210 protein-coding genes, 2 tRNA genes and 1 pseudogene (2 of these 213 cut by a window edge) are annotated in these 223,500 nt (G+C 70.4%); 88 read left to right on the forward strand and 125 right to left on the reverse strand.

Annotated features, from left to right (window positions below):
• Both VIL76_RS03505 and VIL76_RS03510 read left to right on the forward strand, forming a co-directional pair.
• A protein-coding gene (locus VIL76_RS03505; protein ID WP_332043604.1) for a phosphotransferase crosses the window boundary here: on the forward strand, positions 1–59 show its final stretch. 1,552 nt of this gene lie to the left of the window's left edge; only the last 59 of its 1,611 coding nucleotides appear in the window; its start codon lies off the left edge, out of view; the stop codon is at positions 57–59.
• Positions 56–778 (forward strand): capsular biosynthesis protein, encoded by a 723-nt coding sequence (locus VIL76_RS03510; RefSeq protein WP_332043605.1) that lies wholly within the window; start codon positions 56–58, stop codon positions 776–778. Before VIL76_RS03505 ends, VIL76_RS03510 begins: the two co-directional genes overlap by 4 nt.
• Here VIL76_RS03510 and VIL76_RS03515 read toward each other — a convergent pair.
• The 3 genes from VIL76_RS03515 to VIL76_RS03525 all read right to left on the reverse strand — a co-directional run bounded on the left by VIL76_RS03515 (position 768) and on the right by VIL76_RS03525 (position 2,786).
• Positions 768–1,496, reverse strand: coding sequence for a ParA family protein (locus VIL76_RS03515; RefSeq protein ID WP_332043606.1), 729 nt, complete (start codon positions 1,494–1,496; stop codon positions 768–770). The genes VIL76_RS03510 and VIL76_RS03515 overlap by 11 nt on opposite strands.
• A 139-nt stretch (positions 1,497–1,635) precedes the next feature.
• Positions 1,636–1,923 (reverse strand): hypothetical protein, encoded by a 288-nt coding sequence (locus VIL76_RS03520; RefSeq protein WP_332043607.1) that lies wholly within the window; start codon positions 1,921–1,923, stop codon positions 1,636–1,638.
• 77 nt (positions 1,924–2,000) lie between these two features.
• On the reverse strand, positions 2,001–2,786 hold the full coding sequence (locus VIL76_RS03525; protein WP_332043608.1) for a competence/damage-inducible protein A: 786 nt from the start codon (positions 2,784–2,786) through the stop codon (positions 2,001–2,003).
• Positions 2,787–2,840: 54 nt separating this feature from the next.
• Here VIL76_RS03525 and sfsA point away from each other — a divergent pair, with 54 nt between their 5' ends.
• A complete protein-coding gene (gene sfsA, locus VIL76_RS03530; RefSeq protein ID WP_332043609.1) occupies positions 2,841–3,548 on the forward strand; it encodes a DNA/RNA nuclease SfsA in 708 nt (235 codons plus the stop codon).
• Between the two features lie 394 nt (positions 3,549–3,942).
• Here the strand turns inward: sfsA and VIL76_RS03535 are convergent, their stop codons facing one another.
• Positions 3,943–6,057, reverse strand: a complete 2,115-nt coding sequence (locus VIL76_RS03535) for a S9 family peptidase (RefSeq protein ID WP_332043610.1) — start codon at positions 6,055–6,057, stop codon at positions 3,943–3,945.
• 119 nt (positions 6,058–6,176) lie between these two features.
• On the opposite strand from VIL76_RS03535, the gene VIL76_RS03540 reads away from it, so the two are divergent.
• Together VIL76_RS03540 and map are read left to right on the forward strand one after the other, a co-directional pair.
• Complete coding sequence (locus VIL76_RS03540) at positions 6,177–6,656, forward strand: hypothetical protein (protein WP_332043611.1); 480 nt, start codon at positions 6,177–6,179, stop codon at positions 6,654–6,656.
• Positions 6,657–6,752: 96 nt separating this feature from the next.
• Positions 6,753–7,577 carry a type I methionyl aminopeptidase gene (gene map / locus VIL76_RS03545; protein ID WP_332043612.1) on the forward strand — a complete coding sequence of 275 codons (825 nt, stop codon included), beginning with the start codon at positions 6,753–6,755 and terminating at the stop codon, positions 7,575–7,577.
• On the opposite strand, the gene VIL76_RS03550 is transcribed toward map, so the two are convergent.
• Positions 7,574–7,939 carry a hypothetical protein gene (locus VIL76_RS03550; RefSeq protein WP_332043613.1) on the reverse strand — a complete coding sequence of 122 codons (366 nt, stop codon included), beginning with the start codon at positions 7,937–7,939 and terminating at the stop codon, positions 7,574–7,576. The two genes, map and VIL76_RS03550, sit on opposite strands and share 4 nt — an antisense overlap.
• Before the next feature lie 180 nt (positions 7,940–8,119).
• Between VIL76_RS03550 and VIL76_RS03555 the strand changes: the two genes are divergently transcribed.
• The 4 genes from VIL76_RS03555 to VIL76_RS03570 all read left to right on the forward strand — a co-directional run bounded on the left by VIL76_RS03555 (position 8,120) and on the right by VIL76_RS03570 (position 15,312).
• A complete protein-coding gene (locus VIL76_RS03555; RefSeq protein ID WP_332043614.1) occupies positions 8,120–9,001 on the forward strand; it encodes an ABC transporter ATP-binding protein in 882 nt (293 codons plus the stop codon).
• Between the two features lie 17 nt (positions 9,002–9,018).
• Positions 9,019–12,603 carry an ABC transporter permease/M1 family aminopeptidase gene (locus tag VIL76_RS03560; protein ID WP_332043615.1) on the forward strand — a complete coding sequence of 1,195 codons (3,585 nt, stop codon included), beginning with the start codon at positions 9,019–9,021 and terminating at the stop codon, positions 12,601–12,603.
• A 46-nt stretch (positions 12,604–12,649) separates the two neighbouring features.
• Positions 12,650–13,369 carry a RadC family protein gene (radC, locus tag VIL76_RS03565; protein WP_332043616.1) on the forward strand — a complete coding sequence of 240 codons (720 nt, stop codon included), beginning with the start codon at positions 12,650–12,652 and terminating at the stop codon, positions 13,367–13,369.
• A gap of 62 nt (positions 13,370–13,431) precedes the next feature.
• On the forward strand, positions 13,432–15,312 hold the full coding sequence (locus VIL76_RS03570) for a DUF885 domain-containing protein (protein WP_332043617.1): 1,881 nt from the start codon (positions 13,432–13,434) through the stop codon (positions 15,310–15,312).
• Positions 15,313–15,499: 187 nt separating this feature from the next.
• Here the strand turns inward: VIL76_RS03570 and VIL76_RS03575 are convergent, their stop codons facing one another.
• Positions 15,500–16,441 carry a sugar kinase gene (locus VIL76_RS03575; protein ID WP_332043618.1) on the reverse strand — a complete coding sequence of 314 codons (942 nt, stop codon included), beginning with the start codon at positions 16,439–16,441 and terminating at the stop codon, positions 15,500–15,502.
• 46 nt (positions 16,442–16,487) lie between these two features.
• Between VIL76_RS03575 and VIL76_RS03580 the strand changes: the two genes are divergently transcribed.
• Positions 16,488–17,555, forward strand: a complete 1,068-nt coding sequence (locus VIL76_RS03580; RefSeq protein WP_332043619.1) for a beta-N-acetylglucosaminidase domain-containing protein — start codon at positions 16,488–16,490, stop codon at positions 17,553–17,555.
• Here the strand turns inward: VIL76_RS03580 and VIL76_RS03585 are convergent, their stop codons facing one another.
• The 3 genes from VIL76_RS03585 to cphA all read right to left on the reverse strand — a co-directional run bounded on the left by VIL76_RS03585 (position 17,556) and on the right by cphA (position 21,496).
• Entirely contained in the window at positions 17,556–17,735 is a 180-nt protein-coding gene (locus tag VIL76_RS03585) for a hypothetical protein (RefSeq protein WP_332043620.1), read from the reverse strand.
• Positions 17,736–17,868: 133 nt separating this feature from the next.
• Positions 17,869–18,708 (reverse strand): cyanophycinase, encoded by an 840-nt coding sequence (locus VIL76_RS03590; RefSeq protein ID WP_332043621.1) that lies wholly within the window; start codon positions 18,706–18,708, stop codon positions 17,869–17,871.
• On the reverse strand, positions 18,701–21,496 hold the full coding sequence (gene cphA, locus VIL76_RS03595; RefSeq protein WP_332043622.1) for a cyanophycin synthetase: 2,796 nt from the start codon (positions 21,494–21,496) through the stop codon (positions 18,701–18,703). Before cphA ends, VIL76_RS03590 begins: the two co-directional genes overlap by 8 nt.
• Before the next feature lie 331 nt (positions 21,497–21,827).
• Here cphA and VIL76_RS03600 point away from each other — a divergent pair, with 331 nt between their 5' ends.
• Entirely contained in the window at positions 21,828–22,442 is a 615-nt protein-coding gene (locus VIL76_RS03600; protein WP_332043623.1) for a DUF4142 domain-containing protein, read from the forward strand.
• Positions 22,443–22,519: 77 nt separating this feature from the next.
• Here the strand turns inward: VIL76_RS03600 and VIL76_RS03605 are convergent, their stop codons facing one another.
• From VIL76_RS03605 to VIL76_RS03615, 3 genes are read right to left on the reverse strand one after another with little or no spacing between them, the layout of a single operon-like run.
• Positions 22,520–23,017, reverse strand: a complete 498-nt coding sequence (locus VIL76_RS03605) for a hypothetical protein (RefSeq protein WP_332043624.1) — start codon at positions 23,015–23,017, stop codon at positions 22,520–22,522.
• 57 nt (positions 23,018–23,074) lie between these two features.
• Positions 23,075–25,504, reverse strand: a complete 2,430-nt coding sequence (locus tag VIL76_RS03610) for a putative bifunctional diguanylate cyclase/phosphodiesterase (RefSeq protein WP_332043625.1) — start codon at positions 25,502–25,504, stop codon at positions 23,075–23,077.
• Complete coding sequence (locus VIL76_RS03615) at positions 25,501–27,153, reverse strand: FecR family protein (RefSeq protein WP_332043626.1); 1,653 nt, start codon at positions 27,151–27,153, stop codon at positions 25,501–25,503. The genes VIL76_RS03610 and VIL76_RS03615 overlap by 4 nt, the downstream gene beginning before the upstream one ends.
• 185 nt (positions 27,154–27,338) lie before the next feature.
• Here VIL76_RS03615 and VIL76_RS03620 point away from each other — a divergent pair, with 185 nt between their 5' ends.
• Positions 27,339–28,937, forward strand: coding sequence for a ShlB/FhaC/HecB family hemolysin secretion/activation protein (locus tag VIL76_RS03620; protein WP_332043627.1), 1,599 nt, complete (start codon positions 27,339–27,341; stop codon positions 28,935–28,937).
• Here VIL76_RS03620 and VIL76_RS03625 read toward each other — a convergent pair.
• The 4 genes from VIL76_RS03625 to VIL76_RS03640 are packed head-to-tail and all read right to left on the reverse strand — an operon-like array spanning position 28,934 to position 31,575.
• Positions 28,934–29,410 carry an SRPBCC family protein gene (locus tag VIL76_RS03625; RefSeq protein WP_332043628.1) on the reverse strand — a complete coding sequence of 159 codons (477 nt, stop codon included), beginning with the start codon at positions 29,408–29,410 and terminating at the stop codon, positions 28,934–28,936. The two genes, VIL76_RS03620 and VIL76_RS03625, sit on opposite strands and share 4 nt — an antisense overlap.
• Positions 29,411–29,427: 17 nt before the next feature.
• On the reverse strand, positions 29,428–29,898 hold the full coding sequence (locus VIL76_RS03630; RefSeq protein ID WP_332043629.1) for an SRPBCC family protein: 471 nt from the start codon (positions 29,896–29,898) through the stop codon (positions 29,428–29,430).
• On the reverse strand, positions 29,895–30,236 hold the full coding sequence (locus tag VIL76_RS03635; protein ID WP_332043630.1) for a metalloregulator ArsR/SmtB family transcription factor: 342 nt from the start codon (positions 30,234–30,236) through the stop codon (positions 29,895–29,897). Before VIL76_RS03635 ends, VIL76_RS03630 begins: the two co-directional genes overlap by 4 nt.
• A 43-nt stretch (positions 30,237–30,279) precedes the next feature.
• Positions 30,280–31,575, reverse strand: coding sequence for a hypothetical protein (locus VIL76_RS03640; protein WP_332043631.1), 1,296 nt, complete (start codon positions 31,573–31,575; stop codon positions 30,280–30,282).
• Positions 31,576–31,647: 72 nt separating this feature from the next.
• Here VIL76_RS03640 and VIL76_RS03645 point away from each other — a divergent pair, with 72 nt between their 5' ends.
• The 4 genes from VIL76_RS03645 to VIL76_RS03660 are packed head-to-tail and all read left to right on the forward strand — an operon-like array spanning position 31,648 to position 34,454.
• Positions 31,648–32,046, forward strand: a complete 399-nt coding sequence (locus VIL76_RS03645) for a YciI family protein (protein ID WP_332043632.1) — start codon at positions 31,648–31,650, stop codon at positions 32,044–32,046.
• Positions 32,043–33,284: an RNA polymerase sigma factor gene (locus VIL76_RS03650; protein WP_332043633.1), complete on the forward strand. Its 1,242-nt coding sequence runs from the start codon at positions 32,043–32,045 to the stop codon at positions 33,282–33,284. Before VIL76_RS03645 ends, VIL76_RS03650 begins: the two co-directional genes overlap by 4 nt.
• On the forward strand, positions 33,281–34,018 hold the full coding sequence (locus VIL76_RS03655; RefSeq protein ID WP_332043634.1) for a YceI family protein: 738 nt from the start codon (positions 33,281–33,283) through the stop codon (positions 34,016–34,018). The genes VIL76_RS03650 and VIL76_RS03655 overlap by 4 nt, the downstream gene beginning before the upstream one ends.
• Before the next feature lie 16 nt (positions 34,019–34,034).
• Positions 34,035–34,454 carry a glyoxalase/bleomycin resistance/extradiol dioxygenase family protein gene (locus VIL76_RS03660; RefSeq protein WP_332043635.1) on the forward strand — a complete coding sequence of 140 codons (420 nt, stop codon included), beginning with the start codon at positions 34,035–34,037 and terminating at the stop codon, positions 34,452–34,454.
• Here the strand turns inward: VIL76_RS03660 and VIL76_RS03665 are convergent.
• On the reverse strand, positions 34,451–35,605 hold the full coding sequence (locus VIL76_RS03665; protein ID WP_332043636.1) for a family 43 glycosylhydrolase: 1,155 nt from the start codon (positions 35,603–35,605) through the stop codon (positions 34,451–34,453). The two genes, VIL76_RS03660 and VIL76_RS03665, sit on opposite strands and share 4 nt — an antisense overlap.
• Before the next feature lie 100 nt (positions 35,606–35,705).
• On the opposite strand from VIL76_RS03665, the gene VIL76_RS03670 reads away from it, so the two are divergent.
• Positions 35,706–37,052, forward strand: a complete 1,347-nt coding sequence (locus VIL76_RS03670) for a sensor histidine kinase (protein WP_332043637.1) — start codon at positions 35,706–35,708, stop codon at positions 37,050–37,052.
• Positions 37,053–37,056: 4 nt separating this feature from the next.
• On the opposite strand, the gene VIL76_RS03675 is transcribed toward VIL76_RS03670, so the two are convergent.
• The 3 genes from VIL76_RS03675 to VIL76_RS03685 form a co-directional block, all read right to left on the reverse strand.
• The gene (locus VIL76_RS03675; protein ID WP_332043638.1) at positions 37,057–37,347 is read right to left on the reverse strand and encodes a hypothetical protein; all 291 of its coding nucleotides are present in this window, start codon (positions 37,345–37,347) and stop codon (positions 37,057–37,059) included.
• 67 nt (positions 37,348–37,414) lie between these two features.
• Positions 37,415–37,942, reverse strand: a complete 528-nt coding sequence (locus tag VIL76_RS03680; protein WP_332043639.1) for a TadE/TadG family type IV pilus assembly protein — start codon at positions 37,940–37,942, stop codon at positions 37,415–37,417.
• A gap of 8 nt (positions 37,943–37,950) precedes the next feature.
• Positions 37,951–38,484, reverse strand: coding sequence for a TadE/TadG family type IV pilus assembly protein (locus VIL76_RS03685; protein ID WP_332043640.1), 534 nt, complete (start codon positions 38,482–38,484; stop codon positions 37,951–37,953).
• A 116-nt stretch (positions 38,485–38,600) separates the two neighbouring features.
• On the opposite strand from VIL76_RS03685, the gene VIL76_RS03690 reads away from it, so the two are divergent.
• Entirely contained in the window at positions 38,601–39,938 is a 1,338-nt protein-coding gene (locus VIL76_RS03690; protein WP_332043641.1) for a TadE/TadG family type IV pilus assembly protein, read from the forward strand.
• Here VIL76_RS03690 and VIL76_RS03695 read toward each other — a convergent pair.
• The 11 genes from VIL76_RS03695 to VIL76_RS03745 all read right to left on the reverse strand — a co-directional run bounded on the left by VIL76_RS03695 (position 39,935) and on the right by VIL76_RS03745 (position 49,208).
• Positions 39,935–40,390, reverse strand: a complete 456-nt coding sequence (locus VIL76_RS03695; protein ID WP_332043642.1) for an A24 family peptidase — start codon at positions 40,388–40,390, stop codon at positions 39,935–39,937. The genes VIL76_RS03690 and VIL76_RS03695 overlap by 4 nt on opposite strands.
• Positions 40,391–40,400: 10 nt before the next feature.
• On the reverse strand, positions 40,401–41,336 hold the full coding sequence (locus VIL76_RS03700) for a type II secretion system F family protein (RefSeq protein WP_332043643.1): 936 nt from the start codon (positions 41,334–41,336) through the stop codon (positions 40,401–40,403).
• Positions 41,337–41,343: 7 nt separating this feature from the next.
• Positions 41,344–42,315 carry a type II secretion system F family protein gene (locus VIL76_RS03705; RefSeq protein WP_332043644.1) on the reverse strand — a complete coding sequence of 324 codons (972 nt, stop codon included), beginning with the start codon at positions 42,313–42,315 and terminating at the stop codon, positions 41,344–41,346.
• 10 nt (positions 42,316–42,325) lie between these two features.
• Complete coding sequence (locus tag VIL76_RS03710; protein ID WP_332043645.1) at positions 42,326–43,684, reverse strand: CpaF family protein; 1,359 nt, start codon at positions 43,682–43,684, stop codon at positions 42,326–42,328.
• Positions 43,681–44,862 carry a hypothetical protein gene (locus tag VIL76_RS03715; protein ID WP_332043646.1) on the reverse strand — a complete coding sequence of 394 codons (1,182 nt, stop codon included), beginning with the start codon at positions 44,860–44,862 and terminating at the stop codon, positions 43,681–43,683. Before VIL76_RS03715 ends, VIL76_RS03710 begins: the two co-directional genes overlap by 4 nt.
• On the reverse strand, positions 44,859–45,245 hold the full coding sequence (locus VIL76_RS03720; protein WP_332043647.1) for a hypothetical protein: 387 nt from the start codon (positions 45,243–45,245) through the stop codon (positions 44,859–44,861). The genes VIL76_RS03715 and VIL76_RS03720 overlap by 4 nt, the downstream gene beginning before the upstream one ends.
• Positions 45,242–46,501, reverse strand: a complete 1,260-nt coding sequence (locus VIL76_RS03725; RefSeq protein WP_332043648.1) for a type II and III secretion system protein family protein — start codon at positions 46,499–46,501, stop codon at positions 45,242–45,244. The genes VIL76_RS03720 and VIL76_RS03725 overlap by 4 nt, the downstream gene beginning before the upstream one ends.
• A 238-nt stretch (positions 46,502–46,739) precedes the next feature.
• Complete coding sequence (gene cpaB, locus VIL76_RS03730) at positions 46,740–47,603, reverse strand: Flp pilus assembly protein CpaB (protein WP_332043649.1); 864 nt, start codon at positions 47,601–47,603, stop codon at positions 46,740–46,742.
• A gap of 27 nt (positions 47,604–47,630) precedes the next feature.
• Positions 47,631–47,846 (reverse strand): Flp family type IVb pilin, encoded by a 216-nt coding sequence (locus VIL76_RS03735; protein WP_332043650.1) that lies wholly within the window; start codon positions 47,844–47,846, stop codon positions 47,631–47,633.
• A 223-nt stretch (positions 47,847–48,069) separates the two neighbouring features.
• Positions 48,070–48,594, reverse strand: coding sequence for a DUF1697 domain-containing protein (locus VIL76_RS03740; protein ID WP_332043651.1), 525 nt, complete (start codon positions 48,592–48,594; stop codon positions 48,070–48,072).
• A complete protein-coding gene (locus VIL76_RS03745) occupies positions 48,591–49,208 on the reverse strand; it encodes a glutathione S-transferase family protein (RefSeq protein ID WP_332043652.1) in 618 nt (205 codons plus the stop codon). The genes VIL76_RS03740 and VIL76_RS03745 overlap by 4 nt, the downstream gene beginning before the upstream one ends.
• Before the next feature lie 116 nt (positions 49,209–49,324).
• Between VIL76_RS03745 and VIL76_RS03750 the strand changes: the two genes are divergently transcribed.
• Positions 49,325–50,770, forward strand: a complete 1,446-nt coding sequence (locus VIL76_RS03750) for an MFS transporter (RefSeq protein WP_332043653.1) — start codon at positions 49,325–49,327, stop codon at positions 50,768–50,770.
• A 10-nt stretch (positions 50,771–50,780) separates the two neighbouring features.
• On the opposite strand, the gene VIL76_RS03755 is transcribed toward VIL76_RS03750, so the two are convergent.
• Positions 50,781–51,797, reverse strand: a complete 1,017-nt coding sequence (locus VIL76_RS03755) for a hypothetical protein (RefSeq protein ID WP_332043654.1) — start codon at positions 51,795–51,797, stop codon at positions 50,781–50,783.
• A gap of 477 nt (positions 51,798–52,274) precedes the next feature.
• The gene (locus VIL76_RS03760) at positions 52,275–53,942 is read right to left on the reverse strand and encodes a DUF4231 domain-containing protein (protein ID WP_332043655.1); all 1,668 of its coding nucleotides are present in this window, start codon (positions 53,940–53,942) and stop codon (positions 52,275–52,277) included.
• 309 nt (positions 53,943–54,251) lie between these two features.
• Between VIL76_RS03760 and VIL76_RS03765 the strand changes: the two genes are divergently transcribed.
• Complete coding sequence (locus VIL76_RS03765) at positions 54,252–55,895, forward strand: TIR domain-containing protein (protein WP_332043656.1); 1,644 nt, start codon at positions 54,252–54,254, stop codon at positions 55,893–55,895.
• 241 nt (positions 55,896–56,136) lie between these two features.
• On the opposite strand, the gene VIL76_RS03770 is transcribed toward VIL76_RS03765, so the two are convergent.
• On the reverse strand, positions 56,137–56,661 hold the full coding sequence (locus VIL76_RS03770) for a DUF1993 domain-containing protein (protein ID WP_332043657.1): 525 nt from the start codon (positions 56,659–56,661) through the stop codon (positions 56,137–56,139).
• A gap of 315 nt (positions 56,662–56,976) precedes the next feature.
• On the opposite strand from VIL76_RS03770, the gene VIL76_RS03775 reads away from it, so the two are divergent.
• The 3 genes from VIL76_RS03775 to VIL76_RS03785 all read left to right on the forward strand — a co-directional run bounded on the left by VIL76_RS03775 (position 56,977) and on the right by VIL76_RS03785 (position 60,873).
• Complete coding sequence (locus tag VIL76_RS03775) at positions 56,977–58,512, forward strand: MFS transporter (protein ID WP_332043658.1); 1,536 nt, start codon at positions 56,977–56,979, stop codon at positions 58,510–58,512.
• 73 nt (positions 58,513–58,585) lie between these two features.
• Positions 58,586–60,532: a PAS domain-containing sensor histidine kinase gene (locus tag VIL76_RS03780; protein WP_332043659.1), complete on the forward strand. Its 1,947-nt coding sequence runs from the start codon at positions 58,586–58,588 to the stop codon at positions 60,530–60,532.
• 8 nt (positions 60,533–60,540) lie between these two features.
• A complete protein-coding gene (locus VIL76_RS03785; RefSeq protein ID WP_332043660.1) occupies positions 60,541–60,873 on the forward strand; it encodes an MmcQ/YjbR family DNA-binding protein in 333 nt (110 codons plus the stop codon).
• Here the strand turns inward: VIL76_RS03785 and VIL76_RS03790 are convergent.
• Positions 60,857–61,180 (reverse strand): DUF1476 domain-containing protein, encoded by a 324-nt coding sequence (locus tag VIL76_RS03790; RefSeq protein WP_332043661.1) that lies wholly within the window; start codon positions 61,178–61,180, stop codon positions 60,857–60,859. The genes VIL76_RS03785 and VIL76_RS03790 overlap by 17 nt on opposite strands.
• Before the next feature lie 220 nt (positions 61,181–61,400).
• Here VIL76_RS03790 and purC point away from each other — a divergent pair, with 220 nt between their 5' ends.
• Genes purC through VIL76_RS03820 form a run of 6 tightly spaced genes read left to right on the forward strand, consistent with a single transcriptional unit; the run spans position 61,401 to position 66,899 of the window.
• On the forward strand, positions 61,401–62,156 hold the full coding sequence (gene purC, locus VIL76_RS03795; RefSeq protein ID WP_332043662.1) for a phosphoribosylaminoimidazolesuccinocarboxamide synthase: 756 nt from the start codon (positions 61,401–61,403) through the stop codon (positions 62,154–62,156).
• Positions 62,156–62,395, forward strand: coding sequence for a phosphoribosylformylglycinamidine synthase subunit PurS (gene purS, locus VIL76_RS03800; protein ID WP_332043663.1), 240 nt, complete (start codon positions 62,156–62,158; stop codon positions 62,393–62,395). Before purC ends, purS begins: the two co-directional genes overlap by 1 nt.
• Positions 62,392–62,760: a hypothetical protein gene (locus tag VIL76_RS03805; RefSeq protein WP_332043664.1), complete on the forward strand. Its 369-nt coding sequence runs from the start codon at positions 62,392–62,394 to the stop codon at positions 62,758–62,760. The genes purS and VIL76_RS03805 overlap by 4 nt, the downstream gene beginning before the upstream one ends.
• A gap of 49 nt (positions 62,761–62,809) precedes the next feature.
• On the forward strand, positions 62,810–63,472 hold the full coding sequence (gene purQ, locus VIL76_RS03810; RefSeq protein ID WP_332043665.1) for a phosphoribosylformylglycinamidine synthase subunit PurQ: 663 nt from the start codon (positions 62,810–62,812) through the stop codon (positions 63,470–63,472).
• Between the two features lie 40 nt (positions 63,473–63,512).
• The gene (locus tag VIL76_RS03815; RefSeq protein WP_332043666.1) at positions 63,513–65,432 is read left to right on the forward strand and encodes a CocE/NonD family hydrolase; all 1,920 of its coding nucleotides are present in this window, start codon (positions 63,513–63,515) and stop codon (positions 65,430–65,432) included.
• A 27-nt stretch (positions 65,433–65,459) separates the two neighbouring features.
• Positions 65,460–66,899 (forward strand): MFS transporter, encoded by a 1,440-nt coding sequence (locus tag VIL76_RS03820; protein WP_332043667.1) that lies wholly within the window; start codon positions 65,460–65,462, stop codon positions 66,897–66,899.
• On the opposite strand, the gene VIL76_RS03825 is transcribed toward VIL76_RS03820, so the two are convergent.
• The 3 genes from VIL76_RS03825 to VIL76_RS03835 form a co-directional block, all read right to left on the reverse strand.
• On the reverse strand, positions 66,896–68,965 hold the full coding sequence (locus VIL76_RS03825; RefSeq protein ID WP_332043668.1) for a PBP1A family penicillin-binding protein: 2,070 nt from the start codon (positions 68,963–68,965) through the stop codon (positions 66,896–66,898). The genes VIL76_RS03820 and VIL76_RS03825 overlap by 4 nt on opposite strands.
• 117 nt (positions 68,966–69,082) lie before the next feature.
• A complete protein-coding gene (locus tag VIL76_RS03830) occupies positions 69,083–69,253 on the reverse strand; it encodes a hypothetical protein (protein ID WP_332043669.1) in 171 nt (56 codons plus the stop codon).
• A 79-nt stretch (positions 69,254–69,332) separates the two neighbouring features.
• Positions 69,333–70,370, reverse strand: a complete 1,038-nt coding sequence (locus VIL76_RS03835) for an NADP-dependent oxidoreductase (protein ID WP_332043670.1) — start codon at positions 70,368–70,370, stop codon at positions 69,333–69,335.
• 49 nt (positions 70,371–70,419) lie between these two features.
• Between VIL76_RS03835 and purL the strand changes: the two genes are divergently transcribed.
• Complete coding sequence (gene purL, locus VIL76_RS03840) at positions 70,420–72,621, forward strand: phosphoribosylformylglycinamidine synthase subunit PurL (RefSeq protein WP_414695408.1); 2,202 nt, start codon at positions 70,420–70,422, stop codon at positions 72,619–72,621.
• Positions 72,618–73,748 carry an alanine racemase gene (locus VIL76_RS03845; RefSeq protein ID WP_332043672.1) on the forward strand — a complete coding sequence of 377 codons (1,131 nt, stop codon included), beginning with the start codon at positions 72,618–72,620 and terminating at the stop codon, positions 73,746–73,748. The genes purL and VIL76_RS03845 overlap by 4 nt, the downstream gene beginning before the upstream one ends.
• Here VIL76_RS03845 and VIL76_RS03850 read toward each other — a convergent pair whose 3' ends face one another.
• On the reverse strand, positions 73,749–75,551 hold the full coding sequence (locus tag VIL76_RS03850; RefSeq protein WP_332043673.1) for a PBP1A family penicillin-binding protein: 1,803 nt from the start codon (positions 75,549–75,551) through the stop codon (positions 73,749–73,751).
• A 153-nt stretch (positions 75,552–75,704) separates the two neighbouring features.
• Positions 75,705–76,454: a class I SAM-dependent methyltransferase gene (locus tag VIL76_RS03855; protein WP_332043674.1), complete on the reverse strand. Its 750-nt coding sequence runs from the start codon at positions 76,452–76,454 to the stop codon at positions 75,705–75,707.
• A 107-nt stretch (positions 76,455–76,561) separates the two neighbouring features.
• Here VIL76_RS03855 and VIL76_RS03860 point away from each other — a divergent pair, with 107 nt between their 5' ends.
• From VIL76_RS03860 to VIL76_RS03870, 3 genes are read left to right on the forward strand one after another with little or no spacing between them, the layout of a single operon-like run.
• On the forward strand, positions 76,562–77,473 hold the full coding sequence (locus tag VIL76_RS03860) for an aminotransferase class IV (RefSeq protein WP_332043675.1): 912 nt from the start codon (positions 76,562–76,564) through the stop codon (positions 77,471–77,473).
• Positions 77,470–78,207, forward strand: a complete 738-nt coding sequence (locus VIL76_RS03865; RefSeq protein WP_332043676.1) for a hypothetical protein — start codon at positions 77,470–77,472, stop codon at positions 78,205–78,207. The genes VIL76_RS03860 and VIL76_RS03865 overlap by 4 nt, the downstream gene beginning before the upstream one ends.
• Before the next feature lie 53 nt (positions 78,208–78,260).
• Positions 78,261–79,085 carry a hypothetical protein gene (locus VIL76_RS03870; protein WP_332043677.1) on the forward strand — a complete coding sequence of 275 codons (825 nt, stop codon included), beginning with the start codon at positions 78,261–78,263 and terminating at the stop codon, positions 79,083–79,085.
• A 6-nt stretch (positions 79,086–79,091) separates the two neighbouring features.
• On the opposite strand, the gene VIL76_RS03875 is transcribed toward VIL76_RS03870, so the two are convergent.
• Positions 79,092–79,577, reverse strand: a complete 486-nt coding sequence (locus VIL76_RS03875) for a hypothetical protein (protein WP_332043678.1) — start codon at positions 79,575–79,577, stop codon at positions 79,092–79,094.
• A 130-nt stretch (positions 79,578–79,707) separates the two neighbouring features.
• Between VIL76_RS03875 and VIL76_RS03880 the strand changes: the two genes are divergently transcribed.
• From VIL76_RS03880 to VIL76_RS03910, 7 genes are all read left to right on the forward strand, one after another.
• Positions 79,708–79,965 (forward strand): hypothetical protein, encoded by a 258-nt coding sequence (locus VIL76_RS03880; protein WP_332043679.1) that lies wholly within the window; start codon positions 79,708–79,710, stop codon positions 79,963–79,965.
• 156 nt (positions 79,966–80,121) lie between these two features.
• A complete protein-coding gene (locus VIL76_RS03885; RefSeq protein WP_332043680.1) occupies positions 80,122–81,747 on the forward strand; it encodes a matrixin family metalloprotease in 1,626 nt (541 codons plus the stop codon).
• Positions 81,748–82,092: 345 nt separating this feature from the next.
• The gene (locus tag VIL76_RS03890; RefSeq protein WP_332043681.1) at positions 82,093–83,457 is read left to right on the forward strand and encodes a hypothetical protein; all 1,365 of its coding nucleotides are present in this window, start codon (positions 82,093–82,095) and stop codon (positions 83,455–83,457) included.
• On the forward strand, positions 83,454–83,948 hold the full coding sequence (locus VIL76_RS03895) for a M15 family metallopeptidase (protein WP_332043682.1): 495 nt from the start codon (positions 83,454–83,456) through the stop codon (positions 83,946–83,948). The genes VIL76_RS03890 and VIL76_RS03895 overlap by 4 nt, the downstream gene beginning before the upstream one ends.
• Before the next feature lie 29 nt (positions 83,949–83,977).
• Positions 83,978–85,405 carry a hypothetical protein gene (locus tag VIL76_RS03900; protein WP_332043683.1) on the forward strand — a complete coding sequence of 476 codons (1,428 nt, stop codon included), beginning with the start codon at positions 83,978–83,980 and terminating at the stop codon, positions 85,403–85,405.
• A gap of 98 nt (positions 85,406–85,503) precedes the next feature.
• Positions 85,504–86,112 carry a hypothetical protein gene (locus tag VIL76_RS03905; protein ID WP_332043684.1) on the forward strand — a complete coding sequence of 203 codons (609 nt, stop codon included), beginning with the start codon at positions 85,504–85,506 and terminating at the stop codon, positions 86,110–86,112.
• Between the two features lie 158 nt (positions 86,113–86,270).
• Positions 86,271–86,837: a lytic transglycosylase domain-containing protein gene (locus VIL76_RS03910; RefSeq protein ID WP_332043685.1), complete on the forward strand. Its 567-nt coding sequence runs from the start codon at positions 86,271–86,273 to the stop codon at positions 86,835–86,837.
• Positions 86,838–86,966: 129 nt separating this feature from the next.
• Here the strand turns inward: VIL76_RS03910 and VIL76_RS03915 are convergent, their stop codons facing one another.
• Positions 86,967–87,662, reverse strand: coding sequence for a hypothetical protein (locus VIL76_RS03915; RefSeq protein WP_332043686.1), 696 nt, complete (start codon positions 87,660–87,662; stop codon positions 86,967–86,969).
• Between the two features lie 208 nt (positions 87,663–87,870).
• On the opposite strand from VIL76_RS03915, the gene VIL76_RS03920 reads away from it, so the two are divergent.
• Positions 87,871–88,422 (forward strand): OmpA family protein, encoded by a 552-nt coding sequence (locus VIL76_RS03920; protein ID WP_414695409.1) that lies wholly within the window; start codon positions 87,871–87,873, stop codon positions 88,420–88,422.
• A gap of 60 nt (positions 88,423–88,482) precedes the next feature.
• On the opposite strand, the gene VIL76_RS03925 is transcribed toward VIL76_RS03920, so the two are convergent.
• On the reverse strand, positions 88,483–88,863 hold the full coding sequence (locus VIL76_RS03925; RefSeq protein ID WP_332043687.1) for a hypothetical protein: 381 nt from the start codon (positions 88,861–88,863) through the stop codon (positions 88,483–88,485).
• 154 nt (positions 88,864–89,017) lie between these two features.
• Between VIL76_RS03925 and VIL76_RS03930 the strand changes: the two genes are divergently transcribed.
• The 3 genes from VIL76_RS03930 to VIL76_RS03940 all read left to right on the forward strand — a co-directional run bounded on the left by VIL76_RS03930 (position 89,018) and on the right by VIL76_RS03940 (position 90,166).
• Complete coding sequence (locus VIL76_RS03930; RefSeq protein ID WP_332043688.1) at positions 89,018–89,401, forward strand: VOC family protein; 384 nt, start codon at positions 89,018–89,020, stop codon at positions 89,399–89,401.
• A gap of 78 nt (positions 89,402–89,479) precedes the next feature.
• Entirely contained in the window at positions 89,480–89,620 is a 141-nt protein-coding gene (locus tag VIL76_RS03935) for a hypothetical protein (protein ID WP_332043689.1), read from the forward strand.
• Between the two features lie 27 nt (positions 89,621–89,647).
• Positions 89,648–90,166 carry an FKBP-type peptidyl-prolyl cis-trans isomerase gene (locus tag VIL76_RS03940; RefSeq protein ID WP_332043690.1) on the forward strand — a complete coding sequence of 173 codons (519 nt, stop codon included), beginning with the start codon at positions 89,648–89,650 and terminating at the stop codon, positions 90,164–90,166.
• Here VIL76_RS03940 and VIL76_RS03945 read toward each other — a convergent pair whose 3' ends face one another.
• The 4 genes from VIL76_RS03945 to VIL76_RS03960 form a co-directional block, all read right to left on the reverse strand.
• Positions 90,167–90,553 carry a VOC family protein gene (locus VIL76_RS03945; protein WP_332043691.1) on the reverse strand — a complete coding sequence of 129 codons (387 nt, stop codon included), beginning with the start codon at positions 90,551–90,553 and terminating at the stop codon, positions 90,167–90,169.
• Between the two features lie 22 nt (positions 90,554–90,575).
• Positions 90,576–91,148 carry a TetR/AcrR family transcriptional regulator gene (locus tag VIL76_RS03950; protein ID WP_332043692.1) on the reverse strand — a complete coding sequence of 191 codons (573 nt, stop codon included), beginning with the start codon at positions 91,146–91,148 and terminating at the stop codon, positions 90,576–90,578.
• Positions 91,149–91,211: 63 nt separating this feature from the next.
• Positions 91,212–91,553, reverse strand: coding sequence for a hypothetical protein (locus VIL76_RS03955; protein ID WP_332043693.1), 342 nt, complete (start codon positions 91,551–91,553; stop codon positions 91,212–91,214).
• 36 nt (positions 91,554–91,589) lie between these two features.
• Complete coding sequence (locus VIL76_RS03960) at positions 91,590–92,375, reverse strand: CPBP family intramembrane glutamic endopeptidase (RefSeq protein ID WP_332043694.1); 786 nt, start codon at positions 92,373–92,375, stop codon at positions 91,590–91,592.
• A gap of 228 nt (positions 92,376–92,603) precedes the next feature.
• Between VIL76_RS03960 and VIL76_RS03965 the strand changes: the two genes are divergently transcribed.
• Positions 92,604–92,963: a DUF2200 domain-containing protein gene (locus VIL76_RS03965; protein WP_332043695.1), complete on the forward strand. Its 360-nt coding sequence runs from the start codon at positions 92,604–92,606 to the stop codon at positions 92,961–92,963.
• 16 nt (positions 92,964–92,979) lie between these two features.
• Here the strand turns inward: VIL76_RS03965 and VIL76_RS03970 are convergent, their stop codons facing one another.
• The 4 genes from VIL76_RS03970 to VIL76_RS03985 all read right to left on the reverse strand — a co-directional run bounded on the left by VIL76_RS03970 (position 92,980) and on the right by VIL76_RS03985 (position 95,199).
• The gene (locus tag VIL76_RS03970) at positions 92,980–93,939 is read right to left on the reverse strand and encodes a hypothetical protein (RefSeq protein ID WP_332043696.1); all 960 of its coding nucleotides are present in this window, start codon (positions 93,937–93,939) and stop codon (positions 92,980–92,982) included.
• 136 nt (positions 93,940–94,075) lie between these two features.
• Positions 94,076–94,549 carry a hypothetical protein gene (locus VIL76_RS03975; protein ID WP_332043697.1) on the reverse strand — a complete coding sequence of 158 codons (474 nt, stop codon included), beginning with the start codon at positions 94,547–94,549 and terminating at the stop codon, positions 94,076–94,078.
• 10 nt (positions 94,550–94,559) lie between these two features.
• Positions 94,560–94,850, reverse strand: a complete 291-nt coding sequence (locus VIL76_RS03980) for a DUF1330 domain-containing protein (protein ID WP_332043698.1) — start codon at positions 94,848–94,850, stop codon at positions 94,560–94,562.
• Between the two features lie 22 nt (positions 94,851–94,872).
• The gene (locus VIL76_RS03985; RefSeq protein WP_332043699.1) at positions 94,873–95,199 is read right to left on the reverse strand and encodes a hypothetical protein; all 327 of its coding nucleotides are present in this window, start codon (positions 95,197–95,199) and stop codon (positions 94,873–94,875) included.
• Positions 95,200–95,412: 213 nt separating this feature from the next.
• On the opposite strand from VIL76_RS03985, the gene VIL76_RS03990 reads away from it, so the two are divergent.
• Positions 95,413–95,832: a PPC domain-containing DNA-binding protein gene (locus VIL76_RS03990; protein WP_332043700.1), complete on the forward strand. Its 420-nt coding sequence runs from the start codon at positions 95,413–95,415 to the stop codon at positions 95,830–95,832.
• Between the two features lie 36 nt (positions 95,833–95,868).
• Here the strand turns inward: VIL76_RS03990 and VIL76_RS03995 are convergent, their stop codons facing one another.
• The 3 genes from VIL76_RS03995 to VIL76_RS04005 all read right to left on the reverse strand — a co-directional run bounded on the left by VIL76_RS03995 (position 95,869) and on the right by VIL76_RS04005 (position 98,952).
• Positions 95,869–96,447 (reverse strand): demethoxyubiquinone hydroxylase family protein, encoded by a 579-nt coding sequence (locus VIL76_RS03995; protein WP_332043701.1) that lies wholly within the window; start codon positions 96,445–96,447, stop codon positions 95,869–95,871.
• Between the two features lie 203 nt (positions 96,448–96,650).
• Positions 96,651–98,390 (reverse strand): PQQ-dependent dehydrogenase, methanol/ethanol family, encoded by a 1,740-nt coding sequence (locus VIL76_RS04000; protein ID WP_332043702.1) that lies wholly within the window; start codon positions 98,388–98,390, stop codon positions 96,651–96,653.
• Positions 98,380–98,952, reverse strand: a complete 573-nt coding sequence (locus tag VIL76_RS04005; RefSeq protein ID WP_332043703.1) for an MSMEG_3727 family PQQ-associated protein — start codon at positions 98,950–98,952, stop codon at positions 98,380–98,382. Before VIL76_RS04005 ends, VIL76_RS04000 begins: the two co-directional genes overlap by 11 nt.
• A gap of 232 nt (positions 98,953–99,184) precedes the next feature.
• Here VIL76_RS04005 and VIL76_RS04010 point away from each other — a divergent pair, with 232 nt between their 5' ends.
• On the forward strand, positions 99,185–99,655 hold the full coding sequence (locus VIL76_RS04010; protein ID WP_332043704.1) for a MarR family winged helix-turn-helix transcriptional regulator: 471 nt from the start codon (positions 99,185–99,187) through the stop codon (positions 99,653–99,655).
• A gap of 51 nt (positions 99,656–99,706) precedes the next feature.
• On the opposite strand, the gene metH is transcribed toward VIL76_RS04010, so the two are convergent.
• From metH to VIL76_RS04065, 11 genes are all read right to left on the reverse strand, one after another.
• Positions 99,707–102,355 carry a methionine synthase gene (gene metH, locus VIL76_RS04015; RefSeq protein WP_332043705.1) on the reverse strand — a complete coding sequence of 883 codons (2,649 nt, stop codon included), beginning with the start codon at positions 102,353–102,355 and terminating at the stop codon, positions 99,707–99,709.
• Positions 102,356–102,373: 18 nt separating this feature from the next.
• Positions 102,374–103,036, reverse strand: a complete 663-nt coding sequence (locus VIL76_RS04020; RefSeq protein WP_332043706.1) for a gamma-glutamyl-gamma-aminobutyrate hydrolase family protein — start codon at positions 103,034–103,036, stop codon at positions 102,374–102,376.
• Complete coding sequence (locus VIL76_RS04025; protein WP_332043707.1) at positions 103,033–104,097, reverse strand: homocysteine S-methyltransferase family protein; 1,065 nt, start codon at positions 104,095–104,097, stop codon at positions 103,033–103,035. Before VIL76_RS04025 ends, VIL76_RS04020 begins: the two co-directional genes overlap by 4 nt.
• Complete coding sequence (gene metF / locus VIL76_RS04030) at positions 104,094–105,014, reverse strand: methylenetetrahydrofolate reductase [NAD(P)H] (protein ID WP_332043708.1); 921 nt, start codon at positions 105,012–105,014, stop codon at positions 104,094–104,096. The genes VIL76_RS04025 and metF overlap by 4 nt, the downstream gene beginning before the upstream one ends.
• Complete coding sequence (locus VIL76_RS04035; protein WP_332043709.1) at positions 105,011–105,982, reverse strand: metalloregulator ArsR/SmtB family transcription factor; 972 nt, start codon at positions 105,980–105,982, stop codon at positions 105,011–105,013. Before VIL76_RS04035 ends, metF begins: the two co-directional genes overlap by 4 nt.
• Positions 105,983–106,032: 50 nt before the next feature.
• A complete protein-coding gene (locus VIL76_RS04040) occupies positions 106,033–107,826 on the reverse strand; it encodes a hypothetical protein (RefSeq protein ID WP_332043710.1) in 1,794 nt (597 codons plus the stop codon).
• Between the two features lie 3 nt (positions 107,827–107,829).
• Positions 107,830–109,695 carry a calcium-binding protein gene (locus VIL76_RS04045; RefSeq protein WP_332043711.1) on the reverse strand — a complete coding sequence of 622 codons (1,866 nt, stop codon included), beginning with the start codon at positions 109,693–109,695 and terminating at the stop codon, positions 107,830–107,832.
• 128 nt (positions 109,696–109,823) lie between these two features.
• Positions 109,824–111,530 (reverse strand): calcium-binding protein, encoded by a 1,707-nt coding sequence (locus VIL76_RS04050; RefSeq protein ID WP_332043712.1) that lies wholly within the window; start codon positions 111,528–111,530, stop codon positions 109,824–109,826.
• A gap of 164 nt (positions 111,531–111,694) precedes the next feature.
• Positions 111,695–112,657: a calcium-binding protein gene (locus VIL76_RS04055; protein WP_332043713.1), complete on the reverse strand. Its 963-nt coding sequence runs from the start codon at positions 112,655–112,657 to the stop codon at positions 111,695–111,697.
• An 81-nt stretch (positions 112,658–112,738) separates the two neighbouring features.
• Positions 112,739–114,403 carry an energy-dependent translational throttle protein EttA gene (gene ettA / locus VIL76_RS04060; protein WP_332043714.1) on the reverse strand — a complete coding sequence of 555 codons (1,665 nt, stop codon included), beginning with the start codon at positions 114,401–114,403 and terminating at the stop codon, positions 112,739–112,741.
• Positions 114,404–114,498: 95 nt separating this feature from the next.
• Complete coding sequence (locus VIL76_RS04065; protein ID WP_332043715.1) at positions 114,499–114,849, reverse strand: CC_3452 family protein; 351 nt, start codon at positions 114,847–114,849, stop codon at positions 114,499–114,501.
• A 104-nt stretch (positions 114,850–114,953) separates the two neighbouring features.
• On the opposite strand from VIL76_RS04065, the gene VIL76_RS04070 reads away from it, so the two are divergent.
• A complete protein-coding gene (locus VIL76_RS04070; RefSeq protein ID WP_332043716.1) occupies positions 114,954–115,547 on the forward strand; it encodes a TetR/AcrR family transcriptional regulator in 594 nt (197 codons plus the stop codon).
• A gap of 86 nt (positions 115,548–115,633) precedes the next feature.
• Entirely contained in the window at positions 115,634–115,816 is a 183-nt protein-coding gene (locus VIL76_RS04075; RefSeq protein ID WP_332043717.1) for a CsbD family protein, read from the forward strand.
• A 119-nt stretch (positions 115,817–115,935) separates the two neighbouring features.
• Here the strand turns inward: VIL76_RS04075 and VIL76_RS04080 are convergent, their stop codons facing one another.
• Positions 115,936–118,311 (reverse strand): membrane-bound PQQ-dependent dehydrogenase, glucose/quinate/shikimate family, encoded by a 2,376-nt coding sequence (locus VIL76_RS04080; RefSeq protein WP_332043718.1) that lies wholly within the window; start codon positions 118,309–118,311, stop codon positions 115,936–115,938.
• 99 nt (positions 118,312–118,410) lie between these two features.
• Between VIL76_RS04080 and VIL76_RS04085 the strand changes: the two genes are divergently transcribed.
• Positions 118,411–119,871 (forward strand): L,D-transpeptidase family protein, encoded by a 1,461-nt coding sequence (locus tag VIL76_RS04085; protein ID WP_332043719.1) that lies wholly within the window; start codon positions 118,411–118,413, stop codon positions 119,869–119,871.
• 134 nt (positions 119,872–120,005) lie between these two features.
• Here the strand turns inward: VIL76_RS04085 and VIL76_RS04090 are convergent, their stop codons facing one another.
• Positions 120,006–121,019, reverse strand: a complete 1,014-nt coding sequence (locus VIL76_RS04090; protein WP_332043720.1) for a sensor histidine kinase — start codon at positions 121,017–121,019, stop codon at positions 120,006–120,008.
• A gap of 286 nt (positions 121,020–121,305) precedes the next feature.
• Between VIL76_RS04090 and VIL76_RS04095 the strand changes: the two genes are divergently transcribed.
• From VIL76_RS04095 to VIL76_RS04110, 4 genes are all read left to right on the forward strand, one after another.
• On the forward strand, positions 121,306–122,337 hold the full coding sequence (locus VIL76_RS04095; protein ID WP_332043721.1) for a glycine zipper 2TM domain-containing protein: 1,032 nt from the start codon (positions 121,306–121,308) through the stop codon (positions 122,335–122,337).
• 259 nt (positions 122,338–122,596) lie between these two features.
• Complete coding sequence (locus VIL76_RS04100; protein ID WP_332043722.1) at positions 122,597–124,189, forward strand: amidase; 1,593 nt, start codon at positions 122,597–122,599, stop codon at positions 124,187–124,189.
• A 184-nt stretch (positions 124,190–124,373) separates the two neighbouring features.
• Complete coding sequence (locus tag VIL76_RS04105; protein ID WP_332043723.1) at positions 124,374–124,796, forward strand: CBS domain-containing protein; 423 nt, start codon at positions 124,374–124,376, stop codon at positions 124,794–124,796.
• Positions 124,797–124,890: 94 nt separating this feature from the next.
• Positions 124,891–126,108 carry a glycosyltransferase gene (locus VIL76_RS04110; protein WP_332043724.1) on the forward strand — a complete coding sequence of 406 codons (1,218 nt, stop codon included), beginning with the start codon at positions 124,891–124,893 and terminating at the stop codon, positions 126,106–126,108.
• A 146-nt stretch (positions 126,109–126,254) separates the two neighbouring features.
• Here the strand turns inward: VIL76_RS04110 and VIL76_RS04115 are convergent, their stop codons facing one another.
• The 3 genes from VIL76_RS04115 to VIL76_RS04125 all read right to left on the reverse strand — a co-directional run bounded on the left by VIL76_RS04115 (position 126,255) and on the right by VIL76_RS04125 (position 128,872).
• A complete protein-coding gene (locus VIL76_RS04115; RefSeq protein ID WP_332043725.1) occupies positions 126,255–127,472 on the reverse strand; it encodes an acyl-CoA dehydrogenase family protein in 1,218 nt (405 codons plus the stop codon).
• Positions 127,472–128,587 carry an acyl-CoA dehydrogenase family protein gene (locus VIL76_RS04120; RefSeq protein WP_332043726.1) on the reverse strand — a complete coding sequence of 372 codons (1,116 nt, stop codon included), beginning with the start codon at positions 128,585–128,587 and terminating at the stop codon, positions 127,472–127,474. The genes VIL76_RS04115 and VIL76_RS04120 overlap by 1 nt, the downstream gene beginning before the upstream one ends.
• Before the next feature lie 87 nt (positions 128,588–128,674).
• A complete protein-coding gene (locus tag VIL76_RS04125) occupies positions 128,675–128,872 on the reverse strand; it encodes a hypothetical protein (RefSeq protein WP_332043727.1) in 198 nt (65 codons plus the stop codon).
• 127 nt (positions 128,873–128,999) lie between these two features.
• On the opposite strand from VIL76_RS04125, the gene VIL76_RS04130 reads away from it, so the two are divergent.
• The 3 genes and pseudogenes from VIL76_RS04130 to VIL76_RS04140 all read left to right on the forward strand — a co-directional run.
• Positions 129,000–129,248: a hypothetical protein gene (locus tag VIL76_RS04130; protein WP_332043728.1), complete on the forward strand. Its 249-nt coding sequence runs from the start codon at positions 129,000–129,002 to the stop codon at positions 129,246–129,248.
• Positions 129,249–129,297: 49 nt separating this feature from the next.
• Positions 129,298–131,928 carry an aminopeptidase N gene (gene pepN / locus VIL76_RS04135; protein WP_332043729.1) on the forward strand — a complete coding sequence of 877 codons (2,631 nt, stop codon included), beginning with the start codon at positions 129,298–129,300 and terminating at the stop codon, positions 131,926–131,928.
• A 293-nt stretch (positions 131,929–132,221) separates the two neighbouring features.
• Positions 132,222–133,874: pseudogene (locus tag VIL76_RS04140) on the forward strand (PAS domain-containing sensor histidine kinase); the annotation flags it as partial.
• A gap of 14 nt (positions 133,875–133,888) precedes the next feature.
• On the opposite strand, the gene VIL76_RS04145 reads toward VIL76_RS04140, so the two are convergent.
• Positions 133,889–136,774 (reverse strand): bifunctional [glutamine synthetase] adenylyltransferase/[glutamine synthetase]-adenylyl-L-tyrosine phosphorylase, encoded by a 2,886-nt coding sequence (locus VIL76_RS04145; protein ID WP_332043731.1) that lies wholly within the window; start codon positions 136,772–136,774, stop codon positions 133,889–133,891.
• A 59-nt stretch (positions 136,775–136,833) separates the two neighbouring features.
• Between VIL76_RS04145 and VIL76_RS04150 the strand changes: the two genes are divergently transcribed.
• Complete coding sequence (locus VIL76_RS04150) at positions 136,834–137,283, forward strand: DoxX family protein (RefSeq protein WP_332043732.1); 450 nt, start codon at positions 136,834–136,836, stop codon at positions 137,281–137,283.
• Here VIL76_RS04150 and VIL76_RS04155 read toward each other — a convergent pair.
• The 14 genes from VIL76_RS04155 to VIL76_RS04220 form a co-directional block, all read right to left on the reverse strand.
• Entirely contained in the window at positions 137,280–138,671 is a 1,392-nt protein-coding gene (locus VIL76_RS04155; protein WP_332043733.1) for a HAMP domain-containing sensor histidine kinase, read from the reverse strand. The two genes, VIL76_RS04150 and VIL76_RS04155, sit on opposite strands and share 4 nt — an antisense overlap.
• Positions 138,672–138,680: 9 nt before the next feature.
• Positions 138,681–139,352 carry a response regulator transcription factor gene (locus tag VIL76_RS04160; protein WP_332043734.1) on the reverse strand — a complete coding sequence of 224 codons (672 nt, stop codon included), beginning with the start codon at positions 139,350–139,352 and terminating at the stop codon, positions 138,681–138,683.
• 25 nt (positions 139,353–139,377) lie between these two features.
• Positions 139,378–140,943, reverse strand: a complete 1,566-nt coding sequence (locus VIL76_RS04165; protein WP_332043735.1) for a Do family serine endopeptidase — start codon at positions 140,941–140,943, stop codon at positions 139,378–139,380.
• A gap of 143 nt (positions 140,944–141,086) precedes the next feature.
• Positions 141,087–141,545, reverse strand: coding sequence for a cytochrome c-type biogenesis protein (locus tag VIL76_RS04170; protein WP_332043736.1), 459 nt, complete (start codon positions 141,543–141,545; stop codon positions 141,087–141,089).
• Positions 141,542–143,518: a heme lyase CcmF/NrfE family subunit gene (locus VIL76_RS04175; protein WP_332043737.1), complete on the reverse strand. Its 1,977-nt coding sequence runs from the start codon at positions 143,516–143,518 to the stop codon at positions 141,542–141,544. The genes VIL76_RS04170 and VIL76_RS04175 overlap by 4 nt, the downstream gene beginning before the upstream one ends.
• On the reverse strand, positions 143,515–144,000 hold the full coding sequence (gene ccmE / locus VIL76_RS04180) for a cytochrome c maturation protein CcmE (protein WP_332043738.1): 486 nt from the start codon (positions 143,998–144,000) through the stop codon (positions 143,515–143,517). The genes VIL76_RS04175 and ccmE overlap by 4 nt, the downstream gene beginning before the upstream one ends.
• Complete coding sequence (gene ccmI, locus VIL76_RS04185) at positions 143,997–145,082, reverse strand: c-type cytochrome biogenesis protein CcmI (RefSeq protein WP_332043739.1); 1,086 nt, start codon at positions 145,080–145,082, stop codon at positions 143,997–143,999. The genes ccmE and ccmI overlap by 4 nt, the downstream gene beginning before the upstream one ends.
• A gap of 41 nt (positions 145,083–145,123) precedes the next feature.
• On the reverse strand, positions 145,124–146,497 hold the full coding sequence (locus VIL76_RS04190; protein ID WP_332043740.1) for a hypothetical protein: 1,374 nt from the start codon (positions 146,495–146,497) through the stop codon (positions 145,124–145,126).
• 83 nt (positions 146,498–146,580) lie between these two features.
• Positions 146,581–147,966: a sensor histidine kinase gene (locus VIL76_RS04195; protein ID WP_332043741.1), complete on the reverse strand. Its 1,386-nt coding sequence runs from the start codon at positions 147,964–147,966 to the stop codon at positions 146,581–146,583.
• A 4-nt stretch (positions 147,967–147,970) separates the two neighbouring features.
• Complete coding sequence (locus VIL76_RS04200) at positions 147,971–148,663, reverse strand: response regulator transcription factor (RefSeq protein ID WP_332043742.1); 693 nt, start codon at positions 148,661–148,663, stop codon at positions 147,971–147,973.
• Between the two features lie 36 nt (positions 148,664–148,699).
• Positions 148,700–148,978, reverse strand: coding sequence for a hypothetical protein (locus VIL76_RS04205; RefSeq protein ID WP_332043743.1), 279 nt, complete (start codon positions 148,976–148,978; stop codon positions 148,700–148,702).
• A 72-nt stretch (positions 148,979–149,050) separates the two neighbouring features.
• Positions 149,051–150,004, reverse strand: coding sequence for a J domain-containing protein (locus VIL76_RS04210; protein ID WP_332043744.1), 954 nt, complete (start codon positions 150,002–150,004; stop codon positions 149,051–149,053).
• 95 nt (positions 150,005–150,099) lie between these two features.
• On the reverse strand, positions 150,100–151,326 hold the full coding sequence (locus VIL76_RS04215) for an alpha/beta hydrolase (protein ID WP_332043745.1): 1,227 nt from the start codon (positions 151,324–151,326) through the stop codon (positions 150,100–150,102).
• 175 nt (positions 151,327–151,501) lie between these two features.
• The gene (locus tag VIL76_RS04220) at positions 151,502–151,966 is read right to left on the reverse strand and encodes a YcgN family cysteine cluster protein (RefSeq protein ID WP_332043746.1); all 465 of its coding nucleotides are present in this window, start codon (positions 151,964–151,966) and stop codon (positions 151,502–151,504) included.
• Between the two features lie 86 nt (positions 151,967–152,052).
• Here VIL76_RS04220 and VIL76_RS04225 point away from each other — a divergent pair, with 86 nt between their 5' ends.
• The 4 genes from VIL76_RS04225 (at position 152,053) to VIL76_RS04240 (ending at position 156,989) form a co-directional block, all read left to right on the forward strand.
• Positions 152,053–153,846, forward strand: a complete 1,794-nt coding sequence (locus tag VIL76_RS04225; RefSeq protein WP_332043747.1) for an ABC-F family ATP-binding cassette domain-containing protein — start codon at positions 152,053–152,055, stop codon at positions 153,844–153,846.
• 637 nt (positions 153,847–154,483) lie between these two features.
• Positions 154,484–155,488: an ABC transporter substrate-binding protein gene (locus VIL76_RS04230; RefSeq protein ID WP_332043748.1), complete on the forward strand. Its 1,005-nt coding sequence runs from the start codon at positions 154,484–154,486 to the stop codon at positions 155,486–155,488.
• Complete coding sequence (locus VIL76_RS04235; protein WP_332043749.1) at positions 155,485–156,225, forward strand: ABC transporter ATP-binding protein; 741 nt, start codon at positions 155,485–155,487, stop codon at positions 156,223–156,225. The genes VIL76_RS04230 and VIL76_RS04235 overlap by 4 nt, the downstream gene beginning before the upstream one ends.
• Entirely contained in the window at positions 156,222–156,989 is a 768-nt protein-coding gene (locus VIL76_RS04240) for an ABC transporter permease (protein WP_332043750.1), read from the forward strand. The genes VIL76_RS04235 and VIL76_RS04240 overlap by 4 nt, the downstream gene beginning before the upstream one ends.
• Here the strand turns inward: VIL76_RS04240 and VIL76_RS04245 are convergent.
• From VIL76_RS04245 to VIL76_RS04265, 5 genes are all read right to left on the reverse strand, one after another.
• Positions 156,986–158,023, reverse strand: a complete 1,038-nt coding sequence (locus VIL76_RS04245; protein WP_332043751.1) for a TonB family protein — start codon at positions 158,021–158,023, stop codon at positions 156,986–156,988. The two genes, VIL76_RS04240 and VIL76_RS04245, sit on opposite strands and share 4 nt — an antisense overlap.
• Before the next feature lie 58 nt (positions 158,024–158,081).
• On the reverse strand, positions 158,082–159,449 hold the full coding sequence (locus tag VIL76_RS04250) for a hypothetical protein (RefSeq protein WP_332043752.1): 1,368 nt from the start codon (positions 159,447–159,449) through the stop codon (positions 158,082–158,084).
• A 334-nt stretch (positions 159,450–159,783) separates the two neighbouring features.
• A complete protein-coding gene (locus VIL76_RS04255) occupies positions 159,784–161,415 on the reverse strand; it encodes a peptide chain release factor 3 (RefSeq protein WP_332043753.1) in 1,632 nt (543 codons plus the stop codon).
• 55 nt (positions 161,416–161,470) lie between these two features.
• The gene (locus tag VIL76_RS04260; RefSeq protein ID WP_332043754.1) at positions 161,471–162,520 is read right to left on the reverse strand and encodes an ATP-dependent DNA ligase; all 1,050 of its coding nucleotides are present in this window, start codon (positions 162,518–162,520) and stop codon (positions 161,471–161,473) included.
• 22 nt (positions 162,521–162,542) lie between these two features.
• Complete coding sequence (locus VIL76_RS04265; RefSeq protein WP_332043755.1) at positions 162,543–162,875, reverse strand: DUF1491 family protein; 333 nt, start codon at positions 162,873–162,875, stop codon at positions 162,543–162,545.
• 125 nt (positions 162,876–163,000) lie between these two features.
• Here VIL76_RS04265 and VIL76_RS04270 point away from each other — a divergent pair, with 125 nt between their 5' ends.
• Positions 163,001–163,945: a hypothetical protein gene (locus tag VIL76_RS04270; protein WP_332043756.1), complete on the forward strand. Its 945-nt coding sequence runs from the start codon at positions 163,001–163,003 to the stop codon at positions 163,943–163,945.
• Here the strand turns inward: VIL76_RS04270 and VIL76_RS04275 are convergent.
• Positions 163,942–165,540 carry a sensor histidine kinase gene (locus VIL76_RS04275; RefSeq protein WP_332043757.1) on the reverse strand — a complete coding sequence of 533 codons (1,599 nt, stop codon included), beginning with the start codon at positions 165,538–165,540 and terminating at the stop codon, positions 163,942–163,944. The two genes, VIL76_RS04270 and VIL76_RS04275, sit on opposite strands and share 4 nt — an antisense overlap.
• A gap of 229 nt (positions 165,541–165,769) precedes the next feature.
• On the opposite strand from VIL76_RS04275, the gene VIL76_RS04280 reads away from it, so the two are divergent.
• A complete protein-coding gene (locus tag VIL76_RS04280; RefSeq protein WP_332043758.1) occupies positions 165,770–166,537 on the forward strand; it encodes a HAMP domain-containing sensor histidine kinase in 768 nt (255 codons plus the stop codon).
• Between the two features lie 40 nt (positions 166,538–166,577).
• Positions 166,578–167,003 carry a SufE family protein gene (locus VIL76_RS04285; RefSeq protein ID WP_332043759.1) on the forward strand — a complete coding sequence of 142 codons (426 nt, stop codon included), beginning with the start codon at positions 166,578–166,580 and terminating at the stop codon, positions 167,001–167,003.
• Here VIL76_RS04285 and VIL76_RS04290 read toward each other — a convergent pair.
• The 3 genes from VIL76_RS04290 to VIL76_RS04300 all read right to left on the reverse strand — a co-directional run bounded on the left by VIL76_RS04290 (position 167,000) and on the right by VIL76_RS04300 (position 169,273).
• Positions 167,000–167,485, reverse strand: coding sequence for a PAS domain-containing protein (locus tag VIL76_RS04290; protein WP_332043760.1), 486 nt, complete (start codon positions 167,483–167,485; stop codon positions 167,000–167,002). The genes VIL76_RS04285 and VIL76_RS04290 overlap by 4 nt on opposite strands.
• Before the next feature lie 197 nt (positions 167,486–167,682).
• Positions 167,683–168,102: a MucR family transcriptional regulator gene (locus VIL76_RS04295; RefSeq protein WP_332043761.1), complete on the reverse strand. Its 420-nt coding sequence runs from the start codon at positions 168,100–168,102 to the stop codon at positions 167,683–167,685.
• Positions 168,103–168,388: 286 nt separating this feature from the next.
• On the reverse strand, positions 168,389–169,273 hold the full coding sequence (locus tag VIL76_RS04300) for a crotonase/enoyl-CoA hydratase family protein (protein ID WP_332043762.1): 885 nt from the start codon (positions 169,271–169,273) through the stop codon (positions 168,389–168,391).
• Positions 169,274–169,405: 132 nt separating this feature from the next.
• Between VIL76_RS04300 and VIL76_RS04305 the strand changes: the two genes are divergently transcribed.
• Both VIL76_RS04305 and VIL76_RS04310 read left to right on the forward strand, forming a co-directional pair.
• Positions 169,406–170,947 carry an acyl-CoA synthetase gene (locus tag VIL76_RS04305; protein WP_332043763.1) on the forward strand — a complete coding sequence of 514 codons (1,542 nt, stop codon included), beginning with the start codon at positions 169,406–169,408 and terminating at the stop codon, positions 170,945–170,947.
• 399 nt (positions 170,948–171,346) lie between these two features.
• Complete coding sequence (locus tag VIL76_RS04310; protein ID WP_332043836.1) at positions 171,347–171,796, forward strand: MaoC family dehydratase; 450 nt, start codon at positions 171,347–171,349, stop codon at positions 171,794–171,796.
• On the opposite strand, the gene VIL76_RS04315 is transcribed toward VIL76_RS04310, so the two are convergent.
• Positions 171,793–172,212, reverse strand: a complete 420-nt coding sequence (locus tag VIL76_RS04315; RefSeq protein ID WP_332043764.1) for a hypothetical protein — start codon at positions 172,210–172,212, stop codon at positions 171,793–171,795. The two genes, VIL76_RS04310 and VIL76_RS04315, sit on opposite strands and share 4 nt — an antisense overlap.
• Before the next feature lie 65 nt (positions 172,213–172,277).
• Between VIL76_RS04315 and VIL76_RS04320 the strand changes: the two genes are divergently transcribed.
• Positions 172,278–172,637 carry a DUF6481 family protein gene (locus VIL76_RS04320; protein ID WP_332043765.1) on the forward strand — a complete coding sequence of 120 codons (360 nt, stop codon included), beginning with the start codon at positions 172,278–172,280 and terminating at the stop codon, positions 172,635–172,637.
• Between the two features lie 46 nt (positions 172,638–172,683).
• On the opposite strand, the gene VIL76_RS04325 is transcribed toward VIL76_RS04320, so the two are convergent.
• A complete protein-coding gene (locus tag VIL76_RS04325) occupies positions 172,684–173,493 on the reverse strand; it encodes a serine protease (RefSeq protein ID WP_332043766.1) in 810 nt (269 codons plus the stop codon).
• Between the two features lie 189 nt (positions 173,494–173,682).
• On the opposite strand from VIL76_RS04325, the gene VIL76_RS04330 reads away from it, so the two are divergent.
• Both VIL76_RS04330 and VIL76_RS04335 read left to right on the forward strand, forming a co-directional pair.
• Positions 173,683–175,770 carry a S9 family peptidase gene (locus tag VIL76_RS04330; protein ID WP_332043767.1) on the forward strand — a complete coding sequence of 696 codons (2,088 nt, stop codon included), beginning with the start codon at positions 173,683–173,685 and terminating at the stop codon, positions 175,768–175,770.
• The gene (locus VIL76_RS04335; RefSeq protein ID WP_332043768.1) at positions 175,767–176,312 is read left to right on the forward strand and encodes an N-acetyltransferase family protein; all 546 of its coding nucleotides are present in this window, start codon (positions 175,767–175,769) and stop codon (positions 176,310–176,312) included. The genes VIL76_RS04330 and VIL76_RS04335 overlap by 4 nt, the downstream gene beginning before the upstream one ends.
• Here the strand turns inward: VIL76_RS04335 and VIL76_RS04340 are convergent.
• Entirely contained in the window at positions 176,309–177,001 is a 693-nt protein-coding gene (locus tag VIL76_RS04340) for a TlpA disulfide reductase family protein (protein ID WP_332043769.1), read from the reverse strand. The two genes, VIL76_RS04335 and VIL76_RS04340, sit on opposite strands and share 4 nt — an antisense overlap.
• A gap of 81 nt (positions 177,002–177,082) precedes the next feature.
• On the opposite strand from VIL76_RS04340, the gene VIL76_RS04345 reads away from it, so the two are divergent.
• A complete protein-coding gene (locus VIL76_RS04345) occupies positions 177,083–177,532 on the forward strand; it encodes a DUF411 domain-containing protein (protein ID WP_332043770.1) in 450 nt (149 codons plus the stop codon).
• A gap of 2 nt (positions 177,533–177,534) precedes the next feature.
• Here the strand turns inward: VIL76_RS04345 and VIL76_RS04350 are convergent, their stop codons facing one another.
• Together VIL76_RS04350 and VIL76_RS04355 are read right to left on the reverse strand one after the other, a co-directional pair.
• Complete coding sequence (locus VIL76_RS04350; RefSeq protein ID WP_332043771.1) at positions 177,535–178,854, reverse strand: hypothetical protein; 1,320 nt, start codon at positions 178,852–178,854, stop codon at positions 177,535–177,537.
• Positions 178,851–179,123, reverse strand: coding sequence for a metal-sensitive transcriptional regulator (locus tag VIL76_RS04355; protein ID WP_332043772.1), 273 nt, complete (start codon positions 179,121–179,123; stop codon positions 178,851–178,853). The genes VIL76_RS04350 and VIL76_RS04355 overlap by 4 nt, the downstream gene beginning before the upstream one ends.
• Before the next feature lie 94 nt (positions 179,124–179,217).
• Here VIL76_RS04355 and VIL76_RS04360 point away from each other — a divergent pair, with 94 nt between their 5' ends.
• Entirely contained in the window at positions 179,218–181,584 is a 2,367-nt protein-coding gene (locus VIL76_RS04360; protein WP_332043773.1) for a heavy metal translocating P-type ATPase, read from the forward strand.
• Here VIL76_RS04360 and VIL76_RS04365 read toward each other — a convergent pair.
• From VIL76_RS04365 to VIL76_RS04420, 12 genes are all read right to left on the reverse strand, one after another.
• On the reverse strand, positions 181,581–182,213 hold the full coding sequence (locus tag VIL76_RS04365) for a chemotaxis protein CheX (RefSeq protein ID WP_332043774.1): 633 nt from the start codon (positions 182,211–182,213) through the stop codon (positions 181,581–181,583). The two genes, VIL76_RS04360 and VIL76_RS04365, sit on opposite strands and share 4 nt — an antisense overlap.
• Positions 182,214–182,327: 114 nt before the next feature.
• Complete coding sequence (locus tag VIL76_RS04370; RefSeq protein ID WP_332043775.1) at positions 182,328–184,265, reverse strand: PAS domain S-box protein; 1,938 nt, start codon at positions 184,263–184,265, stop codon at positions 182,328–182,330.
• Positions 184,252–184,911, reverse strand: coding sequence for a chemotaxis protein CheX (locus VIL76_RS04375; protein ID WP_332043776.1), 660 nt, complete (start codon positions 184,909–184,911; stop codon positions 184,252–184,254). The genes VIL76_RS04370 and VIL76_RS04375 overlap by 14 nt, the downstream gene beginning before the upstream one ends.
• Entirely contained in the window at positions 184,908–185,285 is a 378-nt protein-coding gene (locus VIL76_RS04380; RefSeq protein WP_332043777.1) for a response regulator transcription factor, read from the reverse strand. Before VIL76_RS04380 ends, VIL76_RS04375 begins: the two co-directional genes overlap by 4 nt.
• A gap of 88 nt (positions 185,286–185,373) precedes the next feature.
• On the reverse strand, positions 185,374–187,245 hold the full coding sequence (locus tag VIL76_RS04385) for a chemotaxis protein CheA (protein ID WP_332043778.1): 1,872 nt from the start codon (positions 187,243–187,245) through the stop codon (positions 185,374–185,376).
• Positions 187,242–187,628 carry a response regulator gene (locus VIL76_RS04390; protein WP_332043779.1) on the reverse strand — a complete coding sequence of 129 codons (387 nt, stop codon included), beginning with the start codon at positions 187,626–187,628 and terminating at the stop codon, positions 187,242–187,244. Before VIL76_RS04390 ends, VIL76_RS04385 begins: the two co-directional genes overlap by 4 nt.
• Positions 187,621–188,472: a protein-glutamate O-methyltransferase CheR gene (locus VIL76_RS04395; RefSeq protein ID WP_332043780.1), complete on the reverse strand. Its 852-nt coding sequence runs from the start codon at positions 188,470–188,472 to the stop codon at positions 187,621–187,623. Before VIL76_RS04395 ends, VIL76_RS04390 begins: the two co-directional genes overlap by 8 nt.
• Positions 188,465–189,076, reverse strand: a complete 612-nt coding sequence (locus tag VIL76_RS04400; RefSeq protein ID WP_332043781.1) for a HEAT repeat domain-containing protein — start codon at positions 189,074–189,076, stop codon at positions 188,465–188,467. Before VIL76_RS04400 ends, VIL76_RS04395 begins: the two co-directional genes overlap by 8 nt.
• A 1-nt stretch (position 189,077) precedes the next feature.
• Complete coding sequence (locus VIL76_RS04405) at positions 189,078–190,139, reverse strand: chemotaxis response regulator protein-glutamate methylesterase (protein WP_332043782.1); 1,062 nt, start codon at positions 190,137–190,139, stop codon at positions 189,078–189,080.
• The gene (locus VIL76_RS04410; protein WP_332043783.1) at positions 190,136–191,638 is read right to left on the reverse strand and encodes a chemotaxis protein CheW; all 1,503 of its coding nucleotides are present in this window, start codon (positions 191,636–191,638) and stop codon (positions 190,136–190,138) included. The genes VIL76_RS04405 and VIL76_RS04410 overlap by 4 nt, the downstream gene beginning before the upstream one ends.
• On the reverse strand, positions 191,631–193,544 hold the full coding sequence (locus VIL76_RS04415; protein ID WP_332043784.1) for a methyl-accepting chemotaxis protein: 1,914 nt from the start codon (positions 193,542–193,544) through the stop codon (positions 191,631–191,633). The genes VIL76_RS04410 and VIL76_RS04415 overlap by 8 nt, the downstream gene beginning before the upstream one ends.
• Positions 193,545–193,723: 179 nt before the next feature.
• A tRNA-Gln gene (locus VIL76_RS04420) sits at positions 193,724–193,797 on the reverse strand.
• 128 nt (positions 193,798–193,925) lie between these two features.
• Between VIL76_RS04420 and VIL76_RS04425 the strand changes: the two genes are divergently transcribed.
• Positions 193,926–194,002, forward strand: a tRNA-Pro gene (locus VIL76_RS04425).
• 30 nt (positions 194,003–194,032) lie between these two features.
• Here the strand turns inward: VIL76_RS04425 and VIL76_RS04430 are convergent.
• Positions 194,033–195,268: a DUF763 domain-containing protein gene (locus VIL76_RS04430; RefSeq protein WP_332043785.1), complete on the reverse strand. Its 1,236-nt coding sequence runs from the start codon at positions 195,266–195,268 to the stop codon at positions 194,033–194,035.
• Between the two features lie 84 nt (positions 195,269–195,352).
• Between VIL76_RS04430 and sppA the strand changes: the two genes are divergently transcribed.
• Positions 195,353–197,122 carry a signal peptide peptidase SppA gene (gene sppA, locus VIL76_RS04435; protein ID WP_332043786.1) on the forward strand — a complete coding sequence of 590 codons (1,770 nt, stop codon included), beginning with the start codon at positions 195,353–195,355 and terminating at the stop codon, positions 197,120–197,122.
• On the opposite strand, the gene VIL76_RS04440 is transcribed toward sppA, so the two are convergent.
• Together VIL76_RS04440 and VIL76_RS04445 are read right to left on the reverse strand one after the other, a co-directional pair.
• Entirely contained in the window at positions 197,119–198,285 is a 1,167-nt protein-coding gene (locus VIL76_RS04440; protein WP_332043787.1) for an aspartyl/asparaginyl beta-hydroxylase domain-containing protein, read from the reverse strand. The genes sppA and VIL76_RS04440 overlap by 4 nt on opposite strands.
• A 109-nt stretch (positions 198,286–198,394) precedes the next feature.
• Positions 198,395–201,361, reverse strand: a complete 2,967-nt coding sequence (locus VIL76_RS04445) for a TonB-dependent receptor domain-containing protein (protein WP_332043788.1) — start codon at positions 201,359–201,361, stop codon at positions 198,395–198,397.
• Between the two features lie 304 nt (positions 201,362–201,665).
• Between VIL76_RS04445 and VIL76_RS04450 the strand changes: the two genes are divergently transcribed.
• Positions 201,666–202,205, forward strand: coding sequence for a hypothetical protein (locus VIL76_RS04450; protein WP_332043789.1), 540 nt, complete (start codon positions 201,666–201,668; stop codon positions 202,203–202,205).
• Positions 202,206–202,373: 168 nt separating this feature from the next.
• Here VIL76_RS04450 and VIL76_RS04455 read toward each other — a convergent pair whose 3' ends face one another.
• Positions 202,374–203,543, reverse strand: coding sequence for an aspartyl/asparaginyl beta-hydroxylase domain-containing protein (locus VIL76_RS04455; protein ID WP_332043790.1), 1,170 nt, complete (start codon positions 203,541–203,543; stop codon positions 202,374–202,376).
• A gap of 208 nt (positions 203,544–203,751) precedes the next feature.
• Here VIL76_RS04455 and VIL76_RS04460 point away from each other — a divergent pair, with 208 nt between their 5' ends.
• Positions 203,752–204,009 (forward strand): hypothetical protein, encoded by a 258-nt coding sequence (locus tag VIL76_RS04460; protein WP_332043791.1) that lies wholly within the window; start codon positions 203,752–203,754, stop codon positions 204,007–204,009.
• Positions 204,003–204,257, forward strand: coding sequence for a hypothetical protein (locus tag VIL76_RS04465; protein WP_332043792.1), 255 nt, complete (start codon positions 204,003–204,005; stop codon positions 204,255–204,257). Before VIL76_RS04460 ends, VIL76_RS04465 begins: the two co-directional genes overlap by 7 nt.
• Here VIL76_RS04465 and VIL76_RS04470 read toward each other — a convergent pair.
• From VIL76_RS04470 to oppB, 3 genes are read right to left on the reverse strand one after another with little or no spacing between them, the layout of a single operon-like run.
• Entirely contained in the window at positions 204,254–205,882 is a 1,629-nt protein-coding gene (locus VIL76_RS04470; protein WP_332043793.1) for a peptide ABC transporter substrate-binding protein, read from the reverse strand. The two genes, VIL76_RS04465 and VIL76_RS04470, sit on opposite strands and share 4 nt — an antisense overlap.
• Positions 205,883–205,888: 6 nt before the next feature.
• Positions 205,889–206,800, reverse strand: a complete 912-nt coding sequence (locus tag VIL76_RS04475) for an ABC transporter permease (protein WP_332043794.1) — start codon at positions 206,798–206,800, stop codon at positions 205,889–205,891.
• Positions 206,797–207,720 carry an oligopeptide ABC transporter permease OppB gene (gene oppB, locus VIL76_RS04480; RefSeq protein WP_332043795.1) on the reverse strand — a complete coding sequence of 308 codons (924 nt, stop codon included), beginning with the start codon at positions 207,718–207,720 and terminating at the stop codon, positions 206,797–206,799. The genes VIL76_RS04475 and oppB overlap by 4 nt, the downstream gene beginning before the upstream one ends.
• A gap of 111 nt (positions 207,721–207,831) precedes the next feature.
• On the opposite strand from oppB, the gene VIL76_RS04485 reads away from it, so the two are divergent.
• Positions 207,832–208,242 (forward strand): TIGR01244 family sulfur transferase, encoded by a 411-nt coding sequence (locus VIL76_RS04485; RefSeq protein ID WP_332043796.1) that lies wholly within the window; start codon positions 207,832–207,834, stop codon positions 208,240–208,242.
• Entirely contained in the window at positions 208,239–209,135 is an 897-nt protein-coding gene (locus VIL76_RS04490; RefSeq protein WP_332043797.1) for an MBL fold metallo-hydrolase, read from the forward strand. Before VIL76_RS04485 ends, VIL76_RS04490 begins: the two co-directional genes overlap by 4 nt.
• On the opposite strand, the gene VIL76_RS04495 is transcribed toward VIL76_RS04490, so the two are convergent.
• From VIL76_RS04495 to pdxH, 3 genes are all read right to left on the reverse strand, one after another.
• Entirely contained in the window at positions 209,132–210,778 is a 1,647-nt protein-coding gene (locus tag VIL76_RS04495) for a long-chain-fatty-acid--CoA ligase (protein ID WP_332043798.1), read from the reverse strand. The two genes, VIL76_RS04490 and VIL76_RS04495, sit on opposite strands and share 4 nt — an antisense overlap.
• 98 nt (positions 210,779–210,876) lie before the next feature.
• The gene (locus VIL76_RS04500; RefSeq protein ID WP_332043799.1) at positions 210,877–212,355 is read right to left on the reverse strand and encodes an AAA family ATPase; all 1,479 of its coding nucleotides are present in this window, start codon (positions 212,353–212,355) and stop codon (positions 210,877–210,879) included.
• Positions 212,352–213,017 (reverse strand): pyridoxamine 5'-phosphate oxidase, encoded by a 666-nt coding sequence (gene pdxH, locus VIL76_RS04505; protein ID WP_332043837.1) that lies wholly within the window; start codon positions 213,015–213,017, stop codon positions 212,352–212,354. The genes VIL76_RS04500 and pdxH overlap by 4 nt, the downstream gene beginning before the upstream one ends.
• A gap of 82 nt (positions 213,018–213,099) precedes the next feature.
• Here pdxH and VIL76_RS04510 point away from each other — a divergent pair, with 82 nt between their 5' ends.
• The 4 genes from VIL76_RS04510 to VIL76_RS04525 all read left to right on the forward strand — a co-directional run bounded on the left by VIL76_RS04510 (position 213,100) and on the right by VIL76_RS04525 (position 216,775).
• The gene (locus tag VIL76_RS04510; RefSeq protein ID WP_332043800.1) at positions 213,100–213,804 is read left to right on the forward strand and encodes a DnaJ domain-containing protein; all 705 of its coding nucleotides are present in this window, start codon (positions 213,100–213,102) and stop codon (positions 213,802–213,804) included.
• 88 nt (positions 213,805–213,892) lie between these two features.
• Positions 213,893–215,218, forward strand: a complete 1,326-nt coding sequence (locus tag VIL76_RS04515) for an MFS transporter (RefSeq protein ID WP_332043801.1) — start codon at positions 213,893–213,895, stop codon at positions 215,216–215,218.
• A gap of 163 nt (positions 215,219–215,381) precedes the next feature.
• Positions 215,382–216,500, forward strand: a complete 1,119-nt coding sequence (gene aroC / locus VIL76_RS04520; RefSeq protein WP_332043802.1) for a chorismate synthase — start codon at positions 215,382–215,384, stop codon at positions 216,498–216,500.
• Positions 216,501–216,562: 62 nt separating this feature from the next.
• On the forward strand, positions 216,563–216,775 hold the full coding sequence (locus VIL76_RS04525) for a hypothetical protein (protein WP_332043803.1): 213 nt from the start codon (positions 216,563–216,565) through the stop codon (positions 216,773–216,775).
• On the opposite strand, the gene VIL76_RS04530 is transcribed toward VIL76_RS04525, so the two are convergent.
• The 4 genes from VIL76_RS04530 to VIL76_RS04545 form a co-directional block, all read right to left on the reverse strand.
• The gene (locus VIL76_RS04530) at positions 216,776–217,147 is read right to left on the reverse strand and encodes a 6-carboxytetrahydropterin synthase (RefSeq protein WP_332043804.1); all 372 of its coding nucleotides are present in this window, start codon (positions 217,145–217,147) and stop codon (positions 216,776–216,778) included.
• A 28-nt stretch (positions 217,148–217,175) separates the two neighbouring features.
• Positions 217,176–217,808, reverse strand: coding sequence for a 7-carboxy-7-deazaguanine synthase (gene queE, locus VIL76_RS04535; RefSeq protein WP_332043805.1), 633 nt, complete (start codon positions 217,806–217,808; stop codon positions 217,176–217,178).
• Positions 217,805–218,551 carry a 7-cyano-7-deazaguanine synthase QueC gene (gene queC / locus VIL76_RS04540; RefSeq protein WP_414695410.1) on the reverse strand — a complete coding sequence of 249 codons (747 nt, stop codon included), beginning with the start codon at positions 218,549–218,551 and terminating at the stop codon, positions 217,805–217,807. The genes queE and queC overlap by 4 nt, the downstream gene beginning before the upstream one ends.
• 422 nt (positions 218,552–218,973) lie before the next feature.
• Positions 218,974–219,426: a GNAT family N-acetyltransferase gene (locus VIL76_RS04545; protein ID WP_332043807.1), complete on the reverse strand. Its 453-nt coding sequence runs from the start codon at positions 219,424–219,426 to the stop codon at positions 218,974–218,976.
• Positions 219,427–219,521: 95 nt separating this feature from the next.
• Here VIL76_RS04545 and VIL76_RS04550 point away from each other — a divergent pair, with 95 nt between their 5' ends.
• From VIL76_RS04550 to VIL76_RS04565, 4 genes are all read left to right on the forward strand, one after another.
• Complete coding sequence (locus VIL76_RS04550) at positions 219,522–220,628, forward strand: response regulator (RefSeq protein WP_332043808.1); 1,107 nt, start codon at positions 219,522–219,524, stop codon at positions 220,626–220,628.
• A gap of 101 nt (positions 220,629–220,729) precedes the next feature.
• Positions 220,730–221,539: a chorismate mutase gene (locus tag VIL76_RS04555; RefSeq protein WP_332043809.1), complete on the forward strand. Its 810-nt coding sequence runs from the start codon at positions 220,730–220,732 to the stop codon at positions 221,537–221,539.
• Between the two features lie 39 nt (positions 221,540–221,578).
• On the forward strand, positions 221,579–222,709 hold the full coding sequence (gene hisC, locus VIL76_RS04560; protein WP_332043810.1) for a histidinol-phosphate transaminase: 1,131 nt from the start codon (positions 221,579–221,581) through the stop codon (positions 222,707–222,709).
• 4 nt (positions 222,710–222,713) lie between these two features.
• Positions 222,714–223,500, forward strand: partial view of a prephenate/arogenate dehydrogenase family protein gene (locus tag VIL76_RS04565; RefSeq protein ID WP_332043811.1) — the 5' portion only. Its footprint extends 146 nt past the window's final position; 787 of the gene's 933 nt are visible here — the first part of the coding sequence; it begins with the start codon at positions 222,714–222,716; the stop codon falls past the right edge of the window.

Consider the following 223,500-nt stretch of genomic DNA (forward strand, 5'->3'; position numbering starts at 1 on the left):
TCGGCAACGCCCTGCGGCTCTGGCAGGGCCTCGACGCCGGCCTCAAGGCGGCGGCGTGATCGTCATCCCCATGGCCGGGCGCTCGCAGCGCTTCCTCTCCGCCGGCTACCTGTCGCCGAAGTTCATGCTGGATCTGCACGGGGAGAGCGTCTTCGCCCACGCGGTGCGCAGCTTCCAGGAGTACTTCTGGAGCGAGACCTTCCTGTTCATCCACGCCGACGATCTGGAGGTGGCGGCGTTCGTGCGGCAGGAATGCGGACGGCTTGGCGTGCGCAACCTGCTCACCTGCGGTGTGGGCGCCACGGCCGGCCAGGCGGACACCGTGGCGCTGGGTCTCGACCGCTGGCAGGTGGCCCCGGACGAGCCGCTGACCATCTTCAACATCGATACCTTCCGGCCGGGCTTCACCTTCCCCGGCGGCCGGTTCAAGGACGCCGACGGCTGGCTGGAGGTATTCCGCGGCTCGGGCCCGAACTGGTCCTATGTGGAGCCGGCGCGCGGGCCGGAGCCTCGTGTCCTGCGGACCGCCGAGAAGCAGGAGATCTCCGAGCTCTGCTGCACGGGCCTCTACCACTTCGCCCGCAACCGCGACTTCCGCGCCGCCCTGGCCGCCGAGCGCCTCGCCCCGCAGGCCAAGGAGCTCTACGTCGCCCCGCTCTACAACCACCTGATCGGCCAGGGCGCGCACATCGCCTGGCGGCAGGTGGAGCGGCGCCAGGTCGTCTTCTGCGGAACGCCGGCGGAGTACGAGGCTCTGGAGCGGGCGCCTAGGCGGTAGGCTGGGTCAGCGTCAGCCCGGGACCTGCGGCCATCCAGGGCTTCTTCAGGTCGTCGTTGGCGCTCTTCACCCGGGCGGTGGCCTCGCCGTTGACGGTCCGCCACAGGAGGGCGAACAGCTCGCGGACCTCGGCGCTCGCCGAGCCGCCCTCGTCCATCTCCAGCACGGAGCGGCGGTGGGCGAAGGCCGACTGGTAGATCACCCGCGAGCGCAGGGCGACGGGGGCGACCGGCAGGCCGGCGAAGCGCAGCGCCTCGAACGCCTTCATGACCGCCGGCGGCTCCACGCCGTTGCGCGCGGGCGCGGCCTGGTTGAGCACGATCAGGCCGCGCCGTCCCAGCTGCTGGATGATCGCCACGGACCGCACGGCGGCGGCCAGGTCGAGGTAAGTGGGCCGGGCCACCGCCACGCAGAGGTCGGCCACCCGCACCGCCTCGGCCACGTCGGCCTCGGGGCAGGCGGGTGTGTCGATGATCAGCAGCTCGGCGCCGGCGCGGCGCGAGGCCTCGGCGAGCGCGAACAGCTTCGAGGCGCTGGTCTCCACCAGCAGCGAGGCGCCCTCCTCCCGCTCGCGCAGCACCTCGCAGGCGCTGCGCAGGGGATCGGCGTCGGCGAGGACGGCCTTGACGCCCATGGCGCGGGCGGCGAGCGTCAGGTTGATCGCGAGCGTCGTCTTTCCGGCCCCGCCCTTGCGGGACACCACGGCAAGCGTCTTCACGGATACGCCCCCTTCCCTGCCCCATCGCCACCGGGGCGCCTTCGCGGGCGCCCTCTCGCCCTGGATTAGTGCACAGACTTATCCACAGCGCAAAAGGACATTAGGGCGCGGCTCGGCGGCCGGCGGTGACGCGCGTCACTCAGGGTTCGATGGGGCGGTAGAACGGATCGCGGTTGCGCCGCAGGTACTCCATGTTCTCCCGGCTGTCGTGCCGGGCCTGCTCCAGCTCGCTCTTCTTGCTGCAGGTGCGCTTGGGGACCTTGGAGCCGAGCGGCTGCCGGGTCTTGCAGACCAGGGGGTCCTTCTCGGGCGCCTTGACCGTGACCCCTTCCACTTCCTTCGACGCAGGCGCGGCCGCGGGCGGCTGGGCCTGGGCGGCCGGCGCCTGGGCGAGCACGGTCGCGGCGGCGAGCAGGACAAGCAACATGATCAGTCCTCGGAGAACGCGTTGCGCCCGAGGCTAGCAGCGCCTCGGCGGGCCGCCTCATGAATTTCCTTCATGCGTCAGGCGGCGGGCTCGACCTCGCGGACGTTCTCCACCCCGGCCTGCCGGAGCGCCGCGGTCAGCTCGCCCACCACCGCCTCCACCTCGGCCGGATCGCGGCCGCGCAGCACCAGGTTCGAGCCGTAGCCGTCCGGCCCGAAGAACGGATAGCTGCCCAGCGACATCTGCGGGTGGGCCCTGGCCACCGCCTCCAGCGGCGCGGCGATCTGGCCCTCGCCCGAGCCCTCGACCCGCACCGTCCGCGAGACCGTCACCCGCCCGCCGCGCAGCCTGGGCCCCACGTCCTCCAGCATGCCGCGCATGATCTGCGGCACGCCGGCCAGCACGAAAACGTTGCCGATCGTGAACCCAGGCGGGCCCTGCACCGGGTTCTTCACCAGGTCGCCGCCCACCGGCACGCGGGCCATCCGCCGGCGCGCTGCGTTGAGCTCGCCGCCCCAGCGCCTCTCCATCATCGCCAGGATCTCCGGATGCTCCTCGAGCTCCACCCCGAAGGCCGCCGCCACCGCATCGGCCGTGATGTCGTCGTGGGTGGGCCCGATCCCGCCGGTGGTGATCACGTAGTCGTAGCGGCTGCGCAGCGCGTTCAGGGCTGCCACGATCTCCTCCAGTACGTCGGGCACCGTGCGCGCCTCCGCCAGGTCGATGCCCAGCACGCCCAGGTACCTGGCGATGTCGCGAAGGTTGGTGTCCTGCGTCCGCCCCGACAGGATCTCGTCGCCGATGATCAGGACGGCCGCGGTGACCCGCCCGTCCCCCTCACCTGCCTCTGGGCCACTCGCCATGCCGACGCGCCTCGCCTACATCCACCCGCCTACCAGAACGGACTAACCGCCTAGATGGACTTCCCGCAACCGCTCATCCCGGGCCGCCTGGTGCAGCGCTACAAGCGCTTCTTCGCCGACGTGGTGCTGGAGGACGGCACGCCGGTGACGGCGCACTGTCCCAACCCGGGCGCCATGCTTGGCCTGAACACGCCGGGCCTGCCCTGCTTCCTCTCGAGGTCCGACGACCCGAAGCGCAAGCTCGCCCACACGCTCGAGCTGGTGGAGGCCGACGGGGGCCTAGTCGGGATCAACACCATGCATCCCAACCGCCTGGTGGCGGAGGCGCTGGCGGCCGACGCCATCCCGGAACTCGCCGGCTACGCCACCCACCGGCGCGAGGTCCGCTACGGGACCAACTCCCGCGTCGACTTCCTGCTGGAGGCGCCGGATCGGCCGCCGTGCTGGCTGGAGGTGAAGAACTGCCACCTGCGCCGTGACGGGGCGCTGGCCGAGTTCCCCGACTGCGTCGCCGCCCGCTCGCTGAAGCACCTGAGGGAGCTCACCGCCATGGTCGAGGCCGGCCACCGCGCCGTCATGCTGTTCGTCGTCCAGCGCACCGACTGCGACGCCTTCGAGGCTTGCCACGACCTGGACCCCGCCTATGCGAAGGGCCTGCGCGAGGCGGCGGAGGCGGGCGTCGAGGTGCTGGCCTACCGCTGCGAGATCACGCCGGAACGGGTGGCGATCGCCGGCCGGATTCGGTGGCGCGGGGCGGCCTAGGAACCGGTCCTGGTCTCGTAGAAAACCGAAACAGGCCCCACCCTTGCCGCCCGCGTGAACACACGCGCTCTGGGATCGTGGGTGATAACGACCTGATTTGGGCCGCTCCATCTGAGAGCGGCCCACGGGCCGCCCCACGCCGCCGCCGGGGCCGCTCCATTGTCCGTGTCAGCGACAAAGGCGTTTCCGCCCGCGTCTGGCAACGGCTGTCCCGCATCCAGAATGGAAACCTGCGAGGAGAAGCCCGATGTCGCGCCGCAGCTACGCTCGAACAAGATGGCCTGCCGACCGCCTGGACCGCCGACGGACTCGATGATCGTGTTTTCGCACGCGGGACCAAGGCCACACCCTGACGCGCTCAGCGCTAGGCCAATGAGCGCGCAGAGTGTCGGCCTCACTTCACGCCGAGTTGGTCGAGCACGAAGGCGTAGTACTCCGCCTGCTCGCGGTAGCGCCGGAACCGCCCCGACTTGCCGCCGTGGCCGGCCTCCATGTTGACGCGGAAGACAAGCGCGTTCTGGTCGGTCTTGCGGTCGCGCAGGCGGGCCACCCACTTGGCGGGCTCGAAGTACTGCACCTGGCTGTCCCACAGCCCGGTGCCCACGAAGATCGCCGGATAGGCCTTCCGCGCCACCTGGTCGTACGGCGAATAGGCCAGCATGTACTTGTAGTACGTCGGGTCCTTCGGATTGCCCCACTCGTCGAACTCGTTGGTGGTGAGCGGGATGGTCTCGTCCAGCATGGTGGTCACCACGTCGACAAACGGCACCTGGGCCACGATCACGCGGTAGTCGCGCGGCGCCATGTTGGCGATGGCGCCCATCAGCAGGCCGCCGGCCGAGCCGCCCTGCGCCGCCACCCGGTCCTTGGCCGCGTACTTCTCCCGCACCAGGTGGCGCGTCACGTCGATGAAGTCGGTGAAGGTGTTGGTCTTCTTCAGCAGCTTGCCGTTGTCGTACCAGGCCCGCCCCATCTCCTGGCCGCCGCGGATATGGGCGATGGCGTAGACGAAGCCGCGGTCGAGCAGGCTGACCACCGACAGGTTGAAGTAGGGGTCCGTTGAGGAGCCGTAGCTGCCGTAGGCGTACTGGAAGAGCGGCGCCTTCCCGTCCTTCTTGAAGCCTTTCCGGTAGACCAGCGACACCGGGATTTTCGTCCCGTCGCGGGCCGTCGCCCAGACGCGCTCGGTGACGTACCGGGTCTTGTCGTAGCCGATGACCGGCGTCTCCTTCAGGAGCGTGCGGGCCTTGGTCTTCACGTCCAGCTCGTAGGTCGTGGTGGGCGTGGTCATCGAGCCGTAGGTGTAGCGGAGCTTGTCGGTGTCCGGCTCGGCGTTGGTGGCGAAGCCCATTGCGTAGGCGGCCTCCTCGGCGGCCACGAACTCCGACTTCCCGTCACCCCCCAGCACGCGCAGGCGCAGCAGGCCGCCCGAGCGCTCGCGGATCGCCGTGAAGCCGTTGAACAGGGTGAAGTCGTCGATGAAGACGTCCGCCTTGTGCGGCACGACGTCCGTCCAGCGGGCGCGGTCTCCGTTCGCCTGGGCGTCGGCCACGCTCATCAGCCGGTAGTTGGGCGCGTTCCAGTTGGTGCGGATCACCCAGCGGCCGTTGATGTGGTCGGCCTGGTAGAGGTGGTCGCGCAGCCGGGGCGCCACGACCTTGAACTCGCCGGGCTGAGCCGCGCTGGTGCAGCGCTGCTCGGTGGCCACCGTGCTCTGCAGGTAGATGCAGACGTACCGGTCGTCCCGGGTCCGCATCAGGCCGATGTAGAAGCTGTCGTCCTTCTCCTCGTAGACCAGCCGGTCGGCGCTGGCCGGCGTGCCCAGCACGTGGGCCTTCACCCGCTTCGACAGCAGGGTCACCGGATCCTTGTCGATGTAGAAGATCGTGCGGTTGTCGTCGGCCCAGGCGATGTCCGGCTCAGCCTTGGGAACGGCGTCCTCCAGCACCTTGCCGGAAGCGATGTCCTTCACCCGCAGCACGTACTGGCGCCGGCCCACGGTGTCGTCGGCCCAGGCGAGCAGCCGGTTGTCCTGGCTCACCACCGCGTTGCCGAGGCTGAAGAACCCCTTGCCTTCGGCCATGGCGTTCTGGTCGAGCAGCACCTCTTCCGGCGCGCCCATGTCGCCCTTGCGCCGGGCGTTGATGGCGTAGTCCTTACCGGTCTCGAAGCGCATGTAGTACCAGTAGCCCCGCTCCCGGTAGGGCACCGAGGCGTCGTCCTGCTTCACCCGGGCGACGATCTCCTCGTAAAGCCGGTCCTGCAGCGGCTTGGTGTGCGCCAGCAGGGCGTCGGCGTAGGCGTTCTCCGCGTTGAGGTAGGCGAGCATCTTCGGGTCTTTGCGGCTGTCGTCGCGCAGCCAGTAGTACTCGTCCTGGCGGGAGCCGGCCGGCGCCCTGACCTCGTAGGGCCGCTTCTCGGCCTTCGGCGGCGTGGGCTTCTCGGCGGCCGCGGACGGCGCGGCCGTGGCCAGCCCCGCGGCAAGCGCCAGCATTGCGAAACGGATCATCGATCCCCCTTTGATCTCGGCTTGGGCCGAAGCTGGCACGGCCGCGCGCGCAGCGACAACCCCTCGACGGCGAAGCCGGGGCTGAACCCCGCAGCGGACCGGAGCGTTCAGACGCCGTGATGCGACATCGACGAGCCCGCCATGCGCCCTTCAGCGCCTGCCCCGCGGCATGGGCGGCCCTGCCGCTGACCGCGACGCTCCTCCTGGGCGCCTGCGCCTCCGCTCCGGCCGCTTCGGCGCGCGATCCAGGCGGCACGCCGGAAGAGCTGGCTCGGCGCTGCATTGAGGAGGGCTGCTGGCATCCCCAGGTGCTCGGAGTGACCTCCGTCTACGACTGCGGCGGCGGACAGACGCTCCGCACGCGCTTCAATCCGGCGGCCAATCGACTGGAGCTGGACCGCGACGGCGCGCCGTCCGCCAGCCTCGCCCAACAGCAGCCGCCTTCCGACGTGCGCTACTCCAACGGCGATCTCACCTGGACCGTCACGCCCGGGCAGGCGGTCCTGACCTCGGCGTCGGAGGCGGGGCTGCGCCTGACCTGCCGGCTTGTTCGCCTCGAGCAGGTCGCCGGCGAAGGGATTCGGGTGGTCGGCCCCTAGAACCCTTCGGCCCGCGGCGGCGGCCGTTGAAATCCCGTGCTAGCATTGCGACATAGGCCCGAAGCGGCGCACCCTCCTCGCGCTGCGGAGCATCCCATGTCCCAGACCGACGTCCTCGAATCCGAATACCGCACCGGCCAGATCAAGATCCACACGGCCGAGGACTTCGAAGGCATGCGCCGAGCGGGCCGGCTGGCGGCCGAGTGCCTGGACATGCTGACCGAGCACGTCGTGCCGGGCGTGGTCACCGACCACCTCGACACCCTGGCCCGCGAGTTCATCCTCGACCACGGGGCGATCCCGGCCTGCCTGGGCTACCGCGGCTACACAAAAACCACCTGCATCAGCCCCAACCACATCGTCTGCCACGGCATCCCCGGCGAGCGGACGCTGCGCGAGGGGGACACCGCCAACATCGACGTCACCGTTATCGTCGACGGCTGGCACGGCGACACCAGCCGGATGTACGGCGTCGGCGTCATCGCGCCGCGGGCCAAGCGCCTGATCGACGTCACCTACGAGGCGCTGGAGCGGGGCCTGGCGGCCGTGAAACCCGGCGCGCGGACCGGCGACATCGGCCACGCCATCCAGTCCTACGTCGAGAGCATGCGCTGCTCGGTCGTGCGCGACTTCTGCGGCCACGGCGTGGGCAAGGTGTTCCACGACGCGCCCAACATCCTGCACTTCGGCCACAAGGGCACGGGCGAGCTGCTGCGGCCCGGCATGTTCTTCACCGTCGAGCCGATGGTGAACCTGGGCAAGCACCCGGTGAAGCTGCTCTCCGATGGCTGGACGGCGGTGACCCGCGACAAGTCGCTGTCCGCCCAGTGCGAGCACTCGGTCGGCGTCACCGAGGACGGCGTCGAGATCTTCACCGCCTCCCCGGCCGGCCTGTTCAAGCCGCCGGTGACGACCAGCTAGTTCCCCGGCTTCTCCTCGGCGGCCTTGCGCTCCAGGACCAGCGGAACCACCAGGGAGCCGCGCGTGTAGGTGCCCTCGAGCTTGCCGTTCTTCAGCACGCCCTCGAAATCGCCGGCCGAGGTGAGGCTGACCTTGTACTTGCCGTCGGCCTGCTGGACCTGGCCCTTGATGCCGTAGCGGGCCTCCGCCGGGCTGTCGCCAGTGACCTCGGAGCCCAGGTGGAACACCAGCGGCAGGCTCTGGTCGCGGACCTTCACATAGCCCTGCCAGTCGCCCGCCACCTCCGCGGGGGCCGCCGTCTGCGCCGCCGCCGAGCCGGCCATCGCCAGGGCCAGCACCCCGGCCGCCATCATCGACCTCATGTCGAACCTCCCCGATCCATTGCACGCCTTGGGCGCGTCTAGGGCCGAGCTTACGCCCACGGCGGGGCGGCCGCCATAACATTGATATCCCAGGGTTACACCCGCGACCAAAGGTTACGGGAAGCTCACTTGCCATGCCGGGCGACGCCTTGCAGCTTCGCCTCCGAGACGGGGGACGACATGCTTTCCATCAAGAACCTGACGCACGTCTATGCGAACGGGACGCGCGCGCTCGATGGCGTCGACCTGGAGATCGGCACCGGGATGTTCGGCCTGCTCGGGCCGAACGGGGCCGGCAAGTCGACCCTGATGCGTTCCATCGCCACGCTCCAGACGCCTTCGTCGGGCGAGATCCGCTTCGGCGACATCGACGTGGTCGCCCAGCCGGAGCAGCTGCGGCGCACCCTGGGGTACCTGCCGCAGGACTTCGGGGTCTATCCGCGGGTCAGCGCCTACGACATGCTCGACCACATGGCGGTGCTGAAGGGCATCGCCTCGGCCAAGGAGCGCAAGGAGACCGTCGAGGCCCTGCTGCAGCAGGTGAACCTCTGGGACGTTCGCAAGAAGGCCGTGGCCGGCTACTCCGGCGGCATGCGCCAGCGGTTCGGCATCGCCCAGGCGCTGATCGGCCAGCCCAAGCTGATCATCGTCGACGAGCCCACCGCCGGCCTGGACCCCGAAGAGCGCAACCGCTTCCTCAACCTGCTCGCCGAGATCGGCGAGAACGTGGTGGTGATCCTCTCCACCCACATCGTCGAGGACGTCTCGGACCTCTGCCCGCGCATGGCGGTCCTGGCCGGCGGCAAGATCCTGAAGGAAGGCGCCCCATCCAAGCTCCTGGACGAGCTGAAGGGCCGCGTCTGGACCAAGACCATCGAGCGCACCGAGCTCGACGCCACGCGCGCCAAGCACGAGGTGATCTCCACCCGACTGGCCGCCGGACGCACGGTCGTCCACGTGCTCGCCGACAAGAAGCCCGGCGCCGGGTTCGAGCCGGTCGAGGGCGGCCTGGAGGACGTCTACTTCTCCACCCTGGCCGCCTCGCGGCGCGTCGCCGCCTAAGCCAAGGACGCGCCCCCATGTTCGGCAAGATCGCGGCCTTCGAGCTGCGCTACCAGGTTCGCCAACCCGTCTTCTGGGTCGCCGCCCTGATCTTCTTCCTGCTGGTGTTCGGCTCGGTGACCATCGACCAGATCCAGATCGGCTCCGGCGGCAACATCCACAAGAACTCGCCCAGCGCGATCGCCCAGACCTCGCTGATCATGACGCTGTTCTTCATGTTCGTCTCGACGGCCTTCGTGGCCAACATCGTCGTGCGCGACGACGAGACGGGCTACGGGCCGATCATCCGCTCCACGCGGATCAGCAAGTTCGACTACCTGTTCGGCCGCTTCACCGGCGCCTTCGCAGCCGTCGCCCTGGCGTTCGTAGCTGTGCCGCTGGGCATCTTCCTGGGGTCCCTCGCGCCCTGGGTGGATTCCGAGACCTTGGGGCCGAACAACCTCGCGCACTACGCCTTCGCCTATTTCTGGATGGCGCTTCCCGGCCTGTTCCTGACGTCGGCGATCTTCTTCTCGCTCGCCACCGCCACCCGCTCAATGATGGCCACCTACCTGGGCGTGGCGGGCTTCCTGGTCCTCTACATCCTGATGAACGTGGCGCTGCGCGATCCGGAGAAGCGCGAGATCGCAGCGCTCGTGGAGCCCTTCGGCCTGGCCGCTTACGGCCTCGCCACCCGCTACTTCACCGCCGCCGAGGCCAACACCATCCTGCCGCCGCTGCAGGGCGCGCTGGTCTGGAACCGGCTGATCTGGCTGGGCGGCGCCTTCGTCTTCCTGGGCCTCGCCTACGTCCTGTTCCGGTTCGAGACCAAGGGCGTGAAGGCCAAGCGCCTGGAGAAGCTGCGCGCCGCCGCCGACGCGCCCGCCGCGCCGGTCGCGGCCCCGGGGCCGCTGCCCGCGCCGCGGTTCGGCGCCGCCACCGCCTGGGCGCAGCTCGTCAAGCGCACGCGTTTCGAGATGGGCCAGGTGTTCAAGAGTCCCGCCTTCGTCGTCCTCCTGCTGATCGGCCTGTTCAACGCCGGCGGCGCCCTGATCCTGGGCGCCGAGCAGGGCGGCACTGACATCTATCCGGTGACCCGCTGGGTGATCACCACGCTCAACGGCGCCTTCACCTTCGTGGTGATCATCATCTCGGTCTACTACGCCGGCGAGCTCGTCTGGCGCGAGCGCGACCGCAAGACCCACGAGATCGTCGACGCCACGGCCGTGCCCGACTGGGCCTTCGTGATCCCGAAGACGCTGGCGATCGTCCTAGTGCTGCTCGCCACACTGCTGGTCAGCGTCATCGCGGGCGTGCTGATCCAGCTCTCGAAGGGCCACACCGATATCCAGCTCGGCAAGTACCTCCTCTGGTACGTCCTGCCGAACGCGCTCGACTGGACCTTGCTGGCGGTGCTGGCGGTCTTCCTGCAGGCGATCTCGCCGCACAAGTTCGTCGGCTGGGGCCTGATGGTGCTCTACCTGATCGCGTCGCTGACGCTGAACAGGCTGGGGCTGGAGCACAACCTCTACAACTACGGCGGCGCTCCGCTCGTGCCCCTCTCCGACCTCAACGGACAGGGCGACTACGCCACCTTCGCCGCCTGGTTCCGGGCCTACTGGACGGCCTTCGCCGTCCTGCTGCTGGTGCTCGCCTACGGCCTGTGGCGGCGCGGGACCGAGACCCGGCTGATGCCGCGCCTGAAGCGCCTGCCGCGCCGGCTCGCTGGCCCAGCGGGCGTCAGCGGCGGCGTCGCCCTGGTGGCCTTCGCAGGCCTCGGGACCTTCATCTTCATCAACACCAACGTCTGGAACGAGTACCGCACCAGCCTCGAAGGCGAGAAGTGGTCGGCGGACTACGAGAAGCAGTTCCTGAAGTACGAGAAGCTGGCCCAGCCGTCGGTCACCGACGTGGTCCTGGACCTCGACCTCGACCCGCACGCGCCGAGGCTGGTGACCCGCGGCAACTACCGGCTGGTCAACGACAGCGGCCAGCCGATCCGCCAGCTGCACCTGCGGCTCGCGCGCGACACCAAGGCCGAGCAGCTCGCGCTCTCCGTCCCCTCGAAGCTGCAGACCTACGACAGGTTCAACTACCGCATCTTCACCTTCGACCGGCCCCTGCAGCCGGGCGAGGCCGCGACGCTGACATTCCGGACCGTGATGCAGCAGAAGGGGTTCAAGAACTCCGGCAACACCACCCGGCTGGTCGACAACGGGACCTTCGTCGACAATTTCGAGTTCGCCCCCGTCGTCGGCATGAACCGCTTCGGCGTGCTCCAGGACCGCGCCAAGCGGCGCAAGTACGGCCTGCCCGCCGAGCTGCGCCCCGCCAAGCTGGAGGACCGCCCCGCGCAGGCGCGCAACTACCTGGCCAACGCCGACTGGGTGAACGCCGACATCACCGTCACCACCGTCGGCGACCAGACCCCGATCGCGCCCGGCTACCGCGTCTCCGACGTCACCCGGGCCGGTCGGCGCACCGTCCGCTACCGGACCGACGCGCCGATCCTGCACTTCTTCTCGGTGCAGTCGGCCCGCTACGCCATCAAGCGCGAGACCTACAAGGGCGTGGAGCTGGCGATCTACTACGACGCCCAGCACCCCTGGAACGTGGACCGGATGATCAAGGCGCTGGAGACCGGGCTCGACTACTACCAGGCCAACTTCAGCCCCTACCAGTTCCGCCAGGCCCGCATCCTGGAGTTCCCCGGCTACGCCACCTTCGCCCAGGCCTTCGCCAACACCATGCCGTACTCCGAGGCGATCGGCTTCATCGCCCGGCACGATGATCCGGAGAAGATCGACTTCGTCACCTACGTGACCGCCCACGAGCTCGGCCACCAGTGGTGGGCGCACCAGATCATCGGCGCGGACATGCAGGGGGCGACCACGCTCTCCGAGACCCTGGCCTCCTACTCGGCCTACATGGTCATGGAGAAGACCCACGGCCCCGACGGCATCCGCAAGTTCACCAAGCGGGAGCTGGACGGCTACCTGCGGGCGCGCGGCGGCGAGGTGATCGAGGAGCTGCCGCTGATCCGCGTGGAGAACCAGGGCTACATCCACTACCAGAAGGGCGGCCTGGTCATGTACCTGCTGCGCGACCGGATGGGCGAGGCCCGCGTCAACGCCGCGCTGCGGCGGCTGCTCGCCCAGTACGCCTTCAAGGGCGCGCCTTACCCCCGCTCGCAGGACCTGGTGGATGCGCTCCGCGCCGAGGCCGGGCCGGAGCACCAGCAGCTGATCACCGACCTCTTCGAGAAGATCACGCTCTACGACCTGAAGACCAAGACGGCGGCGGCGAAGAAGCGCGCGGACGGCCGCTATGACGTCACGCTCACGGTGGAAGCCAAGAAGATGTACGCCGACGGGCAGGGCAAGGAGACGCCCGCAGCCATGACCGGCGAGGTCTTCGATGTGGGCGTCTTCACCGCCGAGCCCGGCAAGAAGGGCTTCTCGTCGAAGAACGTGCTCCACTTCCGCACCGCGCCCTTCAAGACGGGGACGCAGACGCTGACCGTGACGGTCGACAAGCCCCCGAAATTCGCGGGTGTCGACCCCTACAACAAGCAGATCGACCGCAACTCCGACGACAATGCGATCAAGGTGACGGGGGGCTGAGGCTCCCCCTTGCCAAACGTGAACGCATGGGGAACATTGCGGCCCCATGGACCTCTTGGCTGTGGAAGACGCCTCTGCGCTCTGGGTGAAGCCGGCCCCGCACTTCGTCGGCCACCGCGAGCGGCTGCGGGACCGGGCGCTGGCTGGCGGGCTGGCGGCCCTGCCGGACTACGAGCTGCTGGAGCTGTTCCTCTTCCGCTCGATCCCCAAGCGGGACGTCAAGCCGCTGGCCAAGCAGCTGCTCGCCCGCTTCGGCTCGCTGTCGGGCGTGCTGGGCGCCACGCCCGAGGAGCTGAAGACGCTCAAGGGCGTCGGCGAGACGGTCGCCTTGGACCTCAAGCTCCTGCACGAGGCCGCCCTGCGCATGGGCCGTGAGCAGGTCGCCCGGCGCACCGTGATCTCCTCCTGGTCGGCGCTGCTGGCCTATGTGAAGACCGCGATCGGCCACGAGGCGCGGGAGCAGTTCCGCGTCCTCTTCCTCGACAAGAAGAACCAGCTGATCGGCGACGAGGTCATGGGCCGCGGCACGGTGGACCACGCCCCGGTCTACCCCCGCGAGGTCATGCGCCGCGCCCTCGAGCTCTCCGCCAGCGCCGTGATCCTGGTGCACAACCACCCGTCCGGCGACCCCACCCCGTCCTCCGCGGATGTGGACATGACCCGCCAGGTGGTCGAGGCCGGCCGCTCCCTGCGCATCTCCGTCCACGACCACCTCGTCGTCGCCCGCGACGGCGTCGCCAGCTTCAAGGCTCTCGGCCTGATGTGAGGGCTCCTCCCTTGCCCGCCGCGCCCGACCGGCCCTACGGTCGCGCCGCCTGGGAGAGCCGCATGAGCCTGAACCGCCGCGAACTGATGGTGTCCGCCGCCGCGGCGGGGCTCGCAGGCTGTGCGAGCACGCCGCCGCCGGCCCCCTTGGCCGCACCGCCGCCCGCCGCGGCCCAGCCCACTCCCTACGACGCCGCCCTCAGCCGCTACCTGGACGACCTCGCCCAGCGGCTGCTGATCCGCAACCCGGAGCAGGCCACCAGCCTGGGCCTCGACAAGGGCCCGCGCGAAGGCCTGAAGTCGCAGCTCGCCACGGCCTCCGGCGAGATCATCGCGCTCGACGCCGACTTCTGCGCCGGCGAGCTGAAGGTCCTGGAAGGCGTTCCTGACGAGGCCCTGTCCCCGCCGATGCGCCTGCACAAGGCGGTCACCGCCTACGCCCTGGCGCTCGGGCGCGACGCCGGCGCGTTCCCCTACGGGATCAACAACCTCAACGCCGCCATGAGCGAGTCGGCGAGCCCCTACGTCGTCACCCAGCAGAGCGGCGCCTACGCCAGCGTCCCGGAGTTCCTCGACAGCCAGCACTCGGTCGAGACGGCGGAGGACGCCGACGCCTACCTGGCCCGCCTCAACGCCTTCGCCACCAACCTGCGCTACGAGACCCTGCGCATCCGCCGTGACGCCGCCATGGGCGTCGTCCCGCCCGACTTCATCCTCTCCAACGCCATCGGCCAGCAGGAGGGCCTGCTGAGGATCCGGGCGGCCGAGAGCCGTCTGGTCACCTCTCTGGCCGGCCGCACGCAGCGCATTCCGGGCGGCTACCGCGAGCGCGCCCGCGACATGGTGGAGACGCAGGTCTATCCGGCGCTGGCCGACCAGCTCGCCGCGCTGAAGGCCCTGCAGCCCGCCGCGGCGCACGACGCCGGGGTCTGGAAGCTTCCGGACGGCGAGGCCTACTACCGCTGGCACCTGAAGGGCTCGACCTCCACATCGCTGACCGCCGACGAGATCCACCGGATGGGCCTGGAGCAGAACCGCGCCATCGAGGCCCGCATGGACGGCCTGCTGCGCGCGCAGGGGCTGACGCAGGGCACGGTCGGCGAGCGGATGACTGCCCTGGGCAACGATCCTCGTTACCTGTTCCCCGACAACGACAGCGGCCGCGCGCAGCTGATCGCCTACATCAACGGCCGCATCGCCGCCGTCCGGCCGAAACTCGCCCAGGCCTTCACCCTGCAGCTGAAGGCGCCCGTCGAGGTCAAGCGCGTGCCGCCCGAGATCCAGGACGGCGCCGGCCAGGGCTACATGAACTTCGGCTCGCTCGATGGCTCGCGCCCGGCGATCTACTACATCAACCTGAAGTCGACGAAGAACTGGCCGCGCTTCAGCCTGCCGACACTGACCTTCCACGAGGGCGTGCCGGGCCACGCGCTCACCGGCGCCTACCTCACCGAGACCGGCAAGCTGCCGCTGATCCGCATCATCCTCTCCGGCTTCAACGCCCACGTGGAAGGCTACGCCCTCTACGCCGAGCAGCTCGCCGACGAGATCGGCATGTACGACGACGATTGGGCCGGCCGCCTGGGCTACCTGCAGGCCCAGAAGTTCCGCGCCGTGCGCCTCGTCGTCGACACCGGCCTGCACGCCAAGCGCTGGAGCCGCGAGCAGGCGATCCAGTGGGCGGTGGAGAACTCCGGCCGCACCCGCCAGTCCATGACCAGCGAGATCGACCGCTATTGCGCCACGCCTGGCCAGGCCTGCGGCTACAAGATCGGCCACACCGAGATCAACCGCATGCGCGACAAGGCGCGTGCGGCCCTGGGGCCGAGGTTCGACGTCCGCCGCTTCAACGACCTGCTGCTGCAGACGGGCTCCGTGCCGCTGACCGTCCTCGACGCCGAGGTCGACCGCTTCGTCGCGACCGGCGGACGATACAGCGCTTAAGCTTGATCTTTGACTGAATTTCCTCGCGTTTTTAGTAGCTTGCGGAGCGTCACCTTTCCCTTAAAGTATCGCTCGGGCAGGGAGTGGGAATTCGAGGGGACGGAAATGCAGCTTCACTGGGAAAGGGTGCTGGTCGTGTCGGCCTGCGCCACCTTCTGGACCTTGGCCATAATGGCAATGACCAAGCTCAAGGGCTTCTAATACTCAAGCTTTCAAGGTCAAGCTTCGGCATACCGGCGCGGTCAATGATCGCGCCGGTATGACGGATCACGGCCTCGGCCAACCTTCGGCCCGCCGCAACGGCCTGCTCCGGCGGGCGCCCGGCCAGGCGGGCCGCCAGGTACGCCGCGTTGAAGCTGTCGCCCGCCCCGGTGGTGTCCACCACGTCGCCGAGCGGCGGCCGCGGCGGGACCCGGGCGATCTCCCCGCCGGTCTGCACGCTGACTGAGCGGTCGTCGTTTCGCAGCACCACCTCGGCCCCGGATCGCGCCCACGCGTGCATCGCGTCGCTGGCAGGCTTGTCGGCCATGGCCTCGGCGTCCGGCTCGCTTACCGACACGAACCGGCACAGCGGGACCACCGCCTCGGCCGCCTCCAGCGCGGCGCGCGCGCTGTCCCACAGCCGGGGGCGATAGTTGGTATCGAAGGCGATCGCGGCGCCCGCAGCCTTCGCCGCCGTCAGCAACTCCAGAAGCCGCGCCCGGCCCCCCTCCCCCAGCACCGCCAGCGTGACGCCGGAGACGAACACCATCTCGGCCTCGACCATCGCCTTCGCCAGGCCGTCCAGGTCGGCGAGATCGAACAGCTGGCGGACCGGCGCCTCGCCCCGCCAGTAGAAGAACCGACGCTCCCCCGCCTCGTCGCGGTCGATGGCGTAGAGTCCCGGCACGCGTCCCTCCGCCCGCGCAACCAGCCGGTCCGAGATTCCTTCGGCGGCCATCAGCTCCAGGATGGCGCCGGAGAACGGGTCGTCCCCACCCAGCGCCGTCGCATAGGCCACCTCATGCCCGAGCCGGGCGAGATAGACCGCCGTGTTGAAGGTGTCGCCGGCGTAGCCCACCCGCGCGGTCCCGCCCGCGCCGACCGTGAGCTCCACCATCACTTCGCCGATTGAAACGATCCCGCCCATGCGCCCCGGCTTCCCACAAAACCCCGAACGCCGCTAGCGTCTGCCCATGACCTGCGAGCTCGGCATCATCGAGGGCTTCTTCGGCCGTCCCTGGTCCTGGACGGAGCGGACCGACGCCGTCCGCTTCCTGGGCCCGCGAGGCTACGGCTTCTACCTCTACGCCCCGAAGGCCGACCCTTACCTGCGCCGCCGCTGGCGCGATCCCTATCCCGAGGCCGAGCTGAAGGCGCTGCGCGACTTCGGCGCCGCCTGCCGGGAGGTCGACGTCCGCTTCGGTGTTGGGCTGACGCCCTTCGAGCTGCACTTCGGCTTCGACCGGGACGCCAAGGTGGCGCTGACCGGCAAGCTCGCCCAGCTGGACGACGCCGGCATCGAGGACCTCGCCGTACTGTTCGACGACATGCGGGGCGACGTGCCGGACCTGGCCGCCCGCCAGGCCGAGATCGTCCACTGGATCGGACCACGCACCAAGGCGTCGCGCCTGATCATGTGCCCCAGCTACTACTCCGACGACCCGGTCCTCGACCGCGTCTTCGGCGCCCGGCCGCGCGACTACCTGGCCGAGCTCGGCATCGCCCTGGAGCCCGTCGTCCACGTCATGTGGACCGGCGAGGAGGTCTGCAGCCGCGAGTACTCGCCCGGCCATCTGGAGCGGGTGGGCCAGCAGCTCCGTCGCCGCCCGTTCCTGTGGGACAACTACCCGGTCAACGACGGGCCGCGGATGAGCCAGCACCTGCACCTGCGCGCCTTCACCGGCCGCCCGGCGTCGATCGGCGAGCACCTGTCGGCGCATGCGGTGAACCCCGCCTCGCAGCCGGTGCTCAGCCGCATCCCCCTGCTGACCCTGGCGGAGAGCTACGCCCGCGGCGACGGATACCAGTACTTCGCGGCCTTCCAGCGGGCGGCCAAGGAGGTGCTGGGCGAGGCGCTGGCCGGGCGGATCGTCCGCGACCTGCTCGCCTTCCAGGACGGCGGCCGCGACCGCCTGACGGACGAACGCCGTGACGAGCTGGCGAATATCTATGCGGAGTTCGACCACCCGGCCGCGCGCGAAGTGGCCGGCTGGCTGTCAGGCGCCTACGCCATCACCGGCGAAGAGCTGCAGACGCAGTAGTCAGGTCCAGCGCAGGGCGCGGCGTACGTCCTCGGCGTCTTCGCGGCGGCGGCGGTCGTCGGCGCGGAGCGCCTCGTCCAGCTTGGCCTCCGCGTTGCGGCCATAGCGTCGGCGCAGCTGGCGCGCCTCCTCTTCGGCGGCCTCGGCGGCCTCCAGCGCCTTGAGCCAGAATTCGCTCATCGCGACTTCTCCCAAAGGAGTCCCTGGCCGGGGTGCGGCCGAGCTGGACTGGTTGGCGGGAGGTTAACGCGAAGCTTGCGGGGGCGCAGCCCCCTCATTGGCCGCGACACTCTTCAAAGGCGCGTGAGGCGCCTTAGCGTTTGCTGCGCTCGTCCGAGGGCGACCAGGCCTCGTCCTCGTCGGGCATCCCGCCCTTCGGTCGGCGCGTGCGCAGGTCGAAGCAGTCGCCTTCCGTCAGCACATGGAGCCGGACGTCGTGCATGGAGAGCGCGTAGTCGGACTCCGCCTCCGCCACGTTGGAGTGGCTCACCTCCGCCCCGTCGACGACGTAGACCGCGGCGCGGCCGATCACCTTGATCCGGCGCTCCTCGATGACCACGGCGGTGTCCTCGTCGATGCCGACACCGAGCACCCGCGGGTTATGCGCTACGGCGCCCAGCAGCCGGCCGATCCGGCCGCGTTCCGCGAAGTGCTGGTCGATGATCATGTCCCGTACGAGCCCCAGGCCGGGGGCCATGTGCAGGTCGCCGATCCGGTAGCTCTCCTGGCTCGTGCCGCGCACCAGCATGGTCTCGCTCATCATCGACGCGCCGGCCGACGTCCCGGCCACCACCCCGCCGTCTTCGTAGATGCGGCGCACGCGCGCCTCGACGGGCGTGTCGCCGATCTGGCTGGAGATGCGCAGCTGGTCGCCGCCGGTGAAGAACACCCCGGCCGCGTCGTCGAACAGCGCGAGCTTCTCCGGCTCCTGGGTTTCCGCGCGCTCGTTGACGTAGAGCTCGCGCAGCTCCTTGACGCCCAGGTCGCGGAACGCCTTCTCGTACATCTCGAAGTAGCCTTCGGGCTGGTGGCTGGCGACGGTGGCGAGCACCAGCACGTCGCCTTTCAACCGCTTGGCCACCTGTTTCAGGATGGTGCGGCTGCCTTCCCTGTCTTCGTGACCGCCGATCGCGATCAGCACGCCCTCAGGCATGCGGCTGGCTCCCGCTGCGTCCGTTTTGTCGGCGGGGGAGCGTCCGTGTCTCGGCTTCGATAGTTGACCGCGCCGGGGGCTGCAGAAGCTCGTCTGGCCGTGCGGTCGGCCTGAACTGCAGGACGCAGCGCCACATGTCCTCGACCTCGGTCGGGGTCAACACCACCAGGTCGCCCGCGCGCGCCATGGCCATGCAGGCCTCTGCCGCCCGCATCTCGTCGGCGACCCGGTGGATCCGGCGCTCGTCCGCGCCGCCGCGCCGCGCGCCCTGCGCCATCAGCTCGATGATCTCGCCCTCGGCGCGGCCGCGGCGACTGGGGTCCTCCCGCAGGACGAGCTCGTCGTAGGTCATGGCCGCGATCTCGCCCATCTCGCGGATGTCCTCGTCGCGCCGGTCGCCCGGCACGGTGACCATCCCGATCAGCCGCCCGTGGTTCGGCCGCAGCTTGGTCAGCAGGTCGCGCAGCGCGATCAGGCCGGCGGGATTGTGGGCGTAGTCCATAATCACGCGGAAGCCGTGGCCGTCGAAGATGTTGAGGCGGCCGGGGTTCTGCTCGAACGCGGTGCCGAACGTCGCCAGCGCCAGGCGGACCGCTTGCAGCGACGTCCCGTGGCCGATCGCCATGGCCGCGGCGGTCAGCGCGTTGGCCACGTTGAACTGCGCAAGGCCGCCCAGCGTGGCCGGGATCTCCGCGGCGCGCATCAGCAACCGCCGGCGACCCTGGTCGTGGACCACGATCTCGCCACCGCCGAGGTCGCCTTCGAGCACGACGGCGAGGCCGCCGTCTTCCACGTGCTCCCGCAGGAATCCGGACATCTCGCGCCCGCCGCGCATGGAGAAGAAGGCGATCCGGCCGCCGGCGCGCCGGCGCATGCGCGCGGTGAGCACGTCGTCGGCGTTCAGCACGCTCACGCCGCGCCGGCGGACGTTCTCGACCACCACCCCCTTCACCCAGGCAAGGTCCTGCACCGTCTCGATGCCCTTCAGGCCCAGGTGGTCGGCCTGCACATTGGTCACCGCCCCCACGTCGCACTCGTCGAAGGCGAGGCCCTCGCGCAGCAGGCCGCCGCGGGCGACTTCGAACACCGCCGCCTCGACCATCGGGTCGTGCAGCACCATGCGCGCCGACCTCGGGCCCGAGGCGTCGGCCTTCAGCACCCGCTCGGAGTTCACATAGACGCCAGAGGTGTTGGTCAGCCCCACCGTCAGCCCGGTCTGGCGCAGGATGTGCGCCAGCATCCGCGCCGTGGTCGACTTCCCGTTCGTACCGGTCACCGCGAAGATCGGGATCCGCCCGGTCTCGCCCTTGGGGAACAGCATGCGCACCACCGCCGGCGCGACCGGCCTCGGGCGGCCCACCGTCGGCTGCAGGTGCATGCGGAAGCCGGGGGCGGCGTTGACCTCCACCACCCCGCCGCCGCACTCCCGCGCCGACTTGGAGATGTCCGGGCAGATGAAATCGATCCCGGCGACGTCCAGGCCGAGCGACAGGGCCGCACGGATGGCGATGCAGGCGTTGTCCGGATGGATCTCGTCCGTGCGGTCGACCGCTGTGCCGCCCGTCGAGAGGTTCGCGGTGCCGCGCAGATAGACCTGCTCGCCGGCCTTCGGCACGCTGTCGAGCGTGAGGCCGCGGGCCGCCAGATAGCTGTCCACCGCCGCATCCAGCTTGATCTTGGTGAGAACCTGTTCGTGGCCCTCGCCGCGGCGCGGATCCAGGTTCACAACCTCCACCAGCTGCCGGATGGTGCTCTGGCCGTCCCCGACCACATGGGCGGGCACCCGTTCGGCCACGGCCACCAGCTCGCCGCCCACCACGAGCAGGCGGTGGTCGTTGCCCTCGAAGAACTGCTCCACGATCACCCGGCCGCGCTTGCTCTCGGTCACGGCCACGTCGAAGGCGCGGCGGATGTCGTCGGGTTGCGTCAGGTTGATGGTCACGCCTCGGCCATGGTTGCCGTCGAGCGGCTTGACCACGACCGGGCCGCCCATGCGCATGGCCTCCCGCACCGCGTCTTCCGCGCGGCGCACCACGACGCCCTCCGGGGCGGGAACGCCGGCGCGCGTCAGGATCGCCTTGGTGAGGTCCTTGTCCGAGGCCGTCTCGACGCCGATGAACGAGGTCCGGCCGGTGATGCTCGCGCGGATCCGCTGTTGCTTCGCGCCCCAGCCCAGCTGCACGAGGCTCGCGTCGTCCAGACGCATGACCGGAATGCCGCGCCGCTCGGCCTCAGCGACGATCGAGCCGGTCGTGGGCCCGAGCCCGGTGCGCCGCTCCAGCCGCTTCAGCATCTCGAGCGCGGGACCGAGCGCGAACGGGGTTTCCGTGCGCTCCTTGGAGAGGATGTCCAGCCCTCGTACGCCGCGGAACTCGTCCGGCAGCAGGCTGTCCACCAGCTCCAGCGCCAGGCGGCCCGCCAGGAGGCCTACCTCCGGCTCCTTGTAGGCGTAGAGCACATTGTAGACGCCGTTGCGGCCCTTGACCGAGCGCGTCTTGCCGAGTGTCACGGGGACGCCCGCGAGCGACTGCAGCTCGATGGCCACGTGCTCGGTCACGTGGCCGAGCCAGGTGCCCTCCCGCAGGCGCTCCACGAAGCCGCCCGCATGGCCGAGGCTGCAGGCGTGGTTGTGCAGCGAGGGCAGCAGCTCCAGCAGCCGCTCCGTCAAGCCGGGAAGCTTGTCGGTCGGCCTGTCCTCGAGCGGTCCGAGGTCCAGCTGGACCCGGATCATCGGCGTCGGTCCGAAAAGGTGCGGACCGCGGTACACCGCGCGTTCGAGCACACGCATGGGCTCCGTGCGAGAGGCCCCGCCGGCGCCGGTTTCGCTGTCGCTGCTCAAGTCTTCCCCCTCCGAAGGCATCGCTTGCACAACGAAGGGACGCCTGCGCCGTTCCTGTTGTAATCAAAGGATAATCACTGGGGTGTGATGGGGCCTGGGGGAACGGCCCGGCGCGGACGCTGTTCTCCGAGCAGCGGATGAGAGCGATCCGCGAGCATGAGAAACCCGGCCCCCGCGCCTCCTCCCCCCCACAACGCGGGGGCCGGTCCCACCTGAGCCGCGCAGGAACCAAGCCGCCTGCGCGGGGTTTTTGCATTCAGGGTCAAGGGAGACGCCAACCATGCAACGTTCCATCATGTTCGCCGCGGCTGCTATCGCCGCGCTTTCGCTCGCCGCCTGCAGCCGCGAAGAGGCCGCCAACAACCCGAACAATCCCGGCCAGTCCGAGCCGGTGAACGCCGCCCAGGACGCCGTCGGCGCTGCGGTCGGCCAGACCTCCGCCGCCACGCTCGGCGCCAACACCAAGCAGGGCTACGTCATGAACGCCGCCGTCGGCGACATGTACGAGATCGCGGCCGGCAACATGGCCCAGCAGCGGTCCAAGAACGCCGACGTGAAGGCCTTCGCCAAGATGATCGTCACCGATCACACGGCGGCCTCCAACCAGATGAAGCCGCTGGCCCAGGCCGCTGGCGAAACCCCGCCGGCCGAGATGGACCAGCGCCGCAAGGGCATGATCGACAACCTCAAGGCCGCCAGCGACGCCGATTTCGACAAGGTGTTCCTCACCCAGCAGGTCGCCGCGCACGAAGAGGCCCTCACCCTCCACCAGGGCTATGCGGGCAACGGCGACGAAGCGGGCCTGAAGGGCCATGCCGCCAAGGTGGCGCCGAAGATCCAGGCCCACCTCGACAAGGCCAAGCAGCTCGCCCAGGGCGCGGGCGCCGCGCACTAGGCATTCAGCCACCCCTGAACGACTGCGGCGGCCGCCCCTTGGGACGGCCGCCGCTTTCGTTTCCGCCTGTACCCAGCCTATTGCGGCTGGCCGGTCTGTTTCGCGCCGTTCGGGGGGACTTCGGTCTGCTGGTCCCCGCCGGCGGAGCCGCCCATGCCGCCGGTCCCGAGATGCGCATCGCCGCCGCCGCCGGAGCCGGCCGAGGACGCCCCCGTCGAGCCGGACGCGCCGCCGCTCTGCATCTGCTCGCTGTTGTTGCCGTAGCCGGCGAAGGAGCCCTGGCCGCCCCCCTGGGCGTCCTGGCCGCCGGAGGCCGCGCCGCGGTCCGTGCCGCCGCCCGTCGCCACGCCCTCGCCCGTGGTGCCGCGCATGCCGCCGGCCGCAGCCCCGCCCATCGAGCCGGTGCCGCTCAATGCGCCGCTGTCTTCACCCTGCGACTGGCCGGCGCCGAAGCTGCGCGCCTCGTCGCGCTCGCCGGGCATCGAGCCGCCGTCGGTGAGGCTGCCCTCGATGCGTTCGCCCTGCTGTCCGCCGCCGGTTCCTTGGCCGCCCTGTGGAGTGTTGTCCTGGTTCATCGCGCTCTCCTTGCCGTTGGGATGTGAAATCCCAACCGGACGGGAGGGCGGCGGTTCCTACCGCGCAGCCTGCGCCCGCGTGCGCCGCCGGTTGAGGAAGGCCAGCAGGTCGGCGGTGGGCAGCGGCTTGGAGACGAGGTAGCCCTGCACCACGTCGCAGCCGAGCTTCGCCAGCGCCCGCTGCGCCATCGCGTCCTCGACCCCTTCGGCGACCACCTTCATGCCCAGGCTGTGCGCCAGCTCGACGGTGGACTTCAGGATCAGCCGGTCCCGCGTGCTGGTGGCGACCGCCGAGACCAGCGACTTGTCCAGCTTCAGCTCGTCGGCCTCCAGCATCTTCAGATAGGCCAACGACGACAGGCCCGCGCCGTAGTCGTCGATGGAGATCCCCAGCCCCGCCTGGCGGAAGGCGGCGATGGCGGCCATGGCCGCCTGCGGGTTCTCCACCACCGCGCTCTCGGTGATCTCGAAGGTCAGCTGGCCGCGCCGCGAGGCAGCGATCCGCAGCGCCTTGCGGCGGAAGTCGCGGTCGCCCAGCAGGCGGGCCGATACGTTCAGCGCGATCTCCAGCTCCTGGCCAGCCGCGGCGAGGCGATCCTGGTCGGCGATCGCCTGGGCCAGCGCCCACTCGGTCAGCGCCCGGATGTTGCCGGTCTCCTCGGCGGCGGGGATGAAGGCGTCCGGCGCGATCATGCCGCGCTCCGGGTGACGCCAGCGCACGAGCGCCTCGGCGGCCTTCACCCGGCCGTCGGCCAGGGTCAGCTTCGGCTGGTAGTGGAGCGACAGCTCGCCGGCCCGCAGGCCGTGCCGCATCTCGCTCATCAGGGCGAGGTTCAGCGACGGGTCGACGAAGGCGTGCTCGTCGAACACCACAAGCCGGCGGTCCAGCTGGCGGGCCTGGTCCAGCGCGATGGAGGCGTGCTCGAGCAGGTTCTCCGCCGTCTGGCCGTGCGGCCCGAGGTAGGCGACGCCCAGGCGCACGAAGGCGTCCACGGCGTGCTCCCCCACCTGCAGCGACGGGTCCATCAGTTCCAGGTCCCGGATGCGGGCCTTCAGCCCCTCCGCGGAGTTGGCGCTCATCACCAGTCCGAGCACCGAGGTCGACAGGTGGGCGATCTTCGGCTCGCCGCTGGTCTTCGAAACCCGGCGCGCCAGCTGCTGCACCACCTGGGTGGCGAGGCCGTAGCCGATGGCCCCGCGCATGATCGGGTAGCGGTCGATGCCGACCGCGACGACGGCGAGCGCCATCCCGTCCCGCCGCTCGAGCCGCTTGGCGATGTCGGCCGAAAGCGCTCGCCGGTTCGGCAGCTCCGTCTCGGGCTCGTGCAGGGCGGCGTGCAGCAGCGAACTCTCCCGCGCCTTCACGATGGCGGCCGCGCGGCGGTCGAGCTCGGCGCGCGCGGCCCAGATCAGGGTGAGCGCCTGGGCCAGCAGGATGATGCCGGTGTCCAGGCTCACCGGCGCCACCGCCTGGATGCCCAGCGGCAGCAGCACGGCGGCTGCGGCCACCGCGGCGTGGACGGCCATCAGCTTTCGCAGGTCGATCGCGCCGCGCCTCGGCCGCATCAGGAACGCCGCCAGCAGCGCCAGCGCCAGCATCACGCCGGGCGCGAGCGTCGTGAGCGCGCGGCCGTACCACAGGCTCTCGTAGGCCAGCGCGTGGACATAGACGCCCGACAGCGTGCCGTGCCGCGGCGTGGCGAACTCGTCCCCCAGTTCGAGCGCGGTGGCGCCCACGATGATGTTCTTGCCCGCCACCAGCTTGGGGTCGAACCGGCCCTGGTAGACGTCCTCGAATGACAGCCGCGGGATCGCCTCGGCGCGCACGCCGTAGTCGATCAGGAAGGTGCCGGACCTGTGCGGGTCCGCGCCGGCCAGCACCCCGCCGATCGTCTGGCGGTGGGCGGCGCCCTCGCCGAAGCCGAAGCCGTAGCGGCGCACCCGCCCGTCGTCGTCCGCCGGCACGTTGACGCTGGCCAGCAGCGCCTCGTCCGAGAGCGCGCCCAGCGGCGAGCTCTCGATCAGTTCGCCCGCGTCGCCGGCCTTGCGGCTCGGCTGCACGAAAGTCGGCAGCACCACCGAGGCGGGCCGGCGCCGGATGGCCGCGGCCAGCTGGGCGTCGGCCTGCGGCTGCGACGGCGCGCTGAAGTCCACGTCGAAGCCGACGGAGCGGGCGCCGGCCTGCTGCAGGTTCTCGATCGCCTGTCCGAACCGGTCGCGGCCCCAGGGCCAGCGGCCGGCGGCGCGGATGCTGGGCGTGTCGATCTCGACGACGGCGATCGTGCCGCTGGGCTCGCGCTGGAGCAGCCGGAAGCGGGTCTCGGCCAGGCCGTCGTCCACCGGGCGCAGCAGCGCCGAGCCGTTGGCCAGCGCCAGCAGGGCGACGAGCACGGCGAAGCCGGCCCCGCGCTTGGCGAGGCCGGCCCACTTGGCGTCGCCGACCGGGGCGCTGGTCCCCGGTCGGAGCTTGTTCAGCCAGGCGATCAACCGTTGCCGCCCTTGCCGTTCCCGTTGCCGCCACCCGAGCCGCCGTTGCCGCCCGAGCCGCCGCCGTTGCCCCCGCCGTTGCCGTTGCCGCTGCCGGCGTCCGGAGCAGGCGGCGCCGGGGGCGCCGGAGGAGCCACGGCCTCAGGCGGAGGAGGCGGAGGCGGCGGAGGCTCAGCGCCACCGTTGCCGTTGCCGGCGCCGTTGCCGCCGGCGTTGCCGTTGCCGTTGCCGTTGCCGTTGCCCGGGCCGACGGGCGCGAGCGGAGGCGGGGTCACTGGCGCGGGCGGCGACGGGGGCGCAGGCTCGTGGCCATTGCCATTACCGTTGCCGTTGCCGTTGCCGTTGCCGCCGGCGTTGCCATTGCCGTTGCCCGGGTCGGCGGGCGGCGGCGGAGGCGCGATCACCGGCGCAGGCGCAGGCGGCGGCGCCGGCTCGTTGCCATTGCCATTGCCATTGCCGTTGCCGTTGCCGGCGCCGTTGCCGTTGCCGTTGCCGGCGGTGTTGGTCGGCGCCTCACCGGCCGAGTTGCCGTTGCCGTTGCCGTTGCCGTTGCCCGGCGGGTCAGCCGGCGCATTGCCGTTGTTACCGATGTTGCCGATGTTGGCGTTGCCGTTGGCCTGGCCCGGAGGCGTGGGCGGCGGGCCGCCGTTGCCGTTGCCACCGGCGTTGTTCGACGTCGGCTGCGGCGCGGGATCCGGGGCGGCAGGCGCGGGGGCCGGGCTCACGGGCGCAGTCGGAGCCGGGATCGGAGCCACCGGAGCCGGAGCCGTGGCCACCGGAGCGGGCGCAGGCGCGGCCGGAGGAGGCGTCGGCGCATCCGGGGCCGGAGCGGCCGGCGGCGGGGTGATGTCGGTCGGCGCGGGCGAGGCCGAAGCGCTCACCGGGTCCGGCGTCGCCGGCTGGGCCTGCAGCGCCGCCACCTGCACGGCGGGCGTGGTCTGGATCGGCGAAGGCTGGGCGGCAGCGGGTTGCACCGGGGCGCGCGCGGGCGACGCCGGCGCCGCGGCGGGCGCGGCCTCTACCAGGCCGCCGGAGACTTCGGCGTAATTGAGGGGCTCGACGCGGGCCGGCTCGGCCTTGGCGTCGGCGGTGGGTTGGGTCTTCACGACCGAGCCGGGCTGGTCGCGGTTGACGGTCCCGGTCGCGCCGGCCGGCACGTCGATGCCGGGGCCGCCGCTGGCGGGGCGCACCTCCACGAGGCCCTCGGCCACGTGCACGGTGCTGATGCTCGGATCGACGTTCACGGTGAAGGTGGTGCCCTTCACGATAGCGGCGAGCAGCGGGGTCTCGACGCGGAAGTGCTTCGACGGCTTCTTGTCCACCTGGAACAGGATCGAGCCCAGGTCCTGCACGATGCGGACCATGCCCTCTTCCTTCTCCGGCGCGACGGTCATGCGGCTGTTGGCGCCCAGCACCACCTTCTGCGCGCCGTTGAACAGCGCGGCCCGGCCGCCCGCGGCCGTGGTGATGCTCGAGCCCACAGGCACGACCTGGTTGGCCTGCGCGACCGCGGGCGCCATGCCCGGCGCGGCGACGCGGACCGTGCCGCTCACCTCCACGAGCTTCCAGTCCGCGGCGAAGGCCGCGTTGGCGCTGAAGACCAGCGCCGAGGTGAAGGCGGCCGAGACGGCCAGTCGAAGAGTACGCATCTTGTTTGTATTCCTAGTAGCGACCAGGAACGCGGTCCGGGTACAACTACCTGAGCTATTCGCACGCTTACGACTAACCCATCGCTAATACAGAGAGTTTTTATTCTTCCTTAGCGGGCCGTTTATCTTCTCACGTCATAATCGGATGGTAAAAACAACATTTACCATCTGTGGTGGGGTTGAGTTTGTCTGCAGGAAGGCGCCAGGGGAGCGGAGCCGCGGGGCTTGCGTGCGCTTTCGCGTGCGTCGGCGCCCTGTCCGCCTACGCCCAGCCGGCGCGCGCCGCCGAAGACGCCCCCGTCGCCACCGCCCCCGCCGAGCAGCGCTTCGTGCTCATGGGCCTGACCATCGACGGCGTCACCGCCTATCCGATGAAGGAGCTGGCGCCGCTCTACGCCGACCAGCTGACCCGCGAGGTCGCCCTGGCCGACCTGGTCGCCATCGCCCAGAAGATCACCGACAAGTACCGCGCCGACGGCTACTTCCTGGCCCGGGCGGTCGTGCCGCCGCAGGGCCCGACCCCGGGCTTGGCCCGCATCGTCGTCGACGAGGGCTATGTCGGCGACATCCGCGTGGACGGCGCCGCCGCCCCGGCCGTGAAGCGCCTGCTGGGTGGCGTCACCGAGCATAAGCCGCTGAAGCTCTCCGAGCTGGACCGCCGGCTGACGCTCGCCACCGACCTGCCTGGCCTGAAGCTGAAGAGCCAGCTGGAGCCGGTGATCGACGATCCCGCCCGTCATGTGCTGGTGGTCCACGCCGACGTGCGCCGCCTCACCGGCAGCATCTACCTGGACAACCGCGGCACCGAGACCGCTGGCCCCTGGCAGGCCTACGGCCGGCTGGCGGTGAACTCCGCCATGCAGGCCGGCGACCAGCTCGGCGTCTCTCTGTTCACCGTCCCCGAGGACCCCAAGGAGTTCAGCCAGCTCGAGCTCTCCTACGGCATGCCGCTGCCGACCGGCGGCAGCCTGCGGACGTCGGCCTCGGCCGGCCGCGCCCGCGATCCCTCCGCCAACCTCAGCGGCGTGCTCGGCAACGAGAACCGCGCCGCAAGCCTGCGCGTCTCCCACCCGCTCTCGCGCGGCCGTAAGCATGCGGTCTGGGCGCAGCTCGCCTTCGACGCCAACCACGTCGAACAGGATTTGAAGACTGGCGCGGGCTACGCCGACGACCTGCGGGTGGTGCGCGCCGCCGTGGTGGCGCAGCGCCAGGGGCCCGGCCGCTCCAGCGAGGGCTTCCTGCAGTTCTCACAGGGCCTCGACGTCCTGGGCGCCACCGACCGGCCCACGGTCCGCCTGTCCCGCTGGGACGCCGACGGGCAGTTCTGGAAGGTGAACGCCCACGCCTCGCACTACCGCGACCTCGGCCACATCGCCGGCCTCTTCGTCGCCGCCGACGGCCAGTTCACCGACGACACCCTGCTGGCGTCGGAGGAGTTCGCTGTGGGGGCCAACCCCTACGGGCGCGCCTACAACTATGCAGAGATCGCCGGCGAGAGCGGCGTCGCCGGTCTCGTGGAGCTGCGCGTCGGCTGGGACCCGAAGCTTGCGCCGCTTACCTTCTTCCAGGCCTACGCCTTCGCCGACGCCGGTCAGGTGTGGCGGCGAAACGCCTGGCCGGGCTGGAAGGACTCAGCGCTGGCCTCTGCCGGCGCCGGGGTCCGCCTCACGGTGAGCCGCCGCGCCACCTTCCGCCTGGAGGCCGCCCGCCCCCTCACCCGCACCCCCTGGGCCGCGGGCGACAAGGACTGGCGTCTCTTCGCGTCCCTGAACGCCGGGTTCTAGGCCTCCGCGGGCGCCCTCTCAAGCGCCACGCCTAACTGGTCCAGCAGCCCCGCCGTGCCGCGCTCGCGCGCGCCCGCATCGTCATAGCCGTCGAGGTAGGCGCCCTGCTCGGTGAGCTTCACCCGCGTGCCCTCGCCGGCCGGCTCCAGTTCCACGGTCTGCAGTGAGACCGAGATCCGCACGTCGTCGATGAACATGTCGTAGGCGAACACGATCCGCTGGCCCTCCACGATCTCGTGGTAGTGCGCCCGGAAATCGGACACCGGACCGTTGTGGAACTTGCCGCGCGCACGCTCGCGGCCGCCCTCCCGGAAGTCGAACGCCCGCTCCAGCGGCGTCCAGTTGTCTTCAGGGCCCGAGAACCAGCTCGCCTTGCCGCTGTCCGTGGCGAAGGCGGCCCACACTCGCGCCGGCGGCGCGTCATAGGTGCGCTCCAGGCTGAAGACGGCGTGGGTGACGGAACGCTTGGTCATGACTTCGATCCCTTCTCTCAGGCTTCTGCCGGTTCGCGCGCCAGGTAGGCGGCCAGGTTGTCGAGGCCTTCGCCAGTGCCTTCCTCGACCATCTTCCAGTCCACATGGCCGTCCAGCCACGCGCCCTGCTCTGTGAAGGTGAGCCGCGTTCCGCGCCCGGCGGGCTTCATCTCCACGGTCACCAGAGAGACCGAGGTCCGCACACCGTCCATCTGCATGACGTAGGCGAAGACGATCCGCTCGGCCGGCACGATGTCGTGGTAGCGGAACTCGATCCGCATCGGCGGCTGTCCGGGCCCTGCGGCGATCTCCGTCACCTCGCGCCCGCCGGGGCGGAAATCGAACTCGGTGATCGTCTGGCCCGTGTGGCAGGCCGACCAGGCGAGCTTCGCCTCCACGTCGGAGAAGGCGGCGAACACCCGCTCCGGAGCCGCGTCGTAGGTCCGCTCGATCGCAAAGCTCGCGTGCGTCACCGATCGCTTCGTCATGCCTCGTCCTCCGGCTTGGTGGCGGCCAGGTAGTCCCCGAGCCGGTCGAGCTTGCGCTCCCACTCGGTCCGCCGCTGGTTGATCCACTGCTCGGCCTGGCTGAGCGCCGCCGGCTCGATCCGGCACGTCCTCACCCGCCCCACCTTCTGCGTCTTCACGATCCCCGCCTGCTCCAGCACCGCCAGGTGCTGCACGACGGCCGGCAGCGACATCGGCAGCGGTCCGGCCAGCTCGCTCACCGAGGCCGGGCTTCGCGACAGCCGCTCCAGCATCGCCCGGCGCGTCGGGTCGGCCAGCGCCTGGAACATCGCATCGAGGTTGGGTTGATTGTTAAGCACTCACTTAAGTATCACGGTGGGCGCCGCCCTCGCAAGCCCCTTGTCAGTCGAGCAGGCCCAGCCGCTCCACGCGGGCGAAGTCGCCACCGATCAGGCGGTCGCCGATGTCGAGCCGGTAGCGCAGGTTCGGCGTGTGCACCCGGTCGGCCGCCGCATAGGCCTCCGCCTTGGCCTCGGCGATCCCGGCTCCCACGCCCGTCGCGACCATCGTCCAGCCGTACAGGCCGCTGGTCACCAGCTCTCCGGCCCCATCGAGCCCCGCCTCGCCGAGGTGGTGGCGGCGCGGATCCAGCCCGCCTTCGATGGTGATGGGCAGGCCTACCGGCTCGTCCACCTGCTTGCGACTGTACGGGAACGGCGGGATGGTCAGCACGACCCCGACGCAGAAGCCCGGGACCGTGGGCATCGTGACCGGCGCGCGCTGCACCATCGCCGCGAACAGCTCGCCCCAGCCCCAGCCCTGCAGCGGCGCGAGCACGGCGAACCCCGGGTACCCGAACCGGCAGGTGAACTCGAGCGGCCAGATCCCCTCCTCGTTCACGATGGTGTTGAGGTTCACGTAGCCCACGTGGCCGTGCCCGCGCAGGCGGCCCTCCATCCTGGCCAGGGTGCGCTCGAAGAACCCATCGGTCCGGGCATAGGTGACGACGGTGCCCATCTCGCCCGTCAGCTCGCCCAGCTCGCCGGCGAAGAACCGCTTGTGCTCCCAGTCCAGGCAGGCGGGCCCGATGAACCGCTCGCCGTTGAAATAGGCGCCGACCCCCATCTCCACGCCGTCGAAGAACCGCATCAGCACCAGCTCGTCCGCCTTGCCCAGATCGGTGGCGCGCACCCGCAGCATGGCGGCGACGTCGGTCCCGTCGGCCAGCTGGCCGATGTAGTTGTGGCCGGACGCGTGGTCCGCGCCCGACAGCTTCAGGACGTAGCGGGCGGGATTCTGCTCGACGAAGCGCAGCGCCTCGTCCGCGGCCTTGAACGTCCAGCTCTGGCCCTTGGGGAAACCGAGCTCCTCCAGCACCGCATGGGCGTACCCGCGGTCGTTCTCCAGCCGGTCGCCGTAGGCGCTGCCGCCGATGACGTTGAACCCTTGCGCCCGAAGCTCGTCCTGCAAGGCGCCCAGGCCCTCCGACACCGCCTCGAACAGGATGACGCCGTCGTCCCCGGCCGCCCGCACCCAGTCGAGCTCTGCGCGCCAGTCCTCCACCTTAGGGCAAAGGCCGGCCAGGGTGCCGCGCGCCAGCGGCTCGCTCACCGCCACCCGCACCTCGTGCCCCTCGGCGATCAGGCTCAGGTACAGGGCGCCCAGATCGCAGGTCTCGCCCACTCCGAGGAAGCGCATCGTTTTTTCTTGGCCCCCATGTCGGCTAGGCTCCGCCCGGGCCGTCCTAGGCCCGAGAAGGATCGAAAGCCGATGCTCTACACCCTGCTCTGCTACAACAAGGAAGACGTGGTGTTCTCCTGGTCGAAGGAGGAGGACGACGCCGTCATGGCCCGTCTGTCCGTCGTCCACGACCGCCTGCACAAGGAAGGCAAGCTCGGGCCCTCGCTCCGCCTGGTGCCGACCACGGCGGCCACCACCCTTCGCAAGTCCGATCCGCCGCTGATCATCGACGGCCCCTTCGCGGAGACCAAGGAGCAGCTCCTGGGCCTTTACGTCGTCGACGTGGAGAACCTCGAGGAAGCCCTCGAGATCGCCCGCGACCTCGGCCGGGCCAATCCCGGCGGCTCCTATGAGATCCGTCCCGTCCGCCTGTTCGTGCCCGGCGCCCCGGTGACCGGCGATGTGGTCAAGGAGGCCGCGCCCGCGTGACCGACGTCGGCTGGATAGACGCGGCGATCACCGCCGCCAGGCCCCAGGCCGTGGGGGCGCTCCTGCGCTACTTCCGCGACCTCGACCGGGCGGAGGAAGCCTTCCAGGACGCCTGCCTGCGCGCCCTGAAGAACTGGCCCGAGAAGGGCCCGCCGCGCGATCCGGCCGCCTGGCTGATCATGGTGGGGCGCAACGCCGCCCTCGACGGGGTGCGCAAGACCAGCCGCAACCAGGCCCTCCCGGCCGAGGACGTCCTGTCCGACCTCGACGACGTCGAGACGCCGATGGCCGAGCGGCTGGACGACAGCCACTACCGCGACGACATCCTGCGCCTGCTGTTCATCTGCTGCCATCCGGACCTGCCGGGGACGCAGCAGATCGCGCTGGCGCTGCGGATCGTCTCCGGCCTGACCGTCAGGCAGATCGCCCGCGCCTTCCTGGTCTCGGAAGCGGCGATGGAGCAGCGGATCACCCGGGCCAAGCGGGTGGTGGCCGGCGGCGATGTCCCCTTCGAGGCGCCGGGCCCCGTCGAGCGCGCCGAGCGGCTCGCGGCGGTCATGGCCATGGTCTACCTGGTGTTCAACGAGGGCTATTCGGCCCCGGAAGGCTCCGGCCGCGCCCCGCTCTGCGACGAGGCCATCCGCCTCGCCCGCCTGCTGCTGCGTCTCTTCCCCACCGAGCCCGAGATCATGGGCCTGACCGCGCTCATGGTCCTGCAGCACGCCCGGGTGAAGGCCCGCTTCGACGCCGACGGCCAGGTCGTTCTGCTCGACGACCAGGACCGCAGCCTCTGGGACTCCCGGCTGATCGCCGAGGGCCTCGCGCTGATCGACAAGGCCATGCGCCACCGCAAGCCCGGCCCCTACCAGGTCCAGGCGGCGATCGCCGCTCTGCACGCTCGCGCCACGCGGCCCGACGACACCGACTGGGTGCAGATCGACCGCCTCTACGCCACGCTCGAGCGCCTGCAGCCCTCCCCCGTCGTCACCCTCAACCGCGCTGTCGCCGTGTCCAAGGTGGCCGGGCCGCAGGAGGCGCTGGAGATGGTCGAGCCCCTGGCTGACCGGCTCTCCGGCTACTTCCACTTCCACGGCCTGAGGGGCGGCCTGCTCCTTCAGCTCGGCCGCGGCGCTGAAGCCCGCGAGGCCTTCGACCGCGCCATCTCGCTGGCCAACACCGCCGCCGAGGCCGCCCACATCCGCCAGCACCTCGACCGACTGATGAAGGACAGCGCATGAGACAGCCCCTCCTCGCCGCGGCCGCGCTTATCGCGCTGAGCGCGTGCCAAAAGCCCGCTGAGCCCGCGGCGTCAGCCGACAGGGGGACGCAGCCGACCCAGACGGCCACCAGCGCCCCTGCGGCGGGCGAGCCGGTCGCCTCCACGACCCCGGACCCGAATCAGCCGGCGGGCCTCTACCGCCTCGATCCCACCCACTCGACCGTGGTCTTCAAGCTCTCGCACCTGGGCTTTTCCGGGTACACGGCGAGCTTCTCCAAGATCGCCGGCGACCTGCAGCTCGATCCCGCGCGGCCGGAGGCCTCGGCCCTCACCGTCACCATCGAGACGAAGTCACTGACCCTGCCCGCGCCGCCGCCCGGCTTCCACGCCACGCTCACCGGCAAGGACTGGCTCGACGCCGCCAGGTGCCCGCAGATCACCTTCAAATCCACGAAGGTCACCCGCACCGGCCCCGCTACGGCCGACGTGGCCGGCGACCTCACCCTGCACTGCGTGACGAAGCCGATCGTCATCCAGGCGAAATTCAACGGTGGCTATCCGCCCAACGCCTACGACGGCGCGCGGTTGGGCTTCTCCGGCAAGACCAGCTTCAAGCGTTCGGACTTCGGCCTCGGCTCCGGCCTGCCCGCGCCGGGGACCAACATGGGCGTGGGGGACAGGCTCGACGTCACCATCGAGACCGAGTTCGGGATGGGCGCGCCGCAGGCGGCGCCCGCGCAGCCCGCGCAATAAACAAGGGAGAATGACCATGTCCGAGACCCTCGAGCAGACTGCCGCCAAGGCGCCCGCCGTCACCGGCGCCGTCCCCTATATCCACTCCTCCGACGCGTCCGCCGCGGCGGAGTTCTACAAAAAGGCCTTCGCCGCCGAGGAGGCGATGCGCATGCCTGCCGACGACGGCAAGCGCCTCATGCACTGCCACCTGATCATCAATGGCGGAGCGGTGCTGATGAGCGACTGCTTCCCCGAGCACGGTTTCCCGTACATCCCGCAGGCCGGATTCCAGATCCACTTGCAGGTGGCCGACGGCCAGGCCTGGTGGGACCGCGCGGTCGCCGCGGGCTGCGAGGTCGGCATGCCCTTCGCAAAGCAGTTCTGGGGCGACACCTACGGCGAGCTGAAGGACCCCTTCGGCGTGAAGTGGTCGATCGGCGCGAGCGAAGCCTAGGCCGGCCGTACGCCGTCGTCCAAGAACGCCAGCGGCAGGCCCAGCAGCGCCCGGAAGACCTTGTAGCCCATCTCCCCAGGGCGGAAGGCGTGCAGGAACAGCCACGGCCGCCCGTCGGGCCCCTCGGCGACCGAGGGATGCCCGGGCCCGCGCCACTCCGCTGTGGAGGTGAGGAACGGCGCCGCCGCCTTCGTCCAAGGCCCCAGCGGATCGTCGGCCTGCGCCACGCCGATCCCGTAGCGCGCGGTGGCGAAGTCGTTGCCCGAATAGAACATCCACCAGCGGCCGGCGGCGTTCGTCACCCACATCCCCTCGATCAGGTGCGCTTCCCAGGGCTGGTCATTCTGCAGCACCAGGGTGCGCTCACCGGCCAGCCGGCCGCCCTCCAGCGCCTGGGCGAATATCCGTGTCCGCATGGCCTCGCGGATCGCCGCGGCCCGCGGGCCTTCCAGCCGCTCCAGCCGCGCGTGGCAGGCGGCGAACTCGTCCGTCGCCGCGTCGATCAGCCCCCGCAGCGCCTCGAACCGCGCCATCGGCCCCAGCCGTTCCGTCTGCGGCCACGCCTCGGCGGCGGCCCGCGCCACCTGCGCCTGCGCAGGGTCGGGGAACACCTCCCCGACCAGCTGGGGGGCCTCGTGCAGCAGCGCCGCCAGCAGCCCCGGCCACAGGTCGTTGGCGTCCTCCTTCCAGAACAGCAGAGTCCGCCCGCCGGGCTCCACCACCAGGTGAGGATCGATCACGCCCCCGGCCAGCAGCGGCTCGGGCTCCGCCGTCCACGGCCCCGCCGGCGTCTGCGCCCTCGCCAGCCCCACGGCCAACTGGCCGGTCTTCGTCCGCGCCGCGAAGCAGCCGATCCAGCCCTCGTCGGCGCGGTGGATCTCCGGCGCCCAGAAGTCGCTGCCCGGCCCGTCCATCGCCCAGGCCGGCTTGGCGCCTTGCGGGAACATGAAGCCAGCCAGCCGCCAGGACCTCAGGTCCTCCGAGCGCAGGATCGGGAAGCTCTGCGGCGCGTCGTTGGACGTCACCGCCAGCCACCAGCCGCCCGCGTCGCGCGCCACGCAGGGGTCGCCGTAGCCGTAGAGGATCTCCGCCGAGAGATTGTCGGTCAGCAGCGGCTGGAACCCCGCCGCGGTGTTCGGTCGCAAACTCATCGGGGGGCCGGCATACCGCCAGACGCCGCCCGCGCCTACTGCTATGACGACCCGCACCCGGCTCCGCGCCGGGGCGGTTTTTCTTGGGGTGAAGGCGCTCTTGCTCGATACCGAACAGCCATGGCGGGAGCCGGAGGCGTCCAGCGCCGGCCGCCAGCTCGAGGCCATCCTCGACGGCTTCGGTGACGGCTTCATCGCCTTCGACGCCGACTGGCGCATCACCCACTGCAACCACACCGCAGCGGAGCACTTCGCGAGCCAGGCCCCGCACCTCATCGGTAAGGTGCTGTGGGACGTCTTCCCCCAGACCGTCGGCAGCCCCATCGAGGCGGCCGTGCGCCAGGTCATGGCCTCGCGCAAGCCCCTTGAGACCCAGACGCAGAGCCGCGTCCGGCCGGGCGTGATCGTCGACCTGCGGGTGTTCCCGCTCGACGCCGGCGTCGGCGTCAGCCTGCGCGACGTCACCGAGTTGCGCGCCGCCGAGGCCCGCCTGCGCGAGAGCGAGGAGCGCTTCCGGGCGATGGCCGACACGGCGCCCGCGCCGGTCTGGGTGACCACCGCCGCCGGCCCCATCGAGTTCGTCAACCGCGCCTTCGCCGAGTACGTCGGCCGCCCGCGCGAGGAGCTCATGGGCGACGTCTGGCTCGACCTGCTGCACCCCGACGACCTGGCCGAGATCGTCCGCACCCGGGCCCAGGCCCGCGGCGGCCACGTCCCCTACACCTACGAGGCCCGCTTCAAGCGCCACGACGGGGTCTGGCGGACCATGCTGATCAGCTCCAGCCCGCGCTTCCACGACCTGACCGGCGAGTTCCTGGGCTACGTCGGCATCGCGACGGACATCACCGACCAGCGCGCCGCCGAGGTCCGCCAGCAGCTGCTGATCAACGAGCTGAACCACCGGGTGAAGAACACCCTGGCCACCGTCCAGTCCCTGGCCCGCCAGACGCTGAAGGACGGGGACATCACCCGCGAGGCGCGCGACCGGCTCACCGAGCGCCTGCTGGCGCTCTCCGCCGCCCACAACGTGCTGACCCGCCAGAACTGGGAGAGCGCCGAGCTGGCCGAGATCGCCGCCGAGGCGGTGCGTCCCTACGTCGACGGGGCGGCGCCGCGCATCGTGCTCGCCGGCCCGCTGGTGCGCGTCGCGCCCAACGTCGCGCTCGCCATCTCCATGGCCCTGCACGAGCTGGCCACCAACGCCACCAAGTACGGCGCCCTGTCCCTGCCCGAGGGACGGGTGGAGCTGCGCTGGCGCGCCGAGGCGGGCGCGGTCGATCTGGAATGGCGCGAAAGCGGCGGGCCGGCGGTGTCCCCGCCGCCCGGCCGCGGCTTCGGCTCGCGCCTCCTGAGCCAGGGCCTGGCCGCCGAGCTCGGCGCGCCGGCCACGCTGGACTGGCGCCCCGAGGGGCTGGTCTGCGCGATCCGGGCGCCGGCCGCGGGCTGAGCCGCTACTTCTTGGCCGGGACCTGGTCGGTCGTGGGGGCCACCACGCCCGGCGAGGCGCCGGCGGTGCCCACCGCGGGCGTCGGGGCCACGGCCGGCGGCGTCTCGTTGTCGGCCGGGACGGCGCCGGTCGCTCCGGCGTCGGGAGCGGTCATCCGGCGGTCGTCGCCGCGCGGGGCGGCGGTGTCGGGCATGGCGGCGGCCACGTCGCTGCCCTGCGGCGTGTTCTCCTCGCGCCCGCAGGCGGCCAGCGCAAGCGCGGCCAGGGCGCAGGCGGCGGCGATCGACGTCTTCATGAGGTCCTCTCTCTCCCGGTGGATTCGAACGCTCAACGCCTGCCGCGCCGTTTCGGGTCCCGCCGGGCTACGGGGTGCGCGTCACCGCGTCGGCGATCCGCGGCCGCAGCAGCATGCGCTTCTGCAGGTTGATGTTGCTGGGCACGATCCAGCGGGCCATTGGCACGTAGACGTAGCTGGCGTCGGCCACCACTATGCCCTGGTTCGCCTTCAGGGTCCCGGACGGCACGCTGTCCGGCGCCGTCCCCGCATAGGGCGTCGTCCCGTCCTTCGCCCAGTCCTTGCGCACCGTCCCGTTGGCGTCGGCGCTGAAGCTCATCAGCCGCAGGCCCAGCGTCGAGGTCGGCATCGGCTCCACCACCAACTGCCCGGCCACCAGGATGTCGGCGATCTGGCTGTCGCTGAGCGTGCGGTACTGCGCCGCCAGGTCGCCGATGGTCGAGGCCGCCCGCGACACCCGCCGGTGCGCCTCCAGCATCTGGATTCCCTCGGCGAAACCGATCAGCAGCAGGAGCATGAACGGCAGCACGATGGCGAACTCCACCATCGCCCCGCCCCGGCGGTCGCGCCAGAGGCTGCGGCCGCGCCGCGTCATTCGGCCCCTCATTCGAACGGCTCGTTGCGGAAGGCGATGCGCGAGACGATCTGCACCCGTCCGCTGGTGTCGCGCGGGAAGGCATCGCCCAGGAACGGCAGGGCCATCGGCCACCTGTAGGTCGCCGTCACCAGGATGATCTGCTCGGGGTCGCCGGGGTCGTAGGCCTGCTGGCCGGTGAGGTTGTTGGGGTCCTGCGCCTGCAGCATGGAGCGCGCGCTCGAGAATCCGGCGTCCACCGGCTGCACGGTCACCAGCACCCGCGACTGGCAGTTCGCCACGGTGTCGACCATCTTGGCGCAGATCAGGTTGCGGAATTCCGCGGCGCTGTTCGGCCGGTCCGCCTGGCCGGTGCGGATGCGGCGCGACACCGAGTCCACCGCGCCGTTGAAGTTGGCCGACATCATGCCCAGGATGCCCAGCTCGAAGGTGGCCAGCAGCAGCCCCAGGAAGATCGGGGCCACCAGGGCGAACTCCACCATCGCCGCGCCCTTGCGGTCCCGCGCCAGGCGCCCGGCCGCCGATCTCCAAAACGCTCGCATCCTGAACCCCTGCCGGTGACCAGCCTCCGACAAGGAAGGAAAGTTCAACGGCTTAGCTTGGTTCCATTCGGCCGTTCGGGAGCTTAGGCATAGTGAGGGACTGTTCGGGAACGGGCATGAAGGCTGGCATCCTACGGGCGTTGCGGCGGTGGCTGCGCGACACGGGCGGCAACGTCGCCGTCATGCTCGCGCTCGCCCTCGTGCCCCTGAGCCTGGCCGCCCTCGGCGCCGTCGACGTCCAGCGCGTGGTCTCCACCAAGTCGGAGCTGCAGGACGCCCTCGACGCCGCCGCGCTGACCGCCGCCCGCGACTCCGTCGCCGACCCCACCAAGCTGCAGGAATTCGGCGCCGCCGCCTTCGCCGCCAACATCCGCGACACCCGGCTGACCATCGTCAGCGGCCCGACCTTCACCCTCACCAACGAGCGGGTGGTCGTCGCCGACGCCAGCGCGCGAGTGGGCGACACCATCCTGGCCAAGTTCGCGCTCGGCTCCGACTTCACCGTCAACGCCCACGCCGAGGTCAACAGCTCCGGGGCCAATGTCGAGGTCTCGATGGTGCTCGACCTCACCGACTCCATGGACGCCGCAGTCCCCGGCTGCACGTCCAAGATCGCCTGCCTGAAAACCGCCGCCACCAACCTGATCGACCTGGTGGTGCAGGACAATCAGACGCCGTTCTATTCAAAGATGGCGATCGTGCCCTATTCCTACGCCGTTGACGTCGATGCCTACGCCTCGGTCGTGCGCGGCTCCCCGGCGTCTTCCTTCAGCTTTACCGGCGCGGACAACCAGCCGAAGACCTTCCACCTTAGCGACTGCGTGACCGAGCGCACCGGTGCGCACGCCTACACCGACGCGCCGGTCACCACCGCCTACGTGGGCCGCCACTACACTGTGTCCGGCACGTGCCTGAACGCACCCGTCTCACCCCTGTCTTCCGACAAGGCCGCCCTGAAGGCCCGCGTCGCGTCCTTTGACACAGCCGGCTCCACCGCCGGCCAGATTGGCTTGGCCTGGGGCTGGTACCTGGTCTCGCCCACCTTCATGGGCGGTTGGCAGAACGTGAACTCCCGCCCCGCGCCCTACGGCACCGACAAGCTGATGAAGTTCGTGGTGTTGATGACCGACGGCATGTTCAACACCGTCTACTGCAAGGGCGTGAAGGCGCAGAACTCGCTGGGCGGGTCGGGCGGCTCTAACGAGAAGATCAATTGCAATTCCGAGAACGGTCTCCCGTTCGACCAGGCCACGTCGCTCTGCAACGCCATCAAGGCCAGGGGCATCATCATCTACACGGTGCTGCTCGACGTGTCGGACCCCGCGGCGGTCGCCTTCATGCGGTCCTGCGCGACGGACAGCGCCCGCGTCTACCTGCCCACCACTGGAGGCCAGCTTAAGGACGCCTTCGCCTCCATCGGCGCCGACATCACCAAGCTCCGGCTCTCCCGCTAGGCGTCCCTCCACATCAGCAGCGCCCAGACGAAGCCGCCGACGGCGATCGAGACCGCGTAGGGCATGCGCCGGCGCCCCGGATGCCCTTCAGGCGGCGGCCGCACGCGGCGCAGGATCAGGGTCACGATCGCCTGCACCCCGCCGGCCACCGCCACCGCCATGGCGAACGCCGGCAGGGTCGCCAGCGGCATCCACAGCGAGGCGGCCATCAGGAGCTTGGTGTCCCCGCCGCCCAAGCCGCGCACCAGCCACAGCCCGATGGTCACCACCGCGGTGATCAGGAAGGCGAGCCCCCGCGAGACCCATTCGTCGCCGCCCATGGGGAAGGCCAGCACCAGGGCGCCGGCGGCCAGCGCCGCGGGCATCCAGTTGGGGATCAGGTAGCGGCGCAGGTCGCTCGCCGCGGCGATCGCCAGCAGCGCGCAGAAGTAGCCCAGCCCGAGGAGCTGCAAGCCGCCGACGCTATCGGTCGAACAGGCTGTGCATCATGCGGATCACCACCGGGATGAACAGCACGCCGCACAGGCACGGGAAGATGCAGAACACCAGCGGGAAGGCGATCTTCACCGGCAGCTCGGCGGCCTTGCGCTCGGCGTCCATGAAGCGCGTCTTGCGCATGTCGTCGGCGAAGATCCGCAGCGTGTCGCCCAGGCTCGCGCCGACGGCTTCCGACTGCACGATGCTGGTGGTGAGCGCCCTCACCTCGTCGCTGGGCGTGCGCTGGGCGAACCGCACCAGGGCCTCGGCCCGGCTCGCGCCGGCCTGCATCTCGTCCAGCATGATGCCGATCTGTTCGGTGAGCACCGGGTGCAGGTCGCGGAACTCCTGCTCCACCCGCTGCAGCGCCGCCGACAGCGTCGCGCCGGCCTCCAGGCTCACCACCATCAGGTCGATGGCGTCGGGCAGGCCGCGATAGACGGCGTCGGAGCGCTCCTTGATCCGCGAGGACAGGACGAAGTTCGGCAGGAACAGGCCGATGTTGGCGCCCAGCATGATCAGGCCGGCGATCCAGAGCAGGCTGGCGACGTTCATCACCAGCACGGCGACGAGCGCCAGCGCGGCGAGCGCCAGGGCGGCCATGGCCCGGATCCCGAAGAAGGCCTCCACCGCGCGCTCGGAATAGAACCCCGCCTGCACCAGCCGCATGCGCAGGTCGGCGCGCTTCTCGGTGTCGAGGCTGCCCTTGCCGGCCTTCTCGCCCCACTTGATGAGCGTCTTCAGGAAGGCCGGAGACAGGGCGAACTTCGGCTTCGGCCCGCTCTCGTCGGCGGGCGCCTCGCCCGACAGGGTGGCCAGCCTGGCGTTGAACGCCCGGTCGCCCAGGGTCAGGGCTCCGACGGCCGCGGCCAGCGAGAGGATCGCAAGCACGCTGGTGAGATAGAAGAACGCCTGGGCCATCTGCGCCTCAGATCCTGAAGTTGATCATGCGCCACATCATCAGCGCGCCTGCGAGCCACAGCACCGGCGGGATCATCATCATCTGCCAGAACAGCGGATCGGACTTCACCTCGCCGTAGTAGTTGGGCGAGATCAGCGAAAGGATGCCGGCCACCACCAGCGGCAGGGCCGAGACCACCCAGAAGGACAGCCGCCCTTCCGCGGAGATCGCCGCCACCTTCTTGCGCAGCTGCGCCTTCGCGCGCATCGAGTCGCTCAGGCTCAGCAGCACCTCGGCCACGTTGCCGCCGGTCTCGCGGGTGACCTCCAGCGAGGCGGTGAACATCCGAAGCTCCGCGATCGGGAAGCGCAGCAGCAGGTTCTGCAGGGCGGCGTCGCGGTCCAGGCCCGCGTTCATCTCGGAGATGACGATCGAGAACTCCGGCCCGATCGGGTCGCCCATCTGGTTCGCCGCCACGCCCATGGCCGTGGTCACCGGGTGGCCCGCCTGCAGGCTGCGGGCGATCAGGTCCACCGCCTGGGGCAGTTGCTGCACGAACATCTTGCGCCGCCGGTTCGCCAGGAAGGAGATCAGCAGGATCGGGCTGGCGATGCCGCCCCAGACCGCCAGGGCGAAGGCCAGCATCAGCGGCACGGCCACCATGGTCAGCGTCAGGAACATGGTGCCGAACAGGCCCAGCGAGCCCAGCACCACCTGCGACGGGGTCAACGGCGCGCGCGCCGCCTCCAGCCGTTGCCTAAGCTTCGGCAGCCAGCGGTCCACCAGCTGTTCCAGCTTCCCGCCCTTGCCGGGCGCGAGCGTGTTGGCCCGCGCCGCCTTGCGCCGGCGCACCATCATCTCGGGTCCCGTCGGCTTCGGCCCGGCGAGCCTGCGCTCGATCAGCCGCACCTCGGGGCTGAGGCTCCGCGCCGTCAGATAGAGGCCGGCGAGCCCGCTCATCAGGGCTGCGACCATGCCGAGGAAGGACATCAGGATCATCGCGGCGGCCTCACGCGAACATGCCGTCGGGCAGGGACACGCCCACCGCCCGGAAGGTCTCGAGGAATCCGGGCCTCAGGCCCGTCCAGACGAAGCGGCCCTGCACCCGGCCGGCCTCGTCCACTCCGGTCTGCTCGTAGCGGAAGATCTCCTGCATGATGATCACCTCGCCTTCCATGCCGTCGATCTCCTGCACGGAGACGACGCGGCGGGTGCCGTCGGAGAACCTCTTCAGCTGGATGACCACGTCGATGGCGCTGGCGATCTGGGTGCGGATCGCTCGCGGCGGCAGGTCGAGCCCCGCCATGGCCACCATCTGCTCGAGCCTGGCGAGCGCGTCTCGCGGCGTGTTCGCGTGCACCGTGGTCATCGAGCCGTCGTGGCCGGTGTTCATCGCCTGCAGCATGTCGAACGCCTCGCCGGCGCGGACCTCGCCGACGATGATCCGGTCGGGCCGCATGCGGAGCGCGTTGCGAACCAGGTCGCGCTGGGTGATCTCGCCCCGGCCCTCGATGTTCGCCGGCCGCGTCTCCATGCGCGCCACGTGCCGCTGCTGCAGCTGCAGCTCGGCGGCGTCCTCGATGGTGACGATCCGCTCCCTGGGGCCGATGCCGTGCGACATGGCGTTCATCAGCGTCGTCTTGCCGGTGCCGGTGCCGCCGGAGATCAGGATGTTGAAGCGGCTGGCCACCAGGCCCCTGAGCACCTCGGCGCAGGTCTGGTCCACGGTGCCGTTCGCCACCAGCCGCTCGAAGTCGTAGGGGATCCGCGCGAACCGGCGGATCGACAGCAGCGGCCCGTCCACCGCCACCGGCGGCGCCACGGCGTTGATCCGGCTGCCGTCCGGCAGGCGGGCGTCCACCATCGGCTGGCTCTCGTCGATGCGCCGGCCGACCTTGTCGACCATCCGCTCGATCACCCGCATCAGGTGGTGCTCGTCGGCGAAACGCACCTTGGTGAGCTCCACCTGGCCGTACCGCTCGACGTAGACCTCGCGGTGGGTGTTCACCAGGATGTCCGAGATGTCGGGGTCGCGCAGCAGCTGCTCCAGCGGACCGAAGCCCAGGAGCTCGTCCATGAGGTCGTCGATCAGCCGCTGGCTCTCGTCGTAGTTCAGCGGACGGGCGTCCTCCTTCAGGATCGTGGTGACCAGCTCGGCCACCTCCTGGCGGACGGTCTCCGGCGGCCGCTGCGACAGGCCGCTGAGGTTCATCCGCTCGATCAGCCGCCGGTGCATCGAGGTCTTCAGCTCGAAGTAGCCGTCGTCCTGATCGTCCTCGTCCGGCGCGCCGAAGTAGCGCGGCTCGGCCGGCTCCAGTTTGGTGCGGACCGCAGGCGTGACCGGCGCGGCGGCGAAGGACAGCCTCATGCGGCGATCTCGGTGAACGCCAGGCCGGCGCTCAGGGCTTCAAGCCGCCCGTCGAGCTTGGCGGCCGCGGGCCACAGGTCGCGCGCGATCTTCGACTTCGGGAAGGCGTCCACCACGAGCTCGCCGCGGTCGGACGCCCTCACCACCGCCGGGTCGAGCGGCAGGCCGGCGTCGACGCCCATCTCCAGCGTCTTGCCGATCCGGGTGGGCTTCTCGAGCGCGTCGATGACGCCGTTGACCTTGTTCAGCACCAGCATGATCGGCCGCTGGACGGCGGCCTCGCCCAGCGCATCCAGCACCCGGCGTGCGCCCATCGCGCCGGCCACCGTCGAGGTGGTGACCAGCAGGATCATGTCCGAGCGGGCGAGCACCGGCAGGGTCCAGTCGGTCCACGAGCTCGGCAGGTCGATGATGGTGCGCTCGAAGATGGTCGTGGAATGCTCGATCAGGTCGATGGCGAAGTCGCCGCTGATGGCGTCCAGGGGCACCACAGATGGCGGGGCCGCCAGGAGCTTCAGCCCGCTCGCGTGGTCGGTCATCACCGAATCCAGGAAGCGCGCGTCCACCCGCTGCTGAGCGCGGAGCAGGTCGATGACCGTGCTGCGCGGCGCCACGTCCAGCGCCAGCGAGGCGTCGCCGAACTGCAGGTCGAGATCCAGCACCGCGGTGCTGCGCGGCGGCCGTCCGCGCTTGCCGTCGCCGCGGGTCAGCAGCGCCGCGAGGTTCAGCGCCAGGGTCGTGGCCCCGGCCCCGCCGCAGCCCTTCACCACCGAGATCACGCCGCCGTTCATGGCGCCCATCGCGGGCTGGCCCTGCATGGCCTCCGTCAGGCTGGCCCGCACGGCCTCGCCGCTGAACGGGCCGGTCAGCACGTCGGCCGCGCCCGCCCGGAACAGCGCCCGCACCTGTTCGCCGGATGCGCCCTTGGCGGCGGCGATCACCGCCCGCTCGCGCGCGGTCCAGGCGAGCCGCTGGAAGTTGTCCAGCCCGTCGGACGCCTGCGGATCCACCTCGATCACCACCGCGGCCGCGCCGGCCGCCTTGCCCGACAGGGTCCGGACGCTGTCGCTTCGCCCGATCTCCAGGCTGATGTTGCGCAGGCCGCGGACCGCCGCGCCCACCGCCGAGATCAGGTCGGGGTCGGCCCCGATCACCAGCACGTGCCGTTCGTTCTTCATGGCCTGGGTCCTCCGCTCGCTGCGCCGCCGCCGCCGCCCCCGCTGGGGCCGCCACCGCCGCCGCTGCCACTGCCACTGTCCTCATCCCCGCCGCCGTCCGTGCCCATGAAGGCGGACGTGCCCTGCTGCGGCTGGCGCACGCGGCCGCGCTCGTAGCGGCGGATCGCGGCCGCCGCCTTGGCGCCGGAGGTCTCCGGCGGGCCGAGGGCGGGCGTGGGGTCGATGATCTGGTTGTCCATGCTCGCCACGGCGAGGCCGAAGTTCGCGCCCAGCGGCGCGTCGGTGCGCTCGAGGCTGCCCCAGTCCTGGTCGAAGGAGCTCATGCAGGCTCCGGCCAGGGTGGCGAGCGCCGCTGCGGCGGCGAGGCGGATCAGGGTTCTCATTGCGCGCGCCCTCCGGCCGGCTGCATCGAGGTGGGCCGCGTCTTCGGCGCGGGCCCGTTCACCGGCTTGTCGACGCGGCCGGTGAGGAGCTGGTCGAGCTCGCTCGTGGCGCGGGTCGTCGAGGTCGGCAGCAACAGCGTCGAGCGGTCGGTCGGCGCCGCCAGGTGGGCGGTGACGATGATCACCACCTCGGTCTCGTTGTTCTGGAAGCCGGTCGAGCGGAACAGCGCCCCCAGGATCGGGACGTCGGCGAGCCCGGGCAGGCCGCGGAAGTTGTTGGCGAAGTCGCGCCGGATCAGGCCGGCGATGGCGAAGCTCTGGCCGTTCTTCAGCTCGACCGTCGTCTTCGCCCGCCGCGTGGTCAGCCCCGGGATCCGGAAGCTCTGGAGGACGACCGAATTGGCCGGGTCGAGGGCGCTCACCTCCGGCGCCACCAGCAGGTTGATGGTGTCGCCGTGCACCGTCGGCGTGAAGCCGACGCTGACGCCGTACTGCTTGTACTCGATGGTGAAGGTGCTGTTGTCGGCGTTGATCTGCTGCGGCACCGGGACCGGGAACTCGCCGCCGGCGAAGAACACGGCGGTCTCGCCCGACAGCGCCGTCAGCTTCGGCTCGGCCAGGGTCGTGGCCATGCCCTTGCGCTCCAGCGCCTCGAACAGCGCCTCGACGCCGATGTTCGAGCCGATCGGCGTGATGCCGAGGATGTTGGCCAGGGCATCGGGGTTGCTGGTGAGCTGCGGCAGGGCGGACAGCGCGTCCGCGCCCGGCACGTTCTCGAAGATGGCGGTGATGTTGGTGAAGCCGAGCTGCTTCAGCGCCGTGCGCTGCACCTCGGCCACGTGCACCGAGAGCATGACCTGCTCGGCGGCCTTCACGCTCATCAGGTTGACCACCCGCTCCGGCGCGTAGCTCTCGGCCAGCGCCTGGGCGCGGGCCGCCACGGTCGAGGAGCTCACCGTCCCGGTCAGCACCACCGCGTCGCCGCGCGCCGAGACGCGGATCGGCTCGCCCGGCATCAGGTCGGAGAAGGCGCGGTTCATGTCGTCCAGGTCGTAGCCGACCCGGATGTCCATGGTGGCGATGGGCGTGGAGCCTTCCGCCGTCAGGACCGTGAGGTTGGTCGCGCCGGCCGCCTTGCCGAGCACATAGAGCGTGCGGTCGGACAGCGGCACCACGTCGGCCACCTTCGGCTCGCCCAGCAGCACCCGGCCGATCGCGCGATCGAAGCGCAGGATGCGGGAACCGCCGATCGGCAACGCCAGTTGTCCGCCATATCCGGAGGCATCCGCCCGGACGACCCTCACCGCGCCGTTCGACGGCGCGGGCTGGCTGGCCCTGGCCCTTCCTTGCGTCACTGCGGGAGAGGGGACGGCCAGCGTGAGCGCGCACGCAAAAGCGACCCCTCCTCGCAGAAGGGCCGCTAGCCCGGCGTTCCGTTTCGTCCCCATCGAAAGTTCCCCCTGAGAAGTTTCTGAAGCTCGGCTGTGCGGGCTCCTACTCAGCCCTAACGCGCACAGCCGTCGGTTCGCCCGCCCGGAACACCTTGATTTCTGGACCCGAGGCGGCCGGACGGCTCGCGACGCGGGTGACGCGGGGGCGATCGGAGGCCGCGGCCGACTGGCCGGCGCCGGCGACCCGCAGGTCGCTGGTGCGGATGGTGCGGACGTCCTGGTTCGGGCTGAGCGGGTCCTGGGTGCTGCGCAGGGCGAGCGACAGCGTGCCCACCTGGCCGGCGAGCGCCAGCTTCTGCGCCTGGCCCGGGCTCACCTCGATGGTGGCGGCCTTGGCGACCAGGGGATCGTTCTTGTTGTCGCTGGCGGTCTGGTCGACGGCCAGCACGCGCACGCCTTCCAGCAGGATGTCGGTGCGCATGGTTGCGGAGGAGTCCTGGCCCTCGCGGCGGGTGACCAGCACGTCCACGAAATCGCCGGGCAGGACGAAGCCCGCCACGCCCATCACGTCGTCGATGCGGATGGTGGCGGCGCGCATCCCGGTGCGGATCACGCCCGACAGGGTCGCGCGACCGCCCGGCCCGCTGATGCGGGTGGGCAGGATGGGCTCGTTGGCGGCGATCGGCGCCAGCGCCAGCCTGGGCTGCGCCGACGTCAGCTCCTGCACGGAGCGGTAGGATCCCGGCGGAACGGCGTTGGCCGGCCAGGGCTGCGCCTTGAGCACGCCCGGTCCGATGGCCTCGCCGAACGAGATGGGCCGCGAGGCGACCACGACGGTGGTCATGGCGGCCATGGGCGTAGCGGGGGCCGGCACGGCCTGGGCGCTGCTGAAGTTGCGCAGCCCCCAGACGGCGACCGCACCGAGCACCAGTGAGAGCGCCAGAAGCGCCAGACCCACGCTACGCATGGAGAATTCCCCCTAGGAAAAAAGGCCTTAGCTGATGCGGGTGATCTTGTTGGCGATGTCCGTCGTGCGGTTCATCAGGTTGGTGCCGAGCGTGGTGAACGCGGCGATGGCGACGATGGCCACCAGGCCGACCATCAGGGCGTATTCGATCATGGCCGCGCCGCTCTCATCTTCCTGCAGGGCGCGGAAGTGGTCCTTGACGTCGGCGATCTTGGATTGGGCGAAGACGTAGGCTTTGAGCATGGGGAGATCCTCGGTTCCTAGCTGTGACCGCCCCGGGTTCGACTGCCCCCGTGCGGATCGGCAAGGAAACTCGGGCTTAACCGTGGAGTTCCCGATGGCGACGCTACAAACCGCCTTAAATCAGTGGCTTACCGGCTAAGCTGTTGGTTTTATTGCCTAAACTTAGCCATAAATAAGTCGTAAAAAAATCCGCACGGCCAAGCTTAGTTATTGAGAAGCTTGGCTAATCGCCCAGAAGCTCTGTCAGCTTGCCGACGGTGTTCCAATTTCGGGCCGTCCCGCGCAGGCCCAGCGCACGCTCCACGACGGCCATCGTCAGCTTCGATCGGCCGACGCCGTCGGGATAGCCGGCGTAGAGGCAGCCCGGCCCCGCCGCCACCGTCTCGCGCCCGACGATCCTGCCCTGCAGCGCCGCCACGCCGGCCGCCGACGGCTGGCCCTTCAGGAACACCACCAGCAGGTGCGCGGGATCCGCCTTGGCCATCTCCGCGAACGGGTTGGCGGCCAGCACCGCCTTGAGCTGCGCCCCGCTCCGGACGAACACCTCGAGCGGCCCCAGCGCCTTCGACAGCCCCTGCTCCAGCTCCGCCTCCGACGGCGCGGCCTGCGCCTCCACCACCGCACTGCCGGCCGCCCCCAGCGTCGCCGCGCCCGGGTAGCCCAGCTCCGCCAGCGCCGCCTTGAAGTCGGCCATGGCGAGCTGGCGCCCGCCCACGTTCACCGCCCGCAGCAGGACGGCCGCCTTCACCGCGCGTCGGCCTCCCACGCCAGGAACTCGGGCTGTTCCAGCAGCCGCTCGCAGTATTCCCCCGCAGCGCCGGCGTCCCCGTAGTCCGACAGCCGCACCCCATAGGTCCGGAACCGCGTCGCCACCGGCGTGTAGAAGGCGTCGGCGATCGACCAGTCGCCCACCAGGAACGGCCCGCCGAACCGCGCCAGGAGCTCGTTCCACAGCTTCACGATCCGCCGGATGTCCTTGGCCGTCGCCTCCGACAGGCTCGCCGTCGTGGGCTCCGCCGTCAGGTCCACCGGGCACTCCCCGCGCAGGCTGGAGAACCCCGAGTGCATCTCCGCCGCCGCCGCCCGCGCCAGCGCCCGCGCCGCCGGATCGGCCGGCCACAGCCCCGGCTTCTTCTCCGCCAGGTACTCGCAGATCGCCAGCGAGTCCCACACGGTCAGCCCGCCGTCCTTCAGCGCCGGCACCAGGCCGCTCGGCGAATGCGGCAGGATCGCCGCCTCCGTGGCCTCCGCCTCCCGCAGCTGGATCAGCGTCTCGGTGAACTCGAACCCGCCGCGCCGGGCCACCAGCCACGGCCGCATCGACCAGCTCGACCACTTCTTGGTCCCGATCACCAGTTCCATGGCCGCCGCCTCCTCACGCCGTCGTGTCCGGACTGTTCTCTTGCCGAAGCCTTGCCCCTCCGGTCTAGACTGCCGGCCAACAAAAAGAAGATCACCGTTCGGGAGGAGGAAGTCCGATGGCCGAGGTCACCGCGCCCGGCGAGCCTATGGCTGCGCCCGCCACACCCGTCCACGTCGCCCCCTTCTCGAAGGCCTACACCAGCTACGCCATGTGGCTGCTCCTGGGCATCTACATCATCAACTTCCTCGACCGGCAGGTGCTCAACATCCTCACCGAGGACATCAAGCACGAGCTCCACCTGTCCGACACCCAGCTGGGGCTGCTCGGCGGCCTCACCTTCGCGGTCTTCTACACGGTGCTGGGCCTGCCCATCGCGCAGCTGGCCGAGCGCAAGTCGCGCCCCGTCATCATCGGCACCGCGGTCGCCGTCTGGAGCGGCTTCACCGCCCTTTGCGCCACCGCCGGCAGCTTCTGGCAGCTCGCCCTGTTCCGCGTCGGCGTCGGCGCGGGCGAGGCCGGCTGCACGCCCCCCGCGCACTCGCTCATCGTCGACTACGTGTCCAAGGAGAAGCGCGCCTCGGCGCTCGCCTTCTATTCCATGGGCACGCCCATCGGCACGCTCGTGGGCCTGATCTTCGGGGGCCTGGTGGCCGACGCCTACGGCTGGCGCGCCGCCTTCCTGGTGGCCGGCGCGCCCGGCCTGCTCTTCGCCGTGCTGGCCATCTTCACCCTCAAGGAGCCGCGCCGGATCATGGCCCGGCACGCCGGGCAGGTCGCCGCCGCCAGCGCCACCTTCAGCCAGACCGTCCGCTACCTCGCTGGCAAGCGCACCTTCTGGCTGATGGCCGTGGCCGCCGCCATCAAGGCCTTCATCGGCTACGGCCACTCGCCCTTCCACGCCCCCTACTTCTTCCGCAACCACACCGAACAGGTGGCCGGGCTCGCCCAGACCGTCGGCGACGTCCTGGGCTTCCAGATGCAGTCGCGCGGCCTGGTGGGCCTGGGCCTGGGCATCGTCATCGGCACCGCCGGCGCCATCGGCGCCATCTCCGGCGGCTGGATCGCCGACAAGTTCGGCAAGGCCGACCTGCGCGCCTACATGGTGACCCCAGCGGTCGCCAGCCTCGTCACCATGCCCATCTACATCTACGGCCTGTGGCAGGGCGACGCCGTGGTCACCTTCGTCTGCCTGGCCTTCAACGCCTTCCTGGGCACGCTCTGGTACGGACCCGTCTACGGCACCGCCCAGTCGGTGGTCCCGCCGCACATGCGCGCCACCGCCGCGGCCATCCTGCTCCTGGTCATCAACCTGATCGGCCTGGGGCTGGGCCCGCTGTTCGTGGGCGCGCTCTCCGACGCCGGCGCCAACTACGCCCTGCAGGGCACGGGCCTCGACGTCCAGGCCTGCAAGGCCGCCGCCGGCGTCGCCAAGGCCACCTGCGCGCCGGCGCTGGCCTCAGGCGTCAAGTGGGCGCTGATCCTCTCCACCCTGTTCGGCTTCGCCGCCTTCGCCTGCTTCTGGCTGGCGCGGCGCACCATCCGCGAGGACTGCGTCTCTTGAAGCCCCCCGCTCACCACTGCGGATCCACGCCCTTGGCGGCCCAGAAGGCGGCGCTCTCCGCCTCGCGCCTGGCCCGCGCCTGCGCGTCGGCCGCCTCCTTCATCTCCTTCTGCCGCATCTCGTCGGGATAGAGCTCGGCGTACCAGGCCGGATAGAACCGCGCCTGCGGGACGCCGTTCACCGCCACGCCTGCCTCCAGCGACGCGACGCCGGCCTCCCCGTACGCCTTGCGCGCATCGGCGCTCCGCCGCTCCTGCTCCAGGGCGTACTCGGTCTTGCGCATGTCGCCTGCCACCCCGTACTGCAGCAGCTTCGGCTCCTCCCCCGTCGGCCGCGTCTCCCCGGTCGCCAGGTCGTAGATGTACCGGACCTCGTAGAGCTTCACCCCGTCCGGCCCGTCGCCGTGGCCGGGCTCGGCCGCAGGCCCCGCCGGCCTCTCCGGCTCGGCCTCCACCGCCTTCACCGTCCCCCACCGCCGCGGCTCCAGCTTGCCGGCGTACCAGCGCAGGTGGGTCAGCTGCACGTGGGTCAGGAACGCCGTCTCCGGCGTGCCGGCCCGCGCCAGCGTCCAGCCCTCCTCCGCCAGCGCGTCGCCCTGCACCGTGCGCGCCAGCCGGTAGGCCTCGCGGAAGTCCTCCCGCTCGCGCAGCCAGCGGTAGACCGCGTGCAGGCTGGGCATCGCAGGATCGCGGCAGATCGACTTCAGCCCCTCCCCGTCCAGCAGCCGGTCGAAGATCATCGCCGCCGTGGCCTCGCAGAAGATGGTCTGCCCGCCCTCCTTGAACAGCCGCCCCGACGCCTGCTTGGCCAGGTCCATCCGCCGCGCGAACTCCGGCATCTGCTTGCGCCAGCGCCGAAGCGTCATCTCCGACGGCATCTCCGCATCGCGGCAGATCGAGATCACCGCCTCCCCCGAGATGATCCGCCTCAGGAAGGCCCGCGCCACCTCGTCCGAATAGCAGATGTACTTCGTCCGCCGCCGGCGCAGCCCCTCCGGCTCCAGATACGCCTGAAGCTCCTCGTCCATCGCAATGTCTCCAGAAGTGAGCGGCGGCGACCTTCCTCCCCCGTTCACGGGGGAGGGGGACCACCCGCCGAGCGGCGCAGCCGCGAAGAGCGGGTGGTGGAGGGGGCGAGCCGCCGCACCCGCGCCCCTCACCTCCCCCACCGCGGCAGCGGTGGCGGGAGGGGGACCGCCCGCCGAGCGGCGCAGCCGCGAAGAGCGGGCGGTGGAGGGGGCAAGCCGCCCCCCGCCCCCAAAAGAAAACGCCGCCCGCAAAGCGGGCGGCGCCAAGTCCTCAAGCCGTCGCCAAAATGTCAGAACCTCAAGCGCAGACCCGGCCTAAGGGCGCAGCATCCCACGCTGCCGGAAAAGTGCCGAAAACGCGCGCCGCAGTCAAGAACAAAATGGGAACGTGCCTGGCGGGAGGGCCAAGGTCGGCTTGTGGCTCTTAAGGGACCTTCGGAAGGTCCCCTCGGCCGGCGGTGCGGAGCTCCCGAGCGGCTACGGGAGCATGAGCTCGTGCTTGGCATGCTCCTGTCGCCATTGGTCGAGGTCAGAGACCATAGCCGCCGACGCAGTCTCGAAGAGGCTCGCTTGCCGACCGGGCGGGCCGCCTCTGCGGACCTCGACCGCGATAGCTTCGAGCTTGGCCGCCGTGACGAGGCTGCGGCGCGCGGTGCCGCTGAAATCGCCTTGCATCCGGATCCCGAAGATCGCCGTCCCCACGGCGGGGAGACCTGCCGACAGAGCGACGAACAACTTGGCGTTCTCCTTCGTCCAATGCGGAAAAAGGGCGAGGCTCGCCAGCAGGACTATGCACCCGGCCAGAGTGAGACCGAAGAGCCAGGTTCCGGCGATGTGCAGGCGGTGGTCGAGCTGCTCGCCGCGGTGCGCGCTCGCGCGGTGGTAGGCGACCTGCGGGGCGAGCTCCTCTTCGGCGAGCGCGTGCGCGAGCGCGGCGGCGCCGGCGCCGTCCAGCTTACCGGCGGGCGGGCCGACAGCGCGCCACGCCGCGGCTGAGTACCAGTCCGTCCAGCGTAAATGGGCGTTGTCGGCGACTTGCGGCCGCGCGATGCCCAAGAGGGAGAGACTGCGCAGGGGGCGCAGGCGCTCGGCGAGCTGGCGGTAGTCGAGCCAGCGGCGCTGCCAAGCGCTCGCGGTGCCTGCGCGCGTGTTCGCGATGATCGCGAGGATCAGCAGCGTCTCCGTCACGGCCAGGGGCGCCTTGCCAGCCGGCCAGAGCAAGGTCGCCAGCGCGATGAGCACAGAGGCTGCACCCACGACGAAGTTGAAGACATGGCCGGAGCGGTGAAACTGGGCGAAGTGCTGGGCCAGCCCGTCCGCCCAACTGTATGCCGCCTCGAGCTCGTCGAGCTGAGCAATGACTCCCTCTCCTGTGGCGCACCGCGCGCGAAAGGACGACCACTCCTCCGCCGTGATCTGCGCGTAGGGCGGCACCTTGATGTCGCGGCGGCGAAGCGCGCGCACCCCGGTGACCCACTGCAGGAGGTGAAACTCCAGGCGATGACGGACGCGGCGCTGGCGCTCGGCGAAATAATCTGCGAGGGCGCGCCGCTCCGCGGGGTCTGCTGGCGGGGCGAGCACGGTGGTGAGCACCTGCGGCAGGGCGCCGAGCGGGCGCGACGGCGCCGCGTCAAGCTCGTGCGACCCCAGCGGGTCGAAGCCGCGCCAGAGAACGCGAAGCGGATGGTGAGCCTGCAGCGGCACGTGCACCACGGGGGTCCCCGCGGCCAGCGCGCCCGCGACCACCTCTGCCGTTCCACCAGGGCCGCGGGCGGCGAGCCCATCCCAAACGGCGATCAGCACGGTCGAGTGGGCCACGATAGCGCGGCCCGCCATCGCGTATGCCGCTTCCTTGTCGGCAAGGGTCCCCGGCAGCTCCAAGGTCCGGGTGGCTCGGGCCAACAGGCGTCCGAATCCGTCCGAGCCCGCCTCTACAAGGTCGCGACGGGTGAGGTCCCGATCGAACGGCAGGACGGCATGCAGCTCGAACCCTGCAGCAAGGCCGGCTTCAGCTACCAGCTGGTCGGCGCCGTCGGCGAGTGCGCAGACGACGGCGAGACGCAGGGGCGCAGGCGCGTACCAGTTCGCTTCCTGCTGGTGAACCGCCGTCACGCCGGCCTGCAGCGCGGTGAGCACCGCTTCCACGCGTTGCCGAACGGCCGCGGCGGAGGCCGGCTCGAGCTTCCGGTGACCCGTTACTCCCGCCGTGAACGCGATCCGCGGCCTCGGCGGTGTAGTGCCGCCGGACGTATCCCTTGTCGCCAAGATTCGTTCTCCGCCCCTAAGGGCAGCTTACCGGCGGCGGGGAGTGCGTCCACACTCACCTGCGGGGGCCGCGCGACAGCCGGTTCAGGAGCCCGCGAAGCGCCAGGACGGAGGCCGTGCTGCGGGGGTGGTGTTGACACTGGACCGCCGGGAACCTCGTAGTTCGCGCAAGTGTCTCGGGGTCGCTGCGTGGCCGACGTCTTCATATCCTACAGCCACGACGACAAGGCTATGGCCCGCCTGTTCGCCGACGCTCTGGAGGCGGAGGGGTGCAGTGTATGGTGGGATGCAGCCCTGCGGATGGGTGATCCATTCGATGACGTGATCGAACAGGCCCTGGAGCGCGCAAAGGCGGTAGTGGTGCTCTGGTCGCCTCGGTCGGTGAGTTCCCGGTGGGTGCGGTCTGAAGCCACCGTCGCCGAGCGCAAGGGAGCCTTGCTGCCGGCGGTGATCGAGCCGTGCAAGCGTCCAATCATGTTTGAACTCGCGCACACGGCCGATCTCTGCGGCTGGTCTGGCGACGCGACGGACCCCCGCTGGCGGTCCTTTGTCGCGGATCTGCGTCGCAGGATTGAGCAGGCGCCGGGCTCCTCCTCATCGTCGGGCAAGCCCACGATGACGCCCTCTACTCGCCGCAAGGGCGGCAAGCCATCGTTGGCTGTGCTCCCGTTCGTCAACCTCAGCGGCGATCGGGAGCAGGAATATCTCGCCGACGGCATCGCAGAGGATCTGACGACCGCCTTGTCTCGCTTTCAGCACCTGATGATTGTGGGCCGCAACTCGAGCTTTGCCTACAAAGGCCAAAAGGTGGAACCGGCCCGCGTCGCACGCGAGCTCGGCGTGCGCTACCTCCTCGAAGGCTCCGTGAGGAAAGGCGGCGACCGGGTCCGCATCAGCGCGCAGCTGATCGCCGCCGATACCCAGGCCAATGTGTGGGCCGAGCGTATCGACGGGGCGGCGAGCGATCTATTCGAGCTTCAGGACGAGGTCACGCGCAAGGTCGTGGCGGCCATAACGCCGAGCATTGATCGCGCTGAACTCACGCGGGCCGCCGAGCGGCCCACCGAAGACCTCGACGCCTACGATCTCTACCTGCAGGCGCGGGTCACCTCGAAGCTGGTTGAGACGCCCCACGCACGCCGGACGGTCGACCTCAGCAAGCGAGCACTTGAGCTGGACCCCTCCTTCGGAGCGGCAGCGGCGATGATCGTGCGCGCGCTCGTAGGCCGCCTCGCCTATGGGCGTGCGCAAGGCAGCGCCGCCGAACGGCAGGAGCTGCGCGAATACATTGAACGGGCGCTCACCGACGCGCGAGATGATCCGGAGGCGCTTTGCGGCTGCGCGCACGCCTTGGCCTATGTGTTCGCCGATACGTCGCGCGCGGTGGGCCTCATCGACCGAGCGCTGGCGCTGAACGAGAACCTTGCCGAGACTTGGTTCTATGGCGGATTCGTTTCACTCATCCACGCGGACTTCGCTGTGTCGCGCGAGCGGTTCCAGCACTTCATCCGGCTGAGCCCACTAGACCCGCTGCTGGGCCCTGCCCAAGGCGGCGTTTCTTGGTCCTATTTTTTCGAAGAGAATTATCAGGAAGGGCTGCAGTGGGCCCGCCGGGCCATGCAGAACACGAAAGACCTGCAGTCTCGAGGAGGGTTTGTAGTGAATGCCGCGCTCGCCGGCGCCACCGACGAGGCGCAACGGATGCTGCAGCACATGGAAGCGGTAGCCGGTCCACTGTCAGCGGAGCGGATCCGTCAGATCTTCCCGGTGCATAGCGCAGAAGGCGCGGCCCGGCTGATGAATGGCTTCCGAATGGCGGGGGTCCGAGACTGACGCGGAACGTCCCGTTTCGGGGGCTGACGCTCGGCAGGGCTCGCAAGCAACATTTCCCTCGTCATCGCCGGCTTCACCATCGCGCCTCCGCAGGCGCGGCTGGGCCGGCGACCTGCGAAGGTCTACTTGCAGGCCGGGAGCTAAGGTCCGCTGCTGGCGCAAAGGAGACCTTCAACGAACTCAGATAGGGGTTCCCAACAATGGGGTGCCGGTGGGCCGCCTGAGCGCGCCGCTGCCGGCGTTAGGCGGATGTCGCGGGCAGATCGCCGAGGAAGTCGCGCTTGCCCAGGCGCACGCCGCGCGCCCGCAGCAGGTCGTAGGCGGTCACGGCGTGGAAGTAGAAGTTCGGCAGGGCATAGCCGATGAGGAAGTTCTCAGCGGTAAAGTCGCGTTTCACGTCCTTAAATTCGAAACGGACCGGCTTACCGACGAAGCCGTCGATCTCGGCGGGGTCAACAGTCTCCAGGCCCATCCGGGCGGCGGCGACCTTCTCCCGGAGCTCGGCGAAGGTCGCCGGCGGCATCGCCAGACTCGGCGTGGCGAAGCCATCGCGGACGCTCTGGATCGCCCCGATGGAATGCTCCGCGGTGGACTTCACCTGATAGGTAAAGGGCAGCATGTCGGCGATCAGGCGCGCGGTGATGATCTCCTCGGCAGGCGTGTTCGTCTCTGCGCACCAGGCTTCGGCGCGGTCGACGAGCCGAGCAACGGAACCCAGGATCTGCAGGTACGGCGGGATGGTCGCGGCATGCAACGAGAAGGTCATCTAGTCTTCCTGTCCTGTGGCGAACCCAAGCTAGAGCGCGCCTGCACGCCGGCGCAATTGGCTCGGACTGTCCGTGCCTTTTTCAATTTATCTCCGGGACGACGCCTAGCGCTACGGTGGGGCGGGAAGCGATGGCGCCTTGTACTGCGGTAAGCCGGACCGACGGTCCGCAATTCGCCCCGATGCCAATGTCTCCTAGTGGCGCAAAGCCGCCTTCCAGTAAGCCCTCTTCCCCCTCCCGCATTCCCCGCCTAACCTCCCGCTCAAAACAGCCCTCCCGCCAAGGGAGGGCGCACACAGGGACGGGAACACGCCATGGCTCGTGCAGCGAAGGGCTCGGGGGGGACGCGTGCGCCGGCCTACACCCCAGGCTACAAGACCACCGTCCTGTCGCTCCTCGTGGTGGCCTACACCTTCAACTTCATCGACCGGACGATCATCTCGACGATCGGCCAGGCCATCAAGGTCGACCTGAAGCTGACCGACGCCCAGCTGGGCTGGCTGGGCGGGCTCTCCTTCGCCCTGCTCTACACCGCGCTGGGCATCCCGATCGCTAGGCTGGCCGAGCGCCGCAGCCGGGTGAACATCATCTCCGTCGCCATCGTGGTCTGGAGCGCCTTCACCGCGCTCTGCGGCACGGCCACCTCCTACGTCCAGCTGCTGCTCTTCCGGGTCGGCGTGGGCGTCGGCGAGGCGGGCCTGTCGCCGCCGGCCCACTCCCTGATCAGCGACTATTTCGAGCCCAAGAAGCGGGCCACGGCGCTGTCGATCTACTCGCTGGGCATCCCGCTGGGCACCATGTTCGGCGCGGTGGCCGGCGGCTGGATCGCCCAGAACGTCTCCTGGCAGGCGGCCTTCATGATCGTGGGCCTCCCCGGCGTGCTGGTGGCCATCGCCATCAAGCTGTTCGTCAAGGAGCCGCCGCGCGGCTGGAGCGACCGCCACGTGGCCGAGGGCGAGGCCGAGACCGCCGCGGCCCTGGGCCGCGAGGCCTCCGAGGCCGGGGCGCCGACCATGCCGGAGCCGGCCGCCAAGGTGAAGCCGCCGTCCATCATGTCGGTGGCCAAGCGCCTGTTCGGCTCCTGGGGCATGGCCAACATGGTGGCCGGCATCACCATCGCCAGCTTCGCGGGCTACGGCGTCGGCGCCTATGTGCCGCCCTACTTCCTGCGCCAGTTCCCGGCCGACCTGAACCTGGCCACCGTCGGCCTCTACGTGGGCCTGGTGGCCGGCATCTCCAACGGCGCCGGCACGCTGCTGGGCGGCTTCCTCACCGACCAGGCGGCCAAGCGCGGCACCCGCTGGTACGCGCTGGTGCCGGCCATCGGCCTGATCCTGGCGACGCCCATCTACATCTTCGCCTACACCCGCGATTCCTGGCAGCTGGCCTTCATGCTGCTGCTGATCCCGGGCGTGCTGCATTACACCTACCTGGGCCCCACCTTCGGGGTGGTGCAGAACGCCATGGACGTTCGCATGCGCGCCACGGCCGTGGCCGTGCTGTTCTTCGTGCTCAACCTGATCGCGCTCGGCTTCGGCCCTCCGTTCGCCGGCATGGTGATCGACGCCCTGGCGGGCAACGCCTACACCGCCGCCGGCGGCGTGGGCGCCTTCACCGCCGCCTGTCCGGGCGGGGTGGGACCGGCCGACGGGACCGCGGCCCAGGACGCGCTGTGCAAGTTCGCCATGGCCAAGGGCACCCGCGAGGGCATCGTCTGGAACCTGCTGATCTACGCCTGGGCCGGCGTCCACTACCTGCTGGCCGCCATCACCTTGCCAAAGGACATCATCCGCGCCCGCGCGGCGGCCGACGCCGGCGATGCGGCGGCCGCGGCGGAGGCCAGGGCCTAGAAAGCCGGACCGCTTTCCGCTTCAGTGCGTTCGGGTGGGGGTCGAACGCGTTCGACGGCGGGGATGAGTGGCCTTGAACAAGCCGGTGGCGCCTGCGCGCCATGACTTCCTGGAAGGCGGCGGCGAGATGGGCGAGCGGGTGCGCGCCCACGACTGGGCCGCCTCCCCGCTCGGGCCCGTGGAGGCCTGGCCCCAGTCGCTGAAGACCACCGTCTCCCTGCTGCTGAACTCCGGCCACCCGATGTTCGTGGCCTGGGGGCCGCAGCTCGGCTTCATCTACAACGACGCCTACGCCGTGATCCTCGGCGACAAGCACCCGGCCGCGCTGGGCCGCCGCTTCGAGGACATCTGGTCGGAGATCTGGGCCGACATCCTGCCGCTCGTGGAGGCCGCGCTCTCGGGCACGGCGACCTGGAGCGAGGACCTGCACCTGCGGATGAACCGCCACGGCTACTGGGAGGACACCTGGTGGACGTTCTCCTACTCCCCCGTGCGCGACGAGAGCGGGGCGGTGGGCGGCATGTTCTGCGCCTGCGCCGAGACCACGGCCAAGGTGGTGGGCGAGCGGCGGATCAACTTCCAGCTCGAGCTTTCCGAGCGCCTGAGGTCGCTGGGCGACGCGCGCGAGATCAAGCGCCAGGCCGCGGGCCTGCTCGTCCAGCACCTGGGCCTCAGCCGCGCCGGGTTCGCCGAGGTGGACGCGTCGGGCGAGTGGGTCACCGTCGAGGACGACCTTGGCCTGGGCGACCTGCCGGCCTTTTCCGGGCGGTTCCGCTTCGACGACTTCGGGCCGGGCCTGGTGGCGGCCCTGCGGCGGGGCGAGGTCACCCGCATCGCCGACGTCGGCGCCGACCCGCTCACCGCCGGCTCCGCCGCCGCGTTTCACGCGCTGGGCATCGTCGCCATCCTCAACGTGCCGCTGCTGCGCAACGGGCGGCTGGTGGCCATGCTTGGCGCTCACATGTCCCGCCCGCGGGCCTGGTCCGAGGAGGACCTCGCCGTGATGGAGGCCGTGGTCGAGCGCACCTGGAGCTCCGTCCAGCGCGCCCGCGCCGAGACCGCGCTCCGCGAAAACGAAGCCCGCCTGCGCCTGGTCCAGCAGGCCGGTCACATCGCCAGCTTCGACTACGACATGGTCACCGGCGTCATCCACCGCTCGCCGGAATACCTGCAGCTCCAAGGCCTCCCGCCCGAGCTGGGCGAGGTGGGGACCTACACCGACGCCTGGCTCGAGCGTATCCATCCCGATGACCGGGCCCGTGTCGCTGCGGGGTTCCAGGAGGACGCCGCCCGCGGCGGGTCCTACGACCGCGAGTACCGGATCGTGCGGCCCGACACCGGCGAGACCCGCTGGATCCACAACCGCGGCCGCATCGACGCCGACGAGACCGGCCGGCCCGTGCGCCTGCTCTCGGTGCAGACGGACGTCACCGAGCGCAAGCGCGACGAGGTGCGCCAGCGGCTGCTGATCCACGAGCTAAACCATCGGGTGAAGAACACGCTGGCCTCCATCCAGTCGATCGCCTCCCAGACCCTGCGCAACGCCGGCTCGCTGGAGCAGGCGCGCGAGGACTTCGAAAGCCGGCTGCTGGCCCTGTCGCGCACCCACGACATCCTCACCCGTCAGACCTGGGAGGGCGCGGACCTCGGGGAGATCGTGGCCGGCGCGGCCGAGCCCTATGGCGCCGAGCGGGTGCGGATCTCCGGCCCGCCCGCGCACCTGCCGCCGCAGACCGCCGTCTCCATCGCCATGGCGCTGCACGAGCTGGCCACCAACGCGGCCAAGTACGGCGCCCTGTCGACGCCCGGCGGCCACGTGGACATCGCCTGGACCTTCGAGGCCGGCGACCTGCGGCTGGTCTGGCGCGAGGTGGGCGGCCCGCCCGTGGCCCCGCCCACCCGCCGCGGCTTCGGCGCCCGGCTCATCGAGCGCGGCCTCGCCCGCGAACTGAACGGCGGGGCGGCGATCGAGTACGCGCCCACGGGCGTCGTCTGTACGATCGAGGCCCGGGTGGATTAGGCTCGGCCATGGCCAGCTTCGAGGACCTGCGCCGCTACGCGCTGACCCTGCCCGAGGTACGGGAGGTCCCCTGGTATGCCGAGACGACCCTGACGGCCCGCGGCAAGGGCTTCGCGTACAGCTGGCGCGGCCGTGCGCTCCTGCGGCTGGGCCGCGAACGCCTGGAGTTCCTGCTGGAAGTGAGGCCGGACACCTTCGGGAAGTTCGCCCTGCCCGGCGGCAACTGGGCCAGCGTGGACCTGGCGCACCTGGAGGAAGACGAATTGCAGGGCCTCGTCCGGGAGGCCTGGGCCGGCGTCGTGCCTAAGAAGCTCGCCCGGGGGCTTACTTCCCTTTCTTGACCTCGTCGCGGGCCTGGGCCAGCAGCTCGGCCATCTTCATCCGGACCTCGCCCTCGGTCACCGAGACGCCCGAGCCCTTCAGGTCCTCGAACACCTTGCGCAGCACGTCCTCGTCGCCCGGCAGCTCGAAATCCGACTTCACCACCGCCTGGGCGTATTCGTCGACGTGCTTGCCTTCCAGGCCCATCCGCTCGGCCGCCCAGCGTCCCAGCGCCCGGTTCCGACGCACGCCCGCCTTGAACTCCTGCTCGTTGTCCAGAGCGAACTTGCGTTCGAACCCACGTTCGCGGTCGTCAAAGGTGGACATCGGGTCTCCGGAAGCGTCGCTGACCGCGTGCACATATCCTCACGCGACGGCCGCCGCAATCGAAAGGCGGTGATGTTTGCGCGGAGGTCCCGCATCCGCTAATTTTGCCACGCCTCAAGGGAGCGAGAGGCCGAGTCGGACCCGCGCGCGAGGGATCAGCCGCGCGCGTTTTTCGTTTCGCCGACCGGTAAGCCCTCGCTCAAGGAAGGCTTTTACGCAGATGACCCGCCGGAAGAAGATCTACGAAGGCAAGGCCAAGATCCTCTACGAAGGGCCTGAGCCTGGCACCCTCATCCAGTACTTCAAGGACGACACCACCGCCTTCGACGCCACCAAGAAGGCCGTCCTGGAGGGCAAGGGTGTCATCAACAACCGCATCAGTGAGCACATCATGACGCGGTTGAACGGCATCGGCGTGCAGAACCATTTCATCAAACGATTGAACCTGCGTGAGCAGCTGATCCGCGAGGTGGAGATCATCCCCTTGGAGGTGGTCTGCCGTAACGTGGCGGCCGGCTCGCTGTCTAAGCGGTTCGGTCTGCCGGAGGGCCAGGCCCTGCCCCGCTCGATCATCGAGTTCTACCTGAAGGACGACAAGCTCCACGACCCGATGGTCGCCGAGGAGCACATCACCGCCTTCAACTGGGCCTCGACCCAGGAGATCGACGACATGATGGCCCTCACCCTGCGGGTGAACGACTTCCTGTCCGGCATGTTCGGGGCGGTCGGGATCACCCTCGTGGACTTCAAGATCGAGTTCGGCCGAATCTGGGAGAACGACTTCTCCCGGATCATCCTGGCCGACGAGATCAGCCCGGACAGCTGCCGCCTTTGGGACAGCCAGACCAACGAGAAGCTGGACAAGGACCGCTTCCGCCGCGACCTCGGCAACGTCATCGAGAGCTACACCGAGGTTGCGCGCCGTCTCGGGATCATGAAGGAGATGCCCACCGTGATTCAGGGGGGCCTCCACTAGTGCGCGCGAAGGTTCATGTGTTCCTGAAGCCAGGCGTCCTGGATGTGCAGGGCAAGGCGGTCGAGCAGGCCCTGCACGGGCTGGGCTGGGGCGGCGTGGAGCACGTCCGGGTCGGCAAGACGATCGAATTCGACCTGGCCGCCGGCGACCCAGCCTCCGCCGAGGCGGAGGTTAAGGCCATGTGCGAGAAGCTCTTGGCCAACACAGTCATCGAGAGCTACCGGGTCGAGGTGGCGTGAGGAGCCTCGCGCTCCTTCCCCTCCTCCTGCTCAGCGCCTGCGCGCCCCGGGAACAGGCGCCGGCCGCCCTGCCCCTGCTGAACTGCGAGCGCGGCTTCGAGACCCTCTCTGCCGAGATCGGCGCCAGTCCGTCCCTGAAGCAGGCGCCGAAGGAGCCCGGCGAACCCTACCGCTTCTACTCCGCCATCGAGGGCGGCACGTCCTATGTGGTGACCGAGCCCGGCGCGCCCGGGCACCCGGCGCTCCTAAAGCAGGAGAGCGTCGACGGGCGGATGACCAACTCCGGCTGTCCCTACGGCGACAAGGCTGGCTACGAGCAGGTGGTCGCCTACCTGCAGTCGCTGAGCGCGAGCCGCCGCAAGTGAGCCCGGCCAAGCTGGCGAAAGCGCCCGGCGCAGACTATGTGAGCGGCCCATGAAAGCCGCCGTCATCGTCTTCCCGGGCTCCAACTGCGACCGCGACTGCAAGGTGGCCATTGAGCGCTCCACGGGCGCCGAGGTCTCCATGGTCTGGCACAAGGAAACCGAGCTGCCCCAGGGGGTCGACCTGGTCGTCCTGCCCGGCGGCTTCTCCTACGGCGACTACCTGCGCTGCGGCGCCATGGCGGCGCTCTCGCCGATCATGCCCGAGGTGGTGGCCGCGGCCGAGCGCGGTGTGGCGACGGTGGGCATCTGCAACGGATTCCAGATCCTGTGCGAGGCCGGCCTGTTGCCCGGCGCCCTGCTGCGCAACGACCACCTGAAGTACAACTGCAAGCCCATAGAGCTCGAGGTCACCAACGCCCAAACCCGTTTCACCGCGGGCTACAAGGGCCGCCGGCAGGTGGCCATGACCGTCGGCAACGGCGAGGGCAACTTCTTCGCCGACGAAGCGACCCTCGACCGACTGGAGGGCGAGGGCCAGGTGGTGTTCCGCTACCTCGACAACCCGAACGGCTCGGCGCGCGACATCGCCGGCATCGTCAACGGCCGCGGCAATGTGCTCGGCATGATGCCCCACCCGGACCGCGCCTTCGAAGCCGAGCTTGGCTCCGCCGACGGGGCCATCCTCTTCCAGAGCGCGCTCGCCAGCGCCTGACCGGCTTGCGCACCACGGCGGCGCCATTAGGGTCGCGGCCATGAAGCTTCCTCTGCTCGCGGCGCTCGCCGGCGTCATCCTGACCGTCGCCCCGGCCCAGGCGCAGACCCCCACCTTCATCCCCGACATCGCCGCCAAGTTCGAGTGGCCGACATCGGCTTATGACTACGACAAGCGCGTGGTCATGGTCCCAATGCGCGACGGGGTGAAGCTCTACACCGTCATCGTCGTGCCCAAGGGTGCGAAGGACGCGCCGATCCTGCTGACGCGCACGCCCTACAACGCCAAGCGGGCGACGGAGCGGACCAATAGCCCCTACGCCTCGGCCACCGCGGGGCAGATGGACGAGCCGTTCCTCGCCGACGGCTACATCCGCGTCTACCAGGACGTCCGCGGCAAGTACCGGTCGGAGGGCGACTACGTCCTCAACCGGCCGCTGCGGGGTCCTCTCAACGCCACCAACGTCGACCACGCCACCGACGCCTACGACACCATCGACTGGCTGGTGAAGAACGTGAGGGAATCAAACGGTCGGGTGGGTGTGATCGGCTCGTCCTATCCGGGCTACACGGCCGCCATGGCGCTCATCGACCCGCACCCGGCGCTGAAGGCCGCCGTGCCGCAGAGCCCTATGATCGACGGCTGGATGGGCGACGACTGGTTCCAGAACGGCGCCTTCCGGCAGGTGAACTTCGACTGGTTCACCAGCCAGATGACCGTGAAGATGGAAGGCGACGACATCCCGCGCCGCAACTTCGACGACTACACGAACTTCCTTGAGGCGGGCTCGGCCGGGGAATACGCGCGGCGCAACGGGCTCGAGCAGATCCCCGCCTGGCGCAAGATCGCCGAGCACCCGGCCTACGACGCCTTCTGGCAGGGCCAGGCCCTGGACAAGATCCTGGCCGGCAAGCCGCTGAAGGTCCCCACCCTCTGGATGGGGGCGCTGTGGGATCAGGAGGACATCTACGGCGCGATCAACGCCTACAAGGCCACCGAGCCCAAGGACACCAACAACGACATGAACTTCCTGGCCCTGGGGCCGTGGCGCCACTCCGGGGCCAACTACGAGCAGCGCCAGCTCGGCCCGGTTCTCAAATTGCCCGGCGACACCGCCACCGAGTTCCGCCTGAAGGTGCTGAAGCCCTTCCTCGACCAGCACCTGAAGACCAATGGCCGCAAGGCCGAGATCGCACCGGTCACGATCTTCGAGACGGGGACCATGGAATGGAGGCGCTACGACCGCTACCCGCTCGCCTGCGCGGCTGGCTGCCAGGCGAAGATGACGCCGATCTATCTGCAGCCCGGCTTCGGCCTCGGCTTCCAGGCGCCGGCGGGCTCCGGCCTGGCGTTCGACGAATATGTCTCCGACCCGGCGAAGCCCGTGCCTTACGTGCCCCGGCCCGTGCGGTGGGACGATCCCGACCAGTGGCGCTACTGGCTGGTGTCCGACCAGCGGCACGCGGACGGCCGGCCGGATGTGCTGACCTATGTGTCCGAGCCGCTGACGGCGCCGGTCAAGATCGCCGGCGAGCCCGTCGCCAATATCTTCGCGTCCACCTCCGGCACGGACTCCGACTGGGTGGTGAAGCTGATCGATGTCCAGCCGGGGGTGGTCCCCTCCGACGTGCAGATGGGCGGCTACGAGCTTCCTGTCGCGCTGGAAATATTCCGCGGACGCTACCGCGATAGCTTCGAACGACCGTCACCGATCCCGGCCGGAAAGGTCCAGCGCTACCGCTTCGAGATGCCCCCCACCAACCACGTCTTCCTACCGGGTCACAGGATCATGGTGCAGGTCCAGTCGACGCTGTTCCCGCTCTACGACCGCAATCCCCAGACCTACGTTTCGAACATTTTCTTCGCCAAGCCCGGGGACTACCGTAAGGCCACGCAGCGCATCTACCGCGGCGGCGGCCAGGCGAGCTCGATCGAGCTGCCCGTCGTCCCGGTGAATTAGAACAACAAAAGCAACCCAGGGAGTTCGATGACCGCCACGACCGCCGACGCGCCCCCAGGCCACCTGACCGGCTTCGGGACCAAGGGCTACCGGAGCTACGTGCTCACGGCGCTGCTCATCATCTACATCCTGAACTTCATCGACCGCGGCCTGCTCTCGGTGGTGGCCCCGCAGATGAAGCCGGAGCTGGGGATTTCGGACACCGCGTTCGGCCTGCTCACGGGCTTCGGCTTCGCCCTGCTATACACCGTCGTCGGCATCCCGCTCGCCCAGTTCGCCGAGACCCGCCACCGGGTCTGGATCATGACTGTCTGTGTGGCCCTGTGGTCGCTGATGACCGCGCTCTGCGGCCTCGCAGCGCCCGTCACCATCGGCTCGATCACCCTCGGCGCCTTCTGGATCCTCCTGGCCTGCCGCGTGGGTGTGGGCATCGGCGAGGCTGGCTGCACGCCCCCCGCCAACTCCCTGATCGCCGACTACTACCCGCCGAAGAGCCGCTCGACGGCGCTGGGCTACTACGCCATGGGGGTGACACTCGGCGGGCTGTTGGCCAACCTGATCGGGGGGCCGGTCACCGACGCCTTCGGCTGGCGCACGGCGTTCTTCGTGCTCGGCGTGCCGGGCATCATCGTGGCCCTGCTCTTCAAGTTGACGGTCAAGGAGCCGCCGCGCGGCTACACCGATCCGCCGGGCGCCGTGCGCAAGGCCAACCCGAAGTTCTCCGAGGGCCTGAAGGAGCTGGCGTCGAAGCCATCCTTCTGGACCATGACGGTGGCGGCCACGATCGCCGCCTTCTGCGGCTACGGCATCGCGTCGTTCCAGTCGCTGTTCCTGAACCGCAGCTTCGGCCTCACCGCGGGCGAGGCCGCGGTGATGATCAACGCTCCGGTCGCGCTTGCGTCCGCCTTCGGCACCCTGGCCACCGGCTGGCTGGCCGAGAAGATGTCGAAGAAGAACCCCAACGCCATCGCCTGGCTGCCGGGGATTGGCCTGACGCTCTCGGTGCCGTTCTATTTCTGGGGCTTCACGACCGACAACCTGGTGTTCTGCGCCATCGGGCTCTGCATCGGCGGCGCCATCAAGTACGGCTACCTGGCGGCCCAGTACACCATCGGCCAGGGCGTGGTGTCGGCCCAGGTCCGCGCCGTTTCGACGGCCGTGATGCTCTTCGTGATCAACCTGCTGGGCTACGGCCTCGGACCCCTGTTCATCGGCGCGCTCAGCGACCTGCTCTTCAAGATGAAGGTGGCCGACCTCGGCGCCGCGGAGCTGACGCGCAAGATGTGCGAGGGCGCCGCCCGCAAGGCGCTCTCGGTGGACCTGCAGCAGGTCTGCTCCGTCGCCCACCCGGAGAGCCTGCAGCAGTCGATGCTGATCACCGCCTCGTTCTACGCGATCGGCGGGCTGTTCTTCTTCATCACCTGCCGCTGGCTGCAACGGGACATGGTGGCCAAGCCGAACGGCTAGGCGCCGGCCGGCTCCTCCGCAGGCTCCGGCTCGTCGGCGTCCGGCGCGGGCACGTCGAGCGCCTCGGGTCGGACCGGCGGCGGGGCGGCGACGGGGGGCGGCGTGTCGATCGGCGGCGGGGGCGGCGCGCCGGGCTCCAGCGGAGCCTCCGCGCCGAACTCGCCCGTCAGCGCCCCGCCCTCGGCGGGCGGGACGTCCAGCGGCTCGGTCGACAGGCCGCCAAAGTCGAACAGCTCTTCGGTCACCGGCGCCTCGGCCGGGGCCTTGAAGTCCTGGCGGCGCATGGCGAAGCCCATGAAGTCGCGCCAGATCTGCACCGGCAGGCTGCCGCCGGTCACCTTGCGCATCGGGGTGTTGTCGTCGTTGCCGACCCACACCCCCACCACAAGGTCGCCGGCGAAGCCCACGAAGTAGGCGTCGCGATAGTCCTGGCTGGTGCCGGTCTTGCCGTAGACGCCGGGGCCCAGGTTGGCTCCGACGCCGGTCCCGCGGGTCACCACCTCGCGCATCAGCACCAGCAGGCCGTCGCGCTCGCGCCGGCTCAGGGAGCGGCTGGGGGCTGCAACCTTCTGGGTCAGCACACCGTGGGGCTCGATCGGCGCGCGGCCGGCGGCGATTCCGGCGTAGGCCGCGGTCAGCTCCATGAGCGACATGGTCCCGGTGCCCAGCGCGATGGTGGCGTCGTTGGGCAGCGGCCGGTCGACGCCGAGGTCGCGGGCGGCCTGCACCACCTGGCCCACCCCCACCTGCTGCACCAGGCGCGCGGCCGCCACGTTGCTCGAGCGCGCGAACGCGTCGCGAAGGGTCACCGGACCGCCGGCATAGCGGCCCTCGTGGTTCTGCGGGCTCCAGCCGCCGATGGTCACCGGCGCGTCGACCACCAGGCTGTCAGGCGTCATGCCGCGCCGGAAGGCGGCCAGGTAGACGAAGGGCTTGAACGCCGAGCCCGGCTGGCGCTCGGCCTGGGTGGCGCGGTTGTACTGGCTCTTGCGATAGTCGACGCCGCCCACCAGCGCCACGACCCGGCCGTCGGTGCGCATGGCGACGAGGGCGGCCTCGCTGGCGCCCATCCCGCCGCCGGGGCCGGCCATCACGCGGGCCACCGCCTGCTGGGCGCGCAGCTGCAGCTGGCTGTCCAGCGTGGTCCAGACCTGCACCTCTCCGTAGGCGCGGCCGAACATCTCCTTCACCTGCGGCGAGATCCAGTCGGCGAAGTACGACCCCACCGGAAGCGACTTGCGTCCCTCCCGCAGCTTCACGGCGCGCAGGGCGCGGCGGGCGTCCGCCGGCTTGATCATCTCGGCGTCGACCATGGCGGCCAGCACCAGCTGCGCCCGCTTCCGGGCCGCGGCGAAATCCTCAGTGGGCGCGAGCTTGGTGGGCGCCTTGACGATGCCGGCCAGCATGGCCGCCTCGCCGAGCGAAAGCTGCTCCGGCGTCTTGTTGAAGTAGTGCCGGGCCGCCGCCCGCAGGCCATAGACCCCGTCGCCGAAATAGACGCTGGAGAGGTAGCGCGAGAGGATGTCGCGCTTCGACAGCCGCGCCTCCAGGTAGAGGGCGATGATCGCCTCCTGCGCCTTGCGCCTGAGGCTGCGCTCGTTGGAGAGGAAGGCGTTCTTCGCCAGCTGCTGGGTGATCGTAGAGCCGCCCTCCCGCACGCCGCCGCTCTTGGCGTTCTTCACGAACGCCCGGCCGATGGCCCGCGGGTCGAGGCCCATGTGCTTGTAGAACCGTCGGTCCTCGATGGCGATGAAGGCGCCGGGGACATAGGCCGGCAGCTTCTCCACCACGACCGGCGCCTCCTTGTAGGAGCCGCGCCTCGCGAAGGGCTTGCCGTCGGCCGTGATCAGCACCAGCGTCGGCGTCTCCAGCGGCGCGAGCGACCGGCCGAGCGGCAGGGCCCAGGTCAGCCACAGGAACATCAGCAGCACGAGACCTGCGGCGCCCAGGATCATCTGGACGCGGCGGATCATCCACCAGGGGCGCGGCTCGTCCGGCCCCGCCTGGGGCGGCGGCGCCCCGCCGGGGGGCGAGAAGGTCGGTCTGAAGGGTTCGGTCTGGTTCAAGCCCTCCCCTAACGGGGCTGGGGCTGCGCGGTTCTCATCACGGCTGCGTCAAATGCGAAAGAGGCCGGAGCGCGCCTTGAACGCTCCGGCCCCTCCCCTTGCGCTTGCGGCGACAGCCTAGTGCTTGCCGTCCCGCATCTGGCGGTTCTGCCCGTTCTGGTCCTTGCCGGACTGGCCGCCCTGGCCCTGGCCCTTCTGGCCCTTGTCCATCGGATGCTGCTGGCCGGCCTGCTGCTGCCCCTGCTGGGCCTGCATCTGGCGGCCGTCGTTGTTCTGCTGCTGAGCCATGGCTGATCCTCATCGTGGCGACGCTTCGTCAGCGCCAGGGGATGTGGGAGCAACCGGGCAGGCGGAGGGGATGTTCCCCTTAGTTTACAGCAACCTGGAGCGTAGGATCGGGGCTGACGCGGACCAGCATCTTGCCGAAGTTGCCGCCCTTGAGCATCTCGGCGAAGGCTTCGGGAAGCGCCTCCAGGCCCTCGCGGACGTCCTGCCGGTAGCGGACCTTGCCGGCCGCCACGGCCGGGCCGAGCTCGGCCAGCATGGCTTCGTGGTGGCTCTCCACGTAGTCGCCGACGAAGAGGTTCTGCACGGCGACCCCACGGGCCTCCGCGCGGGCGCGTTCCTTCGCGCCGGCGTCGCCGCCGTCGTCACCGTAGTGGGCGATCAGGCCGCAGATCGTCATCCGCGCGCCCGGGTTGAACAGCGGCAGCACGGCCTCGAACACGGGGCCGCCGACATTCTCGAAATAGACGTCCACGCCGCCCGGGCACGCGGCCTTCAGGTCTTGCGCGAAGGTGGGCGACAGGTGGGAGACGCAGGCGTCGAAGCCGAGTTCGTCGGTGACGTAGCGGACCTTCTCCTCCCGACCGGCGATCCCCACCACCTGCGCCCCGCGGAGCCTGGCGAGCTGGCCGGCGATCTGGCCGACGCCGCCCGAGGCCGCCGAGACCACCACCGTCTCGCCGGGCCTGGGGTCGCCCTGCAGGACCATGCCGGCGTAGGCGGTCAGGCCCAGCATCCCCAGCACGCCCACGGCGTAGGAGATCGGCCCCACTGCCGGATCGAGCCTGCGCGGGACCATGTAGCCGGGCCGCGGCACGCCCTCCCCCATCAGCCCGTACTCGGCCCAGCCGTTGGTGTTGAACACGAAATCTCCGGGCTCCAACCCCTCGATCCGGCTCTCCACCACCTGGCTCACGGTCCGCGCATGGCAGACGTCACCCGGCTTCTCCACGCCCCGGCGGCGGTAGCCCCACTGATACGGGTCCAGAGAGACGTAGATCGTCCGCGTCAGCGCCTGCCCGGGCCCCGGCTGCGGGATAGGCCCATCCCTGAGCTCGAAGGTCCTCGCGTCCGGCCAGGCGCCCACGGGACGGTCGGCCAGGGTCCAGTATCGGTTCATGGCGCACATCCTATCGCGCCTTCCGGAGAGTCCCGCTAGAAGGCGCGCCATGAGCGCCGCGCCTGAGAAGTCCCTCGCCGAGACCGCCGCCGAGTTCGGGCTGAAGCCCGAGGAATACGAGCGCATCAGGCTGCGGCTGAACCGGGACCCCAACCTCGTGGAGCTGGGCGTGTTCTCGGTGATGTGGTCCGAGCACTGCTCCTACAAATCCTCGAAGATCCACCTGGGCAAGTTCCCCACCAAGGGCCCGCGCGTCATCCAGGGCCCGGGCGAGAACGCCGGCGTCGTCGACATCGGCGACGGCCAGGCCTGCGTCTTCAAGATGGAGAGCCACAACCACCCGTCCTTCATCGAGCCCTACCAGGGGGCCGCGACAGGCGTGGGCGGGATCATGCGCGACGTCTTCACCATGGGCGCACGGCCGATCGCGCTGCTCAACGCGCTCAGGTTCGGCGATCCGAGCCATCCGAAGACCAGGCGCCTGGTGGCGGGTGTGGTCTCCGGCATCGGCGGCTACGGCAACTGCGTGGGCGTGCCGACCGTCGCCGGCGAGACCAACTTCCACCGCGGCTACGACGGCAATATCCTGGTCAACGCCATGTGCGTGGGCCTCGCCGACGCCGACAAGATTTTCTACTCAGCCGCGCCCGCCCCCGGCCTCCCGGTGGTCTATTTCGGCTCCAAGACGGGCCGCGACGGGATCCATGGAGCGACCATGGCCTCTGCGGAATTCGACGCGGACTCCGACGAGAAGCGCCCCACCGTGCAGGTCGGCGACCCCTTCGCCGAGAAGCTGCTGATCGAGGCGACGCTCGAGCTGATGGCGTCCGGCGCCGTGGCCGCGATCCAGGACATGGGCGCGGCGGGGCTGACCTCCTCCTCCGTCGAGATGGCCGGCAAGGGCGACGTCGGCATCGAACTCGACCTCGACGCCGTGCCCCAGCGCGAAGAGAACATGAGCGCCTATGAGATGATGCTGTCGGAGAGCCAGGAGCGGATGCTGGCGATCCTGAAGCCCGGCCGCGAGCCCGACGGCTACCGCATCTTCGAGAAGTGGGGCCTGGACGCCGCGGTGATCGGCTGGACCACGGACACCGGCCACATGGTGCTGAAGCACAAGGGCGAGGTGGTGTGCGACGTGCCGCTCGCGCCGCTGTTCGACGATGCGCCGCTCTATGACCGGCCCTGGGTCGCGCCGACGCTGCATCCGCGTCTGGCGCCACACGACGTGCCGCCGCCCGCGGACTACGGAGCGGCCATCCTGCAGCTGATGGGGGCGCCGGACATGGCCTCGAAGCGCTGGCTCTGGGAGCAGTACGACCGACACGTCATGGCCGACACTTTGGAAGACTCGGCCACGGGCGCCGACGCCGGTATCGTGCGCGTGCACGGCACGAACAAGGCCCTGGCGGTGTGCTCCGACGTCACGCCGCGCTACGTCCAGAACGACCCCTTCGAGGGCGGCAAGCAGGCTGTGGCCGAGGCCTGGCGCAACCTCACCGCGGTGGGCGCCCTGCCCATCGCCATCACCGACAACCTGAACTTCGGCAATCCCGAGCGGCCCGAGATCATGGGCCAGATCGTGCGCGCCACCGACGGCATGGCGGAGGCCTGCGCCTCGCTGGACTTCCCGGTCGTGAGCGGCAACGTCAGCCTTTACAACGAGACCAATGGCGCGGCCATTCCGCCGACCCCCACGGTGGGGGGCGTCGGCCTGCTGGAAGACAGCGCCCGCCACGCCGACTTCTCCTCGATGGAGCCCGGCGACACCCTGATCCTGATCGGCGAGACCAAGGGCGAGCTGGGCGCGTCCATGTACCTGCGCGAGTGCCTGGGCCGCGAGGACGGCGCGCCGCCCCCGGTGGACCTCGACCTGGAGCGCCAGACCGGCGACTTCGTCCGCACCCTCATCGCCTCCGGTCAGGTCACGGTGTGCCACGACCTCTCCGATGGCGGGCTCGCCGCGGCGGCGGCGGAGATGGCGCTGGCTTCGGCCGTCGGCGTCAGCCTGCGGGTGAAGTCGGAGGCGCACGCCCACGTCCTGCTCTTCGCCGAGGACCAGGCCCGCTACCTCGTCGCGACGTCGACCCCAGATCCGATCTTCACGGCCGCGACCAAGGCCGGCGTCCACGCCTCGGTGATCGGCGAGGCCGGCGGCGACAGCTTCTCCGCGCCCGGCTTGTTCGACATCCCGCTGCGCCAGCTGCGCGACGCCCACGAGGGCTGGATGCCGGCCTACATGGGCGGATGAGCGAGCCGCCGCATCTGGCGGACCTGCGCGCCTTGGTCGGCCAGCCCGGCTCGCGCGGCCGCATCCCGACGCCGGCCGCGGTGCTCGACCTCGACGCCTTCGAGCGCAACGTGGCGAAGATGCAGGCCCGCGCCGACGCCGCCCGGCTCGCGCTGCGGCCGCATGCCAAGTCGCACAAGTGCGCCGCCCTGGCCCGCATCCAACTGGACGCCGGCGCCGTCGGCGTCTGCTGCGCGAAGCTGGCGGAGGCCGAAGCCCTGGCGGCGGCCGGCATCCGGCGGATCCTGGTGACCTCGCCGATCGTCGGCGAGGCGCCGGCCCGGCGCGCAGCCCGCCTGGCCGCCGAGTTGGAGGACTTCCGCATTGTCCTCGATCATGTCGATGGCCCCGCGGAACTGGGCTCGGCGGCCGCGGCGCCGATCGGGGTGCTGATCGATGTTGACGTGGGCCTCGGCCGCACCGGCGTCTCCAACGTCGAGCAGGCGATAGAGGTGGCCCGCGCCATCGCCGCCCAGCCGAACCTCAAGCTGATCGGCGTGCAGGGCTACGGTGGACACTGGCAGCACATGGAAGGCGCGAACGCGCGGGCCTCGGCGGTCGCCGGCGGCATGGCGCGCCTGTCGGCCGTGGTCTCCGCGCTGCGCGACGCCGGCCACACGATCGGGGTGGTCACCGGCGGCGGCACTGGCAGCTTCGAGGCCGACGCCGCCCAGGGCGTGCTCAACGAGGTCCAGCCCGGCTCCTACGCCTTCATGGATCGGCAGTACCGCGACGCCCTGAAGGCCGATCCGGACGGCGCCTTCGAGCAGGCCCTGGCGATCGCCGCCACGGTGATCAGCACCAACCACCCGCGCTGGGTGACGGTCGACGCCGGGCTAAAGGCCTTCGCCACGGACGCCGGTCCGCCCATCCCGCTCGGGCTCGACGGGGCGGAGTACGGCTTCTTCGGCGACGAGCACGGCCGGCTAACCCGGCCCGGCGGACGGGACCTGGCCCGCGGCGACCGCATCGACTTCGTCCCGCCGCACGTGGATCCGACGCTCGACCGCTACGAGGTCATCCATCTGGTCCGCGGCGACGTGCTGGTCGATGTCGCGCGCATCGAGGCGCGCGGCGCGTCGCAATAACTAGCGGGCGGGGGCGGACGCCGTCTGGTTCGAGGCCGGGACGACGCTTGGCTCCTGCGGCGGCGGCGGGGGCGGCGCGGCTGGTCCGGCGGGGATCGGCACGACCGGCACGCGCTTCAGCGCGGTGGTCATGAAGGTGCGCCACATCTCGGCCGGCGCGGCTCCGCCGGTCATGCGCCCGACCGGCTTGGCGTCGTCGCGGCCGATCCAGGTGCAGCTGGCGAACCCGCCCGTGTAGCCGCAGAACCAGGCGTCCTTGTAGTCGCTGGTGGTGCCGGTCTTGCCGGCCAGGTCGTAGCCCGGGATCGCCGCCCGCGTGCCGGTGCCGGTCTTGATGACGCTGCGCAGCATGCGGTTGAGGTCGGACAGCGCCGGGTTGGCGATCACCGGCTGCCAGACGTGCGGCTTCTTCTGGAAGAGCACCTTGCCGCCCGAGCGGATCCGCTCGATCCCGTAGGCTTGCACCCGGTTGCCGCCGTTGGAAAAGGTGGCGTAGGCCTGGGTCATCTCCAGCGGCGAGACCAGAGTGGTGCCGAGCGCCATCGCCGGGTCGGTGTTCACAGTGGAGACGATCCCCAGCCGACGCGCGACAGCGGCCACGTTCTGCCGCCCCACCTCGTCGGCCACCCGCGCGGCGACGGTGTTCACCGAGCGGGCCACCGCCTGCTCCAGGGTGATGGGGCCGAGGAAGCCCTCGTCATAGTTCTTGGGCGACCAGTTGGCGATGGTGATCGGCTCGTCGACCACCGGCATGTCCGGCGTGCGGCCCTGCTCGAGCGCGGTGAGGTAGACGAACGGCTTCCAGGCTGAGCCGGCCTGGCGCCGGGCGTCCACCGCACGGTTGTAGGGCGCGCTGACGTGGCTCGTGCCGCCGACCAGCGCCCGCACCCGGCCGGCCCCGTCGATCGCCACCACTGCGGCCTGCGCCTGCGGGGCGTGCTTGCCGACCGTCGTCTTCGCCGCGTCCTGCGCCGCCCGCTCCAGCGCCAGGTCCAGCGTCGTCTCGACGATGACGTCCTGGCGCGGTTTGCCGGTGACCCTCAGGACCTCGCCGTCGATCCAGTCGATGAAGTACTGCGCGGCGTCCGTGGGCGACGTCTTGGCCACCTTTGGCGTCTGCTTCAGGGCCGTCTGCCGCTGCGCCTCGGTGATCACCCCCGCCTCGGCCATCGCGGCCAGCACCAGCCTCGTGCGCTCGGCGTTCTCCTGCGGGTTGTCAACTGGCGAGTAGTTGGTCGGCGACTTCATGATCGCCGCCAGCATCGCCGCCTCGCGGATGGAGAGCTTCGCCGGCGCCTTGTTGAAGTACCGCCGCGCCGCCGCCTCCAGGCCATAGGCGCCCTCCCCGAAGTTCACGCGGGAGAGGTAGAGCCCGAGGATCTGGTACTTGGTGTAGGTCCGCTCCAGCTGGACCGCGTAGGCCAGCTCCTTGGCCTTTCGCTCGGCGGTCTGGTCGAAGCCGATCGGGAAGAGGTTGCGCGCCAGCTGCTGGGTGATGGTCGAGCCGCCTTCGGCCAGCCGGCCCTTCTGCAGGTCCTTCACCAGCGCCCGGGCGATCCCGCGCGGGTCGACGCCGGTGTGCTCGTAGAACCGGCGATCCTCGATGGCGACGAAGGCCATCGGCACGTGCCGCGGGAGCTTGGTGACGTCCACCGGCGGGGCGTGCTTGCCCCCGCGGACGCCGATCACCGCCCCATTGCGGTCGAGGTAGGTCACCTGCGGCTCGCGCGTGATCGGCGGCAGTTTCGGCAGCTCGGGCGCGCTGAGGCTCAGCTGGCCGGCAAGGACGAGTTCCAGGACCACTTGGGCAGGCTCCACCACGACAGCGGCACGAAGACGCTATGCGCCTGGGACCTTTCTGTGGCGTGAGCCTGCCCGGGAAAACTTAAATCGCGGAAATGCGACGAGACGTGGCAGCTTGGCCACAGCTCCTGCACACGCCCTGCACGGGGTCTCCTAGGGCTTCCGGAACTTCAGCGCGAACTGGTCGGTCTTCCCGCGGATCGAGGGGTCGAAGACGTTGGCGGTCAGCGGGTCTCCCGACGATTTCAGCAACGGCAGCTCGCCCTCGTAGCGGAAGCCGGCGGCCTCCACCTCCTTGCGCACAATGGCGGGATCGATGCGGTGCAGGGTGTCGGCCGGCTCCAGCCCCGACCCCGCCTTCGCCGTATGGTCCACGATGACATAGGCGCCGCCGCGCTTCAGCGACTTGAAGATCTCGGCGTTGGCCTTGGCCGCGGTGTCCTTCGCGAACGGCTTCAGGTGCAGGTCGTGGTAGTTCTGGACGGTCAGGACCAGGTCCAACCCGTCCGGCAGGTCCATGGCCGCGAACGGCGCCGTCAGCGGCGTGACGTTCTTGTAGGCCGCCGCGACCGTCTTCTGGCTCTCGCCGTAGCTCGCCTGGTACTGGATGAACTCCGCCGGCTGATAGGCGTAGACGTGGCCGGTCGGCCCAACCGCGGCCGACAGGATGCGCGTGAAGTAGCCGCCGCCCATCACGAAATCGGCCACCTTCTGTCCCGGCCGCACGCCCGCCCAGGCCAGCAGCTCGCCGGGCTTGCGGACGGCGTCGCGCGAGGCCTCCGCCGCCGGCCGCGCCGGATCCTTCAGCGCCGCGGCAATCGGCGCCGGAACCGATTGCGCCCAGGCCGCGCCCGCGCTCAGCGCCAGCACCGCGAACGTCGTCACCACCATCTTGCGGGTCATTGCCGCCTCCCCTGGATCAATGTGCGCCGACCCTAGCACCGAGGCTCGGCCTTGGCAGGCGCCGCTTGGCCCCTCATCTTCAGCCGTTCGCCGCAAAAGGACCTCCGATGGCCGGCAGCCAGGATTTCGCCGCCGACCCGCGCAACGCGGCCGTGCTGGTCTACCTGAACGGCGACCTTGTCCCGCGAGAGGCGGCGAAGGTGTCGATCTTCGACGCCGGCTTCGGGCTCGGCGACGGGATCTGGGAGGGGCTCAGGCTGCACAAGCGGGCCCTGCTCTTCCTCGAGGCCCACCTCGACCGCCTCTTCGCTGGGGCCAAGGCCATCGCCCTTCCCCTGCCCTTCGACCGGGGGCGCCTCGTCGGCGAGCTGAAGCGCCTGCTCGACGCCAACGCCATGACCGACGGCGCCCACCTGCGGCTGATGGTGACGCGGGGCCTCAAGGCCTCGATCAACCAGGACCCTCGCCATGCGCTGGGCGAGCCCACCGTGGCGATCACCGCCGAGTACAAGGCGCCGCCGGCCGGCCAGGCGCGGGGCCTGCGGCTCGCCACCTCTTCGATCCGCACCTCCGGGCCGGAGATCTTCGACATGCGGATCAACTCGCACAGCCGCCTCAACCTCATCCGAGCCTTGCTGGAGGCCATGGGCGTCGGTTGCGACGAGGCGCTGATGCTCGACCCGCACGGGAACATCGCCAGCTGCAACGCCACGAACTTCTTCTGGGTGAAGGGCGGAACGGTGTTCACGTCCGGCGACCTCTACTGCTTCAACGGCATCACCCGCGGCAATGTCATCGAGGCCTGCCGCGCGGGCGCAGCGCCGCTGGAGCAGGGCGACTTCCCCCTCTCCCACCTGGCCGATGCCGACGAGGCCTTTGTCACCGGCACCATGGGCGGAGTCACCGCGGTCACGGATATCGACGGCCGCGCACTCAGCCCCGGCCCCATCACCGCCCGCCTCCGCGAAGCCTACGAGGCCATGAAGGACGCCGACGCCGCGGCGCATCCCCTCGTATGACCGTCCGCATCGCCATGTGGTCGGGCCCGCGCAACATCTCCACCGCCATGATGCGCGCCTTCGAGAACCGGCCCGACACCCAGGTCGTCGACGAGCCCTTCTACGCCGCCTACCTGGCGCAGACGGGGCTCGACCATCCGATGCGCGAAGAGGTGCTGGCGTCCCAGCCGACGGACTGGCGGGCCGTGGCCGCGAGCCTCACCGGGCCTTGCGAAGCGCCGGTCTTCTACCAGAAGCACATGGCCCACCACATGCTGCCCGCCTTCCGGCTCGACTGGATGGACGGCCTCACCCACGCCTTCCTGATCCGCCCGCCGGAGCAGGTGCTGGCCTCCTACACGGTGAAGCGCGAGGAGGTGGCGCTGGAGGACATCGGCTTCGTCCGCCAGGCCGAGCTCTTCGATTGGGTCGCCGAGCGCCTGGGCGGCCCGCCGCCTGTCGTGGAAGGGGCCGACGTGCTCGCCAACCCTCGCGGCACGCTGTCGGCGCTCTGCGCGGAGCTCGGCATCGGCTTCTTCGAAGCCATGCTCAGCTGGCCTGCCGGCCGCCGCGCGTCCGACGGTGTCTGGGCTCCGGCCTGGTACGACGCCGTCGAGCGCTCCACCGGCTTCGCGGCGGCCGGGAAGGTCGCCCGCTTCGAGGACCTCCCCGACCACCTCAAGCCCATCGCCGAGGCGGCCCGGCCCTACTACGAACGGCTGGAAAAGCATCGGCTGCGGCCCTCCGCCCCGTAGCCAAGGTCGCGGGCTTCGGCTTTATTGGATCTGCGTGTCAGCTAGGAGCTGAAGTGTACAAGCGTTCCATCCTGGGTGCGGCGGCCCTCGCCGCGCTCGCCGCCGGTGTGGCGCAGGCAGCGCCCGCCAGCGCGCCCGCGCCCGCGCTTGCCTGGGTGATCCAGCCCGCCGGCGCCGCCTGCAAGACGGAACTCGAACTGGCCGGCAAGTCGGGCGCCATCGTGCCCGTCACCCTGGTCTCGGACGGAGAGCGGACGGTGCTGCGCTTCGCCAAGGACGATTTGCCGGAGCGGGCCTTCCTGCCGATCCGCATCGACCAGAAGCCCTATTCCAACCTGATGCTGCGGACGGACAATCCGGCTGTCGGCGAGCTGGTCTTGTCGGCCGAGACGCAGGCCGCCCTGCGCAAGGGCTCGTCCCTGCAGGTCGCCTGGCTGTCGGAGGAGCCGGTGGGCGCTTCGTTGGCCGGCTCGGACCACGCCGTCCCGGACCTCGCCACCTGCGGCGCTCAGGCCGCCTCGCAGGAGCGCGCCCATCTGGCGGCCGAGTCGGAAGCGAAGGCCCGCGCCGATGCCGAAGCCCGGGAGCGCGCCCTTGCCGAGGCGCAGCTCGAAGCCGCCCGCGCTCAGGCCGCCGTCGCCGAAGCCCAGCGCCTCAAGCTCGAGGAGGACGCCGAGCGCCTGCGCGCCGAAGCCGACGCCGAGCGCCAGCGCATCGCCTACGAGGAGGCCCGCCTGCGCCGCGAGGAGCAGGAGGCCGACCGCCAGCGCGCCTACCAGGAGGCGCTGCGCCGCTACGGCTACGACCAGCCGCGCCAGAACGTTCCGGCTCCCCAGGCCTGGCCCCCGACGCCGAGGTACCCCTACCGCCGCTACTGAGGCCGCCTAGCCGCGGAACCAGCCGTCCGCGACGCAGCGGACGCCCCCGTGGCGCACCGTCACGGTGGTGGGCTTCCCCCAGCCGGGGACGTACCAGCGGGTCTTGCCGTCCAGCGTCACACCCACCACCCCAGGTCCCGTGAACTGGCAGACGCGGTAGTTCTCCGCTCGCTCCCACGGCCGCCTGTCCTCCGGCAGGGCTGCGCAATCGACGTGGCCGGTCTTCCGGGCGAACCGCACGCCGCCGTAGATGAACACCTTCAGCGGCCGCTTCCCCAGCATCCGCGCCTCCGGCGCCACGACCTCCGGACAGGGCGGCCCCTCGACCGCCCAGTCCCGCTTCATGGACTCCAGGTTCATCCAGGTCTCCAGGATGATGTAGCCGGGGATCGTCGAGAGCCCGGCCAGCATCAGGACCAGTCCGCCCACCTGCAAACCGCCGAGCCTCAGCGCCGGCCGCCACCGCCCACCCGTGCCGAAATCCATCGTCATAGGTAGGGTACATATGTAATTTATTACACGTGCAATAGGCGCGGTGCGCCAGGGTTGCCATTTGATGAAACCAATCACGGTTTCGTGCGCTGAAGCTTGATCGGGGAACATCATCAAAGGAGAAAAACCGATGCGCATCGCCGTTGCGATTATGGCCGCCTGTTCGGCCCTGGCGCTCGCCGCCTGCACCGAAAGCGCCGCTGACAAGCAGGCCGAGGCCAAGGCCGACGCCCTGGAGTCCCAAGCCGCGGCCACGCCGAACGAGGCCCAGGAGAGCTCGCTGAACGCCCAGGCGGACAAGGTTGAGCAGCAGGCCGGCAACGCCGACGGCGGCGCCACGACCGCCAACACGCCGACCACCGAAGGCGCGGCGGCCGAAAAGCACTAAGCGTCGTCGTTCCCTGGACGACGAGCCCCCGGTCCATCGGATCGGGGGCTTTGTTTTGGCGCCTGCGCCGAAACGTCTCACGGCCCGCGAGGCCTTAGGACGGACATAACGCTGCCGCCGTAAGCTTGGCGACCTTTCGCTGCCCGGAACGCGCAGATGTCGACCGTTACGCTCCAGCAGATCCTGGCCGCCTTGAACGACGGCGACTTCTACTGGTCGCAGTCCACCATCACCTTCAGCATCCCGGGCCCATCCGCCAGCTGGGCCGGCTATCCCTCGGGGGACGAGCAGGACAGCGCCGGCTACTCGACGCTGAGCGCGGGCCAGGCCGCCTACTTTCGACAGGCCATCGCCGCCTGGGACGCACTCATAGCCCGCACCTTCGTCGAGACCAGCGACGCCGTGGCGCCGGGCGCCATCCGCGTGGCCTTCACCGATACCGAGGCATCCAGCCCAGGCTCCGTCGCCTACGCCTACTTCCCGCCGTACCGCGGTGACGCGGGACCCGCGTGGGCCGGCGACGTCTGGCTCGACGACCAGACCAAGTCCCAGGCCTTCAACCCCGGCACTGACGAGTACCACACCTTGCTGCACGAGCTCGGCCACACGCTCGGCCTGAGGCACCCGTTCGACGGGGCCGGCGCCCTGCCGACCGAGTTCGAGAACATGCGCTACACGGTGATGTCCTACGATCGGCCAACCGACTCCGTCGTGCGCGTCTTCGCGCTATCCGGACCCACCACCCTGCAGATGCAGCCGACGGCCATTTTCCCGTCGACGCCCATGCTGCTGGACGTCATCGCCATCCAGTCCAAGTACGGCGCGGATCCGACGACGGCGGCGGGCGCCAGTGTCTACACCTTCGATCCCACGGCGGCGTTCTTCGTCACCCTCTACGACGCCGGCGGCGTCGACGTCATCGACCTCTCCAACCTGACCCGCGGTTCGCGCGTGGACCTCAGGCCGGAGGCTTTCTCGAGCATCAACTACTACTCGGCGGCCGATCAGATCGCCTACTGGCAGGCCCAGTTCCCGGGCTACGGCAGCTTCATCCCCGACCAGATCAACGCGGCGACCACCTACACCTGGAGCGACAACCTCGCGATCGGGCCGCGCACGACCATCGAGCAGCTGCGGGGCGGCGCGGGCGCCGACACCGTCCTGGGCAACGCCGCCGGCAACTCCATCTGGGGCGGCGGCGGCGACGACCGCATCACCGCGGGCTCCGGCCGCAACTTCCTGCGCGGCGACGATGGCGACGACTGGATCATCGGCGGCGCCGATACCGACGACTCCCATGGCAATATGGGCAACGACACCGTCCAGGGCGGCGCGGGCGACGACTGGGTCGTGGGCGGCAAGGACAACGACATGCTGTTCGGCGAGGACGGCAGCGACGTCAGCCTCGGCAATCTGGGCTCCGACACCATCGATGGCGGAGCGGGCGACGACGTCGTCCGCGGCGGCCAGGGCGGCGACATCGTCGGCGGCGGGACCGGGGCCGACTGGATCAGCGGCGACCGCGGCGACGACACCCTGACAGGCGGCGCCGGCGCCGACATTTTCCACACCTTCGACGGCGCGGGCATGGACTGGGTCGGCGACTTCAGCGCTGCGGAAGGCGATCGCGTCTTCCTGCTGACGGGAACCGCCTACACCGCCTACCAGCAGGGGGCCGACACCATCATCGACGTCTCCGCCGGCGGGACGGTCACTGGCCGCATGGTGCTGGTCGGCGTGCAGTTCTCCGCCCTGCCCAACGGCTGGATCTTCGGCGGCTAGGGGTTCCCTGGACCAGCTTCGCCACGTACGCCGCCTGCGTGTCCGTCGCCGCGCGTGCGGGCACGACCAGGCCGCGGGCCCTCAGCGGCTGGGCCACGCGGAGCACGACGTCCATGCGGTCGTCGCCGTTCAGCAAATAGCGCTCCGCCGAGCCCGCTGGGCGCGAACGCCCACGCGGCTGTAAGCGGCCGCCGGTTCGGGCGAACCCGCATCACAGCATGGGCCGCGCAGGCTGAATGTGACCCAGGTCACACCCGCGGGGCGGCTGGAAGCAGATCAATTCCCGGAACGGTTGCTGAGCAGCCGGATGAACCGCTGTTTCCACGGTCACATACGGGGCGCGAGATGTTTGGATCGGACGTCATCGAGGTCGGCATCGGCCTCACCCTGGTGCTCCTGCTGGTCAGCCTGCTCTGCAGCGCCGTGCGCGAGATGATCGAGAGCCTCCTGAAGAGCCGCGCCATGGACCTCGAGCGCGGTATCCGCGAGCTGCTCGACGATCCCGGCGGCCTGACCACGGCGAAGGCGTTCTTCGACCACGCCAACATCTTCTCGCTGTTCGCCGCCAGCTACGACCCGAACCGGCTGAAGCGGGGGCTCGGGAACGACACCAGCATGCGGATGCCGTGGCCGGTGCGCCGCACCCTGCCGACCTACATCCCCTCGGCCCAGTTCGCGACGGCGGTCATGGACATCGTCGCACGCGGCTCCGGATCGTGGCTCTACCCCGTAAGCAACGAGCCGCTCACGCTGGACCTGCTGCGCGAGCGGGCCACGAAGCTGCCGAACGGACGGCTCCAGCGCGCCGTGCTCACCGCCGTCGACCAAGCCGGCGGGGACTTGGCCCAGGCGCGCAAGAACCTCGAGGCCTGGTTCGACGGGACCATGGATCGGGTGTCCGGCTGGTACAAGCGGCGGACCCAGTTCTGGCTGATCGGCATCGGCTTCGTGGCCGCCATGCTGATGAACATCGACATCATAGCTATCGGCAGCCGCATCACCGAGGACCGCACGCTGCGCCAGGCGCTGGTCAGCCAGGCTGAGACGGTCAATGCGCAGGGCCTGGAAGCGATGCAGAAGCGGAGCATCGAGCAGGTCCGCGCCGATCTCGAAGCCATGCAACTGCCGATGGGCTGGGTGGCCACGGATGCGCCGGTGAGGATCCGCGGTTGGCAAGCTGACGGCCTGGTCTGGCTCACGCCCGGCCCTCAGGGTTGCCGCCTGGCGCTAGAGAGGGCGCAGGCGCTTGCCGACGCGGCCTATGCTGAGGGAAAGCGCCCCTCTGCCCTGCTTACATCCCGCGAGCGGCGCTGCACCACCGCCGACCCCGTGCACGCGAGCTCCTGGCCGGGCATCGTCCTCGGCTGGTTCATCACCGCTCTGGCCGTCAGCTTCGGCGCGCCGTTCTGGTTCGACGTGCTGAACAAGTTCATGGTCATCCGTTCGACCGTGAAGCCCGCCGAGAAGAGCCCGCCGGAGGGCTCCGAGGATCGCAGGGCCGCAGCTCCGCCTCATCCTGCAGCGCCGGCGCCGGTCATCCCCGGCGTTGTCGGCCCGCCGCCGACGCCCGCCCCCGCCCGCGCCAGGAAAGCCGCCGGCGCAACGCCCGCCGTGCCCCCCGCCCCCGCCCCTGGCGCGGCCCTCGCTGGCCATGAGGCCGAGGGCTGGAAGCCGGGCTTCACCAACCCCCACGGAGAGGTCGACGTATGAGCGAGCTCGACACCCCCAACCGCGACCTGGCCATGCTTGCGCCGGCGTTCCGCCTGGCCGTCGAGGCGGCCATCGCCGAGTGCGCCGCCAAGGGCCTGGAGGTGAAGGTCAACGAAGGCTTCCGCAGCAACGGCCGCCAGGCTTGGCTCTACGCCCAGGGTCGCACACGCCCCGGCGACATCGTCACCCGCGCGCCCACCTCGTTCACGAGCTGGCATGGCTACGGCCTCGCCGTCGACGTGATCCACAGGACGAAGGCCTACTGGCCCTTCGGCAAGGACAGGACCGCGTCGGCCCGCAACGAGCGGTGGTTCGCCGACGTGGCCGACGTCTTCAAGGCGAACGGCTGCAACTGGGGCGGCGACTGGAGCCGCCCCGACACCCCGCACATGCAGTGGGGCCGCTGCCGCCCCAGCCCTTCTGCCAGGGCCCGTGAGCTGTGGGAATCCGGGGGCGTCCAGGCCGTCTGGGCCGCCGTCGGCGCGCTGTGACCCTCCACCCCCAGAGACAGGAGCGCGGAATGCGCCAGTTCCCTACCTACAGCCGTGCGCTAGCCGCGGCCGGCCTCGCCGCCAGCCTTTGCGGCTGCGTCACGGTCGACGTGCCGGACCGCGGCGCTTTCGCTCGCGGCGCTCCGGTCATGAATCCTACCGATAGCGCTTCGCCCGCGTCCTACCCGGAAGCCATGGCCTATCTGCAAGCGGCCCGCAGCGCTCTTCTACGCCGGGCAAGGACCCACGAGAGGATCGACACGGTAACGAAGGCGGGCGTCGGTATCGCCGTGGCCGGCGCCGGGATCAGCTCGACGCTGGAGCATGGGGGCGCGAAGCGAGCGGTGAAGTTCCTCACCGCCGGGGCGGTCAGCTACATGGCCAACCGCGATATCGCGCCGGCGCGCATGAGCGCGGTCTATCGTGCGGGCCTGACCAATCTGGATTGCATTCGCACCGGGGCCGTGGCGGCCGACACGAACGTCGCGGCCCTGAGACAGCAGATCCTATCTGATCCCGACCTCGTGCCGCGCGTGGAACGAGCCATCGCAGCGCTCGAGCGCGACATCGACCTGGTGACCAGCGGCTCTGGTCTGCAAGCCAACGAGGATCCGCAGACCTACGCGGCGGACATCCTCAACGCGAATACGGCCATCAGCAGCGCCCGATCTGCATTGCGTCAACTGCGGATCTTCCTCGCCAACAACGGGCTCGGGGAACAGGTCCTGACAGGCGTGAACGGCACCTTGCAGGCGGTGAACCAGCAGGCGCTCGCGCAGACCCCTGACATCGACGCGATCTTCCAGTCCGGGTCGGTATTCGGGACATTCCTGAACACCGGCGCGACATGGACCTCTCAAATCCGCACGGCCCAGACGAGTCTCGCCGATGCCCTCAAGGCTTCGCACAGCAGCACCGCCCTCAAGCAGAGGTTCGGACGGGACCTCATCGGCCTCCAGGCCGCCATCTCCCGGATCCCAAGCCTCTCGATCGATGCCGACCTGAAGACCATCGGCCAGTGCCGAACTGTCTTCAGCGTGCTGAAGCCGGTGTCCGTCTCGCCCAACCCCATTACGCTGACCGCCGGTGGGGATAGCGCCAAGCTCACCGTTACCGGAACGGGACCCTTTGCGGCCCACGGAACGCCCCTCGGCATCGCCTTCGACGGTATCGCGAAGCCGCCGACCATAACCGCCGCTGCCAGCGCCGCCCCAGGCGATTACAACTTCAGCGTCTCAGACGCGCTGGGCGTGGATTCCGGACCGATTCCGCTCAAGGTTCAGGCCAAGCCTGCCGCCGCAACCGGCGGAGCCGGCGCAAGCGGCGGCGCAGGGGCGGGCGGCGGCAGCGCATCTGGCGCAGGCGCAGGAGGCGGCCAGACGGGCCCTGCGGCGGCGGCCGCCGATGGCCCGCCGCCCACACCCCCGACCCAGAAGCCGGGTGGCGGCGCGGGATGAGCAGGGTTCGCTGCGGAAGTTCCGTCCACTTTGCCGGATCAGCGGATAGGAGCTCTAGCGGCTGCCTCGTCCGCTACCGTAGCCACCCTGGCAAACTGATGTTGCTTGGGGCTGGTCATGGGCTGGTCCGCCGCGATGCGCGCCCCGGCGATCTGATCGAGCCCGTCCACCAACCGGGCTCGCCTGTGGGTCGCCTCGAGACATGGACCACGTTCTACTCCGCCATCACCGCGGACGCGGCTCTCGTCTGGGTGGATCCCGCAAGGGTTTCCGCCGAGATCGAGGGTTTGGGACGACCAGACGTTCAGCCCAACACCTCGCCGGCGATCGGCGACACAGTGACACTCAAGCCGCTCAACCCCGGTGGCGCGCCCCGTCAGGGCGTCATCTCTCATGTCGAGGTGGATGTGGTTCTCCCGGTCACAGGGCCGGACTGGAGCATCGGCAACATCACCTATTGCCGCCAAATGGTGTGCGAGCCGATGTTCGATCAGGCGGGGGACAGCGGCGCCATCGTCTTGGACGCCCACAATCGCCCTGTCGGCATGGTCATCGGCGGTCTGCCGCTCGTCGAACGTTATGGCGGCGGCTGGACGAGCCAGACAGTCATCACCCCGATCGCGGCCATCCTCTCTCACCCAAATTTCCCGGACGAGCTCGAGGTCGTCGCCTCCGTTCCGCCCGCCTCCCGCGCTCCCACTCTGTAACGTGGCCATATCACATCCGCGTCAGGCGGGAACAATAAGCATAAGCATGTTCCCTCGGCAGAATAGCTTAGCTGCTCTCGCCTGCGACAATCTGGACACTCGGGTTCTGGAAAGTAATTCACTAGGTCCACCGCTCCCACGGACGGGGGCGGAACAACTTGCGACTTGCACTCAGCTTAGCCTTTACTGCAGCCACGCTTGGACTTGCTATCGGCTCTTCAAATGCTTCTGAGGCCCTCGGCCGCGGACTCGCCGACGCGGCCCTGCCGGGGCCCGGCGGGGCGTACGAAAGCGCCGAGCTGTCGCCCGGGTACGAGGCCCTGCAGAAGGCTCCGCTGCCCGTCGCCCGCGCCATCCACACCTCGGCCGTCCGCCACGGCGTGCCCGTCGAGCTGGTGGCCGCCGTCGCCTGGCAGGAATCGCGCTTCCGCCAGAACGCGGTCTCGTCCGCCGGCGCCCTGGGGGTGATGCAGCTGACCCCCGACACGGCCGACACCCTGAAGGTCGATCCGCACAGCCTCGAGGGCAACGTCGACGGCGGGGCGAAGTACCTGGCGAAGCTCCTGAAGCGCTTCGGCGACACCCGCCTGGCGCTGGCGGCCTACAATGCCGGCCCCAACAGCGTGAAGCGGTTCGGCGGCGTCCCGCCGTACGCCGAGACCCAGCACTATGTGACGGTGATCATGGACCGCCTCGAAGCCGGCGAGCCGACCCGCTCCGTCTAGCGCAAAAAAAAGCCCCGGCCCGTTGGCGGGCCGGGGGCGAGAAGTCGAATTTCGCGTTTGGAGGCGGCGCCTGGGAGGGCCGCATCCGCCCCACCAACCGGCGACCACAGCCGGATGTTCCCCGCCCCCTCAGCGTCGGCGTGCGCCGAGCAGGTCGGTCCAGCGCCAGGCGGCCGCGCCCAGCGCCAGCCGCGGCGCGGCTGGGCCGTCCGCCAGGGCCAGCACCACCAACCCGCGCATGGGCTCGGCGCGGCAGGCTTCGGGCGCGAAGGCCACCTCGAGCGCGATCGCCTGGCGCACGCCCGCCAGCCCCTTGCCGGCCTGGCCGGGGCTCTGCAGCCACTCGCCGTTCCAGACCAGCACCGCGCGGCCATCGCGCCCCAACGCGCGGTGCGCCTCGGCGGCCGCCGTCCGCACCTCCGGATCGCGCCGGAGCGCGCCCTGCAGGCGCCGGACCATGTCGCAGGCCGCCCCCTCCCCACCTTCGCCGCCGCCTGCGCCGGCGCCCGCCCCCCGCGCGCCGGCAAGCTCTGCGTCGCCCACGCTCGGCATCGGCGCGGGCGCGGTGGTCACCGCGGTCAGCAGAGGGACCACCTCGGTGGGCGCTGCGCGGGTCGGTCTCGCGGAGGGCGCCGCGGCGCGAGGCGCAGGCTCGGCGTCACCCCTCGGCAGCGGCGCCGGCGGCGGCAGCGGGGCGGGCCGGACCAGGCTCACCGGGATGACCGGCGGCTCCACCGCCATCTCGAACGCCTCGTCGCCGAACGCCGCCAGCAGCACGACGGCGGCCAGGCCGGCATGGGCGGCCATGCTCAGCACGACCGCCATGCGGCGCGTCTTCTGCGATGTGCGGCTCGTCGGGATCGGGCGCGCTCCTCGACAGTTCGTCTCCGCCTGACCATGGCCCGGCGTCAGGATCGTGGCCGAGCCCGCGGCCAAGCTGCCCATTTCCGGCCACTGTCGCGTCATGCGCGCGGCCAAGTGTCCCGCGCAGCTAAGGCCGTCGGGAGGGGTCCAGGATGGAAAGGACCAAGGATTGAACGGACCCAGATCAAAGACCTTCGCCGCGGCCGCGGCCCTGCTTCTCGCCAGCGTCGCCGTCAGCGGCTGCGCCACGCACCGCTTCGTGCGCGACCAGGTGGCCGTCGTCGACACCCGCGTCACCCGGGTGGAGGGCACGGCGGGTGAGGCGCTGGCGCGCGCCAACGCGGCCCATAAGTTGGCGGAGGGCAAGTTCCTCTACGAAGTCGTGCTCTCGGACGATTCCGTGAAGTTCCCGGTCGACCGCCACGCGCTCTCGCCCGAGGCCGAGTCCCGGCTTGCCGAGCTGGTGCAGCGTCTGAAGGCCGAGAACCGCAACGTCTACCTTGAGATCCAGGGGCACACCGACGCCAGCGGTCCGGAAGCCTACAACGACCAGCTGGGAGAGGCCCGCGCCGAAGCCGTACGCAAGTACCTCTCCCAGCAGGGCATCGCGCTCAACCGCATGGCCACCATCTCCTACGGCGAGGAGGCGCCGGTGGCGCCCAACGAGACCTCGGACGGCCGCGCCCAGAACCGTCGCGTGGCCATCATCGTCCTGAGCTAGGCGAAAGCCTGGGGGCGTGAAGCGCCTCTCCCGCCATGTCGCCGGCGGGGGAGGCGCGCCTCACTTGGCCTCGATCTGGGGGCAGGCCTCGATGAAGCCTTCCACCTCGGTCCGCTCCTTCTTGGAGAAGGACCGCACATTGGCCGCCACGAGGTCGCGCACGCCTTCGCGGGCGGCGCTGACCGAGCCCCGCCGCTCCCGGCGGAACTCCGCCATAGCGGCGGTCTCGTAGTCGCGCCCCAGCGCGGCCATGGACTTGGCCTTGTCAGGCGTGCGGGCGGGATCCTTCACCTTGGCGTTCACCTGGTAGGCCGCCGAACAGGCGGAGAATTTCTGCCACAGCGAGGCGTTCTCCTCGTCGGACTTCTCGTCTTCCGCCCAGGCGGCCCCGGCAAGAGCCACCGCCGCCAGCACGCCGGCCGCAACACCCACTCTGATCATCTTCACCTCACCGGGCCGATCGGCAGATCGGCCGCACGTATCGCCCTCTGGTCGTGGCTCATACCCCGGCGTGGGCCGGAATTCACCCTTTCGGGGGATAGGCGCCGGCCCGTGGCTCGCGTCCAATGGCGCAGGGACAACGAGGGGAGCGCACATGCCCGTCATCGGAGTGGGAGGCTACTTCTTCCGGGCCAAGGACCCGCAGAAGCTGACGGAATGGTACCGCGACATGCTGGGCGTCGGCGGCGGCTGCGGGACGGATCCGCAGGGCCAGACCAACGAGTACCTCTGGTGGCACGAGGGCGGGCCCATGGTGTTCTCGCCGTTCAAAGAAGACAGCGACTACTTCGCCGCCGACAAGCAGACGATGATCAACCTGCGGGTCCGCGGCATGGACGAGATGCTCGAGCGCCTGCGCGCCGCGGGCGTCGAGATCATCACCAAGGCGGAGTGGGACGAAGGCGGCATCGGCCGTTTCGCCCGCATCCACGACCCCGAGGGCAACGCCATCGAGCTGTGGGAGCCGCCGGCGAACTAGAGCGCTGCAGTTTCGCAGAGCGGCGCCGCAAAACTGCTGGTTTCGCTTCGGCTCGCGCGCGCCCATATCAGCCGTGCCATGACCCCTGCGTCGCCGCACATCCTCCGCAAGCCGGCCCAGCCGCGCCCGTCGCCCAACCGCCGGCGCGCGGTTGCGCGGATGGTGTTCTGGAACCTGGTCATGGCCTTCGCCGTGGTGGCCCTGCCGATCCTCTTCTAGGATGCTCCCCAACTCCGGGGGACCGTCTTGAACCGCATCGCACTCGCCGCCTTGGCGGCCCTCTCGCTCGCCGCCTGCGCCACGCCGCAGCCGCCCCCAGCCGCGCCCGCCGTGGACGCAAGCCTCTCGCCGCAGGCGCGCTGGGAGGCCGGCCAGGCCGCCTACCTGGCCTGGAACGCGCGACAGCCCGGCTGGAAGACCACCGCCAGCGGCCTGCAGTACAAGGTGCTGAAGCGCGCCCCCGCCGCCGCGCCGAAGCCCGCGCCTGGCGCCACCGTCACCATCCACTACACCGGGACCTTCATCGACGGCCGCAAGTTCGACTCCTCCCGCGACCGGGGCGAGCCCGCCACCTTCCCCCTGACCCAGCTGATCAAGGGCTGGCAGGAGGGCGTGCCGATGATGCGCGTCGGCGAGCGCTGGCTGTTCGCCATCCCCGGCGACCTCGCCTACGGCTCCCGCAACCGCGACCCGATCCCGCCCAACAGCGCGCTCGTCTTCGATATCGAGCTGATCGCCATCCCCGGCGAGGACGCCGGCGGCTGATCAGCCCCACGCGGCCGGCTGGAACAGCTCGACCACGTTGCCCGACGGCTCCTCCGCCAGGATCTGCGATCCGCCAGGGCCGCTGAGGATCTCGTTGCGGAACCGCACGCCTTCGCCGCGCAGCCGCTCCACCTCCGCGGCGAGGTCGCCGAACACCAGCTGCAGCCGGTTCCAGCCGCCGGGCTCCGGCTGGCGTCCGTCCGGCATCGCCCGCCCCGCCGAGCTTTTGGGCCCGCTCAGCAGCAGCCGGACCGGACCGCGTTCCACGGCCGCGAAGGCGGGCGACGCCGGGCCTACGGGCTGGAACCCGAAATGGCGGACGAACCAGTCCGTCGACTCCTGCACGTCGCTGACCATGTAGCGGACGTTGACCTGGGCTTCGCTCATCGCGCGGTCCTCCTGGAAAGGGTCATGGCGCCAGCGTGCGCCGAAGCAGGCCCTGCAGCGCCGAGACCATCGCCTCGCGCTGCGCGCCTGCGGCCACCGCGCGGGCGGCCTCGTCGATGGCGGCGAACATCAGCCGCGCCGTGGGCTCCGGATCGACCGGACCGAACGCGCCGGCCTCCTGGCCCGCGCGGATCACCGCAGAGAGCCGCAGGATCGCATTGTCGGCCAGCGGCCGCCGCTCCGTGAAGTCGGAGTGGAACAGCGCCTGACCGACGCCCTGCCGCGCGCTGGCGAAGTCGATGAAGGCCGCCGCCTGCCAGGCGACCACGGCGGGCCAGTCCACCGGCCCGTCCACCTCGGTCGGCAGCGGATAGGCGGCGTCGAACTCGGCCACCAGCCGCTCGCGGAGGGTGTCCAGTAAGTCGTCCCAGGTGGGGAAGTAGAGGAAGAAGGTGCCCTTCGCGACGCCGGCCTCGCGGACCACGTCCTCCACCCGCACCCGCGTGCCCTGCGCCTGCAGCAGCCGCTCGGCGGCCTCGACGATCTCGCGCTTGCGCGCCTGCGGCTGAAGGCGCCGCCGCACCGGCTTGTCCATCGGCCGCTCCGTACTGACCGATGGTCACTAACTACTGACCAGCGGTCAGTGTCAAGCGCCTGGCTACTCGCTGCCGCGCCAGACCGGCGGCACGGGCTCGTGCGTCACCTCGCGCAGGCGCCGCTCGGAGAGCGCCTGCAGCGTCTGGATGATGGTAGGCAGGCTGTCGGCCAGCTGCCGCGCCTGCTCGCGCACGCCGATCGGGAAGATCTCGCCCCCGTCGCGGATGGCCTCGGCCTGGCGCACCGAGTCCGCCAGCGTCCGCCGCAGCATCTCCACCTCCTCGCAGGCCAGGACCTGCGCCTCCTGCATCAGCCGGCGCGCGCGCTGCGGCACCGTCTCGGGGGTGCGTCCGAGGTCGTAGACGACGTCGCCGTCGACGACGCGAAGCTTGCGGTCGTTCACAGGTGTCCTCACGGGGTCGCCCGGCCCAGCGTCCTCTCAAATTCGTGAACGGGCCGCCCGGTTCCCCGCCGTCAGGCCGTCCCCGCCCCACTTCAGCGACAGCATCACAGCGCCGGCGACGATCGCGATCCTCAGCGAGTTGCCGAGCCAGCCGCCGAGCGCGTCCTCGCCCAGCGCGAACACGATCCAGAGGCTGTTCATGCCGATGTGCAGCAGGATCGGAGGCCAGAGGTTGAACCCCCAGCGGACGAACAGCCAGCCGAACAGCAGCCCGCCCAATCCGGTGATGGCGACGATCCCGGCCACGCTCGCCAGGTCCTCGCCCTGCCCCGCATGCGCCAGGCCGAACGCCACCGCCGGCGCGAGGCAGGCGGCCCACCACCGCCACCCTGCCCAGCGGATCAGCGCCCCCACCGCCAGGCCGCGATAGACGATCTCCTCGATCACCGGGAAGCCCCCACCCTTCCAGAACAGGTCGGGCCCGGTGAAGTCCCGCGACAGCGGCGCCACCACGGCGGCAATCGCTGCGGCGGGGACGAACAGCACGGCCGCCCAGACCAGCGGCCGCGCGACGGGCGCGCCCAGCCCGGTCAGCCCGAACAGCCGCCGCGGCCCCGCCCGCGCCGCGAGGCCGATCAGCAGCGCGGCCACCGCCAGGTCGGCGAGGTTCACCAGGACCGTCCGCATGTAAGGCACATCGAAGGACGGCAGCCGCGGGCGCAGCAGGTCGCCGCTGAAGGTGGTCCAGACCAGCGCCGCGCCGACCGCGGCGGCCACGACCAGCGACCGCCTGGAGCGCCAGCTCGCCTGATCCTGCGCCATCGACTCGCCCCCGTCTGATAATGACCGCTCTCTAGTCCCTTGCGCCCGCGCTTGATTCAAGCATTCGGCCATGGCCCGCCCGCCGGCGTCCTCACCGCCGTCCCGCCGCCGCCGGACCTGGCCCACGTGGTCATCGGGTTCGTCGCCGGCGCGGAGGCGCCGCCCCCTCCTGCGCCCGCCCCGATGAGGTGCTAAACGTCCGCCACGCGCAGACCTGAGGCGGCTCACATGGCGGCGACCACCACCAAGCACCGGATCTACACGACCAGCTTCGCCAGCGTTTACCCGCTCTACGTCGCCAAGGCGGAGAGGAAGGGCCGGACCAAGGCCGAGGTCGACGAGATCATCCTGTGGCTCACCGGCTTCAGCCAGGCCGAGCTGGACGCCCAGATCGCCCGGAAGACGGACTTCGAGACCTTCTTCGCCGAGGCCGCCCTCAACCCGGCGCGCGCGCAGATCAAGGGCGTGGTGTGCGGCGTCCGCGTCGAGGAGGTCGCCGAGCCGCTGATGCGCGAGATCCGCTACCTGGACAAGCTCATCGACGAGCTCGCCAAGGGCAAGGCCATGGAGAAGATCCTGCGCGCCTGAGGCCCCGCGGCCTGGCTCACGTCCCCGCGTCGTCGTCCATCTCGTACCACTCGCTGGGCTTGCCCAGCGACCTGAGCACGCGCTTGCGCCGCGCGACGTGTTCGGTCTGCAGCCGCACGTCCTCCTCCGGCGACAGCGCCCCGGGACCGCAATAGGCCTCGCCATAGGCCTCGATGTAGTCGGCCTCCTCCTGCGCATTGCGGGGCGGGTAGGCGATCACCTTGTTCCGGTCCTTCGGCGAGCGTTCGAAGCTGGTGCAGAGGAAGCGAATGACGTCCGGCCTGCCGCCCCCGCCAGACTCCTCGGCCTCCGCCGCCGCCTCCGCGCGCTGCTGCGCGAGCATCGCGGCGATCACCAGGCGTTCGGCGTACTTCTTCGGCGACAGCCGCGCCGTCAGCCAGCGCAGCGCATCGAACCTCAGCCGGTCCGCGCTCACCGTCTCGGGCGTCGCGTCCAGCGCGACCTCCCGCACCTCGTCGCACAGGTAGTCGGCCAGGAAGCCGCGCGCCCGCGCGTACATGTCCTCGAACTCGGGATGGCGCTTCAGCCAGCCGTAGATCGTGCCGGCGCACGGCATCTGCGGGTCCCGCGCGATGGCGATCAGGCTGTCGCCGTTCATCAGCCGCCAGCAGATCTCCTCGCCCATCTCGCGCGTGTAGGTGCACGGCCGGCCGCCCTTTGCAGGCGGCGGCTGCGCCCGTCGCGCCGCGGCCCGCGCCCGATCCCTCATCCGCCAGGCGACCCGCCGCGAGCGCTGCGCGGCGGCGAGCGCCTGGGCGAATTCCGGCTTCGTTTCGGTCCAGTTCCTGACCGTCGTCCGGTGCGGCATGCCGGGCGAAAGGCAGACCGCCCTGAGGCTCTCCCCCGCCGCGACCCGCGCACAGATCGCCCAACCCAGTTCCGGCGAATAGATCGACACGCCGGCCAGCATGCGCGCCGCCGCGTCGGCCGGCGACCCCGCGCCACCGTCAGCCATAGACCACCCCGATTGCCGTTGCTCAGCCGCCGCCCGCCGCCAGGCGCAGCAGCCCGAGCCCTAAGCTTCGCCGAGGTGGCAGGGAATGTCAAGAACACAAGAAGAACATTGGTCTTGTCGGCGGACCTGGGACAGGTCAGACGCCCGCCTTCGCCAGGTTGGTCTTCGGGATGGCGGAGAGGAAGCCGCCGCCCTTGGCCTTGTCGCGCGCCAGCTCCGCCCACGCCGCCGCAAAGGCGCTCGGCGCGCCGGGCGCGGCGGCTGCCCGCATCACCTCCACGCCCTTCAGCGCGGTCATCGCCTGCGCCCACAGCTCCAGGTTCTCCGCCGGCGCCTCCGCGCCGCCCTGCGCGGCCGCGATTCGCGCCGGGATCGCCAGCAGCCCGGGCGAGGCCGTCATCAGCCGCACCGGACGGCCGGCGTCCGTCTCCGCCTTCAGCGCCGCCGCCAGCGCCAGCAGCGCCGTCCGCTCGGCATCCACCCGCCGCTCGCCGCCGGCGTAGCCCGCGACCGCCGCGCCATCGGCGCGCACCCATGCCCAGCCGCCCACGCGGAACGCCACGTGGTGGGAGATCTCCAGCCAGATGCGGATGGGTTCAGACGGCTTCATGGCCGTTCCCCTACAAGCACCCGTCCACCAACACGAGCCGGCTCGTCGTCGTGGCGTGACGAACCCTGAATAGATCCTGGCACTCGGGGTCCGCCAGGAACGCCTGCGCGTTCTCCCGCGCCGGGAATTCCAGCACCACCAGGAACTCCGGCGCCCAGTCCCCCTCCACCACCGTGGGCGCAGCGCCGCGGACGATGTACCGGCCCCCATGCTTGGCGATGAACCCCGGGATCGCCCTGACGTACGGCAGGAACCCACGCCGATCGTGAACCTCGAAGTCGAGCACCAGGTAGGCCTTCATGCCCGCAAGCCCCCTCCCCCGCTCATCCCCGCGAAGGCGGGGATCCATACTTCTCCGCCTCGTGCTCCGACAGGACGAGCGGCTTCGCAGGACCCGGCGCCCGTCCCTGGCGCTTGAGCCGGGAGCCCACGATCAGCAGCACGACGCCGATCAGGATCATCGGGACGATCACCGGCAGCACGGGATGATCCAGCCTGAACGCCTGCAAAGGACGCCCCCGACCGGGCAGGAAGAACATGTAGAAGACGTAGCCGCCCGCCACCGCAAAGGAGCCGCCGAACCCGACCAGCGCCCAGCCCACCGCGGCCCGCGAGATCGGCTGCGCCTTGGTTCTATCGACCTCAAGCATCCTTCAGGATGCCTCCCGCCCTTAAGCCCATGGTTGATTGCGAGCCTGCGGGTCTGAGCGTGTCAAGGATGGCGGCTCCGCCGCCACCGCGCCGCGGCGGCCCTGCGGGCCGTCCTTGAGACGCTCAGACCCGCAGGCAAACTGGCCGCCATGGCCTTAAGCGCGAGACCCGGGAGACTTCCGTCTCCTCCGCCCCGGCGCCACAGTCGGCCCATGCGCGTGTCCGCCCACCGCCTGACGCCAGGCGCCGACCTCAAGACGGCGCTAGAGCAGCTCGTCCCCGCACAGGACCTCCGCGCCGGCTGCATCCTGACCGGCGTCGGCAGCCTCTCGAGCGCACGGCTGCGGATGCCGGGCGCCGCCGGGGAGGCCGACGTCTTCCGCAGCTACGACGGTCCCGTGGAGATCGTCGCGCTGTCAGGGACGCTCTCGCCGGAGGGCCTGCACGTCCACATCGTGCTGTCGTGCCCGGACGGGAGCTGCGTCGGCGGCCACCTGGTCACCGGCTGCATCGTGGCCACCACCGCCGAAGTGGTGATCGGGGAACTCGCCGACGTGGAGTTCCGCCGCCCGGTGGACCCCGCGACCGGCTACGGAGAGCTCAGCGTCGAGCCGCGGCAGCCCGAGGGCTAGCGGGGCTCACGCCGGCTAGTCCTCGTGCGCCGCATCTCACGAAGCCCTGAGCGCCTGACGGAGGCGCACCGAGTCCCCTCGCGTCGAGGTTGCGATGAGAAGCTCTGTGCAAGCTGCGATCAACGGCTCCAGGAGCCGTGGCAAGGCCGAGCCCGGCGGGAGCCGCGCCTCTGCATAGGCGAGGTGCTCGAGCTCCTCGCGCCGGACGTCGGCGACCACCTCGGCCAGCCCAGGATCGCACCGCTCGAGAAACGCCATCTGCTCTTGCAGGTGGCCGTGGACCGTACGCTCCACCGCGGCGGTACACGCCATCACCCCGGCGGTCCCAGTGAGCGCGGTGAGACAGCCAAGGACCCATCCGCCGACGCTCCACACCCCCAATGCGCGGCAGGGCTTCGCATTTCGCGACGGCATGGCCTCCCGGAATGCCCCGCGGTGCCGCCGCTCGTGCGCCAAGGTGGCGATAAGCCAATCCCGAGCCTCGGCACGCCGCCCCAGGTGCGCGATCTGGGCGCTATAGATGGCGATGGCGCCGTGCTCCCCGGCGTGATTGACGCGCAGAATCCGCCGGATCAGCCGCTGGTCCCGCGTCAGGTGTGGCGCTGAAGGCGTCATTCCACGACCGAAGCCGATCCTCCCGTCCGCATCGCGCGCCTCTCCCCGCAACGTCCTTCAGGATGCCTACGGGCCGTTTAGCCCATGGCTGATTGCAAGCCTGCGGTCTGAGCGTGTCAAGGATCGCGCCTCCGGCGCCCCCCCGCGCGGCGGGCGTGCGGCAGATGTCCTGAGCGTCCCCCAAGGGTGAAAAGACCTCACGATCATGGGAGGGCAAATACAATGAGCGAGCTGCCCCGGTCCCGGCCGTAGAGATTAGGCGCGAAGCCCTTGATCCAGCCGCCCCAGCCCGTCGGCACGGCCACGTACTGCTTGCCGCCCACGCTGTAGGTCACCGGGTTGGAGTGAATTCCCGAGCCGGTGCGGAAGCTCCAGAGCTGGCGGCCCGTGCGGGCATCCAGCGCGATGAACTCCCCGTCCGGGGCGCCGACGAAGACCAGTCCCCCGGCGGTGCTCAGCGCCGAGGCCAGGATGGGATGCTTCGAGCGCCATTCCCACACCAGCCGGCCCGAGGGATCGAACGCCTTCACCCCCCCGCCGCGCATCTGGCTGGGCGCCACGTCAAACTGGCCGCCGAAGTAGGACAGGCTCTCCTTGAACTCCGTCGGGAAGGTCTGGAACGTCGCGCAGGCGTCCAGGAACGGAGTGTAGAGCAGCCCCGTCTGCTGGCTGTAGCTGGCGTGCGGCCACTCCTTGGCGCCTGCGGGCCCAGGGCAGATCTCCACACCCTCCCGGGTGGGCGCCCGGATGTCCGACACCCGGCCCGTGGTGGGGTCGATGCGGCCCCAGTTCACGCGGTCGCCGAACTGGGTGACGCTCACCCGCTCCCCGGTGCGGCGATCGAGGACGAACAGGTAGCCGTTGCGATCGAAGTGGGCGAGCACCGGCCGGCCGTTGTGCTCGAACAGTATGTTCTCGTTGACCCCGTCGTAGTCCCACAGATCGTGCGGCGTGAACTGGTAGTGCCAGCGGATCGTCCCATCGTCCGGATCGATGGCCAGGACGGAGTTCGTATAGAGGTTGTCGCCAGGCCGCATGGAGCCATCGAAGTCCGGCGACGGATTGGCGCTGGCCCAGTAGAGCAGGTCGAGTTGCGGGTCGTAGGAGCCGGTGATCCAGGCCGCTCCGCCGCCCCGCGCCCAGGCGTCGTTGCGCCCCCAGGTCTCCGAGCCCGGCTCGCCGGGCTTCGGCACCGGATAGCGCCGCCAGACGGGGCGGCCGGTGTCGATGTCGAAAGCGTCGATGTGGCCGCGCACGCCGTACTCGGCGCCCGACGAGCCCACGATGACCAGGTTCTTCACCACCAGCGGCGCCATGGTCGAGCTCTCGCCGGCCCGCGGGTCCACCCACTGGCGGCTCCACACCGGCTTGCCGGTGCGCGCGTCGAGCGCCACCAGCGTTCCGTTGGGGCTCGAGTAGAACACCCGGCCGCGCGCCACGGCCACGCCGCGGTTGACGTTGCCGCAGCAGAGCACCACGTCGAACGGCACTGCGTGGCGATAGCGCCAGAGCTGCTCGCCCGTGGCCGCGTCCATCGCCCAGACGTAGCCGTCCCACCCGGACAGGTACATCACTCCGTCCACAACGATCGGGGCCGCCTCGAGGGCGAAGCTGTTGGGCGAGGCGACAAGGCCGACGGGCGCGGCCTGGAACACCCAGGCGGGCCTCAACTGGGCGACATTGGCGGTGGTGATCTGAGAAAGGCTGGAGAACCGCTGGCCGTCGTAGGCGCCGTAGTATGTCAGCCAGTTGTGGGGCTCGCTTCGGGCGCGCACCAGGCGCTCGAAAGTGACGGCGTCGGCCACCGGGGGAGCCGAGCCGCGCATGGCTGCGTCCAGCTGGCTGTAGGACTGCTGCGGCGGCGCTGGAGGCAGGTGTGGCGGCGCTGAGCTGCACGCGGCGAGGAGCGCGGCCATGGCCGCGAAGGCGGTCCTAGTGCTCATGGCGCGGCGGCCTCCGTTGTCCGGGCTGGCGTTGCGGGGGGCGGTCGAGGCGAGCCTCAGGCGGGACCTCTCCCTTGACGAAAACAAGGCCGAGCATCCCGCGCCCGACATGGTTCTCGACCGGGCAGCCGAACCAATAGAGACCTGGGTGATCCAGCTGCACCCGCACCTTGCCGCGCGTGCCTGCGGGTAGTCGGGTCAGTTCCCGATCGTTGTTGTTGGGCATCAGGATGGCGTGCGGCCGCTGGTCCTCGTTGCTGATGTCCAGCTCGAGCACGCCCCCGCGCGGCATGATGATGATGGCGGGGTACCAGAGGTACTCGTCCCTGGGGATGCGGATCGTGTCGCGCATCACCCCGTCCTGGCCGACCTGCACCCGCGAGGCGCCGCCGGTGGCGTAGACGCGTCCGATCAGGGCCTCGTTGGGCTCGTCCAGCCTCGGCAGCTCGTTGAGCAGGACCGCCATTTCGGGGTCTACCTGGCGCAGCACGCTGGGCCTGAGCAGCCCGAGGTACTCGCAGCCGGCGAGCGGGAGCCCTAGCCCCACTGCCGCGCTGCCCATGATCAGTGAACGTCGGCTCGTCGGCCGCCCTGTCGCTCCCATGGGCTTTCCTCCCTCGCCCGCAACAGGCTCGGCCCGGCAAGCCAGCACCCCGTGAGGCAGCAGCGGACACGTTCCTGCAAACATATCGTAATACGATACCTTACGAGAACGCCCACCTATGGCCCAGGTTCCGCGCATGAACGATGTGGCCGACACCGTGTTGTAGAGCTTGGCGCCCGATGAGATGGAAATGAAGAGCGACGAAACACCCGCGCCCCGAAGCCTTTCCGACGAGGACTATCGCACGCTGGCCGGGTTCCGCCGGCAGCTGCGCCGGTACCTCGCCGCTGTGACCGAAAACGCGCGCCAGGCGGGGCTCACTCACCATCAGCACCAGGCCCTGCTGGCCATTCGCGGAGAATATCCAGAACGCCGCGAAGTGACGGTAGGCGAACTCGCCGGCAACCTGCTGATCAAGCATCACAGCGCGGTGGAACTTGTCGCCCGGCTCGAACAGGCCGGGCTCGTTCGCCGGGACCGCGACCCGGAGAACCGGCGCCGCGCGCTGGTGAGCATCACGCCGGGGGGCGAAGATGTGCTGGAGCGGCTTGCAGAGGCGAGTTTCCGAGAGCTTCGGGCGTTCTCTGGCGTGATGGGCGACCTGGTGCGGCGGCTCACGGAGTTCGAGTCGTCCAATGAGCCTTCGGCGGAAGGGAGTTGAGCCCGCCGGTCTGCGGACGTCTCACGAAGTCCGTTAGCGGTCGTAAGCCCCCTACGCCGGCTCGTAGTTCAGGATGCTCCCCAGCCACCGCTCCACGTCGCGCACGCTCATCCCCTTGCGTCGGGCGTAGTCCTCCACCTGGTCGCGCTCGATGCGGCCGACGCCGAAGTAGTGCGCTTCCGGGTGGGCGAAATACAAACCCGACACCGCAGCCGTCGGCGTCATGGCGTAGCTCTCGGTGAGCTCGATGCCCGTGGCCGCCGTGGCGTCCAGCAGCTTGAACAGGGTGGCCTTCTCGGTGTGGTCGGGCTGGGCGGGGTAGCCCGGCGCAGGGCGAATGCCGCGGTACTTCTCGGCCACCAGCATGTCGATGTCGAACGGCTCGTCGGGGGCGTAGCCCCACAGCTCGGTGCGCACGCGCCGGTGCAGGGCCTCGGCGAAGGCCTCGGCCAGGCGGTCGGCCAGGGAGGTGAACAGGATCGCCGAATAGTCGTCGCCGGCCGCCTTGAACTCGGCCGCGCGCGCCAGCTCGCCGTGGCCGGCGGTGACCGCGAAGCCGCCCACCCAGTCGGGCTTGGTGCCCACCGGCGCCACGAAGTCTGCGAGCGCCACGTTGGCCCCGCCGCCGGACTTCAGCATCTGCTGGCGAAGGGTGTGCAGCCGCCCCAGCTCGCGCTCGCGGCCCTCGTCGGCGTAGAGCACGATGTCGTCGCCGTCGGCGTTGGCCGGCCAGAAGCCCACCACGCCGCGCGCCTCCACCAGCCCCTCCTGGACGATCCGGTCCAGCATCCGCTGGGCGTCCTCGTAGAGGTCGGTGGCCGCCTTGCCGACCACGTCGTCCTGCAGGATGTCGGGGAAGCGGCCCACCAGCTCCCAGCTGGAGAAGAACGGCGTCCAGTCGATGTGCCGCCGAAGCTCGCCGAGGTCGTAGGGCGCGAAGGTCCGCGTCCCCAGGAAGCCCGGCTGCGGCGGATCATAGTCCGTCCAGTCCGGGGTGAAGGCGTTGTCGCGCGCCTCCTTCAGCGTCGCCCGCGCCCGGTTTCCCTGGCCGCGGGCGAACTGCTCGCGCACCTTGACGTACTCGGCCGCCGTCTCCGCCTGGAAGCGCTCCTTCTCGGTGGGCGACAGGAGGTTCGAGACCACGCCCACCGCCCGGCTGGCGTCCAGCACATAGGTCGTCGAACCGCCGGTGTACTTCGGCGCGATCTTCACCGCCGTGTGGGTCTTGGAGGTGGTGGCGCCGCCGATCAGCAGCGGAATCCTGAAGCCCCGCCGCTCCATCTCGCTCGCCACGAAGGCCATCTCGTCGAGGCTGGGCGTGATCAGGCCGGAGAGCCCCACCATGTCCACCTTGTGCTTCTCGGCCTCGTCGAGGATGCGGTCGGCCGGGACCATGACGCCCAGGTCGATGACCTCGTAGTTGTTGCACTGCAGGACCACGCCCACGATGTTCTTGCCGATGTCGTGGACGTCCCCCTTGACGGTGGCCATCAGGATGCGACCGGCGGCCTCGCGCGGCTTGCCTTCCTTCTCCGCCTCCATGAACGGCAGCAGGTAGTTCACCGCCTGCTTCATCACCCGCGCCGACTTCACCACCTGCGGCAGGAACATCTTGCCCGCGCCGAACAGGTCGCCGACCACGTTCATCCCGTCCATCAGCGGGCCTTCGATGACGTGCAGCGGCCGCACCGCCTGCTGGCGCGCCTCCTCGGTGTCGGCCTCGATGAACTCGGTGATCCCGTGCACCAGCGCATGCGTCAGGCGCGCGCCGACGGGGGCGTCGCGCCACTCCAGGCTCGGACCCTTGGCCTCGGATTTGCCGCCCTTGTACTTGGGCGCCAGCTCCAGCAGCCGCTCGGTGTTGGAGATCGGGCCCCGCGCCGGCCGGTTCAGGACCACGTCCTCCACCGCCTCGCGCAGCTCCTCCGGAATGTCGTCATAGACCGGCAGGTCGCCGGCGTTGACGATCCCCATGTCCATGCCCGCGGCGATGGCGTGGTAGAGGAACACCGAGTGGATCGCCCGCCTGACGGGCTCATTCCCCCGGAAGCTGAAGCTCACGTTCGAGACCCCGCCCGAGACCCGCGCGTGGGGCAGCTCGGCCTTGATCCGCTTGGTCGCCTCGATGAAGTCGACCGCGTAGTTGTCGTGCTCCTCGATCCCCGTGGCGATGGCGAAGATGTTGGGGTCGAAGATGATGTCCTCGGGCGGGAAGCCCACCTGATCGACCAGGATCCGGTAGGCGCGCCGGCAGATCTCCACCTTGCGGTCGGCGGTGTCGGCCTGGCCCTGCTCGTCGAAGGCCATGACCACCACGGCGGCCCCGTAGCGCAGGCACTTCACCGCCTGCTCGATGAACTTCGCCTCGCCCTCCTTGAGCGAGATGGAGTTCACGATCGCCTTGCCCTGCACGCACTGCAGCCCGGCCTCGATCACCTCCCACTTGGACGAGTCGATCATCACCGGCACCCGGGCGATGTCGGGCTCGGCGGCGATCAGGTTGAGGAAGGTCTTCATGGCGTGGACGCTGTCGAGCAGCCCCTCGTCCATATTGACGTCCAGCACCTGGGCGCCGGCGTCCACCTGCTGGCGCGCCACGCTCAGCGCCTCGGGATAGTTCCCATCAGCCACCAGCTTACGGAATTTGGCCGAGCCGGTGACGTTGGTCCGCTCGCCGATGTTGACGAATACAGGTCGCATGGGGAGTGGGCTCTAACGCTATCGCTCGCAGGCGTCGATGAGGCCGCGGAACAGGGCCTCTCCAGGGTGGTCCGCAGCATGCAGCTCCTGGTGCCATTGGACACCGAGGGCGAAGCGGGCGCCGGGGAGTTCGATGGCCTCGACGGTCCCGTCCGAGGCGTGGGCCGAGACGACGGTGGAGCCGGGCTCCACGATGGCCTCGTTGTGGAAGGTGTTGACGGTGAGCCGCTCGCCGACCAGCGCCGCCAGCCGCGTGCCCGGCACGGTCAGGACCTCGTGGCTCAGCTCGCGGTCATTGTGGTGGGGGATCTGCGCCGTGACTCGCGCGCCGTTGAGCGCCGCCAGCACCTGCATGCCCGCGCAGATGCCCAGCACCGGCTTGTCGGCGGCAAGGAAGCCCCGCACGAGGCCGATCTCCACCGTCAGCCGATCGTTGGGCGGCGAGGCGGCCGCCGGGCCGACGTACCACTCCGCCGGCATGGCGTAGCGGCCGCCGAGCGTCAGCAGGGCGTCGAAGTCGTCGATGACAGGCGCCACCATGGCCGCCTCGTAGGGCACGCCGAACGGCAGCCCGCCGTTGCGCGCCACGCCGGCGAAATAGCCCTTGGCCGCCTCGTAGCGCGTGCTTCCGGTGGAGGTGTTCTCGTCGAGCAGCACGGCCACCCACGGGCCTCGGCTCATGATGCGAGCTCGAAGGGCTCTAGGCCCGCCAGCCGCATGGCCGTCGGCCGCTCCGCCGGCTGCCGGGGCTTCAGCCCCTTCACCGCCTCGGCGACGTGGCGGATGTGGTCCGGCGTGGTGCCGCAGCAGCCGCCCAGAATGTTGACCAGCCCGTGCTCGGCCCACTCGTGCAGCATGTGGCTCGTCTGGTCCGGGGTCTCGTCGTACTCGCCCATGGCGTTGGGCAGGCCGGCGTTCGGATAGGCCGAAACAAGGGTGTCGGCGATGCGCGCCAGCTCGGCGATGTGCGGGCGCATCAGGTCCGCGCCCAGGGCGCAGTTCAGCCCCACCGCGAAAGGCTTGGCGTGGCGCACCGAGTTCCAGAACGCCTCCACCGTCTGGCCCGACAGCGTGCGGCCCGACCGGTCGGTGATGGTGCCGGAGATCCAGATCGGCAGCGGCTCGTAGCCCTCGTCGGCCAGGTCCATGATCGCCTTGATGGCGGCCTTGCAGTTCAGGGTGTCGGTGATGGTCTCCACCAGGAACAGGTCCACCCCCCCCTCGTGCAGCGCGCGCACCTGCTCAAGATAGGCGGCGTAGACCTGCTCGAAGGTCACCTTCCGCGCGCCCGGATCGTTCACGTCCGAGCTCATCGACAGCATCACCGGCAGCGGTCCGATCGAGCCCGCCACGAACCGCGGCTTGTTCGGCTCCTTCGCCGTCCAGCGGTCCGCCGCCTGCCGCGCCAGCCGCGCGCCGGCCAGGTTGATGTCGGCGACGGCCGCTTCCAGGGCATACTCCCCCTGGCCGATGGAGGTGGCCGAGAAGGTGTTGGTCTCGCTGATGTCGGCGCCGGCGGCGTAGTACTGGTCGTGCAGGTCGGCGACGATGTCCGGCCGGGTCAGGCACAGGACGTCGTTGTTGCCCTTCATCTGCCCCGCATGCGCCGTGAAGCGGTCGCCGCGGTAGTCGGCCTCGTCCAGGCCCCGCTTCTGGATCATCACGCCCCAGGAGCCGTCCAGGATCAGCACGCGCTCCCTGGCCGCGACCTTCAGCGCCGCGATCCGCTCTTGCCTCGTCATGCCGCCGCCTCCTCTGCGGGCTCCGGCTCGCGCACGCCCAGCACCCGGCAGATGGCGTAGGTCAGGTCGGCGCGGTTCAGGGTGTAGAAGTGGAAGTCCGAGAAGCCCTCCTCCGCCAGCCGGGCGCACGTCTCTGTGGCGATGGACGCCGCGATCAGCCGCCGCGTCTCCGGGTCCTTGTCCAGCCCCTCGAACAGGTTGGCCAGCCAGCGCGGTAGCTCGATGCCGATGGGCCCGGCCATCTTCTTCAGGCCCTTGTAGTTGGTCACCGGCATGATCCCCGGCGAGATCGGGATGGTGACGCCCGCCTTGCGCACCCGGTCCATGAACCGCAGGAAGCTGTCGACGTCGAAGAAGAACTGGGTGATCGCCCGGGTCGCCCCGGCGTCGATCTTGGCCTTCAGCACATTGATGTCGTGCTCGATCCCGGGGCTCTCCGGATGCACATGCGGATAGAGCCCGACGCTGACCTCGAAGTCGGCGATCGCCTTGATGCCCGCGGTCAGCTCGGTGGCGTTGCGGTAGCCGTCGGCGCGCGGCGTGTAGGCGCCGCCGATCTGCCCCGGCGGATCGCCGCGCAGCGCCACGATGTGGCGGATGCCGCTCTCCCAGTAGTCGCGGATCACCTCGTCCACCTGCTCGCGCGAGGCCTCAACGCAGGTCAGGTGCGCCGCCGGCTTGAGGGTGGTCTCCTTCAGCATACGGAGCACCGTCCGGTGCGTCCTGTCCCGCGTCGACCCGCCCGCCCCGTAGGTCACCGATACGAACGACGGGTTCAGCGGCTCCAGCCGGCGGATCGCTTCCCAGAGACTCTCTTCCGCTTCAGGAGTCTTCGGCGGCGAGAACTCGAACGAGACGTTGGGACGCGGCGTCCCGCCCACGCCGGCGCGGGCGACGGGTCCGAGCGCGGAGGTCATGCGGCGCTCCTTTGGCGTGCGCGGCCCGGCTCGGCCGCCCAGATCTTGACGGTGAGGCCCTCAGTCCGGGCCGGCGGCAGGGCGTCGACCTCGACCTTCGTGAGGCCGGCCTCGGCAAGCCACCGCTTCATCTCGCCATCCGCGAAGCCCAGGCGGCGATGCTGGTGCTGCTCGCGCAGGTACTCGAGCTTGTGCGGGGCGAAGTCGACGATCAGCAGCTTGCCGCCGGGCGCCACGAGCCGGGCGGCCTCCTTCACGGCCGCGGCCGGGTCGGCGAGGTAGTGCAGCACCTGGTGGACGACCACGAGGTCGGCGTATTCGCTTGGCAGGCGCGTGGCGAAGATGTCGCCGTGGCGCAGCTCGCAGCCGGCCAGCCCCGCCTCCGCCACGTGGTTGCGCGCGATGTTCAGCATCTGCTGCGACAGGTCGAGGCCCAGCGCCTGCCCGGCCTTGGGGCCCAGCAGGGTCAGCATGCGCCCGGTGCCCGAGCCCAGGTCCACCAGCCGGTGGAACGGCCCCGTCCCGGCGGCGGCCAGGATCGCCGTCTCCACGGCGGCCTCGGATACGTACAGCGAGCGGATCTCGTCCCAACGGGCGGCGTTGCGCGCGAAGTACTCGCCGGCGTCTGCGGCCCGCTCCGCCCAGACCGCCGAAAGCCGCTCGGCGTCGCGGGTCAGCACCGGGTCGGCCGCGTCGATCCTGGCCAGAATCTCGCCGATCAGTTCCGCCGCCTGCCCGCCGTGCGTCAGGCGGTAGAACACCCAGGCGCCGTCGGGGAATCTCTCCACAAGGCCGGCCTCGGCCAGCAGCTTCAGGTGGCGGGAGACCCGCGGCTGGCTCTGGTCGATCACCCGGCAGAGCTCGAGCACCGCCAGCTCCTCGCGGGCGAGCAGCGCCAGGATGCGCAGGCGCGTCGGCTCGCCTGCCGCGCGCAGCACGTCAACAGCCTGGTCAGCCCTGAGCCTCATCAGGGCATATAAAGATATCTTTATGTCTTTAAGTCAAGACCCGGGCCGCGTCAGGCGCCGAAGATCCAGCCCTCCGGCAGGCCGGACATCTGCACGCCGACCAGCACCATCCGCCCTGTCGTAGCGCCGCCGGCGTCGACGACGTCGACCAGGGTGTCGGCGCCGGACTGATAGGCGTTGTAGCGGGTGCCGGCGAGCAGGAAGACCCGGTCGCCCTCGGCGGCGTTGAAGTCGCCCACGAAGTCCATGCCCGCGCCGTCGAAGGTGTGGAATGTGTCGGCCCCGGCGCCGCCGAACAGCTGATCGTCGCCACGGTCGCCGCTGACCCAGTCCCGGCCCGCCCCGCCACGGACGATGTCGGCGCCTTGTCCGCCGCGGACCACGTCTTCGCCCGATCCGCCGTCGATGGTGTCGGAGCCCAGGTTGCCGAGCGAAACGTCCCCGCCGTCCTCGCCGAACAGCAGGTCGTCGTCCTTGCCGCCCACGACCCAATCGTCGCCCGCCCCGCCGTGGACGGTGTCGTTGCCCAAGTTGCCGTGGGCGTCGTCCGTATCGGCCCCACCCATGATCCAGTCGTCGCCGTCATCGCCGCGCAGGAAGTTGCCGCCTGAGCCGCCGACCAAGCTGTCCGCGCCGCCGCGGCCGAACATCATGTCCGCCCCCGCGCCGCCGTTCAGCGTCTCTGCGCCGAGTGCGCCTGCGATGGTGTCGGCGAAGGCGCTGCCCAGCGCGCGTTCGATGCTGCTGAGGGTGTCCCCGCCGGCCCGGGCCAGGTCGAACTGCGCATCGACGCCCGCCGCCGCGGCTGCGAAGGACACGGTGTCGAAGCCGAGCCCTCCGTCCAGGAAGTCCACGTCGTCGCCGCCGGCCAGCACATCGTCCCCGGCCGCCCCGAGGAGGGTGTCGGCGCCAGCGTCGCCGGACAGGGTCTCGCCCAGCGCACCGCCGGAGATCGAGTCCGACCCGGCGCCACCCGAGACGCTTCCGAACAGCTGCCCCAGGTCGCCCACGTAGATGTCGTCGTTCGCGCCGAGGCTGACGGCCCCGCGGATCTCGCCGGTGTTGACGAAGCGGTCCTCGCCCGTGTCGAGCAAGACGTCGCCCAGCAGCCGGCCGCTGTTCTCATAGCGAAAGCCGACGCCGGCCTGGGAGAGGTTGTGGCTCGGGTTCTGCAGGGCGATCTCGCCCTCGATCACACCTTGGTTGGTCCAGGTCCCGTCATTGCCGCCCCGCCAGAGCGAGACGCCCACTGAGCGGACGCTCGGGTCGGCATCGGTCGCCCGGATCGTACCGGTGTTGTGGAAGTCCCTGGCCCAGCCAGCGAAGTTCACCCCGTAGGACGGATAGCCGGCGCCGCCGAACACCTCGATAGTCCCGGTGTTGGTGAAAGTGGGGAAGTTGTTGAGCCGCAGCCCCAGCCCATCTCCGGTGGCCGAGGTCACCACGATCCGGCCGTGGTTCTCGAAGACCCCGTAGGAATCGTAGCTGCTCACCCCATGCACCTGGCCACGCCCGCCGACCTCCAGCAGGCCGCGGTTCACGAAGTGCATGCCGAAGCTGCCGGAGCTCAGGCCGGTGGCGAAGTCGAGCTGGTTTATGACCCGCACCACACCGGTCGCTGCGATCTCGATCGTCGGATCGTGCAGGTTGCTGGTCGTGATCCCGACAAGCCAGCTCCCGCCCTGCCCGCCGGCAGCGAACCGCGTGACGCTGAGCGTGCCTTCCACGACCATCGACGCGGTCTGCGGACCGAAGAACGGCGGATAGAGCTCCGGCCCGTACTCGTTCTGGAAGTGCAGGGTCTCGCCGACCTGGATGCGGACGTCGCCGCGCATGATCGCCATGGATTACGCTCCGAAAATCCAGCCTTGCGGCAGGGTCGACATCTGCACCCCCACCAGCACCATGTGCCCGGTCACCGCGCCGCCGGAAAGCACGTCGATCACCGTGTCCGCACCGGCCTGATAGGCTGTGTACTGCGTTCCGGTCAGCAGGAAGACCCGATCTCCCTCCGCCGCGTTGAAGTCTGTCACCCGGTCCAGGGCCGCGCCGTCGAAGGTGTGGAAGATGTCCGCACCCGTCCCGCCAGTGAGCGTGTCGTCACCCCGGTCGCCCGAGATCCAGTCGTTGCCGCCGTCGCCGCGCAGGATGTCCGAGCCCTGGCCGCCGCGCATGATGTCGAGCGCGTCGCCGCCTTCCAGCGTGTCTGATCCCAGGTTGCCCAGCACCACGTCGCTGCCGGCGTCGCCGTAGAGCGCGTCGTCGTCCTTTCCTCCGACCACCCAGTCGTCGCCGGCGCCGCCGCGGACGGTGTCGTTGCCCTCGTTGCCGTGCGCGTCGTCGAACGCCGCGCCGCCGGTGATGGCGTCGTTGCCCAGCCCGCCGCGCAGGAAGTTGGCGCCGCCGAAGTCGATGATGCTGTCGTCACCTGCCCCCGCGAGGATGGTGTCGTTTCCGAAGAGGAAGAAGCCCTCGCGGTCGGCCGTGACCGTGTCGTTGCCGCCGCCGGTGTCCATCCAGTCGTCCTGGTAGTTGCCGAGGTAGCGCTCGGCGACGTCGCCGCCGTGCATTCGCGCGCTGGTCTGGTCGTAGTCGACCACCTGGATGTTCAGCGCCACGACGCCGGGGCCGGCGTGGTCCTGGTTTACGTAGACGTCAGGGATGCGCCAGTCGCGCAGCCACAGGGTGTTGGTCCCCGCGCCGCCGTCGAAGACGATGCGATCGGTCGCATTGAAGCCGCCGACGCTCAGCCGGTCGTCGCCGGCGCCGCCGGAGACGGTCTGCAGCACCTGCGCGCCCTCGTCCCAGAACTCGTAGGGGCGGGCGGCCGAGATCGTGTCGGCACCGTCGCCGCCATCCGCCACGGCGTCGAAGATGCTGGCGTCGACATAGTCGTTGCCGGCGCCGCCCAGCAGGGTGTCCGAGAGCGGCTTCACCGGCGCATAGGGATCGATGATGTGGCCCTGCAGCGAGTCGTCGCCGTCGCCGCCCTCCAGCCGGTCCGCCCCGTTGTGGCCCAGGAGCACGTCGTTGCCCGCGCCGCCGATCAGGGTGTTGCTGGCGGCGTCGCTCATGCGCAGGTCGCTGACGAAGGCCGCCGTCAGGCTGTCGTTCCCGTCCCCGCCGTCCAGCAGGTCGGCGCCCGCCTGACCCGCCAGGATGTCGTCGTCGCCGCGGCCGATCAGGGTGTCGGCGCCGTCGAAGCCGTTCAGGCGGTTCTTGCCGGCGTCGCCCGAGATCCGGTCGTCGAACGACGAGCCGCCGACGCCTTCGATGTTGCGGATGGTGTCGACGCCCCAGCCGGTGTTCTGGGCGCCGGTGATCAGGAGATCGACGGTCACCGCGGCCGGTGCGCCGTTGAACGAGAGGTTGTCGCTCCCCCAGAACTCGGCCGGTCCGGTGAAATCGTATTCGTCCCCGGCGCCGCCATCGATGTAGTCGTCGCCCGCCCCGCCGCTGAAGCCGTCGCGACCCCCGCCGCCGAGCAGGGTGTCGTTCCCGTCACCGCCATAGACGCCGTCGACGCCGTCGCCGCCGTCCAGCTTGTCGTCGCCGGCCTCGCCCTCGAGCAGGTCGGCGTCCGCGCCGCCCTCGATCGTGTCGTTGCCCGCCCCGCCGTGCAGCCGGTCGTAGCCGCCCAGCCCCTGCAGCAGGTCGTCCTCGGCGCCGCCGTTCAGGGTGTCATTGCCAGCCGTGCCGAGATAGGCGCCCATGGTCTTCACTCACGCATGCGAATGGGCGCGCAGGCCCCCAACTTGGCGCGTTTCTTAACGGCATTATCATGACTGTAAGATGACGGAGCTTGGCTTTAAACTGTTGTTCTTACAGCGCTTCCGGCGCTCTAGGGCCCGAAGATCCATCCCGTCGGCAGGCCGGAGAGCTGGACGCCGACGAGCACAAGCTGGCCGCCCTCAGCCCCAGTGACGGTAACCACCGTGTCCGCGCCGACCTGCGCCGTTGAATACTGCGTCCCGGGCAGGAGGTAGACCCGGTCGCCCTCCGCGGAATTGAAGTCGGTCACGCGGTCCACGCCCGCGCCGTCAAAGGTGTGGAAGATGTCGGCGCCCGACCCGCCGGTCATGGTGTCCGTTCCGCGATCGCCGGAAATCCAGTCGTTGCCGACCCCGCCGCGGACGATGTCGTCGGCCTGGCCGCCTCGAACGACATCGTTTCCCTCGCCCCCGTCGAGCGTGTCCGTGCCCAGATTGCCGAGCACCACGTCACCGCCGCTGTCACCGGACAGGAGGTCGTTATCCTTGCCCCCGACAACCCAGTCGTCGCCCGCCCCGCCCTCGACGGTGTCGTTGCCCATGTTGCCGTGGGCGTCGTCGGTGTCCGCGCCGCCTTTGATCCAGTCGTCGCCGTCCTCCCCGCGCAGGAAGTTGGCGCCCGAGGCGTCGTCTATAGTGTCGTTGCCGCCGCCGCCGAACACCCGGTCCGCCCCGGTCCAGCCGCTGAGCTCGTCGTCACCTTCGAGCCCGTTCAGCAGGTCGTCGCCCGGGTCGCCTTCCAGGTAGTTGCCCTGTGCGTCGCCGGTCAGGGTGTCGCCGAACTCCGAGCCCCAGATCCCCTCGATACCGGTGAGCACGTCCAGTCCGCCGCCGGTTTGCTGTGCGCTTGTGATGCGCAGGTCGATGGTGAGCGCCCCTTCGGCGTCGCTGTAGTCGACCCCGTCGAAGCCGGCGCCTCCGTCCAGCTGGTCGGCCCCCGGGCCGCCGGACAGCCAGTCGTCTCCGGCCTGGCCGCGGAGGACGTCCTGACCGGCCAACCCGATCAGGAAGTCATCGCCGCCGGCGCCGTCCATCTCGTCGACGCCATCGCCGCCTATGACGGCGTCGTTGTTGGCGCCGCCATGGATGCGTGATCCAAGTTCGCCCACGATCACCAGCTCGGCGCCGTCGACGCGGTAGTGGCCGGCCGGCGCGGCCTGGTCGAGCCAGACCTCGTCGAAGGCCTCCACTTCGTTGAGGAAGACGATGTCGTTCCCGGCGCCGGCGTCGATGCGGTCAATCCCGTCCCCGGCGAGGATCAGGTCGTCGCCGCCGCCGCCGCTCAAGGTGTCGGCGCCTGGCCCGCCGATCAGCAAGTCCGCGGAGTTTCCGGGGCCGCCGTGAAGCACGTCGGGGCCGCTGTCGCCGTCGATCACGTCTTCGGCAGCGCTTCCCGTGATCGTATCGCCGTCCAACGAGCCGAGGAACTCCACGCCCGAGGCGCCGATCAGCCCCAGCGCACTCAGGCTGGTGGCGAGGGGCAGATCGTCCACGACGCACACGAGGAATCCGGACGGATCGTAGAGCTCCACCTGCGCGATAGCCCCATGGAACGGGATGCCGGCGACCGCGGACGTGGTGAAGGTGTCGACGGCGGTCAGTTCGACCCGCCAGCCGGCCATGCCGGACTCCGTCGTGCCGACCAGCACAGCGCGGCTGGACCCTACCGACTGCACGGTATATCGGCCGGAGTTGATAATGGCGCGCAGCCAGTCCCCGTTGAGCACCGCAAAATCGGCGTTGAAGACCAGCGGCCGCTCGAATGTGATCGTCGTCATGGGCCGCCTCCTTCCATGGTCGCATCGGATCGCGCCGCGCGCGTCGTGCGACCTTGGCCCTACGGAGGCGCCGTTAACGGTATCCTGGCTCTCGCACCCCCACCCCGGCTTTAAAGTGACGCTCGGGAAGACGGTTCGTCAACCGTGCACGGAAGGTGCGCGCCTCAGACGCCGAAGATCCAGCCGGCGGGAAGCGAGCCGAGGGTGACGCCGGAGAGCACGATCTGGCCCCCCTCTGCGCCGGTGACGGTGATCACCGTGTCGGCGCCCACTTGGGCGACCGAATACTGGGTCCCGGGCAGCAGGTAGACCCGGTCGCCGTCGGCGGCGTTGAAGTCCGTCACCCGGTCCACGCCGGCCCCGTCGAAGGTGTGGAAGATGTCCGCGCCGGACCCGCCGGTCATGGTGTCGGCGCCGCGGTCGCCGGAGATCCAGTCGTTGCCGGCGCCGCCGAGCACCAGGTCGTCGCCCTGGCCGCCGCGGATCACGTCGAGGTCGTCGCCGCCCTCGAGCGTGTCGTTGCCGAGGTTGCCGAGCACAACGTCGGAGCCGGCGTCGCCGGAGAGCCGGTCGCCGTCCTTGCCGCCCACGACCCAGTCGCCGCCCTCGCCGCCCGCCAGCGTGTCGGCGCCCATGTTCCCCTGCAGGTAGTCGAAGTCGCCGCCGCCGGAGAGGCTGTCGTCGCCCGCGTCCCCCTTCAGCAGGTCGAGGCCGGCTCCGCCGGAGAGCGTGTCCTGGCCTGCGCCGCCCGTCACGCTGTCGTCGCCGAACGAACCCAGGAGGTCCATCGCCAGGCTCGAGAAGTAGCTTCCGTCCAGCACCGCGGCGATGGTGGCGCCCGCCCCAAGGCCGGAGATCGTCCCGATCTGCGCCCCGGTCGGGTCCAGCAGCCGCACCTCGCCAATCACGCCCGACACGAACGGAGAACTGAGCGTCAGCCCGAAGCTGGTCTGTGGCAGGACCACCACCCGGTAGCCGGCGATGGCGGTCCCCGCGCGCCCGGCGATCACCACCTGGCTCGAGGAGGCGGACTCGATCTTCACGCTCGCCAGTAGGTCCGTCAGCGCGCTGAGCCAGTCCGCGCCGATGTCGAACGGCAGCGGCTCGGTAAGGGTGATCGTGGCCATCGAACGCGCTCCAGGGGCAGGCTTGCCGCCCCACACTGCTACCAAGCCTCTAAGGTATTATAATCGCGGCGGGTCGTCGCCCTACCGGGTGAATTTCTGGAACTTGATGCGGTGGGGGATGAGGCTGTCGGCGCCCAGGCGGCGCTTCTTGTCGTCCTCATAGGCTTCGAAATTGCCCTCGAACCACTCCACCTTGCTGTCGCCCTCGAAGGCTAGGATGTGGGTGGCCAGGCGGTCGAGGAAGAAGCGGTCGTGGCTGATCACCACGGCGCAGCCGGGGAAATCCTCCAGTGCGCTCTCGAGCGCGCCCAGGGTCTCCACGTCCAGGTCGTTGGTGGGCTCGTCGAGCATCAGGACGTTGCCGCCCGAAGCCAGGGTCTTGGCCAGGTGCACGCGGTTGCGCTCGCCGCCGGAGAGCAGGCCGACCTTCTTCTGCTGGTCGGCGCCCTTGAAGTTGAACGAGCCGACATAGGCGCGCGACGGGATCTCGCGCGTCCCGACCTTCATGATGTCGAGGCCGCCAGAGATCTCCTGCCAGACGTTGTTGTTCGGATTGAGGGTGTCGCGGCTCTGGTCGACGTAGGCCAGCTTCACGGTCTCGCCCAGCCGGACGCTTCCCTGGTCGGGCTTCTCCTGGCCGGTGATGATCTTGAACAGCGTGGTCTTGCCGGCGCCATTCGGTCCGATCACGCCCACGATGCCGCCCGGCGGCAGCTTGAACGACAGGTTCTTGAACAGGACCTTGTCGCCGTACTCCTTCTCCAGGTTCTCGGCCTCGATCACCACGTTGCCGAGCCGCGGACCCGGCGGGATCTGGATCTGGGCGAAGGTCTGCTTGGCGTTCTCCGCGGCGTTCTGCAGCTCGTCGAAGGCCGCCAGGCGAGCCTTGGACTTGGTGCGCCGCGCCGAGGGCGAGGAGCGCACCCAGGCCAGCTCCCGCTCGATCGTGCGCTTCTTGCCGGCCTCCTCGCGCTCCTCCTGGGCCAGGCGCTTGGTCTTGGCCTCCAGCCAGGACGAGTAGTTGCCCTCGTGCGGCAGGCCCTTGCCGCGGTCCAGCTCCAGCGTCCACTTGGTGACCTGGTCGAGGAAGTAGCGGTCGTGGGTGACCAGGATCACGCAGCCCGGGAAGGCCTCCAGGTGGTGCTGCAGCCAGGCGACGCTCTCGGCGTCCAGGTGGTTGGTGGGCTCGTCCAGCAGCAGCATGTCGGGCTTCGACAGCAGCAGGCGCGCCAGCGCCACGCGGCGGCGCTCGCCGCCAGACAGCTTGTCCACTGGCCAGTCGTTGGGCGGGCAGCGCAGGGCGTCCATGGCCATCTCGATCTTCGAGTCGATGTCCCAGAGGTCGCCGGCGTCCAGCTTCTCCTGGAGCGCGGTCATCTCCTCCATCAGCTCGTCGGAGTAGTCCTCGCCGAGCTTGGCCGCGACCTCATTGTACTTGTCGAAGATCTGCTTTTCTTCGCACCAGGCGATGACGTTGCCCCAGACGTTCAGCGCGTTGTCGAGCTGCGGCTCCTGCTCCAGGTAGCCGCGCTTCACCCCCTCAGCCGCCCAGGCCTCGCCGGAGAACTCCTTGTCGATCCCCGCCATGATCTTGAGCAGGCTCGACTTGCCCGAGCCGTTGACGCCCACGACGCCGATCTTCGCGTCCGGGTAGAAGCTGAGCCAGATGTTCTCGAACAGCTTCTTCGGCGCGCCGGGATAGGCCTTGGTCAGGCCCTGCATCTGGAAAATGTACTGCTGCGCCATGGGGCGGGTGTGCTCGCGGGGAAAGTGGGGAAGTCGGCGCGAGCAGATAGCTTCCGCCCGCCGTCGGCGCAACGGCGGGCGGCGCTAAAGCGGGATTACTTCTGCGCCAGCGCGCTGTCGCCGGCCTTGGCCGCGGCGGCGCTGTTGCAGACCCGCAGGTTGCCCCCGGTGACCTCGCGGCCGCGAGTGACGTAGCTGGCCAGCGGACCCACCTGGGCCGCCACCTTCTTGCACTCGCGCACGGGGTTATCGAGGCTGGTCCGATGCTCCGCGGCGCCGACGCACTTGTCGGCTTCGCACGTCCAGGTGACGCCGGAGATCACCGCCTGGGTGGGCTGGGCGACCGGCGCGGCCAGGGTGGCTTGGGCCCGAAATGCGGCCGGGGCTGCATACGCAGAACTGGAGGCCAGCAGCGCCAGAGCGGCCGCGGCCCCGAAAATCTTCAAGCTTTGCATTCTCGTGTCCCTTCGATTAGAAAAGAGCACGACCGGTCGCTAACGAGAAAAGAGCACGATCGGTCACTTACTGTCAAGCAAGGGAGGCTTGGCTTTTGCGCAAGGGCGACGCGACACGCGCACGGATCCTCGACGAGGCCGCCAAGCAGGTGGCCGTGCGGGGCCTGGAGTCCGCCAGCCTGGGCGACGTCGCCGAGGCCGTGGGCCTGTCGAAGAGCGGGCTCTTCAAGCACTTCGACTCCAAGGAGGCGATGCAGCTCGCGGTCGTCGAGCAGGTGCAGCGCCGCTTCACCGAGTTCACCTGGACGGCCGCCGAGGCGCTGCCCCCGGGCCGGGCGCGGCTTGAAGCCATCTTCGAGCGCTGGCTCGACTGGGCCGAGAGCGAATGGGCCGAGCACGGCTGCCCGATCGTCGCGCTCTCCGTCGAGCTGGACGACCAGCCCGGCCCCGTGCGCGACCAGCTGCAGAAGGGTCTCATGCAGTGGCGGCGCACGCTGGTGCGCGAGTTCCAGGCCCTCGCCGACCCGCCGCTCTCCGAGGACGAGGCGGCGAACGCCTACTTCCAGATGAAGAGCTTCGTGCTCGGCCACTCCGAGGCGCGCCGCCTGCTGGGCGATCCGAACGCCCGGGCGTCGGCCCTGTCGGCCTTCCGCAGCCTCGTGGACCGCACCGCCCGCCAGGCGGCCTAGGAACAACCGCCCTATCTTTTGGTTGTCGCCGGCGAACGGGAACGGCGCGCGAGCCGTTCTCTCGCTGACACGCGAAAGGACGACCGATGCACAAGGACGAGATGAAGGGCGCCGCGAAGGACGCCAAGGGCGAGATCAAGGAAGCCGCCGGCAAGCTGACCGGCGACGAGCGCCTGGAAGCCGAAGGCAACACCGATCAGGCCGCCGGCAAGCTCCAGAAGGGCGTCGGCAACATCAAGGAAGCCGCCCGCGACGCGCTGAAGCACTAATCGCTCGGGTCCGGCCTCCTTCCCCGAACGGCGGCGTTGAGACGCCTGAGGACGCCGCCGCTTGAGAGGCCTGACCTCCGAGCCGAGGGCCGCGCTGCGTAGCGCGGCCCTCGTTGCGTCTAGGGGAGAGCGTAGGCGACCACGTAGTCGCCCTTCTCCTGCGTCTGGCGGGCCCCGCCGGCCGAGACCACCACGTACTGCTTGCCGGTCTTCGGCGAGACATAGGTCATCGGCGTGCCGCCCGCGCCCACCGGCAGTCGGCCCTGCCAGAGCAGCTTGCCCGTGGCGTTGTCATAGGCCCGCAGGTACGGGTCGGTGGTGGCGGCATGGAACGTCACCCCGCCGGCCGTGGTGATCGGCCCGCCGACCCCAAAGGTGCCCAGCGGGATCTTCAGCCCCGACTTCATCTCCAGCGGCCCGTGCATCTCCGCGGTGCCCAGCGGCACCTGCCAGACCACCTTGCGGTTCACCAGGTCCACCGCCGACAGCTCCCCGCCCGGCGGCTCCAGGCACGGCGTCTTCAGCGGCCCCAGCGGCCGGTCGTTGTCGGCCTTGTAGAGGATGGCGCCGCGGCTCTGCGGCGGGCGGTCGGGCGCGAGCTGCGCCGGGTTCCCTTTCACCCGCTTCAGCTCGACGCTCTGCGGCAGCCGGATGGTCGGCACGATCAGCAGGCCGCGCTTGGCGTCCCAGGAGCCGGAGCCCCAGTTCATGCCACCGGCGTTGCCGGGGTACTGCAGGCTGGGCTTGCCCTCCGGCCCCGGCGGCGTGAACTCGCCCTCGTAGCGCAGCTTGCGGAACACGATCCGGCAGGCCAGCTGGTCGAGCGGGGTCACGCCCCACATCGTCGCCTCGGTGAGCCGCTCAGAGCTGATCCCAGGGATCGCCGAGAACGGCTGGGTCGGCGCGACCCACTCGCCGGGCGCGGCGCCCTGCGGCACGGGCCGCTCCTCCACCGGGACCAGCGGCACGCCAGTCCGGCGGTCGAGCACGAACACCTGCCCGCGCTTCGTCAGCACGATCACCGCCGGACCCATCGCGGTGTCCACCAGCATCGGCTGGGCCGGCACGTCCCAGTCCCAGACGTCGTGGTGCACGGTCTGGAACTTCCAGCGCTCGCGGCCGGTGGCGATATCGAGGGCCACCACCGACGAGGAGTACTGTTCCGACCGCGCCGAACGGTGCGAGCCCCAGTAGTCCGGCGTGGCGTTGCCGGTCGGCAGGTAGACCAGCCCCAGGGCCTCGTCGAAGGCCGGCGTGGACCAGACGTTGGGGGTGCCCCGCGTATAGGTCTGCCCCTCCGGCGGCAGCTTGGTGATCTCCGGATTGCCCAAATCCCAGGCCCAGATCAGCTCGCCGGTCTCGGCCGAGAAGGCGCGCACCACGCCGGACGGCTCGCCCAGCTCGCGGTTGTCCATCACCCAGCCGCCGATGATCACCCGGTCGCCCGCCACGGTCGGCGTCGAAGTCTGGAAGTAGAAGCCGCGCTTCACCTCCCCCATGCCGCCCTTCAGGTCCACCACCCCGCCCTGCCCGAACGTCGGGCAGCGCTGGCCGGTGGCCGCGTCCAGCGCGAACATCCGCGCGTCGATGGTGGTGGAGATGATCCGCCGGTCGCAGAGTCCCGGGGCCGCGGGCGCGGGAGCCGCAGGCGTCGTCGTGGGGGCCGGCGCCGGAGCCGCTGCCCTGGCCGCGGCCGTCTCGTAGTAGCCGACGCCGCGGCAGCGGTTCCAGAAGCCCGGCCGCACCTTCGGGTCGTGCCGCCACTTCTGCTTGCCGGTGTCGGCGTCGAGCGCGATCACCACGTTGGTTGGCGTGCAGACATAGACCGTGTCGCCGATCTGCATCGGCGTGTTCTGGTCCTCGTTGCCGCGGTTGGGCTTCTCGCCGGTGCGGAAGGTCCAGGCGACCTTCAGGTTCTCGACGTTGCCGGCGTTGATCTGCTCGATGGGGGCGAAGCGCGACCCGCCCGCGTCACGGCCGTAGTAGCGCCAGTCGCCTGCCGGACCCGCCGCCACCGCCTTGGCCGCCGGGGCCGCGCCGGCCTTCGCCTGGCCCTGGCTGTAGGTCAGGGGGATGCTGCCGAGCAGCAGGCCCAGGCCTGCCAGCACGCCCAGGCCGTTGGCGACCAGCGCCGCCGTCCTCCAGCGCCCGCGCACCATGCCCAGCGTGATCAGCAGCACGACGATGCCTAGCACCACCGGGCCGTCGAGCCTGGGCAGCAGCGGCCAGAAGCTCACGCCCGACTCGGCCAGCGCCCAAACGATCGTGGCGAGCAGGGTCAAGCCGTAGATCAGCGCCCCCAGCGGCCGGCGCATGGCCATGAGCACCCCGCCGACGATCAGCGCCACGCCGGCGGCCAGGTAGTAGGGGCTGCCGCCTAAGCTGGTGAGCTGGAAGCCGCCCAGCACCAGCGGCACGCCGACCGCCGCGATGATCAGGCTGAACAGCACGGCCAGCCAGTAGCCGACCCCGCGACGCGTCCGCGTCTCTGACATCTCGGAATCCCCCCGTTTTCCGCAGTTTGCACGCTCCGGCCGTCACCGCAAACCGGTGCTCATATGACAACCTCGGCCGCCCGGCTGCGTTAGGGGGGTATGAAGAACCCTCCGCACGCTTCCGTTCTGGGGAGGCTTGGCCTCGCCTGCGCCCTGTTCCTGGGGCTTTCCCTCGCCGCCTGCCAGAAGGAGGCGCCTCCCGGATCGATCGCCGGAGACGACGTCGAGCTGGCCCTGAAGACCCTCGCGGAAGCTCCGACCCACGGCTTCGCGCCCGGCTCGTTCAACGAGCAGCGCATCCGCCAGCTCTCGGAGTCGAAGAGCAAGGCCGACCTGAAGACCCGCGACCGCCTGCTCTACGCCGCCCTGGTTTCCTATTCCGAGGCCCAACACGGGCTCTCGATCCCGAAGGACCAGTTCCCCCACACCTGGGGCGTGCGGCCGAAGAAATATGACGCCGCCGTCTCGCTGCAGCAGGCGGTGAAGGAGAAGAAGTTCAAGGACTGGATCGCGGCCCAGCCGCCCGCCTTCCCCACCTACCAGGCCCTGCAGAAGGCCTATGTCGACTATCTCAACGTCTCCGCCGCCGGCGGCTGGCCGGAGGTGCCCAAGGGCGTGAAGCTGGGCGCCACAGGCCCCGGCGTGGTCGCCCTGCGCCAGCGCCTCGGCGTCGAGGACCCGCTGGTCCGCCAGGTCCCGACCGAGACCCCCTTCGACGCCGCCCTCGCCCAGGCCGTCAGCCGCTTCCAGGCCGCCTACGGGCTGAAGCCCACCGGCCAGGTGGACGGCGAGACCCTCAAGGCCCTGAACATCCCGGTGATCACCCGCGCCGCCCAGCTGCGCGCCAACCTCGAGCGCCTGCGCTGGCTGCCGCGCGAGGAGCCGCCCACCCGCGTGGACGTCAACACCGCCGCCCAGCTCTTCGTCTACTACGAGGACGGCCAGCCGAAGCTCAGCATGCTCTCGGCCGCCGGCAAGCCCGGCGACGAGACCCCGATGCTGATGTCGAAGATCGACAACATCGTCCTCAACCCGCCCTGGAACGTGCCCGAGGGCATCGCCCAGGAGGAGCTCTATCCTAAGGGCGAGGCCTATCTGGCGGCCAACAACTTCACCAACGTCGACGGCCGCCTCGTCCAGCGGCCGGGCCCGGAGAGCGCGCTGGGCCTCGTGAAGTTCGACTTCGACAACCCCTACGCCGTGTACCTGCACGACACGCCGGCCAAGGCCGCCTTCAACCGCAGCCAGCGGGCGGTGAGCCACGGCTGCGTGCGCCTGCAGCACGCCCTGCAGTTCGCCCAGGTCCTGCTCTCCCGCGAGCCCGGCTGGTCCGGCGACCGCATGAACCAGGTGCTCGCCTCGCGCGAGACGACCACGGTTAAGCTGAGCAAGCCGGTGCCGGTGCGCCTGATGTACCTGACCGCCTTCCCGGAAGCCGGCCGCACCGCCTTCCGCGGCGACATCTACGGCTGGGACGGCGAGCTCCTGCGGCTCCTCGACGGCGCCACCATCGGCAAGGTGGCGCAGACGAAGACGCCGGCAAGCGCGCGCCGCGGCTAAGACAGTCCGTCTTCCCTGCTCGTCATGGCCGGGCTTGTCCCCGGCCACCCAGACACGCGGGCGGCGCCGGATAGGCTGGGGCAGTGCTGACGCGATCCTCCCGGCGTCGTGCTTCTGAGTGGCCCCGGCGCGGCTCAGGCCGCCAGCCGGTCCTTGCGCATCCGCAACGTCGCGATCACCCCGGTGGGCAGCCAGTCGTAGGTGATCGCCCCGTCGAGCTGCTCGGCGACGCTGCGCGCCAGGAGCTTGCTTCCGAAGCCGCCCATTTCGGGAGCCTCCTCGATGACCGGACCGCCGGACTCCGCCCAGGTGATCGTGATGTCCGACTCGTCGCTGCTGCTGGAGACGTCCAGGGTTCCCGTATCCACCGAGAGCGCGCCGTGCTTCAGCGAATTGGTGGCGAGCTCGTGGATGACCAAGGCAAGGGTCCGCGCCGTCCGTTCGCCGACGCCCATCCTCTGGACGGCGATCCTGATGCGCCCGGCGAAGGCTCCGGTGTCGTCGTAGGGAGCCAGCAGCACCGCGAACAGGTCGCCGAGGAGCACCGCCGTCCCCTCGTGGCCCGGAAGCGGCCGCACCAGATCGTGGGCGCGGCCCAGGGCCGTCAGCCGGCCGATCAGCTCGCTGGACATCTCCCCGATGGTGGCCGCCGAGCGCGAGCTGATGTGGGTGAGCCCAGTCGCCACCGCCAGCAGGTTCTTGACCCGGTGGCTCATCTCGCCGGCGAGCAGCTCGTGACCCTCCTCGGCCTGCTTGCGGCCGGTCACGTCCAGGAAGATGCCGAACATGATCCGGTCCACGATGCCGGCGTCGGCGCCCTGCCCCCGGGCCGAGATCCAGCGCACCTCGTGGCCCAGCACGATCCGGAAATCGATCTCATACGGGCCGGCGACGGATCGCGTGGCGAGGAACGCCGCTCTCACCCGGTCCCGGTCGGCCGGGTGGATGTGGGCGGACAGGGTCTCGAACTGGACCTCCCGCGTCCACGGCAGGCCCCACAGCTCGAACGCCCGCTCGTCCATGGTGAAGCGGTTGCTGTCGACGTTCCACGACCACAGCGCCACGCAGGCGGCGTCGATGGCGAGCCTCAGGTGCTCGGGGCGCCAGGCCACGGGCGACGGGCGCGGGTCGGTCATTTCTGCGGACAAAGGTCGAACTCCACGCCCAACTGCGCCAGACCGACACGTCGATTCCACTAAGCGCTACTGCAAGGCCGATGACAAGGCGAAACGAAGAAAGAACCCCTCGAGATCAGAAACACGAGTTGAGGTTTGGTTCCGCATACAATCTAAACACATTGGTATATTTTTTCAGAGCCCCAATAAATACATACTATGGGGCGACATATTATTTCACTGCCATTGTTATTACTGGAGGCGAAGCTTACATGATGACTGTCGGGACGGGTACGCCTCGTCCCAAGGAGCCCACCCCATGCGAATTTCCACCCTGGTCGCCGGCGTCTGCGCCGCGGCCTTGATCCCCACCGCCGCGTTCGCGCAACAGACCTGCGAGCAACGCCAGAACAGCCGGGTCGTCGGCACGGTCGCCGGAGCCGGCCTCGGCGCGGTCGCCGGCGGCGCCGTCGCCGGCCGCGACGATCGCACCACAGGCGCGGTCATCGGCGGCATCGCCGGAGCCCTGCTCGGCAACCATCTCGCCAAGGGGCAGGCGGACTGCACCCGCGCCTATGGCTACTATGACAACAACGGGGCCTGGCACGCCAACGCGGTCGCCCGCGATAACGCGGCCGGCTACTTCGACCGGAACGGCGCATGGGTCGAAGGCGCGCCGCGCGGCCACTACGACCGCGACGGCCGCTGGGTCCAGGCCAGCACCGACGCCCAGGCGGCCGGCTACTACGACGCCAGGGGCCTCTGGGTCCCCGCCTCGGCCAGCGGCTACTACACCAACGATGGCCGCTGGGTGGCCGCCGCCGCGCCGGGCTACTACGATCGCTCCGGCCGCTGGGTCGCAGGCCCCGCGACTGGCCGGTACAGCTCCGACGGCCAGTGGATCACCGGCCAGGCGAGCGGCCGACGCGACGCCAACGGCGTCTGGGTCGCCGACCCTCAGCCGGGCTATTACGACAACGGCCGTTGGGTCCGGGGTGAGGCGGTGGGCTATTACGACGCCCGCGGCCGGTGGATCTCCACCGACGGCCGCCAGTCGCAGCGCGCCGACTATCAGAATACGGACCGCTCGCGCAGCGTCGACGAGCGGGAGGCCGAGCTTTCCCAGCGCATCCGGCGCAACATGGAGAACGGCCGGCTGAGCCGCATGGAAGGCCAGCAGGCGATGCGCAGCCTGGCGGCGATCGAGCGCGAGGAGCGCTCGCTGTTGAACCGCCGCGGGGTCCTGGGCCCGCGCGCCCAGGCGACCATCCACGAGCGGCTGGACACCCTCAGCGCGACGATCCGCGAGGACGTCCGCGACGGCCGCAGCGAGCGGTACGGCAGCCGCTAAGCCTGCAAGACGATCCCCGCGCCGTCCGCGGCGCGGGGATGGGTCTGCTCACCACTGGACAGAGGCCACGAACATGCTTTTCACCGCGTCCGCCCTCCTCGTGCTCGCCGCCCTCGCGGCGCCGCTTGTCCTGCGCCGCCGCGCCGCCGCTCGCGCCCGCTGAGCACCTGACCGGCCAGGACCGGCGCAAGGTCCCTTCCCCCACTGGCGCGGCGCGCCGCCCTTTCGGTAGGGTGCGCGCGCCAGTCGGGGAGTTTCCATGTTCAAGTCGATCGCGGCCGCCGCCGCGCTTTCGTTCGTCGCCATAGCCGCCCAGGCCCAGCCGCTGACCCCCTATTCGTCGGCCGCCGAGCAGCAGGCGGCGATGAGCGCGCGGGCGATCACGTCGGAGCAGCTGGTGCGCCTCAGCCTCGAGCGCATCGAGAGGATCGACCGCGCCGGGCCCAGGCTGAACAGCGTCCTGGCGCTCAACCCCCGCGCCCTGGCCGACGCCCGCAAGCTGGACGCCGAGCGCCGCGCCGGCCGCGTGCGCGGGCCCCTGCACGGCGTGCCGATCCTGCTGAAGGACAACATCGACACCGCCGATGGCACGGCGACCACCGCCGGCTCCCTGGCGCTGAAGGACAACGTCACCAATCGCGACGCCCCGATCGTGCGGCGGCTGACCCAGGCCGGGGCGGTGATCCTGGGTAAGACCAACCTTTCGGAGTGGGCCAACTTCCGCTCCACCCGCTCGATCTCGGGTTGGAGCGGCGTGGCGGGGCTGGTTCGCAACCCGCACTCGCTCGACCGCACCGCCTGCGGCTCCTCGGCCGGCTCCGGCGCGGCGGTCGCGGCGGGCATCACGGCGCTGGCCATCGGCACCGAGACCAACGGCTCGATCACCTGCCCGGCCGCCATGAACGGGGTCGTCGGCCTGAAGCCTACCGTGGGCCTCGTCTCCCGCACCTTCATCGTGCCGATCTCGCCCGAGCAGGACACCGCCGGCCCCATGACCCGCACCGTCGCCGACACGGCCGCCGTCCTGACCGCGATCGCCGGGACCGACCCGGCCGATCCGGCCACGGCCGAGGCCGACCGGCGCAAGACCGACTACCTGCGGGCGCTCGACCGCAATGCGCTGAAGGGCGCCCGCATCGGCGTCCTGGGCTGGCTCGACGGCCGCTCGCCGCAGATGGACGCCGCCTACGGCGCCGCGGTCGAGGCGCTGAAGGCCGCCGGCGCCGAGCTCGTCCTGATCAAGGGTCCGCCCCCGGAGGACCTCAACAAAATCGGCGCCCAGAGCGGCGAAGCCCTGCGCGCCGAGTTCAAAGCGGCGCTGAACGCCTACCTGGCCACGACGCCGCCCGCCGTGCGCACCCGCACGCTGGACGACCTGATCGCCTTCAACGCCGCCACGGCGGCCGAGACGCCCCTCTTCGGCCAGGAGATCTTCGAGCAGTCGGCCAGGCAGCCGGCCCTCACCGATCCCGCCTACCTGGAGAAGCGGAACTGGCTCCGCACCCGGTCGCGCGAGATCCTCGACAAGCTGATGGCCGACAACAAGGTCGAGGCCCTGATCGCCCCTTCGGGCGGTCCGCCCTCGATCGTCGACCCGGTGAACGGCAGCCCGTTCTTCGGCTCGCCGTCCACCCTGCCCGCCGTCTCCGGCTACCCGCACCTGACCGTCCCCATGGGCAATGCCATGGGGCTGCCGATGGGGCTCTCGTTCACCGGACCCGCCTGGTCGGAGGCCCGGCTGCTCTCGCTCGGCTACGCCTTCGAGCAGGCGACCAAGGCGCGGATCGACCCCGGTTTGGTCCCGTCGCTGGCCGCCCGGCCGGAGGTCGCCAAGGCCTATGACCCGCGCTGAAAGGCTTGAACCGCCACGCTCTAACCCCAAATGTGTCGGTCAAGCTTAACGTGAAGGCCCCGCTTCCGGGGGGCCGCGGAGGTCGCCGCGATCATGGGAGCCGTGCAACCTCGCCCGTTCCACAGGGTTGAAGGTCGGGCCGGAGAGACCGGCCCAGCCTACCCTGACAGAAACGGAGCTTCCCATGAGGATCAGCGAGATCATGTCCCGCGACGTGCAGGTGGCGCGTCCGCAGGACAGCATTCAGAGCGTTGCGCGCAAGATGGCGGAGATCGACGCTGGGGCCATGCCGGTCTGCGACGGCGAGCGTCTGCAGGGGATGGTGACGGACCGCGACATCGTCGTGCGCGCCGTCAGCGAGGGCCGCAGCTTCGAGACGCCGATCTCGGAAGTGATGACGCCCGACGCCCACTACTGCTACGACGACGACGACATCCGGGCCGCGGCCGACCGGATGGCCGAGCTCCAGGTCCGGAGGCTGCCGGTGGTCGACCATGACCAGCGACTGGTGGGCATCGTTGCCCTCGGCGACATCGCCCGCGAAGGGAAGGACAAGACCACTGGCCAGGCTTTGGAAGAAATCAGCGACGCCCCGCCCAACAACTAAGCTGCGGGCGCTGAAGCAGCGTGGCCTGGAGAAGCAGGCCGCGCTGTTCCTGGCCGCCTCCAATAGCGTGATCGAGAGACAGAGGGCCCGCGAGATGCACCAGACTGTGGCGCCTCAGCACGAGAACCTCATCCGGCTCGATCCGGCCGACGCCCTGGCCTTCGGCGGCGAGCCGGCCGGCTTCCACCTGATCGACACCACCATGATGTACGCGCCGCGCTCCGGCGGGGTGAAGCGCTACCTGATGGCCAAGCGCGCCTGGCTCGAGCGCCGCCGGCCCGACGTGCGCCACACCCTGGTGGTGCCTGGGGCCAAGACCCAGGCCGAGGCCGACGGCCTGGTCACGGTCGCCGCCACCCGCCTGCCTTTCGGCAACGGCTACCGCATGCCGGCCAGCCTGACGAAGTGGGAGACCATCCTGCGGATGCTGGAGCCCGACGTCATCGAGGCTGGCGACGTCTTCGTGCCCGGCCACGCCGCCCTCGAAGCCGGGCAGGCCCTGGGCGTGCCGGTTGTGGGCTTCTGCCACACCGACGCCGCGACGCTTGCCGCCCTGCACTTCGGCGAATGGGCCGAGGCGCCGACCTTCAACTTCTGGGCCCAGGCCTACCAGCGCTTCGACCACGTCGTGGCGCCCTCCAACCACATGGCCGGCCGCCTGATCGAGGCCGGGGTGGAGCGGCTCACCGTGCAGCAGCTCGGCGTCGACACCGAGCTCTTCCACCCGGCCCGGGCCGACCGGCCCAAGCTGCTGCGCAAGCTGGGCCTGCCGTCCGAGACCCGCCTGCTGGTCTTCGCCGGCCGTCCGGCGCGCGAGAAGAACATCGACGCCATGATCGACGCCGTGGAGCGCCTGGGCGAGCCCTACCGCCTGCTGCTGATCGGCGCCGGCAAGGACGCCCGCTACTCGCCCCAGGTGATCTGCCTCGACTACGAGCGTGACCCGGTCAAGCTGGCCGCCCTCATCGCCTCCTGCGACGCTTGCCTGCACGCCAACGAGAACGAGATCTTCGGCCTCGTGGTGGTCGAGGCCATGGCCGCCGGTCTGCCCGTCGTCGGCTGCCGCACCGGCGGCGTCGGCGAGCTGATCGACGAGACGGTCGGCCAGCGGGCCGAGAGCGCCGACCCCGCCCACCTCGCCGAAGCCATCGAGGCCCTCTTCGCCCGCGACCTGGAGCCGATCGCGCAGGCCGCCCGCAAGCGCGCCGAGACCCGCCACGGCTGGGACCCCGCCTTCGAGAGCCTCACCAGGCTTTACACCCGCCTGCTCGCCGAAGCCCCGGCGCGCCAGCCGCTGGCGCTGACGGCCTGAGACATTCCTGACGCTGTTTTTTGGCGAAGAGACCGTGCTGCGGTATTCTACAGTACGGTCTTTCTCAATGTGTCAGGTACTTAGTCAGTTGCGAGAGTTGTCGCGCTGACTCGTGCAAATAGGCCTGACACGGCGTGTGACATCGCCTAGCGGCCGGTCGGCATGTCCTTGAACGGGATGTCCTTGTCCACCCGGATGTCCCCCGGCAGGCCCAGCACCCGCTCGGCGATGATGTTCTTCAGGATCTCGTCGGTGCCGCCGGCGATCCTGAGCCCCGGCGCGAACAGTACCGAGCTCTGGAAGGCGCCCTTGAGGGGGCTCAGGTCCGCATCCTGGATGATGCCGTACTGATCGAGCATCTCGATCGCGGTGTTCGCCAACTCCTGCATCTGCACGGCCGAGATCACCTTGCCGATCGAGCTCTCCGGCCCCGGCGTCTGCCCGCGGCTGAGCGCTGTCAGCGTGCGGTTGCGGGTGTGCTTGAGGCCTTCGGTCGCCACGTACCAGTCGGCGATCTTCTCGCGCAGCGCCTGGTCCTTGATCGCCGGCGCCCCGTCGAGACCGGTGATGCTGCGGGCGGCCTCCATGAACTCCTTCCAGCCCGCACCGGAAGGCCCGCCTACCGCCAGCCGCTCGTTCATCAGGGTGACGAGGGAGACCTTCCAGCCGTCGTCCACGCCGCCCAGCCGCTGGCTGTCCTTCACTCGCACATTGGTGAAGAACACCTCGTTGAACCCGGACCCGCCCGACATCTGGTGGATAGGCCGCACCTCGATGCCCGGGTCCTTCATGTCCACCCAGAACATGGTCAGGCCCTTGTGCTTCGGCACGTCCGGGTTGGTCCGGCAGACCACGATGCCGAAATCGGAGAACTGCGCCCCCGTTGTCCACACCTTCTGGCCGCTAATCACCCACTCGTCGCCTTCGCGGATGGCGCGGGTCCTGGACGCCGCCACGTCCGAACCGCCGGAGGGCTCGGAGAACAGCTGGCACCAGATCTCCTCGCCGCGCAGGGCGGGACCAACGAACCGCTTCTTGGTCTCGTCGTCGGCGAAGGTCATCACCGTCGGCACGCACATGCCCAGGCCGATCTGGAACGGGTTCGGCGGGATCGGGTACTTGGCCTCTTCCTGGTTGAAGATGACCTGCTGGATCGGCGTGCCGCCCGGCCCGCCCCACTCCTTGGGCCAGGTGATCTGGGCGTAGCCGGCGGCGGCCTTCTTGGCCTGCCAGGCCTTTGACGCCTTCATCGAGCCGCCGCCCTCGCCGTCGTCGAAGGCAGCCTTCTTGGGCGCGTTCGCCTCCAGCCAGGCCCGGACCTGGGCGCGGTAGGCGGCTTCTTCGGGGCTGTCGTTGAAGTCCATTAGGCCGCGTTCCTCCGCTCGAGCTGGCTCACAAGCCGCTCCTTCCAGACCCGGGGCGCGCCAGCGACGAGCGAAAGCTGCCGCGAGCGCTTGTAGTAGAGGTGGCAGTCCAACTCCCAGGTGAAGCCGATGCCGCCGTGGGTCTGGATGTTCTCCTTCGAGGCGAACCAGAAGGCCTCGGACGCCGCGATCCTGGCCGCGCTCGCCGCCACCGGCAGCTCCGGCGCATTGCTGTTGAGCGCCCAGGCCCCGTAGTAGGCGTTGGACCGCGCCAGCTCGTTCTTCACGTAGATGTCCGCCAGCTTGTGCTTGATCGCCTGGTAGGAGGCGATCACCCGGCCGAAGGCGTAGCGCTCCAGCGCATAGGCCTTGGCCATCTCCAGGCACTTGTCGGCCCCGCCGCACTGTTCGAAGGCCAGCAGCACCGCGGCACGGTCGAACACCTGCTCGACCAGCGCGAACCCTTCGCCCGCCCCGCCGATCCGCTGGGCCGCCGCGCCCTCGAACGTCAGCTTCGCCGCGTCCCGGGTCGAATCGAGCGTCCTGAGCATCTCGCGGCTGACGCCGCCGGCGCTCAGGTCCACGAGGAACAGCCCCGGCTGGCCGTTCTCCTTGGCGAGCACCAGGCAGTGGGTGGCGATATCGCCGTCGGTCACCGGCACTTTGGTCCCGGACAGCTTGCCGCCGGACACCGTCGCATTGAGCGTCCCCGGGGTCACGGGACCCGGGCCTTCCGACGTCGCCACCGCGCCGATCACCTCGCCCGCCGCGATCCTCGGCAGCAGGTCGGCCTTCTGGGCGTCGTCGCCGGCCAGCATGATCGCCTCGGCCAGGAAATAGACGGTCGAGGCGAAGGGGATCGGCGCCACGGCCCGCCCCAGCTCCTCGGCGATGACGCAGAGCTCCAGGTGGCCCAGCCCCAGGCCGCCGTGCTCCTCCGGGATCGCCGCGCCCAGCCAGCCCTGGCCAGCCACCGCCTGCCAGAGGGCCTCGTCATAGGCCTTGCCGTCGTCGTCCAGCACCTTGCGCACCTGGGCCGACGAGGCGTTCCCCTCCAGGAACTTGCGCGCCTCGGACTTCAGGAACTTCTGGTCGTCGGAGAAGTCGAAATTCATCTACGCCCCCGCCATTCCGGCGTTGTCGGTTTCTTCGCGCGTCAAGCCTACGCGCCGGGGGCGTGCGGTGGAAAGCGTGACCTCGCGTCAGGCGGTGGGCGAGGTGAACACGCCGAGCTTCGAGAGGCGGCCGACGAGGCGGCCGCCGTCCCACAGCTCGACCGCCTCGCCCTCGGCCGCGGCTTCGCGCGCCTGCTCGACAGCGGCCTCGTCATCGGAGCAGTCGAAGGTGCGGCTGAGCTGCAGCCGCCCGGACCGGTCCACGGTGTACAGGCGATACGACATTGCTGGCATTCCCGACGCCCCAGCCGGCATCCGTTCTACGGACACCGCGCCGACGGTCGGTCGGGTTTCCTACACTTCAGCGTTTTTTCGGGGGAACATCGCGCACTGCCCGCCGGTTGGGCGCCAAATGACCGTCGACCAGCCGACCGTCATGCAGATCCTCGTCGCGTGGCGGCACAACAAGTGGGTCGTGGCCCGGAACGCCGTCGAGGTCGGCGCCTATGCCTACCGGGTCCACGCCATCGAGATGGCCCAACGGCTATCGGCCGAAGCCCGCAAGCTCGGCATCGCCTGCTACATGCTCGTGCGCGACAAGGGCGGGCAGTGGCAGGAGCGGAGCTGTCCCCGGCCGCTCCCGGAAGAACCGTCCGGCTGACGCCCACCGCGCCTTGTGGCCGCCATCCCGCAAGGACTAGATGGCCGCCATGCGTACAGAGACCCCTCAGGCCATTCGCCTCGCCGACTATCGCCCGCCCGCCTACCTCGTCGACGAGGTCCAGCTCACCTTCGACCTGCAGCCGAACACCACCCGGGTGAGGGCGAAGCTGGCGGTGCGGCGCAACGGCGAGCACGCCGAGCCCCTGCGGTTCAACGGCGAGCGGCTGAAGCCGGTCACGGTGGCGATCGACGGCCGCGCGCTCGACGAGGCGGAGCGCTCGATCGACGGCGAATACCTCACCATCCCCAACCCGCCGGCGGCGTTCACCCTCGAGACCGAGGTCGAGATCGACCCGGAGAACAACAAGGCCCTCGAAGGCCTCTACATGTCCGGCGGCCGCTTCTGCACTCAATGCGAGGCCGAGGGCTTCCGCAAGATCACCTTCTGGCCCGACCGGCCGGACGTGCTCTCCCGCTTCACCGTGAGGATCGAAGCTGACAAGGCGTTCCGCCACCTGCTCTCCAACGGCAACCTGATGGAGCAGGGCGAGCTGCCCGGCGGGCGCCATTACGCGATCTGGAACGACCCCTTCCTGAAGCCCTGCTACCTGTTCGCGCTAGTCGCCGGCGAACTGGACGTCCTGGAGGACAAGCTCGTCACCATGAGCGGGCGCACCGTCGACCTGCGCATCTACGTCGATCCCGGGATGGCGCCGCGCGCCGCCTACGCCATGGACGCCCTGAAGCGCTCGATGAAGTGGGACGAGGAGGCCTTCGGGCGCGAGTACGACCTCGACCTCTTCATGATCGTGGCGGTCCGCGATTTCAACTTCGGGGCCATGGAGAACAAGGGGCTGAACATCTTCAACTCCTCGCTCCTGCTGGCCGACGAGAAGACCGCGACGGACATGGATTACGAGCGCATCGAGAGCGTCGTGGCCCACGAGTATTTCCACAACTGGACCGGCGACCGGATCACCTGCCGCGACTGGTTCCAGCTGTGCCTGAAGGAGGGCCTGACGGTCTTCCGCGACCAGAGCTTCTCGGCCGACATGCGCGGCCACGCTGTGCAACGCATCAAGGACGTGAAGGCGCTGCGCGCGCGCCAGTTCGCCGAGGACCAGGGCCCGCTGGCCCACCCCGTCCGGCCGTCGAGCTACATGAAGATCGACAACTTCTACACGGCGACCATCTACGAGAAGGGCGCCGAGGTCATCCGGATGCTTAAGACCCTCATCGGGGACGAGGCGTTCCGCGCCGGCATGGACCTCTACTTCGATCGATGGGACGGCCACGCGACGACGGTGGAGGCCTTCATCGAGTGCTTCGCCGAGGCTTCGGGCCGCGACCTGTCGCAGTTCTTCGCCTGGTACGAGCAGGCGGGCACCCCCCGCCTGACCCTGACCCACCGCTATGACGAGGACGCCCAGACCCTCACCGTCGACCTGAAGCAGGCGACGCCGCCTACGCCGGGCCAGCCCACCAAGCGGCCGCTGCCAATCCCGGTCAGGCTCGGCCTGCTGGACCACGAAGGCCGCACGCTGGCCTTCGAACGCGACGGCCAGGCGGTGGACGAGACGGTGATCGTGCTCGACAGCGAGACGGCCAGCGTGACCCTCACCGGTGTCGAGCGTCCGCCGGTGATCTCGGCGCTGCGGCGCTTCTCGGCCCCGGTCGTGCTGACCACCGACTCGCGGCCCGCCGACCGCTACGTCCAGCTCGCCGCCGACCCCGACCTGTTCAACCGCTGGGAAGCCGGCCAGGAGCTGGCGCGCGAGCTGATCCTGGGCCGCGCCGCCGGCCGGCCCAATGAGGTCGGCGAGGAGCGCTACGCCGACGCCGTAGGCCGCGCCCTGAGCGACCAGGCTTCCGATCCGGCCTTCAAGGCGCTCTTGCTGGCGCTGCCGTCCGAACAGGACCTGGCGTTGGCGGTGCAGCCCGCCGATCCGGCTGCGATCCACGAGGCGCGGGAAGCCCTGCGCATGCGTCTCGCCCTGCACCTGAACGGCGAGCTGCGCCGGCTGCATACCGGCCTGCAGGACCTCGGCGAGTTCTCCCCCGACGCCGCCGGCGCCGGCCGCCGCGCCCTGCGCAACGCAGCCCTAGACCTGCTGGCCGCGAACCCTCGCTCTGACACCGTGGAGATCGCCGAAGGCCACTACCGCGCCTCCGTGAACATGACCGACCAGATCGGCGGCCTCTCGGCCCTGATGCTGATCGGCGGGAAGCCGTTCGAGGATGCGCTTGCCGACTTCTATGCGCGCTGGAAGTCCGAGCCCCTGGTCATCGACAAGTGGTTCGCCGTGCAGGCGCGCGATCCCGACGAGGGGGCGCTGGGGCGCGTCATGGGCTTGACCGCCCACCCCGCTTTCGACGCCAAGAACCCGAACCGGCTGCGGGCCCTGGTCTCCACCTTCGCCAACTTCAATCCCGTGCGCTTCCACGACCCGAGCGGCGCCGGCTACCGCTTCCTCGCCGACCAAATCCTGGCGGTGGACGGCTACAACCCGATGACGGCGGCCAGGCTCGTCGATCCGCTCGGCGGCTGGCGGCGCTACACGCCCGAGCTGGGCCAGCTCATGAAGGCCGAGCTCGCCCGGATCGCGGAGACAAAGGGCCTGTCGAAGAACGTCTACGAGCTCGCCACCCGCGCGCTCGTTGAGGACGACGCCGACTGAATCAAATTGCCACGCCAAAGCTTCCCCTTCGGCGGTGACGGATTCGCCGAAGCACTTCAGACTCTGCCTTTCCTTGGGCGGGCCAGAACGAGGAACATCGGACGTTGGGGAGGGGCGAGACGGCTGATGTCAGACGGCTCGACCGCGCGCGCCTAGACGCGCCGGAGCCGCCGACGACGCGCTTTGCCCGCATCGTCATCCTGGCCGCCCTGCTCCTGCTGGCCGTCTACACCGCCTTCGCCGTGATGCGCCTGCAGCAGGGCCCGCAAGGGGCCGGCGAACAGCTCGCCTGGCTCACCGTGCCGCTGGCGGTCGCCTTCGCGCTCGGCCTGCTGCTGCTGATCGAGTCACGGCGGATCGAGCGGGCCCACGCGGCCTACACCGACTCCGAGCAGCGCTTCCGCCTGGCCGTGGAGGCCGCGCGCTGCGGCATCTGGGAGTGGGACCTCACCACCGACAAGTTCTTCATGTCGGACGTCACTGGGGCCCTCTTCGGCTGGCGCGGCGGCGTGGTCGAGGGCCAGCAGGTCATGGACCGCGTCTGGAGCGGCCATCGCGACGGGCTGCGCGATGCGCTCGGCAATGCGGCCGTTTACGGCGGCTTCGACGTCTCGTTCCGGGTGCCCAGCCTCACCGGCGGCCGGCCGGTCTGGATCGACATGCGTGGCCAGGGCTTCGGTCTCGCCTCCGAGGGGGGCTACGCGCGGATCATCGGGGTCGCGCTCGACGTCACCGAGGAGCGGATGGCGCAGGCCCGGGCCCAGACCGCCGAGACCCGGCTGCGCGACGCGATCGAGAGCGTGTCCGAGGCTTTCGTCCTCTGGGACAAGGCCGGGCGCCTGCTGATGTGCAACAAGAATTTCCGCAGCTTCTACCGGCTCGATCCGCAGCTCCTGAAGCACGGCGCGACCCGCGAGCAGGTGGACCGCTTCGCCCAGCTGGCGGTGCGCCAGGAGGTCCACGAGCCGGGCGGCCGCCGCGGCGTGCGCGAGGTGGAGCTGGTCGACGGCCGCTGGGTGCAGATCTCGGAGCGCTCGACGGCCGAGGGTGGCCTCGTCGTCACCGCCGCCGACATCACCGCCATCAAGGCCCAGGAGGAGGCCCGAAGGCTCAACGAGGAGGAGCTGCGCAAGGCCGTGGCCAACCTGGAGCGCAGCCAGGAGCAGCTCTCGGAGCTTGCCCGCAAGTACGAGGCCGAGAAGGTCCGCGCCGAGAGCGCCAACCAGGCCAAGAGCGAGTTCCTGGCTAACATGAGCCACGAGCTGCGCACGCCGCTGAACGCCATCAACGGCTTCTCCGAGATCATGGTCGCGGAGATGTACGGGCCGCTCGGCGACCGCCGCTACCGCGACTACGCCGGCGACATCCTCAGCTCAGGCCAGCACCTTCTGGCGCTGATCAACGATATCCTCGACATGGCCAAGATCGAGGCGGGCAAGTTCTCGCTGCGGTTCGAGCCGATGTCGATCGTCGAAGTGGCGGAGGACGCCGCCCGGCTGGTCCGCAACCGGGCCGAGGCGGCGGGCCTGAACCTCAACCTCGAACTGGACGACCTGCCGGAGGTCGAGGCCGACTACCGTGCGGTCAAGCAGGTTTTGCTCAACCTGCTTTCCAACGCCATCAAGTTCACGCCGCGCGGCGGGACCGTGACGATCCTCGCCGACCCGCGGGAGCTGCGTCCTGGGGAGCGGGTGAAGGTCTCCGTCCGCGACACCGGCATCGGCATCGCACCTGAGGACCTCGCCCGTCTCGCGCGGCCCTTCGAGCAGATCGAGAGCCAGCATTCCAAGACCCAGCAGGGCACGGGCCTGGGGCTGGCGCTCACCAAGTCCCTCGTGGAGATGCACGACGGCCTGCTGGAACTGACCAGCGCCCCCGGCAAGGGCACCACCGCCAGCTTCACCCTGCCGGTCCGGCAGGCCGCCAAGCAATTCGAGACCGCCTAGCCGCGGCCTGGCCGTTAGCGCGGCACGATCACGTCATAGGCGTTGCGGGCAGCCACACGTGCGGCCTCGACCTTGCCGCGAAGGCCCTTGAAGTCGCGCGCCTTGCCGGCCCTCGCCAGCAGGGCGCGGAAGGCCTTCGGCTCCTGCGCCGGATCGGCGGCATCCTCTAGCGCCACCTTCAGCAGTTGAGTGAGATCCTGCTGCAGCCGCCAGGCCTTCTCGAGCTCGGTAAGGGGCTCTGCGGGCGCAAGCCCGGTTTCGCGGAAAGAGGCGAGCGCCTCCGCCGTGTTCGGATTCAGCGGCCCGCCTTCGGCGGCGTGCGCCAGCTGCAGGAACTGGGCGGCGAACTCGATGTCGACCAGGCCGCCGGGGCTGAGCTTCAGGTCCCACGCCCCCTTGGGCGGGCGCTCGCGCTCCATCAGCTCGCGCATCTCGCGCACATCGGCGGCAGTCCGGGCGCGGTCCCGGGGCCGGCGCAGAGCGATCTCGATGGCCTCCGCCGCCTGCTGCGCGAAGTCGTCCGACGTGGCCCACACCACCCGGGCGCGGGTGAGCGCCAGCAGCTCCCAGGTCTCCGCCTCGCCTTGATAGTAGGCGTCGAAGGCGTTGCAGCTCACTGCGACCGGGCCCTTGGTGCCCGACGGGCGTAACTGCATGTCCACCTCGTAGAGGCCGCCCTCGGCCGTCTGGCTGGACAGCGCCGCGATCAGCCGCTGGGTGAACCGGCCGTAGAAGGTGGAGGCGTCCCAGCCCTTGCCGCTGGAGGCCTCCGCCGGGCTGGCGCCGCGGTAGAGGGTCATCAGGTCTAGGTCGGAGCCCGCGCTCATCTCGCGGGATCCGCACTTGCCCAGCGCGACAACGGCCACCTCGCCCTCAAACGTCCCGCCGAGGCGCACCGTCTCGGCCAGGGCCGCCGGCGCCAGCACCTCGATGCAGACGTCCGCCAGGTCGGCGAACGCCTTGCCAGCCACTTCGGCGGAGGCGGTCCCGCTCATCACCTGCACGCCGACGCGGAAGGCCTGTTCGCGGTGCACTCGGCGCACGACGTCCATGGCCGCTTCGAAGCCTTCGACGCGCGCCACGGCGCGGGCCATCACCTCGCGGTCCTCGGCGATGTCGATGGGCTCGAAGAAACCGGTGTCGAGCATGGCGTCGATAGCGGCCGGCCGGCGCGCCAGGGTGGACGCCAGCCGAGGGGCAAACGCCATCACCTGCACCACCAGCTCGAAAAGCTTGGGCTGCGCCAGGAACAGCGACTGCAGCTGCACGCCCGAGGACAGGCGAGAGAAGAAGTCGGAGAAGCGGTTGAACGCAGGGTCCGGGGCGCCGGAGGCCTGGGCGGCGTCCAGGAGGCGCGGGGCCAGCCGGGTGAACAGCTCGCGCCCCCGTTCGGTATGCGTCGCCGGGATGTGGCCGTGGTGCCAGCTGCGGATCGTCTGCGAGACCCGGGCGGGACTGGAGAAGCCCATGCGCGACAGGGTGGCCAGCGTCTCCGGGTCGTCGTCGACGCCGGTGAACACCAGGCTGCCGAACTTCGACGACAGCGGCTCCTCCTCCGGGAAGAGCTCGGCGTAGCGGCCGTTCACCGTCTTCAGCGTGCGGGTGATGGCCGCGTCGAAGCTCCGCAGCTGGTCGTAGCCGGCGAGCGCGGCGACCCGCTTCCGGTCAGCGTCGGACTCCGGCAGGCGGTGGGTCTGCTCGTCCTCCAGCATCTGAATGCGGTGCTCGATCGCGCGCAGCTGCCGGTAGGCATCCGTGAGCTCGGCGCAGGTCTCCGGCTCCACGTGACCCGCCTCCGTGAGCGCCTGCAGCGCCTCCAGCGTCCGGTTGGACCGCAGCGCGGGATTGCGCCCGCCGAGGATCAGCTGCTGGGTCTGCACGTAGAACTCGATCTCGCGGATCCCGCCGCGCCCGAGCTTCAGGTCCACGCCCTTGGCCGAGACGCGCTCGTCCACCTTGTGGGCATGGATCTGGCGCTTGATCGAGTGGATGTCGGCGATGGCGGCGAAGTCGAGGTTCTTGCGCCAGACGAAAGCCGTGAGCTCGCCCAGGAACGCCCTGGCGGCGACGAGATCGCCTGCACACGGCCGGGCCTTGATAAACGCGGCCCGCTCCCAGTTCTGGCCGACGCTCTCGTAGTAGTCGAGCGCCGCGGGCACCGGCACCGCCGGCTGGGTGGACGACGGGTCGGGCCGCAGCCGCAGGTCCATGCGGAACACGTAGCCGTCGCCCGTCTTGGCCTGCATCAGCTCGGAGAGGCGGTGCGTCAGGCGTACGGCGAAGGCCTGGGGCTCGACTCCCTCGGCCAGCGGCAGCTTTTCGGGTTCGAAGAAGACTGAGACGTCGATGTCGGAGGAATAGTTCAGCTCGAAGGCGCCCTGCTTGCCCATGGCGATGCAGAACCAGCCCGGGACAGGCCCTTCATCGCCTTCGCCCAGCCGGGTCAGCCGTCCCGCCGCAAGTTCGGCGCGGGCGGCGACGCAGAGCGCCGCGGCGACGGCGGCGTCGGCGAAACGGGTCAGCGCGCCGGTCACCTGGTCCAGGTCCCAGACGCCGCCGAGGTCGGCGAGCGCCGTCAGAAGGTGCAGCTCCGCCTTCAGCTTGCGCAGCGCCACGACGGCGGCGTCGCCGTCTAGGCCTGCCGCCGCTGCGGTCTGCGCCAGCACCGCCTCCAGCCGCTCCGCCGGATCAGCCGCCAGTACGCGGGCCAGCATCTGCGGGTCGCGCCGGCCTAGGCTCGCCAGATAGGGCGAAGCGGCGAACACCGGCTTCACGGCGGGCCAGGCCTGCTCCATGGCCTCGGTCCAGACCACATCAGAAATGATCTCGCGCGCCCGCTCGGTGGCTTTGGCGTCGATCACGGGGCCGCACGGACGAAGCTCAGCCGCGATTACCGCCATTTAACTGGCGGCCCCGGCGTGAAGGCGCCCACAGTCGCGCTTCAGACGTGGGGGCGCGGATGAGGCCATCGGCACGACTTCTTTCCCTTGAGCCGCTGACGGCGCTTTCCGACGCCGCCCTGCTCCTGCTGCGCGTTGGCGTGGGCGCCTTCCTGGTTTGGGGCGTCTGGGACAACATCACAAGCGCCGAGCACATGGCGAGGTTCGCGGCGTTCCTCAAGCAGTTCGGCTTCCCCTACCCCGACCTGATGGCCCCCTTCGACGTCTTGGTGCAGTTCGGCATCGGCGTGGCCTTCATCCTGGGGGCGCTGACCCGGTGGGCGGGGCTGCTGTGCGCGGTGAACTTCATCATCGCGATCGCAATGGTCGATCATCACGCGGGCCTGCGGGCGTCATTCCCGGCGATGTGCCTGGTCCTGATCGGGCTCTATCTCGCCGCGCGCGGCGCCGGCCGGTTCAGCCTGGACGCGGTGCTCTTCAACCGCCCGCGCCGCGGCTTCAGAAGCTAAGGCCGCGGCAGGACCAAGGCCACCCGCAGACCCGGGCCCATGTCGCCTACCTTGCCCGGGCCCTCGTCGAGTTCGAGACGGCCGCCGTGCGCCTCTGCGACCGCCGCCACGAGCGACAGGCCAAGGCCGGCGCCCGGTTCGTTGCGGCTGTTCTCCAGGCGCACGAAGCGCTGGACGACACGCTCGCGGTCCTCGTCGGGCACGCCGGGCCCGGTGTCTGTGACGGAGAACTCCACCTCGCCCGACGAGCGGCGCCGGACGCGCAGCATGATCGCGCCGCCGGCCGGCGTGTACTTCACCGCGTTGTCGAGGATGTTGGCGAGCGCTTGGGCCAGGAACTCGCGGTTGCCGCGGATCGACAGGTCCTTGGTGAACTCCGCGGCGAACTCGATGCCCTTGTCCTCGCAGAGCGGCTCGTAGAGCTCGGCGATGTCGGCGGCGAGCTCGGCGGGATCGAAAAGGATCGGGTCCGGCGCCGTCCCGGCGGCCTGCAGGCGGGCGATGGAGAGCACCGCGCCGAAGGTCTTGAGCACCCCGTCGGTGTCGGTGAGCGCCTGGGCCAGCGCCTCCGTGGCGTCGCCCTTTCCGGCCTCCACGTCGATGAAGGCCGCCTCCAGCCGCGCCCGCAGGCGCGTCAGCGGCGAGCGCAGGTCGTGGGCGATGGCGTCACCGGCGTGCTTGTGGCCTGCCATGGAGCGCTCCAGGCGGTCGAGCATCTCGTTGATGCCGATGGCGAGCTCGTCGAACTCGTCGCGGGTGCCACGGACATGGGCGCGGGCCGCCAGGTCGCCGTTGCGCACCGCCTCCACCACCTCGGTGAGGCTAGCCATGGAGCGGCTGACGTTGCGGCTCACCAGCACGCCGCCCGCCAGGCCCAGGATCACCACCAGGGCGCCCGCGCCCCAGAGCGCGTTGATGATCTCCAGGATGTAGGCCTCGTCCTCGCCGGTGTCGGCGCCAACGAAGAGGATCTCGCCGCCGCCGAGCTTCTGCTGCAGGCCGCGGGCGGGATGCTTGCGGCCGGTCTCCGGGTCGTCGACGGTGAAGCTGGTCCAGGTTGGTTCGCCGTTGAAGTCGTCGACGGGGGTCTCGTCGATGGAGCCGGAGATCTTGTGGCCGCTCCTGTCCATCAGGAGGTAGAGGTAGGGCCGCTCCGAGGCAGCGCGCTCAATCAGGGACTGGTTCACCGCCACCATACCGGCGCGCTCGTAGGCCGCCTCCAGGGAACGCATCTCGCGGGTGATCTCGCGGTCGGTCCGGCGCGTCGTTTCGCCCGCGGTTGCGACATAGATGTAGGCGAGGAAGGCCGACGCGGCGCTGGCGAACAGCGCCAGGAACAGCAGCGTCAGCCGGAACGGCGTGGTGCGGAAGATGCGCGGCAGGCGCATCGCGCGGTCCTAGGCGTCCAGGCGGTAGCCCGCCCCGCGGACGGTCTGCAGCATCGGCCGGTCGAAGCCCTTGTCGATCTTCGAGCGCAGGCGGGAGATGTGCACGTCGATGACGTTGGTCTGGGGGTCGAAGTGGTACTCCCAGACCTTCTCCAGCAGCATGGTGCGCGTCACCGACTGGCCGGCGTGGCGCATCATGAACTCCAGGAGCTGGAACTCCCGCGGCTGCAGGTCGATCTCCTTGCCCTGGCGGTGCACGGTGCGGCCGATTAGGTCCATCTCCAGCTCGCCGACCCTGAGCAGGGTCTGCACCGAGCCGGTCTCGCGCCGGCGCGCCAGGGCCTCGACCCGAGCGATCAGCTCGGCGAAGGCGTAGGGCTTGACCAGGTAGTCGTCGCCCCCGGCCTGCAGGCCCTTTACCCGGTCTCCGACCTCGCCCAGGGCGGAGAGGAACAGCACCGGGGTCTGGTCGCCCTCGCGCCGGAGCGTCTCCACGAGGGTGACGCCGTCCATGCGCGGCATCATGCGGTCGACGATCATCACGTCGAACTCGCCGTCGCGGGCGGCGGAGAGGCCCTCCTCCCCGTCGGCCGCACGCGTGCACTGGTTGCCGGCCTCGGTGAGGCCGCGCTCCATGGCTTCGGCCGCCTCGAGGTCGTCCTCGACGATCAGGATCCGCATGATTCCGCCCCCCGCAGAGCCAAGCTTAGCCTGAAACCTTCAAGGCCAGGAACACGGTGCGGCCGTTGCGGACCACGCCGATGGCGACGTTCTCGCGCTTGGCGGCCTTGGCCGCGGCCACGGCGGCGGAGACTTCCTGGCCGCTCGTCACGGCCCGGCCGTTCACCTGAGCGATCACGTCCCCGCGCCGCAGGCCGGTCTCGCCCGCCGCCGAGGACTGGTCGACGCCGGTCACCAGCACCCCGCGCACCTCCGCGGGCACGTTGAGCTGGGTGCGGGTCGCCGCGTCGAGCGGCGCGAGCGTGAGGCCGAGCACCGTGGTGCGGGCCGCCTCGGGCACCGCCGGGGTCGGCCGCGGACGGGCGCCGGGGGTGTTGTCGTTAACCGCCAGCTCGCTTTCCGCCGGACGGACGCCCGAGCGGATTTCGATGGTCCGCCGGCGGCCTTCGCGCAGGATCTCGAGCCGCAGCACGTCGCCGGGACGGGCCTTGGCCACCTCGCGGGTGAGGTCGGTGTTGGTCTTGATGTTCTTGCCGTTCACCGAGGTGATCACGTCGCCGGACATCAGGCCGGCCCGCGCGGAAGGTCCGCCGGCCACCAGGTCGGAGACGATGGCGCCGCGCTGCTCGCCCATGCCCAGCGCCTCGGCCACCTCGGGCTGGACGTTCTGGATGGTGGCGCCGATGTAGCCGCGCTCGATGCGGCGGCCGGCGATCAACTGCTTGGTGACGTTCTCGGCCACCTCCGCGGGGATGGCGAAGCCAATACCGACCGAGCCGCCCGAGGGCGAGTAGATCGCCGTGTTCACCCCGATGACCCGCCCGTAGATGTCGAAGGTCGGACCGCCCGAGTTGCCCCGGTTGATGGGCGCGTCGATCTGGATGAAGTCGATGAAGGTGTCGCCGATGTCGCGGCCGTACGCCGAGACGATGCCGGCCGTGGCGGTGCCGCCCAGGCCGAAGGGGTTGCCGACCGCGATCACCCAGTCGCCGACCCGCGGCTTGGCCTGGTTCTCGAAGTTCACGAACGGGAAGTTGCGGCCCTCGACCTTGAGCACCGCCAGGTCGGTCGCCTCGTCGCGACCCACGACCGTGGCCTGCAGCTCGCGCTCGTCCTTGAGCACGACCTTGATCGACTGGGCGTTCTCGACGACGTGGTTGTTGGTGACGATGTAGCCGTCCGGGGAGATGAAGAAGCCGGAGCCCGACGAGCGGGCGGGCGGCATGCGCGGTTGGCCACGCTCGGTGCGGCCGCCACCTTCGGGCGCCCCTTCGTCCTCGCCATCGCCGCCGCCCTGGTCGGGCGGCACGAGGAAGGGCAGGCCGGGGATCACCCGGCGCAGGCGGTTCGGATCGACACGGCTTTCCACCTCGATGGACACAACCGCGGGCGAAACCTTCTCGAAGATGTCGGCGTAGGACATCGGCGCGCCGGGTGGCGGCGCGAAGATCGGCGCCGTGGAGGCGCGGATCAGTTGCGGCTGGTCGGCATGGGCCGCCGGAAACCGCATGCCCGCGCCGGCCACCGCCGCCGCCATCACGCCCGCACCAGCCACGGCGCCCAGGATGTAACCCGTCTTCTTCGAAGTCATTGGCCTTACTGTTCCCTGTACGCGACGTCCGGAACACCGGGCCGCGCCCTGATAAACCTAGGTTCGATGCACGAGAGCGCAACCGCTCTCAAGTTACGTTTAGGTCACCCTGCGTTCGGCTTCGCGTCCGATATTGGGCGCAATCATGTCGGCGGTATTTCGCTGTTCGCCAGACGCTGTAGCCGCTCCGCCTCCTCCTCGCTTAGCTCCGTGTCCGGCGTTCGGTTCCGGAGCCTGGCCAGAAGCAGGCCCGCGCCGAGCAGCACGATCGCGAACGGGGCCAGCCACAGCACCAGGTTTCCCGTCGAAAAGCTGGGGCGCAGGAGCACGAACTCGCCGTAGCGGTCGGTCAGATAGCGCTTGATCTGGGTCTCGCTACGGCCCGCCTTCACCTGCTCGCGGACTAGCTTGCGAAGGTCCTGCGCCAGCGGCGCCTCGGAGTCGTCGATGGACTCGTTCTGGCAGACCAGGCAGCGCACGTCGCGGAAGATCTCCCGCGCCTGCGCCTCCTGCGCCGGGTCCGGGAGCCTCTCGGCGGGGTCCGAGGCGGCGGCCATGCAGAACACGGCGGCCAGGGCCGCCAGGGCGCGCCGCAGCCTCATGCCGGCTGCTCTTGGGTGCGGCGCGCGATGCCGATGCGCAGGCGGCGGTCCGACAGGGAGACGAGGCCGCCCAGGCCCATCAGGACCGGGCCGAGGAAGATCAAGGACGCCCAGGGGTTCCAGTAGCCGCGCACCAGCCACACCGGCTCAGCCCGGGCGTCGCGCCGCTCGCCCAGCACCAGGTAGAGGTGGGACAGGCCGCGGTAGCAGATGGCGACCTCCGAGGTGGTCTGGCCGCCCGCAGGATAGAGCCGGCGCTCGGGCGTACCGGAGCAGATCGGCTCGCCGTTCCGCGTGACGGTGATGTAGCCGCGTTCGGCGTCGTAGTTGGGCCCCTCGACCGGCTCCACCCGGTCCAGCCGCGCCTGGTAGGCGCCGACGTTGATCACGCCGCCCAGCGGCAGGGTCTCGGCGGCCTCGGCCTTCCAGCCGGTCTCGAAGCAGGCGCCGAGCACGAAGACGCCGAGCCCCAGGTGCGCCAGCGTCATGCCCCAGGCGCCTCGCGGCAATCCGGTCAGGCGCCGCCAGGTCTCTGCCGCTGGGACGCGGAAGGCTCGCGTACGCTCGAAGATCTCGGCCACCGCGCCGGCGATCAGCCAGGCGCCGATGCCGATGCCGGCCGCGCCGAAGGCTTTCCTTGGGCTCACCAGGGCATAGGTGGCGAGCGCCACGACCAACGCGATCAGGGCCGCGGTCCAGAGCCGTTGCGCCACGCCCTGGGCGTCGCCGCGCTTCCAGGCCAGCAGCGGACCGGCCGGGAGCAGGACCATCAGCGCCGCCATGAGGGGGGTGAAGGTCAGGTTGAAGTACGGCGGCCCCACCGAGATCGCCTCCCCCGTGGCGGCCTCCCGGATCAGCGGGAACAGGGTGCCGAGCAGGACCGTGGCCGTCGCCGCCGCCAGTAGGATGTTGTTGAGCACCAGGGCGCTCTCGCGGCTCACCGGCGCGAACAGGCCGCCTTGGGCGAACGCCGGCGCGCGCCAGGCGAACAGCGCAAAGCCGACGCCCGCGAACAAGCCCAGGATCATCAGCAGCAGGACGCCGCGGGTGGGATCCACCGCAAACGCGTGAACGGAGGTCAGCACGCCCGAGCGCACCAGGAAGGCGCCCAGCATGGAGAAGGTGAAGGCGGCCACCGCCAGGAACACGCTCCAGCCGGAAAGCGCGCCGCGCTTCTCCGTCACGATGGCCGAGTGCAGGAGGCCGGTGGCCACCAGCCAGGGCATGAAGGAGGCGTTCTCCACCGGGTCCCAGAACCACCAGCCGCCCCAGCCCAGCTCGTAGTAGGCCCAGAAGGCGCCGAGCGTGATGCCGACGGTAAGCATGCTCCAGGCCGCGAGCGTCCACGGCCGCACCCAGCGCGCCCAGGCGGCGTCCACGCGGCCTTCGATCAGGGCGGCGAGCGCCAGGGAGAAGACCACGCTCAAGCCGACGTAGCCGGCGTAGAGGAACGGCGGGTGGACGGCGAGCGCCGGGTCCTGCAGCAGCGGATTGAGCGAGCGGCCCTCCACCGGCGGGTTGGCCACCCTGGCCAGCGGGTTCGATGCGAACACGGTGTAGGCCAGGAAGACCACGCCCAGGGAGCCCTGCACGGCCACCGTCACCGCTTTCAGGGCGCGCGGCAGGCCCCTGCCCTGCCCGGCCGCCAGGGCGCCGAAGCCGGTGAGCGCCAGGCACCACAGCAGCATGGAGCCTTCATGGCTGCCCCAGGTCCCGGCCACCCGATACAGCAGCGGCTTTGCCGTGTGCGAGTTGGCCGCCACGTTGGCCACGGAGAAGTCCGACACGATGAAGGCGTGCATCAGGGCGGCGAACGCCAGCGCCACGCCCGCGAAGGCCGCCAGCGCTGCGCCTTCGCCGGCCGCGGCCAGCACCGTGGAGCGCCGCATCCGCGCGGCGGCCGACAGCCCGACCTGCGCCACTGAGAAGGCCAGCGCGAGCATCAGCGCGAAGGCGCCGATCTCCGCGATCATGTGGCGGGCGCCTTATGCTGGGGCTTGCCGCCTTCGCCGTACCACTCGCCCTGCTCCTTCAGGGCCTTGGAGACCTCGCGCGGCATGTAGCGCTCGTCGTGCTTGGCGAGCACCCGCGTGGCCTCGAACACGCCGTCCTGGCGGAAGGCGCCCACGGCGACCACGCCCTGGCCCTCGCGGAACAGGTCCGGCAGGTCGCCCTGGAAAACCACGCGGTCCACGGCGGCCTGGTCCTGAACCGTGAACTCCACGCGGCCGTCGGCGTGCTTCACCACCGAACCCTGGGCCACAAGGCCGCCGAGCTGGATGGATCGGCCCGGCGGCGGCTTGGCCGCGTCGGCCTGCGAGGGCGTGTAGAAGAACGAGATCGAGTCCCTCAGGCCCCAGAGGGTGAGGCCCACGGCCAGCGCCAGCACGGGCGCGATCGCCGCGATCAGGGTGAGGCGCCGACGCGCCTTGGGGGATTTGGGAAGCAAACTCATCGCATGGGTTCCGCAGCCGCCGCCGTGGCGAGCTGTTCCAGGATATCGGGTCTCGAGGCGTAACGCGCACGGGCAGTCTTCAAGGCTTCGTCACGCTTGCCGGTCTCCCCCAGCACCGCGTATGCGCGCACCAGCCTGACCCAGCCGTCGGGATTGTCGGGATCGGTCTGCAGCCGCTGGGCGAGGCCTTCGACCATGCCGCGGATCGCCGCCATCTGTGAGCCGGCCACCGAGGGCGTCTGCGGCTGGGCTTCCGCCTCGGCGATGGCCTGGATGAGCACCGGCCGGCGCTCGTCGTCTGCAGGCAGGCTGGCCAGCAGGGCCCGCCACTCGGCCACGCCGCCCACCTTGTCGCCGCGGGCGATGCGCGCCCGGGCCAGGTGGAAGCGGGCCGATATCCCCGCCGGGTCGCGCCTGAGGCTCTCCTGGAAGGCGGCCTCCGCTGCGGGGGTCACGTCACCGTCCCGGAACACCAGGGCCTCGCCCAGGGTGGACCAGAGGTCTGCCCGTTCGGGCGCGAGCTCGACCGCCCGCTCCAGGGCGCGGACGGCTTGGCCGGGGTTCTGGGCGGCGAGATGCATCATCGCCAGCACCCGCTGCGCCTCGGCGTCCTTCGGCCGTTCCTTGGCCACCCGCTCCATGAGCGCGGCGCCCTCGGCGGGGCCGAGCCGGCCCGGATCGGTCGCCACCCAGCCCTTCCAGGTCTCCAGCCGCTTCGCGAACGGCTGGTCCGGGAAGCCGGGCGCGCCCAGCCACAGGTAGAGCCCCAGCGCCAGAGCCGGCGCCGCCACCACGGCGGCCATCAGCGCCGGGCGCGCGGCCGGGCCGCTGCTCCAGCCCTCGCCTGGGCGCTCGGCCGCCGAGAGCAGCCGGCGGCCGGCCTCGGCGTAGGCGCTCTTCTTCTCCGTTTCACCGATCAAGCCACGCTCGGCGAGGTCGTCGATCTCCGACAGCTGCCGGCGGTAGAGGATGGGAGTCGGGTCCGCGGCCTCGGGCGCGGCGGCGGCCTTGGCGGCCCGGAAGAGGATGAGGCCGGCCGCCAGGGCGGAGAGCACGCCGGCGACCACCCAGAAGGCGATCATGCCGGGCCGTTTAGCGGAAAGCTCGATCCAGGGCGAGGGCCTCAGCCGACGCGCGCGGCGGGCGTCTCCGGGAAGTGCGCCGCGGCGGCGCGGCGGCGCACCAGGTCGGCGGCCTTGTCGTCGCGCACCAGGCGGCTGTACTCGGCCACCACGTTCAGGAACTCGCGCGCGACGCTCTCGCTCTCGGCGTCGCCGGTCTTGATGAGGTCAAGGACCTCCTCGACGTAATGGTCGAGGTGGTCGCCCACCTTCTCCAGCATCTTGCCGCGCGCGGAGGCGAAGCCGCCGTAGTTGGCACTCGAGCGGATCTCGCGGGCGAAGTGAAGCAGGGTCATGGCCCGGCTGACGATCTTCTTGTCCGGCGCAATGGACAGGCGCGGGATCGACCGGCGCATGCGCCGCAGCTTCGGCGGCTGGGTCGGCAGCGAGGTGATGACGTACTTCTCGGCGTCGCGGATCCGGCCCTCGACCACAGTGGCCAGCGAGTTCTTCTGCTTGTGCAGCCGCCGGCCCCAGCCTTCCTCACGGGACAGCTCGATGGTGGATTCCAGCTCCGCCACCTGCAGGGTCACCAGCTCGACCATGGTGGCGGCGGACTTCGAGGCGTCCGGCCCCGCGTCGATGTCCAGCTGCGAGATGGCCCGAAGGGCCTCGTCGATGTCCGCCATGACCCGCTCGGCGAAGGCGCCCAGCTCGGATTCCGCCAGGTAGCGCTCGTTCGGCTTCTCCATGACGGCCGAAATGACGCGCAGCACCATCCACGGGTGCGGCATCTGGGCGGCGATCATCTCGAAGTAGCGCGGTCCGCCGTCGTCGGAGACCGCGCAGGCGTCGCGATAGGCGAGCCGTGCGGCCGCCGTGGTCTCCTCGCCGAAGTGGGCGATCCACTCGGGCAAACGGACGGTGGAGCGGCGCACCACGGGCGCGATCTCGAGGCAGGAGATCAGGATGCCGGCGCCGCCGTCGCGCGCTTGGTCGCACAGATCGGAAGCCAGGCGGAATTCCTTGGGATCGCGCGCCCGGACCGCATCGCAGGCGATCTTCACCAGGGCGTCGAAGGGCGCCGGCGAACTCTCGCCGGGCCGGAAGTCGTAGAGCGCCACGGCCGCCTTCTCGATCTCCTGGGGGGCGACGGCCTTGAGGCCCTTCCACAGCAGGCCGAGGACGAACGACGGGAACGTCAGGCCATGGGTGTCGCGCCCGTCGCCGACGCACATGGGGGCGATGGGCTGCAGCACGATGTTGCGCAGGCGTCGGTCCCGGACCTCGTTCTCCACGAGGCGGCGCACGGTGGCCAGCGGCGTGTCCCCGCTCGCGTCCGCAAGCGCTTGGTGGAGACCATCCACGATCCTGTCGGGCGCGCCGGTGACCAGCGTCCGGACGATCTCCATCTTGCGCTCGGAAAGAGCGACCATGCACGGCTCCAGGGGCGGGACGCACGCCCGCACAGTGAAGAAGATGCCCAATCGCGGGTTAAGGTTTTCCGAAGCCTAAGGGATCAGGCCTCCGCCTGCGGAAGGTCGATCTGCACCAGCAGACCGCCCAACTGGGCGTCGCCGAGCTTCAGGGATCCGCCGTAGGCGCGGCCGAGCTCGTCCAGGATGGCCAGGCCCAGGCCGGAGCCGGGGGCGTTCTCGTCCAGGCGGGCGCCGCGGCGGATGACCTCCTCACGCAGGTCGGGCGGCAGGCCCGGACCGTCGTCCTCGATCGTGAGGCGGAAGCGCTCGGCGCCGGCGGGCTCGGCGCGGACGCGGACCTTGGCCTTGCACCACTTGCAGGCGTTCTCCATCGCGTTGCCGGCGATCTCCAGCAGGTCCTGCCGCTCGCCCTGGAAGAACAGGTCCTCGCCGACGTCCCAGTCGATGGCGACGCCCTTGTCGCGGAAGATGCGCTCCAGCGTCCGCGCAAGCTCGTCCACCACCTCGGCCACCGAGGTGCGCTCGCCCATGCCCTGCGTGCGGGCGGCGGCGCGGGCGCGGCGCAGGTGGTGGTCCACCTGCCGCTGCATGGTCTCCGCCTGCCGGGTGACGACTTCCGCAAGCGGCCCCGGCCGCTGGGAAGCCTCCGTGACCATCACCGAGATTGGCGTCTTGAGCGCGTGGGCCAGGTTGCCGACGTGGGTGCGCTGGCGCTCCACGACCTCCTGGTTGTGGACGAGGAGCGCGTTCAGCTCGTCCGCCAGCGGCGCGACTTCGGAGGGGTAGGATCCCGCCAGCCGCTCCGCCTTGCCGCGGCGGACTTCGGCCACTTCGCGGCGAAGCGCGAACAACGGGCGCAGACCCACCCGCACCTGGACGACGATGGCGGCGACCAGGCCCGCGCCCAGCAGGATGAAGGCGCCGGCCGTCCAGACAATGAAGTAGCGGATGTCGCGGTCGATGGACGAGCGGTCCTCGGCGTAGACGAAGATCACCGGCACGCCTTGGATCTCGGCGTAGCGGGCCAGCGTCCGCACGGCCTCGCCCTGCGGGCCGCGGGTGTCGTAGGCGACGGGCTCGCTGGGATCGGCCTTCAGCCGCGCCAGCAGGTCGGGAGGCGTCGGGATCACGGCGCCGAACAAGGAGTAGGACTGCTGCCCCACCGGCTGCAGGCCGCCACCCGCCGTGGGCACCAGGATCTGCCAGTAGCGGCCGGAGTAGGCGCGCGAGGCCCTGAGGTCGGTCAGCACCGGGGCGAAGGGGACGCCGTTCTCGATGGTCGTGCCGGTGAGCAGCTGGTCGATCAGCTCGGCCAGGCTCTCGTCAGTGCGGCGCAGGCCCACCTGCTGCACGCCGAGGCTCAGCACCACCGCAGAGATCAGCAGCGCCGCGAGGCTCCAGCCCAGCGCAAGGATGACGAGCCGCCGGGCGAGCGACGGCCTGGCCAGCGCCCCCGGCAGGTTCACGGCGTCACGGATTGGCCGTCTGCTGGCCCACCTCTTCCGCGGGGCAGGTCAGGCGGTAGCCCAGGCCGCGCACCGTCTCGATCCGGTCCGAGCCGATCTTCTTGCGGACCCGGCCGATGAACACCTCGATCGTGTTGGAGTCGCGGTCGAAGTCCTGGTCGTAGAGGTGCTCGACCAGCTCCGTGCGGCTGATGACGCGGCCCTGGTGCATCATCAGGTAGTGCAGCAGGCGGTACTCCAGCGAGGTGAGCCGCAGCGGCTCGCCGTTGACGCTGGCCCGCGCCGCCCGGGGATCGAGACGCAGGCCGCCGCACTCCAGGTTGGGACTGGCGTGGCCGGCGGTGCGGCGCAGCAGGGCGCGCAGGCGGGCCAGCAGCTCCTCCGTGTGGAACGGCTTGGTCAGGTAGTCGTCGGCGCCGGCGTCGAAGCCAGCCACCTTCTCGCTCCAGGCGCCGCGGGCGGTGAGGATCAGCACCGGCGTCGTCATATTGTCCCGCCGCCAGCGCTCCAGCACCGACACCCCGTCGACCTTGGGCAGGCCGAGGTCGAGGATGACCGCATCGTAGGGCTCGTTCTCCCCGAGGTACTGCGCCTCCTCGCCGTCCGGCGCATGGTCGACGGCGTAGCCGGCGTCGGCCAGCGCCAGCTTCAGCTGGCGGGACAGGTCGGGATCGTCTTCAACAAGCAGGATGCGCACTTCGCGTCCCTTCTTCTGTTCCCCAGCGGCCCAAGCCTACTGACGGCCGATGACCTGGCCGGAGCAGGCGTCCACGACAAAGACCACGACACGCCCGTCCGGCGTCTGCCACTGGACGAAGTAGGCCAGGCGGCCACCGGCGTCGCCCATCGTCGTGTTCAGGTGCCGGCCCGGCGTACGCGAGCCGATCGTGTCAAGAACGCGCGACAGCGGGACTTGGCGACAGGCCGCCGGCCGGTCGTTGTCCTGCGCGAACGCCGCCGGCGCAGGCGCCGTGGCCGCGAGCAGCGCCGCTATGACAAGAAAGCGTTTCATGGCCCTAGATGTACGCGGCCGGGACTGAACCGGGCCTGAATACGGGGTTTATGGGGCCGGTGCGTGGTTCTGTCACGTGCGCCGGCGCGCCGTGTAGGGCCGCTTCTGCCGCATCTGCTCGGCGAAGGCCTCCAGCTCCGCGTCCGCGGCGTCGGGCAGGACGACCACCAGGCGGGCGAAGAGGTCCGTGCGCCGGCCCTGCGGGTCGGAGAGGCCGCGGCCCTTCAGCCGCAGGCGCGCGCCGGTGTTGGCGCCCTTCGGGATGGTGAGCTGGACCGGGCCGTCCGGCGTCGGGGCCTCGACCTTGCCGCCGAGCACCGCGTCGTAGAGCGTCACCGGCAGGTCCATGACCAGCACCTCGCCCTCGCGGCGGTAGATCGGGTGCGGGCGGAACGCCAGCTCGATGAAGGCGTCGCCGGGGCCGGCGCGCCCCGGCGCCCCCTGGCCCCTCAGCCGTAGGGTCTGGCCCTCCTGGGCGCCCTTGGGGATGGTGACGTCGATGGTGCGCCCGTCTGAGAAGGCGATCCGCTGCTTGCCGCCGCGGATGGCGTCCTCCAGGTCGATCTCCAGCTTGGCGCGGACGTCGGCGCCGCGCTGGGAGAAACCGCCGAAGCCGCCGCCGGCGCCGCCGCCGCGCGACCCGCCGCGGCCGCCGCCGAACATCTCGCCCAGGATGTCGTTGAGGTCGACGCCTTCGAAACTCTCCGACTGGTAGGGGCCGCGCCGCGAACGGAAGCCGCCGCCGCCGGGCGGGTCGGCCCAGGGATTGCGGCCGCCGGCCGAGAAGCCGCGGGCGCGCTCACGCCCGTCCGCGTCGATCTCGCCGGCGTCGAACTTCTTGCGCTTGTCCGGGTCGCCGACGATGTCGAAGGCCGCGCTGACCCGCTTGAACTTCTCCTCGGCGCCCTTGTCGCCCGGGTTGGTGTCGGGATGGTGCTGCTTGGCGAGCTTGCGGAAGGCCTTGCGGATCTCGTCCGCGCTCGCAGTCCGGGAGACGCCCAGCTCCTGATAGGGGTCGCGCGTCAACAGGTCTTCCCTCGTCATAGCCGATCAATCCGCGCCTTGTAGATTGGTCCGCCGCCGGTTGCACGCAAGGGGCGATGTGACATTTCTGCCACATATCACATGAAGGGCCGTGGCTCCTGCGGCGGCTGGCGTACGCCGGCATCCGGAGCGTCCATCGTCGTGGCCTCGACCGGCCCGTCGGCGTAGCGCGCGCCACGGGTGAACACTTCGTCCGCGAAGCTGGCGATGGCGGCGTTGTAGGTCTCCGCGAGCTCCATCGGGCCGAGGTGGCCGGCGTCTTCCACATAGACCGCCTTCGCCTGAGGCAGACGCCGGGCGATGGTCTCCCCGGCCGCGGGCACTGTCACGATGTCCTTGCCACCGACGAACACCAGCGCGGGCACCCGGATCGTGGGCAGGTCGCCGGTGGCCTCCCAATGCATCATCGCGAGGTTCCCCTTCGCCTGCACCGCCGGGGGGTTGCGGGTGGCGGCCAGCGCGACCTGCTCGAGCTGGGCCTTCGTCGGCTGCGTTCCGAATCCTCCGATGCGCATGGCCAGGTGCGTGTTGCCGGAGAGGTAGCTCTGCCAGTTCATCAGCCACACCAGCGGCTGCAGCGGGATGTCCAGCCGCATGGCCACTTCCAGCAGCGGCTTGATGGCGTGCAGGCCCTCGCCCAGCACCGTGGTGCGGCTCGGATCCTCGTGGGTGGTGTTCTCCAGGACGATGCCGGCCACCTGCCGGTTCAGGGTCTCCGGATAGCGGCGGCAGAAGGTCTGGATGATCATGCCGCCGATCGAGTGGCCGACCAGGATCACCTTGCGCGGACAGGCTTGGCCGACGATCTCCAGCAGGTCGTCGGCGAACTTCTCCAGGCTGTACCTGCGGTCGGCGAACTGGGTGGACTTGCCGAGGCCGGCGAGGTCGTACGTCACCACCTGGTAGCGCTCGGAAAGCATCTGGCGGGCTTCCCACCAGGTCCCGGCCTCGAGGCCCCAGCCGTGCACGAACACCAGCACCGGCGCGTCTTCCGGACCCGAGCGCTCGACGTGCAGCTTGGCGCCGGTCGGCGTCGTGACGGTGGCGCCCGGCAGTCGACGCAGGCGCTCCCAGTCGTTCTCCTGGCGGCCCAGCAGCATCTTCACCGGCAGCTTGCCGAGGAACGACCAGGCGACCAGCGCGCCGCCGAGCCAGAGCCGCCACGCCTGGGTGTCGAACGCATCGCCCCCGTCCGGCCCGAGCGCGTCGCGCACTTCGAACCAGGACCAGATCAGGTAGCCGCCGAACGCCAAAACGGCGAGCGACGCCAGCGCGAACAGGCGCTGGAAAATCTGCAATAGCATCAGGGACCTCCGACCAGTCTGGCGAAAGTCTGAACCGCCGCCTCCGGCGATGGTTCCCCGGCTAGTCCTTTGCGGCCGCGTGCTGCCGGATCCAGGGCAGCATGACGTCCATGACCGGCGCTGGATCGACCACGCCGCCCCGGCCCCAGAAGGCGCGGCGAGTGGGAGCGTCAAGCTACTCCCGACCGCGTTCGTCCACGAGGTCCCAGGCGGCGAAGTCGAGGGCGTCCTCGGGGTCGGCGAGCGCGCGTTCGTTGATGGTCTGGCCCCGCACCGAGACGCCGGCGGTATGCACGGTCTCCTGGTCGCCGGAGATGAGGGGGTGCCAGGAGGCGAGGTCGCGGCCCTCGTGCAGGCGGCGGTAGGCGCAGCTCTTCGGCATCCACTCCAGCGCCTCGATGTTCCCGGGGGTGAGCTTGATGCAGTCGGGCACGTGGGCGCGGCGGTTGGCGTAGTCGGTGCAGGTGCAGGCGTGGGGGTCGTAGAGCTTGCAGTGCACGCGGGTCGGGATGATCTCGCCGGTCTCCTCGTCCTCGAAGCGGACCAGGCAACAGAGGCCGCAGCCGTCGCAGAGGCTCTCCCACTCCGCGGCGGTCATCTGCTCGAGCGACTTGCGTCGCCAGAAGGGTTCGCCGGCCATGGGCGCCATCTAGCCCCGATGTGCGGCGAACCCAAGACCGGGCGGGCTTTCCGCCGCAGGCCGAAGCCTCTATCTGAGCCCGCCTGATGAGAGCGCCCATCCTCGCCCTGAAGGACGTCCGGCTCGCCGACGGTCCATTGATGCTGTTCGACGGCGTCGACCTGGCGCTGGATACCCGCGTGCGCGCCTGCCTGGTGGGCCGCAACGGGGCGGGCAAGTCGACGCTGCTGCGGGTCATCGCGGGGCTGATCGAGGCCGACGACGGCGAGCGCACGGTGCAGCCGGCGACGCGCATCTCGTTCGTGCCGCAGGAGCCTGAGATCGTGGGGCAAACAGTGCTGGACCACGCCACGGCGGGCGGGGCGGAGCGGCACCGGGCGGAGGCGGAGCTCGCCACCTTCGGGCTGGATCCGGCCAAGCCGGCGCAGGGGCTGTCCGGCGGGGAGATCCGGCGGGCCGCGCTGGCGCGGGCGTTCGCGGAGGACCCCGACGTCCTGCTGCTGGACGAGCCGACCAACCACCTGGACATCCTGGCGATCGAGACGCTGGAGGCGGAGCTCGGCGCGTGCCGGGCGGCGACCCTGATCGTCAGCCACGACCGCGCCTTCCTGGAGCGGGTGACCGCCCGCTGCTTCTGGCTGGAACACCGGCAGGTGCGCAGGCTCGACAAGGGCTTCGGCCACTTCGACGCGTGGGTCGAGAAGATCGAGGCGCAGGCGGCCGAGGAGGCCCGGCGGCTGGACCGCGCCATCCAGCGCGAGCAGCACTGGCTGGCCCGCGGCGTCACCGCCCGCCGGGCCCGCAACGAGGGCCGCCGACGGCGCCTGCTGCAGATGCGCCAGGACATGACCGACCGGATGAAGGAGGCCCGCGGCAGCCTGAACATGGGGCTCGCCTCGTCCGGCGTCTCCGGCCAGCGGGTGGCCGAGGCCAAGGGCATCTCGAAGGCCTTCGGCGAGCGGGTGATCCTGAAGGGGTTCTCGACGCGGATCCTGCGCGGCGACCGGCTGGCCATCGTGGGACCGAACGGAGCGGGCAAGACCACGCTCGTGAAGCTGCTGCTGGGCGAGCTTGCGCCCGACGCCGGCGAGGTGAAGCTCGGCACCAACCTGGAGATCGCCTACATCGACCAGGCGCGCGCCGACCTCTCCGGGGAGACCAGCCTGCGCGAGGTGCTGCTGCCGCACGGCGGCGACCAGGTGATGGTGCGCGGCGCGCCGCGGCACGTGGTGTCCTACGCCAAGGACTTCCTGTTCACCGAGAACCAGCTGCGCCAGCCGGTGCGCAGCCTGTCCGGCGGCGAGCGCAACCGACTGCTGCTGGCCCGGGCGCTGGCCCGGCCGGCGAACGTCATGGTGCTCGACGAGCCCACCAACGACCTGGACATGGACACGCTGGACCTGCTCGAGGACCTGCTGGCCGACTATGAGGGCACGCTGATCCTGGTGAGCCACGACCGCGACTTCATCGACCGCCTGGCCACCTCCACGATCGGCCTGGACGGCACGGGGCGCGCCGTGGAGACGCCGGGGGGGTGGCAGGACTTCATCGGCCAGAACCCCGGCTTCTTCGGGGTCCGGGAGGTGGTTGCGCCGAAGGCTCCCGCGGCGGCGGCGAAGCCCGCGCCGGCGAAGGCCACCAAGCTGTCGTACAAGGAGCAGCGGCGGCTGGAGGAGCTGGACCGCGCGGTCCATGAGCTGCCCGGCAAGATCGCCACGCTGGAGAAGGCGCTGCACGATCCGGACCTCTACGCCCGCGACCCCGCCGCCTTCGACCGTTTCAGCAAGGCGCTGGACGCCGCGCGCGCCCAACTCGGGCAGGCGGAGGAGGAGTGGCTGGCGCTGGAGGAGCGGCGCGAGGCGCTGGAGGCGGGACGCTAATCCGGCCCCCGCTTTCCTGTGGATTACTTTAGCCGCTGCATTCGTTCAGCAACCTGCAAGTTATCCACAGGTTGTTAACCATGTATTCACAGATTGTTGACGACCCCTCGAGGGGCGGCGCGATTCGGGTGCTTGCCAGTATGGGGATCAGGGCGCACCGTCAACTTGCCGAGAGGGACTGCGGCGCGGAGCGGAACGGGCGACCGGAAAGCTCAAACGAGCAGAAGGCTTCTTCCGAGGCACGGAACCGGGGCGACCCGGGACCAGCTTCGAAAAGAGGCACCGATCGTGAGGAAAACCTGCGGGGCGACCCGCTAACCGAACTCACGCTTCGACCTTTCAGCACAGATCCCCCAACGGATCTGGATGAGAAGGCGGCGCCTCGGGCAACCGGAGCGCCGCCTTCTTGCTATCTGGGCCTGCGCTTGCCGCCCCCAAACGAGCGACATGGAATGGCAGGACACCTCCCGCTTTCCCGCGCGCCGCGCGACGACGATTCACGCTTTCAAAGATCGAGGGCGACGACAGGGCCTGTCGCAGCCGACTGGATCATGCTGTCGCTCCAGCGGAACCTCCAAGGAATTGCTGCATCGAATTTGGAACCGTAGGCTCCGCCGCCTGATCGGGGGGCGTCCAAATGAAAGTGCTGCGTCTTATCGCCGTCGCCATGGCCGCGGTGCTGGCCGCCTGTTCGGCGGGGGAGAAGGCGGCTGAGGCGCCGGCGGCGGGACGCACGGCGATCCGCTTCGCGACGGACTGGCGGGCGCAGGCCGAGCACGGCGGCTTCTACCAGGCGCTGGCCAACGGGGAGTACGCCAAGCGCGGGCTCGACGTGCAGATCGTCCAGGGCGGGCCGGGCTCGAACGTGCCGCAGCTGCTGGCCGCGGGCGCTGTGGACATGGGCATGGGGTCCAACAGCTTCATCGTCCTGAACCTGGCGCAGGAACAGGTGCCGGTGAAGGCGGTGGCGGCCTTCTTCCAGAAGGACCCGCAGGTGCTGATCGCCCATCCGGACCAGGGGATCGAGACGCTGGCCGACCTGAAGGGGCGCTCCATCCTGCTGTCGGACGCTTCGGTCACGGCCTTCTGGGTCTGGCTGAAGGCCAAGTACGGGTTCAGGGACGACCAGGTGCGCAAGTACGCCTTCTCCTCGGCGCCGTTCCTGGCGGACAAGCGGGTGGCGCAGCAGGGCTATGTGACGTCCGAGCCCTACACCATCGAGAAGGAGGCCGGGCTGAAGCCGAAGGTCTTCCTGCTCGCCGACAACGGCTATCCCAGCTACGCCACGATGGTCCTGGCCCCCGAGAGCCTGATCGCCAAGAACCCGGCGGCCGTGAAGGCCTTCGTGGAGGCGAGCGCGGCCGGCTGGCGCGACTACCTGCACGGCGATGCGTCGAAGGCCGACGCCCTGATCCGCAGGGACAATCCGGAGATGAGCCAGGACGTGCTCAACCAGGCGCGCGAGAAGCTGAAGGCCTACGCCATCGTGGAGGGCGGAGACGCCCAGGCCCTGGGCGTGGGCGCGATGACCGACGCGCGCTGGAAAACGTTCTTCGACATGGCCGCCGGCCAGGGCGTCTATCCCAAGGACCTGGACTACCGCCGCGCCTACACCCTGCAGTTCGTGGCCGCGGCTAAGTGACGATCGCGTCGATCAGGGAGGTCGAGGTCGACTACGCCGGGCGCGGCAAGGCGCTGGGCCCGTTCAGCCTCGCGGTGCGGGAGGGCGAGATCGTCTCCCTGGTGGGCCCGTCCGGATGCGGCAAGTCGACGGCGCTGCGGCTGCTGGCGGGGCTGGAGGCTCCTACCGGCGGCGAGGCGCTGAGACGCCCCGCGCCGGGCGAGGCGGCGGTGGTCTTCCAGGCGCCGACGCTCGCGCCGTGGCTATCGGCGCGCGCCAACGCGGCCCTTCCCCTCGAGCTCGCCGGGACGCCACGGCGGCCTGCCCGGGAAAAGGCCGACGCGGCGCTGGCGCGGGTCGGGCTGGCCGGCGCCGAGAACGCGCGGCCAGGCCAGCTTTCCGGCGGCATGGCTATGCGCGTGTCGCTGGCCCGGGCGCTCACCACCGAGCCCCGCCTGCTGCTGCTGGACGAGCCGTTCGCGGCGCTCGACGAGATCACCCGCCGCGCGCTCGCCGACGACGTCCTGGCCCTGTGGGCGCAATCGCGGCCGGCCATCGTCTTCGTGACCCACAATGTGGAGGAGGCCGTCTACATGGCCTCGCGCGTCGTGGTGATGACGCGCGGACCGGGGCGGATCGCCGGCGAGACGCCGGTCGCCGGCCCGATCCCGCGCCAGCCCGGCTTCCGGACCAGCGAGGCCTTTCGGCAGACTGTCGAACTGGTGTCGGGGCTGCTCGCCCAGGGCATGGCCGCGTGAGGCGCCTTGCGGAGATCCTGGCGCCGGTGCTGCTCCTGGCGGTGCTGCTCGGGGGGTGGGAGATCGCCTGCCGCGCGCTGGCCGTGCCCGCCTACTTCCTGCCGCCGCCATCCAAGGTCGCGCAGAGCCTGGCGCAGGACACGCCCAGCCTGCTGAAGGCGGCCTGGTACACGCTTTCGAACGCGCTGGTGGCGCTGGTCATCGCCAGTCTCCTGGCGCAAGCGCTGGCCCTCGCGGTGGCGCTGAGCCGCATCCTGGAGCGGGCGGTCCAGCCGCTGACGGTGGTGCTACAGGTGACGCCGGTGATCGCCATCGCGCCGCTGGTTAACATCTGGGCCGGCACGGACCATCCCGGCCGCGCCGTCGTCGCCCTGGCGGTGGTGGTCGCCTTCTTCCCCATCTACTCGGGCGCGCTGGCCGGGCTGAAGGCGGTGGACCCGGACCTGTCGCGGCTGTTCGACCTCTATGACGCGCGGCCGCTGCAGCGGCTGTTCCGGCTGCAGGTCCCGTCGGCCGTGCCCTTCGTGCTGCAGGGCCACAAGGTGGCCGCGGGACTGGCCATCGTGGGCGCGGTGGTGGCCGAGTTCGTGGCCGGGTCCGGGAAGGTGCAGGGGCTGGCCTGGCGGATCATGGACGCCAGCTTCAAGCTGCAGACGGCGCGGATGTTCGCCGCCCTCGTGGTGCTCGGCGTGATGGGCGCGGTGCTCTACGCCCTGCTCGACGTGGCCGAGCGCGCCGGCCTGCGCTGGTGGCGCGGGCGCTAACGACCGGCGGCGGCGGTCTCCAGCGGCGGCAGGTCGTAGCGGACGGGCACGTTCACCTGCCCGCCCACCGTCGGCAGGCCTTCGGCGGACCAGACGGAGAGCCTGAACCGCTGGGCCAGCGCCAGGGTCGCGGCGTCATAACCGTGGCCGGACGGCTCCTCGGTCTTCACCTTGCAATCCGTCAGGGTCCCGCCAGCGCCCACGGTGCAACCCAGCACCACACGGGCCTTCAGCACGCCGGCCTTGCGCGCCGCCTGGGGGGCGACGCGGTCGATGTCCTCGCCGCCCGGCAGGGCGGCCCACTGCGGCTTACCGATCAGCGGCGCGGCGGCGTTGGCGATCTCCGGGGCGAAGGTGAAAGGCAGGTGGACGTGAGCCCCCACCAGGGAGCCGCCCTTGCCGTCGTCGGTGGGGGCGCGGAACTTGCCGACCAGCGCCTTTGCGGCCTTGGCGAAGCCTTGGCCCGAGGGCTCCTCGCGCGCCGCGTCGCACCCGGTGAGCCGGCCGTCCTTGGCGACCCTGCAGTCGAGGGTCACGCGCGCGGTCTTGGTCTTGGCCGCGGGCGGCAGGACGGCGCGGACGTCCGCCACCGTGGGCGCCTCGATCCAGGGCATGTTGGTGATCAGCCGGGTCTGGAACGCGTCCAGCCGCTGCGGCAGACGGTTCATCGAGCCGCGCATGCCGTTGTCGAAGTTGATCGGGATGCGCACTTCGGACGCCACGGCGATGCCGTCCTTCGTCGCCGGCTTCATAAGGAACTGCGGCGTCAGCGCGATGGCCGCGGCGCCGAAGCCCGAGCCTGCCGGGGTCTCAGACACCACCTTGCAGTCGCGCAGCGCGCCCTGGGCGGTGACGGTGCAGGCAACAGTGGCCTTGCCGCCGATCCCGCGCCGCGCGGCCTCCGCAGGCCAGACCGACAGCAGGTCCTCGGCGGTGGGCTTCTTCAGCCAGCCGGGCTCCGTGTCGGCCGCAAGGGCGGCGGCGGCGATGACCATGGCGGCCAGCGCGACAGGGACGAAGATCACTGGACGCATCGGCTTTCCCATACGGAACGCCGGAACTCTCGCACGCGGCTCAAGCCGTTGAAAAGCCTCAGACGGCGGTGCGGGGGACGCCCTGGATCCGGTCGAGGGCGTCGTTGGCCAGCAGGGTGAGCGAGCGCTGGCCCTGTTCGGCGAAGACGTCGCGGGCCATCTCCAGGGCCAGGGAGGCGGCGGCGAGCCGGCCGCGGTCCTTGCCGGTGATCTCCACGCGGGCTTCGTAGAGGCGCGCGAGGTGCAGCTGGGCCAGCGCCCAGGCGACGGGGTCGCGGCGGGCGTTCATGTCCGACAGCTCGATCTTCATGGCCGCCTCGGCGGCGTCGAGCACGGCCAGGTCGCCGGTGAGCTCGGCCGAGCGGGCGAGGCACAGGGCGCGGGCGGCTGCGCACTGGGCGCGCAGGGCCGCGGCCGGGGCGTCCTTCAGGACCAGGTTGGCGCGGTCGTAGGCGGTGACCGCCTGCTCGTAGGAGCGCTCGTCGAGGGCCGCCTCGCCCAGGGTCTGCAGGGCCTGGCCAAGGGCGAGCTGGGCGCGGGCCCAGTCGAGGGGGCTGTCGTCCCGAGACAGGCGGTCGAGGACCTCGGCGGCGGTCGTGGCGGCGGCAGAGATGGCGTCCAGGTCCGCGGTGACCTCCCCCCACATAACCAGGGCCTGGGCGCGCAGGGTCTCGGCGCGGGCGAAGGTGAGCGGCTCGTAGGTCACGTCGACGCGCCGGGCGGCGGCCGCGGCGTCGTCCACGGCGGCCTTCAGCAGGTCGGCATCCTGCAGCCGCGCGCCCCAGCCGCAGAGGATGTCGGCGCGGACCAGGCGGGCCTCTGCGGCCATCACGCGGCCCAGGGTCTCGCGGCGGGCGAGGATGTCGAAGGCCGCGATCGGGGCGGCGAAGCGGGCGGCGGCCTTGCGGGCCTCTTCCGCATCGCCCAGAGCCATCTCGTTGCGCGCCCGGACGATGGCGAGGCCGAGGTCGGCCAGCGGGGCGGTGAGGCCGCCGCGGACCCGGGTGCGGGCCTCCTTGAAGGCGACTTCGGCGGCCGCGTTCAGGCCGCTGTCCCCGAACAGCTCGGCGCCCAAGAGCGCGCAGTAGGCCTGCTCGCAGCGGGCGCGGGCCCAGGCGTCCATGCGGCGGCCTTCCTGGAACATCAGGGCGGCGGCCTCGGCGGTGGCGGCGGCCTTGCGCAGGTGGGCGGCATCGGCGGTGCGGCGGGCGGCTTCGCGCCACACGATGGCGGATTCCAGCCGGCGGCGCGCGCGGTCGCGAGCCCCGACTCGGCCGGCGGCGGTGTCGGCGGCCTTGCCTTCCTGCAGCAGCAGCGGGAGGTCGAGGAGCTCGAGGAGGGCGGCGTCGCCGCCGGTGATGCCGTCGCGGGGCTTCGACATGCGCTCGCCGCCGAACAGACGCTTCAGCTCGCGCGCGAGGCCCATGACGCCGCTCCGGGATGCGCCGGCCCCGTCATGAGGCGGCTCGACAGCCCTGTCGGCAAAGACAACGCGCGAGAGGCGGGTTAAGCAATCCTTAACTTCTGGATCATGGTTAACATCCACAAGTACAGGGCAAGTCTGTGAGCGTTTAGGGGCGGCGGAGCCGCCAGTTTGAACCACGGACGAACACGGACGAACACGGAAGCCTCGGCGCTGAACGTGCGCCCCCGGTCACTCAGCATGTCGGTGTTTGTCCGTGTCGGTCCGTGTTCGAATAACAGGATGCCTGCGGCGCGCTGGTCCGGCGGGTGAAGAAGAGCGCCTGCGGCGCCGAGCGCTAGGCGCGTTCGCGGGCGCGTTCGAAGCGGACCTTGGGGAAGCGTTCGCTGACGTAGCCGATCTCCCAGGCCGACTTGGCGAGGAAGACGGGCTGGTCGTCGATGTCGACGGCCATCTGGGAGCGGTGCTTGCCGGCGAAGTCCTCGAGGTCGGCTTTCTCGGCGATCAGCCAGCGGGCCTCGGCCCAGGGGCTGGGCTCGAACAGCACGTCGAGCTGGTATTCCTCCCGCAGGCGGTCGGCCATGACCTCGAACTGCAGCTGGCCCACCGCGCCCACGATGAAGTCGGCGCCCATGGTGGGCCGGAAGAGCTGGGTGACGCCCTCCTCGGCGAGGCCGGTGAGCGCGCGGGCCAGGTGCTTGGCTTTCAGCGGGTCCTTCACGCGCACCCGCTGCAGGATCTCCGGCGCGAAGTTGGGCAGGCCCGCGAAGCGCAGGGCGCCGCTCTCCGAGAGGCTGTCGCCCACCCGCAGGACCCCGTGGTTGGGGATGCCGATGACGTCGCCGGCGTAGGCCTCTTCGGCGAGCTCGCGGTCGGAGGCGAAGAACATCACCGGCGCGTTCACGGAGAGTTGCTTGCCGGTGTTCTGCACCTTCAGCTTCATGCCGCGCGCGAACTTGCCAGAGGTGAGCCGCAGGAAGGCGATCCGGTCGCGGTGGTTGGGGTCCATGTTCGCCTGGACCTTGAAGACGAAACCGGAGACTTCCTTGTCGCCGGGCTCGACCGCGACGGCCTCGCCGGCCTTGCTGGCCTTCACCGCCTTGGGCGGCGGGGCGTAGTCGCCGAGGCCTTCCAGCAGCTCGTCGACGCCGAAGTGGCGGAGCGCCGAGCCGAAGAACACCGGGGTCATGTGGCCTTCCAGGAAGGCCTGCGGGTCGAAGGGCTTGGAGGCCTCCTGCACCAGCATGGCGCCCTCCTCGACCTCGGCCTGCTCGGCCTCGTCGAGGAAGGCGGCGACGGAGTTGCCCTTCAGGGTCACCGGCGCGGGATGGCCGTCGTCGGACCCGTCGGAGCCCTTCTTGGCGAAGGGGATGAACTGCTGGCGGCGCAGGTCCACCATGCCCTTGAAGCGGCCGCCGGAGCCCGCGGGCCAGTAGAGCGGCGCGGGGTCGAGGGCGAGCTTCGAGGCGATCTCGTCCAGGAGGGCGAAGGGGTCCTGCGCCTCGCGGTCCATCTTGTTGATGAAGGTGACGATGGGGATGTCGCGCAGGCGGCAGACCTCGAACAGCTTCAGGGTCTGCGGCTCGATGCCCTTGGCGGCGTCCAGCACCATGACCGCGGCGTCGGCGGCGGTGAGCGTGCGGTAGGTGTCCTCGGAGAAGTCCTCGTGGCCTGGGGTGTCCAGCAGGTTGAACATCTTGCCCTGGTGGTCGAACGTCATCACCGAGGCCGAGACGGAGATGCCGCGCTCGCGCTCGATCTTCATCCAGTCCGACCGGGTGCGGCGGTTCTCGCCGCGGGCGCGCACGGCGCCGGCGGCGCGGATGGCGCCGCCGGCCAGCAGCAGGTTCTCGGTCAGCGTGGTCTTGCCGGCGTCCGGGTGGGAGATGATGGCGAAGGTCCGCCGCCTCGCCGCTTGGGCGGCGACGGACTGAGGCTTGGCGGCCTCCGCGGCGGGAGAGGTGCTCATGGGGGCGGGGGTCTAGCCTGACGGGGCCCGGCAGGCAAACGCCCGGGCGACGCAGCTAGGCGGCGGAGGCTCGCAGCGCTTCCAGGGCGGCGCCGCCGCCGGAGCCGAGCTGGTCGTAGGTGCACTGGTCGGGGCGCTTGTCGGGGCGCCAGCGGACGAGCTTGGTCCCATGGCGGAAGCGGCCGCCGGTGATGTGGTCGTAGCGGACCTCGACCACGAGCTCATGGCGCAGCGGGGTCCATTCGGTGGAGCGCTCGTTGCTCCAGCGGCTGGGGCCGCCGGGGGCGGAGCCGGTGAAGCCGGGGCCGGGGGCGAAGGATTCCAGGCGCTTGGTGAGCTCAGGCCGCTCGGCGTTGGAGATGGTGGAGGTGAAGCCCACGTGGTTCAGCTTGCCCGCCCCGTCGTAGAGGCCAAGCAGGAGCGAGCCGACCAGCTTCGAACCCTGGGCGTAGCGGAACCCGCCCACCACGCAGTCGGCCGTGCGCATCCGCTTGATCTTCAGCATGGCCCGTTCGCCGGGGACGTAAGGACCGTCGAGGCGCTTGGCGACCACCCCGTCGAGCCCGGCGCCGGTGGACATCAGCCAGCTGCACGCCTCCTCGCGGGCGGTCGTGCCCGGCGAGAGGCGCAGGTGCGGATGCTTGCCGAGGCGTTTGAAGAGCTTCTCGAGAGCCGCGCGGCGTGCGGTGAACGGCGCGTCGGCGAGCGGCTGGCCCTTCTCGTCCATCAGGCAGTCGAAGAGCACGAAGGCGGCGGGCGTCTGGGCGGCGAGCTTGTTGATGCGGCTCTCGGCCGGGTGCAGGCGCAGCTGCAGGGCGTCGAAGGAGAGCTCCCCGCCGGTCTCGATGATGAGCTCGCCGTCGACAATGAAGCGGTCGACCGGCAGCTCTCGGAGCATCTGCGCCACTTCGGGGAAGTAGCGGCCGAGCGGCTTGCCGGACTTGGCGCGCAGATCGACCTCGTCGCCTGCTTTGAAGGCGAGGCATCGGAAGCCGTCCCACTTGGGCTCATAGCGCCAGCCGGCCTCCTTGGGGATCTCGTCAACGAGCTTCGCCTCCATGGTGGCGAAGGAGGTGGGCAGCGGCAGGTCGAGCAGGGTGGGCATCGCGGCGCTAACCGCGCGTGGCTCAGACCCGTTCCACGGGCTCGGTGAGGAAGTGGCGGCCTTCCTTGTCCTCGATCTCGACGACCCAGAGGTCGGGGTCGATCTTCAGGGCGCGCTCGATGTAGCGGTCGAGGTCGGGCTCCTGGTCGGAGGGGGTGGGCCGCATCCAGACGCGGTCGCCCTCCATGCGGGTCGCCTCGGAATAGAGCCGGGCGGTGCCGTCGGAGCGGTTGAGCACCTTCACGAGGACGGAGCCGGCGCGCGCGTCGCCCTTGCGGGCGACGACGGCGAAGGCGCCGCCGATCTCGGCGCGGCGGATCAGGGCGCTGACCCAGATGTCGGTGGAAAGAAGCATGGGCGGGGCACCATGGGGGAGGCCGCGGGCGGCGCCAACTCGTTAACCGCGCCGCTTAACCGTGCTCGTCAACCGGGCTGCAAGACCCGAAGGCCCACTGTCGGTTGAACGACAAGAAGGACGCAATGACGAGCACGCGCATCCATGCGCGGCCGGCGTCTCGGTGGATGGGGTTGATCTGCGCGGCCCTCGCGGCGGCGCCCGGGCTTGCGCATGCGCGCGGCGCGGACCTGTTCTTCGAGCGTACGGTCATGACCGCGGCGGACGAACGCTGCGGCCTGTTCGCGCCCGAGGTGGCCTCGGCGCTGGCGGCCGGGCGCGTGCAGGCGCGCGGCGCGGCGCTGCGGGCCGGCGTCTCGCCCGACACGCTGAAGGGCCTGGAGCGCGGCGCGTGGGCCAAGGCTTCGCGGCTGGACTGCGCCTCGCCGCAGCTGCTGCGCGAAGCCGAGCGCGTGAAGAGCGCCTTCGCCGGGTTCCTGAACTACACCCGCGTCAGCTACCGCGGCGACATGGCCGGCTGGAAGGCCGACCGTAACGGCGGCCGGCGCACGCGCTGGCGGCTGGTGCAGGACGCCGCATTCGGCCCCGATCGGCTGAGCTTCGGCCTGGCCGGGCTGGAAAGCCCCGGCGTGCTGTTGGCGGTGGCCCGCTTCGACGACGGGGCGACGCCCTATTCGGCGCGGCTGATCCTGCGCGATTCCGAGCGGACCCTGGGCCCCTACCTGTCGCGCCAGGGCGGCGAGGCCATGCAGATGATCCCGCTGCACCGGCGCCTGCCGCCGGGTGCGGGCGTCAAGTTCTTCATGGCCGAGGCGCGCAGCCCGGCCGGCGCCGACCTGCTGCCCAAGGACGCCAAGGGCGGATGGGCATTCCGCTTCCCGGCCAGCGCGGTGCGCGAGCTCTCCGGGCTCGATCCGCGGGAAGCCGTGGCGGTGGAATTCCTCTTCGCGGACAACCGCCGGCCGGTGCGCCGCGCCTATGTGGAGGTGGGCGACTTCGCCGCCGGCCACGCCTTCCTGCAGCTGGCGGCGGTGGAGCGGGTGTCGCGCGGGACGGGCGGGGGCCGCTAGGCCTCGTAGGCCGCCGGCAGAGGCTCCAGCTCGGCGTGCGGGATCAGCACCGGCATGCGCACGGTGACCGTCGTCCCCTCGCCCACCGTGCTCTCCATCATCATCTCGCCCCCGTGCAGCTTGGCGAAGGCCCGCACGAGGGACAGGCCGAGGCCTGCCCCGCCGGCCTTCTGGCCCGCGTCGCCGGCCTGCTCGAAGGGGCGGCCGAGCCGCTCCAGGTCCTCCGGCGCGACGCCGACGCCGGTGTCGGCCACGATCAGCTCGAGGACGTCGCCGCTGGCCTGGGCGGTCAGCGTCACCGTGCCGTTGCGGGGGGTGAACTTGAGCGCATTGGAGACCAGGTTCAGGGCGATCTGCTTGACGGCGCGCCGGTCGGCGTCGGCCTCGAGGGGCTCGGGCGGCAGGACGCCGCGCAGGGTGATGCCGGCGCGGTCGGCCTGGCCCCGCATGAGGCGCAGGACCGCGGAGACCGCATCGCGGGCGTCGAAGCTCTCGCGGGCCAGCTCGTAGCGCTCGGCCTCGATCTTCGACATGTCGAGCACGTCGCTGATCAGCTCCAGGAGGTGCGAGCCGCTCTCGTGGACCAGCTCCGCGTATTCGACGTAGCGGTCGGACATGGGCCCGAAGAGCCGCTGCCGCATGATGTCGGAGAACCCCATGATGGCGTTCAGCGGCGTGCGCAGCTCGTGGCTCATGTTGGCGAGGAAGCGGGTCTTGCCGGCGTTCTGGGCCTCGGCGCGGGCGCGGGCCTCGTCGAGGGCGAGCTCGCGGGCGTGCTGGGCGCGGGCGTCGCGCAGGGCGCCGGCGATGCGGATGGTGGTCATCCGCTTCAGGCTGAGCACGCACCAGCCGTTGGGGTCGTGCGCAGGGATGAAGGAGACCTCGGCCGAGCCTTCGGAGACGGCGACCTGGAGGGCCTCCTCGACCGCGGGGCGGTGGTCCGGCGAGACGATCTCGGAGAGGTTGCGGCCGACGAACTCGCGCGCGGTCAGGCCCACCGGCGCGTCGCCGTAGGCCTCGAGGACGCGGCCGCCGGGATAGACGCCCAGCAGCAGCTGCGGCTGGTGGTCGAGCATCTCGCGCAGGGAGGTCTCGGCCTCGTCGCGCTCGGCCATGCGCTGGCGGGTGTTGGCCTGCACCGCCACCAGGGCCGCGCCGGCCCCCAGGGCGACGGTGGCGAGCGCCAGCAGGCTGAGCCAGGCGGCGGAGGCCTCGGACGGCGTGGGCAGCGGCAGCAGCAGGCTGGCGGTGGCGGCCAGCCCCACGGCGGCGACGGAGGCCGCGGCCCCCAGGGAAAGGTGCTCGGCGCGGCGGAAGGCAGCCGCAGCCGCGATCGGGGCCAGGCACCAGGCCGCCAGCGGCCCGGCGAGCCCGCCCGCCATGACGCAGGCGACGGTCCCGGCGAGCGCCCAGATGACGATGGCGACAGTCCGCCCGGTCTTGCGTGTCGTGGCGGAGAGCAGCCCGCCCAGCAGCGCGGGCACCACGCCCACGGCGAGGGCTGCGGCGTCGGCGCCCGTGCCGATCCGGCCCGTGGCGGCCAGGGCTGCGGCGGCGGCCGCCACGACCAGGGCCCAGGCGACATGCCACGCCACGCCGAAGCTTAAGGCGCGGCGGCGGGATCGCTTCGAGCTGTAGCGCCGGTACGGCATGCTTAACGGCAGGTTTCCCGTTCCCCTGGTGGGCGGAGCTTACCCGGCGAGTCTACTTTGGGTAAGGCCGCTCGCCTTCCGCGCGACCGGTGGCCGCGCTGCATGCAACGAAATCGTAAGCGCAATCTGGGATGGTGGAGACCGTCCGAGAACCGGAAGGCGCGCAAGGCGGATGCCACAGGCGGCTTACAAGACCCACGTCCCGCCGGCCCGACCGGCCGCCAAGCAGGCGCGCCGCGACGCCGCCTTCGAGGACCAGAAGCGCTCGTTCCTGCGGATGGTCAGCCACGAGCTGCGCACGCCGCTCAACTCGATCCTGGGCTTCTCCGAGATCCTGGCGTCGGAGCTCTACGGCCCGCTGGGCGACCCCCAGTACAAGGAATACGCGCAGATCATCCAGGGCAGCGGCGCGAAGCTCCTGAAGCTGGTCAACCAGGTGCTGGAGATCGCCAAGCTCGAAGGCGGAGCGGCCGACGTCGACCTGCAGCCCGAGCCGCTGGACGCGGCGCTCGAGGACGCCGCCTCGCCGCTGAAGCAGGACCTGGGCGAGCGCGACATCCACATCACCTTCGACGAGACCGTCCACGAGGCGATGGTCTGCGCCGACCCCAAGGGGCTGCGGACCGTGCTGGGCAACCTGCTCTCCAACGCCGTCACCTTCTCGCCCGACGGCGGCGAGGTGCGGGTGCGGGCCGAGCGCTTCGGCGACGAGATCGAGATCACCATCGACGACGACGGCGACGGCGTGGACCCTGCCGACCTGCCCCGGCTGCTGAAGCCCTTCGAGCAGGGCGGCGACCCGCTGACCCGCTCCGGCGAGGGCGCAGGCCTTGGCCTGGCCATCTGCGACCTCACCTGCCAGGCCATGGGCGGCAAGCTTCGGCTGGTCTCCGCCGTCGGCGAGGGCATGAGCGCGCGGGTGCGGCTGCCCGCCGGCTGAGGTTGCCGCAGGGGCTCCGGCCCCTTAAGTGCGCGCCAGCATGAGCGCCATCGACCAGAAGCTGGAAGACCTCGCCGCCGAGTTCGAGCTGCTCGGCGACTGGGAGGAGCGCTACCGGTACGTCATCGACCTGGGCAAGGACCTGGCGCCGCTGACGGCGGCGGAGCGCTCAGACGCCAACAAGGTCCGGGGCTGCGCCAGCCAGGTGTGGCTGGTGACCGAGCCGCAAGGCGACGGATCGCTGAGCTTCCGCGGCGACTCGGACGCCCACATCGTGCGCGGGCTGATCGCCATCCTGCTCAGGCTGTATTCCGGCGAACAGCCGCAGACCATCCTGGCCTTCGACGCCAAGGCGGCGTTCGCGACGTTGGGCCTGGCCGGGGCGCTGTCGTCACAGAGGTCCAACGGCCTGGCGTCGATGGTGGCGCGGATCCGCCGCGACGCGGAGCTTGCACAGGCGGCCTAGGCCGCGCGGATGCCGCTCTCGATGCGGCCCATGCCGACGACGGCGTCGTAGCCCAGGATCATGTCCACGTTCTCGCCGTCGCTCGCCAGCGGCAGGCGCAGCCACAGCAGCGACAGGTGCGAGGCGCCGCGCCAGCCGAGGTTGTGCACGCCGACCGTCGGGCGCCGCTCCTCGACCACCTTAGCCAGTTCCACCCGCCAGTAATCGGCGGCCGGGCTGGCGTAGACCTCGGCGAGCGAGCGGCCGGTGATCTCGCGGCCATAGACGCCGTAGAGGGCGGTGCCGGCCAGGCGGATGCGGTAGTCGACGGGATCGCGGCGCACGTCGATCAGGCTGACGGTCGGCAGCAGGCGTTTGAAGGCGGCGGGATCGAGGTCGCGGCGGGAAGGCAGCCGGGCTCCGCCCCGCAGCGAGGCCCAGTAGCCGAACAGCTCCTCATGCGCGCGGGCCGCCGCTGCCGGGGCTCCGATCTGCGCCGCCATATTCAGATTCCTTAACAGCCCTTTGGAATCGTTACGAATCACTTATCGCCTGATGCGCGAATCTGCGGCAAGCGCAAACTGAGTCGCACGCCTGAGAATTCCCGCATCGATCAACTGAAAAGCGAAACGCCCGCCGAAGCCGGCGGGCGTCCCAACATCTGTATTCACATCTTGTGTGAGGGGCGAAGCCCTCGGCGCTAGCGCTTCTTGCGCGGCGCCTGACGGCCGCCCTGCCCCAGGCCCATCTGCTTGGCGAGGTCCGAACGCGCCTTGGCGTAGTTCGGAGCCACCATCGGATAGTCCTTCGGCAGGCTCCACTTGGCGCGGTACTCCTCCGGGCTCATGTTGTACTTGGTCCGCAGGTGCCGCTTCAGCGACTTGAACTTGCGGCCGTCTTCCAGGCACACGAGGTAGTCCGGCGTGATCGAGCGACGGATCGGCACCGCCGGCTCCTTCGGCGCGGCCTCGGCCGTCTCGGTCCCGGACGAGACCCCGGCGAGCGCGCGGTGCACGCTCTGGATCAGCCCCGGCAGGTCGGCCGCGGAGACCGAGTTATTGCCCACATAGGCGGAGACAATGTCCGCCGTCATCTCGATGACTTCCGACTTCTCGTCCATTCTTGTCTTTCCATAGAACCGCGCCAGCCAAGGGCGCAGAACCGATTCATCTGAACAGTAGCGACGTGCTTATCTGGAACTCAGCGTAAGCACAAGCACATGTGCATAGCTATTCTTCAGCGAACACGGTGCGCGAATAAATGGACTTGCGCACATGAAATCCGCGCCTTGTCCCGCCCCGAGTAAGCACGGTGCGCTGTACCATCCCGAAGTTACGATGGCGGAAGTGCTGGGCGCAGGGCGATCTTCCTCGCCTGCGCCCGCTACTGCCTCGGCACATCGAAACTCAGCTGAACTGCGGCGGCTGCCAGTGGGGCCAGATGTCGGGAAGGTCCGTCGACACCCGATCCGGGTAATTCGGAAGCCGCTTCTCGAGGAAGGAGGTCACTCCTTCGCGCGCGTCGCCGGAGCGGCCGCGCGCCTGGATGCCGCGGCTGTCGGCCCGGTGCGCCTCCATCGGGTGCGCGGCGCCCGCCATGCGCCAGATCAGCTGGCGGGTGATCGCCACAGAAACCGGCGCGGTGTTGTCGGCGATCTCGCGGGCAAGCGCCCGAGCCGCGGGCAAGAGCTCGCCCGGAGCGTGGAGGGATCGCACCAGGCCGCGCTCGTGCGCCTCCTGGGCGGGGAAGATGCGGCCGGTATAGCACCACTCCAGCGCCGTCTGGACGCCCACCAGGTGCGGCAGGAACCAGGACGAGGCGGCTTCGGGGTTGAGCCCCCGCCGGGCGAAGACGAAGCCGTAGCGGGCGTCGGTGGAGGCGAGCCGGATGTCCATCGCCAGCTGCATGGTGACACCGACGCCCACGGCCGGGCCGTTGCAGGCGCTGATCACCGGCTTGAGGCTGTCGAAGATGCGCAGGGTCAGGAGGCCGCCGCCGTCGCGCGGCACGCCATCGCGGGTGCGCGCGGCCAGCGCCTCGCCGCCCCTCGCGTCGTAGTCGAAGGTCTCAGCGCCGGCGGAGAGGTCCGCCCCGGCGCAGAAGGCCCGGCCGGCGCCGGTGACGATCACCGCGCGCACCGCGTCGTCCGCATCCGTCTCGTCGAACACCGCGATGAGGTCCTTCATCATCTGGGTGTTGAAGGCATTGAGCTTGTCCGGGCGGTTCAGGGTGACGGTCGCGACCCCATCCTCAACGGCATAGAGCAAGGTCTCGAATTGCGGCGCGGCCATGGGGTCCCTCTCGGCTGGTCTCCCCTCATAGCGCGGCGCTTGACGGACGGTAGGTCAAGGGCCCGGAATGCCGCCTGAAAAAAGATACGTCGGCGGCGCGCAGCGACGACGCCGACCCGGGAGACGGCGTCCATGCATCCGAGCGTCCATGCCAAGACCCACCCCGAGCGGGCGGCCTTCATCATGGGCGGCACGGGCGAGACGGTGACCTACGCGGAGCTTGAGGCGCGGTCCAACCAGGGCGCGCAGCTGTTCCGCTCGCTGGGGCTGCAGGTGGGCGACGTGATCGCCCTCTTCATGGACAACCACCCGCGCTACTTCGAGATCGCCTGGGCGGCGCAGCGGGCGGGGCTCTACTACACCTGCATCTCGTCGAAGCTCACCGCGGGCGAGGTCGAGTACATCGTGGGCGACTGCGAGGCGAAGCTGCTGATCGCCTCCCCCGGCGTGGGGTCCATCGCCGACGAGCTGCCGAGCGTGCTGCCGGGCCGCGTGAAGCTCTACATGGTGGGCGAGGCGCGGGCTCCCTACGAGAGCTTCGAGGCCGCCCGCGCGCCGATGCCGGAAACGCCGATCGCCGACGAGACCGCCGGCTCCGACATGCTCTACTCGTCAGGCACCACCGGGCGGCCGAAGGGCGTGAAGCCGCCGCTGTCGGGTCTGGCCATCGATGCGCCGAACCCGCTCTCGATGATGAGCCGGCAGGTGTTCGGCTTCCCAGACCCCTGCACCTACATCTCGCCCGCCCCGCTGTATCACGCAGCCCCCCTGCGCTGGACCATGGGCGTCCACCGTATGGGTGGGACAGTGGTGGTGATGGAGAAGTTCGATCCCGAGCAGTGCCTGGCGATGATCGAAAAGTACCGCTGCGACTGCGGGCAGTTCGTGCCGACGCACTTCGTGCGGATGCTGAAGCTGCCCGAGGCGGTGCGAGCGAAGTACGACGTCTCCTCCATGGTCTCGGCGGTGCACGCCGCCGCGCCCTGTCCGATCCCGGTGAAGGAGCAGATGATCGCCTGGTGGGGGCCGATCATCCACGAGTACTACGCCGGCACCGAGGGCAACGGCTTCTGCTACATCTCCAGCGCCGACTGGCTGACCCACAAAGGCAGCGTGGGCCGGCCACTGATTGCCGAGGTGAGGATCTGCGACGAAGAGGGCGAGCCCCTGCCGCCCCGCACCGAGGGGACGGTCTACTTCGCGGGCGGCGCCCCGCTGAGCTACCACAACGCCCCGGAGAAGGTCCGCGAGAACACCAACCGGCACGGCTGGTCGACGCTCGGCGACGTGGGCTGGGTGGACGAGGAGGGGTTCCTCTACCTCACCGACCGCAAGAGCTTCATGATCATCTCCGGCGGGGTGAACATCTATCCGCAGGAGCTGGAGAACCTGCTTATCGGCCACCCCAAGGTCGCCGACGCCGCGGTGGTGGGCGCCCCCGACGAGGAGATGGGCGAGAAGGTGGTCGCCGTCATCCAGCCGATGGAGTGGAGCGACGCCGGCGACGAGCTGCGCAACGAGCTGATGGCCTATACGCGCAAGCACCTCAGCCACGTGAAGTCGCCGCGGGTGATCGACTTCATGCACGAGCTGCCCAGGCACCCGACCGGCAAGCTCTACAAGCGCCTGATCCGCGACGCCTACTGGGGCAAGGAAGGCTCGCGGATCGTCTAGGGAGGAGCGGTGGACGCTACAATCCTCCTGGCGGCGCCCGCGCTCCTGGCCGGGCTCGCCGCCGCCGCTTGGAAGGGACGGGCGGGCCTCACAGTGGCGGCGGTCCTCGCCTTGATCGCGTGCTCGGCCGGAATCGCCTACCTCTACGCCCGCTATGCCGGCCTGGGGCCCAGCGCCTCCCCAGGCGAGCGCTACGGCGCCGGGATGACCGTCAGCTTCGCCTTCGGCTTCGCGTTGCTGAACCTGTTGGGCGTCGTCTGCGGCGGCATGCTGGGCCTGACAATCAGACGGCCCCCGGCGCCTCGACGGCCGGATCCTTTGGAGGCGGCGCTGTTGCTACAGGCGCGCGGCCTGCTAGGTGTCACGGCCGGAACTCGCAATGCAGGAGGGAGCGAAGACATGAACCCCGTGGAGATCAAGGACCTGCCGGGCCTAGTGGGCCAGGAAGTCGGCGTGTCGGACTGGCTGGAGGTCACCCAGGAGCGGGTGAACCAGTTCGCCGAGGCCACCGGCGACCACCAGTGGATCCACGTGGACGTCGAGCGCGCCACCCGCGAGATCGGCGGGCCGATCGCCCACGGCTACCTGACCCTGTCGCTGATCCCGTTCCTGTCTCAGGGCATGCTGCCGGTGAAGGGGGTGACGCGGGGCATCAACTACGGCTCCGACAAGGTGCGCTTCACCAACATGGTGCGGGTCGGCAAGCGCGTGCGCCTGCGCCAGAAGCTGATCGGCGCCGAGCCGAAGGCGGGCGGCATGCAGCTGAAGAACGAGTGCACCATCGAGATCGAGGGCGAGGACAAGCCCGCCTGCATCGCCGAGACGATGTCGATCGTCTACGGCGGCTAGCCGGAGCAGGCGTTTCCGCACCTGGCTCCGGTCTCCGGATCGCGGGTCCAGGTGCGGGATTCCGGCGCCGTAGAAGATTCAGATGCCCTGAGGAGCTTTCCTGTGGCATTATCGGCTATCGATTTGAGCTTGGCTTCGGTTGCTCTCCGCGCGATCTCTGGATCGAGCTCCGAGCCTTCCCTGAACCTTCCGAAATTGATCTCGCGCCTCATCAGGGGCGTGCGAAAACTGGCCATCGGCGCAAGTCGGTCGCCCTTCGTGCGTTGAACGACATGAAACCATCGGCCATCGAACAGGCCTTCGCCCTCGCCCGCACGGGCAGATACGCCACCCTGGCTGAGCTCCGGCTCCGCCTGGAGGAGGATGGCTGCCGGGCCGTCGGAGCGCTGCTCTCCCAGCGCTCGATCAAAGGTCACCTGGAAGCCATCTGCGCGGCAGCGTCCCGGGCGACGCGCGCAGAAGCCTAGCCGCAGGAGCGACCATGAACGACAAGCTGAAGACGGGCTTCGCGGAGCGCCTCAAGACGGCGGCCGCAGCCAAGCAGGCGCTGCTGGACAAGATGCGCCCGCAAGCGGCCCGCCAGGATCCGCAACATGCCGAGCGCGCCGACCTGCGCGCCGCCGAGCTGGACGCCGTGCGGCAGGATCGGGCCGAGGCGAAGGATGCCAAGCGCCAAGCCGCCGCCGACGCCCAGGTCGAGGTCGAGCGCGAGCTCGCCGCCGCCGAGGAGGCGGCCCTGCTGGCCAAGCGAGGGGAGCGGAAGGAGCGCAAGGCGCTGTCCGCGGCAGAAGCCAAGACCAAGCGCGACGCCAAGTACGCAGCCCGCAAGGCGCGCAGATAGCTGCTGCAGGGCAAAGCGAGACCGCCCGCTGCGGGCGGCGCGCGGCCTACTTCTTGACGGCGGCTTCTTCGGCGCTGGCGGCCTTGGCGCCGGCGATCGGCTGGCTGCGGGCGTAGGTGACCGGGGCGGCGGGATTGCCCACCAGGCCCACGGTCTCGCGGATGTACTTCGCGTGGGTGACGATGCCGATCTCGAGCCGTTCGTTGTTGAGCTCGACCTGCTGGGTCAGGAGGCCGGCGATGAACGCCTTCTTGCCGTCCGCGCCCTGCGTCTGCGAGCTCATGAACACCGGCCCGCCCGAGTTGCCCGGGAACACCGAGAAGTCGAGCAGGAAGGTCGGGAAGATCTGGGCGGGCGCCACCGGATAGGAGGCGACGCGCCCCGAGCGCAGGATGGGGAAGCCCGCCTGGTTGGCCGAAAGGCCGCGCGGGAAGCCCAGCGCCATCATCTCGTCCCCGGCGCCGACCTGGTGCTTCACGAAGGTGTCGTCGGCGGCCAGGTAGTCGGCCGGGATCGCCGCCTTGGCGAACTCGGGCGGGGCGGTGATCGCCATCGCCGCGATGTCGCGCGAGGGGTGCTGGGTCCACAGCTGGTGACCCTGGCCGTCGCGGATGCGCAGGCTCTGGGGCGAATAGCTCCAGCTGCCGTCAGCGTTGGAGATGCGGTAGCCGATGCGGGCGTTGGCGCCCGGCATCTTCTCCAGGACGTGGCCGGCGGTGACCAGGATGGTCTGCGGCCGCCCGTCCGGCGACTGCGCCGAGATCAGGAAGCCGGTGCCGACCGTGCGCGTCCCGTCGCCGAGCGGCTGCTCGAGCTGGACGGTCGCATGGATCAGCTCGACAGAGAGGTCCAGCATGGAGAGGCCCCGACTTCGTTCGTTTACGCCCTGTTCGCGTCTTGGCGCGCGATCTCGATGAGACCGGAATTTGGTTTACGAGGACCTATCGGCGCAAGGGTCGCTGGCGCCGCAGGCCTTGCGCCCCAATGACGCGGGGGTCGTTCGGTGACCCTTGAGCCACAGCGGCGGGCGTTGCATGGAGCGGGGATGAGCGTCCCTCCCCCGCCCGTCGCGCGCAAAGACCCCAAGAGGATCGAGCAGCTGGGGCGCGTCCGCGTCGACGACTACGCCTGGATGAAGGACGAGAACTGGCAGCAGGTGCTGCGCGATCCGAAGGCGCTCAGGGCCGACGTCCGCGAGCATCTGACGGCGGAGAACGCCTACACCAAGGCCATGCTGGCGGGCACGGAAGGCCTGCAGGCCGAGCTGTTCGCGGAGATGAAAGGGCGCATCAAGGAGGACGACAGTTCGGTCCCCGCCCCCGATGGACCCTGGGACTACTACGTCCGCTACGAGCTTGGCGCGGAGCATCCCCTGCACGGCCGCCGCCCGCGCGGAAGCGGGGACGGCGAGCAGGTGCTGCTGGACGAGGAGGCGCTGTCGAAGGGCAAGGCCTACTTCCACGTGGGCGCCGCCAGCCACAGCCCCGACCATGCCCTCTACGCCTGGGCTGCCGATGAGCAGGGCTCGGAGTACTACACGATCACGGTGAAGGACCTGGCGAGCGGCGAGGCGGTGGGCGCGCCGATCGAGAGCGCCTACGGCGACTTCGCCTTCTCGCCCGACAGCCAGTGGCTGTTCTGGATCTGGCGCGACGAGAACGCCAGGCCGTCGAAGGTCTTCCGCCGGCCGTCCCGGGGCGGTGACGACGTGCTGGTCTACGAGGAGCACGACGAGGGGATGTTCCTGGGCGTCGGGGTCACCTCGGACGACAGCCACGTTCTGGTCCATGTCGGCAACCAGGAGACCACCGAACTGTGGCTGATCCCGGCGTCCGACCCGACGGCGGCGCCGGTGGTCGCCGAGCCTCGGCGCGCGGGGGTGAAGTACGACCTCGATCGCTGGAGCGACCGCTGGGTGATCCGCACCAACGACGACGGGGCGGTGGACTTCAAGCTGTGCGTCTCCGAGGCCGCCGCGCCGGCCAAGGCCACCTGGCGGGACTGGGTGGAGCATCAGCCGGGCCGCTACATCACCGGCTTCTCGCTCTACGCCGGCCACATGGTCCGCGAGGAGCGGGTCAATGCGCTGGACCGGATCGTGATCACCGCCCGCGACGGAGGCGAGCACGTCGTCGACTTCGACGAGGAGGCCTTCGCGCTCGGGGTCGAGGACGGCTACGAGTACGACACCACGACGATGCGGTTCGTCTACCAGTCGCCCACCACGCCGAGGCAGTGGTTCGACTACGACGTGGTGACCCGCGAGCGGGTGCTGCGGAAGACCCAGGAGATCCCGTCGGGGCACGATCCGTCGAAGTACGTGGCGCGGCGGCTCTACGCCCAGGCGCCCGACGGCGAGGCGGTGCCGATCACCCTGCTGATGCTGAAGGAGACCAGGCGCGACGGCTCGGCGCCGGTGCTGCTCTACGGCTACGGCTCCTACGGCCACGCCTTGGAGCCCAGCTTCTCGATCCGCAACCTGAGCCTGGTGGACCGCGGCTGGATCTGGGCCACGGCGCACATCCGCGGCGGCTCGGACAAGGGATGGGGCTGGTTCCTCGACGGGCGGCGCGAGAAGAAGACCAACACGTTCACGGACTTCATCGCCTGCGCCGAGCATCTGATCGCCGACGGCTATGCGACCAAGGGCCGGATCGCGGCCTACGGCGGCTCGGCCGGCGGCATGCTGATGGGGGCGGTGGCCAACCTGCGGCCGGACCTGTGGGGGGCGATCATCGCCGCGGTGCCGTTCGTGGACGTGCTCAACACCATGAGCGACACCACGCTCCCGCTCACCCCGCCGGAGTGGCCGGAGTGGGGCAATCCGATCGAGGACGCCGAGGCCTACGACCGGATCCTCAGCTACTCGCCGTACGACCAGGTGAGCGCCCAGGCCTACCCGCCGATCCTGGCGACCGGCGGGCTTTCGGACCCCCGGGTGACCTACTGGGAGCCGGCGAAGTGGGTGGCGCGGCTGCGCGAATTCCAGGCAGGCGATGCGCCCATCCTGCTCAGGATCAACATGGAGGCGGGCCACGGCGGCGCGTCCGGGCGGTTCGACTTCCTCAAGGAGGTCGCGCTCGACTACGCCTTCGCCATCTGGGCGCTGGACGAGGGATGGAAGCGGCCATGAACATCCGGCCGGCCGCAGAAGCCGACGCCGAGGCGCTGGCGGCGATCTACGGCCACCACGTGCTGCACGGCTTCGGCACCTTCGAAGAGGTCCCGCCGCCTCCGGCCGAGATCGAGCAGCGGCGGCAGGCGATCGTCGGACGCGGGCTGCCGTACCTGGTGGCCGAGGCGGAGGGCCGGGTGCTGGGCTTCGCCTACGCCGCGCCGTTCCGGCTGCGCGCGGCCTACCGCTACACGGCGGAGGACAGCGTCTACATCGCCCCCGACGCGCACCGGAAGGGCGTCGGACGGGCGGTGCTGTCGGCGGTTCTGGATGAATGCGCCGCCCTGGGCCTGCGCCAGATCGTGGCGGTGATCGGCGACAGCGGCAACGCCGGCTCCATCGGCCTGCACGCGGCGCTCGGCTTCGAGCCGATCGGGACGGCGCAGGGGTTCGGCTACAAGAAGGGCCGCTGGGTGGACCTGGTGCTGATGCAGAAGTCCTTGAACGGCGGCATCGGGCGCGAGCCGGACGCGCCGGGCCTGACGCTCTCGGGCGTCTAGCTCCAGGCGCCGGTCGCCAGCGCGCGCACGAAGGCGTCGGCCTCGGGCCAGGCCCAGGCGGTGGTCACCTGGCCGCTTTCCAGCGCCTTCTTCTGCAGGTCGCTGAGCGCCTTCGCAGAGGCCTTCTCGCCGGGCTTCAGGCGCACGGGTGGAGTGCGGGAGGGCGCGCCGAACATGCGCGCGCGGACCTCGCCCCTCGCGTCGACCAGCAGGGTGCAGGGCAGAACCGGCTTGCCGACCCGGTCCCAGTGGGCGAGCGACCTGTAGAGCCGGTCGCCGCCGTCCGGCTCGATCCACAGGGGCAGGTTCCCCGCCTTGACCTTGGTCAGCGCCGCCTGGGCCTGCGGCAGGTCCAGCTTCCTGAAGCTCGAGGTCAGGATCGCGAGCACCTCGAACCGCTCCCCGCCGTAGCGGCGCTGCAGGTGGGCGAAGTCGCGGGCCTCGGCCAGGCACGGGGCGCACCACTCGGCCCACAGGGTGACCAGGCGCGACTTGCCGGTGAGCTCGTCCCAGCGGCGGCGGCCGGCGCGGTCGAGCAGGGCCACATCGCCGGGTGGCTCGACGCCGGAGGCCGGCCGGAAGAAGCCGGCGAACCGGTTCTGGGCGAGCTTGCCGTCGAACAGCGGCGCGGCGGCGGCGGGCGCAGCGAGACTGGCGAGGGCGCCGGCCAGGACGGTTCTGCGGTGCAAGCTCGCCTCCCCTGTCGCCCGCGAATGGGACGCCCTTCCCAGCCCCTGCGCAAGAGGGACCGCAGGGACTATATTGGGGCGATGCTGAACCGCCGCGCCTTCGCCGCCGCCCTGCCGCTGATGCTGGCCAGCCCTGCCCTGGCCGCCGCGCCCGGGCCCGTGATCACCATCTACAAGACCGCGTCCTGCGGCTGCTGCCGCGGCTGGATCACGACGATGCAGCGGGCGGGATGGCGCACCAAGGTGGTGGAGCAGGACGACGTCAGCCCGATCTGGCGCAAGCGCGGGGTGCCGGACGCGCTGTCGTCCTGCCACGTGAGCGAGGTGGGCGGCTACGTCGTGGTGGGCCACGTGCCGCCGGCGGACATCGTCCGGCTGCTGAAGGAGAAGCCGAAGGCGCTCGGCCTCACCGTGCCCGGCATGCCCTGGGGCTCGCCCGGCATGGAGCGGCCGGACGGCAAGACGGAAGCCTACGACACCCTGCTGCTGCTGCCCGGCGGCAAGACCCGGGTCTTCGCCCGGCACGCCTGAGGCTATTCGATCTTCACCCGCACGAAGGCCATCGCGCCCGTGGGGTCGCCGCCATAGGACGCCTCGAGCCCGCCGGGGACCCAGTTCTTCGCCACCAGGCCGCCCACGCCGAACTTGACGTTCTTCGCCACCTGCCAGTCGCGCACCGCGCCGATCGAGGCCTTGGCGACGGTATAGGTCTCGCCGTGATGGCCGTGGCCGGCGTCGAGCTCGTTGTTCTCGGCGCGCTCGGCGCGGGCGAAGATCGTCCAGGCGGCGTTCGGCTTCACCGCGCTCTCCAGCACCCAGGCGTCCAGCTGCTCGCCGTGCGCCGCCGAGCGGCGGCCCCAGGCGGCCGTGGTCGACCACCAGCCGTCGTCGCCGAACGGGACGGTGTGGATGGCGCTGGCCGACCACTTGGTCACGTCCTGGTCCGGATCAAGCGCCTCGACGCTCTTGGCGTCGGCCCACGAGGCCTGGAGTGACCAGTTCGGCGTCGGATTCCACGACAGCCGCACGGCGGTGGAGTCGAGCTTGGGGTTCTCGATGTCGAAGCGATCCTCGTCAGGCTCGCGGCCCTTGAACCGTGAGACCTCGACCTTCCAGTCATCGTGGATGTAGCCGGCGGTCACCACGCCGAACACGATGTGGGTCGAGTCCAGCCAGTGGTGGCTGATCGGCGCCTCCGGGCTGTCCATGATCGAGAGCCGGTGCATGAAGGTGGGCGGCCCGAACGCCGGCTCACCAGGGAGCCCCGCGTAGACGAAGACCTTGTCGCTCGGAGTCAGGTCGTGCGTGTAGCGCGCCGACAGCTCCATGAAGAGGTCGTGGGGGTGCTGGCGGTCCACCAGCACGTCGATGGCGTCCGCGCTCTCGCCGGCCGCCAGCAGCAGCGGGTAGCCGCGCTTGCCCATGAACGGGTCCGGGCTGAGCATGGCGTTGAGCTGCAGCTCGCCGGCGTCGAAGCGGCGGGTGGCCATGCCCATGACCATGCCGGAGACGAAGGCCTTCTCGTCGCCCCGCGGCCCCTCCTGCCAGTCATAGACACCGTTCAGGACGGCGTGGGTCATCACGTCCCAGCCGCCCAGCTTCAGGTGCACGCCGTGGTGCGGCGTGACCGACGGCTGCCACGAGGTGCCGGAGGCCCAACGGGTGTCCATGGCCGCGGGCGCGCCGTGTCCCGCGTGAGGATCGGCGGCGGCCGGCGGCGTGTGGCCGGCGTGCGGATCGGCCGGCGCGGTCGGCTGCGGGGCCTGGTGCTGACTGTGGTCGTGCGGCTGGGCGAGCGCGGGCGCCGCCGCGAGCAGGGCTGCGGCGCAGGCGCCTGTAATCAGGGACTTCATCGGGTTCTTTCGAGCAGTTGGATCAGTTCGGCGGCCTTCTGACGCTGCTGGTTCTTGTCGCCCGCCACGATGGCGCCCTCGATGCAGTGGCCGAGGTGGTCCTTCAGCATCTCGGTTTCAACACGCGCGAGCGCGGCGCGGACCGCCTGCAGCTGGGTGAGCACGTCGATGCAGTAGCGGTCTTCTTCCACCATCCGCGCGACGCCCCTCACCTGGCCCTCGATGCGGTTCAGGCGGTTGAGCAGCTTGTCCTTGTTCGGGCGTTCCATGGGACCTCCGGAATGTCGTCAACATATACCGCCTGGGGGTAATTGCAATATGCCCTATGGGGGTATATGTAACCTGGCCGAAGGAGACCGGGAAATGTCCGAAGGCCACCATCACCATCACCATCACGACCATCACCACCACGACCACGGCGCCGACCCGGGCGACGGAAAGACCGCAGTGGACCCGGTCTGCGGCATGCGGGTGAACCCGCACACCACGGCGCACAAGGCCGAGCATGCGGGCCGCCCGTACTACTTTTGCTCGGCCGGCTGCCGGACCAAGTTCGTCGCGGACCCGCCCAAGTACCTGGAGAAGGATCAAAGGGCGCCGGAGCCGGCGCCTGCACCTGGCGCCATCTACACCTGCCCCATGCACGCGGACGTCCGACAGGTCGGCCCCGGCTCGTGCCCGATCTGCGGCATGGCGCTGGAGCCCGAACTGGTAACCGCCGACAGCGGGCCGAACCCCGAGCTGGCGGACATGTCGCGGCGGTTCTGGGTCGCCCTGCTGCTCGCCATTCCGGTGTTCACGCTGGAGATGGGCGGGCACCTGTTCGACCTGCACCACTACATCTCGCCGGCCGTTTCAGGATGGCTGCAGCTCCTGCTTGCGACGCCGGTGGTGCTGTGGGCCGGCTGGCCCTTCTTCGAGCGCGGCTGGGGGTCGCTCAAGACCCGCAACCTCAACATGTTCACCCTGATCGCCATGGGGATCGGCGTGGCGTGGCTCTACAGCGTGGTCGCCACCCTGGCGCCGGGCATCTTCCCGCCGCAGTTCCGCGCGGCCGACGGGACCGTGCCGATCTATTTCGAGGCCGCCGCCGTGATCACCGTGCTGGTCCTGCTGGGCCAGGTGCTGGAACTGCGCGCCCGCGAGCGGACGTCAGGCGCGATCAAGGCGCTGCTGGACCTCGCGCCGAAGACGGCGCGGCGGGTGCGCGAGGATGGCTCCGACGAGGAGGTCACGCTGGACCTCGTCCAGCCCGGCGACCGGCTGCGCGTGCGGCCCGGCGAAAAGGTCCCCGTCGACGGCGAGCTCCTGGATGGCCGCGTCTCCATCGACGAGTCCATGGTGACGGGCGAGTCGATGCCGGTGACCAAGGAAGCCGGCGCGAAGGTGGTCGGCGGCTCCATCAACAAGACCGGCTCCTTCGTGATGCGCGCCGAGAAGGTCGGAGCCGACACCCTGCTCGCGCAGATCGTGCAGATGGTGGCGAGCGCCCAGCGCAGCCGCGCGCCGATCCAGCGTATGGCCGACCAGGTCTCCGGCTGGTTCGTGCCGGCGGTGATCGCCGTCGCGGCCCTGGCCTTCGCTGGCTGGGCGGTGTTCGGGCCCGAGCCCAGGTTCGGGTTCGGCCTGCTCGCGGCTGTGTCGGTGCTGATCATCGCCTGTCCGTGTGCGCTCGGTCTGGCCACACCGATCTCGATCATGGTCGGGGTGGGGCGCGGCGCCCAGGCCGGCGTGCTGATCAAGAACGCCGAGGCGCTGGAGCGCTTCGAGAAGATCGACACCCTGATCGTCGACAAGACCGGCACCCTGACCGAAGGCCGCCCCGCGGTGACGGCGATCCAGCCGGCGGCGGGTTTCGACAAGGCCGAGCTGCTGCGGCTGGCCGCGAGCCTGGAACGGGGCAGCGAGCACCCCCTGGCCGACGCCATCGTCCGCGCAGCGCGCGAACGCGAGCTGGCGCTCTCGGAGCCGGCCTCGTTCGACTCTCCCGTAGGCAAGGGTGTGTTGGGCGAGGTCGGCGGCCGCCGCGTCGTGCTCGGCTCCGGCAAGTTCCTGAAAGAGCAGGGCGTCGACACCGCCGCACTAGAGGGGGAGGCCGACGCGCTGCGCGGCGACGGCGCCACCGCCATCTTCATGGGCGTCGATGGCGAGGCTGCGGCGGTGTTCGCCATCGCCGACCCGGTGAAGGCGACCACCCCGGAGGCCGTGCGCGCGCTGAAGGCGGAGGGTGTGCGGCTGGTGATGATGACCGGCGACAACCGCACCACGGCGCTGGCCGTGGCGGCCCGCCTGGGAATCGACGAGGTGGAGGCGGAGGTCCTGCCGCAGGACAAGGCCGCGGTGGTCGAGAAGCTGCGCGCCGAGGGCCGTAGGGTGGCCATGGCCGGAGACGGGGTGAACGACGCCCCGGCGCTGGCGGCGGCCGAAGTCGGTATCGCGATGGGCGCCGGCTCCGACGTCGCCATCGAGAGCGCCGGCGTGACGCTGCTCCACGACGACCTGCAGGGCATCGTCAAGGCGCGCCGGCTCTCGCGGGCGGTGATGCGAAACATCCGCCAGAACCTGTTCTTCGCCTTCGTCTACAACGCCGCCGGCGTGCCCATCGCGGCTGGGCTGCTCTATCCCCTGACGGGCCAGCTCCTGTCGCCCGCCATAGCGGCGGCGGCGATGGCGCTGTCGAGCGTCAGCGTCGTCGGCAATGCGCTGCGGCTGCGGGCCGCCAGCCTCTAACGCGAGGGCTCAGCTCCGCCGGTTTCCCGCTCGACGAAGGCTTGGACCAGCTGCTTCAGCGCCTGCAGCGACGGCAGGTCCATGAGCAGCGCGATGTAGCCCCGGATCCGGCGGCCGCCGACGGCGAAGTTGATGTACACGAACAGCACGGTCGTCGCGGCCGAGCGCGGGAAGAGGTCCCGCGCCTGGCCGCGGACGAGGTGTGGCACATTAAGCGCCAGCGTGCGGTCCAGCATGTTCGCGATCGTGCCGAGGCAGGCCTGGATCACTACGTTCCCGGTTTCGCACAAGGCTTCGGGCGCGAGCTCGGGCAATTGCTCCACGGACGCGATATCGCGCGTGACGGCGCGCGCCAGCTCCAGGCTGCTGGCTTCGGGGAAGATCAGCAGCGCGCGGCCCGAAACATAGCCTGCGAAGTGCTGCTCCACGGCGACGAGCTCTCCAACCCGTGAACCCCCGATCATCTCGGCCGCCTGGTCGGGGGTGACGGTGGAGATCGCAGGGACGGTGAGGAGCACCTCCTCCCCGACCATCTCGCGCAGCCCGGCGGCCGCCCGGCCGACGCCAATGTTCACAAGTTCGCTGAGCGCGTCGAGCTGAAGCTCGTCGAGCGTGTCGGCCCCAGGCATCAACGGGCTTGCCCCCGGACCATGACACCAGATGAACTCATGGCGCGCTCCCCCAAGAGTGGTCGGTAGCGAGCCTACGGCGGGCAGCGATGTGGATCAATGTTCAGGCCCGGATTACCGGAGCGCGGCCAAAGCCGACGCGAGTTCCGCCTCCCGGAAGGGCTTGGTGAGGCGAGGCAGGTCCGGCGCAACCTCGTCGAGGTCCGCATAGCCGGAGATGATCAGGATCGGCAGCTCGGGTCGTGTGGTCTGGCATTCCCGCGCCAGTTCGGTGCCGGTCATGCCGGGCATCAGATGGTCCGTCACAACGAGAACCAGCCTGGGATCTTCCAGGCGCTGCAGCGCGGCCTGGCCTGAACTGGCCTCGATCACGGTATAGCCGAGGTCACCGAGCATCTGAGCGGTGGCGGAACGGATGAGGTCCTCGTCGTCGACCAGGAGCACATGGCCGGCGCCCCTCTCGTCGTCGAGCGTCGCCACCGCTTCCTCCGCTTTGGCCCCATCCCCTGCGGCAGCCGGGAGCCAGATCTCGACGTTGGTCCCCATGCCCGGCGCGCTCGAAATCTCCAACGAGCCCCCAAGCTGGGCGGCCAAGCCGTGGATCATCGAGAGCCCCAGCCCGGTGCCCTTCCCGATCCCCTTGGTGGAGAAGAACGGTTCGATTGCCCGGCCAAGCGTGGCCTCGTCCATCCCGTGCCCTGTGTCGGACACCGCGAGGACGACGTAGCGGCCGGGGCTGAGTTTGGACTTCGGGCCGGCGTCCGCCGCCCGCGCGGAGATTGTCAGCACGCCGCCATCGGGCATGGCGTCCCGGGCGTTCACCGCCAGGTTGAGGAGGGCCATCTCCATCTGGTTCACGTCGGCGCGCGCCGACGGCAGCCCCTCCGCCACATCCTGCACGATGCGGATCCGTGGCCCGATCGTGCTGCCGACCAGCTCCGACATGTCGTTCACGAGCTTGGCTATGTCCACGGCCGTCGGTTGAAGCGGCTGGCGGCGGGCGAAGGCGAGAAGGCGCTGAACCAGCGTCCGGGCTCTTTCGGCCGACTGCAGCGCCCCCTCGATCAACCGCTGTGCACGCTCGTCGCCCACGCCCCGCCGCTGCACCACGTCCAGACCGCCGAGGATCGGTGTCAGCAGGTTGTTGAAGTCGTGCGCTATGCCGCCGGTCAGCTGCCCGATCGCTTCCACCTTCTGCGATTGGCGAAGCTGCTCATGCGCACGCTCGAGCTCGGCCGTGCGTTCGCGAACCCGGTCCTCGAGGCTCTCGTTGAGCGCCCGCAGCGCCGCCTCGTCGGCGCGCCTCTGGTTCACGTCGCGCAGGATCGCGGTCACGAACCAGCCGGAGCCGCTGGACCAGACCGAGGCGGACACGTCCAGGAAGCTGCGACTGCCGTCCTTCCTCAGCGCGGTGACCTCGAGCGGCCAGCTGGAGGTCTCGCCTTGCATGAGGCTGCGAAGGGCGCTCTCCCAGGTCTCCGGCGCCTCGAGCAGTGCGCCCAGGCGCTGGCCGATCAGCTCGACGCCGTTGAAGCCGAGCTCGCGGGCCGCGGCGGGATTGGCCATCTGGATGCGGCCTTCCGCGTCGACCGTCACGATCGGATCCGGCGCGCTGTCGACCACGGCGTCGTAGCGCGCGTTCTGCCGCTTGCGCAGGACGCGCTCACGCTCCGTGGAGACCGTGACGTCCAGCACCTGGACGAGGCAGCTGTGATAGGGCTTCTCCCCCACCGGCCTGACGGCGACGTTGTGGATCAGCTCCTGTCCCGAGCGCGTCTTCAGCGGGAAGAGCCTGGGATGCAGCGCCTGGGTGAGCACGCTGGACGCGCCTGCTTCGAGCGCCTCGCGCATCGCGCCGTCCAGCCGCAGCAGCGACGATCCGGGGAAGATCGCGTTGAGGGTCCGCCCCAGGGCGGCCGGGGCCTCCACCCCGCTTGCCCGGAACATCCAGTCGTTCCAGAGCGTCACGTGGCCACCGGCGTCCAGCACGACGATCCCGGTGTCGAGCGCATCGAGGACGGCGCTGTTCAGGGCGGCGTCAGGACCCGGCATCGGCAGTGGGCGCAGCGTCGCCCGTGGCGCGTGCAATGAATTCCTGCAGCAGCAGCCGCAGCGCCGTCAGCGACGGCATGTCCATCAGCATCGCGACGTAGCCCCGGATGTCCCGCTCGCGGACGGCGAAGTCGATGTAGAGGAACATGACCACATCCCCAGCCTCGGGGGGCGGCTCCAGGCTGAAGAGGTCGCGGCTCTCGCCCCGCAGGATCTCCGGGAGCGACATCTTCAAGCTGCGCTGCAGCATGTTGGCGATGGTGGCGAGGCAGCCGTTCAGGATGATGTTGCCCGTCTCAGCCAGCGCCTCCTGCTCCAGCTCGATGATGTCTTCCAGGGGCAGTTCCCCCCCGGTCACGGCGCGCACGAGCTCCAGGCTCTTGGTCTCGGGGAAGATCAGCAGGGCGCGGCCGGTGATGTCGCCCTCGAAAATCTGGTGGACGGCCACCAGCCGGCTCTCCTCCCGATCGCTCAGGATGCCGATCGCGTCCGCCCGGCTCACCAGCTTCACGTTGGGCACCGACAGCAGGACCTGTTCGCCCACCATCTCGCGCAGGCTGTTGGCAGCTCGACCGACGCCGATGTTCACCAGCTCGGTGAGGGCGTCGAGCTCCAGGTCGGATAAGGTCGTCCCGGCATCTGTCACGCCTTGCCCACCCGCTGTTCCGCCTCGTCAAGGAACGCGGCCAGAGCCGATTCCGTCAGCGGCTTGGGCAGAAAGGCGGCGCCGGCCTCTCCCGCCCGGGTCACGACCTCGCGCTGCACGTTCGCAGAGATGACGGCGACGGGCATCTCGGGCCGGATCATCTTCAGGTCCGCCGCCAGCTCCAGCCCGTCCCGGCCGGGCATGTTGAAGTCGAGGAGCGTGATGTCGATGTCGTTCTGCCGGATCAGCGCCATGGCCTCGGCGGCGTCGGTGGCCTCCACCCGCGCCCACTCGGGACGCAGCGTGTTCAACACCTTGGCGACAGCCATGCGCGCGAGCTTGCTGTCATCGACGATCAGGATCTTGAAAGCCATTGCACCCCCACCTCTGTGCCTCGAAAGGCGCCAGACTGTCCTCTTCGACCCTGAAGCGGCGGCCCGCAAGCCTTTGAATGCGCTCCGCTCACTGCAGGAGCTCCTGCAGGTCCAGGACGATCAGCACCCGGCCATCCCCCATGAGGGTCGTCCCGGCCATTCCGAAGGCCCCGGCGAGCAGGCCTTCCATGGGTTTGAGCATGACGTCCATGCGCTCCCCCAGGCGATCGACGCGCAGGCCGCCAAGTTGCCCGGCGGCCGAGACGACGACGACGGTGATCTCCGCCGTCAGATCCGAGGCCTCGCCTTCGCCCAGAAGCTGGGCGAGGTCGATCAGCGGCAGGGTCCGGTCGCGCAGGACGAAGGCGCGCGCCGCCCCGATCCCGGACACCGCCTCGCCCGGCAGCCGGATGGTCTCCACGATGGCCTCCAGGGGGATGCCGAACATCTGCCCGGCCGACTCGACCGTCATGACCCGGCTCATCATCACCGTGAACGGCAGGGTGAAGCGGACAGTCGTGCCCTCCCCCGCTCGGCTGGCGACATCAACGCGCCCGCCCAGCCGTTCCACGGCCGTGCGGACGGCGTCCATGCCGACGCCACGGCCGGAGAGGCCGGTGACCTGCGCCGCGGTGGAGAACCCCGGGGCGAAGATCAGCTCGACGACTTCGGCAGGACTCATGGCCGCGAGAGCCTCAGGCGCGGCGACACCCTGCTCGAGCGCCTTCTGGCGGACCCTCTCCACATCAATGCCGCGGCCGTCGTCGGCCACCTCGATGATGACGTGCTCGCCGTGCCGGGCGGCGGAGAGTCGTACGGTGGCGCCGGGCGGCTTGCCGGCGGCTTCGCGCGCGGCCGGGTCCTCGATGCCGTGATCGACGGCATTGCGGATGACATGCAGCAGCGGCTCGAACAGCGCCTCCACGATGGCCTTGTCGGCCTCGACCCCCTCGCCGTCGGTCAGGAGGTGGGCCGGCTTGCCGAGCGAGACCACCATCTCCCGGACCAGGCGCGGGAAGCGCTGGAAGACCTGCCGCATCGGCAGCACGCGGATGTTGAGCACCGCCGCCTGCAGCTCGCCAACGAGCCGATCGAGCACGGCGTGCTGGTCGCGCAGTAGGCCCGCCACGTCCTCACCCGCCCGGGCGCGGGCTGCAGCGTGGGCCAGGGCGTTCTTGGCGACCGTAAGCTCGGCGGTCAGGTTGACCAGGGCGTCGACCCGCTCGATGTCGATCCGCAGCCCGCGCGCCACCGGCTCGGCGGTCTCGCGATGCGCGGGAGACGGCCCCTCCGCTAGCTCCAGCCGGCCGCTCAGCACGCCGGCGATCGCAGCCGCGGCGGCGCGCGGATGGGGCAGGGCTTCGGGCCTGGCCAGCATCTCCTCCAGCCGCACCGCGTCGGTCTCGCGGCCGGCATGGCGCAGGACGTTGGCGGCCACCTTGAGGGCCGAGCCCGTCCGTCCGGCGGACGGTTCGCTGGACGTATCGTCGAGCAGGGCGAGCTGCGCGCCCAGCAGCTCGGCGGCGACAACCCCCAGGTCGCCGCTCGGCGCCTCTTGCGCCGCGGGAGCCTCCTGAACGGCGGGTGCGCGCCCGAACCGCTGGACGAGGGCCGCGGCCGCCGTGGCGGCGTCGGGCGGGGGCTCGCCGGTGACCTCCATGGCGTCGAGCCACTGGACGACCTGGTCCAGACAGCTCAGGCAATCGCCGATGAGCCCCGGCGTCACGGCGACGGATCCGGCCCTGGCGGCCGAAAGCACATCTTCGGCGGCGTGGAGCGCCGTCGCCATGGCCTCGAAATCCACGATGCCCGCCGCGCCCTTCAGCGTGTGGAAGGCGCGGAACGCGCCGTCGAGCCGCTCGCGGTCGCCCGGCCGCTCCTCCAGCGCCAGGAGGTCGTGCGTGCCCTGCTCGACGAGCTCCCGGCACTCGATCAGGAACTGTTCGACGAACTCGTTCATGACCGGCCGCTCATCACGGCTGCGTACGCCGTCAGGGTTTCCGGAGCCAGCGGCTTGACCAGATAGAAGTTGGCCCCGGCCGCCTGCGCGGCCGCGCGGTCCTGGGGCCCGGCCTCGGTCGTGGTGACCAGCGCCGGCGTCAGGGACGCGGGGAATTCCTGGCGCCGCAGGACCTTGAGGAAGCTCAGCCCGTCCATCTGCGGCATGTTCACGTCGACGATGAGCAGGTCAAAGGCCGAGACCAGCAGCTTCTCGAGCGCCTCCAGCCCGTTCAGCGCCTCCTCGACCTCGTATCCGGCCCGCTCCAGGGCGTCGCGGTAGTACATCCGCACCAGGCTGGCGTCGTCGATGACCAGCACGCGGGTCTTCGCAGGGTCAGCCATGGGCGCCCTCCATGGGCCTTTGATAGACGATCGCGTCGGCGAACCGACGCACCTGGAACAGCGGCGAGATCCGGCTCATCGATTCCGTATGGCCAAGGCAGATGAACCCGCCCGGGGCCAGGCTGTCGAACAGGTTCTCGGCGGCAAGCCTTCGCGAGGCGTCGTCGAAATAGATCAGGACGTTGCGGCAGAAGACGACGTCGAAGCGGCCGTGGCGTCGCATCTCCTGAGGATCCATGAGGTTCACCGGGGTGAACCGCACGGAGCTGCGAAGGTCCTCGATGATCCGCCAGCTGTCGGGGCCCTCCTGCACGAAGTAGCGGGCCACCAGCTCGGGCGACAGCCGCATCAGGGCGCGCTTGCCGAACACGCCGGCCTCCGCCGCCTGCAGCGCGCGGGTGTCGATGTCCGAGCCGATGATCTCCACGTCGTAGGAGTCCACCGCGGGCCAGTTCTCCAGGAGCCACAACGCGATCGAGAAAGGCTCCTCGCCCGTCGAGCACGGGTTCGACCAGATCCGGATGGTGTCGCCCCGCCGATGGACCTGCAGACGCTCGGCCAGGATGTTCTCCGTCAGGCAGCTGAGCTGGTGCTCCTCGCGGTAGAAGTAGGTCTCGTTGACCGTGAAGGCGTTGATGAACTGCTCGACTTCGCCGTTCAGGTCGCTGCGCAGGCGCGCGAAGTAGCTGGCGAAGGATGTGGCCTGGGTCGCCGCCATTCGATCGTCCACCCGCCGCTGGACGTAGTAGCGCTTGGTCTCGTTGAAGACCATGCCCGTGCGCCGGTAGAGGAACTCGGAGAGCCGGCTGAACTCTTCTTCTGAAAGGGGGACGGGATCAGCCAAGCAGGTCGCCTGGCCGTGCGGCGATGCGTTCGGCGGCCACGCGGGCGGAAAAGACCAGGAAGGGCTGGTCCGCGAAGCGCGCCTCACAGCGCGCGAGCGCGGGCAGGACGCCCGGCCCGCCGACCTCGGCCAGGACCTCGATCGCCGCGCCGCAGACGTTCGCCTCCGCCTCCCGCTCGAGCAGCTCGGCCAGCAGCTGCGACGCCTCGGGCCCGGGCAGCTCACGGACCACCTCGCAGGCCAGCAGCCGTACGTCGGCGTCGGGGTCATCCAGAAGCGCGGGAAGGCTCGTGGCCACGGCCGCCGGCATGGCCCTGAGCGCGTCCAGGGCCGCGGTGCGCAGGCCGGCGTCGTCTGAGCGCACATAGGGGACCACGGCGTGCGCGGCGGCCGGCGTGGAGATGCGCGCCAAGCTGGTGAGGATGGCCTCCCGGACCCGGGGATCGGCTTCCACCGCGAGCGCCTCGGCCAGGGCGTGGACGTCCCCGACGGTGGCCGAGGCGCGGGCGGCGTGCCAGCGGGCGTCGGCCGACGTCGACCTGAGGTCGGCGGCCGGGGCCGAGGGCGGCGATTGCGCGTCGGCGGGTTTGCGGATCAGGGGCATGTCAGGGGGTCAGCTTCTGCAGGCGCTCGGCGATCTTCTGCACCGGGACGACGTAATCCGCACCTCCCGCCTTCACGAGCTCGCCCGGCATGCCCCAGACCACGGCGGTCTCTTCCGCCTCGGCGATGGTGCGGCCGCCGGCGGCATGGAGCTCGGTCATCGCCTGTGCGCCGTCATCGCCCATGCCGGTCATGAGTATGCCCACCAGCTGGGACGCCGGCACGACGTCCATGGCGGACCGGACCAGCCGCTCCGCGCTGGGGTGCCAGCGATGCTGCGGGTCGGAGGGGACGGACTCGGCGCAGAGGCTCCCGGACCGGCGGGTGACCACGAGGTCACTGTCGCCGCGTCCGATGTAGGCGCATCCCGGCTCCAGCCGCACCGGCTCGGAAACCTCCTTCACGTCGATCGCGCAGATGCCGTCGAGCCGGCGCGAGAGCGGGCCAGTGAAGGTCGCCGGCATGTGCTGGACGATGACGATGGGCCAGGGGAAGGTCGCCGGCAGCGGCGTGAGCAGGTGCTCCAGCGCCGGCGGCCCGCCCGTCGAGACCCCGACCAGGACCAGCCCTGCCCCGGTGGCCGGCACGAGCGCCCGCTCCCGGACGCGCGGCCGCGGCGAACCGCCGATGCGGTGGCGCACGCGCTCCTGGAGCCGCAGCGTCGGACGGATGTGGGACTTCGCCGCCGAACGCACCTTGGCCACCAACTCCGGCGCGAACTCGTCCAGCTTGAGGGACACCGCCCCGCCGGGCTTGGCCACGAAATCGACGGCGCCCAGGCGCAGCGCCTGCAAGGTGGTCTCCGCCCCCTCCGCCGTGAGAGCCGAGAGCATGACCACCGGGCAGGGGCGCTCGAGCATGATCCGGTCGAGGGTGGCCAGGCCGTCCAGCCCCGGCATGTGGACGTCGAGAGTCACCACGTCCGGCGCGAACTCCGCCAGGCGCTCCAGGGCCTCCAGCCCGGTGCGCGCGAACTCGACCTCGAAATCCGGCTCGGCGGCGAACACCTGGCCAAGCAGCTTGCGCACCAGGGCGGAGTCGTCGACCGCAAGGATGCGGATCACGAGGCGACCTGGGCGGCGTCCGGCTGGAAGGCGTCGAGGAGGCTGCGCTCGGCGCGGGTGAGGAGCTCGGAAGGATCGAGCAGCAGCACCAGCCTGCCCTGCGCCTCCAGGTTCACGACGCCGTGGACGAGGCGGGTGGCCTCGCCGGTCAGGTCCGGAGCCTCTTCGATGTCCGCCGCCGTGCAGCGCAGCACCTCGGACACCGCGTCCACGATCACCCCGGCGCGGTGGCGCTCGGTGCGCAGGACCACGAGCCGCCGGGCCTGGGCGTCGTCGGCCGGCGCCATGTCGAAGCGCCGCCGCTGGTCCACCACCGGCAACACCTCGCCGCGCAGGTTGATCACGCCTTCGAGGAAGGCCGGGGTCTTGGGGACGCGGGTGATCTGTTCCGGGACGCGCGCCACCTCGTCGACGGTCTCGATCGGCAGCCCGAATTCGTTCGCGCCGAGCCGGAAGACCAGGAACTGCAGCTGGGCCTCGGCCGCCGCCGCCCCGCCGCCGTGCGGCGCCGCCTCCCGGCTTCCGAGCTTCTGCATGACGTCCTCCCGGAACAGCTGCTCGGCGTCGAGGATGGAGACCAGGCGTCGTCCCCCCTCTCCGCGGTAGATGGCCTTCACCTTGGCTTCGCCCCCGGTGCGCGCCGCGAGCATGGCGGGCGTCGGCTCGACGAGGCCGGGCTCGGCGGCGATCAGCGAGCGCATGCGGTCGGCGACGAGGCCCACGAGGGCGCCGCCCACCTGGGCCACCACCACCTTGTCCCGCCCGTCGGCGGCCGCCAGCGGCAGGCCGAGCAGCCCCCGCAGGGAGAGCAGCGGCAGGAGGGTGTCGCGGTAGGCGGTCACCCCCAACACGAGGGCCTCGCTCCCCGGAGCGACAGCGGTATCCGCCGGCGCGTCGAGGATCTCGCGGACCTGCTCCAGAGCAAGGCCGTACTCCTGGTCCGCCACGTCGAAGGTGATTAGCTTCTGCCGATCGTCGGCCGTTTCGAGGAGGCCTGCGTCCGTGGCAGAGGCCACGCCTACCGCTCGCTCCGCCCGAGCCCGAGGCGTGAACGCCGCCTGCAGCAGCGCGCCGATGTCGAGCACCTTGGCGACCCCGCCGGCCGTGCGGAACGCGCCCGCCAGCTGCTCGCCGTCCTCGGCGGCCGCGTCGGCCTGGCGGTGCTCGATCCTGTCCGGATCGACGGCGACCAGGCCCTCGACGGCGTCCACGGCCACCGCAACCGGCGCGCCGGCATCCAGGACGATGGCGCGGGCCGCCGAGGTGCTGGCGGCCTCCGGCCGGCCGAGAAGGCCGCGGAGGCTGGCGAGCGGCAGCACCCGGCCGCGCAGGTTCGCGAGGCCCAGGAGGCTGCTCGGCCCATGCGGCAACCGGGCCGCCGGCGGCACATGGATGATCTCCGAGACCCGTTCGGCCGGCAGGGCGTAGAGGTTCGCCCCGCTGCGGAAGGTCAGGAAGCGGCGCGCCTCGGTGGCGGAGTCGGCCTCCGGCTCAGGCATGCTGGGTCTTCAGCTCGTCCGCCAGGGAGGCGATCTCCTCGATGGCGGCGGCCAAGTCCTCCGCCCCGCGAGCCTGCTCGATCGCCGCGGTGGCCGCCTGCCGGGACGCGGCGCCCGCCTCCTCGGCGGCCGCAGCCACTTGCCGCGCGCCCTCCGCCGTCTGGGTGGCGGCCGACAGAATGGCTTCCGCGCCCTCGGTGATCGTGCGGTTTGCGGCCTTCAGCTGGGCCAGTTCCTCGTCCAGGCGCTCCAGCGCCGCGCTTATGCCGCGATTGTTCTGCGCCTCGCTCTCCGCGGCGGACACAGCCTGCTCCAGCTCCCGCCGCAGCACGGCGATCTGGTCGAGGATCCCGGTCACGGTCGTCTTGATGTGGCCGACGCTTTCCGAAGCCTCGCGCGCCAGCCCGCGGACGTCGTTCGAGACGACGGCGAAGCCGCGCCCGGCCTGCCCGGCGCGGGCGGCCTCCACAGATCCGCTCACCGCCAGCATGCTGGTCTGCACGGCCACCAGGGTGATCTCGTCGACGATCCGCTGGATTCCGCGGCCGAAGGACTCCAGGCGCGCGATCGCCGTCAGGCTCTCCCGGGTGGTGGTGAGCGAGCTCTCCACCCCGGCGACAAGGGCTTCCACGGCCATGCGGCTGGACCTGAGGGTCGTCTCGGCGGCGGCCACACGCTCGTCGCCGCTCGCGGCGTTGGCCTGAGCGAGCCGGGCGCTCTTCTCGATTTGCGCCAGGGCTGCAGCGGCCTCCTGGGTGGCTGCGGCCTGTTCCTGGGCGCTGCTGCTGATCTGCTCCACGGCGGCCATGATCTCGGTGGAGGCGCCGGACAGTTCCTGGATCGCCGCGGAAAGCTGCTCTGCGGCCGTCGCGATCTGCTCGGCAGTCGTCGAATCCGCCCGGCCGGCCCGCAGATCGTCCGCCAGGGCGGCGAGCGACTGGGCCGCCACCTGACCCTCGTCCAGCGACGCCGCCTGCTGCTGTATCGCGGCCTGGGCCTCGCTGGCGCCGGCGGACTGCTCCTCGGCGGCGCTGGCGACCTGCTCGGCGCCCTTCTGGGCTTCGGCCGCTGCGCGCTCGGCCTCGAAGGCCGCGGTAAGCGTGTCCTGGCTGGCCTCGGCCATCCGCCCCATGTCGGCCCGCACTGCCTCGAGGGTGGTGACCACCTCGGCCCCGGTCCGCGCCTGCTCGGTGGCGGTGGCGGCCGCGGCCTTGATTGCCTCGGCCACCGCCAGGACCTCGGTCTGGATGGATTGGGCGAGACCCTGCACGTCCCCCGCGCTGCGTTCGGAGCTTTCAGCCAGGGCGCGCACCTCTTCGGCGACCACCGCGAAACCGCGGCCCTGGTCACCCGCGCGCGCCGCCTCGATGGCGGCGTTCAGCGCCAGCAGGTTGGTCTGGTCGGAGATGCGGCTCACCGTGCGGGTGATCTCCCCGATCTCCTGGGCGCGCCGCTCGAGTTCGGTGGTGACGGCGGCGGAGCCTGCCTGGCGCTCGGCGTTTCGCTCGATGGCGCGCACCGACGTGGTGATCTGGACGGCTGTCTCCGCCAGGACGATCTGCAGGCCCTCCGTGCGCCTGCGCGACACCTCCGCCTGGGTGCGCGATGCGCCGAGGCTCGCCAGCACCCCGCTGATCGACGCCAGCTGCTCCTGCGACCCGCCGGCCGCTTCCTCTGCGCCCGCCGCGATCTGTTCCATGGCGCGGCGAAGCTCCTCGGCCGCGGCCGACGCTTCGGTGAGACCCGCCGCCAGCTCCTCGGTCGCCGCCGCGATCCGTTCCGACAGCTTGTCCTGGCTGGGCGCCCGAGCCCGCGCCCGCGCCGGAGCGGGGGTGGCGTCAGCGGTGGGGAGCGCGGCGACGCCCTCGCCGCCTCGCGCAATCTTCGATGTCTTCACAAGGGCCATGGGAGCTCGCCTGTACGCCGAGCCCACCGGGCCCATGCAGGAGAAACACTCTTAGCGCAGGGGGAGGACCTTGGAAGCATCTATCGCCCGCCGGTTGAAGGTGCGGCGAGGCGGCGGGCCCGAGGGCGCGCACTACGTCAACGCGCAGGAGATCGGCGTCGCGATCGGGGGGAGTTCCTTGGCTGGGGAACTAGGACTCGAACCTAGAATGACGGTACCAAAAACCGCAGTGTTACCATTACACCATTCCCCAGCAGGAAGGGTGCGGGAGGGGGTGGCCCTCGCGAGGGCGTGGAGATAGCGCACGACCCCTGCCGATGCAACGCCCCCGGGGCTCCTTGCGCGCCGGAAATTGCACCCCTATAAGGCGCCCTCCCAAGTCGGAGTGTAGCTCAGTCTGGTAGAGCACCGTGTTCGGGACGCGGGGGTCGCAGGTTCGAATCCTGCCACTCCGACCATCTCTCCGCGCCGCCCAACGTCCCTAGATTTCAGCCGGCCTCCTCGCGGGGCGGCGGCTGTTCCCACCCGAAGATGCTGCGGCCGCCGTAGTCGTGCGAGCGAGCGTTCTCCTCGGCAATGTAAGCCTCCACGGATGGGCCGCCGGCGCGGCGCTCCAGCAGGCGGGCCTGATCGTCTAGGCGCTTGATGGCGCTCAGCCGCTCGTCGTCCCCCAGCTTCGCCTTCGTCACCGCCGTCTTCAGCACCTGGATGGTTTGGTCGTAGACCTTGGTGGGGACTGGGAACGGGTGGCGGTCCTTGCCGCCCAGCGCCAGCGAGAACCGCGCCGGGTCGGAGAAGCGGCAGGGCGCCCCGTGCACCACCTCGGCGACCATGGCCAGGGTGCGGACCGTCCGGGCGCCGACGCCGGGGACCAGCAGCAGGTCGGCGAAGTCCTTGGGCCCCTGTTCGGCGGCGGCCGCCAGGGCGCCGTGCAGGCGCCGGGTGACCACGTCGTCCGGGCGGACGTCATGATGATCCGGCATGACCAGGTGCGGCAGCAGCGGCTGCGGCGCGGGCTTGGCCGGGGCGGTGAGACGCGCCGCCTCTCGGGCAAGGCCGTCCGGGCCGAGATCGCGCAGCAGCTCCAGCTGGGCGTGGCGGGAGGCGGCCGCGCGGCGGTCGGTGAGGTTGACGATGGCGCCCTGCCCGCGGCCTTCGATGGCGGCGTGGGGCGCGTCGACGAAGCTCTCCAGGCCCTCGGAGAGCCAGTGGTAGCGGCGGGCCTGGCGGCGGTCGCCGTTCATGCCCTGCTGGACAACGACCCAGTGGCCGTCGTCGGCGACGATGAAGCCGTGGAGGTAGAGGTCGAAGCCGTCCTGGACGGCGGCGGAGTCCACCTTGGCGACGAGGCGGCTGGCGTTCCCGAGCGCCGCGCCGTCGAGGCCGACGCGGTCGCCGACGGCGGCGAGCTCGGCCGGGATCTTGCGCGAGTGCCTGCCGCGGCCGCCGCAGACAGTGAGCCCGAGCTCGCGGGGCAGGCCGCGCTTCAGGGCGCCGATGACGCTGGTGGTGATGCCGGAGGAGTGCCAGTCCATGCCCATCACGGCGCCTAAGGACTGGAACCAGAAGGGGTGCGCCAGCCGGCGCAGGAGCTCGTCGCGGCCGTACTCCAGGACGATGGCTTCGCTGATCACGGCGCCGAGCCTGGTCATGCGCTCGCCGAGCCAGGCGGGCACGCGGCCGCCGTGGAGCGGGAGGTCGGCGCTGCCGGCGCGGCGGGCCACGAGAGACTCCTGTTTGTTCCTGTAGTGTTCTAGCAGGTCTCTCGCGCCTTCCCGCATTGCAAAATGTGTGCGACAGGCCGTCGCATGAAGCAGTTCCTGATCACCGCGGCCGGCGTGTTCGCCGGGCTGATGATCTTCATGGTCGGCGTGCCGTTCGTGCTGATCTCGATGGCCGCGAGCGCCGCGGGGCCGGCCCCGGTTCCGGCGCGCACGGTGCTGGAGCTGGACCTGCGCGACTCGCTCACCGACCAGGCGCCGCAGAACCCCCTGGCCGGGTTCGGACGGCGCTCGGCGTCGGTGATGACCATCATCGAGGGGCTGCGGCGGGCGGAGACCGACGAGAAGGTCAAGGCGCTGCTGGTCCGCCTGCCGGAAGGCGGCATGGAGCCCGGCATGGCCGACGAGCTGCGGCTGGCGATCCGCCACTTCCGCAGCTCGGGCAAGCCGGTCATCGCCCACAGCCAGGGGCTCTATCCCTCCGGCGTGGTGACCTCGACCTACATGGTCGGCGCCTCTGCCGACGAGCTCTGGATGCAGCCGGGCGCCTCGTTCCAGGTCACGGGCCTGGCCAGCGAGGACGTCTTCCTGAAGCGGTTCTTCGACAAGTACGGCATCAAGCCCGACTTCGAGCAGCGCGCCGAGTACAAGAACGCGGTCAACGGCTACCTCTACGACGACTACACGGCGCCGCACCGCGAGGCGCAGCTCTCCTGGATGGGCTCGGTCTACGCCTCCGGCGTCGGGACCGCGGCGGCCGACCGCAAGATGGCGCCCGACGCGTTGCGCGGCGCCCTGGAGGCCGGCCCCTACCTCGCCGAAGAGGCGCTTCGACTGAAGCTGATCGACCGCCTGGGCCAGGTCCGCGACGCGCAGATGGCGCTGATCCGCCGGGCCGGCGAGGGCGCCCAGGTGATCAACTTCGACGACTACGGCGCCGTCCGGCGCGAACGGCGCACGGGGCCGCAGATCGCGGTGATCGAGGGCGAAGGCGCCATCGTCACCGGCGACGGCGGGGCCAGCAACCCCTTCACCGGGGGCTCCAGCATCTATTCGGACGAGGTTGCGAACGCCTTCTACACCGCCATCCGCAACAAGGACGTCAAGGCGATCGTCTTCCGGGTGAACTCGCCGGGCGGGTCCGACACCGCCTCGGAGCAGATCCTATCGGCGATCCGCGCGGCCAAGACGGCCGGCAAGCCCGTGGTGGTGTCGATGGGCACCTACGCCGCCTCGGGCGGCTACTGGGTGGCGTCCGAAGCCTCGGCCATCGTCGCCCAGCCGACCACGCTGACGGGCTCGATCGGGGTGTTCGGCGGCAAGTTCGCCGTGGGCCCGGCCCTGGAGCGGTTCGGCGTCAACGTGGAGCAGCTGAGCGTCGGCAACCCCAACGCCGGCGCCTTCGCGCTCGGGCGCGAGTTCACCCCGCAGGAGCGTACGGTCTTCTCCCGCTGGATGGACACCATCTATGCGAACTTCATCACCCGGGTGTCGGTGGGGCGGAAGCTGCCGCCGGAGCGGGTGCGCGAGATCGCCCGCGGCCGGGTGTGGACCGGCGCCCAGGCCAAGTCGCTGGGGCTCGTGGACGAGCTGGGCGGCTTCTACCAGGCCGTGGACCGGGCCAAGGCGCTGGCCAGGCTGGACGGCGACGTGCCGCTGCGGCGGATGACGCCGCAGGCCTCGCCGATGGAGACGCTGGAGAAGCTGCTGGGCGTGCAGGCGAGCTCAGCCCGCACCCTGGCCGCGGCGGCCTGGCTGTTCGGCGACCCGCGCGCCGAGGCGATCCTGGACGAGGTCGCGCAGGCGCGCATGCGCGAGCGCGGCGCGATGGTGCTGGCGCCCACGCCCCTGCCCTAGCCGCCGAAGAACTCTTTCTTTGCCGCCAGCATGGCGGTGACGAGGGCCCGCTCGCCTTCGTCGAGCAGCGGGTTCCAGACGTCGAAGATCAGGATGACCCGCAGCTGGTCGGCGTCGTTCCACGCCTCGTGCTCGATGGTGTCGTCGAAGACCCAGGCCTCGCCCATCTTCCATTCGCGCGTCTCGCCGCCCACCCGGAAGCGGGCGGGGCCGGGCAGGATCAGCGGCAGGTGGCAGAGCAGGCGGACGTTGGTCGAGCCGGTGTGCGGCGGGATGTGCGTCTTGGCGTCCAGCGCCGAGAACATGGCGGTGGGCGCGAAGCCCGGCTGGTCGGCCATCGGCAGGCTTTCCAGCAGGGCCGCCGTCTTCGGGCACAGGGCGCAGGCCTGGCCCTGCCGCTCGCCGTCGCGCCAGAGGAAGAAGGAGCTCCAGCGCCGGTTGTGGTTGAGCTCGCCCCATTGGTTCACGGGCGCGCCCTTCGGGTACTGGATGTAGGGGGCGAAGTCGTCGCCGGCCTGCGCCAGGGCGCCGTCCAGCTCACCGCGGATGGTGTCGGTGGCGGCCTCCAGCTCGGCGAGCCAGGGGAACTGCTCGCGCTCGTAGAACGGGATCGCCGGCAGGCGCGGGTAGTGCAGGTAGAGCGGCTGCTGGACGTAGGCCGGCGCCCGGCCTGAGAAGATGCCCACAGACTCCTCAAACCGCTTGCGGCCCTGGGCCGTGCAGTCGGCCTGGACCTCGGCGGTGCGGGCGCGCAGGTGGGCTTCCAGGGCGGCGTCGGTGCGCTGGATCACCTGCCGGCCGTGCTCGGCCGGCGCCTGCAGAGGGCCCGGCAGGTCATGCGGGGCGGCGGCGAGCGCGTTGCGGTAGTGGACGGCGGCCGCCCGCTCCCCTGAAAGCCGCTCGACGAGCGAGGCCTTCGAGAGCAGCGCGACGAAGTGATAGGGCTCGATGGCGAGGGCGTCGTCGATGGTGGCGATCGCGCCGGCCAGGTCGCCGAGCACCCGCTGGGCCAGCGCCTTCTGCAGCTTGATGTCGGCGTCGCGCGGGAGCGCGGCCTCCGCCTCCTGGGCGAGCCTAAGCGCGGTGCGGCCGTCGCCGCGGGTCAGGGCGCCCTGGACCGCCCGGACAAGGTCCACCGCCTGCTGCGCCGTCGTCGAACTCACCCTTCACTCCGAACCTTGCTGGCGCCCAGCGGTATACACCCACGCCCCAAAAGAAAGGGGGCGGTGGATTGCTCCACCGCCCCCGAACTTCAGGCTTTCAGCCGACGCCTTAGAAGTTGGCGGTCAGGCCGATAAACACGTAGCGGCCCAGAGCGTCGTAGGTCTGGGGATAGGTGTTGCCGTTGCCGGTGGTGCCAACGATCGACGACAGCGGCGGATCGCGGTCGAAGATGTTGTTGGCGCCGAAGCGAAGCCGGGCGTTGTCACGCACCTGCCACGTCGCGGCGAGGTCGAAGTAGTTCTGGGCTTCCAGGGTCCGGTCCGGACGCACGTTCGTGGTGGGCGGATCCTGGTAGATCGTCACTTCGGAGAAGTGCCGCCAGGTGCCGGAGACCTCGAGGTTCCAGGGGCTCTGCCAGCTGACCCGGAAGCGGTGACGCCACTCGGGGTTCGGCGGCGCGTTGTCCGAGCACTGGTTGCCGTAGAAGCCGGCGCAGTCGTAGGCGTCCACGAGCGGGCCCGGGTCGATCACCAGTTCCTTCAGCCAGGTGCCGACGAAGTTGAACGACAGCCGGCCCACGTCCGACAGGCCGAAGCGCTCAAGTTCGAGGCCGTAGTTGGCCACCACGTCGACGCCGCTGGTCTGCAGGCCGCCGATGTTGGTGTTGAGGTCCTCGACGTGACCTTCGCCGACCCACAGCTGGCCGAGGTTGTTGCGGTTGATCCGCGCGCACTGGGCCTGGATGTTCTGCTGGTAGCAGGCTTCCAGGACGTTGAGGGCGCCGAAGGTGGAGACCAGGCCGTCCACGGTGATCTTGAAGTAGTCCACCGAGAAGTTGAAGCCCGGCAGGAAGGTCGGGGTGAACACCACGCCGAAGGTGGTGGTCTCGCCTTCTTCCGGGTTCAGGTCCGGGTTGCCGCCCTGCAGGAAGTTGTACTGGCCGGCCGGGCTGGTGAGCGCCGGGGAGCGGAAGGCCGCCGCCGGCACGCCGGTGGCGACGCACTGGGCCAGAGTGGCCGTGCCCGTCGGGCCGCAGGGATCGTCGTCCATGTCGAACAGGTTGAAGCCCTGGCCGGTGAACAGCTCGATCACGTTGGGGGCGCGGACCGCCTTCTGGAAGCTGCCGCGGAAGCGCACGTCTTCCACCGGAGCCCAGTCGGCGCCCACCTTCCAGGTGTTGGTCGATTCACGGCCCTGGTAGTCGGACCAGCGGTAGGCGGCGTCGAGGGAGACCAGCCGCGCGAACGGCATGTCCTCGATCAGCGGCACCTGCACTTCGGCGAAGATGTCGTACACCTCGGTGGTGCCCGACACGCCCAGGGTGGCCCCGCCCTGGCCGGCGCCTTCGCCGGTCTGGAACGAGGTGTCCGGAGTGGTCTTCAGGCCGTCGCGGCGGTACTCGGCGCCGAACGCCAGCTGCACCGCACGCTCGGACCAGGGGCTCTGGATGCCCACGGTGCCGAGGTCGCCGGTGACGGCCGCGGTCACCACCGTCTGCACGGTGTGGCCGCGCAGCACGAGCGGGATCTGCAGGTAGTTCAGGGCCTCGCTCGTCACGCCGCCCGGCTGGAAGATGTTGTAGGGCACGCAGTTCGGGTCTTCGCCGGTGGTCACCGAGCGGCAGGTGGGCACGCCGTTCACCGAGATGACGTCGAGCGCCCGGCCCAGGCGGGTCACGGAGAAGTCGTTCAGGTAGGTCCGCGAGAGGCTGACCTTCGCGTACTGGGCGGAGATGTCGTAGTCCCAGCCCTCGGTGATGTTGCCGCGGAGGCCCAGGACACCACGGTAGGTGATGTACTCGAGGTCGTCCTGGCGGCCGCCGCCTTCCACGTTACGACGGCCGATGAAGAGCGGCGTTGAGGCGTCGGCGGCGATCTCGGCGGCGTCGCACCCGATGGTCGTGCGCTGCTGCGCCGACAGCAACGGGCTGCCGCAGTTGATCGAGGAGGTGTTGAAGAAGTTACCCGACGGGGCGATCTGGGCCACCGTCTGGTAGTTCATGAACATCAGCTGCGAATAGACCTCGACGGTGTCCGAGATCTGGTAGTTGCCGAACATGCCCAGGACGTAGCGTTCGTCGGGACGCTGGAAGTAGTTCAGCGGGCCGAAGTTGTAGGCGTTCGCAGTGGTGCTGTAGGGCACGAAGGTCGGCGCCGCAGCGGTGCCGCCGATCGTGAAGACGTTGCCGGCGGCGAAGTCCGGGGTGAACTGACCCGGGAACGAGGTGCCCGAGCCGCCGCAGGTGAAGTCGTTGCCGCCGTTGTTGAACGACGCGCCGAGCGAGCAGGCCGAGAAGTCGCGGTTGGCCTGCAGGATGGCGTCGTTGTTCCGGTAGCCGACGTAGGCGGTGATGTTGCCCTTACCGTCGGGGGCGTTCACGCCCATGATCAGGTTGTATTCCCAGCTCTTGCCGTCCATGACGTTGTCGTCCGGCAGCTTGTACTGCGCCGGGTTGGTGGCGGCGCGGCCGGCGATGACGTTCCGCAGGTTGCCCGGGCCGTCATAGTCGTTGTGGTGCATGTAGAAGGCGTGCTGCAGGTCGACTTCGACGCCTTCGAAGTTCTTGCGCATGATGAAGTTCACGACGCCGGAGAGGGCGTCCGAGCCGTACACGGCCGAAGCGCCGCCGGTCAGGACTTCAACACGCTCGACGAGCTGGCCCGGGATCTGGTTCAGGTCGGGAGCCGAGCCGCCTTGCAGGGGCGAGCCGTAGGGCATCCGCTTGCCGTCGACGAGGACGAGCGTGCGGGTCGCGCCGAGGCCGCGGAGGTCGACGGTCGCGGTGCCGGTCGAGCCGTTGGACACCGTCGAGTTCTGCGCGGCGAAGGCCTGCGGCAGCTGGTTGACGAGGTCTTCGACGCGGGTCACGCCCGCCGTGTCGATGTCGGCGCCGGTCACCTGGGTCACCGGGCTGGTGGTGACCAGGTTGGGCTGCGGAATGCGCGAGCCGGTGACCACCAGTTCCTCGACGTCGGCCTGCTGAGCGAAGGCCGGAGTCGCAGCAAGGGCGAGCGCCAGGGCGCTGCCCATCATCGTGGAGGCCAGAAGGCGCTCCCGCATCGAGTTGATTTTCAAGGTCTACTCCTCCAGCGGGCGGTCTGGCTTGGCCGACGCCCCGCTCCCCACAGAAAGTCAGAGTCCCGGAGACGCAGGACGTTTCCGGTTACGGCGGAGTTAGAAGGGGTGCGACAATACGGTCAACCAAGATCGCCGGACGGCAACCTTGCGGGCGCCAACCTGTCGCATTCTGGTCACAGATTCCGCAGGTGCGGCTTTCGGCAGCACAAATTCTTCCCGGTTGGGGCCTGGAAACCTTCATTCTTTCTTTACGGCCGCCCGCAGACGAGACGGCGGGCGCGCCCCTTGGAGACCACAACCGATGACGCCCTACCGCGCCGCCCTCGCCGCCGCACTCTTCATGGGGATGGCCGGAGCCGCCCAGGCCCAGACCGCCGCGCCGCAGTCGGCCCTTATCCAGGCGCTCGACGCCTGTCGCGCCATCTCGGAGGACGCCCGCCGGCTCGCCTGCTACGACGCCGCGGCCGGCCGGCTGGCCGAAGCCCGGACCAAGGGCGAGGTGGTGGTGGTGGACAAGGAGCAGGTCCGCCAGGCGCGCCGCGAGGCCTTCGGGTTCAACCTGCCGTCGCTGAACATCCTGGGCCGGCTGGGCGGCGGCGGGAGCGCCGAGCCGGAGGAGGAGCTGTCCCAAGCCACCTACCAGGTGAAGAGCGCCAACGAGGCGGGCGGCCGCTGGACCATCGTCATGGCCGACGGCTCGGTCTGGCGCCAGACCGAGAACACCGTGGGCTACATGCGGGTGAGGTCAGGCTCCAAGGCCGAGGTGAAGAAGGGGATGCTGGGCGCCTACTTCATGAGCATCGACAACTACAAGGCCATCAAGGTCGAGCGGGCGAAGTAGCTTCCCTTCCCAGGAACTGGGAAGGGGGGACCGCTCGCCGAAGCCCGCGCCAGCGGGCTGAAGAGCGAGTGGTAGGAAGGGCGGGCCGCCGGCAGTGCGATAGCCCTCCCTCTCCACCATCCGCTCTTCGGCGGATGGTCCCCCTCTCCCGCTTCGCGGGAAAGGAAATCACGCCCCCCAGTCGGCCCCGCGGCCGAGGGCGTCGATGGCCTGGACCATGGTGGAGACCAGGGCCCGCTCCTCCTCGGAGAGCTCGGGCCGCCAGACCTCGAACAGGAGGATCGCGCGGGGACGGTCGCTGTCGTTCCACGCCTCGTGCTCGATGGTGTCGTCGAACAGCCAGGCGCGGCCCTCCTGCCATTGGCGGACCTCGTTTCCGACCCTGAAGCCGCACCCCGGCGGCACGACCAGCGGCAGGTGGCAGATCAGTCGGGTGTTGATGAAGCCGTTGTGCGGCGGGATGCGGGTGCGCGGCTGCAGCAGCGAGAAGATGGCCATGGGCGAGCGGCCGGGGATCCGCGGCAGGGGGACCTCCTCCAGCGCCTGCACCGTCCGCGGCGAGCGCTCGGCGTTCTCCGGCACGAGCTCGCCGTTCTTCCAGAGGTAGTGGGCGCTCCAGTCCGGGTTCTCGAGCATGCCCCCGGTGCGTTCCAGCGGCCGGTCGGCAGCGCGCTCCACATAGGGGCTGAAGGCGCCGTCGGCCGACATCAGCGCCGCGACCTCCTCGCGGATGGCAGGCGTATGCGCCTCCAGCGCCTCCAGCCAGGGGAAGGTCGCGCGGTCGAAGAACTGCACGTGCGGCAGCTCGGGGAAGAAGTAGTGCCGGGGAGCCTGGTGGAACACCGCCCTCCGCCCGAGCGCGATCTCCAGCGACTGGGCGAAGCGGGGGCTGGAGCCCTCCGCGAAGCCCGCTGCGGCCAGGCGATCGCGGATGTGGGCCTCGATGGCGCCGGCGTAGCGCTGGGTCATCTGCTGGGCGCGGGCCACTTCGCGGGCGAGGTCCGGCGTCAGCTGGTCGGCCGGCGGAGCGGCGTTCACCAGGGCGCCGTAGAAGGCGGCGGCGGCGCGCAGGTCGCCGGCGTCGGCGAAGTGGTCCGCCTTCAGTGAAAGCGCCCGCAGGTCGCGGGGGTTGATCGCCAGGGCCTGGTCCACGGCCTCGAGCTTGCGGCCGTGGTCGCCTTCGGCGCGGCAGGCCAACGCCAGGCCGAGCCAGACGGCGCCGTCGGCGTGGCCGGCGGCCACGATCTCCTCGAACAGCCGGCGCGAGGCCTTGGCTTCGCCGCGCCGCAGCGCGTCGACGGCCCGGCTGACCAGCGGCCCCTTCTCGATGGTCTGCACCGACTCTGTCCCCCGAAAACGGGGTTCATTGAGCGTGGGCGCCTCAAATTGGTCAACTCGGCGGTCCAGCCTCACGCTGACGCAGTTCGACGAACGGGCTTGCGCCCGGCGGCGGTGGTCGTACCTTCGCCGTGACCACCTGGCGCCGGGGATGTGCCCGAAAGGCACTTGATTTCGACCCCTCCGGCGAACTGACGGAGTTCCTTCGATGCTCGTTCTCTTCGCCGTCCTCGCCCTCGCCGCCGCCACGCCGGAAGCCACCGCCGCCGAGAAACCGGCCGAAGCGGCCGCCAAGGCGGATTCCGAGAAGAAGATCTGCCAGACCAAGACGAAGATGGGCACCCGCTTCAAGGAGCGGATCTGCTACACCAAGGCCGAGTACGAGCGCCGCCAGCTGGAAGAGCGCCAGGCGCTCGACCGGATGCAGCGCATCCCGGGCAACTGCCAGCAGACGGGCGGGTGCTGATGCTGCTGGGGCTGGCGCTCGCTCTGGCGGTGGCTGGAGCCGAACCGGCCGCCGGCGCGCCTGCGGCCAAGGACGCCAAGGCCGGGCCGCACAAGAAGTCCGACGAGATGGTTTGCGTCACCAAGGCCAAGGTCGGCACCCGCTTCAAGGAGCGGGTCTGCCTCGACAAGGCCGAGTACCAGCGCCGGCAGGACGAGGAGCGCAAGGCCCTCGACCGCATGCAGCGCATTCCCTACCAGGGTAGCTAGCCGGCCGCCGCCAGGGCCGCCTTCGGGTGGCCCTTCAGACAGAGGTAGCGGGTGGGGTGGTAGTCCACGAGGTTGGCCTTCCAGCCGCTGATCTTCGGGCTCACCAGGTTCTTGTTCACATAGAAGTAGGTGGGCGCGACGGCGGCGTCCTCCAGGACGATGCGCTCGGCCTCGGCCAGGTAGCGGGCGCGGGTCGCGGCGTCGGGCTCGTTGTCGGCCTGCTTCAGGAGCTCGTCGTAGCGGGGGTTCTTGTAGTCGCCGTAGTTCTGCTCCCCCGTGGCCGACTGCATCAGGTAGAGGAAGCTCATGGCGTCGTTGTAGTCGGCGACCCAGGCGGCGTCGGCCACCTGGAAGTCGCGGGCGCGGTAGGCGGCGTAGGCGATCTGGCCCTCGTTCTGCAGCAGGCGGGCGTCGACGCCGATCTGCTTCCAGTCGGCCTGGATGGCCGGCATCACCAGCATGGGGTCGGCCGAGTTGCGGTGCTTGATCTCGATCTTCAGCGGCTTGTCCGGCCCGTAGCCGGCCTGCGCGAGCAGGCGCCGGGCCTCCGCCTGGCGCTTCTCGAACGGCCAGCTCGCCCATTCCGGCGCCTTCGCTCCGCTGTACCCCGCCACGCCCGGCGGCACGAAGGTGAAGGCCGGCTTCTGGCCCCCGCGCAGCAGCTTGTTGGCGATGAAGTCGCGGTCGATGGCCATGGAGAGCGCCTGGCGCACGCGGCGGTCGCGGAACGCCGGGACGGTGTTGTTGAAGGCCAGGTAGGCGACGCCGAGGTAGGTGTGGGTCTGGACGTAGCCCGGCATGTCCTGGCGCAGGAACGAGATGCGGTTGGACTGGATGTCGGCGTTGAGGTCCAGCTCGCCGCGCTTCACCTGCCGCTCGGCGCTGATCGTGTCGTTGGTGGGGTAGTAGTAGACCTCGTCGACACAGACCTTGGCGGCGTCCCAGAAGCGCGGGTTCTTCACCAGCTTGACGTGGTCGCCGAGCTTCCAGGAGACCACCCGGAAGGGGCCGTTGGAGACGTAGCGCTCGGGCGCGGCCCAGGCCTCGCCGTGCTTCTCCACCATGTGCTTGGGCACCGGGTACATGGTCTGGTGCTTGGCGAGTTCGGGGAAGTAGGGCGCGGGGTGCTCGAGCTTCACCTCCAGGACGCGGGGGCCGAGCGCGCGGACGCCGAGGCTCTCCTTCGGCGCCTTGCCCTCGCTGACCGCCTGGGCGCCCTTCAGGAAGTAGAGCAGGGAGGCGTAGGGCGAGGCGGTGTCGGGCAGCAGGATGCGGCGGAAGGAGAAGACGAAGTCGTCCGCCGTGACCGGGACGCCGTCGGACCAGTAGGCCTCGCGCAGATACCAGGTCCAGGTGAGGCCGTCGGGGCTGGTCTCCCAGCGCTCGGCGACGCCGGGGATCGGCTTGCCCTCGGCGTCGTCCTGGGTCAGCCCGATGAGGTTGTCGAGCAGCAGGCGGTGCTCCCAGGTGCCGGTGGACTTGTGGGGGTCCAGGGACACCGGATCGTTCACATTGCCCAGGTGGACGCAGACCTTGCCCTCGGGGCAGGCGGGGCGGCTGACCTTGCCCTGACAGGCGCAGACGAAGGCGGCGAGCGCCAGGATCAGGAGGGTGCGCAGGAGCATCGGGGCCTAGCGGTCCTTGGGATCGATGGCGTCGCGCAGGCCGTCGCCGATGAAGTTGAAGCTCATCAGGGTGACCACCATCACCAGGGAGGGGAACACCAGCAGCCAGGGGGCCAGCTCCATGTCCTGGGCGCCATTGGCGATCAGGGTGCCCAGCGAGGCCATCGGCGGCTGCACGCCGAGGCCCAGGAACGACAGGAAGCTCTCGGCCAGGATCACGGCGGGGATGGTGAGCGTGACGTAGACCACCACGGGCCCCAGCAGGTTGGGCACGATGTGGCGCGCGATGATCGCGCCGCGGCCCAGGCCCATGGCGCGGGCGGCCTCGACGAACTCCTTGTGCTTCAGGGTCAGCGTCTGGCCGCGGACGATGCGGCTCATGGTCAGCCACTCGACGGCGCCGATGGCCACGAAGATCAGGATGATGTTCGACCCGAAGGTGACCATCAGCAGGATCACGAAGAAGATGAAGGGCAGCGAGTAGAGCACGTCGACGAAGCGCATCATCGCCTCGTCCACCCGGCCGCCGACGAAGCCCGCGACGGCGCCCCAGGCCACCCCGATGATGAGCGAGACGACGGTGGCGACGAGGCCGATGGCCAGCGAGACGCGCAGCCCCATCAGCAGGCGGGCCAGCTGGTCGCGGCCGAGGCTGTCGGTGCCGAGCAGGTGGCCGTTCTGGCCCGGGCCCATCCAGACGTCGTTCTTGTTCACTGCGTCGTAGGCGTAGGGGGCGAGGTAGGGCCCCACGACCGCCAGCACCACGAGGATCGCCAGCACCACCATGCCGGTGACGGCCATCTTGTTGCGCAGCAGGCGCCGGCGCGCGTCGTCCCACAGGCTGCGGCCCTTGACGGCGGCGGCCTGCATGCTGTCGGCGCCCTTGCGGGAGCCGGGAACCAGGATCGATGCGCTCACGCCAGCCTCACGCGCGGGTCGAGGGCTGCGTAGAGCAGGTCGGCGACCAGGTTCAGGAACAGGATCAGGCCGGCGTAGAAGATCACCATGCCCATGACCACGGTGTAGTCGCGCTGGAGCGCGCTGGTGACGAAGAACTTGCCCAGCCCCGGCAGGTTGAAGATCCGCTCCACCACCAGCGAGCCGGTGATCAGGCCGGCGCAGGCGGGGCCCAGGTAGCTCACCAGCGGCAGGAGCGCGGCGCGCAGCGCATGCTTGCCGACGATGCGGCTTTCGGGGAGGCCCTTGGCGCGGGCGGTGCGGATGTAGTTGGAGTGCAGCACCTCGATCATGCCGGCGCGGGTGAGCCTGGAGATGATGGCGATCTGCGGCAGGGCCAGCACGATCACCGGCAGCACGAGGTTCGGCAGCGCCCCGTCGTTCCAGCCGGCGGTGGGCAGCCACCCCAGCTTCGAGGCGATACCCAGCACCAGCAGGGGGGCGGTGACGAAGGTGGGGATGCAGACGCCCAGGATCGCCACGGTCATGACGCCGTAGTCGACGCTCCGGTTCTGGCGCAGCGCCGCCAGCACGCCCAGGCCCACCCCCATCAGCGCGGCGATGGTGATGGCCGACAGGCCGATGATCAGGGAGGGCTTGTAGTTCTCCTTCAGGATCTGCAGCACCGACTTGTCACGGTACTTCAGCGAAGGGCCGAGGTCGCCGCGGACCACGTCGGCCAGGTAGTCGACGTACTGCACGGCCAGAGGCTTATCGAGGCCGTACTTGGCCTCGACGTTCTTGAGGATCTCCGGGGACAGCTTGCGGTCCATGTCGAACGGACCGCCGGGGGCCGCGCGCATCATGAAGAAGGCCGCGGTGATCACCAGGAACAGCGTCGGTATCGCCACGAGGAGGCGGCGGCCGATGAAACGGAACATGCGGGAAAGGAGCCTCTGGCTTGGGCCTTTTGTAAGGCGGCGGCGTTGCGAAACTTCCACCCACCCCCGATGATGTCAACGAACGGGCGACGAACGGCGGAAACCAGAACCATGAGCGACTTCAGGCGCGTGACCGAAGACCTGTCGGTGGCCCCGCAGATCAGCGTCGACGACGTGGACGAGGCGGCCCGGCAGGGCTTCAAGACCATCATCAACAACCGCCCGGACGGCGAGGACCCGTCCCAGCCATCGGGCCACGAGATCGAGGCGGCGGCGACCGCCGCGGGGCTAGCCTACGTGCACCTGCCGGTGCGGGGCGGGCCCACGCCCGAGCAGGTCGACGCCACCGCCCGGCTGATGGCCGACGCCGACAAGCCGATCCTGGCCTTCTGCCGCTCCGGCACGCGGTCCATTGTGACCTGGTCGCTCGCCCAGGCGCAGACCGGCGCGCGCAGCCGCGACGAGCTGATCGACCTTGGCCGCGGGGCCGGCTACGACCTCTCCGGCGTCCTGGGCGGATGATCCCCTACGTCCGGCAGATCGCGTTCGAATACGGCCGCTGCGACCAGGTCTCGCCGCTGATCCGGCGGGTGATCGCCAACAATCCGGGCCCGTTCACCTTCGTCGGCACCGGCACCTACATCGTCGGCCGCGGCGAGGTGGCGGTGATCGACCCGGGTCCCGACGACCCTGCGCACCTGGAGGCGATCCTGGCCGCCACGGCCGGCGAGAAGATCGCCCAGATCGTCATCACCCACCATCACTCGGACCACTCGCCGCTGGCAGCGCCGCTGAAAGCGAAAACCGGCGCCCCGATCTGGGGCTGTGCGGTGGCGGGCCACGACGAGGACGACGGCGGGGTGAAGATGGAGGCCGGCCACGACCTGGCCTTCCAGCCGGACATCAGCGTCTGCGGCGGCGGGGCCGAGATATCGGGACCCGGCTGGACCCTGGAGGCGATCGCCACGCCGGGGCACACGTCCAACCACATCTGCTACGCGCTGAGGGAGGAGAACTGCCTGTTCTCCGGCGACCACATCATGGGGTGGTCGACGACGGTGATCACGCCGCCGGACGGCGACATGACCGACTACCTCGAGAGCCTGGAGCGGATCAAGGCGCGGGGGTTCTCCACGCTGTGGCCGACGCATGGCCCGCCGATCCGCGAGGTCGGCCCGTTCATCGACGCCTACATCGCCCACCGCCAGGAGCGGGTGGACCAGATCCTGGGGGCGTTGCAGTCCGGTCCGGCGAAGATCCGCGAGCTGGTGCCGAGACTCTACGCCGACGTGGACAGCAAGCTGTGGCCCGCCGCCTCGCGGTCCATGCTGGCCGCCATGATCCACCTGGTCCGCAAGGGCCAGCTCGCCGCCGACGGCGAGCCGGGGCCGGAGACCACCTACCGCCTGGCCTAGGCCGAGACCTTCTCCTTGGCCGTCGGAAGGACGTAGTCCTTCATCCGGTCGCGGATGAGCTTCTTGTCGATCTTGCCGGTGGCGCCCAGCGGGATGTCGTCCACGAAGACGACATCGTCGGGGGTCCACCACTTGGCGATCTTGCCCTCGAGGAAGTTCAGGAACTCCTCCTTGGTGGCCTCGACGCCTTCCTTCAGCTTGACCAGCAGCACGGGCCGCTCGTCCCACTTGGGGTGGGCGGCGCCGATGACGGCGCAGAGCGCGGCCTTCTCGTGGCCGACAGCCAGGTTTTCGATCTCGATGGTGGAGATCCACTCGCCGCCGGACTTGATGACGTCCTTGGCGCGGTCGGTGATCTGCATGTAGCCGTGCTGGTCGATGGTGGCGACGTCGCCCGTGTCGAAGAAGCCTTCCTCGTCCAGGATCTCGCCGCCGTCGCCCTTGAAGTACTTGCCGACGATGAAGGGTCCCTTCACCAGAAGGCGGCCGAAGGTGGTCCCGTCGTGCGGCAGGCGCTCGCCCGCATCGTTGACGAGCTTCATCTCGACGCCGACCGGGGCGCGGCCCTGCTTCAGCTTGAACTTCAGCTGCTCCTCGTCGCTGAGCGCGGCGATCGCCGCATTCGGGTTGGAGAGCGTGCCCAGCGGGCTCATCTCGGTCATGCCCCAGGCGTGGGTGACGTCGACGCCGAATTCGTCACGGAAGCCGCGGACGATGGCTTCCGGCACGGCCGAGCCGCCGATGACCACGCGCTTCAGGGTCGTGAGCTTGCCGTTGGTCTCGCGCAGGTGGGCCAGCAGCATCTGCCAGACGGTCGGCACGGCGGCCGAGAAGGTCACGCCCTCGCTCTCCAGCAGCTCGTGGATCGAGGCCCCGTCGAGCTTGGCGCCCGGCATCACGAGCTTCGAGCCCACGGCCGGCGCGGAGAAGGCGATGCCCCAGGCGTTGGCGTGGAACATCGGCACCACCGGCAGCACCACGTCGCGGGCCGAGAGGCCCATGACGTCGCTGCCCAGCGTCACCAGGGTGTGCAGGAAGTTGGAGCGGTGCGTGTAGAGCACGCCCTTCGGGTTGCCCGTGGTCCCTGAGGTGTAGCAGAGGCCCGACGGCGTCTGCTCGTCGAAGCCGCCCCAGGTCACGTCGGCCGAGTTCTGCTCGACCAGGTCCTCGAAGCAGAGGGCCCCTTCGAAATCGACGCCCTTCATGCCCTCGCGGTCGGTCATGATGACCCAGTGCTTCACGCTCGGCAGCTTCTCGCGGTGCTGCTTCAGGATCGGCACGAAGGTCAGGTCGGTGAAGAGGACCTTATCCTCGGCGTGGTTGACGATGTAGCAGAGCTGGTCGGCGAACAGCCGCGGGTTCAGCGTGTGGCAGACCGCGCCGATGCCCATGATGCCGTACCAGGCCTCGATGTGGCGGCCGGTGTTCCAGGCCAGCGTGGCGACCCGGTCGCCCTTCTGCACGCCCAGACCCTTCAGGGCGTTGGAGAGGCGCTTCGCCCGCTCATGGATCTCTCCATAGGTGGTGCGGACGATCGGGCCTTCCACCGAGCGGCTGACGACCTCACGGCCGCCGTGCCATTCCTTGGCGTGGTCCAGGATCTTGTCGACCGTCAGCGGCCAATCCTGCATCTGCCCGAGCATCAAACGAACTCCTCCCCAACCGAAGCCCTTGGTTCTTCGGGCTTTCCCTTACGCTAGTTTCTGATCAGGCGGTACGCAACGCCGTACCTGAACAATGATCACCCGCTCGCCTTGGCCCAGGCGCGGGCGGAGGCCTCGACATCGGTCGCATCCACGCGCGGCCAGGCGAGGCCGGAGGCGTCGAACCTGCGCAGTTGGTCCTGCACCACCGGCAGGGTGGCGTCGGAGGCGTCGTTGGTGCGGGCGGCGACGCGGGCCTCCAGCACGGCGGCCGGCGCCTCCAGCCAGACCGCGTCGAAGGGGACGGCGCAGTCCCCGGCCAGCTGCTCCGCCCGGGCGCGAAGCGGGGCATCCATGAAGGTGGCGTCCAGCACCACCGCGCGGCCGGCCTGCAGCAGGGCGCGGGCGGTGTCGAACAGGGTGTCGTAGGTCTGGACGTAGAACTCCGGCGTGTAGACCTCGCGGCCCATGGGCTGGGTGGAGGCGACGTTCAGCAGCCGCTTGCGGATCTCGTCGGTGCGCAGGACCACCGCGCCGGGAGAGGCCCCGAGGCTGGGCGCCACGGCCCGGGCGAACGTCGACTTGCCGGAGCCCGACAGACCGCCCACCGCCAGCAGCCGGGGCGGCGCGGGCGAGAGGTGGGCGATGCCGGCGTCCACGTACGCCTTCGAGAGCTCATCGTCGCCGGCGTGGGCGGCGACGTGCGCCCGCACCGCGGCGCGCGCCGAGAGCATCAGCGGCAGGGCCGCGAGCCCGGCCCAGATCTCCTGCGGCAGGCTGCGCGCGACCTCGTCCAGCCAGGCGGAGAGCACGCGCACGCCCGCGTCGCGGCGTCCGCGGAAGTCCAGGTCCATCAGCAGGAAGGCGATGTCGTACTGGACGTCCAGGTCCGACAGCAGGTCGTTGAACTCGATGCAGTCGAAGAGGATCGGCCGGCCGTCCTCCACCAGGATGTTGCCCAGGTGCAGGTCGCCGTGGCAGCGGCGGGCGAAGCCGGCGGTGGCCCGGTGCGCCAGCAGCGGCGACTGGCGCTCCAGCTCGGCCTCGGTGAGGGCCACCAGGGTCTCGACGCGCTGGTCGCCCAGGCGCGGCTTCAGTTCCCGCAGCAGGCTGGCGTTGGAGCCGACGGTCCACGCTAGCGCAGTGAGCCCTCCCGCCGGCCGCAGCTCGGCGCCGGCATGGAACCCGGCGACGGTGCGCCCGAGGAGTTCGGCGAGCTCGCCGTCGATGCGCTCGGGATGTGCCGCCAGGACGGCGTCCTGGGAGAAGCGGCGCATTTCCAGGGCGTACTCGACCACCTCGCCCTGGCCGTCCAGCTCCAGCCCGCCCTCGGTACGGGTGAAGCGATGCAGGGCGCGGTAGATGTCGGGCGCCGCCGGCTTGTTGAAGGCCAGCTCCCGCTCCAGCGCCCAGCGACGCTTCCCCGGCGTCGAGAAGTCCACGTAGCCGAGGTCGACGTCGCGCTTGACCTTCCAGGCGGTATCGCCGGCGAGGTAGACCCGCGCACAGGCGGTCTCGACCACCTGCTCGGCGCGGCCTTCGAACCAGCGGGCGACCTGCGCTTCCGTCTCGGTCAAGGAAACAGCCTGCGGGTGGTCCAGCCGCCCTGCGCGGGCTCGAACACCAGCCGCTCGTGCAGGCGGAACGCCCGGTTGCGCCAGAACTCGAACGTCTGCGGGCGGATGCGGAAGCCGGACCAGTGCGGCGGACGCGGGACCTTTCCGAGGCCGAAGCGGAGGCCCACTTCGGCGATCTTCTTCTCCAGGGCCAGGCGGTCGGTGAGCGGGCGCGACTGGTCCGAGGCCCAGGCGCCGAGCTGGGCGGGTCGGGCGCGCGTGGCGAAATAGGCGTCCGCCTCTTCGGCCGTGACCGGCTCGACGGTCCCACGCACCCGCACCTGGCGGCGCAGCGACTTCCAGTGGAACAGCAAGGCGGCCTTGGGATTGGCGGCGAGCTGGCGGCCCTTGGCGCTCTCCAGATTGGTGTAGAAGACGAAGCCGTCGGCATCGACGTCCTTCAGCAGGACCATGCGCACGTCCGGCAAACCGTCCTCGTCGACCGTGGCCAGGGCCATGGCGTTGCCGTCGTTGGGCTCCTTCTCCAGCGCCTCCTTCAGCCATTCGGCGAACAGGGCGAAGGGATCGTCCTCGGAGAGCAGTTCCGGGGGCTCGGCGCTCGTCACCTGCCGGACGTAGTCGTCCTCACTCGGCGACGGCGGGATGAGGGTCTTGTCGGTCATCGTGCCGGCATATAGCGCGCCGGCGCGGCGCCTCGCGAGGCTTAACCCCGCCTTGACCATGTTGCGGCTCATGATCGCCGCCATGGCCGATCGCTCCGCCTCCCTCTCCGCCAAGGCCGCGCGCGACCTGCTGGGCGTGGGGCCGCTCGCCTCGGCGGCGGAAATCCGGCGCGCCTTCCGGGAGGCCGCCAAGCACGCGCACCCAGACCGGCCGGGCGGCTCGCCGGAGCGGTTCCGGGCGGTCACCGACGCCTACCAGCGCCTGCAGGCGCCGCCGCGGAGCACGCGCGAGCGCATCGCGCAGCCGCCGGCGCCGCGGCCGGAGCCCACATCGCAGGTGCTGGAGATCACACCGCAGCTGGCGCTGGCCGGCGGCGGCGTGGAGCACCGCCTGGCCGGCGGCCGCCAAATCCGCATCACACTTCCCGCGGGCCTTCGCAGCGGCGACACGGTTCGGGCCGGCGAGGCCGAGCTCTCCGTCGTCGTCCGGGCCGAGGGCGACATGCTGGTGCGCGGCGACGACCTCTGGATCACGGTGCCCGTGGCGCCCCGGACCCTGGCCGAGGGCGGCCGCGTAACCCTGGAGACGCCGCTGGGTCGGCGGATCGTCTGGATCACCCGCAAGGCCGCCGAGCGTGGCTTGGTGCGCCTGGTGGGCCAGGGCCTGCCGGCTCGCGGCGCGCACGCCCAGGGCCACCTGTTCCTGCGGCTCGCCCCGCAGAAGGGCGAGGCCCATTCCGCCGCCGGCCGGCTGCTCCGCCGCTTCGCCGCCGCCTGGGCGGCCTGATTTCACCGGGGACATCGCGCGGTGCGCGATCGCATGGCAATGTCCCGGCGACAGACGCGAGCGAACGCGTCGGGGGAGGAAGATCAGTATGACGGCCACAGCCGCCGCCGCGCCCAAGCTGGGCGAGAATTCCATCGTCAAGGTCGCCCTGACCTCGGCCGCCGCCACGTCCATCGAGTGGTACGACTTCTTCATCTACGGGACCGCCGCGGCGCTGGTGTTCCCAACCCTGTTCTTCCCGGCGGACATGCCGCCGGCGGTGGCCCAGGTGGCCGCCTTCTCCACCTTCGCGGTGGGCTTCATCGCCCGGCCGCTGGGCGGGGTGGTGTTCGGCCACTTCGGCGACAAGTTGGGCCGCAAGCGGGCCCTCGTGGTGGCGCTGCTGATCATGGGGGCGGCTACGACGCTGATCGGCCTGCTGCCCTCCTACGCGACGATCGGCGTCGCGGCGCCGCTGCTGCTGATCCTGTTCCGCTTCGCGCAAGGCCTGGCGATCGGCGGCCAGTGGGGCGGGGCCGCCCTGCTCGCCATCGAGAGCGCGCCGGCCGGACGCAAGGGCTTCTACGGCAGCTTCGCCCAGGTAGGCGTCCCGGTGGGCGTGGTGCTGGCCAACCTGATCTTCCTGGTGATGAGCGCCAACCTCGCGCCCGAGGCGTTCCAGAGCTGGGGCTGGCGCGTGCCCTTCGTGCTCAGCCTGCTCCTCGTGGGCCTGGGTCTGTATGTGCAGCTGGTGCTCGAGGACTCGCCGGAGTTCAAGGCCCTCGAGATCGCCGAGGAAAGCGTCATCTCGAAGCAGGCGAAGGTGCGCGAGCGCTCGCCGCTCCTGAAGGTCATCGCCAAGCACCCGAAGGAGATCCTGCTGGCGGCGGGCTCGTTCGTGGCGTCGAACGGCTGCTTCTACATCATCATCACCTATGTGGTGGCCTACGCGACCAAGGAGCTGAGCGTCTCGCGCTCGACCATCCTGTGGGCGGTGCTGCTGGGCAGCATGATCTCGGCGCCGACCCTGCTGCTGACGGGCGCGTTCAGCGACCGGTTCGGGCGGCGCGGCGTGTTCATGCTGGGCGCGCTGCTGTCCGGCGTCTGGGCCTTCCCGTTCTTCATGCTGATCAACACCGGCGCCTTCCTGCCGATGCTGCTGGCCATCGCCGTCGGCCTGACGCTCATGAACATGATGTACGGCCCGCAGGCCGCGCTGTTCGCGGAGCTGTTCTCCATCGAGGTGCGCTACTCCGGGGCCTCGCTGGGCTACCAGCTCGGCGCCATCCTCGGCGGCGGCTTCGCGCCGATGATCGCCGCGGCCCTGCTCACGCGGTACCACACCGCCATGGCCATCTCCGGCTACATGGCGGTCCTCTGCTTCGTGTCGCTGGTCTCGATCTTCCTGATCGCGGAGACCAACAAGCGGACCTGATACAAATGCTCGTCATCCCCGGCCATGCGCCGGGGATCCAGACGCACCTGGCGCTGCCGGGACACGGCTGAGGTCGGCGCTTCTGGATGGCCGGGACGAGCCCGGCCATAACGAACTCAGGGATTTGGCGGCTCAGGTCGGATCGGGCTACAGAACCACCGCCATGAGCCACAACACCTTCGGCCACCTGTTCCGCGTGACCACCTGGGGCGAAAGCCACGGGCCGGCGCTGGGCTGCGTGGTCGACGGGTGCCCGCCGGGGATCGCGCTGACCGAGGCCGACATCCAGCCGTGGCTGGACCGCAGGCGCCCGGGCCAGGGGAAGTTCGTCACTCAGCGCCAGGAGGCGGACGCGGTGAAGATCCTCTCCGGCGTGTTCGAGGACGACCGCACCGATGGCCAGGTGACCACCGGCACGCCGATCTCGATGATCATCGAGAACACCGACCAGCGCAGCCGCGACTACTCCGAAATCGCCACCAGCTTCCGCCCGGGCCACGCCGACTACGCCTACTTCGCCAAGTACGGGGTAAGGGACTACCGCGGCGGGGGACGGCAGTCGGCGCGGGAGACCGCCGCGCGCGTGGCGGCCGGGGCCATCGCGCGGAAGATCCTGGACGGCGTGACGATCCGCGGGGCGGTGGTGCAGATCGGGCCGCATGCGGTGGACCCGGCGCGGATCGACTTCGCCGCCACCGACAATCAGTTCTGGTGTCCCGACCCTGAGATGGTCCCGGTGTGGGAAGAGCACCTGGAGACGGTCCGCAAGGCCGGATCCTCGACGGGCGCCATCGTGGCGGTGGAGGCGAGCGGCGTGCCGGCCGGCTGGGGCGCGCCGGTGTACGGCAAGCTCGACGCGGAACTCGCCGGGGCGCTGATGTCGATCAACGCCGCCAAGGGGGTGGAGATCGGCGCCGGGTTCGCCTCGGCTGCATTGAGCGGCGAGGAGAACGCCGACGAGATGCGGGCCGGCAACGACGGGCCTGGGTTCCTGTCCAACAGCGCCGGCGGGGTGCTGGGGGGCATCTCCACCGGCCAGCCCGTCACGGCGCGGGTCGCGTTCAAGCCGACCTCGTCGATCCTGACGCCGCGGCGCAGCCTGAACGAGGCCGGCGAGGAGATCGAGCTCAGGACCAAGGGCCGCCACGACCCCTGCGTCGGCATCCGCGCCGTGCCGGTGGTGGAAGCCATGGTCGCCTGCGTCCTGGCCGACGCCTACCTCCGCCACCGGGCCCAGACGGGCGGCGGCGCGTTCATCCCCGGGTCACCCGAGCGGCGCTAGGCCGCAAGGCGAAGGGCGCCGCCATCTGGCATGGTCAGCGCCGACACGTCGGGGAATTCGCTATGACCTCCAAGATCATCGCCCGCGCGGCCCTCGCCCTGACGCTGGGCCTCAGCCTCTCCGGCTGCGTGACCGCCATGGTCACCGGCGCGGTGGTCGGCACCGCGGTGGGCGTCACCGGCGCGGCCGTGAAGACGGCGGCCAAGGGCACGGGCATGGTGGTCGGCGCCGTGATCCCCGGCGGCGGCGACAAGGACGAGAAAAAGAAGCGCTAGCTAGAGCGCGTAGGCGCAGCTCTCGCCGATGGTCGGGCGGGAGACCACGATCCGGCACAGGCCCGGAAACTGCGGCTTCAGCCGCTCGGCGAAATAGAGGCAGATGTGCTCGAGGGTGGGCCGCTCCAGGCCCGGCTTCTCGTTGAGCAGGCCGTGGTCGAGCTGGCCGGCCACGCCCTTCAGGGCCGCCTCCAGGTCGGCGAGGTCCGCCACCCAGCCTACCGGCTCCTCGGTCGCCCCGCGCACCGTCGCCTCCACCTTGAACGAATGGCCGTGCAGGTTCGTATAGGGCCGGTGCTGCGGCCCCTCGGCGAAGTAATGGGCCGCATCGAAGGTCGCGGCCTTGGTGATCTCGAAGACGGGTTGGGTCATCTGGGAGGCGGGTGTTTAGACGAAACCCTCAGGCGATGCCCAGGTATTTGTGCGTCTGCACGCTGAGGCGCCACCGGGGGTGAGCCAGGCAGTAGGCGATGGCCGCGCGGGTGTTGGCCTCCCGGTCGGGGCCGTCCATGGGCTGCAGCAGGAAGCGCTCGAAGTCCCAGCCCTCGAACCTCGCAGGGTCCACGCCGGGCTGCGGATAGACCAGCTTCAGTTCCTGCCCCGCCGTCTGCACCACCGCGGCGTCGGCCTTGGGGCTGACGCAGACCCAGTCGATGCCGGCCGGCGCGGGCAGGGTGCCGTTGGTCTCCAGCGCGATGGAGAAGCCGCGCGCGTGCAGGGCGTCGACCAGGGCCTCGTCCACCTGCAGCAGCGGCTCGCCGCCGGTCAGCACCACGAGGCGGTTCTGCGGCCCGCCCTGCCATGCCGCCTCGACGGCGGCAGCCAGGGCGTGGGCGTCGGCGAAGCGGCCGCCGCCCTCTCCGTCCATGCCCACGAAGTCGGTGTCGCAGAAGGTGCAGACCGACTTCGCCCGGTCCTCCTCGCGGCCGCTCCACAGGTTGCAGCCGGAAAAGCGGCAGAACACCGCCGGACGGCCGGCCTGGCCGCCCTCCCCCTGCAGGGTGAGGAAGATCTCCTTGACCGCGTAGCTCATGCCTTGACCGCGGACGGCCTCATCACCGGCCGCTCCTCGGCGACGAAGCCTTCCCAGCCGCGGGCGCGCAGCTCGCAGGCCGGGCAGGTCCCGCAGCCGTAGCCCCAGGCGTGGCGCGCCTCGCGCTCGCCGCGGTAGCAGGTGTGGCTCTCCTCCAGGATCAGGTCCACCAGCGGCTCGCCGCCGAGCCCCTTGGCCAGCGCCCAGGTCTCGGCCTTGGTCAGCCACATCAGCGGCGTCTCGATCCGAAAGTCCTGCGCCATGCCGAGGTTCAGCGCGCGCTCCATGGCGTCGAGGCTCTCGCGTCGGCAGTCGGGGTAGCCGGAGAAGTCCGTCTCGCACATGCCGCCCACCAGGACGGTGAGCCCCCGCCGGTCGGCGAGCGCGGCGGCGTAGGTGAGGAACACCAGGTTGCGGCCAGGGACATAGGTCGACGGCAGGCCCTTGGAGGTGATCTCGAAGGCGCGCTCCCCCGTCATGGCGGTCTCGCCGATGGCGCCGAAACCGTGCAGCTCCAGCATGTGGTCGGGACCCAGGCGCGGCGCCCACTCGGGCAAGGCCTCCGCCATCTTTGCGCGCACCGTCTCGCGCGCCTGCAGCTCCACCGCGTGACGCTGCCCATAGTCGAAGCCCACCGTCTCGACGCGCGCATAGCGGTCGAGCGCCCAGGCCAGGCAGACGCTGGAGTCCTGGCCACCGGAAAACAGCACGAGCGCGCCCGTATCCTCGGTCATCGGCCCCATATGCGCGCTCGGCCGGCAAACCGGAAGCCCGCGGCTGCCGCGAAGTAAAGTCAAGTAACGGCGATCAAATGTTACCGTTCATTTGCCTGTTACGCCACCTGTGACTTGATTGCGCAAGGCGAACGGGGTTCGATTTTGAACAACGCGCTCGAAAGTGCGCCCGTTTTGCCACACAGGCAGGAATCCGCGACCCGAGCCGCGTAAGTTATCAGCCTTCAGTTGACCTTCCGCGGCTCGCGGTCCGAGGAACCCCGGCCTGAGCGTCAACGGGACCAACTACCTGCGGCAGACGGGGACCTCGATCACCCGCGGCCTCATCCAGCCCCGCACCTACGGCGTGGAGCTGCAGTACCGTTTCTAGGAATACGGCGCGTTTCCTCCCTCGCGGCCATGGCGGCGGACCCCCGGGTCCGCCCCTCTTTTTATGCGAGCGGCTTTTCCATGCGGGGCGCCGGCTCGAACAGGGTCTCCACCACGCCCACCTGCCGGAAGCCGCAGGCCTCGTAGAAAGCCCGCGCCCGCTCGTTAGCGACCACCCCCAGCACCGGCGCGCCCAACGCCGCCGCCCGCCGCGCCGCCTCGGCGATGAGCTGGGCGCCGACGCCCCTGCGCCAGGCCTCCGGCGCCACGAACACGTCCTCCAGCTCTGCGCCCCCGTCGGCGGTGCGCAGCACCGTGCCGAAGCCCAGCACCTGCCCGTCGGCCTCGGCCACGAAGGCGTGGGCCATGTGGTCGAGGGGCACCTCCCTCGCTTCGGGCAGGGCGGTCAGCTCCTCCGTGAGGTCGCCGTAGGCCAGGGACGCGCGGAGCTTCAGGCCGCCGAGCAGCTCGCGTTCCTCGGGCCGGGCGGGACGGATCTCGACAGGCGCGACCATGGCCAGAGATTGGCCGATCGGCTCCCGTTTAACGAGTGCTCAAATCTTGGGCGCCATGGTGCGGTCCCTAGACGGCATCCCCCGGCCCCCATCCCATGTCCCTGCCCCAGTTCTTCTTCGACCGCGTGAGCGCGGAGATCCGGCAGCAGATGGACGGCGTCCAGGCGCTGGCCGACCAGCTTTCCCGCCTGCCGCTCCCCGATGACGCGAAAGGCTGTGTGGCCGGCATCGCCGATGCCGCCGCCGGCGTCACCCGCACCCTGGAACGCGCCCTGGACCTGCGCGGCGTGGCCACCCAGGGCCTGACGCTGCAGCCCGCGCCCCTGCGCCTGCGCGAGCTGCTGGACGACGTCGCCGCCCGCTGGCGGCCGCGGGCGAACGCGGCGGGCGTGACCCTGCACACCTCCTATGACGGTGCGCCGGAGGCGCAGGTCCTGGGCGACCGCAGCCGGTTGATCCAGGTGTTCGACGGGCTGCTCGGCGAGGCGGTGGCCAGCGCCGCGCGCGGCGCGGTCGAGGTCACCCTGCGCGCTGCTCCGGCCACCGGCGGGGTAAAGCTGCAAGGCCGGGTGCGCGGCGGCGCCACGGGCCGCGACGCCCAGCCAGAGGAAGACCGGGTGCGCGACGTCGCCGACAAGCTGGGGCTGGAAGTGGCCCTGGGCGCCATGCTGGCGCGCCGGATCGTGGCGGGGCTGTCGGGCGTCGTCACCCACGAGAGCAACGCCGGCGACGCCGGCACGGCCTGGTTCGAGATCCTGCTGCCGGCCGCGGCCGACGCCTCGGCTGCCCCGGCGCCGGCGCCCGAAGCCCGGCCGGCGCATGTGCTGGTCGTCGACGACAACGCCACCAACCGGGTCGTGGCCCAGGCGCTCTGCGAGATGCTGGGCTGCACGTCGGAAGCCGCCGAGGACGGGTTCGCGGCGGTCGAGGCCGCCCGGCGCGGGCGGTTCGACCTGATCCTGATGGACATCCGCATGCCGCGCCTCGACGGGCTCGCGGCGACCCACGAGATCCGCAAGCTTCCCGGCAAGGCCGGCGAGGCTCCGATCGTGGCCCTGACCGCCAACGTCGACCCCGACGACGCCAACGCCTACATGGCTGCAGGCATGTGCGGGGTGCTGGAGAAGCCGATGAAGGCCGACGACCTGCGCCAGGCGCTCCGCAAGGCGCTGGCCGGCCGGGCCGACGTCGCGGCGGCCTAGCTTCCCTCCCCCCATGGGGAGGAAAGTTCTTGCGGCGTTCGCGCCTATTGCGCCCCGGCCTGCAATCACCTAGGTCGCGAGCCTTCGTTTCGGGGGAGAAAATGGCCGAGGCCGAGAGGACGCCCGTTGCGCCGCCGTCGCTGGACGAGGTCCGCGCGCGCATCGACGCCATCGACGCCGAGCTGCTCAAGCTGCTCGACGAGCGGGCGGGCCTCGCCCATGCCGTCGCCGCCGCCAAGGCCGCCGCAGGCGAGGCCGGCCGCTTCGGCCTGAAGCCCGCCCGGGAGGCCCAGCTCCTGCGCCGCCTGCTGTCGAGGCCGCGGCAGGGGGCGACCGCGCCGCTGATCGTGCGCGTCTGGCGCGAACTGATCGGCGAGAGCCTGAAACTGCAGGGCCCCTTCCACCTGACCGTCTGGGGCGGCAAGGACGCCGGCCGCGCCGTGGAGCTGGCGCGGCTACGCTTCGGCGCGGCGCCGCCGCTGCGCCAGGTCGCCAAGCCGGACGAGGCGCTCGCCGCCGCCCGCACGCCCGGCGGCGTCGCCGTCTGTACGCTCGCTCCCGACAGCGCCTGGTGGGGCCGCCTGCTGGCGGAACCCAAGCTGAAGGTGTTCGCGGCCCTCCCCTGCCTCGCCGCCTGGGGGCCGCTCTCGGCGCTCGCCGTGGCGGAGGTGGAGGTGGAGCCCTCCGGTGACGACCGCACCTTCTGGGTCACCGACGCCGCCCAGCCGGCGGCGAAGATCATGGACGCGCTCAGCCGTGACGGCGTGGCCGCCACCCTGCTGGCCGAGACGGGCGGGCTCAAGCTGTTCGTGCTGGCGGGCTACTACATGGCCGACGACGAGCGCCTGACCCGGGCGCCGGGCCGGCTCTCCGGCGTGATCGGGGCTGCGCCCGCCGCGCTGGACGTGTAAGAGGGCGCCTCTCTTCCAGAGGCTTCTTCTTCGCATCCGATGCCTGCCGACGACCTGACCACCGACCGCGCCAGCGCGCCCCGCCCCATGCCGAAGCCGGGGATCATGCAGATCCACGCCTATGTGCCGGGCAAGGCCAAGGCCGAGGGTATCGAGAACCCGGTCAAGCTCTCGGCCAACGAGAACCCGCTGGGCTCCAGTCCCAGGGCGCAGGAGGCCTACGCCGACGCCATCGCCAGGCTGCACGTCTATCCGGACCCGCGCTCGAACATCATCCGCCAGGCGATCGCCGAGACCTACAAGCTCGAGCCGGAGCGGCTGCTGTTCGGCTGCGGCTCGGACGAGGTGTTCGCGATCCTCAACCAGACCTTCCTGGAGCCCGGCGACAACGTGGTGCAGGGCGAATACGCCTTCGCCGCCTTCGCCATCGGCGCGCGCGCCTGCCAGGCGGAGATTCGCTCGGTCCCGGAGCCCGGCTACCGGATCGACGTCGACGAGATCCTGAAGGCGGTCGACGAGCGCACCCGCATCGTCTTCGTGGCCAACCCGGGCAATCCGACCGGCACGTGGGTCCCGTTCTCCGAGATCGAACGCCTGCACGCCAGCCTGCCGCCCAGCGTGCTGCTGATCCTCGACGGCGCCTATGGCGAGTTCGCCCTGGATCCGGCCTACGATGATGGACTGGACCTCGCGCGCCGGGCGGCGAACGTGGTGGTCACCCACACCTTCTCCAAGCTGCATGGCCTGGCCGGCCTTCGCGTGGGCTGGGGCTACGGACCGGCTGAGATCATCGAGGCGTGCGAGCGCATCCGCTTGCCGTTCAACGTCAACGTCCCGGCCCAGGTCGCCGCCGTGGCCGCCCTGGCGGACGTGGAGTTCCAGGAGCGTTCGATCGCCCATGTGGAGCGCTGGCGGCCCTGGCTCGCCCAGCAGCTGGGCGGCATCGGCCTGGAGAGCGTGGGGCCGAGCGCGGCCAACTTCCTCCTGGTGGGCTTCCCGAAGGCCCCCGGCAAGACCGCCAGCGATGCGGAGGCGTTCCTGACCTCGCGCGGCCTGCTGGTGCGCCTGGTCGGCGGCTACGGCCTGCCCGACCACCTGCGCCTGACCATCGGGCTGGAGGAGCACAACCGCGCCCTGGTGGACGCGCTCGCCGAATTCATGAAAGCCTGAGCGGATGGGCCAGGCGATCTACCCGAAGATGGCCGTGGTCGGCTGCGGCCTGATCGGCTCCTCGGTGATCCGCGCCGCCCGCCAGGCCGGCGCCGTCGGTGAGGTCGCCGTCGCCGACGCCAAGCCGGAGCATCGGGCCCGCATCGCCGACCTGGGCCTCGCCGACACCGTCACCGGCGACATCGCCGAGGCGGTTCGCGACGCCGACCTGGTGGTCTTCGCGGTGCCCGTGCTGGCCATGGGCGAGGCCATGAAGGCCGCCGCGCCGGCGCTGAAGCCCGGCGTCACCGTCACCGACGTCGGCTCGGTGAAGGGCTCCGTCGCCGAGGCCCTGCAGGAGGCGGCGCCCGAGGGCGTTTTCGTGATACCCGGCCACCCGATCGCCGGCACCGAGCAGTCGGGCCCCGACGCGGGCTTCCCCGAGCTCTTCCAGAACCGCTGGCTGATCCTCACGCCGCAGGAGCGCGACGACGCCCCCTACCGCGAGGCGGTGGCGCGGCTCACCGCCTTCTGGACGGCGCTGGGCTCCAACGTCGAGCAGATGGACGTGCGCCACCATGACCTGGTCCTGGCCGTGACCAGCCACCTGCCCCACCTGATCGCCTACAACATCGTGGGCACCGCCGCCGACCTGGAGGGGGTGACCCAAGCCGAGGTGATGAAGTACTCCGCCGGCGGCTTCCGCGACTTCACCCGGATCGCGGCGTCCGACCCCACCATGTGGCGCGACGTCTTCCTGACCAACAGGGAGGCGGTGCTGGAGATCCTCGGGCGCTTCACCGAGGACCTGC

Origin of the sequence: Phenylobacterium sp., assembly GCF_036563285.1 — a bacterium.
GTDB lineage: Bacteria > Pseudomonadota > Alphaproteobacteria > Caulobacterales > Caulobacteraceae > Phenylobacterium.

Coding starts and splice junctions, on each gene's coding strand:
- VIL76_RS04085 (WP_332043719.1), top strand. CDS start 118,411: ATGAAGAACCCTCCGCACGCTTCCGTTCTGGGGAGGCTTGGCCTCGCC.
- VIL76_RS03770 (WP_332043657.1), bottom strand. CDS start 56,661: ATGACCTTCTCGTTGCATGCCGCGACCATCCCGCCGTACCTGCAGATC.
- VIL76_RS04335 (WP_332043768.1), top strand. CDS start 175,767: ATGAACATCCGGCCGGCCGCAGAAGCCGACGCCGAGGCGCTGGCGGCG.
- VIL76_RS03890 (WP_332043681.1), top strand. CDS start 82,093: ATGTTTGGATCGGACGTCATCGAGGTCGGCATCGGCCTCACCCTGGTG.
- radC (WP_332043616.1), top strand. CDS start 12,650: ATGGACCTCTTGGCTGTGGAAGACGCCTCTGCGCTCTGGGTGAAGCCG.
- VIL76_RS04345 (WP_332043770.1), top strand. CDS start 177,083: ATGCTGAACCGCCGCGCCTTCGCCGCCGCCCTGCCGCTGATGCTGGCC.
- VIL76_RS04380 (WP_332043777.1), bottom strand. CDS start 185,285: ATGGCTTTCAAGATCCTGATCGTCGATGACAGCAAGCTCGCGCGCATG.
- VIL76_RS03640 (WP_332043631.1), bottom strand. CDS start 31,575: ATGCGCTTCCTCGGAGTGGGCGAGACCTGCGATCTGGGCGCCCTGTAC.
- metH (WP_332043705.1), bottom strand. CDS start 102,355: ATGCGACCTGTATTCGTCAACATCGGCGAGCGGACCAACGTCACCGGC.
- VIL76_RS03680 (WP_332043639.1), bottom strand. CDS start 37,942: ATGACGCGGCGCGGCCGCAGCCTCTGGCGCGACCGCCGGGGCGGGGCG.
- VIL76_RS04045 (WP_332043711.1), bottom strand. CDS start 109,695: ATGGGCGCCTATCTCGGCACGGCTGGCAATGACACCCTGAACGGCGGC.
- VIL76_RS03700 (WP_332043643.1), bottom strand. CDS start 41,336: ATGGCCCAGGCGTTCTTCTATCTCACCAGCGTGCTTGCGATCCTCTCG.
- VIL76_RS03980 (WP_332043698.1), bottom strand. CDS start 94,850: ATGAAGGCCTACCTGGTGCTCGACTTCGAGGTTCACGATCGGCGTGGG.
- ettA (WP_332043714.1), bottom strand. CDS start 114,403: ATGGCGCAGCAGTACATTTTCCAGATGCAGGGCCTGACCAAGGCCTAT.
- pdxH (WP_332043837.1), bottom strand. CDS start 213,017: ATGACCGACAAGACCCTCATCCCGCCGTCGCCGAGTGAGGACGACTAC.
- VIL76_RS03720 (WP_332043647.1), bottom strand. CDS start 45,245: ATGAGAACCCTGATCCGCCTCGCCGCCGCAGCGGCGCTCGCCACCCTG.
- VIL76_RS03845 (WP_332043672.1), top strand. CDS start 72,618: ATGAGCGAGCCGCCGCATCTGGCGGACCTGCGCGCCTTGGTCGGCCAG.
- VIL76_RS03535 (WP_332043610.1), bottom strand. CDS start 6,057: ATGATCCGTTTCGCAATGCTGGCGCTTGCCGCGGGGCTGGCCACGGCC.
- sfsA (WP_332043609.1), top strand. CDS start 2,841: ATGGACTTCCCGCAACCGCTCATCCCGGGCCGCCTGGTGCAGCGCTAC.
- VIL76_RS04550 (WP_332043808.1), top strand. CDS start 219,522: ATGTCCCTGCCCCAGTTCTTCTTCGACCGCGTGAGCGCGGAGATCCGG.
- VIL76_RS04130 (WP_332043728.1), top strand. CDS start 129,000: ATGACCGTCGACCAGCCGACCGTCATGCAGATCCTCGTCGCGTGGCGG.
- VIL76_RS04025 (WP_332043707.1), bottom strand. CDS start 104,097: ATGACGAGGCAAGAGCGGATCGCGGCGCTGAAGGTCGCGGCCAGGGAG.
- VIL76_RS04075 (WP_332043717.1), top strand. CDS start 115,634: ATGCACAAGGACGAGATGAAGGGCGCCGCGAAGGACGCCAAGGGCGAG.
- VIL76_RS04525 (WP_332043803.1), top strand. CDS start 216,563: ATGACCTCCAAGATCATCGCCCGCGCGGCCCTCGCCCTGACGCTGGGC.
- VIL76_RS04545 (WP_332043807.1), bottom strand. CDS start 219,426: ATGGTCGCGCCTGTCGAGATCCGTCCCGCCCGGCCCGAGGAACGCGAG.
- queC (WP_414695410.1), bottom strand. CDS start 218,551: ATGGGGCCGATGACCGAGGATACGGGCGCGCTCGTGCTGTTTTCCGGT.
- VIL76_RS03520 (WP_332043607.1), bottom strand. CDS start 1,923: ATGTTGCTTGTCCTGCTCGCCGCCGCGACCGTGCTCGCCCAGGCGCCG.
- VIL76_RS03590 (WP_332043621.1), bottom strand. CDS start 18,708: ATGCCTGAGGGCGTGCTGATCGCGATCGGCGGTCACGAAGACAGGGAA.
- VIL76_RS03785 (WP_332043660.1), top strand. CDS start 60,541: ATGGCCAGCTTCGAGGACCTGCGCCGCTACGCGCTGACCCTGCCCGAG.
- VIL76_RS03645 (WP_332043632.1), top strand. CDS start 31,648: ATGCTCTACACCCTGCTCTGCTACAACAAGGAAGACGTGGTGTTCTCC.
- metF (WP_332043708.1), bottom strand. CDS start 105,014: ATGACCTCCGCGCTCGGACCCGTCGCCCGCGCCGGCGTGGGCGGGACG.
- VIL76_RS03575 (WP_332043618.1), bottom strand. CDS start 16,441: ATGGGCGGGATCGTTTCAATCGGCGAAGTGATGGTGGAGCTCACGGTC.
- VIL76_RS03790 (WP_332043661.1), bottom strand. CDS start 61,180: ATGTCCACCTTTGACGACCGCGAACGTGGGTTCGAACGCAAGTTCGCT.
- VIL76_RS04245 (WP_332043751.1), bottom strand. CDS start 158,023: ATGCGTCCAGTGATCTTCGTCCCTGTCGCGCTGGCCGCCATGGTCATC.
- cpaB (WP_332043649.1), bottom strand. CDS start 47,603: ATGCGTAGCGTGGGTCTGGCGCTTCTGGCGCTCTCACTGGTGCTCGGT.
- VIL76_RS03570 (WP_332043617.1), top strand. CDS start 13,432: ATGAGCCTGAACCGCCGCGAACTGATGGTGTCCGCCGCCGCGGCGGGG.
- queE (WP_332043805.1), bottom strand. CDS start 217,808: ATGAGCTACGCGGTCAAGGAGATCTTCCTCACCCTGCAGGGGGAGGGC.
- VIL76_RS04270 (WP_332043756.1), top strand. CDS start 163,001: ATGACGAGCACGCGCATCCATGCGCGGCCGGCGTCTCGGTGGATGGGG.
- VIL76_RS04255 (WP_332043753.1), bottom strand. CDS start 161,415: ATGAGCACCTCTCCCGCCGCGGAGGCCGCCAAGCCTCAGTCCGTCGCC.
- VIL76_RS04250 (WP_332043752.1), bottom strand. CDS start 159,449: ATGGGCCTCGCGCGCGAGCTGAAGCGTCTGTTCGGCGGCGAGCGCATG.
- VIL76_RS04095 (WP_332043721.1), top strand. CDS start 121,306: ATGCGAATTTCCACCCTGGTCGCCGGCGTCTGCGCCGCGGCCTTGATC.
- VIL76_RS04330 (WP_332043767.1), top strand. CDS start 173,683: ATGAGCGTCCCTCCCCCGCCCGTCGCGCGCAAAGACCCCAAGAGGATC.
- VIL76_RS03860 (WP_332043675.1), top strand. CDS start 76,562: ATGGCCGGCAGCCAGGATTTCGCCGCCGACCCGCGCAACGCGGCCGTG.
- VIL76_RS03995 (WP_332043701.1), bottom strand. CDS start 96,447: ATGACGCCTTCAGCGCCACACCTGACGCGGGACCAGCGGCTGATCCGG.
- VIL76_RS03600 (WP_332043623.1), top strand. CDS start 21,828: ATGCAACGTTCCATCATGTTCGCCGCGGCTGCTATCGCCGCGCTTTCG.
- VIL76_RS04190 (WP_332043740.1), bottom strand. CDS start 146,497: ATGGTCGCTCTTTCCGAGCGCAAGATGGAGATCGTCCGGACGCTGGTC.
- VIL76_RS04530 (WP_332043804.1), bottom strand. CDS start 217,147: ATGACCCAACCCGTCTTCGAGATCACCAAGGCCGCGACCTTCGATGCG.
- VIL76_RS03560 (WP_332043615.1), top strand. CDS start 9,019: ATGTTCGGCAAGATCGCGGCCTTCGAGCTGCGCTACCAGGTTCGCCAA.
- VIL76_RS04515 (WP_332043801.1), top strand. CDS start 213,893: ATGACGGCCACAGCCGCCGCCGCGCCCAAGCTGGGCGAGAATTCCATC.
- VIL76_RS04400 (WP_332043781.1), bottom strand. CDS start 189,076: ATGCCCCTGATCCGCAAACCCGCCGACGCGCAATCGCCGCCCTCGGCC.
- VIL76_RS03615 (WP_332043626.1), bottom strand. CDS start 27,153: ATGCGTACTCTTCGACTGGCCGTCTCGGCCGCCTTCACCTCGGCGCTG.
- VIL76_RS04165 (WP_332043735.1), bottom strand. CDS start 140,943: ATGACTTCGAAGAAGACGGGTTACATCCTGGGCGCCGTGGCTGGTGCG.
- VIL76_RS04470 (WP_332043793.1), bottom strand. CDS start 205,882: ATGCTCCTGCGCACCCTCCTGATCCTGGCGCTCGCCGCCTTCGTCTGC.
- VIL76_RS04155 (WP_332043733.1), bottom strand. CDS start 138,671: ATGCGCCTGCCGCGCATCTTCCGCACCACGCCGTTCCGGCTGACGCTG.
- VIL76_RS03950 (WP_332043692.1), bottom strand. CDS start 91,148: ATGGACAAGCCGGTGCGGCGGCGCCTTCAGCCGCAGGCGCGCAAGCGC.
- VIL76_RS04460 (WP_332043791.1), top strand. CDS start 203,752: ATGCTCGTTCTCTTCGCCGTCCTCGCCCTCGCCGCCGCCACGCCGGAA.
- sppA (WP_332043786.1), top strand. CDS start 195,353: ATGAAGCAGTTCCTGATCACCGCGGCCGGCGTGTTCGCCGGGCTGATG.
- VIL76_RS04230 (WP_332043748.1), top strand. CDS start 154,484: ATGAAAGTGCTGCGTCTTATCGCCGTCGCCATGGCCGCGGTGCTGGCC.
- VIL76_RS04010 (WP_332043704.1), top strand. CDS start 99,185: ATGAAGAGCGACGAAACACCCGCGCCCCGAAGCCTTTCCGACGAGGAC.
- VIL76_RS04110 (WP_332043724.1), top strand. CDS start 124,891: ATGCACCAGACTGTGGCGCCTCAGCACGAGAACCTCATCCGGCTCGAT.
- VIL76_RS04410 (WP_332043783.1), bottom strand. CDS start 191,638: ATGCCTGAGCCGGAGGCCGACTCCGCCACCGAGGCGCGCCGCTTCCTG.
- VIL76_RS03905 (WP_332043684.1), top strand. CDS start 85,504: ATGTTGCTTGGGGCTGGTCATGGGCTGGTCCGCCGCGATGCGCGCCCC.
- VIL76_RS04020 (WP_332043706.1), bottom strand. CDS start 103,036: ATGAGCCGAGGCCCGTGGGTGGCCGTGCTGCTCGACGAGAACACCTCC.
- VIL76_RS04490 (WP_332043797.1), top strand. CDS start 208,239: ATGATCCCCTACGTCCGGCAGATCGCGTTCGAATACGGCCGCTGCGAC.
- VIL76_RS03705 (WP_332043644.1), bottom strand. CDS start 42,315: ATGATCCTGATGTCCTTCCTCGGCATGGTCGCAGCCCTGATGAGCGGG.
- VIL76_RS04495 (WP_332043798.1), bottom strand. CDS start 210,778: ATGCTCGGGCAGATGCAGGATTGGCCGCTGACGGTCGACAAGATCCTG.
- VIL76_RS04035 (WP_332043709.1), bottom strand. CDS start 105,982: ATGAGGCTCAGGGCTGACCAGGCTGTTGACGTGCTGCGCGCGGCAGGC.
- VIL76_RS03945 (WP_332043691.1), bottom strand. CDS start 90,553: ATGAGCGAAGCCCAGGTCAACGTCCGCTACATGGTCAGCGACGTGCAG.
- VIL76_RS03735 (WP_332043650.1), bottom strand. CDS start 47,846: ATGCTCAAAGCCTACGTCTTCGCCCAATCCAAGATCGCCGACGTCAAG.
- VIL76_RS03685 (WP_332043640.1), bottom strand. CDS start 38,484: ATGCGAGCGTTTTGGAGATCGGCGGCCGGGCGCCTGGCGCGGGACCGC.
- VIL76_RS03525 (WP_332043608.1), bottom strand. CDS start 2,786: ATGGCGAGTGGCCCAGAGGCAGGTGAGGGGGACGGGCGGGTCACCGCG.
- VIL76_RS04305 (WP_332043763.1), top strand. CDS start 169,406: ATGCATCCGAGCGTCCATGCCAAGACCCACCCCGAGCGGGCGGCCTTC.
- VIL76_RS04260 (WP_332043754.1), bottom strand. CDS start 162,520: ATGCCCACCCTGCTCGACCTGCCGCTGCCCACCTCCTTCGCCACCATG.
- VIL76_RS03745 (WP_332043652.1), bottom strand. CDS start 49,208: ATGGAACTGGTGATCGGGACCAAGAAGTGGTCGAGCTGGTCGATGCGG.
- VIL76_RS04370 (WP_332043775.1), bottom strand. CDS start 184,265: ATGCCGGGTCCTGACGCCGCCCTGAACAGCGCCGTCCTCGATGCGCTC.
- VIL76_RS04220 (WP_332043746.1), bottom strand. CDS start 151,966: ATGGCCGGCGAACCCTTCTGGCGACGCAAGTCGCTCGAGCAGATGACC.
- VIL76_RS03915 (WP_332043686.1), bottom strand. CDS start 87,662: ATGGCGGTCGTGCTGAGCATGGCCGCCCATGCCGGCCTGGCCGCCGTC.
- VIL76_RS03835 (WP_332043670.1), bottom strand. CDS start 70,370: ATGAACCGATACTGGACCCTGGCCGACCGTCCCGTGGGCGCCTGGCCG.
- VIL76_RS03925 (WP_332043687.1), bottom strand. CDS start 88,863: ATGATCAGAGTGGGTGTTGCGGCCGGCGTGCTGGCGGCGGTGGCTCTT.
- VIL76_RS04105 (WP_332043723.1), top strand. CDS start 124,374: ATGAGGATCAGCGAGATCATGTCCCGCGACGTGCAGGTGGCGCGTCCG.
- VIL76_RS04170 (WP_332043736.1), bottom strand. CDS start 141,545: ATGAGGCTGCGGCGCGCCCTGGCGGCCCTGGCCGCCGTGTTCTGCATG.
- VIL76_RS04320 (WP_332043765.1), top strand. CDS start 172,278: ATGAACGACAAGCTGAAGACGGGCTTCGCGGAGCGCCTCAAGACGGCG.
- VIL76_RS03895 (WP_332043682.1), top strand. CDS start 83,454: ATGAGCGAGCTCGACACCCCCAACCGCGACCTGGCCATGCTTGCGCCG.
- VIL76_RS04115 (WP_332043725.1), bottom strand. CDS start 127,472: ATGGACTTCAACGACAGCCCCGAAGAAGCCGCCTACCGCGCCCAGGTC.
- VIL76_RS04385 (WP_332043778.1), bottom strand. CDS start 187,245: ATGAACGAGTTCGTCGAACAGTTCCTGATCGAGTGCCGGGAGCTCGTC.
- map (WP_332043612.1), top strand. CDS start 6,753: ATGTCCCAGACCGACGTCCTCGAATCCGAATACCGCACCGGCCAGATC.
- purL (WP_414695408.1), top strand. CDS start 70,420: ATGAGCGCCGCGCCTGAGAAGTCCCTCGCCGAGACCGCCGCCGAGTTC.
- VIL76_RS03750 (WP_332043653.1), top strand. CDS start 49,325: ATGGCCGAGGTCACCGCGCCCGGCGAGCCTATGGCTGCGCCCGCCACA.
- VIL76_RS03580 (WP_332043619.1), top strand. CDS start 16,488: ATGACCTGCGAGCTCGGCATCATCGAGGGCTTCTTCGGCCGTCCCTGG.
- VIL76_RS03930 (WP_332043688.1), top strand. CDS start 89,018: ATGCCCGTCATCGGAGTGGGAGGCTACTTCTTCCGGGCCAAGGACCCG.
- VIL76_RS04295 (WP_332043761.1), bottom strand. CDS start 168,102: ATGGACGAGAAGTCGGAAGTCATCGAGATGACGGCGGACATTGTCTCC.
- VIL76_RS03985 (WP_332043699.1), bottom strand. CDS start 95,199: ATGCTTGAGGTCGATAGAACCAAGGCGCAGCCGATCTCGCGGGCCGCG.
- VIL76_RS03550 (WP_332043613.1), bottom strand. CDS start 7,939: ATGAGGTCGATGATGGCGGCCGGGGTGCTGGCCCTGGCGATGGCCGGC.
- VIL76_RS03960 (WP_332043694.1), bottom strand. CDS start 92,375: ATGGCGCAGGATCAGGCGAGCTGGCGCTCCAGGCGGTCGCTGGTCGTG.
- VIL76_RS03875 (WP_332043678.1), bottom strand. CDS start 79,577: ATGACGATGGATTTCGGCACGGGTGGGCGGTGGCGGCCGGCGCTGAGG.
- VIL76_RS03815 (WP_332043666.1), top strand. CDS start 63,513: ATGAAGCTTCCTCTGCTCGCGGCGCTCGCCGGCGTCATCCTGACCGTC.
- VIL76_RS04175 (WP_332043737.1), bottom strand. CDS start 143,518: ATGATCGCGGAGATCGGCGCCTTCGCGCTGATGCTCGCGCTGGCCTTC.
- VIL76_RS04415 (WP_332043784.1), bottom strand. CDS start 193,544: ATGGCCCTTGTGAAGACATCGAAGATTGCGCGAGGCGGCGAGGGCGTC.
- ccmI (WP_332043739.1), bottom strand. CDS start 145,082: ATGATCGCCTTCTGGGTGGTCGCCGGCGTGCTCTCCGCCCTGGCGGCC.
- VIL76_RS04285 (WP_332043759.1), top strand. CDS start 166,578: ATGAGCGCCATCGACCAGAAGCTGGAAGACCTCGCCGCCGAGTTCGAG.
- VIL76_RS03755 (WP_332043654.1), bottom strand. CDS start 51,797: ATGGACGAGGAGCTTCAGGCGTATCTGGAGCCGGAGGGGCTGCGCCGG.
- VIL76_RS03965 (WP_332043695.1), top strand. CDS start 92,604: ATGGCGGCGACCACCACCAAGCACCGGATCTACACGACCAGCTTCGCC.
- VIL76_RS03885 (WP_332043680.1), top strand. CDS start 80,122: ATGTCGACCGTTACGCTCCAGCAGATCCTGGCCGCCTTGAACGACGGC.
- VIL76_RS04055 (WP_332043713.1), bottom strand. CDS start 112,657: ATGGCCACGATCACCCTTACCGAGCCGCTGCCGTTCGACATCGGCGCG.
- VIL76_RS04450 (WP_332043789.1), top strand. CDS start 201,666: ATGACGCCCTACCGCGCCGCCCTCGCCGCCGCACTCTTCATGGGGATG.
- purC (WP_332043662.1), top strand. CDS start 61,401: ATGACCCGCCGGAAGAAGATCTACGAAGGCAAGGCCAAGATCCTCTAC.
- VIL76_RS03775 (WP_332043658.1), top strand. CDS start 56,977: ATGGCTCGTGCAGCGAAGGGCTCGGGGGGGACGCGTGCGCCGGCCTAC.
- pepN (WP_332043729.1), top strand. CDS start 129,298: ATGCGTACAGAGACCCCTCAGGCCATTCGCCTCGCCGACTATCGCCCG.
- VIL76_RS03715 (WP_332043646.1), bottom strand. CDS start 44,862: ATGAAGAACGAACGGCACGTGCTGGTGATCGGGGCCGACCCCGACCTG.
- VIL76_RS04005 (WP_332043703.1), bottom strand. CDS start 98,952: ATGGGCAGCGCGGCAGTGGGGCTAGGGCTCCCGCTCGCCGGCTGCGAG.
- VIL76_RS04150 (WP_332043732.1), top strand. CDS start 136,834: ATGAGGCCATCGGCACGACTTCTTTCCCTTGAGCCGCTGACGGCGCTT.
- purQ (WP_332043665.1), top strand. CDS start 62,810: ATGAAAGCCGCCGTCATCGTCTTCCCGGGCTCCAACTGCGACCGCGAC.
- cphA (WP_332043622.1), bottom strand. CDS start 21,496: ATGCGTGTGCTCGAACGCGCGGTGTACCGCGGTCCGCACCTTTTCGGA.
- hisC (WP_332043810.1), top strand. CDS start 221,579: ATGCCTGCCGACGACCTGACCACCGACCGCGCCAGCGCGCCCCGCCCC.
- VIL76_RS04050 (WP_332043712.1), bottom strand. CDS start 111,530: ATGACGACGATCACATTCGAGCGGCCGCTGGTCTTCAACGCCGATTTT.
- VIL76_RS04355 (WP_332043772.1), bottom strand. CDS start 179,123: ATGGAACGCCCGAACAAGGACAAGCTGCTCAACCGCCTGAACCGCATC.
- VIL76_RS03710 (WP_332043645.1), bottom strand. CDS start 43,684: ATGAGGCTGTCCTTCGCCGCCGCGCCGGTCACGCCTGCGGTCCGCACC.
- VIL76_RS04310 (WP_332043836.1), top strand. CDS start 171,347: ATGAACCCCGTGGAGATCAAGGACCTGCCGGGCCTAGTGGGCCAGGAA.
- VIL76_RS04290 (WP_332043760.1), bottom strand. CDS start 167,485: ATGGCGGCGCAGATCGGAGCCCCGGCAGCGGCGGCCCGCGCGCATGAG.
- VIL76_RS03820 (WP_332043667.1), top strand. CDS start 65,460: ATGACCGCCACGACCGCCGACGCGCCCCCAGGCCACCTGACCGGCTTC.
- VIL76_RS03935 (WP_332043689.1), top strand. CDS start 89,480: ATGACCCCTGCGTCGCCGCACATCCTCCGCAAGCCGGCCCAGCCGCGC.
- VIL76_RS04350 (WP_332043771.1), bottom strand. CDS start 178,854: ATGAAGTCCCTGATTACAGGCGCCTGCGCCGCAGCCCTGCTCGCGGCG.
- VIL76_RS03665 (WP_332043636.1), bottom strand. CDS start 35,605: ATGAGTTTGCGACCGAACACCGCGGCGGGGTTCCAGCCGCTGCTGACC.
- VIL76_RS03830 (WP_332043669.1), bottom strand. CDS start 69,253: ATGGCTCAGCAGCAGAACAACGACGGCCGCCAGATGCAGGCCCAGCAG.
- VIL76_RS04390 (WP_332043779.1), bottom strand. CDS start 187,628: ATGGCTGACCCTGCGAAGACCCGCGTGCTGGTCATCGACGACGCCAGC.
- ccmE (WP_332043738.1), bottom strand. CDS start 144,000: ATGAGTTTGCTTCCCAAATCCCCCAAGGCGCGTCGGCGCCTCACCCTG.
- VIL76_RS03660 (WP_332043635.1), top strand. CDS start 34,035: ATGTCCGAGACCCTCGAGCAGACTGCCGCCAAGGCGCCCGCCGTCACC.
- VIL76_RS04145 (WP_332043731.1), bottom strand. CDS start 136,774: ATGGCGGTAATCGCGGCTGAGCTTCGTCCGTGCGGCCCCGTGATCGAC.
- VIL76_RS04280 (WP_332043758.1), top strand. CDS start 165,770: ATGCCACAGGCGGCTTACAAGACCCACGTCCCGCCGGCCCGACCGGCC.
- VIL76_RS03880 (WP_332043679.1), top strand. CDS start 79,708: ATGCGCATCGCCGTTGCGATTATGGCCGCCTGTTCGGCCCTGGCGCTC.
- VIL76_RS03990 (WP_332043700.1), top strand. CDS start 95,413: ATGCGCGTGTCCGCCCACCGCCTGACGCCAGGCGCCGACCTCAAGACG.
- oppB (WP_332043795.1), bottom strand. CDS start 207,720: ATGTTCCGTTTCATCGGCCGCCGCCTCCTCGTGGCGATACCGACGCTG.
- VIL76_RS03675 (WP_332043638.1), bottom strand. CDS start 37,347: ATGAAGACGTCGATCGCCGCCGCCTGCGCCCTGGCCGCGCTTGCGCTG.
- VIL76_RS04555 (WP_332043809.1), top strand. CDS start 220,730: ATGGCCGAGGCCGAGAGGACGCCCGTTGCGCCGCCGTCGCTGGACGAG.
- VIL76_RS04160 (WP_332043734.1), bottom strand. CDS start 139,352: ATGCGGATCCTGATCGTCGAGGACGACCTCGAGGCGGCCGAAGCCATG.
- VIL76_RS04000 (WP_332043702.1), bottom strand. CDS start 98,390: ATGAGCACTAGGACCGCCTTCGCGGCCATGGCCGCGCTCCTCGCCGCG.
- VIL76_RS03605 (WP_332043624.1), bottom strand. CDS start 23,017: ATGAACCAGGACAACACTCCACAGGGCGGCCAAGGAACCGGCGGCGGA.
- VIL76_RS03900 (WP_332043683.1), top strand. CDS start 83,978: ATGCGCCAGTTCCCTACCTACAGCCGTGCGCTAGCCGCGGCCGGCCTC.
- VIL76_RS03690 (WP_332043641.1), top strand. CDS start 38,601: ATGAAGGCTGGCATCCTACGGGCGTTGCGGCGGTGGCTGCGCGACACG.
- VIL76_RS04215 (WP_332043745.1), bottom strand. CDS start 151,326: ATGCTATTGCAGATTTTCCAGCGCCTGTTCGCGCTGGCGTCGCTCGCC.
- aroC (WP_332043802.1), top strand. CDS start 215,382: ATGAGCCACAACACCTTCGGCCACCTGTTCCGCGTGACCACCTGGGGC.
- VIL76_RS03855 (WP_332043674.1), bottom strand. CDS start 76,454: ATGACCCGCAAGATGGTGGTGACGACGTTCGCGGTGCTGGCGCTGAGC.
- VIL76_RS03585 (WP_332043620.1), bottom strand. CDS start 17,735: ATGAGCGAATTCTGGCTCAAGGCGCTGGAGGCCGCCGAGGCCGCCGAA.
- VIL76_RS03970 (WP_332043696.1), bottom strand. CDS start 93,939: ATGGCTGACGGTGGCGCGGGGTCGCCGGCCGACGCGGCGGCGCGCATG.
- VIL76_RS04040 (WP_332043710.1), bottom strand. CDS start 107,826: ATGGCGATCATGCGCGGCGACGTCCGCATCCAGGTCGGCGAGACCCTG.
- VIL76_RS04225 (WP_332043747.1), top strand. CDS start 152,053: ATGAGAGCGCCCATCCTCGCCCTGAAGGACGTCCGGCTCGCCGACGGT.
- VIL76_RS04125 (WP_332043727.1), bottom strand. CDS start 128,872: ATGTCGTATCGCCTGTACACCGTGGACCGGTCCGGGCGGCTGCAGCTC.
- VIL76_RS04120 (WP_332043726.1), bottom strand. CDS start 128,587: ATGAATTTCGACTTCTCCGACGACCAGAAGTTCCTGAAGTCCGAGGCG.
- VIL76_RS04205 (WP_332043743.1), bottom strand. CDS start 148,978: ATGAAACGCTTTCTTGTCATAGCGGCGCTGCTCGCGGCCACGGCGCCT.
- VIL76_RS03865 (WP_332043676.1), top strand. CDS start 77,470: ATGACCGTCCGCATCGCCATGTGGTCGGGCCCGCGCAACATCTCCACC.
- VIL76_RS03630 (WP_332043629.1), bottom strand. CDS start 29,898: ATGACGAAGCGATCGGTGACGCACGCGAGCTTTGCGATCGAGCGGACC.
- VIL76_RS03625 (WP_332043628.1), bottom strand. CDS start 29,410: ATGACCAAGCGTTCCGTCACCCACGCCGTCTTCAGCCTGGAGCGCACC.
- VIL76_RS04080 (WP_332043718.1), bottom strand. CDS start 118,311: ATGTCAGAGACGCGGACGCGTCGCGGGGTCGGCTACTGGCTGGCCGTG.
- VIL76_RS03975 (WP_332043697.1), bottom strand. CDS start 94,549: ATGAAGCCGTCTGAACCCATCCGCATCTGGCTGGAGATCTCCCACCAC.
- VIL76_RS04325 (WP_332043766.1), bottom strand. CDS start 173,493: ATGCTGGACCTCTCTGTCGAGCTGATCCATGCGACCGTCCAGCTCGAG.
- VIL76_RS04360 (WP_332043773.1), top strand. CDS start 179,218: ATGTCCGAAGGCCACCATCACCATCACCATCACGACCATCACCACCAC.
- VIL76_RS03555 (WP_332043614.1), top strand. CDS start 8,120: ATGCTTTCCATCAAGAACCTGACGCACGTCTATGCGAACGGGACGCGC.
- VIL76_RS03655 (WP_332043634.1), top strand. CDS start 33,281: ATGAGACAGCCCCTCCTCGCCGCGGCCGCGCTTATCGCGCTGAGCGCG.
- VIL76_RS04485 (WP_332043796.1), top strand. CDS start 207,832: ATGAGCGACTTCAGGCGCGTGACCGAAGACCTGTCGGTGGCCCCGCAG.
- VIL76_RS04265 (WP_332043755.1), bottom strand. CDS start 162,875: ATGCTTCTTTCCACCGACATCTGGGTCAGCGCCCTGATCCGCCGCGCC.
- VIL76_RS04510 (WP_332043800.1), top strand. CDS start 213,100: ATGGCCGATCGCTCCGCCTCCCTCTCCGCCAAGGCCGCGCGCGACCTG.
- VIL76_RS03540 (WP_332043611.1), top strand. CDS start 6,177: ATGCGACATCGACGAGCCCGCCATGCGCCCTTCAGCGCCTGCCCCGCG.
- VIL76_RS04100 (WP_332043722.1), top strand. CDS start 122,597: ATGTTCAAGTCGATCGCGGCCGCCGCCGCGCTTTCGTTCGTCGCCATA.
- VIL76_RS04365 (WP_332043774.1), bottom strand. CDS start 182,213: ATGCCTGGGGCCGACACGCTCGACGAGCTTCAGCTCGACGCGCTCAGC.
- VIL76_RS04300 (WP_332043762.1), bottom strand. CDS start 169,273: ATGGCCGCGCCGCAATTCGAGACCTTGCTCTATGCCGTTGAGGATGGG.